The organism is Curtobacterium sp. PhB146, assembly GCF_004342995.1.
Classification (GTDB): domain Bacteria; phylum Actinomycetota; class Actinomycetes; order Actinomycetales; family Microbacteriaceae; genus Curtobacterium.
On sequence record NZ_SMBN01000002.1, the window covers coordinates 110,924 to 337,085 of the forward strand.

The 226,162-nt window shown below is 70.8% G+C and carries 226 protein-coding genes and 3 tRNA genes (2 of these 229 cut by a window edge); 127 read left to right on the plus strand and 102 right to left on the minus strand.

Annotation, left to right across the window (positions count from 1 at the left end; translation table 11 throughout):
* The 6 genes from EDF33_RS08895 to EDF33_RS08920 form a co-directional block, all read right to left on the minus strand.
* Positions 1–42, minus strand: the beginning of a protein-coding gene (locus EDF33_RS08895) for a response regulator transcription factor (RefSeq protein WP_131880413.1). 681 nt of this gene lie to the left of the window's left edge; only the first 42 of its 723 coding nucleotides appear in the window; its start codon is at positions 40–42; the stop codon falls past the left edge of the window.
* A gap of 35 nt (positions 43–77) precedes the next feature.
* Positions 78–2,258: a glycosyltransferase family 39 protein gene (locus tag EDF33_RS08900; protein ID WP_243692414.1), complete on the minus strand. Its 2,181-nt coding sequence runs from the start codon at positions 2,256–2,258 to the stop codon at positions 78–80.
* A 189-nt stretch (positions 2,259–2,447) separates the two neighbouring features.
* Complete coding sequence (locus EDF33_RS08905; RefSeq protein ID WP_131880415.1) at positions 2,448–3,260, minus strand: fructosamine kinase family protein; 813 nt, start codon at positions 3,258–3,260, stop codon at positions 2,448–2,450.
* 45 nt (positions 3,261–3,305) lie between these two features.
* Complete coding sequence (locus EDF33_RS08910; protein WP_132099842.1) at positions 3,306–3,872, minus strand: PIN domain-containing protein; 567 nt, start codon at positions 3,870–3,872, stop codon at positions 3,306–3,308.
* A gap of 28 nt (positions 3,873–3,900) precedes the next feature.
* A complete protein-coding gene (locus tag EDF33_RS08915) occupies positions 3,901–4,335 on the minus strand; it encodes an excisionase family DNA-binding protein (protein ID WP_131921444.1) in 435 nt (144 codons plus the stop codon).
* A 74-nt stretch (positions 4,336–4,409) separates the two neighbouring features.
* Entirely contained in the window at positions 4,410–5,258 is an 849-nt protein-coding gene (locus EDF33_RS08920; RefSeq protein WP_132099843.1) for a LysR family transcriptional regulator, read from the minus strand.
* A 71-nt stretch (positions 5,259–5,329) separates the two neighbouring features.
* Here EDF33_RS08920 and EDF33_RS08925 point away from each other — a divergent pair, with 71 nt between their 5' ends.
* Together EDF33_RS08925 and EDF33_RS08930 are read left to right on the plus strand one after the other, a co-directional pair.
* A complete protein-coding gene (locus EDF33_RS08925) occupies positions 5,330–6,253 on the plus strand; it encodes a DMT family transporter (RefSeq protein WP_111084731.1) in 924 nt (307 codons plus the stop codon).
* Positions 6,250–7,119 carry a UbiA family prenyltransferase gene (locus EDF33_RS08930; protein WP_243692415.1) on the plus strand — a complete coding sequence of 290 codons (870 nt, stop codon included), beginning with the start codon at positions 6,250–6,252 and terminating at the stop codon, positions 7,117–7,119. The genes EDF33_RS08925 and EDF33_RS08930 overlap by 4 nt, the downstream gene beginning before the upstream one ends.
* 30 nt (positions 7,120–7,149) lie before the next feature.
* Here EDF33_RS08930 and EDF33_RS08935 read toward each other — a convergent pair whose 3' ends face one another.
* Together EDF33_RS08935 and EDF33_RS08940 are read right to left on the minus strand one after the other, a co-directional pair.
* The gene (locus tag EDF33_RS08935; protein ID WP_131880421.1) at positions 7,150–8,331 is read right to left on the minus strand and encodes an NAD(P)/FAD-dependent oxidoreductase; all 1,182 of its coding nucleotides are present in this window, start codon (positions 8,329–8,331) and stop codon (positions 7,150–7,152) included.
* A gap of 35 nt (positions 8,332–8,366) precedes the next feature.
* Positions 8,367–8,939, minus strand: a complete 573-nt coding sequence (locus EDF33_RS08940; RefSeq protein WP_132099844.1) for a TetR/AcrR family transcriptional regulator — start codon at positions 8,937–8,939, stop codon at positions 8,367–8,369.
* A 109-nt stretch (positions 8,940–9,048) separates the two neighbouring features.
* On the opposite strand from EDF33_RS08940, the gene EDF33_RS08945 reads away from it, so the two are divergent.
* A complete protein-coding gene (locus EDF33_RS08945; RefSeq protein ID WP_131880425.1) occupies positions 9,049–9,954 on the plus strand; it encodes an SDR family oxidoreductase in 906 nt (301 codons plus the stop codon).
* Between the two features lie 265 nt (positions 9,955–10,219).
* Here EDF33_RS08945 and EDF33_RS08950 read toward each other — a convergent pair whose 3' ends face one another.
* The 3 genes from EDF33_RS08950 to EDF33_RS08960 all read right to left on the minus strand — a co-directional run bounded on the left by EDF33_RS08950 (position 10,220) and on the right by EDF33_RS08960 (position 12,684).
* Complete coding sequence (locus EDF33_RS08950; RefSeq protein ID WP_111084726.1) at positions 10,220–11,518, minus strand: NAD(P)/FAD-dependent oxidoreductase; 1,299 nt, start codon at positions 11,516–11,518, stop codon at positions 10,220–10,222.
* Between the two features lie 103 nt (positions 11,519–11,621).
* Complete coding sequence (locus tag EDF33_RS08955) at positions 11,622–12,170, minus strand: dihydrofolate reductase family protein (RefSeq protein ID WP_132099845.1); 549 nt, start codon at positions 12,168–12,170, stop codon at positions 11,622–11,624.
* Positions 12,171–12,189: 19 nt separating this feature from the next.
* Positions 12,190–12,684, minus strand: coding sequence for a hypothetical protein (locus EDF33_RS08960; protein WP_131921451.1), 495 nt, complete (start codon positions 12,682–12,684; stop codon positions 12,190–12,192).
* 83 nt (positions 12,685–12,767) lie between these two features.
* On the opposite strand from EDF33_RS08960, the gene EDF33_RS08965 reads away from it, so the two are divergent.
* Positions 12,768–13,514, plus strand: a complete 747-nt coding sequence (locus EDF33_RS08965) for an alpha/beta hydrolase (RefSeq protein ID WP_347812765.1) — start codon at positions 12,768–12,770, stop codon at positions 13,512–13,514.
* A gap of 169 nt (positions 13,515–13,683) precedes the next feature.
* Here EDF33_RS08965 and EDF33_RS08970 read toward each other — a convergent pair whose 3' ends face one another.
* A complete protein-coding gene (locus tag EDF33_RS08970) occupies positions 13,684–14,070 on the minus strand; it encodes a VOC family protein (RefSeq protein ID WP_165918765.1) in 387 nt (128 codons plus the stop codon).
* Between the two features lie 110 nt (positions 14,071–14,180).
* On the minus strand, positions 14,181–15,188 hold the full coding sequence (locus tag EDF33_RS08975; protein WP_132099846.1) for a LacI family DNA-binding transcriptional regulator: 1,008 nt from the start codon (positions 15,186–15,188) through the stop codon (positions 14,181–14,183).
* Positions 15,189–15,352: 164 nt separating this feature from the next.
* On the opposite strand from EDF33_RS08975, the gene EDF33_RS08980 reads away from it, so the two are divergent.
* The 3 genes from EDF33_RS08980 to EDF33_RS08990 are packed head-to-tail and all read left to right on the plus strand — an operon-like array spanning position 15,353 to position 18,893.
* A complete protein-coding gene (locus tag EDF33_RS08980; RefSeq protein ID WP_243692416.1) occupies positions 15,353–16,342 on the plus strand; it encodes an ABC transporter permease subunit in 990 nt (329 codons plus the stop codon).
* On the plus strand, positions 16,339–17,265 hold the full coding sequence (locus EDF33_RS08985; RefSeq protein ID WP_123291805.1) for a carbohydrate ABC transporter permease: 927 nt from the start codon (positions 16,339–16,341) through the stop codon (positions 17,263–17,265). The genes EDF33_RS08980 and EDF33_RS08985 overlap by 4 nt, the downstream gene beginning before the upstream one ends.
* A 5-nt stretch (positions 17,266–17,270) precedes the next feature.
* Positions 17,271–18,893, plus strand: coding sequence for a hypothetical protein (locus EDF33_RS08990; protein WP_132099847.1), 1,623 nt, complete (start codon positions 17,271–17,273; stop codon positions 18,891–18,893).
* Between the two features lie 158 nt (positions 18,894–19,051).
* Here the strand turns inward: EDF33_RS08990 and EDF33_RS08995 are convergent, their stop codons facing one another.
* Both EDF33_RS08995 and EDF33_RS09000 read right to left on the minus strand, forming a co-directional pair.
* Positions 19,052–19,705 (minus strand): CatA-like O-acetyltransferase, encoded by a 654-nt coding sequence (locus EDF33_RS08995; RefSeq protein ID WP_132099848.1) that lies wholly within the window; start codon positions 19,703–19,705, stop codon positions 19,052–19,054.
* Positions 19,702–20,394 (minus strand): maleylpyruvate isomerase family mycothiol-dependent enzyme, encoded by a 693-nt coding sequence (locus tag EDF33_RS09000; protein ID WP_132099849.1) that lies wholly within the window; start codon positions 20,392–20,394, stop codon positions 19,702–19,704. The genes EDF33_RS08995 and EDF33_RS09000 overlap by 4 nt, the downstream gene beginning before the upstream one ends.
* 40 nt (positions 20,395–20,434) lie before the next feature.
* Here EDF33_RS09000 and EDF33_RS09005 point away from each other — a divergent pair, with 40 nt between their 5' ends.
* Entirely contained in the window at positions 20,435–20,989 is a 555-nt protein-coding gene (locus tag EDF33_RS09005; protein ID WP_132099850.1) for a YbaK/EbsC family protein, read from the plus strand.
* Here the strand turns inward: EDF33_RS09005 and EDF33_RS09010 are convergent, their stop codons facing one another.
* The 7 genes from EDF33_RS09010 to EDF33_RS09040 all read right to left on the minus strand — a co-directional run bounded on the left by EDF33_RS09010 (position 20,990) and on the right by EDF33_RS09040 (position 31,569).
* Positions 20,990–21,358, minus strand: a complete 369-nt coding sequence (locus EDF33_RS09010; protein WP_132099851.1) for a VOC family protein — start codon at positions 21,356–21,358, stop codon at positions 20,990–20,992. It lies immediately after the preceding gene.
* A gap of 19 nt (positions 21,359–21,377) precedes the next feature.
* A complete protein-coding gene (hrpA, locus tag EDF33_RS09015) occupies positions 21,378–25,235 on the minus strand; it encodes an ATP-dependent RNA helicase HrpA (RefSeq protein ID WP_132099852.1) in 3,858 nt (1,285 codons plus the stop codon).
* A gap of 18 nt (positions 25,236–25,253) precedes the next feature.
* A complete protein-coding gene (locus tag EDF33_RS09020; protein ID WP_132099853.1) occupies positions 25,254–27,098 on the minus strand; it encodes a DUF255 domain-containing protein in 1,845 nt (614 codons plus the stop codon).
* A 90-nt stretch (positions 27,099–27,188) separates the two neighbouring features.
* Positions 27,189–27,728: an ATPase gene (locus EDF33_RS09025; protein WP_123938400.1), complete on the minus strand. Its 540-nt coding sequence runs from the start codon at positions 27,726–27,728 to the stop codon at positions 27,189–27,191.
* 2 nt (positions 27,729–27,730) lie between these two features.
* Positions 27,731–28,798 carry an NAD-dependent epimerase/dehydratase family protein gene (locus EDF33_RS09030; protein ID WP_123938399.1) on the minus strand — a complete coding sequence of 356 codons (1,068 nt, stop codon included), beginning with the start codon at positions 28,796–28,798 and terminating at the stop codon, positions 27,731–27,733.
* 31 nt (positions 28,799–28,829) lie between these two features.
* Entirely contained in the window at positions 28,830–29,702 is an 873-nt protein-coding gene (locus EDF33_RS09035; RefSeq protein WP_165918766.1) for a rhodanese-like domain-containing protein, read from the minus strand.
* Positions 29,703–30,027: 325 nt separating this feature from the next.
* Positions 30,028–31,569, minus strand: a complete 1,542-nt coding sequence (locus EDF33_RS09040; protein WP_123291813.1) for an MFS transporter — start codon at positions 31,567–31,569, stop codon at positions 30,028–30,030.
* Between the two features lie 169 nt (positions 31,570–31,738).
* Between EDF33_RS09040 and EDF33_RS09045 the strand changes: the two genes are divergently transcribed.
* Positions 31,739–32,401, plus strand: a complete 663-nt coding sequence (locus EDF33_RS09045; RefSeq protein ID WP_165901439.1) for a TetR/AcrR family transcriptional regulator — start codon at positions 31,739–31,741, stop codon at positions 32,399–32,401.
* A 155-nt stretch (positions 32,402–32,556) separates the two neighbouring features.
* Here the strand turns inward: EDF33_RS09045 and EDF33_RS09050 are convergent, their stop codons facing one another.
* The gene (locus EDF33_RS09050) at positions 32,557–34,188 is read right to left on the minus strand and encodes a phospholipid carrier-dependent glycosyltransferase (RefSeq protein WP_132099855.1); all 1,632 of its coding nucleotides are present in this window, start codon (positions 34,186–34,188) and stop codon (positions 32,557–32,559) included.
* 66 nt (positions 34,189–34,254) lie between these two features.
* Here EDF33_RS09050 and rsmI point away from each other — a divergent pair, with 66 nt between their 5' ends.
* From rsmI to EDF33_RS09090, 8 genes are all read left to right on the plus strand, one after another.
* A complete protein-coding gene (rsmI, locus tag EDF33_RS09055; protein ID WP_123292295.1) occupies positions 34,255–35,076 on the plus strand; it encodes a 16S rRNA (cytidine(1402)-2'-O)-methyltransferase in 822 nt (273 codons plus the stop codon).
* Positions 35,077–35,210: 134 nt separating this feature from the next.
* A complete protein-coding gene (gene metG, locus EDF33_RS09060) occupies positions 35,211–36,788 on the plus strand; it encodes a methionine--tRNA ligase (protein WP_123291816.1) in 1,578 nt (525 codons plus the stop codon).
* On the plus strand, positions 36,785–37,693 hold the full coding sequence (locus EDF33_RS09065; RefSeq protein WP_123338561.1) for a TatD family hydrolase: 909 nt from the start codon (positions 36,785–36,787) through the stop codon (positions 37,691–37,693). The genes metG and EDF33_RS09065 overlap by 4 nt, the downstream gene beginning before the upstream one ends.
* Complete coding sequence (gene rsmA, locus EDF33_RS09070) at positions 37,693–38,544, plus strand: 16S rRNA (adenine(1518)-N(6)/adenine(1519)-N(6))-dimethyltransferase RsmA (RefSeq protein WP_132099856.1); 852 nt, start codon at positions 37,693–37,695, stop codon at positions 38,542–38,544. The genes EDF33_RS09065 and rsmA overlap by 1 nt, the downstream gene beginning before the upstream one ends.
* 92 nt (positions 38,545–38,636) lie before the next feature.
* Positions 38,637–38,909: a hypothetical protein gene (locus EDF33_RS09075; RefSeq protein ID WP_132099857.1), complete on the plus strand. Its 273-nt coding sequence runs from the start codon at positions 38,637–38,639 to the stop codon at positions 38,907–38,909.
* A 2-nt stretch (positions 38,910–38,911) separates the two neighbouring features.
* Positions 38,912–39,445, plus strand: a complete 534-nt coding sequence (locus EDF33_RS09080) for a PIN domain-containing protein (RefSeq protein ID WP_165918767.1) — start codon at positions 38,912–38,914, stop codon at positions 39,443–39,445.
* Positions 39,446–39,482: 37 nt separating this feature from the next.
* The gene (locus tag EDF33_RS09085; RefSeq protein ID WP_132099859.1) at positions 39,483–40,022 is read left to right on the plus strand and encodes a hypothetical protein; all 540 of its coding nucleotides are present in this window, start codon (positions 39,483–39,485) and stop codon (positions 40,020–40,022) included.
* Positions 40,023–40,074: 52 nt separating this feature from the next.
* Positions 40,075–40,542 carry a hypothetical protein gene (locus tag EDF33_RS09090; protein WP_132099860.1) on the plus strand — a complete coding sequence of 156 codons (468 nt, stop codon included), beginning with the start codon at positions 40,075–40,077 and terminating at the stop codon, positions 40,540–40,542.
* Between the two features lie 11 nt (positions 40,543–40,553).
* On the opposite strand, the gene EDF33_RS09095 is transcribed toward EDF33_RS09090, so the two are convergent.
* Positions 40,554–41,294, minus strand: a complete 741-nt coding sequence (locus tag EDF33_RS09095; protein WP_132099861.1) for an SDR family NAD(P)-dependent oxidoreductase — start codon at positions 41,292–41,294, stop codon at positions 40,554–40,556.
* Between the two features lie 102 nt (positions 41,295–41,396).
* Between EDF33_RS09095 and EDF33_RS09100 the strand changes: the two genes are divergently transcribed.
* The 5 genes from EDF33_RS09100 (at position 41,397) to EDF33_RS09120 (ending at position 46,819) form a co-directional block, all read left to right on the plus strand.
* Complete coding sequence (locus EDF33_RS09100) at positions 41,397–42,239, plus strand: helix-turn-helix transcriptional regulator (RefSeq protein ID WP_111084701.1); 843 nt, start codon at positions 41,397–41,399, stop codon at positions 42,237–42,239.
* Positions 42,240–42,409: 170 nt separating this feature from the next.
* A complete protein-coding gene (locus tag EDF33_RS09105; RefSeq protein WP_123291824.1) occupies positions 42,410–43,408 on the plus strand; it encodes an alpha-L-glutamate ligase in 999 nt (332 codons plus the stop codon).
* Positions 43,409–43,517: 109 nt separating this feature from the next.
* A complete protein-coding gene (locus tag EDF33_RS09110; RefSeq protein ID WP_132099862.1) occupies positions 43,518–44,570 on the plus strand; it encodes an LLM class flavin-dependent oxidoreductase in 1,053 nt (350 codons plus the stop codon).
* The gene (locus tag EDF33_RS09115) at positions 44,570–45,877 is read left to right on the plus strand and encodes a PLP-dependent transferase (RefSeq protein WP_132099863.1); all 1,308 of its coding nucleotides are present in this window, start codon (positions 44,570–44,572) and stop codon (positions 45,875–45,877) included. Before EDF33_RS09110 ends, EDF33_RS09115 begins: the two co-directional genes overlap by 1 nt.
* Positions 45,878–45,886: 9 nt before the next feature.
* Complete coding sequence (locus tag EDF33_RS09120) at positions 45,887–46,819, plus strand: 4-(cytidine 5'-diphospho)-2-C-methyl-D-erythritol kinase (RefSeq protein ID WP_131921466.1); 933 nt, start codon at positions 45,887–45,889, stop codon at positions 46,817–46,819.
* A gap of 66 nt (positions 46,820–46,885) precedes the next feature.
* Here the strand turns inward: EDF33_RS09120 and EDF33_RS09125 are convergent, their stop codons facing one another.
* Positions 46,886–48,538 (minus strand): glycosyltransferase family 39 protein, encoded by a 1,653-nt coding sequence (locus EDF33_RS09125; RefSeq protein ID WP_131921467.1) that lies wholly within the window; start codon positions 48,536–48,538, stop codon positions 46,886–46,888.
* Positions 48,539–48,633: 95 nt separating this feature from the next.
* Here EDF33_RS09125 and EDF33_RS09130 point away from each other — a divergent pair, with 95 nt between their 5' ends.
* The 6 genes from EDF33_RS09130 to EDF33_RS09155 are packed head-to-tail and all read left to right on the plus strand — an operon-like array spanning position 48,634 to position 53,919.
* Positions 48,634–49,704 carry a HesA/MoeB/ThiF family protein gene (locus EDF33_RS09130; RefSeq protein WP_165918768.1) on the plus strand — a complete coding sequence of 357 codons (1,071 nt, stop codon included), beginning with the start codon at positions 48,634–48,636 and terminating at the stop codon, positions 49,702–49,704.
* Positions 49,705–49,757: 53 nt separating this feature from the next.
* Complete coding sequence (locus EDF33_RS09135) at positions 49,758–50,174, plus strand: TOBE domain-containing protein (RefSeq protein ID WP_111084694.1); 417 nt, start codon at positions 49,758–49,760, stop codon at positions 50,172–50,174.
* Positions 50,171–50,980 (plus strand): molybdate ABC transporter substrate-binding protein, encoded by an 810-nt coding sequence (gene modA / locus EDF33_RS09140; protein ID WP_132099865.1) that lies wholly within the window; start codon positions 50,171–50,173, stop codon positions 50,978–50,980. Before EDF33_RS09135 ends, modA begins: the two co-directional genes overlap by 4 nt.
* 3 nt (positions 50,981–50,983) lie before the next feature.
* A complete protein-coding gene (locus EDF33_RS09145) occupies positions 50,984–51,784 on the plus strand; it encodes an ABC transporter permease (RefSeq protein ID WP_131846675.1) in 801 nt (266 codons plus the stop codon).
* Entirely contained in the window at positions 51,781–52,806 is a 1,026-nt protein-coding gene (locus EDF33_RS09150; protein WP_132099866.1) for an ABC transporter ATP-binding protein, read from the plus strand. Before EDF33_RS09145 ends, EDF33_RS09150 begins: the two co-directional genes overlap by 4 nt.
* A 12-nt stretch (positions 52,807–52,818) precedes the next feature.
* Entirely contained in the window at positions 52,819–53,919 is a 1,101-nt protein-coding gene (locus EDF33_RS09155; RefSeq protein ID WP_123938380.1) for an ionic transporter y4hA, read from the plus strand.
* A gap of 273 nt (positions 53,920–54,192) precedes the next feature.
* On the opposite strand, the gene EDF33_RS09160 is transcribed toward EDF33_RS09155, so the two are convergent.
* Genes EDF33_RS09160 through EDF33_RS09170 form a run of 3 tightly spaced genes read right to left on the minus strand, consistent with a single transcriptional unit; the run spans position 54,193 to position 56,927 of the window.
* The gene (locus EDF33_RS09160; protein ID WP_123291834.1) at positions 54,193–54,432 is read right to left on the minus strand and encodes a MoaD/ThiS family protein; all 240 of its coding nucleotides are present in this window, start codon (positions 54,430–54,432) and stop codon (positions 54,193–54,195) included.
* A 3-nt stretch (positions 54,433–54,435) separates the two neighbouring features.
* Positions 54,436–55,482 (minus strand): GTP 3',8-cyclase MoaA, encoded by a 1,047-nt coding sequence (moaA, locus tag EDF33_RS09165; RefSeq protein WP_132099867.1) that lies wholly within the window; start codon positions 55,480–55,482, stop codon positions 54,436–54,438.
* A 5-nt stretch (positions 55,483–55,487) separates the two neighbouring features.
* Positions 55,488–56,927 carry a glycosyltransferase family 87 protein gene (locus EDF33_RS09170; RefSeq protein ID WP_123938377.1) on the minus strand — a complete coding sequence of 480 codons (1,440 nt, stop codon included), beginning with the start codon at positions 56,925–56,927 and terminating at the stop codon, positions 55,488–55,490.
* Positions 56,928–56,948: 21 nt separating this feature from the next.
* Between EDF33_RS09170 and EDF33_RS09175 the strand changes: the two genes are divergently transcribed.
* The 4 genes from EDF33_RS09175 to pheA all read left to right on the plus strand — a co-directional run bounded on the left by EDF33_RS09175 (position 56,949) and on the right by pheA (position 60,406).
* Positions 56,949–58,349, plus strand: a complete 1,401-nt coding sequence (locus tag EDF33_RS09175; protein WP_207906664.1) for a molybdopterin-dependent oxidoreductase — start codon at positions 56,949–56,951, stop codon at positions 58,347–58,349.
* Complete coding sequence (locus tag EDF33_RS09180) at positions 58,346–58,810, plus strand: hypothetical protein (protein WP_132099868.1); 465 nt, start codon at positions 58,346–58,348, stop codon at positions 58,808–58,810. The genes EDF33_RS09175 and EDF33_RS09180 overlap by 4 nt, the downstream gene beginning before the upstream one ends.
* Before the next feature lie 28 nt (positions 58,811–58,838).
* Entirely contained in the window at positions 58,839–59,384 is a 546-nt protein-coding gene (locus EDF33_RS09185) for a MarR family transcriptional regulator (protein WP_123291838.1), read from the plus strand.
* A 65-nt stretch (positions 59,385–59,449) separates the two neighbouring features.
* The gene (gene pheA, locus EDF33_RS09190) at positions 59,450–60,406 is read left to right on the plus strand and encodes a prephenate dehydratase (RefSeq protein ID WP_123338582.1); all 957 of its coding nucleotides are present in this window, start codon (positions 59,450–59,452) and stop codon (positions 60,404–60,406) included.
* A gap of 122 nt (positions 60,407–60,528) precedes the next feature.
* On the opposite strand, the gene EDF33_RS09195 is transcribed toward pheA, so the two are convergent.
* Positions 60,529–61,605: a diacylglycerol kinase family protein gene (locus EDF33_RS09195; RefSeq protein ID WP_123291840.1), complete on the minus strand. Its 1,077-nt coding sequence runs from the start codon at positions 61,603–61,605 to the stop codon at positions 60,529–60,531.
* Between the two features lie 72 nt (positions 61,606–61,677).
* Between EDF33_RS09195 and serS the strand changes: the two genes are divergently transcribed.
* The 5 genes from serS to EDF33_RS09220 all read left to right on the plus strand — a co-directional run bounded on the left by serS (position 61,678) and on the right by EDF33_RS09220 (position 65,078).
* Positions 61,678–62,940 (plus strand): serine--tRNA ligase, encoded by a 1,263-nt coding sequence (gene serS / locus EDF33_RS09200; protein ID WP_131880489.1) that lies wholly within the window; start codon positions 61,678–61,680, stop codon positions 62,938–62,940.
* On the plus strand, positions 62,937–63,800 hold the full coding sequence (locus tag EDF33_RS09205) for an HAD-IIB family hydrolase (RefSeq protein WP_123291842.1): 864 nt from the start codon (positions 62,937–62,939) through the stop codon (positions 63,798–63,800). The genes serS and EDF33_RS09205 overlap by 4 nt, the downstream gene beginning before the upstream one ends.
* A gap of 88 nt (positions 63,801–63,888) precedes the next feature.
* A tRNA-Ser gene (locus EDF33_RS09210) sits at positions 63,889–63,976 on the plus strand.
* Positions 63,976–64,518, plus strand: a complete 543-nt coding sequence (locus EDF33_RS09215) for a GNAT family protein (protein ID WP_131880492.1) — start codon at positions 63,976–63,978, stop codon at positions 64,516–64,518. Before EDF33_RS09210 ends, EDF33_RS09215 begins: the two co-directional genes overlap by 1 nt.
* Positions 64,515–65,078, plus strand: a complete 564-nt coding sequence (locus EDF33_RS09220) for a GrpB family protein (protein WP_131880494.1) — start codon at positions 64,515–64,517, stop codon at positions 65,076–65,078. The genes EDF33_RS09215 and EDF33_RS09220 overlap by 4 nt, the downstream gene beginning before the upstream one ends.
* A gap of 42 nt (positions 65,079–65,120) precedes the next feature.
* Here EDF33_RS09220 and EDF33_RS09225 read toward each other — a convergent pair whose 3' ends face one another.
* Together EDF33_RS09225 and EDF33_RS09230 are read right to left on the minus strand one after the other, a co-directional pair.
* Entirely contained in the window at positions 65,121–65,375 is a 255-nt protein-coding gene (locus EDF33_RS09225; protein WP_123938372.1) for a hypothetical protein, read from the minus strand.
* A 41-nt stretch (positions 65,376–65,416) separates the two neighbouring features.
* The gene (locus tag EDF33_RS09230; RefSeq protein WP_132099869.1) at positions 65,417–66,112 is read right to left on the minus strand and encodes an SDR family oxidoreductase; all 696 of its coding nucleotides are present in this window, start codon (positions 66,110–66,112) and stop codon (positions 65,417–65,419) included.
* Positions 66,113–66,197: 85 nt separating this feature from the next.
* Between EDF33_RS09230 and EDF33_RS09235 the strand changes: the two genes are divergently transcribed.
* Positions 66,198–66,653, plus strand: a complete 456-nt coding sequence (locus EDF33_RS09235; protein ID WP_132099870.1) for a helix-turn-helix domain-containing protein — start codon at positions 66,198–66,200, stop codon at positions 66,651–66,653.
* A gap of 57 nt (positions 66,654–66,710) precedes the next feature.
* Here the strand turns inward: EDF33_RS09235 and EDF33_RS09240 are convergent, their stop codons facing one another.
* Both EDF33_RS09240 and EDF33_RS09245 read right to left on the minus strand, forming a co-directional pair.
* Positions 66,711–67,724, minus strand: coding sequence for a LacI family DNA-binding transcriptional regulator (locus EDF33_RS09240; RefSeq protein WP_243692417.1), 1,014 nt, complete (start codon positions 67,722–67,724; stop codon positions 66,711–66,713).
* Positions 67,725–67,798: 74 nt separating this feature from the next.
* Positions 67,799–69,034, minus strand: a complete 1,236-nt coding sequence (locus EDF33_RS09245; RefSeq protein ID WP_132099871.1) for a Gfo/Idh/MocA family oxidoreductase — start codon at positions 69,032–69,034, stop codon at positions 67,799–67,801.
* A 197-nt stretch (positions 69,035–69,231) separates the two neighbouring features.
* Here EDF33_RS09245 and EDF33_RS09250 point away from each other — a divergent pair, with 197 nt between their 5' ends.
* From EDF33_RS09250 to EDF33_RS09265, 4 genes are all read left to right on the plus strand, one after another.
* Positions 69,232–70,209 carry a sugar ABC transporter permease gene (locus tag EDF33_RS09250; RefSeq protein ID WP_228506149.1) on the plus strand — a complete coding sequence of 326 codons (978 nt, stop codon included), beginning with the start codon at positions 69,232–69,234 and terminating at the stop codon, positions 70,207–70,209.
* Between the two features lie 15 nt (positions 70,210–70,224).
* Positions 70,225–71,166, plus strand: coding sequence for a carbohydrate ABC transporter permease (locus tag EDF33_RS09255; RefSeq protein WP_123291849.1), 942 nt, complete (start codon positions 70,225–70,227; stop codon positions 71,164–71,166).
* A gap of 24 nt (positions 71,167–71,190) precedes the next feature.
* Positions 71,191–72,564: a sugar ABC transporter substrate-binding protein gene (locus EDF33_RS09260; RefSeq protein WP_131921479.1), complete on the plus strand. Its 1,374-nt coding sequence runs from the start codon at positions 71,191–71,193 to the stop codon at positions 72,562–72,564.
* 96 nt (positions 72,565–72,660) lie between these two features.
* Positions 72,661–73,293, plus strand: coding sequence for a ScbR family autoregulator-binding transcription factor (locus EDF33_RS09265; protein WP_134194579.1), 633 nt, complete (start codon positions 72,661–72,663; stop codon positions 73,291–73,293).
* Here EDF33_RS09265 and EDF33_RS09270 read toward each other — a convergent pair.
* From EDF33_RS09270 to EDF33_RS09290, 5 genes are all read right to left on the minus strand, one after another.
* Positions 73,256–73,684: a BLUF domain-containing protein gene (locus tag EDF33_RS09270; RefSeq protein WP_123338593.1), complete on the minus strand. Its 429-nt coding sequence runs from the start codon at positions 73,682–73,684 to the stop codon at positions 73,256–73,258. The genes EDF33_RS09265 and EDF33_RS09270 overlap by 38 nt on opposite strands.
* Before the next feature lie 63 nt (positions 73,685–73,747).
* Positions 73,748–74,893, minus strand: a complete 1,146-nt coding sequence (locus EDF33_RS09275; RefSeq protein ID WP_132099873.1) for an AI-2E family transporter — start codon at positions 74,891–74,893, stop codon at positions 73,748–73,750.
* Positions 74,894–74,952: 59 nt separating this feature from the next.
* Entirely contained in the window at positions 74,953–76,167 is a 1,215-nt protein-coding gene (locus tag EDF33_RS09280; protein ID WP_132099874.1) for an MFS transporter, read from the minus strand.
* A gap of 46 nt (positions 76,168–76,213) precedes the next feature.
* Positions 76,214–76,834, minus strand: coding sequence for a response regulator transcription factor (locus tag EDF33_RS09285; RefSeq protein WP_123291854.1), 621 nt, complete (start codon positions 76,832–76,834; stop codon positions 76,214–76,216).
* Positions 76,831–78,000, minus strand: coding sequence for a sensor histidine kinase (locus EDF33_RS09290; RefSeq protein ID WP_132099875.1), 1,170 nt, complete (start codon positions 77,998–78,000; stop codon positions 76,831–76,833). Before EDF33_RS09290 ends, EDF33_RS09285 begins: the two co-directional genes overlap by 4 nt.
* A 150-nt stretch (positions 78,001–78,150) precedes the next feature.
* Between EDF33_RS09290 and EDF33_RS09295 the strand changes: the two genes are divergently transcribed.
* From EDF33_RS09295 to EDF33_RS09315, 5 genes are read left to right on the plus strand one after another with little or no spacing between them, the layout of a single operon-like run.
* On the plus strand, positions 78,151–79,284 hold the full coding sequence (locus EDF33_RS09295) for an ABC transporter permease (RefSeq protein WP_131880508.1): 1,134 nt from the start codon (positions 78,151–78,153) through the stop codon (positions 79,282–79,284).
* Complete coding sequence (locus EDF33_RS09300; RefSeq protein ID WP_132099876.1) at positions 79,281–79,982, plus strand: ABC transporter ATP-binding protein; 702 nt, start codon at positions 79,281–79,283, stop codon at positions 79,980–79,982. The genes EDF33_RS09295 and EDF33_RS09300 overlap by 4 nt, the downstream gene beginning before the upstream one ends.
* A gap of 10 nt (positions 79,983–79,992) precedes the next feature.
* Positions 79,993–80,715 (plus strand): MSMEG_4193 family putative phosphomutase, encoded by a 723-nt coding sequence (locus tag EDF33_RS09305; RefSeq protein ID WP_132099877.1) that lies wholly within the window; start codon positions 79,993–79,995, stop codon positions 80,713–80,715.
* 33 nt (positions 80,716–80,748) lie between these two features.
* Positions 80,749–81,276, plus strand: coding sequence for a DUF3090 domain-containing protein (locus EDF33_RS09310; RefSeq protein ID WP_123291859.1), 528 nt, complete (start codon positions 80,749–80,751; stop codon positions 81,274–81,276).
* On the plus strand, positions 81,273–82,031 hold the full coding sequence (locus tag EDF33_RS09315) for an SCO1664 family protein (protein ID WP_123291860.1): 759 nt from the start codon (positions 81,273–81,275) through the stop codon (positions 82,029–82,031). The genes EDF33_RS09310 and EDF33_RS09315 overlap by 4 nt, the downstream gene beginning before the upstream one ends.
* A 363-nt stretch (positions 82,032–82,394) precedes the next feature.
* Here EDF33_RS09315 and EDF33_RS09320 read toward each other — a convergent pair whose 3' ends face one another.
* Entirely contained in the window at positions 82,395–84,395 is a 2,001-nt protein-coding gene (locus EDF33_RS09320) for a VWA domain-containing protein (protein ID WP_132099878.1), read from the minus strand.
* Positions 84,388–85,773, minus strand: a complete 1,386-nt coding sequence (locus EDF33_RS09325; RefSeq protein WP_123291862.1) for an AAA family ATPase — start codon at positions 85,771–85,773, stop codon at positions 84,388–84,390. The genes EDF33_RS09320 and EDF33_RS09325 overlap by 8 nt, the downstream gene beginning before the upstream one ends.
* A 222-nt stretch (positions 85,774–85,995) precedes the next feature.
* Here EDF33_RS09325 and EDF33_RS09330 point away from each other — a divergent pair, with 222 nt between their 5' ends.
* The 4 genes from EDF33_RS09330 to EDF33_RS09345 all read left to right on the plus strand — a co-directional run bounded on the left by EDF33_RS09330 (position 85,996) and on the right by EDF33_RS09345 (position 90,338).
* Positions 85,996–87,450, plus strand: coding sequence for an MFS transporter (locus tag EDF33_RS09330; RefSeq protein WP_311316753.1), 1,455 nt, complete (start codon positions 85,996–85,998; stop codon positions 87,448–87,450).
* 170 nt (positions 87,451–87,620) lie between these two features.
* Positions 87,621–88,301 (plus strand): GntR family transcriptional regulator, encoded by a 681-nt coding sequence (locus EDF33_RS09335; RefSeq protein ID WP_123938362.1) that lies wholly within the window; start codon positions 87,621–87,623, stop codon positions 88,299–88,301.
* Between the two features lie 170 nt (positions 88,302–88,471).
* Positions 88,472–89,785 (plus strand): LCP family protein, encoded by a 1,314-nt coding sequence (locus tag EDF33_RS09340; RefSeq protein WP_132099879.1) that lies wholly within the window; start codon positions 88,472–88,474, stop codon positions 89,783–89,785.
* A 464-nt stretch (positions 89,786–90,249) separates the two neighbouring features.
* A tRNA-Ser gene (locus EDF33_RS09345) sits at positions 90,250–90,338 on the plus strand.
* 140 nt (positions 90,339–90,478) lie between these two features.
* Here the strand turns inward: EDF33_RS09345 and EDF33_RS09350 are convergent.
* Positions 90,479–91,675, minus strand: coding sequence for an MFS transporter (locus EDF33_RS09350; protein WP_132099880.1), 1,197 nt, complete (start codon positions 91,673–91,675; stop codon positions 90,479–90,481).
* Positions 91,676–91,846: 171 nt separating this feature from the next.
* Between EDF33_RS09350 and EDF33_RS09355 the strand changes: the two genes are divergently transcribed.
* On the plus strand, positions 91,847–92,296 hold the full coding sequence (locus tag EDF33_RS09355) for a MarR family transcriptional regulator (RefSeq protein ID WP_132099881.1): 450 nt from the start codon (positions 91,847–91,849) through the stop codon (positions 92,294–92,296).
* A gap of 64 nt (positions 92,297–92,360) precedes the next feature.
* On the opposite strand, the gene EDF33_RS09360 is transcribed toward EDF33_RS09355, so the two are convergent.
* Positions 92,361–93,356, minus strand: a complete 996-nt coding sequence (locus tag EDF33_RS09360) for a LacI family DNA-binding transcriptional regulator (protein ID WP_132099882.1) — start codon at positions 93,354–93,356, stop codon at positions 92,361–92,363.
* A gap of 98 nt (positions 93,357–93,454) precedes the next feature.
* Between EDF33_RS09360 and EDF33_RS09365 the strand changes: the two genes are divergently transcribed.
* From EDF33_RS09365 to EDF33_RS09385, 5 genes are all read left to right on the plus strand, one after another.
* Positions 93,455–94,675: a Gfo/Idh/MocA family oxidoreductase gene (locus tag EDF33_RS09365; protein WP_131921487.1), complete on the plus strand. Its 1,221-nt coding sequence runs from the start codon at positions 93,455–93,457 to the stop codon at positions 94,673–94,675.
* Positions 94,672–95,676, plus strand: coding sequence for a sugar phosphate isomerase/epimerase (locus tag EDF33_RS09370; RefSeq protein ID WP_132099883.1), 1,005 nt, complete (start codon positions 94,672–94,674; stop codon positions 95,674–95,676). The genes EDF33_RS09365 and EDF33_RS09370 overlap by 4 nt, the downstream gene beginning before the upstream one ends.
* 172 nt (positions 95,677–95,848) lie before the next feature.
* The gene (locus EDF33_RS09375; protein WP_243692418.1) at positions 95,849–96,841 is read left to right on the plus strand and encodes a MoxR family ATPase; all 993 of its coding nucleotides are present in this window, start codon (positions 95,849–95,851) and stop codon (positions 96,839–96,841) included.
* The gene (locus EDF33_RS09380) at positions 96,841–98,172 is read left to right on the plus strand and encodes a DUF58 domain-containing protein (protein ID WP_132099885.1); all 1,332 of its coding nucleotides are present in this window, start codon (positions 96,841–96,843) and stop codon (positions 98,170–98,172) included. Before EDF33_RS09375 ends, EDF33_RS09380 begins: the two co-directional genes overlap by 1 nt.
* Positions 98,169–100,514 (plus strand): DUF3488 and transglutaminase-like domain-containing protein, encoded by a 2,346-nt coding sequence (locus EDF33_RS09385; protein WP_132099886.1) that lies wholly within the window; start codon positions 98,169–98,171, stop codon positions 100,512–100,514. Before EDF33_RS09380 ends, EDF33_RS09385 begins: the two co-directional genes overlap by 4 nt.
* Before the next feature lie 135 nt (positions 100,515–100,649).
* Here the strand turns inward: EDF33_RS09385 and EDF33_RS09390 are convergent, their stop codons facing one another.
* The gene (locus EDF33_RS09390; protein WP_131846719.1) at positions 100,650–101,258 is read right to left on the minus strand and encodes a TetR/AcrR family transcriptional regulator; all 609 of its coding nucleotides are present in this window, start codon (positions 101,256–101,258) and stop codon (positions 100,650–100,652) included.
* Between the two features lie 258 nt (positions 101,259–101,516).
* Positions 101,517–102,302 (minus strand): trimeric intracellular cation channel family protein, encoded by a 786-nt coding sequence (locus EDF33_RS09395; RefSeq protein ID WP_123291876.1) that lies wholly within the window; start codon positions 102,300–102,302, stop codon positions 101,517–101,519.
* A 69-nt stretch (positions 102,303–102,371) separates the two neighbouring features.
* Here EDF33_RS09395 and efeU point away from each other — a divergent pair, with 69 nt between their 5' ends.
* From efeU to efeB, 3 genes are read left to right on the plus strand one after another with little or no spacing between them, the layout of a single operon-like run.
* Positions 102,372–103,967: an iron uptake transporter permease EfeU gene (efeU, locus tag EDF33_RS09400; RefSeq protein ID WP_132099888.1), complete on the plus strand. Its 1,596-nt coding sequence runs from the start codon at positions 102,372–102,374 to the stop codon at positions 103,965–103,967.
* On the plus strand, positions 103,954–105,174 hold the full coding sequence (gene efeO / locus EDF33_RS09405) for an iron uptake system protein EfeO (RefSeq protein ID WP_132099889.1): 1,221 nt from the start codon (positions 103,954–103,956) through the stop codon (positions 105,172–105,174). Before efeU ends, efeO begins: the two co-directional genes overlap by 14 nt.
* Entirely contained in the window at positions 105,171–106,472 is a 1,302-nt protein-coding gene (gene efeB, locus EDF33_RS09410) for an iron uptake transporter deferrochelatase/peroxidase subunit (RefSeq protein WP_132099890.1), read from the plus strand. Before efeO ends, efeB begins: the two co-directional genes overlap by 4 nt.
* A gap of 329 nt (positions 106,473–106,801) precedes the next feature.
* On the opposite strand, the gene EDF33_RS09415 is transcribed toward efeB, so the two are convergent.
* The 3 genes from EDF33_RS09415 to EDF33_RS09425 form a co-directional block, all read right to left on the minus strand.
* Entirely contained in the window at positions 106,802–109,150 is a 2,349-nt protein-coding gene (locus EDF33_RS09415; RefSeq protein WP_132099891.1) for a bifunctional UDP-sugar hydrolase/5'-nucleotidase, read from the minus strand.
* Positions 109,151–109,261: 111 nt separating this feature from the next.
* Positions 109,262–110,185, minus strand: a complete 924-nt coding sequence (locus EDF33_RS09420) for a sugar phosphate isomerase/epimerase (RefSeq protein WP_132099892.1) — start codon at positions 110,183–110,185, stop codon at positions 109,262–109,264.
* Complete coding sequence (locus tag EDF33_RS09425; protein WP_165918769.1) at positions 110,182–111,339, minus strand: Gfo/Idh/MocA family oxidoreductase; 1,158 nt, start codon at positions 111,337–111,339, stop codon at positions 110,182–110,184. Before EDF33_RS09425 ends, EDF33_RS09420 begins: the two co-directional genes overlap by 4 nt.
* A 76-nt stretch (positions 111,340–111,415) precedes the next feature.
* Between EDF33_RS09425 and EDF33_RS09430 the strand changes: the two genes are divergently transcribed.
* The 3 genes from EDF33_RS09430 to EDF33_RS09440 all read left to right on the plus strand — a co-directional run bounded on the left by EDF33_RS09430 (position 111,416) and on the right by EDF33_RS09440 (position 113,834).
* Positions 111,416–112,837, plus strand: coding sequence for a glucose-6-phosphate dehydrogenase (locus tag EDF33_RS09430; protein WP_132099893.1), 1,422 nt, complete (start codon positions 111,416–111,418; stop codon positions 112,835–112,837).
* A gap of 28 nt (positions 112,838–112,865) precedes the next feature.
* Positions 112,866–113,651 carry a dienelactone hydrolase family protein gene (locus tag EDF33_RS09435; protein ID WP_131880546.1) on the plus strand — a complete coding sequence of 262 codons (786 nt, stop codon included), beginning with the start codon at positions 112,866–112,868 and terminating at the stop codon, positions 113,649–113,651.
* Positions 113,652–113,761: 110 nt separating this feature from the next.
* Positions 113,762–113,834: transfer RNA gene (locus EDF33_RS09440), tRNA-Arg, on the plus strand.
* Here EDF33_RS09440 and EDF33_RS09445 read toward each other — a convergent pair.
* Positions 113,800–114,114 (minus strand): helix-turn-helix transcriptional regulator, encoded by a 315-nt coding sequence (locus EDF33_RS09445; RefSeq protein WP_132099894.1) that lies wholly within the window; start codon positions 114,112–114,114, stop codon positions 113,800–113,802. The genes EDF33_RS09440 and EDF33_RS09445 overlap by 35 nt on opposite strands.
* A 93-nt stretch (positions 114,115–114,207) precedes the next feature.
* Between EDF33_RS09445 and EDF33_RS09450 the strand changes: the two genes are divergently transcribed.
* The 21 genes from EDF33_RS09450 (at position 114,208) to EDF33_RS09540 (ending at position 130,057) form a co-directional block, all read left to right on the plus strand.
* A complete protein-coding gene (locus EDF33_RS09450) occupies positions 114,208–114,477 on the plus strand; it encodes a helix-turn-helix domain-containing protein (RefSeq protein WP_132099895.1) in 270 nt (89 codons plus the stop codon).
* Positions 114,474–115,241, plus strand: a complete 768-nt coding sequence (locus tag EDF33_RS09455) for a hypothetical protein (RefSeq protein WP_132099896.1) — start codon at positions 114,474–114,476, stop codon at positions 115,239–115,241. Before EDF33_RS09450 ends, EDF33_RS09455 begins: the two co-directional genes overlap by 4 nt.
* 76 nt (positions 115,242–115,317) lie before the next feature.
* The gene (locus tag EDF33_RS09460; RefSeq protein WP_132099897.1) at positions 115,318–115,725 is read left to right on the plus strand and encodes a hypothetical protein; all 408 of its coding nucleotides are present in this window, start codon (positions 115,318–115,320) and stop codon (positions 115,723–115,725) included.
* Entirely contained in the window at positions 115,722–115,943 is a 222-nt protein-coding gene (locus tag EDF33_RS09465) for a hypothetical protein (protein WP_132099898.1), read from the plus strand. Before EDF33_RS09460 ends, EDF33_RS09465 begins: the two co-directional genes overlap by 4 nt.
* On the plus strand, positions 115,940–116,137 hold the full coding sequence (locus tag EDF33_RS09470) for a hypothetical protein (protein ID WP_132099899.1): 198 nt from the start codon (positions 115,940–115,942) through the stop codon (positions 116,135–116,137). The genes EDF33_RS09465 and EDF33_RS09470 overlap by 4 nt, the downstream gene beginning before the upstream one ends.
* Complete coding sequence (locus EDF33_RS09475; RefSeq protein ID WP_132099900.1) at positions 116,130–116,387, plus strand: HNH endonuclease; 258 nt, start codon at positions 116,130–116,132, stop codon at positions 116,385–116,387. The genes EDF33_RS09470 and EDF33_RS09475 overlap by 8 nt, the downstream gene beginning before the upstream one ends.
* Positions 116,388–116,599: 212 nt before the next feature.
* Entirely contained in the window at positions 116,600–116,929 is a 330-nt protein-coding gene (locus EDF33_RS20135; RefSeq protein ID WP_165918770.1) for a hypothetical protein, read from the plus strand.
* Positions 116,926–118,383, plus strand: a complete 1,458-nt coding sequence (locus tag EDF33_RS09480; RefSeq protein ID WP_165918771.1) for a terminase large subunit — start codon at positions 116,926–116,928, stop codon at positions 118,381–118,383. The genes EDF33_RS20135 and EDF33_RS09480 overlap by 4 nt, the downstream gene beginning before the upstream one ends.
* 102 nt (positions 118,384–118,485) lie before the next feature.
* Positions 118,486–119,688 (plus strand): phage portal protein, encoded by a 1,203-nt coding sequence (locus EDF33_RS09485; RefSeq protein ID WP_165918772.1) that lies wholly within the window; start codon positions 118,486–118,488, stop codon positions 119,686–119,688.
* Positions 119,681–121,273 carry an HK97 family phage prohead protease gene (locus EDF33_RS09490; RefSeq protein WP_165918773.1) on the plus strand — a complete coding sequence of 531 codons (1,593 nt, stop codon included), beginning with the start codon at positions 119,681–119,683 and terminating at the stop codon, positions 121,271–121,273. Before EDF33_RS09485 ends, EDF33_RS09490 begins: the two co-directional genes overlap by 8 nt.
* A 5-nt stretch (positions 121,274–121,278) precedes the next feature.
* On the plus strand, positions 121,279–121,614 hold the full coding sequence (locus tag EDF33_RS09495) for a hypothetical protein (protein ID WP_132099904.1): 336 nt from the start codon (positions 121,279–121,281) through the stop codon (positions 121,612–121,614).
* On the plus strand, positions 121,611–121,991 hold the full coding sequence (locus EDF33_RS09500) for a hypothetical protein (protein ID WP_132099905.1): 381 nt from the start codon (positions 121,611–121,613) through the stop codon (positions 121,989–121,991). The genes EDF33_RS09495 and EDF33_RS09500 overlap by 4 nt, the downstream gene beginning before the upstream one ends.
* An 8-nt stretch (positions 121,992–121,999) precedes the next feature.
* Positions 122,000–122,449 carry a hypothetical protein gene (locus tag EDF33_RS09505; protein ID WP_132099906.1) on the plus strand — a complete coding sequence of 150 codons (450 nt, stop codon included), beginning with the start codon at positions 122,000–122,002 and terminating at the stop codon, positions 122,447–122,449.
* Positions 122,450–122,455: 6 nt separating this feature from the next.
* A complete protein-coding gene (locus EDF33_RS20395) occupies positions 122,456–122,860 on the plus strand; it encodes a hypothetical protein (protein ID WP_207906665.1) in 405 nt (134 codons plus the stop codon).
* A 13-nt stretch (positions 122,861–122,873) separates the two neighbouring features.
* Positions 122,874–123,182, plus strand: coding sequence for a hypothetical protein (locus EDF33_RS09515; protein WP_132099907.1), 309 nt, complete (start codon positions 122,874–122,876; stop codon positions 123,180–123,182).
* Positions 123,183–123,303: 121 nt separating this feature from the next.
* Positions 123,304–125,931, plus strand: coding sequence for a tape measure protein (locus EDF33_RS09520; protein ID WP_132099908.1), 2,628 nt, complete (start codon positions 123,304–123,306; stop codon positions 125,929–125,931).
* Entirely contained in the window at positions 125,931–128,108 is a 2,178-nt protein-coding gene (locus tag EDF33_RS09525; RefSeq protein WP_132099909.1) for a hypothetical protein, read from the plus strand. The genes EDF33_RS09520 and EDF33_RS09525 overlap by 1 nt, the downstream gene beginning before the upstream one ends.
* A 2-nt stretch (positions 128,109–128,110) precedes the next feature.
* The gene (locus EDF33_RS20140; protein WP_165918774.1) at positions 128,111–128,566 is read left to right on the plus strand and encodes a hypothetical protein; all 456 of its coding nucleotides are present in this window, start codon (positions 128,111–128,113) and stop codon (positions 128,564–128,566) included.
* Positions 128,567–128,589: 23 nt separating this feature from the next.
* Positions 128,590–129,432 carry an N-acetylmuramoyl-L-alanine amidase gene (locus tag EDF33_RS09530; RefSeq protein WP_165918775.1) on the plus strand — a complete coding sequence of 281 codons (843 nt, stop codon included), beginning with the start codon at positions 128,590–128,592 and terminating at the stop codon, positions 129,430–129,432.
* A complete protein-coding gene (locus tag EDF33_RS09535; protein WP_165918776.1) occupies positions 129,429–129,884 on the plus strand; it encodes a hypothetical protein in 456 nt (151 codons plus the stop codon). The genes EDF33_RS09530 and EDF33_RS09535 overlap by 4 nt, the downstream gene beginning before the upstream one ends.
* The gene (locus tag EDF33_RS09540; RefSeq protein WP_132099912.1) at positions 129,875–130,057 is read left to right on the plus strand and encodes a hypothetical protein; all 183 of its coding nucleotides are present in this window, start codon (positions 129,875–129,877) and stop codon (positions 130,055–130,057) included. The genes EDF33_RS09535 and EDF33_RS09540 overlap by 10 nt, the downstream gene beginning before the upstream one ends.
* A gap of 67 nt (positions 130,058–130,124) precedes the next feature.
* On the opposite strand, the gene EDF33_RS09545 is transcribed toward EDF33_RS09540, so the two are convergent.
* From EDF33_RS09545 to EDF33_RS20145, 4 genes are all read right to left on the minus strand, one after another.
* The gene (locus EDF33_RS09545; RefSeq protein ID WP_132099913.1) at positions 130,125–130,313 is read right to left on the minus strand and encodes a hypothetical protein; all 189 of its coding nucleotides are present in this window, start codon (positions 130,311–130,313) and stop codon (positions 130,125–130,127) included.
* A 119-nt stretch (positions 130,314–130,432) separates the two neighbouring features.
* On the minus strand, positions 130,433–130,990 hold the full coding sequence (locus EDF33_RS09550; RefSeq protein ID WP_132099914.1) for a hypothetical protein: 558 nt from the start codon (positions 130,988–130,990) through the stop codon (positions 130,433–130,435).
* 28 nt (positions 130,991–131,018) lie between these two features.
* On the minus strand, positions 131,019–131,846 hold the full coding sequence (locus EDF33_RS09555) for a tyrosine-type recombinase/integrase (protein WP_207906666.1): 828 nt from the start codon (positions 131,844–131,846) through the stop codon (positions 131,019–131,021).
* A 293-nt stretch (positions 131,847–132,139) separates the two neighbouring features.
* Positions 132,140–132,298, minus strand: a complete 159-nt coding sequence (locus EDF33_RS20145; protein WP_165918777.1) for a hypothetical protein — start codon at positions 132,296–132,298, stop codon at positions 132,140–132,142.
* 36 nt (positions 132,299–132,334) lie between these two features.
* Here EDF33_RS20145 and EDF33_RS09560 point away from each other — a divergent pair, with 36 nt between their 5' ends.
* Entirely contained in the window at positions 132,335–132,709 is a 375-nt protein-coding gene (locus tag EDF33_RS09560) for an HIT family protein (RefSeq protein WP_243692419.1), read from the plus strand.
* Positions 132,710–132,766: 57 nt separating this feature from the next.
* Here the strand turns inward: EDF33_RS09560 and EDF33_RS09565 are convergent, their stop codons facing one another.
* From EDF33_RS09565 to EDF33_RS09595, 7 genes are all read right to left on the minus strand, one after another.
* A complete protein-coding gene (locus EDF33_RS09565) occupies positions 132,767–133,090 on the minus strand; it encodes a DUF4190 domain-containing protein (RefSeq protein ID WP_165918778.1) in 324 nt (107 codons plus the stop codon).
* A 239-nt stretch (positions 133,091–133,329) separates the two neighbouring features.
* A complete protein-coding gene (locus tag EDF33_RS09570) occupies positions 133,330–135,456 on the minus strand; it encodes an acyltransferase family protein (RefSeq protein ID WP_132099917.1) in 2,127 nt (708 codons plus the stop codon).
* Positions 135,457–135,697: 241 nt separating this feature from the next.
* Complete coding sequence (locus tag EDF33_RS09575; protein ID WP_132099918.1) at positions 135,698–136,789, minus strand: alkene reductase; 1,092 nt, start codon at positions 136,787–136,789, stop codon at positions 135,698–135,700.
* A 41-nt stretch (positions 136,790–136,830) separates the two neighbouring features.
* On the minus strand, positions 136,831–137,043 hold the full coding sequence (locus EDF33_RS09580) for a hypothetical protein (protein WP_173169183.1): 213 nt from the start codon (positions 137,041–137,043) through the stop codon (positions 136,831–136,833).
* A 52-nt stretch (positions 137,044–137,095) separates the two neighbouring features.
* Complete coding sequence (locus tag EDF33_RS09585) at positions 137,096–137,536, minus strand: MarR family transcriptional regulator (protein ID WP_111086213.1); 441 nt, start codon at positions 137,534–137,536, stop codon at positions 137,096–137,098.
* 288 nt (positions 137,537–137,824) lie between these two features.
* The gene (locus EDF33_RS09590; RefSeq protein WP_132099919.1) at positions 137,825–140,527 is read right to left on the minus strand and encodes an MMPL family transporter; all 2,703 of its coding nucleotides are present in this window, start codon (positions 140,525–140,527) and stop codon (positions 137,825–137,827) included.
* 75 nt (positions 140,528–140,602) lie between these two features.
* On the minus strand, positions 140,603–141,241 hold the full coding sequence (locus EDF33_RS09595) for a TetR/AcrR family transcriptional regulator (RefSeq protein ID WP_165918779.1): 639 nt from the start codon (positions 141,239–141,241) through the stop codon (positions 140,603–140,605).
* Positions 141,242–141,425: 184 nt separating this feature from the next.
* On the opposite strand from EDF33_RS09595, the gene EDF33_RS09600 reads away from it, so the two are divergent.
* The 6 genes from EDF33_RS09600 (at position 141,426) to EDF33_RS20150 (ending at position 146,398) form a co-directional block, all read left to right on the plus strand.
* A complete protein-coding gene (locus EDF33_RS09600) occupies positions 141,426–142,907 on the plus strand; it encodes a mannitol dehydrogenase family protein (protein ID WP_132099921.1) in 1,482 nt (493 codons plus the stop codon).
* A 108-nt stretch (positions 142,908–143,015) separates the two neighbouring features.
* Positions 143,016–143,723: a YafY family protein gene (locus tag EDF33_RS09605; RefSeq protein WP_132099922.1), complete on the plus strand. Its 708-nt coding sequence runs from the start codon at positions 143,016–143,018 to the stop codon at positions 143,721–143,723.
* A 107-nt stretch (positions 143,724–143,830) separates the two neighbouring features.
* A complete protein-coding gene (locus EDF33_RS09610; RefSeq protein WP_132099923.1) occupies positions 143,831–144,202 on the plus strand; it encodes a VOC family protein in 372 nt (123 codons plus the stop codon).
* A 38-nt stretch (positions 144,203–144,240) separates the two neighbouring features.
* A complete protein-coding gene (locus EDF33_RS09615; RefSeq protein WP_132099924.1) occupies positions 144,241–144,969 on the plus strand; it encodes an alpha/beta hydrolase in 729 nt (242 codons plus the stop codon).
* On the plus strand, positions 144,966–145,817 hold the full coding sequence (locus tag EDF33_RS09620; RefSeq protein WP_132099925.1) for an MBL fold metallo-hydrolase: 852 nt from the start codon (positions 144,966–144,968) through the stop codon (positions 145,815–145,817). Before EDF33_RS09615 ends, EDF33_RS09620 begins: the two co-directional genes overlap by 4 nt.
* Positions 145,814–146,398, plus strand: a complete 585-nt coding sequence (locus EDF33_RS20150; RefSeq protein ID WP_165918780.1) for a TetR family transcriptional regulator — start codon at positions 145,814–145,816, stop codon at positions 146,396–146,398. The genes EDF33_RS09620 and EDF33_RS20150 overlap by 4 nt, the downstream gene beginning before the upstream one ends.
* Positions 146,399–146,570: 172 nt before the next feature.
* On the opposite strand, the gene EDF33_RS09630 is transcribed toward EDF33_RS20150, so the two are convergent.
* Positions 146,571–147,137, minus strand: coding sequence for a GNAT family N-acetyltransferase (locus tag EDF33_RS09630; protein ID WP_132099927.1), 567 nt, complete (start codon positions 147,135–147,137; stop codon positions 146,571–146,573).
* Between the two features lie 9 nt (positions 147,138–147,146).
* Positions 147,147–148,142: an alpha/beta hydrolase gene (locus EDF33_RS09635; RefSeq protein ID WP_132099928.1), complete on the minus strand. Its 996-nt coding sequence runs from the start codon at positions 148,140–148,142 to the stop codon at positions 147,147–147,149.
* Between the two features lie 113 nt (positions 148,143–148,255).
* Between EDF33_RS09635 and EDF33_RS09640 the strand changes: the two genes are divergently transcribed.
* Genes EDF33_RS09640 through EDF33_RS09655 form a run of 4 tightly spaced genes read left to right on the plus strand, consistent with a single transcriptional unit; the run spans position 148,256 to position 151,966 of the window.
* Complete coding sequence (locus EDF33_RS09640; RefSeq protein ID WP_132099929.1) at positions 148,256–149,167, plus strand: ABC transporter ATP-binding protein; 912 nt, start codon at positions 148,256–148,258, stop codon at positions 149,165–149,167.
* The gene (locus EDF33_RS09645; protein ID WP_165918781.1) at positions 149,164–150,030 is read left to right on the plus strand and encodes an ABC transporter permease subunit; all 867 of its coding nucleotides are present in this window, start codon (positions 149,164–149,166) and stop codon (positions 150,028–150,030) included. The genes EDF33_RS09640 and EDF33_RS09645 overlap by 4 nt, the downstream gene beginning before the upstream one ends.
* The gene (locus EDF33_RS09650) at positions 150,027–151,313 is read left to right on the plus strand and encodes a histidine kinase (protein WP_165918782.1); all 1,287 of its coding nucleotides are present in this window, start codon (positions 150,027–150,029) and stop codon (positions 151,311–151,313) included. The genes EDF33_RS09645 and EDF33_RS09650 overlap by 4 nt, the downstream gene beginning before the upstream one ends.
* Complete coding sequence (locus EDF33_RS09655; RefSeq protein WP_132099932.1) at positions 151,310–151,966, plus strand: response regulator transcription factor; 657 nt, start codon at positions 151,310–151,312, stop codon at positions 151,964–151,966. The genes EDF33_RS09650 and EDF33_RS09655 overlap by 4 nt, the downstream gene beginning before the upstream one ends.
* Here the strand turns inward: EDF33_RS09655 and EDF33_RS09660 are convergent.
* Complete coding sequence (locus EDF33_RS09660; RefSeq protein ID WP_132099933.1) at positions 151,963–152,151, minus strand: hypothetical protein; 189 nt, start codon at positions 152,149–152,151, stop codon at positions 151,963–151,965. The two genes, EDF33_RS09655 and EDF33_RS09660, sit on opposite strands and share 4 nt — an antisense overlap.
* Positions 152,152–152,233: 82 nt before the next feature.
* On the opposite strand from EDF33_RS09660, the gene EDF33_RS09665 reads away from it, so the two are divergent.
* On the plus strand, positions 152,234–153,079 hold the full coding sequence (locus EDF33_RS09665) for a pentapeptide repeat-containing protein (protein WP_132099934.1): 846 nt from the start codon (positions 152,234–152,236) through the stop codon (positions 153,077–153,079).
* A 6-nt stretch (positions 153,080–153,085) separates the two neighbouring features.
* Here the strand turns inward: EDF33_RS09665 and EDF33_RS09670 are convergent, their stop codons facing one another.
* Positions 153,086–154,015, minus strand: coding sequence for an NADP-dependent oxidoreductase (locus EDF33_RS09670; protein ID WP_207906667.1), 930 nt, complete (start codon positions 154,013–154,015; stop codon positions 153,086–153,088).
* Between the two features lie 92 nt (positions 154,016–154,107).
* Here EDF33_RS09670 and EDF33_RS09675 point away from each other — a divergent pair, with 92 nt between their 5' ends.
* Positions 154,108–154,614 carry a MarR family transcriptional regulator gene (locus tag EDF33_RS09675; RefSeq protein WP_132099935.1) on the plus strand — a complete coding sequence of 169 codons (507 nt, stop codon included), beginning with the start codon at positions 154,108–154,110 and terminating at the stop codon, positions 154,612–154,614.
* On the plus strand, positions 154,611–154,859 hold the full coding sequence (locus EDF33_RS09680; protein WP_131846747.1) for a hypothetical protein: 249 nt from the start codon (positions 154,611–154,613) through the stop codon (positions 154,857–154,859). Before EDF33_RS09675 ends, EDF33_RS09680 begins: the two co-directional genes overlap by 4 nt.
* A 4-nt stretch (positions 154,860–154,863) precedes the next feature.
* On the opposite strand, the gene EDF33_RS09685 is transcribed toward EDF33_RS09680, so the two are convergent.
* On the minus strand, positions 154,864–155,103 hold the full coding sequence (locus EDF33_RS09685) for a hypothetical protein (RefSeq protein ID WP_132099936.1): 240 nt from the start codon (positions 155,101–155,103) through the stop codon (positions 154,864–154,866).
* Positions 155,104–155,165: 62 nt separating this feature from the next.
* Between EDF33_RS09685 and EDF33_RS09690 the strand changes: the two genes are divergently transcribed.
* On the plus strand, positions 155,166–156,119 hold the full coding sequence (locus tag EDF33_RS09690) for a phosphotransferase (protein WP_132099937.1): 954 nt from the start codon (positions 155,166–155,168) through the stop codon (positions 156,117–156,119).
* Here EDF33_RS09690 and EDF33_RS09695 read toward each other — a convergent pair.
* Positions 156,116–156,346, minus strand: coding sequence for a hypothetical protein (locus EDF33_RS09695; RefSeq protein WP_131846749.1), 231 nt, complete (start codon positions 156,344–156,346; stop codon positions 156,116–156,118). The two genes, EDF33_RS09690 and EDF33_RS09695, sit on opposite strands and share 4 nt — an antisense overlap.
* Before the next feature lie 42 nt (positions 156,347–156,388).
* Here EDF33_RS09695 and EDF33_RS20690 point away from each other — a divergent pair, with 42 nt between their 5' ends.
* On the plus strand, positions 156,389–156,835 hold the full coding sequence (locus EDF33_RS20690; protein ID WP_132099938.1) for an NUDIX domain-containing protein: 447 nt from the start codon (positions 156,389–156,391) through the stop codon (positions 156,833–156,835).
* Between the two features lie 148 nt (positions 156,836–156,983).
* Positions 156,984–159,038, plus strand: a complete 2,055-nt coding sequence (locus EDF33_RS09705; RefSeq protein ID WP_243692420.1) for a transglycosylase domain-containing protein — start codon at positions 156,984–156,986, stop codon at positions 159,036–159,038.
* 98 nt (positions 159,039–159,136) lie between these two features.
* Here EDF33_RS09705 and EDF33_RS09710 read toward each other — a convergent pair whose 3' ends face one another.
* Genes EDF33_RS09710 through EDF33_RS09725 form a run of 4 tightly spaced genes read right to left on the minus strand, consistent with a single transcriptional unit; the run spans position 159,137 to position 163,177 of the window.
* On the minus strand, positions 159,137–160,147 hold the full coding sequence (locus tag EDF33_RS09710) for an ABC transporter substrate-binding protein (protein WP_132099939.1): 1,011 nt from the start codon (positions 160,145–160,147) through the stop codon (positions 159,137–159,139).
* Between the two features lie 11 nt (positions 160,148–160,158).
* Positions 160,159–161,028 carry an ABC transporter ATP-binding protein gene (locus EDF33_RS09715; protein WP_132099940.1) on the minus strand — a complete coding sequence of 290 codons (870 nt, stop codon included), beginning with the start codon at positions 161,026–161,028 and terminating at the stop codon, positions 160,159–160,161.
* Complete coding sequence (locus EDF33_RS09720; protein ID WP_243692421.1) at positions 161,025–162,101, minus strand: iron ABC transporter permease; 1,077 nt, start codon at positions 162,099–162,101, stop codon at positions 161,025–161,027. Before EDF33_RS09720 ends, EDF33_RS09715 begins: the two co-directional genes overlap by 4 nt.
* Complete coding sequence (locus tag EDF33_RS09725; RefSeq protein ID WP_243692422.1) at positions 162,098–163,177, minus strand: iron ABC transporter permease; 1,080 nt, start codon at positions 163,175–163,177, stop codon at positions 162,098–162,100. Before EDF33_RS09725 ends, EDF33_RS09720 begins: the two co-directional genes overlap by 4 nt.
* A gap of 28 nt (positions 163,178–163,205) precedes the next feature.
* Between EDF33_RS09725 and EDF33_RS09730 the strand changes: the two genes are divergently transcribed.
* Positions 163,206–164,045: a siderophore-interacting protein gene (locus EDF33_RS09730; protein ID WP_132099942.1), complete on the plus strand. Its 840-nt coding sequence runs from the start codon at positions 163,206–163,208 to the stop codon at positions 164,043–164,045.
* Between the two features lie 177 nt (positions 164,046–164,222).
* On the opposite strand, the gene EDF33_RS09735 is transcribed toward EDF33_RS09730, so the two are convergent.
* The 3 genes from EDF33_RS09735 to EDF33_RS09745 all read right to left on the minus strand — a co-directional run bounded on the left by EDF33_RS09735 (position 164,223) and on the right by EDF33_RS09745 (position 167,580).
* Positions 164,223–165,137 (minus strand): carbohydrate ABC transporter permease, encoded by a 915-nt coding sequence (locus EDF33_RS09735; RefSeq protein ID WP_123938319.1) that lies wholly within the window; start codon positions 165,135–165,137, stop codon positions 164,223–164,225.
* Position 165,138: 1 nt separating this feature from the next.
* On the minus strand, positions 165,139–166,110 hold the full coding sequence (locus EDF33_RS09740) for a sugar ABC transporter permease (protein ID WP_111086244.1): 972 nt from the start codon (positions 166,108–166,110) through the stop codon (positions 165,139–165,141).
* A gap of 114 nt (positions 166,111–166,224) precedes the next feature.
* Positions 166,225–167,580 (minus strand): extracellular solute-binding protein, encoded by a 1,356-nt coding sequence (locus EDF33_RS09745; protein ID WP_111086245.1) that lies wholly within the window; start codon positions 167,578–167,580, stop codon positions 166,225–166,227.
* Positions 167,581–167,888: 308 nt separating this feature from the next.
* On the opposite strand from EDF33_RS09745, the gene EDF33_RS09750 reads away from it, so the two are divergent.
* Positions 167,889–169,394 (plus strand): alpha-N-arabinofuranosidase, encoded by a 1,506-nt coding sequence (locus EDF33_RS09750; protein WP_132099943.1) that lies wholly within the window; start codon positions 167,889–167,891, stop codon positions 169,392–169,394.
* A 349-nt stretch (positions 169,395–169,743) separates the two neighbouring features.
* Here the strand turns inward: EDF33_RS09750 and EDF33_RS09755 are convergent, their stop codons facing one another.
* Positions 169,744–170,778, minus strand: a complete 1,035-nt coding sequence (locus tag EDF33_RS09755) for a LacI family DNA-binding transcriptional regulator (RefSeq protein WP_131880617.1) — start codon at positions 170,776–170,778, stop codon at positions 169,744–169,746.
* Between the two features lie 191 nt (positions 170,779–170,969).
* Here EDF33_RS09755 and EDF33_RS09760 point away from each other — a divergent pair, with 191 nt between their 5' ends.
* The 4 genes from EDF33_RS09760 to EDF33_RS09775 all read left to right on the plus strand — a co-directional run bounded on the left by EDF33_RS09760 (position 170,970) and on the right by EDF33_RS09775 (position 176,238).
* Entirely contained in the window at positions 170,970–171,917 is a 948-nt protein-coding gene (locus EDF33_RS09760) for a sugar ABC transporter permease (protein ID WP_131846757.1), read from the plus strand.
* Positions 171,914–172,903: a carbohydrate ABC transporter permease gene (locus EDF33_RS09765; protein ID WP_207906668.1), complete on the plus strand. Its 990-nt coding sequence runs from the start codon at positions 171,914–171,916 to the stop codon at positions 172,901–172,903. The genes EDF33_RS09760 and EDF33_RS09765 overlap by 4 nt, the downstream gene beginning before the upstream one ends.
* Before the next feature lie 100 nt (positions 172,904–173,003).
* Positions 173,004–174,338 (plus strand): sugar ABC transporter substrate-binding protein, encoded by a 1,335-nt coding sequence (locus EDF33_RS09770; protein ID WP_207906669.1) that lies wholly within the window; start codon positions 173,004–173,006, stop codon positions 174,336–174,338.
* Positions 174,339–174,408: 70 nt separating this feature from the next.
* On the plus strand, positions 174,409–176,238 hold the full coding sequence (locus EDF33_RS09775) for a beta-galactosidase family protein (protein ID WP_132099945.1): 1,830 nt from the start codon (positions 174,409–174,411) through the stop codon (positions 176,236–176,238).
* An 88-nt stretch (positions 176,239–176,326) separates the two neighbouring features.
* Here the strand turns inward: EDF33_RS09775 and EDF33_RS09780 are convergent, their stop codons facing one another.
* Together EDF33_RS09780 and EDF33_RS09785 are read right to left on the minus strand one after the other, a co-directional pair.
* Positions 176,327–176,791 (minus strand): hypothetical protein, encoded by a 465-nt coding sequence (locus EDF33_RS09780; RefSeq protein WP_123938473.1) that lies wholly within the window; start codon positions 176,789–176,791, stop codon positions 176,327–176,329.
* The gene (locus tag EDF33_RS09785) at positions 176,788–177,087 is read right to left on the minus strand and encodes a biopolymer transporter Tol (RefSeq protein WP_132099946.1); all 300 of its coding nucleotides are present in this window, start codon (positions 177,085–177,087) and stop codon (positions 176,788–176,790) included. Before EDF33_RS09785 ends, EDF33_RS09780 begins: the two co-directional genes overlap by 4 nt.
* A gap of 44 nt (positions 177,088–177,131) precedes the next feature.
* Between EDF33_RS09785 and EDF33_RS09790 the strand changes: the two genes are divergently transcribed.
* Complete coding sequence (locus tag EDF33_RS09790) at positions 177,132–178,205, plus strand: spore photoproduct lyase family protein (protein WP_132099947.1); 1,074 nt, start codon at positions 177,132–177,134, stop codon at positions 178,203–178,205.
* On the opposite strand, the gene EDF33_RS09795 is transcribed toward EDF33_RS09790, so the two are convergent.
* Positions 178,193–178,849 carry a TetR/AcrR family transcriptional regulator gene (locus EDF33_RS09795; RefSeq protein ID WP_132099948.1) on the minus strand — a complete coding sequence of 219 codons (657 nt, stop codon included), beginning with the start codon at positions 178,847–178,849 and terminating at the stop codon, positions 178,193–178,195. The genes EDF33_RS09790 and EDF33_RS09795 overlap by 13 nt on opposite strands.
* 92 nt (positions 178,850–178,941) lie before the next feature.
* On the opposite strand from EDF33_RS09795, the gene EDF33_RS09800 reads away from it, so the two are divergent.
* A complete protein-coding gene (locus EDF33_RS09800; RefSeq protein ID WP_123938477.1) occupies positions 178,942–179,289 on the plus strand; it encodes a DoxX family protein in 348 nt (115 codons plus the stop codon).
* Positions 179,290–179,311: 22 nt separating this feature from the next.
* On the opposite strand, the gene EDF33_RS09805 is transcribed toward EDF33_RS09800, so the two are convergent.
* Both EDF33_RS09805 and EDF33_RS20525 read right to left on the minus strand, forming a co-directional pair.
* A complete protein-coding gene (locus tag EDF33_RS09805) occupies positions 179,312–180,412 on the minus strand; it encodes an SDR family oxidoreductase (RefSeq protein WP_132099949.1) in 1,101 nt (366 codons plus the stop codon).
* A gap of 37 nt (positions 180,413–180,449) precedes the next feature.
* On the minus strand, positions 180,450–180,701 hold the full coding sequence (locus tag EDF33_RS20525; RefSeq protein WP_243692423.1) for a DUF3253 domain-containing protein: 252 nt from the start codon (positions 180,699–180,701) through the stop codon (positions 180,450–180,452).
* 227 nt (positions 180,702–180,928) lie between these two features.
* Here EDF33_RS20525 and EDF33_RS09815 point away from each other — a divergent pair, with 227 nt between their 5' ends.
* Entirely contained in the window at positions 180,929–182,266 is a 1,338-nt protein-coding gene (locus tag EDF33_RS09815) for an alpha-amylase family glycosyl hydrolase (RefSeq protein ID WP_243692424.1), read from the plus strand.
* Positions 182,267–182,344: 78 nt separating this feature from the next.
* Here EDF33_RS09815 and mmsB read toward each other — a convergent pair whose 3' ends face one another.
* The 3 genes from mmsB to chvE all read right to left on the minus strand — a co-directional run bounded on the left by mmsB (position 182,345) and on the right by chvE (position 186,296).
* The gene (mmsB, locus tag EDF33_RS09820; protein ID WP_111086259.1) at positions 182,345–183,526 is read right to left on the minus strand and encodes a multiple monosaccharide ABC transporter permease; all 1,182 of its coding nucleotides are present in this window, start codon (positions 183,524–183,526) and stop codon (positions 182,345–182,347) included.
* The gene (gene mmsA / locus EDF33_RS09825; protein ID WP_132099951.1) at positions 183,513–185,063 is read right to left on the minus strand and encodes a multiple monosaccharide ABC transporter ATP-binding protein; all 1,551 of its coding nucleotides are present in this window, start codon (positions 185,061–185,063) and stop codon (positions 183,513–183,515) included. Before mmsA ends, mmsB begins: the two co-directional genes overlap by 14 nt.
* A 102-nt stretch (positions 185,064–185,165) precedes the next feature.
* On the minus strand, positions 185,166–186,296 hold the full coding sequence (chvE, locus tag EDF33_RS09830) for a multiple monosaccharide ABC transporter substrate-binding protein (protein WP_123672475.1): 1,131 nt from the start codon (positions 186,294–186,296) through the stop codon (positions 185,166–185,168).
* Positions 186,297–186,477: 181 nt separating this feature from the next.
* On the opposite strand from chvE, the gene EDF33_RS09835 reads away from it, so the two are divergent.
* Positions 186,478–187,527 (plus strand): substrate-binding domain-containing protein, encoded by a 1,050-nt coding sequence (locus EDF33_RS09835; protein WP_131879540.1) that lies wholly within the window; start codon positions 186,478–186,480, stop codon positions 187,525–187,527.
* A 113-nt stretch (positions 187,528–187,640) separates the two neighbouring features.
* Here the strand turns inward: EDF33_RS09835 and EDF33_RS09840 are convergent, their stop codons facing one another.
* The 4 genes from EDF33_RS09840 to EDF33_RS09855 are packed head-to-tail and all read right to left on the minus strand — an operon-like array spanning position 187,641 to position 192,901.
* Entirely contained in the window at positions 187,641–188,594 is a 954-nt protein-coding gene (locus tag EDF33_RS09840) for a carbohydrate ABC transporter permease (RefSeq protein ID WP_132099952.1), read from the minus strand.
* Positions 188,595–188,597: 3 nt separating this feature from the next.
* Complete coding sequence (locus EDF33_RS09845) at positions 188,598–189,557, minus strand: sugar ABC transporter permease (RefSeq protein WP_132099953.1); 960 nt, start codon at positions 189,555–189,557, stop codon at positions 188,598–188,600.
* Between the two features lie 34 nt (positions 189,558–189,591).
* Positions 189,592–190,899 carry a sugar ABC transporter substrate-binding protein gene (locus EDF33_RS09850; RefSeq protein WP_132099954.1) on the minus strand — a complete coding sequence of 436 codons (1,308 nt, stop codon included), beginning with the start codon at positions 190,897–190,899 and terminating at the stop codon, positions 189,592–189,594.
* A gap of 4 nt (positions 190,900–190,903) precedes the next feature.
* Entirely contained in the window at positions 190,904–192,901 is a 1,998-nt protein-coding gene (locus tag EDF33_RS09855; protein ID WP_132099955.1) for a beta-L-arabinofuranosidase domain-containing protein, read from the minus strand.
* 172 nt (positions 192,902–193,073) lie between these two features.
* Here EDF33_RS09855 and EDF33_RS09860 point away from each other — a divergent pair, with 172 nt between their 5' ends.
* From EDF33_RS09860 to EDF33_RS09910, 11 genes are all read left to right on the plus strand, one after another.
* Positions 193,074–194,087 carry a LacI family DNA-binding transcriptional regulator gene (locus EDF33_RS09860; protein WP_132099956.1) on the plus strand — a complete coding sequence of 338 codons (1,014 nt, stop codon included), beginning with the start codon at positions 193,074–193,076 and terminating at the stop codon, positions 194,085–194,087.
* A 710-nt stretch (positions 194,088–194,797) separates the two neighbouring features.
* Positions 194,798–196,528 (plus strand): FGGY-family carbohydrate kinase, encoded by a 1,731-nt coding sequence (locus tag EDF33_RS09865; protein ID WP_132099957.1) that lies wholly within the window; start codon positions 194,798–194,800, stop codon positions 196,526–196,528.
* Positions 196,525–197,235: an L-ribulose-5-phosphate 4-epimerase gene (locus EDF33_RS09870; RefSeq protein ID WP_132099958.1), complete on the plus strand. Its 711-nt coding sequence runs from the start codon at positions 196,525–196,527 to the stop codon at positions 197,233–197,235. Before EDF33_RS09865 ends, EDF33_RS09870 begins: the two co-directional genes overlap by 4 nt.
* Positions 197,232–198,761, plus strand: coding sequence for an L-arabinose isomerase (gene araA, locus EDF33_RS09875; RefSeq protein WP_132099959.1), 1,530 nt, complete (start codon positions 197,232–197,234; stop codon positions 198,759–198,761). Before EDF33_RS09870 ends, araA begins: the two co-directional genes overlap by 4 nt.
* Positions 198,762–198,787: 26 nt before the next feature.
* Positions 198,788–200,053, plus strand: a complete 1,266-nt coding sequence (locus tag EDF33_RS09880) for a D-arabinono-1,4-lactone oxidase (protein ID WP_279388052.1) — start codon at positions 198,788–198,790, stop codon at positions 200,051–200,053.
* 88 nt (positions 200,054–200,141) lie between these two features.
* On the plus strand, positions 200,142–200,606 hold the full coding sequence (locus tag EDF33_RS09885) for a DUF2510 domain-containing protein (RefSeq protein WP_123938488.1): 465 nt from the start codon (positions 200,142–200,144) through the stop codon (positions 200,604–200,606).
* A gap of 505 nt (positions 200,607–201,111) precedes the next feature.
* Complete coding sequence (locus tag EDF33_RS09890; RefSeq protein ID WP_132099961.1) at positions 201,112–202,038, plus strand: cation-transporting ATPase; 927 nt, start codon at positions 201,112–201,114, stop codon at positions 202,036–202,038.
* A gap of 217 nt (positions 202,039–202,255) precedes the next feature.
* On the plus strand, positions 202,256–203,920 hold the full coding sequence (locus EDF33_RS09895) for an ABC transporter substrate-binding protein (RefSeq protein WP_165918783.1): 1,665 nt from the start codon (positions 202,256–202,258) through the stop codon (positions 203,918–203,920).
* Positions 203,917–205,659 carry an ABC transporter ATP-binding protein gene (locus EDF33_RS09900; protein ID WP_132099963.1) on the plus strand — a complete coding sequence of 581 codons (1,743 nt, stop codon included), beginning with the start codon at positions 203,917–203,919 and terminating at the stop codon, positions 205,657–205,659. The genes EDF33_RS09895 and EDF33_RS09900 overlap by 4 nt, the downstream gene beginning before the upstream one ends.
* Positions 205,656–206,591, plus strand: coding sequence for an ABC transporter permease (locus EDF33_RS09905; RefSeq protein ID WP_132099964.1), 936 nt, complete (start codon positions 205,656–205,658; stop codon positions 206,589–206,591). The genes EDF33_RS09900 and EDF33_RS09905 overlap by 4 nt, the downstream gene beginning before the upstream one ends.
* On the plus strand, positions 206,588–207,586 hold the full coding sequence (locus EDF33_RS09910; protein WP_132099965.1) for an ABC transporter permease: 999 nt from the start codon (positions 206,588–206,590) through the stop codon (positions 207,584–207,586). The genes EDF33_RS09905 and EDF33_RS09910 overlap by 4 nt, the downstream gene beginning before the upstream one ends.
* Position 207,587: 1 nt before the next feature.
* On the opposite strand, the gene EDF33_RS09915 is transcribed toward EDF33_RS09910, so the two are convergent.
* From EDF33_RS09915 to EDF33_RS09935, 5 genes are all read right to left on the minus strand, one after another.
* On the minus strand, positions 207,588–208,565 hold the full coding sequence (locus EDF33_RS09915) for a squalene cyclase (protein ID WP_132099966.1): 978 nt from the start codon (positions 208,563–208,565) through the stop codon (positions 207,588–207,590).
* Between the two features lie 72 nt (positions 208,566–208,637).
* Positions 208,638–209,957 carry a GNAT family N-acetyltransferase gene (locus tag EDF33_RS09920; protein WP_132099967.1) on the minus strand — a complete coding sequence of 440 codons (1,320 nt, stop codon included), beginning with the start codon at positions 209,955–209,957 and terminating at the stop codon, positions 208,638–208,640.
* 29 nt (positions 209,958–209,986) lie between these two features.
* Positions 209,987–211,462 carry a cryptochrome/photolyase family protein gene (locus tag EDF33_RS09925; RefSeq protein WP_132099968.1) on the minus strand — a complete coding sequence of 492 codons (1,476 nt, stop codon included), beginning with the start codon at positions 211,460–211,462 and terminating at the stop codon, positions 209,987–209,989.
* 38 nt (positions 211,463–211,500) lie between these two features.
* The gene (locus EDF33_RS09930; RefSeq protein WP_131879510.1) at positions 211,501–211,863 is read right to left on the minus strand and encodes a hypothetical protein; all 363 of its coding nucleotides are present in this window, start codon (positions 211,861–211,863) and stop codon (positions 211,501–211,503) included.
* A 64-nt stretch (positions 211,864–211,927) separates the two neighbouring features.
* Complete coding sequence (locus tag EDF33_RS09935; protein WP_131879508.1) at positions 211,928–212,467, minus strand: hypothetical protein; 540 nt, start codon at positions 212,465–212,467, stop codon at positions 211,928–211,930.
* Between the two features lie 99 nt (positions 212,468–212,566).
* Between EDF33_RS09935 and EDF33_RS09940 the strand changes: the two genes are divergently transcribed.
* Positions 212,567–213,244 carry a DUF402 domain-containing protein gene (locus tag EDF33_RS09940; RefSeq protein WP_132099969.1) on the plus strand — a complete coding sequence of 226 codons (678 nt, stop codon included), beginning with the start codon at positions 212,567–212,569 and terminating at the stop codon, positions 213,242–213,244.
* A 6-nt stretch (positions 213,245–213,250) separates the two neighbouring features.
* Here the strand turns inward: EDF33_RS09940 and EDF33_RS09945 are convergent, their stop codons facing one another.
* Positions 213,251–213,757, minus strand: coding sequence for a hypothetical protein (locus tag EDF33_RS09945; RefSeq protein ID WP_132099970.1), 507 nt, complete (start codon positions 213,755–213,757; stop codon positions 213,251–213,253).
* Positions 213,758–213,828: 71 nt separating this feature from the next.
* On the opposite strand from EDF33_RS09945, the gene EDF33_RS09950 reads away from it, so the two are divergent.
* Together EDF33_RS09950 and EDF33_RS09955 are read left to right on the plus strand one after the other, a co-directional pair.
* Positions 213,829–214,440: a hypothetical protein gene (locus EDF33_RS09950; RefSeq protein ID WP_132099971.1), complete on the plus strand. Its 612-nt coding sequence runs from the start codon at positions 213,829–213,831 to the stop codon at positions 214,438–214,440.
* Between the two features lie 50 nt (positions 214,441–214,490).
* Positions 214,491–215,024, plus strand: coding sequence for a hypothetical protein (locus tag EDF33_RS09955; protein ID WP_132099972.1), 534 nt, complete (start codon positions 214,491–214,493; stop codon positions 215,022–215,024).
* A 49-nt stretch (positions 215,025–215,073) separates the two neighbouring features.
* Here EDF33_RS09955 and EDF33_RS20155 read toward each other — a convergent pair whose 3' ends face one another.
* From EDF33_RS20155 to EDF33_RS09980, 6 genes are all read right to left on the minus strand, one after another.
* On the minus strand, positions 215,074–215,214 hold the full coding sequence (locus EDF33_RS20155; protein ID WP_165901085.1) for a hypothetical protein: 141 nt from the start codon (positions 215,212–215,214) through the stop codon (positions 215,074–215,076).
* Positions 215,215–215,231: 17 nt separating this feature from the next.
* Positions 215,232–215,759 (minus strand): hypothetical protein, encoded by a 528-nt coding sequence (locus tag EDF33_RS09960; protein WP_131879500.1) that lies wholly within the window; start codon positions 215,757–215,759, stop codon positions 215,232–215,234.
* A gap of 11 nt (positions 215,760–215,770) precedes the next feature.
* The gene (locus EDF33_RS09965; RefSeq protein WP_243692425.1) at positions 215,771–216,424 is read right to left on the minus strand and encodes a signal peptidase I; all 654 of its coding nucleotides are present in this window, start codon (positions 216,422–216,424) and stop codon (positions 215,771–215,773) included.
* Positions 216,421–217,305: a hypothetical protein gene (locus EDF33_RS09970; RefSeq protein WP_132099974.1), complete on the minus strand. Its 885-nt coding sequence runs from the start codon at positions 217,303–217,305 to the stop codon at positions 216,421–216,423. The genes EDF33_RS09965 and EDF33_RS09970 overlap by 4 nt, the downstream gene beginning before the upstream one ends.
* Positions 217,302–217,898: a TasA family protein gene (locus tag EDF33_RS09975; RefSeq protein ID WP_132099975.1), complete on the minus strand. Its 597-nt coding sequence runs from the start codon at positions 217,896–217,898 to the stop codon at positions 217,302–217,304. The genes EDF33_RS09970 and EDF33_RS09975 overlap by 4 nt, the downstream gene beginning before the upstream one ends.
* Before the next feature lie 151 nt (positions 217,899–218,049).
* A complete protein-coding gene (locus EDF33_RS09980) occupies positions 218,050–218,604 on the minus strand; it encodes an alternate-type signal peptide domain-containing protein (protein WP_132099976.1) in 555 nt (184 codons plus the stop codon).
* Positions 218,605–218,960: 356 nt separating this feature from the next.
* Here EDF33_RS09980 and pnuC point away from each other — a divergent pair, with 356 nt between their 5' ends.
* On the plus strand, positions 218,961–219,626 hold the full coding sequence (gene pnuC, locus EDF33_RS09985; RefSeq protein ID WP_132099977.1) for a nicotinamide riboside transporter PnuC: 666 nt from the start codon (positions 218,961–218,963) through the stop codon (positions 219,624–219,626).
* A gap of 127 nt (positions 219,627–219,753) precedes the next feature.
* Positions 219,754–220,464 carry a hypothetical protein gene (locus EDF33_RS09990; protein ID WP_132099978.1) on the plus strand — a complete coding sequence of 237 codons (711 nt, stop codon included), beginning with the start codon at positions 219,754–219,756 and terminating at the stop codon, positions 220,462–220,464.
* Here EDF33_RS09990 and EDF33_RS09995 read toward each other — a convergent pair.
* The 5 genes from EDF33_RS09995 to EDF33_RS10015 form a co-directional block, all read right to left on the minus strand.
* Positions 220,461–221,684 carry an ABC transporter permease gene (locus EDF33_RS09995; RefSeq protein WP_132099979.1) on the minus strand — a complete coding sequence of 408 codons (1,224 nt, stop codon included), beginning with the start codon at positions 221,682–221,684 and terminating at the stop codon, positions 220,461–220,463. The two genes, EDF33_RS09990 and EDF33_RS09995, sit on opposite strands and share 4 nt — an antisense overlap.
* Complete coding sequence (locus EDF33_RS10000) at positions 221,681–222,607, minus strand: ATP-binding cassette domain-containing protein (RefSeq protein WP_123338726.1); 927 nt, start codon at positions 222,605–222,607, stop codon at positions 221,681–221,683. The genes EDF33_RS09995 and EDF33_RS10000 overlap by 4 nt, the downstream gene beginning before the upstream one ends.
* A gap of 145 nt (positions 222,608–222,752) precedes the next feature.
* The gene (locus EDF33_RS10005) at positions 222,753–224,414 is read right to left on the minus strand and encodes a glycoside hydrolase family 13 protein (RefSeq protein ID WP_123938758.1); all 1,662 of its coding nucleotides are present in this window, start codon (positions 224,412–224,414) and stop codon (positions 222,753–222,755) included.
* A 68-nt stretch (positions 224,415–224,482) separates the two neighbouring features.
* Positions 224,483–225,388: a carbohydrate ABC transporter permease gene (locus EDF33_RS10010; RefSeq protein WP_123291961.1), complete on the minus strand. Its 906-nt coding sequence runs from the start codon at positions 225,386–225,388 to the stop codon at positions 224,483–224,485.
* A protein-coding gene (locus EDF33_RS10015) for a sugar ABC transporter permease (protein ID WP_111084432.1) crosses the window boundary here: on the minus strand, positions 225,388–226,162 show its 3' portion. The gene runs 173 nt beyond the window's last position; 775 of the gene's 948 nt are visible here — the last part of the coding sequence; its start codon lies off the right edge, out of view; the stop codon is at positions 225,388–225,390. Before EDF33_RS10015 ends, EDF33_RS10010 begins: the two co-directional genes overlap by 1 nt.

Genomic DNA, 226,162 nt, shown 5'->3' on the forward strand with positions numbered 1-226,162 from the left:
GACGGGTGAGCCGTCGGTGCGCTGCAGCGGTTGGCCGGTCACGTCCGCGAGCCTATCCACCGCGCCCTCGTCGTCGATCACTTCGTGCTGCTCAGGTCGTAGACGGTCTGCCCGCCGACCGTCGTCGACTCGTAGTTCGCCGCGACCCACTCCTGGATCGCCGATGCGGTGGACGACCCGCCGCCCATGCCGCCGCCACCGGAGCCGGAGCCGGAGGAGACGTAGTACCCGATGTCCCCGTCGGCGACGTACGCCTTGAACTGCGCGAGCGTGGGTGCCGGGTCGCTCGACCAGCCACCGATCGCCATGACGGCGGTGTCGGTGTCGAGTTCGAGCTGCGCGGCCGACTGCGATCCGTTGACGGCGGCCGCCCACTTCGCGTCGGACGCCTCGAGCAGCTTCTGCAGTGCCGACGAGGTCGACGCACCTTCGCCACCGCCCCCGGTCTGGAGGCCCGTCCCCGACCCACCCTCGGAGGTCGCGTCGTCCGTGCCGTCCTGGCCACTGCCCGGTGCCGTGCCGGACGTGCCGTCCGGCATCTCCGGCGCCTCGCCGGACGCGCCCTCCGGCGGGGTCCCGCCGGGACCCTGCTGGGAGTCGGACGTGCTGTCGGAGCCGCCGTCGTCGGAGCCGGAGGTCGACCCACCCGGTCCGCCCGTGCCTCCCGGGAAGCCGCCGGTGCCGCCGCCCATCCCACCGGAGCTGCTGCCCGCCGGACCGACGCTCGGGATCGAACCGGAGTGCGCGACGGTCGTCGTGGCGAGGGCGTAGGCCGTGGTGCCGATGAGCCCGAACAGGGTGCCCGCGAGGACGCCGACCGTGACCAGCTTGCGGAGCGACGGGACACTGCCCATCACCACGAGCGCTGCGGACAGCAGCCCGCCGGCCAGCATCACCCAGCGGAGCCACGGCAGCCACGTCGGGTTCTCATTGAGGAGGCACCAGCCCCAGAAGGCGGTGATGCCGATCATCGCGGCCAGGCCGAGCCGGCCGACGAACCGCGCTCGTGCGTGCCAGAGCAGCGCGCCACCGGTGCCGACGAGCCCGGCGATCGCCGGTGCCAACGCGACCGTGTAGTACGGGTGGATCGTGCCGGACATGTACGAGAACACCAGGCCGGTGACCAGGAGCCAGCCGCCCCACAGGACGAGTCCGGCGCGGGCCGGGTCGGCCAGGTGACGGCGTCCGACGACGACCAGACCGACCACCAGTGCGATGAGCGCTGCGGGCAGGAGCCACGAGATCTCGAGCCCCATCTCGGACGAGAACAGCCGGTTCAGGCCCGTCGAGCCACCGAAGGAGCCACCCGCTGTGCCGCCGGTCATGCCACCGCCTCCGCCACCGTTGCCCGAGCCGCCGAAGATCCGACCGAGGCCGTTGTAGCCGAACACCAGGTCGAGGACGGTGTTGTTCGTCGAACCGCCGATGTACGGGCGGGACTCGGCCGGCCACAGCCACACGGCGACGATCCACCAACCGGCCGACACCACGAGGGACCCAGCGGCGATGAGCAGCCCGATGACGCGCTTGCCCCAGGTGGTGCGGGCGGCGAACAGGTAGACGAGGCCGAAGGCCGGCAGGACGAGCAGCCCCTGCAGCATCTTCGTCAGGAACGCGAAGCCGAGGGCGACCCCGGCGAGGGCGATCCACTTCCAGCTGCCCCGCGGCAGTGCCCGGACCGTGCAGTACGCGCCGACGGTCATCAGGAACACGAGCATCGCGTCCGGGTTGTCGAAGCGGAACATCAGGGCCGCCGCCGGCGTGGCCGCGACGACGAAGCCGGCGAGCAGGGCGCCCACGTTCGCGGTGGTGGTGCCGACGCGGGCGAGGGTGCGACGGACCGTGCCCCACACCAGCGCGACCGAGCCCACGGCCATGAGTGCCTGGGGGAGCAGCAGACTGAAGCTCGAGAAGCCGAACAGCCGGGCCGACAACACCATCACCCAGAGCGACGCCGGGGGTTTGTCGACCGTGATGAAGTTCGACGAGTCGAGGGAGCCGAAGAAGAACGCCTCCCACGACTTCGTGCCGGCCTGCACGGCGGCGGCGTAGAAGCTGTTGGCGTACCCCGAGACGCTCAGGTCCCAGAGGTACACCACGGCGGTCACGGCGAGGAGCGCCCAGAACGCCGGCCGGAGCCAGCGGGCGTCCTCGCGCTCGCCGAGGAACAGGCGGGCGAGCGGCTTGCGACGCCGATCCTGCGCGTCGGTCAGCGCGGGGCCCCTTCGATCGGTCACGGGTATCGGGTACGTGGTCATGTCGATGAGCATCCGGGGCGTTCCCCGAGCGCGGCACTGCGCCGGCTGTGCGCGGCCTAAGGATGCACGGTGCGAGGTTGGCTGACTCGGCGCCGGCCGGGCTGGCGGGGCTGGGGCGGCGCACGGTGCGGCGCCGGTCCCCGGTCGAGCAACCTCGCACGGGCCGAGCGAGCCCGCACCGTGCGCGGGTCAGGCGTACCGCTGCGCCGCGTGCAGGGCCGCCCCCGTGTACGACCCACCGAACAGGAACACGTGCAGCAGCAGCGGCGCGAGCTGGTGGAGCTCGACGCGCTCCTGCCAGCCGTCGGCGAGCCGCGACTCCCGGTCGTAGGCGGCGAGCACCGTCTCCAACCGAGGCAGCCCGAACAGTCCGAGCAGCGCCAGGTCGGTCTCGGCGTGCCCGCCGTGCGCGATCGGGTCGATGAGCACCGCGCCGGTCGGTTCGGACGCGTCCGTCGGCCAGAGCACGTTGCCGGCCCACAGGTCGCCGTGCAGCCGCGCGGGCCGGTCCCCGACGAGTGCGGGCTGCGGCGACCCGAGCGTGCCGTCCTGCACCCGGTCGGCGACCCGCTCGAACACGGCCGCCTGGGCGTGGTCGAACCCGCCGGCGTCGACGATTCGGCGGACGAAGTCGCGGATCCGGTACTCGGCGAAGAACGCGCCCCAGGTACTCGGTGCATGCGCTGCGTCGACGAACGGGGTGCGGGAGCGTCCCATCCGGAGCGCGGAACCCGTCGTCCAGCCGGCGGGCGGTGCGCCCCAGTGGTCGGCGCCGGCGGCGTGGGTGTGCGCGAGGGAGCGTCCGAAGCGCTCGGCCTGTGCGGCGGTGGGGGAGCCGTCAGTGATCAGCTCGAGGTCGAGCACGGTCGTGGCCGGCCGGTCCAGCACCCGCGCGATCCTGGTGCCGCCAGCGTCTTCGGCCTCGGCGAGCCAGCCGAGGCCGGCGGCTTCGGCTGCCGCTTCGTCCGGGGTGGTGAAGGTCTTCACGTGCGTCTCGGCCATCGGTCCATCCTGCCGAGGGGTCCCCGTCGTCCGTTCAGCGCACGGTCATCCGGCGAGGAACCGCAGATGTCGTTCCACCCGCCCGGCGAACGTCGGACAATCGGCGTCACGGAGCGCCCCGGGCAGGCTCTTCCGTGCGCCGCGGGGACGGCTGGACCAGTACCGCGCCTGCTCGCGCACGACGTCGCGCACGATCCACGGCGCCGAGTCGTCGACCAGGCTGAAGAACTCGTCACAGCGGTACACCTCGTACATCGCTGCATCCGTCGCGCGGAGACCACGGTCCTGCGTGAGGAGGACGTGCGCCCCGCAGGCGATCGCGGCGGCGTGCACGTGCCGGTCGTCGGGATCGGTTCCGTGGTACTCGACCGTGGCGTCGAAGTCGTCGACGAGCTCGTCGATCGAGTCGAGGATCGCTGCTCGCAGCCGGGAGACGGCCGACCCCGGCCTGTCGGGGTGCAGTCGGCGGAGGGTGTGCGTGGTCTCGGCCAGTACGTCCTCGGTCGTGTGGAGCTGGAACATGCCGTCCGTGTGGAGTCGGAGCAGGCACGTCCAGTCTCGCAACGTCCGGCTGCAGAAGACGTTCGCGTCGACGAAGACCCGCTGAAGCATCACATATCAAGCCTACCTTGACCGGGTGTCAGTCGAAGGCCTCACCGGACTCGAGCAGTTCGCGAGCTGCCGCAGCGCGGGTGACCCGTCGTGCGTCTCGGGCTGCGAGGACGTCCGCGCGCCGGAGCCGGTGGTGGGTCCCGACAGTGTGTGCAGCGATCTCACCTCGGCCGATGGCCTTCATCAAGGTGGGTCGGGAGATCCCGATGACGTCGGCGGCGACGGTCGTCGTCATCTCGTCGGGGAGGATGCTCGTCGACACGCCAGCCCCGTCGGCCATGCTGCGGACGAGGTTCGCGACGAAGCCTCCGAGTCGCTCCGGGAGCACGAGTTCCGTGCCGTCGTCGAGGTGGAGCTCGACGGTCGCGACCTGTCGATCGCCAGCGCGCTCGACGAGGTCGACGGCCTCGGCGCGAGCGACCTCGTCGACGCGGAGGGGCCGTGGCGTCGTGGTCTGGCGCATCGGGTCTCCGTCTCGCGTCCGTTGGTGGGCAACTGGCTCAACGGTACCGGGGTTGCACTTGCAAGTGCAACCCGTCAGACCGCGTCGACCAGCGCCCTCGCCAGCGGGTGCCACTCGCGCGACGACGGGCCGCTCAGCACCAGGGTCCGCTCGAGTCGCCGGGCCATCGGCACCATCACGAGGTCCGGCGGCAGCATCACCCGGCCGAGCGTCGGCACGATCGAGACGCCCTCGCCCCGTTCGATCATCCCGAACATGGTGCTCATCTCCCGCACGCGGTGGGCGTACCGGAAGGGGCGTCCGTCGAGCTCGTGCAGCTTCTGGATCTGGTACTCGCACCCGCCGCCGCCCGCGACCAGGCCGTCCTCGTGCAGGTCGTCGAGCGTGAGCGCGGGCAGCTCGGCGAGCGGGTGGTCGCGCCGGACGACGGCGGCCATCTCGTCCCGGGCGACGACGACGCCCCCGGCCGGCACCGGCGCGGGGTCGACGAGCACGGCAGCGTCCACGGTGCCGCTCTCGAGCCACTCGGGCATCTCGTCGTCGACGCCCTCGTAGACCTGCACGTCGACGTCGGGCAACGTCACCGCCCACAGCTCGCGGAGCCGCGGCAGCAGGCCCTGGCAGACGGTGGGGACGGCCGCGAGTCGCACGGTGCCGCGCGCTGTGGCGGGCCGGACCACTGCCTCCAGGGCGTCGACCGAGGCGAGCACGCTGCGGGCGTGGGCGAGCAGGCGGTCGCCCAGGGGTGTCGGGACGGCGACCGCACCGCGCCGGACGACCGGCCCGCCGACCTCGCGCTCGAGCCCGGCGACGGCGTGCGAGACGGCCGACTGGCCGACGCCGAGCACGGAGGCCGCGGACGTGAACGACCCGGCGTCGAGCGTGGCGACGAACGCACGGAGCTGGGGGACCGAGACGGTCATGCGTGCTCCTCATGTCGGCATGAACCCCATGCGTTTGCCGCATGGGCGTTGGTGGTTCGACACTAGGCCACATGAACGCCCTCCTCTACGGTCTCGTCGCCCTCACCTGGGGCTCGAGCTTCCTCTTCGCGAAGATCGGCCTCGACGGACTCGCACCGCAGCAGGTCGCCACCGTGCGGACCGTCCTGGGCGGCGTGACGCTCGTCGTGCTGCTGCTCGCGACCCGTCGACGCTGGCCGCGGGAGCCCCGCGTGTGGGCGCACCTGGCAGTCGTCGCGTTCTTCCTGAACGCCCTGCCGTCGTCGCTGATGGCGTGGGCCGAGCAGACCGTGCCGTCCGGGCTCGCGAGCATCTACAACGCGACGACCCCGATCATGACGCTGGCGGCGCTCGCGGTGCTCGTGCCCTCCGAGCGGCTGCGGGGCCGGCAGGTGGCCGGGATCGTGGTCGGCATCGTCGGCGTGCTGGTGCTCGTCGGTCCGTGGGACCTGCTCGGCGACCCGGCCGTCCTGGCGAGCGTCCCGGGGCAGGTGGCGTTGCTCGGCATGACCGCGTCCTACGGCATCGGCCTCGCTTACCTGCGCCGCGTGGCGGTGGGCAGCGCGTACGACCCGGTCACGATCGCGACGGTGCAGCTCACGCTGGCGTCGGGCATGCTCCTGCTGGTCGCGCCCGCCATCGCCACCGGCCCGGTACAGCTGGACGGGAGGATCGTGGCCGCGATGGTCGCGCTCGGTTGCGTCGGCACGGGGCTGGCCTACGCGTGGAACACGCGCCTGGTCCAGGCGTGGGGCGCCGGTCGGGCGTCGACGGTCACCTACCTGACGCCGGTGGTCGGCGTGGCGCTCGGCGTGCTCGTGCTCGGTGAGCGCGTGCGGTGGAACGAGCCGGTGGGCGGACTGGTCGTGCTGCTCGGCATCGCGCTGGCCTCGGGGGTGCTCGGCCGTCGGAGTCTGCGTCGCCCGGCACGCCCCGCCCGTACGCTGGCCGGGTGACTTCCGGCCAGGACCCCCACGTGGTGCGACTGCTGTTCGCCTCGTCCCACCCCGGCCCGACCGTCACGGTCACGGTGCTCGCCGCCGTCATCGCCGCGGCGGTCGGACACCCGGTGTGGCTCGTGGTCCTGGTCGCGCTGACGGTGGTCGCCGGCCAGCTGTCGATCGGCCTGGCGAACGACTGGATCGACGCCGACCGCGACCGTGCCGTCGGCCGGAGCGACAAGCCCGTCGCCCGCGGGCTCATCGCGGTCGAGACGGTCCGCACGGCGGCGTTCGTGACCGCCGGGGTCGCCGTGGTCCTCTCGCTGTTCCTCGGGCCCGTCGCCGCCGTCGCGCACCTGGTGCTCGTCGCCGCGGGGTGGGCCTACGACGCCGGGCTCAAGCGCACCGTATGGTCGGTCGTGCCGTTCGTCGTCGCGTTCGGGCTGCTGCCCGTGGTCGCGGTGTCCGCCGGTCCCGAGCAGCTGTGGCCGGCGTGGTGGGCGATCGCCACCGGCGCGGTGTTCGGCGTCGCGATCCACTGCACGAACGTCCTGCCCGACCTGGTCGACGACGCCGCCACCGGGGTCCGCGGGTTCCCGCACCGCCTCGGGCTCCGGGGAGCCGGGATCGTCGCGTTCGGGTCGCTCGTCGTCGCGGCCGGCCTGGTGCTCGGCGGACAGGTGCTCGGTGACGACCCGGTCCGCGGCGGCGGGGTCGTACTGGCCGTGGTCGGAGCGGTCGTCGTGCTGGCGCTCGCCGTGGTGGGGGTCCGGCTGGTGCTGGCGGGACGGGCGTCGCGGACCCTGTTCCGGCTCGTCATCGCGTCGTCCCTGGTGCTCGTCGTCGAGCTCGGTGTCGCCGGGGCGCGACTCGTCGCCTGACGCGAGCCGGCCGCGCGCCGACGCGAGCCGTCAGGCCCAGCGCATGGCGTAGAGCCGAGCCAGGCCGTGCGCGGTCGGCAGCGACAGGACCGTCCGGAGCAGCGCCTCCCGTCCGATGGTGGAGGCGGCACCGAGCGGACGACCGAGCCCCATGTTCGCCTCGGCCTGCCGGGCCGCACGGCGGGCGGCTGCCTGGCGGCGGGCGGCGTAGCCGGGCCACGGTCCGGCCACGCCGGTCCGGACCGCACCGGCGAGCAACGGCGCGAGCTCGGCCGCGTCGAGCCAGCCGAGGTTCATGCCCTGCCCGCCGATCGGGCTGATCTCGTGGGCGGCATCGCCGACGAGCACGACCCGGCCGACCCCGACGCGGTCGGCGACGCGGCGCCGCGCCCGGAAGCCGCTGAGCATCGTGCAGGAGGACGGATCCGGGACGACGCCGGTGCGTGCGGCGACGATCGCGGCCAGTCGTGCGGCCGTCTCCGGGTCGGGGGTCGCGCCGCTCGGGGCGAACGCCAGCGAGTCCGGCACCAGGGCGACGTACCGGCGCCGACTGTGCGGCAGGGGGAAGGACTCGACGACGCCTCCGGGGCCGACGTCCACCAGGGCCGCGGTCCGGGCGTCGGCGCCTTCGGGGTCGGCGAAGTCGCCCATCACGTAGCGGTCGGGGTAGTCGCGTCCGGTGGTGCCGATGCCGAGCAGGTCACGGACGATGCTCCGTGCGCCGTCGGCCCCGACGACGAACGCCGCTCGGACGGTGACCGGTGCGCCGTCTGGGCCGGAGCCGACCGCGTCGACGTGGTCACAGTGCCGGGACAGGGCGGTCACCGTCGTCCCGGTGCGCAGCGCTGCCCCATCGGCAGTGGCCAGCCGATCCCGCAGCAGGGACTCGGTGCGGTGCTGGTCGAGCGTCGCGACGTACGGGTGGGTGTCCGAGGCGCGGTCGAAGGTCAGCGTGCCGAGCGTCCGCCCGCGGCTCCGCGCGACGCCGGTGCGCACGAGAGTGGCCTCGGCGAGCACCGGGACGTCGAGCCCGATCGCGGCGAAGGCGTCGAGGGACGGCGGGTGGATGCCGATGGCGCGCGACCCCTCGGGTGGACCGGGGCGACGCTCCCACACCTGCACGGCGATGCCCTGCGCAGCCAGCAGCGCGGCGAGGAAGAGGCCGACGGGACCACCGCCGACGACGAGGACGTCGGTGCGCTCCGTGGTCACGGGCCGAGCCTACGGTCGGGCGTGCTCCGGGGCACTCAGCGAGCGGGGTGCACCAGCGTCGCCAGCGCGTCCAGCCGTTCGTGCACGATCGCAGCGAACGGACGCTCCTCACCCGGAGCGATCCACTGGGCGAAGGACAGGTGGAACACCGTCACGGCGGTCTCGGCGGCCATCGTCGCCGCTGGTTCGGGGACGCCGCGCTCGCGCATGACCTCGCCCAGGCGCGCCTTCAGGGTGGCGAGCTTGCCGAGCTCCCGTTCGCCGAGCGCTGCGTTCGCGTCGATGATCGTCTGCCGGGCCCGCGACCACGACCGGCGGTCCTCGGGGAAGAACCCGGCGGTGGCGTCGAGGGCGCGTCCGACCAGGTCGAAGGGCGCCGCGTCGGCCGGGGCGGCCGTGATCGGGTCGACGAACATCGCGAGGAAGTCGTCCTGGCCGGCGAACAGGACCTCGCGCTTGTCCGCGAAGTGCCGGAAGAAGGTGCGCTCGGTGACCTGGGCCTCGGCGGCGATCCGCGCGACCGTGGTGCCGTCGTAGCCCTCGGACGCGAAGAGCTGCAGCGCGACCGCCTGCAGTCGTTCACGCGTTCCGGGTTGCCAGCGAGCCATGTGGAGAGTCTACTGATCAGAACAACTTGATGACAGCGGCTGACATCGAGTGCTACGGTGATGTCAGTTCATGACATCACCGCCGTGGACGCCTGCGAAAGGACCACTCATGCACGTGTTCGTCACCGGGGCCTCCGGCTGGATCGGCTCCCACACCGTCGACGACCTGCTCGCCGCCGGACACACCGTCACCGGACTCGCCCGGTCCGACGCCTCGGCCGCAGCGCTCGACGCGAAGGGCGTCGACGTCGTCCGGGGCGACCTCGACGACCTGGACGCCATCCGCCGCGGCGCTTCCGAGGCCGAGGGCGTGCTGCACCTCGCCAACAAGCACGACTGGGCGAACGCCGCCGCCACCAATGCCAGCGAGCGGGCCGCCGTCGAGACCATCGGTGCAGCGCTCGTCGGCACCGACCGCCCGTTCGTCCTCGCATCGGGCGTCGCCGGGCTCGCCCAGGGCCGCCCCTCGACCGAAGGGGACGCCAACCCGTTCGTCGGCCCGGACAGCATGCGCGGCGGCAGCGAGAACCGCGGCTTCGACTTCGTCGGCCAGGGGGTACGCACGATCGCTGCCCGGTTCAGCCCCACCACGCACGGCACCGGTGACCACGGCTTCATCGCCGCGATCGTCGGCGCCGCCCGGCAGCGCGGCGTCTCCGGCTACGTCGGCGACGGCACCAACAGCTGGTCCGCCGTGCACGTCACCGACGCCGCCCGGCTCGTCCGCCTCGGTCTGGAGCAGGCGCCGGCCGGCACTCGGATGCACGCCGTCGCCGAGACCGCGATCCCGACCCGGGCGATCGCCGAGGCCATCGGCGAGGTCCTCGGGCTGCCGGTGACCTCGATCGACCCGGCGGACGCGGACGCGCACTTCGGGTTCATCGGCCGGTTCTTCGGCATGGAGATGTCCGCCACGTCCGACGCCACCCGCGAGCTCCTCGGGTGGGAGCCCACCGGCCCCGGACTGCTCGAGGACATCGCCGCCGGCGCCTACTCCGGCGTGCGGGTCGCGTAGGCGACCGGTCCCTGCGAGACTCCGAACGACGAGTTCGATGTCGCACGACGTCGACATGGTCGTTCCGAGTCGGCGCCAGCCCCACGCGCCCCGGCAACGGACGGGAGGCCCGTGGCGGCCCCGCCCCGCGCCTCCCGGCCGTCGCCGGTCCGAACCACGGCGCATGGTGAGCAGAAATGGTCGGGTTCAGTCACCGGACCCGACCATTTCTACTCACGAAGCGAACCGCGAAGCGACGCGCGACGCGCGAGCGCGTCGGCGCCGACTACTCGGACTTCTGCATCTGCCACGGCTCCGGCTCGCGGTCGCCGTTCGGGCGCACGGGCCGGACGTCGCCGACGATCGGGATCGCACGCTTCCGCATGAACCACAGGTAGCGGACGAAGAAGTGCGACAGCGTCGACAGCCGGTTGCCGTTGCCGAGCAGCGACGCGATGTGCACGGCCACCCACGCCAGCCACGCGACGGGCCCGACGAGCGTGATGCCACCCCGCAGCTGCGCGACCGCGGCGTTCGTGCCGATGGTCGCCATCGTGCCCTTGTCGAAGTACTTGAAGTGCTCGGTGGGCTTGCCCTCGAGCAGACGCTTGATCTGCTTCGCGACGTGCCGTCCACCCTGCAGCGCCGGCTGGGCCAGCTGCGCGAGGGCCTCGGACTGCGCCGCGATGTCGCCGGCCGAGAAGATCCGCTCGGCGCCGTTGACGCGCAGGTCGTCGCCGACCTGGATGCGTCCGCCGCTGGTCTGCGGCAGGCCCCAGCCCGAGACCTCCTTGTGGGCGGCGACGCCGGTGGCCCAGATGACCTGCGAGGCGGGGATGAACTCGCCGTCGGCCGTCATCACGCCGTCGGTCTTGACCTCGGAGACGCCGGTGTTCAGCCGGAGGACGACGCCGCGCTTCCGCAGGACCTTGGCCGCGTACCGGCGCAGGCGCGGAGCGAACGGCTTGAGCAGTTCGCCACTGCGGTGCACGAGGGTGATCGTGATGGCACCCTTGTCCAGCTCGGGGTACGCCCCCTCGAGTGCCTGGTCGCGGAGCTCCGCGAGTGCGCCGGCCATCTCGACGCCGGTCGCGCCGCCGCCCACGATGACGATCTTGATCTCGTCGGGGCCCTGGTTCGCGGCAGCCTCTTCCAACCGGGTGAACAGCTCGTCGCGGATCCGCAGGGCCTGCGAGCGGGAGTACATCGAGTACGCGTACTCGTAGGCGCCCGGGGTGCCGAAGTAGCTCGTGTTCACGCCGTTCGCGAGCACCAGGTAGTCGTAGTGCAGGTGCTCCCCGTCGGACATCTCGGCGATGCGTTCGTCGGTCCGGATGCCGGTGAGCAAGCCGTGCCGGAACTCGGCGTTGTCCTGCTTGGCGCGCAGGCTGCGCAGGAAGTACGTCACGTCGCCGGCGTTCAGCCCGCCCGTCGCCACCTGGTACATGAGGGGCTGGAACATGTTGTAGACGTGCCGGTCGACGAGCGTCACCCGGACGGGAGCGTCCGCCAGCTCGCGCATGGCAGCGACACCGGCGAATCCACCGCCGACGATGACGACGTGCGGGCGGGTGTCCTGGGGCATGCTGATCCGGCTTTCTTCGGTTCGTGAGGTGGTCACCCACGAGGGTACGCGCGCTGTGGACCGCTCCCGTCCACTGCCGACCGGGAGGCCCGGGTCGGCTCCGTCAGGCGTCGAGCCGTGCGTAGGTGCTCACGACGTTCCCCTTGCTCGTCACGGTGCTGCCGACCAGCCGCAGGCGCGTGGCCGGGTCGGTCGGCTCGAAGAGCTTCCGGCCGGCGCCGGCGATCGCCGGGTGCACCATCAGCTGGAGCTCGTCCAGGAGCCCCGCGAACAGCAGGTGCCGGACGACGCTCACGCTGCCGCACACCGCGATGTCGGCGCCGTCGCGTTCCTTGAGCTCGCGGACGAAGGTGTCGAGGTCGCCCGGGATCCTGGTGGTGTTCTGCCACGTCAGGTCGTCGCCGAGCGTCGTGGAGGCCACGTACTTCTCGATCGGGTTGATCCACTGCCCGAAGCCGTCGTCGGGGTGCGCCGGCCACCACTCGGACCACTCGAGGTAGCTGTTCCTGCCGAGCAGGACGGTGTCGGTGCGGGCCATGAACGCGCCCATCCCGGCCCCGAGCTCGTCGTCGAAGCTGTCGTACTGGAACTCGTACGGGTCCTGCACCACGCCGTCGACCGACGTGAACAGCCCTGCGGTGACCTTGCGCATGGCCGGAGCGTACTGCGGATCAGCTGCCGGTGCCGCTGTCGCTGCTGCTGCCGTCCGTGCCGCTGCCGGATCCGTACCCGGGGAGCTGCCCGGTGCCGTTGCCCGGGAACTGGTTCGTGCCGCCGTTCGTGCCGGGCACCTGCGTCGTCGACTGGGACTGGTCCCCACCGATCGCATGCCCGATGGCGAAGCCGATGCCACCGCCGACGAGCAGCGCCGCCAGCCCGACGATCGCAGCCAGGACGGGCCAGAACCACGGCGGCTTCGGTGCGCTCTTCCGGCTCGTCGGGGCCGAGGCGCCGTACCACGGGGTGGCGCCGTTCGGGTCGCCCGCGTTCCAGGATCCGGCGTCGGGGCGGTAGGGCTGCTGGGCGTACTGGTTCGGTGCGGGTGCGTCGAGGGTCGCCGTGGAGGTCGGGGTCGGGGCCGAACCCCAGCCGGCCGGTGCCGCTGCCGAGGGAGTGCGGGCGGCGTTGCCCGGCTCGTGGCCGTTCGTGGGAGTGGTGTCGCTCATGGAAGGCAGTGCACACCGCGCCCCTATGTGCAGCCGATGACGAGCCTGACGCAGTGCTGCGAACCGCCGCGTACCCTCGGGGCGTGCGCGATGAGCTGGAGACGGACCCGACCACGTTCCGCACGGAGCCGGCGCGCACGGGCCGACCCGTGCCTCCCGGCATCCCGCTGGTGCGACGCGCGAGGTGGGCCGCACTCGACTGGTGGTACGCGATCTCGTGGCAGGTGCGGAGCCTCGGGCCCACCACCGCTGACGACTACCGGACCGGCGACGGCCAGCCCGTCGTGGTGATCCCCGGCGTCTACGAGACCTGGCACTTCATGCGGCCGCTCATGGACGCCCTGCACGACCGCGGGCACCCGGTGCACGTGCTGCCGGTGCTGCGGCACAACCTGCGTCCGGTGCCGGACTCGGCGCGCGACGTGTTCGCGTACCTCGAGGAGCACGACCTGCGGAACGTGCTCGTGCTCGCGCACAGCAAGGGCGGGCTCATCGGGAAGTACGCGATGACCCAGCTCGACGACCACGGCCGCATCGACCGCATGGTCGCCGTGTCGACGCCGTTCGCCGGGTCGGGCTACGCGCGACTGGCTCCGGTGCGGCACCTGCGGGTGTTCCGGGCGGCCGACCCCGTGCTGGCCGGACTGGCGCGGGAGCTCGACGCGAACGCCCGCATCACCTCGGTCTACGGGGTGTTCGACACGCTCATCCCCGAGGGCAGTGAACTGTCCGGGGCGACGAACGTGCGGCTGCCGGTGGGCGGGCACTTCCGGATCCTCGGTGACGCCCGCACGCGCGCCGCGGTGCTGGCAGCCGCCGCCCCGGCCTGAGCCGCGCCCGTCCCGTCTCGTCCCGTCCGTCCCGTCTCGTCTCGTCCCGTCTCGTCTCGTCCCCGAGGTTCCGAAATCTCGGCATGTCGGCGCTCGGATCGCCGCAGTTCGGAACCTCGGCGGAGATCATCCGGCATGTTGTGGAACCTCGGGGCGCGGCCAACCTGCCTCACGCCCCGGGCAGGAACAGGCAGAACGGGTGCCCGTCGGGGTCGAGCAGCACCCGGACGTCGTCCTGCGGTTGGAACGCGGCCTGTGTGGCACCGAGCTCCTCGGCGCGGGCGACGGCTGCCGGCAGGTCCTCCACCTGGAAGTCGAGGTGCAGCTGCATGCCGGGGGCATCGGCGGTGCCGGGCCAGGTCGGCGCGACGTACTCGGGCTCGTACTGCACGGACAGACCCGCGCCCTCGGCGGGGCGGATGCGGGCCCAGGTCGGGTCGTCCTCGTACACGGTCCACCCGGTCAGGGCGCCGTAGAACCGGGCGAGGGCGACCGGCTCCGGGGACTGCAGGACGGTCGCGGCGAGCGTCGGCATCGAGGCGTCTTCGCTGGTCATGCCGCGGAGCGTACGCCGATCAGCGATCGGCGATCGGCGATCGGCGATCGGCGATCAGCGATCAGCGATCAGCGATCAGCGATCAGCGACCACCGATCAGCGACCACCGATCAGCGGTCGGCGACGCTCGCGCGCTCGACGATGCGGTGCGGCACCACCACGGTCTCGGGTGGCAGGCTCCGGTCCTCGATCCGTCGGGTCAGCAGGTCGAGTGCTGCCGTCGCGAACGCCCGCCGGTCGAACGACACCGTGCTGAGCGCGGGGATCGCGTACGCCGCACCGTCGATGTCGTCGAACCCGATGACGCTGACGTCCTCGGGGACGCGGACGCCTCGGGCGGCCAGGACGTGCAGCACGCCGAAGGCGATCGAGTCCGTGAACGCGAACACGGCGTCGGGCAGGGGGTGCTCGTCGAGCCAAGCCGCGAACGCCGTCGCCGCCGAACTCGTCGTCCAGGACGGCAGCGGCACCCGCAGCGCCGCGTCCGGTTCGATCCCGGCGGTGGCGAGCGCGGCGAGGTACCCGCGCTCCCGTAGCTCGCTGGTGGCGGTGGGCTCGGACGCCCGGGCGGCACCGGCGACCGCGATCCGACGGTGCCCCCGGGACACCAGGTAGGCGGTGACCTGCTCGGCGGCGGCCCGGCTGTCGACGTGCACCTGGTCGACGTGCTCGGGTTCGACCTCGCCGATCACGACGGTCGGCGGCAGCCCCTCGGTCGAGGCCAGGACGCTCGCGCTGAGCGACACCGGGTTGAGCACGAGGCCGTCGACGAGGTGGGCGCGGGCTCGTGAGACGAGTTCGCGCTCGCGGGCCGGGTCGTTGCCGGTCTGGTCGAGCTGGACGACCCATCCGCGCTCGCGGGCGAGTTCGACGAACCACTGCGCGAGTTCGGCGGAGTAGGCGCTGCCCATCTCGGGCAGGGTCAGGGCGATCGCACCGGAGCGGCCGTTCCGCAGCCCGCGGGCGGACAGGTTCGGCACGTAGTCGAGTTCGGCGACGGCCCGCTCGACGCGCTCGCGGGTCTCCGGGCGCACCACCACGCCGCCGTTGATGACGTTGGAGACGGTCTTCGGCGACACCCCGGCGAGGGTGGCCACGTCCCGCACGGTTGCGCGCATCGGGACGAGCGTAGCGCGGCCGGTCTCCGGTGGAGTCGTCGTGCGGGGCTGCGGGTGTGCGCTCACTGGAGCGTTACAACGATGGAAACGTTTGGCAACGGATTGCCACGTTGTAACTCAGCACGCCAGGGTCGCTGCAGGAATCCAACGGAGGAGGCCACCGAGTGACGAAGCTCGACGTCCGCGCGATGACCACCGCGCACACCGCACCACCACCCGACCCCGGGCTCCGCCGACGGAGCACGTGGCAGCGGATCCGCCGCGACCGGGTGCTGCTGCTGATGGGCCTGCCGGGAGTCGCCCTGCTGCTCGGGTTCCACTACCTGCCGCTGCTCGGCAACCTCATCGCATTCCAGGAGTACCTGCCGTTCGTCCCGCTCGGCCGCAGCCCCTGGGTCGGGTTCGAGAACTTCTCGGTGGTGTTCGACGGCAACGGCGAGTTCCTCGGCGCGCTCCGGAACACCCTCGTGATCACCCTCGTGCAGGTCGTGTTCGTGTTCCCCGCGCCGATCATCCTGGCGCTCATGCTCAACTCGCTGCTGTCCGAGCGGATCAAGGGCGTCGTGCAGTCGATCCTGTACCTGCCGCACTTCCTGTCGTGGGTGATCGTCGTCGCGGTGTTCCAGCAGATCCTCGGCGGCTCCGGGCTCGTGGACAACGCGATCCGTGCCGCCGGCGGTGACGCGATCGACTTCCTCGGCAACCCCGACGGGTTCATCGCCCTGCTCACCAGCCAGGTGATCTGGAAGGACACCGGCTGGGCGACGATCCTGTTCCTCGCCGTCCTCAGCTCGATCGACGCCAGCCTGTACGAGGCGGCGAAGATGGACGGCGCCTCGCGCTGGCGCCAGCTGTGGCACGTCACCCTGCCCGGCATGCGCGGCATCATCATCCTGCTGCTCATCCTGCGGCTCGGCGACTCGCTCACCGTCGGCTTCGAGCAGATCATCCTGCAGCAGCAGGCCGTCGGTCGTGCCGCCAGCGAGGTCCTCGACACCTACGTCTACAACAACGGCGTGCTCGGTGGGCAGTGGGGAGTCGCCGCGGCCGTCGGACTCGTCAAGGGCGTCGTGGGCGTGCTGCTCGTGCTCGGCGCCAACAAGCTCGCGCACGTCTTCGGTGAAGCGGGCGTCTACCAGAAGGAGTCGCGATGACCGCCACGCACACCGTGACCGTCCCACGGGCGAAGAAGCGCAAGCGCGGTGGCCCGGACGCGGCTCCGCTGCCCGGACGGCTGCTCACCGGAGCGGTCCTGCTCGTGATCTGCCTCGTGGTGATCCTGCCGTTCGTCGGCATCGTGTCGACGAGCCTCGCACCCACCAGCCAGGTGAACGACGCCGGCGGGTTCGTGATGTGGCCGAAGGGCTTCGACCTCAGCGCCTACGAGAGCATCTTCGCCGGCGGTGTCGTCACCCGGGCCCTGGTCGTGAGCATCGGCATCACCACCGTCGGCACGCTCATCAGCCTGTTCGTGAGCGCGATGCTCGCCTACGCCCTCAGCCGTCCGGGCTCCTACGGGTCGGGCGCCGTGCTCGGCCTCGTGCTCGTCAGCCTGCTGTTCGCGCCCGGCCTCATCCCGAACTACCTCGTCGTCAAGCAGTTCGGGCTGCTCGACTCGTACTGGGCGCTCATCCTGCCCACCGCCCTGAGCGCCTTCAACGTCATCGTGATGCGGTCGTTCTTCATGGCGATCCCGCAGGAGCTCCTCGAGTCGGCACGCATCGACGGTGCCGGGGACTTCGCGGTGTTCTGGCGGATCGTGCTGCCGCTGTCGAAGGCCGTCCTCGCCGTCATCGGCCTGTTCTACGCCGTCGGGTACTGGAACGCGTTCTTCAACGCGCTGCTCTACATCAACGACACCGCGAAGTGGCCCCTGCAGCTGGTGCTCCGCACCTACGTGATCAACAACGCGCAGCTCGGTGGCGCCGACCTCGGGGCGTCCGCCGATGCCCTCCCACCCCAGGCCTCGATCCAGATGGCGATCCTCGTCGTCTCGATCGTGCCGATCCTCATCGTCTACCCGTTCCTGCAGCGGCACTTCGCCAAGGGTGTCCTGACCGGTGCGGTGAAGGGCTGACCAGCGTGACGAACAACGGAATCACCCGCCGCGCGCTCATCGCGGGCGGTCTCGGGGTCGCAGCCACGGGCCTCCTGGCCAGCTGCTCCACCGTGACCCGCTCGACCGACGTCAAGGCGATCAACCAGGCGGTCACGCTGCCGGACTACGTGCCGTGGGCCGGCGGGCCGGAGCCGGCGTTCCCGAAGACGAGCGCCCTCATGCCGAGCGCCTTCCGGAAGATCCCGGCGTCGCTCGTGCCCACCGACGGCAAGCCCGGCGACGGCTCGACCGTGCACGGCAGCGTGCCGACGAACTCGCCCGTGCCGCCCTCGAAGGGCAGCAACCCGTACTGGCAGGGGCTCGACCAGCGGATGGGGATCGACCTCGACCTCACCATCACGCCGAACGCCGACTTCGGCAACAAGTTCGCCACGCAGGTCGCGGGCGACACCCTCGGCGACGTGTTCACGGTGTTCGGGTCGTTCCCGTACCTGCCGCAGTTCCTCGAGGCCAAGGCCGCCGACCTCAGTCCGCACCTGTCCGGCAGTGGCGTCCGCGACTACCCCTACCTCGCCAACCTGCCGACCGCGTCGTGGCGCGGCACCGTCTTCTCCGGCGGCATCTACGGCGTCCCCGTCCCGCGCGGACCGTTGACGTCGCAGGCCCTGTACCGTCGGCAGGACCGGTTCGAAGCCCTCGGCGTCGACCCCGCGTTCTCGAGCGTCGACGAGTTCGTGCAGGTCTGCCGCGACGTCTCGGACCCGCACAGCAACCGGTGGGCGCTCGCCTCGGTGCCGACGAACATCCTCGGTCCGATGCTCGGGCTGCCGAACCAGTGGCAGGTCGAGGGTGGCCGGTTCACCCACATGTACGAGCTGGACGAGTACCAGGACCTGCTCGAGGTGTCGCGGAAGCTCATCGCCGAGGACCTCGTCCACCCGGACAGCATCACCGCCTACAACGGCAAGGTCTGGTTCGTGCAGGGCTCCGCCCTCATGCTCTCCGACACGTACAGCGCCATCCCCGGACTGCTGCAGCAGGCCACCCCGGGCAGCGGTTTCGAGCTGACGATCGCCCCCTTCGTCGGACCGTCCGGAGCGGAGTCGAAGCCGTGGCTCGGCGACCCGAACAACGCGATCGCGGCCGTCGCCGCCGGCGGTGAGGACCGCGTGAAGATGCTCCTCGAGGTCCTGAACTGGTGCGCGTCGCCCTTCGGCACCGAGGCCTGGATGTACCGCAAGTTCGGCATCGAGGGCCGCGACTTCGAGTACCGCGACGGAGCGCCGGTCCTCACGAAGACGGGCAACAGCGAGACCGCGCTCGGCGAGTTCCCGTTGCAGTACTTCACCGAGTGCCCGCTGCCGCTGTACTACTCGGGCAACCCGACGATGACGGACACCGTCTACGAGTCGCTGTCGTCGTGGGTCGACCGCGGGCTGCCGAACCCCGCCTACGGCCTGTACTCGCCGACGAACTCGACGACCGGGCCGGCCCTCGGCACCTTCGCGACGAACGCGATCAACGACGTGCTGCTCGGGCGGGCGAAGGTGTCGTCGTGGAAGGGGACCGTGCGGGAGTGGCGTCGCCGGGGCGGTGACGCGATCCGCCGCGAGAACCAGCAGGCGTTGGCAGCGCGGTCGTCCTGACGCGATCGTCGTCGCGTGGTGTGGCGCCCAGGCGCCGCGCCGTTTCGCGGCGTCTCGCGCGCACGACGGCGTCGTGCGCGGCCCTGGACTCGGGGCGAGCGAAGGGGAGGCCCGTGGCGGGGTCCGCCACGGGCCTCCCGTCCGTCAGCGTGGCGCGCTCACACCAGCCACGACGGATCGGCGAACAGGTCCTCGAGTTCCTGGACCAACCGCGAGGTGTGGAAACCGTCGGCCGCCGCGTGGTTGATCTGCAGGGCCAGCGGCATCACCGTGCGGTCACCCTCCGTCCGGTACCGGCCGAGCGTGATGATCGGCAACAGGTGGTCGTACCCGTCGCGGACGTGCAGCGCGAACCCCGTGAACGACGTGCGGGGGAAGGTGGAGACGTCGAACACGTTCCGGGGCCGGTCGTCCTGCGGGAACATCCGGACGTCGTCCCGGTACCGCTCCATCGTGTCGACCGCGGCCGCGTGGAACCGGCCGGGGTCCTCGTCGTAGGGCACGACCAACGCCGAGAAGGTCTCCGTGTCCGGGTGGAACACCGTGAACATCGGGTGCACGACGTCCCAGACGCCGGGGGAGCCGTCGTCGAGCAGCTGCATCCGGAACTCGGCGTGGCGGTTGACCACGGTCGCGATCGCCCAGATCTGGGACGCGTAGGTCTTCGCCGCGCTCGTGCGGACCGCCGCGACGAACGCCGTGACGTCGACGTCGACGGTCACCTCGTAGGAGCACTGCACACGCTGCCGGTAGTGCTCGAAGTGCTCGCGGCGGGGCCAGGTGTCCAGGTCGATCGGTCGGAGCTCCGTCATGGCACCAGTCTGGTCGCGAGTGCGGCGTCGAGTGCTGCCCGCTCGCCGTCGATCGTCAACGCGACCTCGACGAGCGCCCGTCGCTTCCACAGGAGGAGCAGCACGTCCTCCGCCCGACCAGTGACGATGACGGCGGCGTCGCCACCGTCCGTGCCGTCGAGCGAGGCCTCGCCGGGTGCGTCGGAGAACGCGAACGCGACGGTCCGCGCCAGCGCCGCGATGCGGCCGAGCCGCACCTGACGCGGGTACAGGTCACCGACGACCTCACGAACGCCGTCGGTCGCCAGCTCGACCGGGAGGCCCGGCTCGACTCCCAGCGCCCGCTGCGCGTCCCACAGGTGGATCGCGGTCTCGTGCGCCTGGCGACGTGCCCAGGTCGCGGCCGTGTCCGGCGGGTAGATCGCCGAGCACGGAGTGTCCGAGGAGCGTGCCCGGAGCGCCGCGACGAGTTCGTCGGCTCCCGTGCGGAAGCGGTCCGCGAGGTCGTCGTGCGCGAGCGGTGCGGGCTCCGAACCGGTCAGCTGCCCGAGCGCCCACCGGTGCACGTCGGTCAGATGGACCCCGAGGTCCTCGACGGACCAACCAGGGCACGACGGCACCGGTGCCGCGCGGTCGCCGGACCGCAGGACGTCGTCGAACCGTTGCGCTGCTCCGGCGAGGGCGGTGAGGTGGGTGTCGTACGTCGACATGGAGCCAGCATGGTCACGAGGTGCTCCCTAGGGTGGAGCCATGCCGACGCTCGAACGGGTTCCTGCCCTGACCGCCCCGGAACTGCTGGCCGCACCGGTCGCCGCGGCGCTCGCCGTGTTGCCCGCCGATGTCGCCGCACGGATCGAGGCAGCTCCGATCGACCCTGACCTGGCCGACACCGCCGCGTTCTCGGATGCGTACGGCTTCCCGCTCGACGGCGGGGCGAACTGCATCGTCGTCGCGGGCAAGCGCGGCGAGGACGTCCGGTTCGCCGCGTGCGTCGTGCTCGCCCACACCCGCCTCGACGTGAACCGTGTCGTCCGGAAGCTGCTCGACGTGCGGAAGGCGAGCTTCGCGCCGATGGACCAGGCCGTGGAGCTGACGGGCATGGAGTACGGCGGGATCACCCCGATCGGGCTGCCCTCCTCGTGGCCGGTGTACGTCGATTCCCGCGTGCTCGATGCACCGGACGCGGTGATCGGAGCCGGACGACGCGGCGCGAAGGTGTTCCTGCCCGGATCCGTCCTCGGAGGGCTGCCGGGTGTGCAGGTGGTCGAGGGCCTGGCGACCGAAGGGCTCGCGACCGAAGCCTGATCAATCGTTCGGGCGGATGAGGCAGAACGGGTGGCCCGCCGGGTCGAGGTACACGCGGAACGTGTTCGTCGCCGAGCCCGTCGCGGTCGCACCGATCGCCAGGACCGCTGCCTCGCCGTCGTCGAGGTCCTCGACCTTCACGTCGAGGTGGCTCTGCTGCGGGACGAGCTGGCCGGGCCACTCCGGTGCGCGGTAGTCCTCGACCTGCTGGAACGCCAGGAGCGGCCGCTGGTCGGTGAAGGGGAGCGCGACCTCGGCCCAGTCCTCGTCGAAGCCGACGATCTCGCCGCCGAGCAGCTCCGCGTAGAAGCGCGCCAGGCCGCGAGGGTCTGCGCAGTCCAGGACGACCATGTCGAGTGTGCCGATCATGGCCGTCACGGTAGACCGATCAGCGCGCCGCGGTCAGGGCCTTCGTGATCCGCTGCAACGACACCGTCTCGGCGGTGCCGAGTTCCTGCGCGAACAGGCTGAGGCGGAACTCCTCGAGCATCCACCGCGCGTGCACGAGCTCGGGGTGCGAACCGACTGCCGGAGGGAAGGCCCCGCCGGCGTCGACGTAGCGGTCGGTGGCGACGGAGACCTCGCGCATCCAGGTGGCATCGCGCCCGGGGTTCTGCAGCAGCTTCTGCACGCGCGCCTCGATGCCCTGCAGGTAGACCCGGATGCGCCGGAGCCGGTCGGTCCCGGCGACGGAGACGAACCCCGGGGAGACGAGACGCTCCATCTGCTGGCGCATGTCCGTCAGCGCACCGAGCAGGGACATCGAGTTCGCCTGCTTGAGTGCTCGTTCGGCGGACCGTTGGGCGAGGAGCACGGCAGCGAGCTCGGACACCGCCGTGAACATCGTGTCGACGACCGTCGCCGACACGGCGTCACGAACCGCTTCGAACGCGGCCTTCGTGAACACGAGCCCGTCCGGGTGAGCGCGACGGATCACCGCGTCGACGACGGCCGCGAGCACGTCGTCGAAGAGTGCGTTCGTGGAGGCGTACGGGCTCGCGGCGAGTGCGAGCTTCTCCTGCGCGGTCAGGTGCGACTGGATGTACGACACCGGCGACGGCACCGCGAGCATCACCAGGCGACGGACCCCGGCGGGCATGCGGACCTGCCGGTCGGACGGCGTCGCGAGCAACTGCACGCCGACGGTCGCCTTCGGGCCGGAGCCCTCTTCCACCAGGGACGGGTATGCGCGGATGACGCCACCGGCCTGCTTGGTGTCGAGGGTCTGCGGCAGGTCCTGGGCCGGCCACGTGGTGAGGCCGGACTGTTCCACCCCGGCACCGCCACCGGCGGCGGCGACGCGAGCCGCGCCTCCCGGTCGTCCCGCAGCCCGCACCGTGGCGGAGGCGACACTCTGCTGCGTGCGGTCCTTGAGCTTCGTCTGCAGGACCGACAGGTCCTTGCCGGCCTCGACCCGCCGACCACGTTCGTCGACGACCGCCCAGGTCGGCAGCAGGTGCGACGGCACGCGGGCCAGGTCGAAGTCGGACTCCGACACCGGGACGTAGGTCATACGCTGGATCGCCTTGGCCAGGGTCGCGCGGAACGACTCGGTCGGCTCGGTCGGGGCGTCGTCCGGCAGCTCGGCGACGATCTTCTCGGCCCAGTCGGCGGCGGGTACGACGTTCTTGCGGATCTGCTTCGGCAGCGACTTGATGAGAGCGGTCACGAGCTCCTTGCGGAGGCCGCGGACCTGCCAGTCGAAGCCCTCTTCGCGCATGCGGGGGAGCAGCGCGAGCGGCACCTGCACGCTGACGCCGTCGTCCTGCGCGCCCGGCTCGAAGCGGTACTGGATCGCGAGTCGCTGGTCGCCGCTCCGCCACTGGGTCGGGTACTCGACGTCGTCCTCCGCCGCCTCGGCAGCGGATTCGTCCAGGAGGTCCGCCCGGCGCATCGTGAGCAGGTCCGGCTGGTCGCGGCGCGTCGTCCGCCACCACCCCTCGAAGTCGCGGGTCGTCGCGATGTCGGCGGGGATGCGGGCGTCGTAGAACTCGTAGACGTTCTCGTCGTCGAGCAGGATGTCGCGCCGGCGCGTGCGCTCCTCGAGCTGCTCGAGTTCCTTGCGGAGCTTCCGGTTGGCACGGTCGAACGCCTGCTGCGACTCCCACTCGCCTTCGACCAGGGCGTGGCGGATGAAGAGCTCGCGCGAGTGCTCCGGGTCGATCCGGGCGTACTGCACGCGGCGCCGCTGCACGATCGGGACGCCGAACAGGGTCACCCGCTCGTAGGCGACGACCGCGCCCTGCTTCTTCTCCCAGTGCGGTTCGCCGTAGGTGCGCTTCAGCAGGTCACCGGCGAGGGGCTCGACCCAGGCGGGGTCGATCCGGCCGACGGTCCGTGCGAACAGTCGACTGGTCTCGACGAGTTCGGCCGCCATCACCGCGTCGGGCTGCTTCTTCGCGAGCACACTGCCCGGGAACACCACGAACCGGGTGTTCCGCGAGCCGAGGTAGTCGCGCTTCTCGCGGTCGCGCAGCCCGATCTGGCTGAGCAGACCGGCGAGCAGGGACCGGTGCACCGCGTCGCCGTCCTCGGAGCGGGACTGCCCCACGCGGACGTCGACCTGCTTCGCGGCGCGGGAGAGCTGGCGGTAGAGGTCCTGCCACTCGCGGATGCGCAGGTAGTTGAGGAACTCGGCCTTGCAGAGCCGGCGGAACGCGCTCGACGACAGCTCGTCCTGCTTGTCCTCGATGTAGTTCCACAGCGCGAGCAGGGTGAGGAAGTCGCTCGTCGGGTCGGCGAAGCGGGCGTGCATCTGGTCGGCGTGGGCGCGCTTCTCGAGCGGGCGTTCGCGGGGGTCCTGGATGCTCAGGGCACTGACGACGGCGACGACCTCGCGACCGACGCCCTGGCGCCCGGCCTCGAGCACCATCCGGCCGAGCCGCGGGTCGATCGGCAGCCGGGTGAGCTGTCGTCCGGACTTGGTGATCCGGCCGTCCTTGTCGACGGCACGGAGTTCGCGCAGCAGGTCCAGGCCGTCCTTCACGCCGCGGGAGTCCGGTGGCTGCAGGAACGGGAACGACTCGATGTCGCCGAACCCGAGCGAGATCATCTGCAGGATCACCGCGGCGAGGTTCGTCCGCAGGATCTCGGGGTCGGTGAACTCGTCGCGACGCTCGAAGTCGTCTTCGGAGTAGAGCCGGATCGCGATGCCGGCGCTCGTGCGGCCCGCTCGACCCGAACGCTGGTTGGCGCTGGCCTGCGAGATCGCCTCGATCGGCAGCCGCTGCACCTTGGCGCGCGGGGAGTACCGCGAGATGCGCGCGGTGCCGGTGTCGATGACGTACTTGATGCCGGGCACCGTCAGCGAGGTCTCGGCGACGTTGGTGGCGAGCACCACGCGTCGGCGGATCCCCGGCGTGGTGCGTCGGTCGAAGACGCGGTGCTGGTCGGCGGCGGAGAGCCGGCCGTACAGGGGCAGGACCTCGGTGCCCTGGTAGCGCTTGCCCTCGATCGCGTCCTGCGCGTCGCGGATCTCGTTCTCGCCGGACAGGAACACGAGCACGTCGCCGGGTTCTTCCCGCGCGAGTTCGTCCAACGCGTCGGTGATCCCCTGCAGGGTGTCGCGGTCGTCGGCGCCGTTCGCCCCGCCGCGGTCGGCCGTGCGCGAATCGGTCTCGTCGTCCTCATCGGTGTCGTCGGCGTCCTCGGACACGAGCGGGCGGTACCGGATCTCGACGGGGTAGGTCCGCCCGGAGACCTCGATGATCGGGGCGTCGCCGAAGTGCTTCGAGAAGGACTCGGGGTCGATCGTCGCGCTCGTGATGATCAGCTTGAGGTCGGGTCGCCGGACCAGGAGCCGCTTGAGGTAGCCGAGCAGGAAGTCGATCGTGAGCGACCGCTCGTGCGCCTCGTCGATGATGATCGTGTCGTACCGCTTCAGGTCGCGGTCGAAGTGGATCTCGTTCAGCAGGATGCCGTCGGTCATCAGCTTGATGCGGGTGTTCGACGACACCTTGTCGGTGAACCGGACCTGGTAGCCGACGAGGTCGCCGAGCTCGCTGCCGAGCTCTTCTGACACGCGCTCGGCGATGGTGCGAGCGGCGATCCGGCGGGGCTGGGTGTGTCCGATGTGCTCACGCCCGAGCTCGAGGCAGATCTTCGGCAGCTGGGTGGTCTTGCCCGATCCGGTGGCCCCCGCCACGATGACGACCTGGTTGTCACGGATGGCGGCCGCGATGTCGTCCCGCCGCTGCGAGACCGGCAGTTCGGGCGGGTACGTGATGACTGGCGGCGTGGGAGACATGAGCATTCCAGGATACCGTCACGCCGCCGGTGCTGCGAGCCCGGCGGCCAGGTCTCCTGCGGACCGAGCGGGCAGGGCGCACACGCGGTCGTGGCAGACGTACGCAGCCGGGTCGAGGGCGTCCCGTGCCTCGAACAGTTCGAACCCCGCAGCCGACCACTCCGCAGCCTGCGTCGGGGTCACACGAGCGATGACCGTGCCGGGTCGGCGCGCGGCGCGGGCGGCATCACGGAGTGGGTCGCGCGGGTCCGACGTCACGACCACGACCTCGCGCGAGGGCCGTTGCAGGCCGAGTGCGACACCGAGGGCGTCGGCGTGCCCGAGCGGTCGCTCGGTACCCGTCATCGCGCGGTCGGCCACCAACCGCGCCGCCGCTGTCCGGTACGCGGAGTCCCCGGTCAACGCCGCGAGGTCGGCTGCCGCTGCGGCCAAGGCCACCGTGCCGGAGCGCATCGCGGTCTGCGGCTGTTCCCCGGTCGCCGTGCCCGCTCCGGCGAGCACGGCGTCGACGTCGAACCGGTTCGCCAGGCCGTCGTCGACCAGGGAACGAGCCGTCACGGCGTAGGTGACCTCGCCGGTCACCAGGGCGAGCTCGAGCAGACCCTCGGCCAGCAGCCCGACGTCCTCGATGGTCGCCGGCGCTGCTGACGCGCCGCGAGGCGTGCTCGAGCGGACCACGACGTGCCCGTCACGCACGTGCGACCGCAGCAGCGCATCGGCCGCATCCCGGGCGATGCCGATCATCTCGGGGTCGTCGTGGCGGTCACCGGCGATCGCGAGTCCGCGGATCGCCAGGCCGTTCCAGCCGGTCAGGACCTGGTCGTCGAGTGGTGGCGGCTCGAGGAGCGCGCGCTCCGACAGCGGCCGCCGGTACCACTCGCCCTCCACCCGCTGGCCGTCGATCGTGGACTCGCTGTCCTGCGCGGCGACGAACGCCCCGTCGTCCTGCCGCAGGGTGTCGCGCAGGAAGTCCGCGATGCCGCGCGCCTGTTCGGCACCGGCGACCGCGAGGAGTCCGGCGTTGTCGTAGAGCATCCGCTCGTAGTGCGGCACGCTCCAGTCGCGCTTGGTGGCGTACCGGAAGACACCGCCGTCGGCATCGGTCAGCTCGGAGGCCCGGATCGCGTGGAGCGACCGGTCCAGCAGGCCGTCGGCCTCGGCGTCGCCGTCGCGTGCCGCGTCGGCGAGGAACTCCAGCAGCGGCGTGCTCGGGAACTTCGGAGCACCGCCGAAACCACCGTAGGTGGTGTCCTCTGCCTGCGACAACTGATCGGTGACGGCCCGGATGCTGTCGGCGGACGGGAGGCCCGTGGCTGCTCCGCCAGCACCCTCGCCAGCGCGGGCGGTCGCGTCCGCCTCGGCCCCCTGCCGGATCGCCGTCGCGATGGCCGCGGCGTTCGCGTCGACCTCGTGCCGCCGCTCGGTCCACGCATCGAGCACCGCCGCCAGGATCTGCCGGAACGCGGGCACCTGACCGACGGGGGTCGGCGGGAAGTAGGTGCCGGCGAAGAACACGTGGCCCTCGGGCGTCAGGAACGTCGTCAGGGGCCACCCGAGCTGCTGCGTGAACGCGCTCGCAGCGGCCATCAGGCTTGCGTCGACGTCGGGACGTTCTTCGCGGTCGACCTTGACGGCGACGAAGTCCTGACGGAGGAGTGCGCCGATCTCCGGATCGGCGAAGCTCTCACGCGCCATGACGTGGCACCAGTGGCACGTGGCGTAGCCGACCGACACCAGGACCGGGACGCCGCGCTCACGTGCCTCGGCGAAGGCTTCGGGGCCCCACTCGCGCCAGTCCACGGGGTTGTCGGCGTGCAGCCGGAGGTACGGGCTGACCGAGGTGCCGAGTCGGTTGTCGTTCATGGCTCCAGCGTGCCCCGTGGCGACTGAGCGGGCCAGCGACGGACGCGATCTGTGGACGGATCGCGGAGTCCACAGGCCGCAGCGGGACGGTCAGCGGGGGAGCCACCCCGTCAACGCGGCGAGACGCTGTGCGACCTGGTTGGGGGTGAGACCGTCCGTGTCCACCCGGGTGACCGTGTCCCCGGAAGCCGAGTCGAGCCTCCCGGCCGTCCGCGTGCTGTGCGCGAGCTGCGCCTGCGGGACCTCGCCACCCGACCGTCGGGCCAGCCGCTCGGCGGTGGGACCGTCCGCCGCGCGCAGCAGGACCGTCGTGACCACGGGGTCGTCGCCCATGGCGGCCGCCAGACGCTCGTGTTCCAGCACGGAAACGGTGTTCGTGTAGACCAGCCGGTGGTGGCCGAGCTCGCGGTAGGACGTCCACAGGGCTGCGAGGTTCCGCTCCGCGAGCCGCGCTTCGGGGTGCTCGACGTGCGGTGCCGGGTGCGCCAGGTCGAGCAGGTCGCCCTCGATCACCGCGTGGCGCACGTCCGCGGCGACGAGCAGGTCGTGCAGCGCCTCGGCAGCGGTGGACTTGCCGACACCGGACCGCCCGCCGATGAACAGGACCTCGGAGCGGGGCGTGCTCGGCACCGTCACCCGAGGCCCAGCGACAGGAGCGCGAGGGCAGCGTCCTCGGGGCCGTAGTCGAACATGCGCTCCCAGAACGGGTCGTCGGCCCACGGCACGTCGCCGTCCGCCGGTGTGGACTGCGCCGTCTCCACCAACCAGTCGAGTTCGGGCAGGACCGCGGTCGCGAAGGTCGGCGGCTGCCACCCGAGCGTCCGTGCCGCCGTCGTGTCGAGGACGAACGGTGACGGCGACGACCACGGGGTCGTGCCGACGAAGGCAGGGGCGTCCGCGTCGAGCAGGACCTCGTCGAACCGGTGGTCGAGGTGCCCAGCGATCGTCCGCACGATCTCGAGCGCCGTCGGAGCGGAGTCGTCGGCGACGTTGAGGATGCGCCGGTCCGGAGCGTCCGCGACCAGTCGGACGAGCGAGCCGATGCCGCTCGCCGCCGTCGTGTGGTCCACACCGCGGCCGTGGTCGGCGAGCAGGATGCGTTCCCGGCCGTCGAGGACCCGGCGGACCACGAACCACTCTCGCGGACGGCCGATGCCGATGCCGTACACCTTCGACGGGCGCAGCACCGTGACCGGGGCGCCGTGGTCGAGCAGCACTTGCTCGGACGCCACCTTCGCCGCGCCGTAGCCGTCACGGCTGGTCGGGTCGCCGTCGCCCGCCGTGACGGTCGGCTGGATCTCGGTGACCGCGGCGCCGAAGACCGGCTTGTCCGTCGAGTTCGCGTGCCGGCCCTGGTCGTCGACGTAGACCGCACGCGAGGAGACGAACACGGTGGACCCGACGTCGTCGAGGAACGGCAGGAGCTGCGTCGCGTCGTCGCGGGTCAGCCCCACGGTGTCGACGAGCAGGTCCGCGCCGGGGCGGAGGACGTCGCGCAGGGTGCTCGTGTCGCGGCGGTCACCCGCGGTGAAGGTCGCGCCGCGGGCGGTGAGGGAATCGGCTGCCGGGCCACCGCGGCGCGCGATGACGTCGACCTGCCAGTCGTCGCCGCCCCGCCCGGAGGCGTCGAGGAGTTCACGCGCGACGGCCGAACCGATCCCGCCGGTACCGCCGAGGATGACCGCGCGTCTGGAGCTCATGCGCCAACGCTAGCCGGGGCGCGCGTCGTCGTCAGGACGCCAGGGCCTCGGGCTCGTGCCGCCACCAGTCCAGCAGCGAGCCGTCGTACACGGTGACCTTGTCGTGGCCGAGCACGGTCAGCGCCAGGGCATCGACGCACGCGGCGCTACCGACTCCGCAGTACGTCACGATCTCGTCCTCGCCGACGACCGCGGCGAACGCCTCGGCGAGCTTCGGCCCGCGCAGGTACGCGTTGGTGTCCGGGTCGACCAGGGTGTCCACGGTGATCGGGGTGCTCCCCGGGATGATCGGCGGGTGGTCGTCGCCGAGGGCCGCTGCGGGCGCCGCGAACACCAGTGCCGCGGGCTGTTCACCCGTCACTGCTCGGCGGACACGGGCGTGGTCGGCCCAGAGCGGGCGTTCTTCACCGGCGAGGAAGGCGCTGTCGTCGTCGGGCGCCTTCGCCGGCGATGGTGAATGGCGCAGTGCACCGACGCGGACCGGCCGGCCCTCGTCGCGCCACTTCGTGAACCCGCCGTCGAGGACCGCGACGGAGTCGAAGCCGAACGACCGGAAGATCCACCAGAGCCGCGCCGACCACTCACCGACGCTGTCGTCGTAGACCACGACCGTCGAGGTGTTCGTGACGCCGAGGTCGCCCGCAGCTGCCTCGAACCGTTCGGCACTCGGGCGGGTGAAGGGCACCTCGGCGCCCGGTGTGGAGAACGCGTCGACGAGGTCGGCGAAGCGGGCGCCGGGGACGTGCCCGCGCTGCTCGTAGGAGTCGACCGCGGAGTGCCACATCGTCTCGAGGCCGGTCCCCACCGTGTGCACGGAGGCGTCGAGGACGACGAGCTCGTCACCACCGAGGTGGTCGGCGAGCCACTGCGTCGACACGAGCGGCGAGGTCAGGACGGGGGCCATGCCGCACACGATAATGCGGACCACTGACGGGTGACAGGGAAACCGACACACTGCGCAACCGGGGCGCGTGTGGTGGCTGGTGCGTGCGCATGTTCCGACGATCCACGAGTTGTTCGACCGGTGGTTCGTCGCAACATGCACACGCAATGACTGCGGGTGCATGTTCCGACGATCCACGCGTTGAACGACTCGTGGAACGTCGCAAAACCCGCGCGATCCGGCACACGCCCCGCACCCGCCCCGCACCGCTCGCCCACCACGCCCCACACGCACGAACGGCCCGCCCCGGCAGAACCAGGACGGGCCGTTCCGACGAGCTGACGCGTCAGTGTGCGGCGGCGGGGATGCTCCCGGTCGTCGTGGACGCGGCGTGGGCGAGCCGGTCGAGCCGCACCGACTGCCGGTTGATGAGCAGGCCACCCGCCAGGGCGACGAGCACGAGCACACCGGCCGAGATGCCGAACGCCACGTGGTAGCCGTCGAGCGTGGCCTGCGCCTGCTGCAGCTTCGTGGGTGCCGCCGACAGCCCGGTCAGGCTGTTCTTCACGACGTCGGCGAAGATCGTCGACAGCAGCGCCGTGCCGATCGAGCCACCGATCTGCTGCATGGTGTTCACCGTCGCCGAGGCCACACCGGCGTCGGCTCGGGCCACCCCGGTGGTCGCGGTGTTCATCGCGGACGAGAAGATCGTGCCCATGCCGAGCCCGATGACGATCAGCGCCGGCAGGACGGTGCCCGCGTAGGAGCTGTCCAGGTCGGTGCGCAGCAGCAGGAGCAGGCCGATCGCGGCGACGAGGCCACCGGCGAAGATCAGGATCTTCGGGCCGATGCGCGGCAGCAGTCGCCCACCGATCTGCGTCGCCGAGATCATGATCGACAGCGGCATCGGCAGGAAGGCCAGACCGGTCTGCAGCGAGCTGAACCCGAGGGTCTGCTCGAGGTAGTAGGTCAGGAACAGGAAGATGCCGAACATGCCGATCGCCACCAGGCCGATCGCGATGAACGACCCACCGCGGTCACGGTCGAGCACGACCCGCAGCGGCAGCAGCGGGTGCGCCACACGGGTCTCGATGAACACGAACGCGGCGATCAGGACGACGCCACCGGCGAGCATCGCGATGGTGACGGGGGAGTCCCAGCCGTTGGTCTCGGCGTTCGAGAACCCGTAGACGACGCCGACCAGACCGGCGGTGATGGTGATGACGCCGGCGACGTCGATGCGCGGGCGATCGACCTTCGGCGGCTTCTCCATGAACACGAGCGCGCCGATCACGCCGAGCACGGCGAAGACGACGTTGACGTAGAGGCACCAGCGCCACGACGCGTACTCGGTGAGCACGCCGCCCAGGAGCAGGCCGATGGCCGCACCGGAACCGGCGATCGAGCCGAAGATGCCGAACGCACGACCGCGCTCCTTCGGGTCGCGGAACGTGGTGGTCAGCATGCCGAGCGCGGACGGTGCGAGCAGGGCGCCGAAGACACCCTGGAGGGCGCGGGCCGCGACGAGCAGGCCGAACGAGTCGGCGAGGCCGCCGAGCACGGACGCGACCGCGAAGCCGACCAGTCCGATGATGAACGTGTTCTTGCGGCCGAACAGGTCGCCGAGGCGCCCGCCGAGCAACAGGAGCGAGCCGAACGCCAGCGAGTACGCGGTGACGATCCACTGGCGCTGGTCGGTGCCGAACCCCAGGTCGGCCTGGGCCGAGGGGAGCGCGATGTTCACGATGGTGGCGTCGAGCACGACCATCAGCTGGGCGAGGGCGATGACCGCCAGGGCGATCCAGCGGTGGTTGCTCTTGGCGGGGGTGGTGCCAGAAGTCGTGGGTGCTGCCCCGGTGGGGGTCGGCACGGTGTGTTCTGCCGTCACGGCAGCCTCCTTCGAGAAGGTTGGAGGGGGAGCACGAAGCGCGCACCGTCGGGCGTTTCGAAGAGGAGAGGTGTCAAACGGATGCACGGCATCCGTTTGTCGACAGTGTAGACCGAAACGGAAGGTCCGCATCCACTTATTCCCAGAAAGTTCAACTAGGTTCGGCATCGTGAGCACCACCGAGTCCGCGCCCGACCTCGAGCGCCCGCTGCGCGCCGATGCGGCACGCAACCGCGAGCTGATCCTGCAGACCGCTCGCAAGTGCTTCGCGGAGCGCGGGCTGTCGGTCACCCTGAACGACATCGCGCACGAAGCGGGGGTCGGTGTCGGCACCGTGTACCGGCGCTTCGCCGACAAGGACTCCCTGATCGAGGCGCTGCTCGCCACCAAGTTCGAGGCGATGAACGACGCAGCGGCCCGCGCCGCCGACGTCGTCGACCCGCGCGAGGCCCTGCGGGTCTACCTGACCGGGGTGTTCGAGTTCCGCGCCCGCGACCGTGCGCTCGCCGACGCCATCGTGCGTGCGGGCAAGGCGCGTCCGTCGATCGTGCAGGAGCGTGACCGGTTGGAACGCCAGGTCTCCGCGATCATCGGGCGGGCCGAGACCGCCGGGGTGGTCCGCCCCGGCTTCGACTACCGCGACCTCCCGATGCTCACCGCCATGGTGGGTGCCGTCGCGGACGCCACCCGCGAGCACGACCCGAACGCCTGGCGCCGGTACGCCGAACTCCTCATCGAGGGCGTCCTGCCGCAGACCCGGACCGCGCCGAGCATGGTCGGCGACCCGCTCGACCGCGAGTCGATCGAGCGCGCGCTGCACGCGCAGTCCTGACGCGTCCCCGCGGACCGCGCGCGGCTCCGGTGCCAACCGACTCCGGACGGGAGGCCCGTGGCGGAGTCGACCCGTGCCTCCCGTCCGGCGGTCTGGTCGCGACCAGTGCGCCGGGCCGGTCACGACCAGCGCGCCGGGCCGACACCCGACGCGCGCTACAGCCAGCTCGGCAGCCAGTAGTGCGACCGGATGAAGTCCCACGGCACCTGGATCGCGGTCCACATCGGGTACCAGTACGCCGACGCGAGCACGACCACGACCAGGTACACGCCGACCCAGACGATCGCCCGGGTCCGTCGGGGCCGCGGATCGGTCCGTGAGCCGAGCACCAACCCGATCGCCGCCGCCAGTGCCATCACCATGAAGGGCTCGAAGGCGATCGTGTAGAACTGGAAGACCGTCCGGTTGACGTACATCAGCCACGGCAGGTAGCCCGCGGCGACGCCGAGCAGGACGAAGCCGTACTGCCACTGTCGGCGCAGGATCCAGAGCACGAGCAGCGCCACGGTCGCGATGACCGCCGCGTACCAGATGAACGGGTTCGCGACGCCGGTGATCGCCTCGCCGCAGCGGCTCGCCGAGCAGCCGTCCTGGCCGGCATCGGTCCCGACGTAGAACATCGACGTGGGCCGCTGCATCACGAGCCAGAGCAGCGGGTTCGCCTGGTACGAGTGCGGCGTGTGCAGCCCGATGTTGAAGTTGTAGATCTCCGACTGGTAGTGCCACCAGTTCTGCAGACTGTCCGGCACCCACCGGAGCAATCCGGTCCAGCGTTCGCCGCCGGAGGCCAGCCAGTTCCGGTCCCAGCCGTCCTTCGACACGAACCAGCCGGTCCACGACGCGACGTAGGTGACGGCGGCGATCGGCACGGTGAGCAGGAACGACACGGGGGCCTGCTGCAGCAGCGCGCTGGACGACCAGAACTCGACCCCCGCACGGCGGCGCATCATCATGTCGCTCAGCACGGAGTACACGGCGAAGAACGCCAGGAAGTACATCCCCGACCACTTCGTCGCGGTGGCCAACCCCATCGTCAGCCCCATCGCGAACAGCCACGGACGCCACCAGAGCACGGGCCCCCACAGGGTGTCCCGGCCGGCGGCGACGCGCTCGGCGACCCAGTCGTCGAGCCGCCGCTGACTCCGGCGCCGGTCGAGCAGGAGCGCCCCGAACCCGAGCACGACGAAGAACGTCAGGATCCCGTCGAGCAGCGTGACGCGGGACATCACGATGGCCTGGCCGTCGATCGCGAGCAGGCCGCCGGCGAGCGTGCCGACCAGGGTGGAGCGGAACAGCGACCGGGCGATCACCGCGGTGAGGAACACCGTCGCGATGCCGAGCACGGCGATGGCGAACCGCCAGCCGAACGAGTTGTCCGCCCCGAACAGGAGCATGCCGAGCCCGATCAGGTACTTGCCGAGCGGCGGGTGCGCGATGAACTCCGCGGCGCTGGTGAAGACGTCCGTCTCACCACTCGAGAACCGGTCGTCGGTCGTCGGGGCGGAGTCGCTGCTCGGGTTCGCCGGCCAGGTGCCCTCGTAGCCGAGGTGGACGATCGACCAGCCGTCCTTGACGTAGTAGGTCTCGTCGAAGACCAGGGAGTGCGGGTTCCCCAGGTTCGCCAGGCGCAGCACGGCGGCGAGCAGCGTCACCGCGATCGGTCCGGCCCAGCGCCACACCGCGACGCGCTGGGCGGTGGAGAGCACCCGCCCCCACCAGTCGTCGAGGCGCGAGCCGACCGGCCCGTCGGACACGGCCGTGCGGTCGTCGGTCAGCTCGCTGGTCATCGTTGAGCATCCTACGGATCGACCGCATGTCCGCGCTGCGACCCCGCTGCGACGACAATGGGTGGCGTGATCGTCCTCGCAGCAACCCCCATCGGCAACCTCGGGGACGCCTCGCGCCGTCTCGTCGAGACCCTCTCCAACGCCACCGTGGTCGCGGCGGAGGACACCAGGACCGCCATCCACCTCATGCGTGCCCTCGGCATCGAGAACCGTCCGCGGCTCATCGCCCTGCACGAGCACAACGAACGGGCGAAGGCGTCCGAGGTCGTCGAGCTCGCTCGTGACGAGGACGTCGTGGTCCTCACCGACGCCGGCATGCCCGCGATCAGCGACCCCGGCTTCCCGCTCGTCGAGGCAGCGGCAGCCGCTGGCGTCACGGTCACGGCACTGCCCGGCCCGTCGGCGGTGCTCATGGCGCTCGCCGTCTCCGGACTGCCGACGGACCGCTTCACGTTCGAGGGGTTCCCGACGCGCAAGGGCGGGGAGCGTCGCCGCGCGTTCCAGGCGCTCGCGGGGGAGCAGCGCACGATGGTCTTCTTCGAGTCGCCGCACCGGTTGGCCGAGACGCTCGCCGACATGGCCGTCGGGTTCGGGGGCGACCGTCGTGCCGCGGTCTGCCGTGAGCTCACGAAGCTGTACGAAGAGGTCAGGCGCGGTCCGCTCGACGAGCTCGTCACGTGGGCATCAGAGGGGGTCCGGGGCGAGATCTGCATCGTCGTCGCCGGTGCCGCCGAGGCCACCGAGGAGGCGACGCTCGACGACGGGGTCCGCCTCGTGCTCGAGCGGGTGGCCGCCGGCATGCGCATGAAGGAGGCCGCAGCGGCGGTCGCGGACGCGACCGGGCTGTCGAAGCGGGACCTGTACGAAGGGGCGCTCGCGGCGCGCTGAGCGGGGCTCGTCACGTTCGCGTCGGCCGGTCTGGAGGCGCGGGGCGGGCCCGCCACGGGCCTCCCGGATCCGGTTTTCCACAGTCCACCGCCGCGCGCGTCATCCGGGTTCCGCGCGCCCGTAGGATGGTCCGCATGTCCGCCGGGTCCTCGTTCAGCATCACCACGCCGATCTTCTACGTGAACGACGTGCCCCACATCGGGCACGCCTACACCGAGGTCGCCGCGGACGTCCTCGCGCGCTGGCACCGGCAGCGGGGTGACGACACCTGGCTGCTCACCGGCACCGACGAGCACGGACAGAAGATCCTGCGCACCGCCTCGGCGAACGAGGTCACGCCCCAGGAGTGGGCCGACCGACTCGTGACCGAGGCGTGGAAGCCGCTGCTCGACACCGTCGACGTGGCCAACGACGACTTCATCCGCACCACCGACGAGCGCCACGAGCGCGGTGTGACGGCGTTCCTGCAGAAGCTCTACGACGACGGCTTCATCTACGCCGGCGAGTTCGAGGGCTTCTACTGCGTGGGCTGCGAGGAGTACAAGCAGCCGAGCGACCTGGTCCCCGGCACCGGTGCGTACGAGGGGCAGCAGGTCTGTGCCATCCACTCGATCCCGGTCGAGGTGCTGTCCGAGCGCAACTACTTCTTCCGCATGTCGGACTTCGAGCAGCGCCTGCTCGACCTGTACGAGTCGAACCCGCTGTTCATCCAGCCGGAGAGCGTCCGCAACGAGATCATCTCGTTCGTGAAGCAGGGCCTCCGCGACCTGTCGATCTCGCGGTCCAGCTTCGACTGGGGCATCAAGATCCCGTGGGACAGCGACCACGTCCTGTACGTGTGGTTCGACGCCCTGCTCAACTACGTCACGGCGCTGGGCTACGGCACCGAGGACGACGAGGCCTTCAAGCGCCTGTGGCCGAGCGTGCACATCGTCGGCAAGGACATCGCCCGCTTCCACGCGGTCATCTGGCCGGCGATGCTCATGGCTGCCGGCCTGCCCGTCCCCGAGCGCGTCTTCGGTCACGGCTGGTTGCTCGTCGGCGGCGAGAAGATGTCCAAGTCGAAGCTGACCGGCATCGCGCCGTCGGAGATCACCGACACCTTCGGCTCCGACGCCTTCCGCTACTACTTCCTCCGCGCCATCACCTTCGGGCAGGACGGCAACTTCAGCTGGGAGGACATCTCGGCGCGGTACCAGGCCGAGCTCGCGAACGGCTTCGGCAACCTGGCCTCGCGCCTGGTCGCGATGCTGCAGAAGTACTTCGACGGCGCAGTGCCGGCGCGCGGCTCGCTGACCGAGTCGGACCAGGCGATCGATGCCCTGGCGGTCTCGGTCACCGAGCGTGCCGACGCCGCCATCGCCGCGTTCGCCCCGCACGAGGCGATCGCTGCCGTCTGGGAGCTCGTCGATGCCCTGAACGGGTACATCACCGAGCAGCAGCCGTGGGCCCTGGCGAAGGACGACGCGAACCGCGAGCGGCTCGGCACCGTCCTGACCACCGCGCTCCGTGGGCTCGGCACCGTCGCGGTCCTGCTCTCCCCGGTGATGCCGAAGGCCACCGAGAAGCTGTGGGCGTCGATCGGTGCCGGCGGCTCGATCGCCGAGCAGCGAGTCGATCGTGCCTTCGAGTGGCAGGGTGCTTCGCACGTCGTGGCGCTCGAGAGCGGGCTGTTCCCGCGCATCGAGCAGGCGGAGCAGGGCGCCGCGTGACCGACGCCCACCTCCGCTCCCGTGGCGACGGGGACGGCTCCAAGCGCGACCTGACCTACCCGCCCCTGCCCGAGGCGCTCGTGGTCCCGGTCTACGACAACCACACGCACATGGAGATCGCCGACGGTGGCGACGGGGCGCTCGACTACCGCGAGCACCTCGGCCGTGCCTCGAGCGTCGGCGTCCGCGGTGTCGTGCAGGTCGGCACCGACCTCGCCACTTCGCAGTGGTCCGCGTCGATCGCCGCCCGTGAACCCCGCGTGCTCGCAGCGGTCGCACTGCACCCGAACGAGGCGCCGTCGCTGCAGGAGCAGGGGCTGCTCGACGAGCACCTCGCCGGGATCGAGGCGCTGGCAGCGTTGCCCCGCGTCCGGGCGATCGGTGAGACCGGGCTCGACTTCTTCCGCACCGGTGAGGACGGGCGCGACGCCCAGATCCGTTCGTTCGAAGAGCACATCCGCATCGCGAAGGAGCACGGCCTCGCGCTGACCATCCACGACCGCGACGCGCACGACGCCGTGGTCGAGGTGCTCGACCGCGTCGGGGCTCCGGAGCGCACCGTGTTCCACTGCTTCTCCGGCGGACCCGACCTGGCTCGGCTCTGTGCCGAGCGCGGTTGGTACATGTCGTTCGCCGGAACCGTGACGTTCAAGAACGCGGCACTCCTCCGCGAAGCCCTCGTCGTCGCGCCGCGGCACCTGATCATGGTCGAGACGGACGCGCCGTTCCTGACCCCGACGCCGTACCGCGGCCGGCCGAACGCCCCGTACCTGATCCCGATCACCCTGCGGTCGATGGCGGAGACCCTCGGCACCGATGCCTCGATGCTCGCCGCGCAGATCGCGTCGAACACCGAGCTCGTCTACGGTGCGTGGGACGCCGAGCCCGTGACGGTGGACGAGTAGTGGGCGCGCTGCTCGGCCCGGCCGAGATCCGGGAGCTCGCCGCCGAACTCGACGTGACCCCGACGAAGAAGCTCGGGCAGAACTTCGTGCACGACGCCAACACCGTCCGGCGCATCGTGTCGGTCGCCGGCGTGACGCCGTCGTCCCGAGTGCTCGAGATCGGGCCGGGCCTCGGCTCCCTGACGCTCGGGCTCACCGAGACCGGCGCCCACGTCACCGCCGTCGAGATCGACAAGCGGCTCGCGGCGCGGTTGCCGTCGACGGTGAGCGCGATGCAGCCGGAGGCCTCGTTGACGGTCGTGCAGCAGGACGCGATGACCGTCGCCGCATCGGACCTCGACACCGAACCGACCCACCTCGTCGCGAACCTGCCCTACAACATCTCGGTGCCCGTGCTGCTGCACCTGCTCGCGACCTTCCCGTCGATCGAGCGGTCGCTCGTGATGGTGCAGGCCGAGGTCGGGTACCGCCTCGCGGCGGGCCCGGGCAGCAAGGTCTACGGGTCGCCGAGTGTCAAGGCCGCCTGGTACGGCTCGTGGAGCACGGCCGGGCTCGTCAGCCGACAGGTCTTCTGGCCCGTCCCGAACGTCGACAGCGTGCTCGTGGCGTTCGACCGGCACGACCCCCCGGGGGACGAGCGGCTGCGGTCGCGGGTCTTCACCCTGGTCGATGCGGCGTTCCAGCAGCGTCGGAAGATGCTGCGGCAGAGCCTGTCCGGTGTGCTCGGCGGCAGTGCCCACGCCTCCGAGGTCCTGACGGCGGCGGGCATCGACCCGACAGCGCGGGGCGAGGCGATCGGCGTCGACGACTTCGTGCGGCTCGGTCGGACGGTCCTCGCGGCTGCGGAGTAGCTCGTCTCCCGCCTCGGATCGTCGAAATACGGAATGTTTGGTACCGTCCGTTCGGTGCTCCTACGGTTGATCACATCGACCAAGGAGACACCATGCAGCCGACCGAACCACGCCGACCGAACCGCGGCGGCCTGACCGAGGAACAGCTCACAGCGGGACGTCGTCGCGCATTGCTCAGCGCGGATCCCGGTCGGCAGCGGGGGCCGAAGATCTTCACCGAAGCCGAACGGCAAGCGCTGTTCGCTCGGACGCCGCGACCTGAAGGCACGTTCGAAGAACGCCGCGAGCGCCGACGGCGCGCGATTGAGTCGATCGATCCGGACTTCTGGGTCGAGCCGACCGTCTCGTTCCACACGCATCCCTGACCGTGTTCGAGCGACTCACGCCCGAGCATTTCGACCAGCACCGGGTCCTCGAGTTCAATGACTGCGCCGCCCGCCCGGACGCCGTCCTCGTCGAGTCGAGCTTCATCCGGAGCGCGCTGCGCCGGACCGATCGTCACAAGGTCGAGGCGGTCGCGTTCCTCGACCACCTCGACCTCGCAGGTACAGAGATGATGTACAGCGCCTACACGGAGTTCGAGGTTCTGCGAGCTGCTCACGGCATGGCCACGGAAGCCGCTCGTCGCCATGTCGCCGCATGGCGAGAACTGTTGCGGTCGACGCAACTGCACTGGTTCGGGATCGATGCCGTCAGCGATGAGGTCCCAGATCTCATGGAAGAATTCGGCCTGACCGTCTCGGGTGCATTGCACGTCGCAACAGCTCGGCATTGGGAAGTCGACGGCTTCGTGACGGTCGATCCCGCGTTCGGGGTCGTCGACAAGGAGCGCCTCCCGCTGATCATCGACGCCGAGGGTGCTCAGCTCGCGCGTCGCCTGCGGGCAGGTTCCCAGCGTTGATCCGCGATGGCGGTGTCCTCCGGCCTACGATGACGGCATGACCGACGGAACGGTTCGCTCGCACGCGCAGGGGATGGCGCCGGACCGTGTCCTCGCGGCGACGGGCAAGTCACCGGACGAGTGGCACGCGCTGATCGACACGGCGGGCGGAGCCACCATCGGGCACGCTGCGATCGCGTCGTGGATCGTTGGTCAGGGTGTCGAGCCATGGTGGGCGCAGGGCATCACCATCGGGTACGAACAGGCTCGTGGGCTCCGCGTCCCCGGGCAGCGCTCGGACGGCACCTTCGCGGTGTCGGCCTCACGGCAGGTCCCCGGTGAGCGCGAGGCGGTGCTCGATCGGATCGTGCCGGTGTTCGCGGCCGCACTCGGGTCCACGCCGATGTCCGGGCGCCGCGGCGGCAAGCGTCCGTCGGCCCGGTGGACCTTCCCCGACCGCGAATCCGTGCTGCTGAACACCGAGGACGGTCCCAAGCCCGACACCGTTCGCATCTCGGTGCAGCGGGAGCGGCTCACCGGCCCCGAGCGGATGCCCGACGCCAAGGCTGAACTGCAGCAACTGCTCGCCAGCCTCTGACGCCGCGAACGGGGGAGCGCGCGCAGGACCCGCGGACCCCTACGATCGGCGGGTGCGTCGCATCACCCTTTCCCAGTGGCTCGCGATCGTCGCCGTGCTCGGCGGGCTCGCCATCGACTGCTTCGCAGTGTCGGTCATCGTCCGCGATCCCTCCAGCGACGGGGCGTGGGCCGCGGTGGTGCTCGGTCTGAGCATCGTCGTGTGGGGGGTCGCGTTCGCGTACCTGGACGACGGACCGGACACCGACGAACCGAACACCGACGAACCGAACACCGACGAGCCCGGCACGACAGCGGTCGGGTCCGTGCCGCGCATGCACCGTGACCGAGCGCATCGTCTGCTCAGCACAGCACTGACGGTGATGGTGTTCACCGCGATCTACGCGGGCACCCGCTGGCAACAGGTGCCGGTCGGCTGGGCGCTCGGCGGAGCGGTGATCGCGACGGGACTCCCCATGCTGAACCGCGCCCTCGACCGGCGGATCGCTCGCAACGAGCAGGCCGAGGGCGCAGCCGACTGACGTGCCGCGCGTCAGTGCGCGCGCGACGCCATCGCCTCGAAGATCTGCTGGTGCGTGCCGTCGCGCTCGGCGAACCGGAGCGGCAGCACGTTCTGCACCAGGATCTCGGGCGAATCGCCGGCGGACAGCAGCCCGATGACCTCGTCGGCGAAGGCGTCGAGCGGCATGCCGCCGAAGTCCGCTCCGCCCATCAGGTCGGTCGACACCGCCGGGGGAGCGAGCTCGAGCACCGACACCGGGGTGCCGAGGAGCTGCTGACGGAGCGACTGCGTGTACGAGTGGATGCCGGCCTTGGTGGCGTTGTACGTCGGCGTCGCGGTGAGCGGGACGAACGCGAGGCCGGACGAGACCGTGACGATGGTCGAGGCGGGCTGCGCCAGCAGGTGCGGCAGGAACGCGTCGATGAGGCGGATCGTGCCGACCAGGTTGGTCTGGATGATCTCGAGCGCGTCGTGGATGTGGTCGGGGGAGCGCAGGTCCTCGTTGCGCATGATCCCCGACATGGTGACGAGGGCGTCGAGCGACGGGTACGCCTCGAGGACGGAGGCGGCGGCCTTCTCGATGGATGCGGCGTCGCTCACGTCGATCTGCACGGTGCCGAAGCCGTGCTCGGCGGCGAGCGAGTCGAGGAGCGACTGGCGACGCCCGCCGATGACGACGGTGCTGCCCGCGGCCTGCAGGCGCTGGGCGAGGGCGAGGCCGATGCCCGAGGTCGCGCCGGGGATGAAGACGGTGGAGTTCGTGATGTCCATGTCCACCACCATGCGCTGTCGTCGGCAACCCATCCAGACCTCGGTCATCGGGGGATCGGCGATCCCTGGCACGGCGGCGCGAACCGGACGACAATCGGGACCATGGACCGCGCTGCACTCGCCGACTTCCTCCGCCGTCGCCGCGAACTGCTGCGCCCCGAGGACGTCGGCCTCGGTCAGGGACCACGACGCCGGACGCCTGGGCTCCGGCGCGAAGAAGTCGCTGCGCTCGCGGGCATGTCGGTCGACTACTACACACGCCTCGAGCAGCAGCGCGGACCGCAGCCGTCGGAGCAGATGATCGCCGCGATCGCCCGGGCGCTCCGCTGCAGCCTCGACGAACGCGACCACCTGTTCCACCTGGCCGGACAGAACGCGCCGACCCGGTTGCACCGCGCCGACCACGTCGACCCCGCGATCCTGCGGGTGCTCGACCGGCTCGAGGACACCCCCGCGATCGTGGTCAGCCACCTGGGGGAGACGCTGGTCGAGAACCGGCTCGCGGCGGCGCTGCTCGGGTCGTCCGTCAGCCTGCCCGGCAACGAGCGCTACCAGGCATGGCGGTGGTTCGTGACCGGCGACGAGCTCGCGAAGTACGCGCCGGAGCAACACGAGCGACTGGCCCGGGTCGTGGTGGCGTCGCTGCGGGCGGCGGTGGGGCTGGCCGGACCGGGGGACCGTCGGGCCACCGAGCTGATCGCCGAGCTCGAGACCCGCAGCCCCGAGTTCCGCGAGCTCTGGGCACTGCACGAGGTGACGAGTCGCTGGTCCGACAACAAGACGATCGTGCAGCCGCAGCTCGGCCGGATCACCGTCGACTGCCAGGTCCTGCACACCGACGACCAAGCCCAGGCGCTGCTGCTGTTCACCGCACCCCCAGGATCCGAGGACGCGCAGAAGCTCGAGCTCCTCGGTGTCGTCGGCCAGCAGGCCTTCGCGGGCTGACGCGGCGCGGGCCCGCGCGGCTCGTGCGAGGTTGACCACTCGGTGCCGCCCTACAGGCCGGCACCGAGTGACCAACCTCGCACCACGAAGACGCACCCGGGCGCACCACACGAAGCAACCGCGCGTCACACACTTGGCCGCGTGCGGTATACCGTGCCTAGGGTGGGCGGGTGAGCACTCCCCGCGTGTACGTCATCCACGAGAACCCCGAGTGGTTCCCGCCGCTCGCCGCAGCCTTCGAGGCCGAGGGCGTCCCGGTGCAGGAGATCCTGCTGACCGAGGGACAGATCGACCTCGGTGCCGAGCCGGAGCCCGGTGTGTACTGGTCCCGCATGTCGGCGTCGAGCCACACCCGCGGCCACGAGCACAGCAAGGAGTACACCCGCGCGGTCCTCGGCTGGCTCGAACGAGCGGGTCGCCAGGTTGTCGGCGGCAGCCACGTGCTCGAGCTCGAGGTCTCCAAGGTGGCCCAGCACGGGCTGCTGCAGCACGCCGGGTTCGACGTGCCCCGCACCACCGCCGTGTTCGGCACGACGACGCTCAAGCAGGCGGCACGGGACTTCACGAACGGCCAGGACGTCCCGTTCATCACGAAGCACAACCAGGGCGGCAAGGGCCTGGGCGTCCGCCGGTTCGACTCGCTCGCCGAGTTCGACGCCTACGTCGACTCGCCGGAGTTCGAGGCGCCGGTCGACGGCATCACGCTGCTGCAGGAGTTCCTGACGGCCCGTGAGCCCTTCATCACCCGCGTCGAGTTCGTCGGCGGCGAGTTCGTGTACGCCGTCCGCGTCGACACGAGCGCCGGCAGCTTCGAGCTGTGCCCGGCCGACGCGTGCGAGGTCCCCCAGGTCATCGCCGGAGCGGTCTGCGACGTGCCCGGAACCGAGACCGCCGGAGCACCGCCGGCGTTCAGCGTCCGGACCGAGGTCACGGCCGAGCACCCGCTCGTCCAGCAGCTCCGCACGTTCCTCGCCGACCAGCGCGTCACGATCGCGGGCGTCGAGTTCATGGAGACCACGGACGGCCGCACGGTCGTCTACGACATCAACACGAACACGAACTACAACCCAGCCGTCGAGGAGTCCGCGCCGGCCTCCGGCCCGCGCTCCATCGCGCGCTACCTCGGTGGCCTGCTGGAGACGCAGTACGCGGCGCAACTCACGGCCTGAGCACGCAAGAACCACCGGACTGGAGGCCCGTGGCGGGCCCCGCCACGGGCCTCCCGTCCGTTCCGCGCCCCTTCCCGGGCACTCCCCACCTCCCCAAGGAACTCACCCCGTGCGATTCGGATACTGGACCCCGCTCTTCGGCGGCTGGCTGCGCAACGTCGACAACGAGAACATGCCGGTCACCTTCGACTACGTGAAGCGGCTGGCGCAGCGCGCCGAGCGGATCGGCTTCGACCTGACGCTCGTGCCGGAGCTCAACCTCAACGACATCAAGGGCACGGCCGCGCCGTCGCTCGAGGCCTGGTCGCTCGCTGCGGCCATCGCGGCGACGACCGAGCGCCTCGAGATCATGGCGGCCATGCGCCCCGGGTACCACCTGCCCGCGGTGACGGCGAAGCAGGCGGCGACGATCGACGACATCTCGTGCGGCCGCTTCACGTTCAACGTGGTGAGCGCGTGGTGGGCGGAGGAGGCCAAGCAGTACGGCGGCATCTTCTCGGAGCACGACGACCGGTACAAGCGGACGGCGGAGTTCGTCGAGGTCATGAAGGGGATGTGGCGGGAGACGCCGTACTCGTTCTCGGGCGAGTACTACGACGTCCAGAACGCCCACCTCGAGCCGAAGCCCCGCGTGACCCCGCGCATCTACGCCGGCGGCGAGAGCGAGGCGGGCAAGGCCGCGATCACCGGGTACGCCGACGCCTACGTGACCCACGGCGGCACGGTCGAGGAACTCCGCACGAAGATCGCCGAGATGAAGCAGCGCCGGGTCGACGCCGGACTGCCGCCGTTCGAGGCGTTCGGCATGGCCGCGTACGTCATCGTCCGCGAGACCGAGGAAGAGGCGCAGGCCGAGCTCGCGCGGATCACCGACGTGCAGCACGGCAACGCGTACGAGTCGTACCAGGACTTCATCTCGAAGTCGCAGCTCGAGCACGTCCCCTCGCTCGAGGACTACTCGGTGTCGAACCGCGGCCTGCGCCCCGGGTTCGTCGGCACGCCCGCGCAGGTCGCGGCCCGGATCAAGGAGTTCGAGGAGGCCGGGGTGGACACACTGCTGCTCCAGTTCTCGCCGCAGCTCGAGGAGATGGACCGCTTCGGCGAACAGGTCATCCCGCTCGTCCGCCCGTCGGTGGCCGCGGCGTCCGAGGCGGTCGTCTGATGGGCTCGACCGAGGAGGAGTGGGCGTTCGAGACCCGGCAGATCCGCGCGGGCTTCAAGGCCGACCCGGGGTTCGGTGGCAACGTCCCGCCGATCGCCCAGACCGCGGCCTTCGTCTACCCGTCCGGTGAGGACGCGGCGGACCGCTTCATGCTCAACGCCCCGGGGCACACGTACTCGCGCGTGAACAACCCGTCGGCGGCCGCGCTCGAGCGGCGCATCGCGGACCTCGAGGGCGGCGTCGGCGCGCTCGCGCTGGCGTCCGGCCAGGCGGCCACCTCGTTGGCCGTCCTCGGCGTCGCGCGGGCCGGTGACCATGTCGTGTCGAGTGCCTCGCTGTACGGCGCGACGTACACGCTGTTCGCGTCGACGCTGCACGACCTCGGCATCGCGTTCACCTTCGTGCAGGACCCCACGGACCTGGACGAGTGGGCTGCCGCGGTGCGTCCGGGGACGAAGGCGTTCTTCGGGGAGTCGATCCCGAACCCGCGCGGTGACGTCCTGGACTTCGCCGGGGTGGCCGGGGTCGCGCACGACGCCGGCGTCCCGCTCATCGTCGACAACACGATCGCGACGCCGTACCTGGTCCGGCCGATCGAGCACGGCGCGGACATCGTCGTGCACTCGGCGACGAAGTACCTGGCCGGTCACGGCAGCGCCATCGCCGGGCTCATCGTGGACAGCGGCAACTTCGACTGGGCGGCCCACGCCGAAAAGTTCCCGCAGCTCGCGACCACCGAACAGTCCGGGTTCGCGAACACGAACTTCGCCGAGAAGTTCGGGCGGCGCGCGTTCATCCAGCGCACCCGGTCGAAGCTCTCCGCCGACCTCGGTCCGGCGATCGCCCCCTTCAACGCCTTCCTGGTGCTGCAGGGCATCCAGACGCTCTCCCTGCGGATGGAGCGGCACGTGTCGAACGCCGCCGCCGTCGCGTCGTGGCTGGACGCGCACGACCAGGTGCTCGGCGTGCACTACGCGGGGCTGCCGTCGTCGCCGTGGCACCACCTGCAGCAGCGGTACGTGCCGAAGGGGCCGTCGGCGGTCCTGGCGTTCGACCTGGACGGCGGGGTCGAGGCCGGACGGCGGTTCGTGGCCGCCCTCGAGCTGTTCGACCACGTGTCGAACATCGGTGACGTCCGGTCGCTCGTCGTGCACCCGGCGTCGACGACCCACGTGCAGATGACGTCGTCGGAGCGGGCTGCGGCCGGTGTCGGCGACGGGCTCATCCGGCTGTCGATCGGCCTCGAGCACATCGACGACGTCCTCGCCGACCTGGCGCGGGGCTTCGCGGCAGCCGCAGCGGGATAGGTTGGGGGCATGACCACGTTGGCCGCCCCGACCCGCGTGCGGACGCGCGCCCCCGGCAAGATCAACGTGTTCCTGTCCGTCGGTGCGCTGCAGGACGACGGCTACCACGACGTGGCGACCGCGTACCAGGCCGTGTCGCTGTACGAGGACGTCACGGCCGAGCACGCCGACGACTTCTCGGTGACCTTCACGGGTCCGATCGACACCTCGAACGTGCCGGTCGACGAGTCGAACCTGGCGATCCGTGCGGCCCGGCTCGTGGCCGACGCCGCTGGGCACCGGGGCGGGGTCCGACTGACGATCGACAAGCAGGTGCCGGTGGCCGGCGGCATGGGTGGTGGCTCGGCGGACGCCGCGGCCACGCTGCTCGCCGTGGACACGCTCTGGGGCACCGCCCTCGGGCGTGAGGAACTGCTCCGTCTCGCCGCGCAGCTCGGCGCGGACGTGCCGTTCGCCTTCGCCGGTGGCACGGCCGTGGGCACCGGCCGTGGCGACGAACTCAGCCCCGCGCTGGCGAAGGGCGAGTTCCACTGGGTCCTCGCACTGAGCGACGACGGCCTGTCGACCCCGGCGGTCTACCGTGCGCTCGACGAGCACCGGGAGCGCTACCGCGCCGACATCGCACCGGCGCCGTCCCACCCCGTTGTGGAGTCGAACGTGCTGCAGGCGCTGCGTGCCGGCGACCCCGACCTGCTCGCCGACTGCGTCCACAACGACCTGCAGGCCCCGGCCATGCGGCTGCAGCCCGGACTCGCGTCGACCCTCGAACTCGGCGAGAAGGCCGGAGCGCTCGCGGGTCTGGTGTCGGGCAGCGGTCCGACGGTGGCGTTCCTGGTCGGTGACCGTGACACCGCGCTCGAACTGCAGGTCGAGCTCAGCGCTGCCGGCCTGGTCGCGCTCCGAGCCACCGGTCCGGTGCACGGCGCCCGCCTCGTGCACTGACCGTACGACAGACGCTGACCGTACGACAGACGCTGACCGTACGACGAACGCTGACCGGCCGTCAGCTCAGCGGCTGTACTTCCACAGGATGACCGTGTCGGTGTGCCAGTACCGCACCACGTGGAAGCCCTGGTCCTTGAGCGTCTCGGAGACCTCGGGGCGGATGTTCCGCGACTTGGCGCCGACGAACCAGACGGTGTCGATGTCGGCCAGGCGTGCCGGCACGGTCGTGGCGATGTCGCCGTTCACGTTCCAGAGCTCACCACGCTGCGCACCCGTGCTCGCCACCGCCAGGTCCCGCATGCCGCTGAAGGCCTCGGGGTAGGCGTCGGCGATGACCTGCGCCGTCGCGGTCGGGTGCTCCCACACGCTGCCGTAGATCACCCCTTCGTCGGCGTCGGTGGTCACGTTCCGCTCGCGTTCGATGATCGCCGCCGCGTTCGCCCAGTGCGAGGACTGCTTGGCGTGCGGCAGTCGGACGATCGTCGACGTCGGCACGGACACCAGGACCATGGCCACGACGGCCATCGCGATCCAGCGTCGCGGCCGGATGGCCGTGATCGCCAGTCCGATCAGGAGCGCCACGAACGGCAGGCTTATGCTCGCGTACTTGGGGGAGTACAGGTGCTCGCCGGCGGCGGTCGCGGCGACCAGCAGCGCGGTGGGCACGATCGTCAGGGGCACGGCGACCCGGACGGCCTGCATGCGGAGCACGTCGCGGGCGGCCGGCGACGGGCGTCGGGCCGCGCGCACCGCCAGCACGACGGCGACGATCATGAGCAGCCACCCGAGGGCGGCGTACGGGTAGACGACCCCGAACCACGCGGTCGCGAACACCTGGCGCAGGGTGGCCCACCCGATGCCGGTGATCCAGCCGACCTGCTTGGCCTGACCGGCGGCGAGTCCGATGAACGGCAGGACCACGACGGCCGCGGCGGAGGCGGCGACGGCCCAGCGGACGACGACGGCGCGGTCCACCATCGCCGAGGGCACCGTGCCACTGCGATCCGTCACCGTGGCCTGCCGTCGGGCCGCCCGGTCGGCGACCCCGGTCCACGCGAGCACGACGCCGTGCGCCACGACGGCGAGGGACAGGTACACGTTGAACAGGACGGCCACGGCCGCCAGCACGCCGTAGACGACCCACCACCGCGTCGCGTGGTGCCGCACCCGGGTGCGACGGACCGCGGTCAGGCCGACGAGTGTGAGGAGCGCCGCGAAGGTGGTGACGGTCGCGTACGGGCGGCCCTCGGTACCGGCCCAGGCGACGCGGGGCAGCAGCAGGAAGACCAGACCGGAGACGACCCCGAGCCGGACACCGCCGAGCCGCCGGCCGAGCGCCACCACGAGGGCGGCGGCGATCCCGATCGCCAGGGCACTCGGGAAGCGGAGCGTGAACGGGGAGTAGCCGACCAGCGCGAGCCAGACGTGCATGAGCGCGTAGTACAGGCCGTGCACGGCGTCGACGTTCTGTAGCTCCGCCCAGAGCGCCGGCCAGCTGCGCTGCGCACTCGTCAGGGTGGCGGCTTCGTCGTACCAGACCGACGGCACCCACGTGAAGGCGGCGGCGACGACCACACCGACCACACCGACGGTGATCTCCGGCGCACGCACCAGGGTCCGCACGGTCGACAGGGCGAGTGCCCGGAGCCGTGCGCGCGTCGACGCGTCCGACGTCGTGCGTCGGACCGTGACGGTGCCGGTGCGGGGAGAACTCACGCCCGCGACCGTACCGAGCGGCACTGAGCATCCGCCGCGTCCACCCGCTGAGCATTCACATGCAGGGATTCGGCGCGACCGGCCAGAATGACGGGATGGACCCCCTCGTCGCCCCCGTCGCAGCGCTCTCCCCGTGGCGGACACGGCTCGGCTCGCGGACCGCTGCCCTGTCCGACGTCGGCGGCATCGGGCTCCGCCGGCTGGCCGCTTCACGCGTCCTGGTGGTCGGCGCCGGCGGGCTCGGCGCGCCCGTCGTCGCGTATCTCGCGGGGGTCGGACGGCTCACGGTCGTCGACCCCGACGTGGTCGACGCGTCGAACCTCGCGCGCCAGACGCTCTTCACCGCGGCCGACGTCGGATCGTCGAAGGCCGAGGTCGCCGTCGCCCGCGCCCGCGCCGTCGACCCGGAACTCGACGCCGTCGCCGTGGTCGGGTCCTTCACCCCGGAGCTCGTCGCCGGGCACGACGTGGTCGTCGACGCGGCGGACTCCGTCCTGGTCACCCGAGCGGTCTCGGACGCCTGCGCCGACGCGGGCGTGCCGTTCGTCTGGGGCACGGTGCTCGGTCACGACGGCCAGGTCAGCGTGTTCCGCGACGCCGGACCGGACGGCGTCGACTTCCACGACCTGCACCCCGAGGCCCTGCCCGACGAGGGCTCCTGCGCCCTGGACGGCGTCGTGCCGGCACTGTGCGGCGCCGTCGGAGCGGTGATGGCCGGACAGGTGCTGGCCCTGGTCACCGGCACCGGCGAACCGCTGCTCGGGCGCGTCCTGACCGTCGACGCACGCCGCTGGCGGTGGAGCGAGAGCCCCGTCCGGCGCGGACCGGCATCACACCGACCCGTCGTGGTCGCTCCCGCGCGGACCGACCGCATCGCCCCGTCGGCGCTCGCCGCGCGCCTGGCCGACCCCGCGGACCCGGTGGTCGTCGTCGACGTGCGCACCGACGCCGAACGGGCGGACGGGGTGGTCGCCGGAGCCGTCACGGACGACGCGGTCACCGGCGACGCCGAGGCGGCGGACGTGGTCGTCTACTGCGCCCGTGGTCCGCGTGCGGACGCGTGGGCTGCCGCACAACCGGCCTGGAGGCACGTGGCGGTCCTCGACGGCGGGTTCGAGGCCTGGCGCCGCGAAGGGCTGCCCGTGGTGAACGGGCTGATGTCCTGATCCGACACTGATCGGGTCCAGAGCGCCGCTTCCGCGGCTAGGATGGTCGCATCATGACGCAACTGCGGATCCGCGATGCTGCTGCCTTCCTCGGGGTGAGCGACGACACCGTGCGCCGACTCGTCGACGGGGGCACCTTCGACCGGGCCACCGACGACGCCGGTCGCGCCGTCGTCGACGGTCGACAGGTGGCCGAGTACGCCCGGGCGCGGAGCACCGAGCTGGCCGCCCCGGACACCGGCGTGAAGAGCTCGGCACGGAACCGCTTCGTCGGCATCGTCACCGACCTGGTCGTCGACACCGTGATGGCGCAGGTCGAACTGCAGTGCGGCCCGCACCGCGTGGTCTCGCTCATGAGCGCCGAGGCGGTGCGCGACCTCGGGCTCGAGGTCGGGTCCGTCGCCGTGGCGTCCGTCAAGGCCACGATGGTCACCGTCGAGGCGCCCACCCACCAGGAGGACCCCCGATGACCCGTCGTCCCCGCTCGCTGCTCGTGCCCCTCGCCGTCGTCGCGGCGCTCGGTCTGGCGTCGTGTTCCACCGCCGACGCTCCGGCCGGGTCGTCGTCGCCGTCATCGTCGTCGAGCGCGGACGCAGGCGTGTCGGGCTCGATCACGGTGTTCGCAGCGGCGTCGCTCCAGAAGACCTTCACCACGCTCGGCAAGGACTTCGAGCTCGCGAACCCCGGCGCCTCGATCGAGTTCTCGTTCGCGGGATCGAGCGACCTGGTCACCCAGATCCAGAACGGCGCCCCCGCCGACGTGTTCGCCTCCGCCGACGAGGCGAACATGGCGAAGCTGTCCGCGACCGACCTGGCGAGCGGGTCACCGGAGGACTTCGCGACGAACGTCCTCGAGATCGCCGTCGCGCCGGGCAACCCGAAGGGCATCACGAGCCTCGACGACCTGACCGGCTCCGACGTCCAGCTCGTCACGTGCGCCGCCCCGGTGCCGTGCGGCGCCGCGACGGCGAAGGTCGAGTCCGCCTCGGGCGTCGACCTGCAGCCCGTCAGCGAGGAGCAGTCCGTCACCGACGTGCTCGGCAAGGTCGAGTCCGGTCAGGCCGACGCCGGGTTGGTCTACGTGACCGACGTGCAGGGTGCCGACGGCAAGGTCGACGGTGTCCCGTTCGACGAGTCGAGCAAGGCCGTCAACACGTACCCGATCGGCGTGCTCAAGGCGTCCGAGGACCCGGAGCTCGCGCAGGCCTTCTCCGACTACGTCCGGTCCGCCACCGGCCAGAAGGTGCTCACCGCCGCCGGGTTCGGGAAGCCGTGACCCGTGGCCTCGCGGGCTGACGGACGGCCGCCGGTCGCCTGGTGGCTCCCGCTGCCCGCGGTGCTGGGCGGCCTGTTCGTCGTCGTCCCCGTGCTCGCGATGCTCGGTCGGGTCGACTGGTCGTCGTTCGTCGCCCTCGTCACCTCGACGGCGTCGCTCACGGCCCTCGGGCTCAGCCTCGGCACCGCGCTGACCGCCACTGCCGTCGCGTTCGTGCTCGGGTACCCGCTCGCCGTGCTGTTCGCCCGGTCCCGGTCACGGTGGGTGGGTGTCGCCCGCGCCGTCGTGCTGCTGCCGCTCGTGCTGCCGCCCGTCGTCGGCGGGCTGGCGCTGCTGGCGGCGTTCGGTCGCCTCGGGGTGGTCGGGGCGTTCCTCGACGACCACGGACTGCACATCGCGTTCACCACCACCGCGGTCGTCATCGCGCAGACGTTCGTCGCCATGCCGTTCCTGGTCTCCTCGATCGAGGGTGCGCTCCGCGTCGAGGGGGACCGGTACGAGCGGGTCGCCGCGACCCTCGGCGCCGGTCCCACCCGCACGTTCCTCACCGTCACGACCCCGAGGGTCCTGCCCGGCATCGTCTCCGGACTGGTGCTCTGCTTCGCGCGCGCACTCGGCGAGTTCGGTGCGACCCTGACGTTCGCGGGCAGCCTGCAGGGGGTCACCCGGACCCTGCCGCTGGAGATCTACCTGCAGCGCGAGGTCGACCCGGACACCGCCGTGGCACTGGCGGTCGTGCTCGTCGTGGTCGCCGTCGTGGTCATCGGTGCCTCGTCGCTCCGGACCCGGGGCGTGGCAGCGTGAGCGGGGTCACCGCACGCATCGTCGTCGAGCGACGCGGGGTCGACGTCGCCCTCGAGGTCGCGACGGGGGAGTGCGTGGCGGTCATCGGGCCGAACGGCGCGGGCAAGTCCACCGTGGTCGAGGCCCTCGCCGGCCTGCTGCCGATCGACGCCGGACAGGTGGTCCTCGGCGGCACCGTCGTGTCGGACCAGCGGCGGACCGTCCCCGCCCACCGCCGCCGCATCGGACTCGTCGCCCAACGGCCGGACCTGTTCCCGTTCCTCGACGTGGTCGGCAACGTGGCGTTCGGCCCGCGCGCCGCCGGTGTCCGACGGGCCGCTGCCCGTGCCCGCGCGCTCCGTGCCCTGGCGGCCCTCGGCATCGACGACCTGGCGGGACGGAGCCCCGATGCGCTGTCCGGCGGGCAGGCCCAGCGCGTCGCCATCGCCCGGGCGCTCGCCACCGACCCGGCGGTCCTGCTGCTCGACGAACCGACGTCGGCGCTCGACGTCTCCGCGCGCGACGAGGTCCGTGCGGCCCTCCGGACCGCGATCGGCGGGCGTCCGAGCGTCCTGGTCACGCACGACCCGGTCGAGGTCGTCGCCCTGGCCGACCGGGTGGTCGTCGTCGAGCACGGCCGGGTCGTCGAGGACGGCACCCCAGCGGCCGTGCTCGGACGGCCCACGAGTGCCTTCGCGGCGGCGTTCTCCGGACTCGCGCTGGTGCGCGGGACCGCCACCGCGGGTGGGATCGCGACCGACGGCGGGGGCGAGTTGGCGTCCGGGACGCACGCCGTGCCTCCCGGACGGCCCGCCCTGGGCGCCTTCCACCCGACGGCCGCCGTGCTCACGCGGGACGGCGCCGGACCGGAGCGCACCGTCACGTCGCTCGAGCCGCGGGACGGTCTGGTGCGGGTGCGCGCTGGCGACCTGGTCGCGGACCTGACCCTGGCGCGGGTCACGGCGCTCGGGATCGGACCCGGCGATGCGGTCCACGTGGACGTTCCCGCGTCCGAACTGGCGGTGTACGCGCCGCGCGGTTGAGACAATGGACGGATGACCTCCTGGTTCCCCAAGGCGTGGCCCGTGGCCATCCCGATCCTGGCGGCCGTCGTGCTCGCGTTCTCGTACGGCCGCTACGGACTCGGCACCGTGGTCGTGGCGATCGTCGCGGTCGTGCTCGCCGCCACCGTGCTCGCGGCGGTGCACCACGCCGAGGTCGTCGCGCACCGGGTCGGGGAACCGTTCGGGTCACTCGTGCTCGCCGTGGCGGTCACGATCATCGAGGTCGCGCTGATCATCTCGCTGTCGAGCTCCGGCGGTGCCCAGGCCGAGACGCTGGCGCGAGACACGGTGTTCTCGGCCGTGATGATCACGATGAACGGGTTGGTCGGCCTCGCGATCCTGATCGGGACGCTCCGGCACAACACCGTGCGCTTCAACCAGGAGGGCGCGAGCGCCGCGACGATGACGGTGGCCGCGCTCGCCGTCCTGACCCTGGTGCTGCCGACGTTCACCACTGGCACCGACGACGCGTCCTTCACCGGCACGCAGCTCGTCTTCGTGGCTGTGGCGTCGATCGTGCTCTACGGGCTGTTCGTCGTGACGCAGACCGTGGCCCACCGCGACTTCTTCCTGCCGGTCAACCGCTCCGGCGGCGTGCTCACGGAGTCCGAGGACGCCCACGCCGCCCGGCCGACCGGACGCGCGACGATGATCTCGCTCGCACTGCTCGTCGTCGCGCTCGTCGCCGTCGTCGGGCTCGCCAAGGTCGAGTCGCCCGCGATCGAGGCCGGCGTGGCCGCGGTCGGGTTCCCGCCGTCGTTCGTCGGTGTCGTGATCGCCCTGCTCATCCTGCTGCCCGAGGGCATCGCGGCGTCGAAGGCTGCCGCCCGCAACCGGATCCAGACGAGCCTGAACCTGGCGATGGGGTCGGCGATGGCGTCGATCGGTCTGACGATCCCCTCCATCGCGGTGGCGTCGCTGTTCATGCCGGGCACGCTGCTGCTCGGCCTCGGGTCGTCGCAGATCGTGCTGCTCGCGCTGACGATCGTCGCCGCGGTGCTCACCGTGCTGCCGGGTCGGGCGACGCGACTGCAGGGCGGGGTGCACCTGGTGATCTTCGCCGCGTTCATCGTGCTGTCCGTCTCGCCGTAGGGGGGCGCGGCGGCCGCGGCGCGGAGGCGTACCTGGTCGGATCGGGCGTACCTGGTCGGAAGTTCTGACCCGGTATGCCCGGAAACACCAGGCATCGCGGGCGTTCTGGGAAAGAACGGGCACAGGGCGCGCAGGCACGGGGACGAGTCGGGAGTACCAGGTCGTTCCGGGCGTACCTGGTCGGATCGGGCGTACCTGGTCGGAAGTTCTGACCCGGTATGCCCGGAAACACCAGGCATCGCGGGCGTTCTGGGAAGGAACGGGCGGGGGCGCTCAGCCGCCGGCGAAAGGGGGCATGACGTCGACGACCGCGACCCCGGACAGCGCGGTGGCTCGGTCGCGGGTGGTCACGCCGTCGACCAGGTACGAGCACCGCTCCTGCAGCGCACTCCATCGCGATGGGTCGGTGGCGGTGACCTCGCGCAGCGCCTCGTCGAGCGTGCCGGCCGCGGTGGTCAGCGTGTCCGCGCCGACCGCCGCCCGGGCAGCGGCGAAGAACCGGATCGTGGTCATGTCTCAGCCGCCGATCGCGCTCATGCCGCGCGTCGGGTGCACGAGCTCGTCGCTGTCGTCGCCGTGGTCGCGCGGCTTCGCCCACATCGCCCGGCGCCACAGCTCGGCCAGGCCGTCGTCGGAGACCCCTGCGCGCATCGGGCCGAGCACGTCGGTCTCCGCGTCGGAGAACAGGCAGCTCCGGACGTTGCCGTCGGCGGTCAACCGGGTGCGGGTGCAGTCGGCGCAGAAGGACTCGGTGATGCTCGCGATGATGCCCACGGTGCCGAGTGACGCACCGGAGCGCGCGTCCTGCACCCGGTACCGCTCGGCCGGGGCGCCGTCACGCGGTGCCTCGTCCGGCGTCAGCACGAACGACGACGCCAGCAACGCCCGGGTCTCGGCAGCGGTCACCATCTCGGTGCGGTCCCAGGCGTGGTCGGGGTCGAGCGGCATCTGCTCGATGAACCGCAGCTCGTAGCCGCGGTCGAGGCACCAGCGCAGCAGCTCCGGCGCGGCGTCGTCGTTGATCCCGCGCAGCAGCACCGCGTTGACCTTGATGTCGAGGCCGGCGTCGTGGGCGGCGGACAGCCCGGCGATGACCTTGTCGAGGAACGGGCGGCGGGTCACGGTGGTGAACACGTCCGGGTCGACGGTGTCGAGCGACACGTTCACGCGCCGCAGCCCGGCGTCGTACAGGGCCTGGGCGCGGTGGGCGAGGCCGATGGCGTTCGTGGTGAGCGACAGTTCCGGGGGGTCGGGCAGCGCGGCGCACCGGGCGATCACGTCGACCAGGTCGTGCCGGAGCATCGGCTCGCCGCCGGTGAACCGCACCTTGCGCACGCCGAACCGCGACGCCCCGATCCGCACCAGCCGCTCGATCTCGGCGGCGGTCATCAGGGCGTCGTCGGGGGCGAAGGGCAGCCCGGCGGCCGGCATGCAGTAGGTGCAGCGCAGGTTGCACCGTTCGGTCAGCGACACCCGCAGGTCGATCGCACGGCGCCCGAAGCGGTCGACGAGCCCGGCGGACGCCGGGTCCACGGTCGTGCCGAGCAGGGTCGCGGGTGCCATGCGGCTCAGCGTACGTGTTCGACGCTCCGGAACGACAGCCGTTCCCACCAGCGCCGCCAGTCCGACCGGCTCGTGCGCAGGAGCGTCACCACCACGATGACGGCCACGGCGGCGAGCAGCCACCACCGGTAAGCGTCCGTCGACGGCCACACCCCGCGCAGCGCGATGGCGAGCCCGATCGACAGCCACTCCCACCGGCCCGACAGCACCACGAACGGGATGAGCAGCAGCGCGTACCAGGGGTAGCGCGGGGTCACGGCGAGGAACGTGACGCCGATCATCAGGACCTCGCCGGACCACGGCCGCGACGGGTCGGACAGTCGCCAGGCCACGAAGGCGGCGAGCAGCACGGCGAGCCCGACCACGACGGTCGCGGCGTCGCCCCGGAACACCAGCGACACCAGGGCGAACCGGGAGCCGTCCTCGTAGCCCTCCTCGCTCAGGTAGCCGGGCAGGTACCCGAGCACGTCGAGCCCCGTCGTCAGCACGTAGGGCACGTAGAGCAGTCCGAACACGGCGATCCCGACCGGGATCGCCCACCAGGACCGCCACCGCCCGAGCAACGGCGGGTACACGATCGCGGGGATGAGCTTCGTCGCCGTCGCCGCACCGAGCGCGATCCCGCCCCAGATCGGTCGACCGAACGCGACGAGGACGGCACCCGCGGTCGCGAGCGCCGCGCCGAGGGCGTCGACGTGCGAGTTCGTCACGGCCTCGGACGCCACGAGCGGCGACCAGGCCCAGAGCGCTGCCCACCACGTCGGACGACCGGTCTTCCGCAGCACCACGACGAGGGCGATGGTCACCACGAGCGAGAGGAGCAGGCCCGCCACCTGGAACGGCATGTACTGCGCGGTCGCCGGCACGAACGCACGGACCGCGGCGAACCAGAGCTGCGCCATCGGCGGGTAGATCGTCGTCACGTCCGGCCGGTTGATCGCGGTGCAGTGGCCGTCCGCGCCGTCACCCAGGCCGCGGAACCGGGGCTTGAGGTCGTCGCACGTGCCGTTCACCTTGTCCGGGAACAGCCAGTCGGGCCGCAGACCGGACAGTGCTGTGGACTGGGGGGTGTGCGCGTACGGTGAGACTCCGGCATGCTGGACGATGCCGTCCCACGCGTACCGCGCCGAGTCGGTGCTCGTGCTCGGTGGGCCGGCCAGCGCCGCGAGACCGACCACCACCGCCCCGACCATGACCACGGCGGTCATCCACCGGGCGGGCACGAACCGCAGCGCGAGCACGGCGATCACGAACACCGTCCAAGCGATCAGCGTCCACGCAACGAATGACGAACGAGTGTCGGATCGGAGGAACCCCAGATGCGTGACGCCGAAGGCGATGACGCCCGCGAGGGCCAGTACCCCGACGACCGCGCCCACGACGGCGAGGCGGGCACCGGGTCCGACGGCGGAGGACGGTCGGACGGCACGCAGTCGGTCGCTCATGGTCCGTCGAGGCTAGCGGGCATGCGGCACCTGCTGTTCGAGGCGCGGGCCGCACTGGCCTCGCCGAACCGGAACGCGCGCTCCGCGGTGGTGCTCGGACGACTGCTCGGCATCGCCTTCGTGGTGTGCTTCGGCACCGGCATCTACAGTCACCTGCTGCAGGAGCCCCTCGGCTGGATGCGGTTCCCGACCCGGCCGACGCAGCTCTACCAGTTCACCCAGGGCCTGCACATCACCACCGGCATCGCGATCATCCCGCTGTTGCTGGCCAAGCTCAACACCGTCATGCCCGCGCTGGTGCAGGTCCCGCCGGTGCGCGGCGTGCTGCACCTGTTCGAGCGGCTGTCGATCGCCGTGCTCGTGTCGGCCTCGATCATCCAGGTCACGACCGGCCTGCTCAACACGTACCAGTGGTACCCGTGGCCGTTCCCGTTCCGCCAGGTCCACAACGCGATGGCGTACGTGATCATCGGGTCGCTCATCATCCACATCGCGTCGAAGCTGCCGGTGATCGCCCGCTACTGGCGGAAGCGCGACTCCTACGACGAGCAGGGCCGGTTCATCGTGGACCCCGCGTCCGGCAGTGAGCTGCTCCCACCCGTCCTGGAGGCCCGCCCGGCGTCCGCACCGCAGGCTGCGGGTGCCGAAACGACCCAGTCCACGGCCCCCGGCCTGCTCGGCCGCGTGTTCCGCTGGATCGACGGCGTCGACGCGGTCAAGGCTGTCGAGGCGGTCGACGCAGCCCCGGACGAACCGACGGCCGATGCGCCGGAGCCGACCCGGGCCTCCCGGTCGGTCGAGGAGCGCGCGCAGGGCCGACGCCAGCGGATCGCACGACGCGGGTTCTTCGGCGGTGTGACGGCCGCGGTCGTCGGCGTCGTCGCCCTGACGGCGGGGCAGTCCTCGAAGCTCGCCGAACCGTTCAACGTGTTCGGCGCGCGCCAGCGCGGTCTCGGCGCGAACGGCCTGCCGGTCAACCGCACCGCCCGCGCGGCGGGGGTGCTCGCCAGTGCGACTGCCGCGGACTGGACGCTGACCGTCGTCGGACCCGACGTGACCCGGACCTTCGTGCGCGCGGAACTCGTCGCGCTCGGTACCACCGAGGTCGACCTGCCGATCTCGTGCGTCGAGGGGTGGAGCCAGATAGGCAGCTGGAAGGGCGTGCGGATGCGCGACCTGCTCGGCGCCGTGCAGGCCGAACCCGGATCGCACGTGCGCGTCACGAGCCTGGAACGGCACGGCGGCTACCGGATCATGGACATGGGGCCGGAGTACGCCGAGGACCCGACCACCCTGGTCGCGCTCGAGCTGAACGGTTCGACGCTCGACCTGGACCACGGGTTCCCGGCGCGGATCATCGCTCCGGGGCGACCGGGCGTGCTGCAGACCAAGTGGATCGAGAAGATCGAGGTGCTGCGGTGAAGGCCGCGCGGATCGTGCTCGTCGTGCTCGGCGTGCTGGTGATCGCGTTCGGCGCCTACGTCCTGGTGACGTCGGTCAAGCCGAACCGGATCGGCGGGCTGGCGACCTGGCTGCTCGGCGCGGTGATCCTGCACGACGCGATCCTGTCGCCGTTCGTCGTCGGCGCCGGACTGCTCCTGCGTCGGGCGGGGCGGTCGCTCCGGGCGTGGGTGCTCGTCGTGGTGCAGACGGTGATCGTGCTCGGCAGTGTGCTCGCCCTCGTGGTGCTGCCCGAGATCGCGGCGAAGCGGCACGGGCAGAAGAACCCCACGATCCTGCCGTTCGACTACGGCACGCGGTTGCTGATCGTCGAGGGGGTGCTGCTGCTCGTGGTGGTGGCGGTGCTCGTCGTCGGGGTGGTCCGTGCGCGGCGGACGCGTGCCGGTGGCCCGCGCGCCGACGGTGCGCGCGCCACTGGTTAAAGCGACAACCATTCGGTAGGATGGAGACATGACCGACGAGACCCCGTGGCTCACCCGCGAGCAGCTGCGCGCGTGGATGAAGCTCGTCGCCGTCATGGAACTCCTGCCGGCGGCGCTCGACCAGCAGCTGCAGCGTGACGCGGACCTGACGCACTTCGACTACATGGTCATCGCGATGCTCTCCGAGACCGACGGCCGCACGCTGCGCATGTCGGCGCTGGCCTCGGCGACGAACGCCTCGCTGCCCCGGCTGTCGCACGTGGTGTCCCGGCTCGAGAAGCGCGGGCTCGTGACGCGCTGCCCCTCGACCTCGGACCGCCGCGCGACCGACGTCCGGCTCACCGACGCCGGGTACGCCACGATCGTCGAGGCCGCTCCGGACCACGTCCGCACCGCACGCCACGTCGTGATCGACGCCCTGAGTGACGAGCAGGTCGTCCAGCTCGACGGCATCGCGGCCGCACTGCTCACACGGCTCGACCCCGAAGGGCGGTTCGCTGCCCTGACGTACCCGCGGGACGACGACGACACCGCGATCTGCGAGGCCCGGCTGACCGGTGCCAGCACCGACTGAACGGCGCTGTGGGCCCGCGTCTGCGCCCGCGTCTGCGGGCTCGGTCGTTGCAATAGGCTCGGCCCATGACCGACCCCGCCGCGCCGTCCGACACCTACTCCTACCTCGGACCCGCCGGCACCTTCACCGAGGCGGCCCTCAAGCTCGTCGAGGCCGCGGCCGGCAAGCCCTGGCGGAGCGTCAACAACGTCGGTGAAGCGCTCGACGACGTCATGTCCGGCCGCTCGGTCGGAGCGGTCATCGCGATCGAGAACAGCGTCGACGGCGGCGTCAGCGCAACGCAGGACGCCCTCGCCCGGATCCCCGGCGTACGGATCGTGGGGGAGTACCTCGTGCCGGTCGACTTCGTGCTAGTCGCGCGCCCCGGCACCGTGCTCGCCGACGTCCGCACGGTGAACGCGCACCCGGTGGCGTACGCGCAGACCCACAACTGGCTCGAGGCGAACCTGCCCGGTCACGGCCACATCCCGGCGTCGTCGAACGTCGCCGCCGCGCTCGCCCTGCTCGAGGCGAACCCCACCGCCGACGCCGCCGTCGCACCGCCCGGCATCACCGACCACCACGACGTCGTCGTGCTCGCGTCGTCGATCGGCGACAACGCCTCGGCCGTGACCCGCTTCGTGCTCGTGTCCAAGACCTTGGCGCTGCCCGAGCCGACCGGTGCCGACAAGACGAGCGTCATCGTCGAGCTGCCCGCCGACCACCCCGGCGCCCTGGTCGACATGCTCGAGCAGTTCGCGACCCGCGGCATCAACATGGGGCTGCTGTCGTCGCGGCCGATCGGCGACGAGCTCGGCCGCTACCGGTTCGTCATCGACCTGGACGGGCACGTGCAGGACGAGCGCGTGGCCGACGCCCTGCTCGGTCTCCGTCGGTTCAGCCCCCGCGTGACGTTCCTCGGGTCGTACCCGCGTGCCGACGGCGCGCAGCCCGAGGTGCCGGCGCGCTACTCGGACGCCGCGTTCGTCGAGGCCCGGGACTGGCTGCGCGCGATCGTGTCCGGCGAGCCCGACGCGGGCTGACGCGCGGCGGTGTGCTCGTCGGTCGGTGCTGCCCGGTGCGAGGTTGATCACTCCGTGCGCCCGAACAACCTCGCACCGAGTGAGTAACGCCGCACGGGCCGCACCGCCGCCCCGCGCGCCGCTCAGCGCTTGCGGCCGCGCACCCAGCTCGGCCGCGGCTCCACCGTCGGCACCTTGACCGTCAGCGAACCGGGGTCGATCCGCGCACGGAACGCCGTGATCTCGCCCACCGGGTCGCCGTCGATCTCGAACTCGTCGGGCTTCTCGAGCCGCAGCGTGAACTCCTCGCCGCGCATGTAGCGCAGCGGACGCTCCTGCTTCGCCGCCGTGGTGATGCGTCGACCGATCAGCGTCTCGGACAGCGCCGAACGCCGGAACCAGCGCAGGATCCCGTTCTCCCAGAACACGCGGGCACCGATCCGCACCCAGCCGAAGAAGCCGCGGGGGCGCATCACGACGATGTCGAACACGCCGTCGTCGATCTCGGCGTCGGGCAGCAGCATCGCGTTCGCCTGCAGCATGCCGCAGTTGCCGACGATGACCGAGTGCGCGCGCACCGAACCGTTGCGAGCCGACTCGTCGAGCCGGTACTTGAACTCGAAGCCGTCGGTGTCCCGCACGGAGCGGAGCAGCGAGTCGAGGTACGCGAGCCACCCGACGCGCTTCTTCAGCTCGGGCCGGGTGTTCGCGATCATCCGGGCGTCGAGCCCGAGGCCCGCCATCACGACGAAGCCGAACTGCTCGCGGGCGCCGTCCGGCCGCTCGATGCCGATGAGGCCGAAGTCGATCGCCCGCTCGTGGCCGGAGAAGATGGTGTGCGCGCTGCTCGCCAGGTCGTCGAGGGGGAGCTTCATGTTGCGGGCGAGCAGGTTGCCCGTCCCGCTCGGCAGCAGCGCGAGCGAGGCACCGGAGCCGTGCACGACCTCGGCGACCGCGCGCACGGTGCCGTCGCCACCCGCGGCGGCGACGACGTCGGCCCCCGCCTCGAGCGCTGCGCGGGCCATGCCCCCGCCCGGGTCTTCCTCGGTGGTCTCGAACCAGAGCGTCTCGGCCCAGCCGGCTTCCTGCTGGTGCTGTTCCACGGTGGCCTTGAGGGTCGGCAGGTGGACCTTGACCGGGTTGTAGACCACGGCAGCCGTCCGGTGCTCGGTGGGGAGGGCGTCCTGGTCCGCGGGCGCGGTCTCCGAAGGGGTCGACATGGGATCAACGGTACCGATCGGACGCTGCGAGCGGCGGGTTCCTCCCCATGTCGCCGCCTCTAGGATGGAGCGGTGATCGATCCCCAGCTGCTTCGTGACAACCCGGACGTCATCAAGGCCTCGCAGGAGTCCCGCCGCGCATCCGTCGCCGTGGTCGACGAGGCCGTCGCCGCCGACGCCGCCCGACGCAGCGCGATCACCGCGTTCGAGTCGCTCCGCGCCGAGCAGAACGCCTTCGGCAAGACCGTCGCCAAGGCCCCGAAGGACGAGAAGGCCGCGCTCGTGCAGCAGGCCCAGGCGCTCTCGGCCCGGGTGAAGGAAGCCCAGGCGACCGTCACGGCGGCCGAGGAGACCTTCAACTCCGTCGTACGCGCCATCCCGAACGTCGTGCTGCCCGGCGTCCCTGCCGGTGGCGAAGAGGACTTCGTCACCCTCCGCACCGTCGGCACGAAGCCCGAGTTCGACTTCGAGCCGAAGGACCACGCCGACCTCGGCGAGCACCTCGGCATCATCGACATCCCGAGGGGCGTGAAGGTCTCCGGCTCGCGCTTCTACTTCCTGCGCGGCCTCGGCGCCCGGCTCGAGATCGCGCTCATGTCGCTCGGCCTCGACCGCGCCATCGCCGCCGGGTTCGAACCGCTCATCACCCCGACGCTCGTCCGCCCCGAGACGATGGCGGGCACCGGCTTCCTCGGCGAGCACGCGGCCGAGGTCTACCGGCTCGAGGCCGACGACCTGTACCTGACGGGCACGAGCGAGGTCGCACTCGCCGGCTTCCACGCCGACGAGATCCTCGACATCGAGAAGACCGCGCACCGCTACGCCGGCTGGTCGACCTGCTACCGGCGCGAGGCCGGCTCGGCGGGCAAGGACAACCGCGGCATCCTGCGCGTGCACCAGTTCAACAAGCTCGAGATGTTCGCGTACGTCCACCCGGACCAGGCCGAGGCCGAGCACGAGAAGCTGGTGTCGTACCAGGAGCAGATGCTGCAGGACCTCGGACTGCACTACCGCGTGATCGACGTCGCCGCGGGTGACCTCGGCACGAGCGCGGCGAAGAAGTACGACATCGAGGCCTGGGTCCCGACGCAGGGCACGTTCCGCGAGCTCACCTCGACGTCGAACTGCACGACGTTCCAGGCCCGTCGCCTCGACATCCGGTACCGCACCGAGAGCGGCAAGACGGCCCCGGTCGCCACCCTGAACGGCACCCTCGCGACCACCCGTTGGATCGTCGCGATCCTCGAGACGCACCAGCAGGCCGACGGCTCCGTCGTCGTGCCCGAGGTGCTGCGCCCCTACCTCGGTGGCGTCGAGGTGATCGAGCCCCGATGAGCACGCAGGGGCGGTTCGTAGACGGTGCGGCGCAGGGCGCGGGCGCCGGTGCTCCCGCCCGCACGAAGCGGTGGCTCGTCGCCCTCGACATCGACGGCACCACCATGCGCGAGGACGGCGTCATCACGGAGGCCGTGGTCGCCGCCGTGCGCGATGCCGAGGCCGCCGGGCACGAGGTCATGCTCTCCACGGGCCGCAGCGAGGGCATGACGGTTCCGCTGCTGGAGACCCTCGGCATCGAGCCGAAGTACCTCGTCTGCGCCAACGGTGCGCTGACCCTGGCCCGTCGTCCGGACGGGTCCTACGAGCGTGTCCACGTCGAGCACTTCGACCCGAGCGACGTCCTGCAGACCATCCGAGGCGCCCTCGAGAACGCGGCCTTCGGCGTCGAGGACGAGACCGGCCACTTCCGGTTGTCCGAGAACTTCCCCGCCGACACCATGACCAACGCCGGCGAGCTGGTGCCGTTCGAGCAGCTGCTCACGGTCGAGGCCACCCGCGTCGTCGTGATCTCGCCGGAGCACGGGCTCGAGGAGTTCTTGCAGATCGTCGAGGACATGGGCCTGCACAAGGTCTCGTACACGGTCGGGTGGACCGCGTGGCTCGACATCGCACCAGAGGGCGTGACGAAGGCCACCGCGATGGAACGCGTGCGCGAGTGGCTCGACATCCCGCGGTCGCGCGTCTTCGCTGCGGGGGACGGCCGCAACGACATCGACATGCTCCGGTGGGCATCGACCTCCGGTCGTGGCGTCGTGATGGGCCAGGCGCCCGATGACGTCGTGGACGCCGGCAACGAACTCACCGGCGGCGTGTCCGACGACGGCCTGGCAGCGGCGCTCGACTCCTTGCCGCGCTGACCCCGGCATGCGCTGACGCGCACGGCGGACGGGAGGCCCGTTAGACTTCCCGGGACGCGGTCACGTCTCGCCACGTGGTCGCGTCACTGGAGGGTTGTCCGAGCGGCCGATGGAGCCTGTCTTGAAAACAGGTGGGCAGAGATGTCTCGTGGGTTCGAATCCCACACCCTCCGCCATGGACACCCGGTTGCGCCTGCTCCGCGTCGACGACGCGGCGACGCTCGCCGCCGTCATCACCGCGAGCGCCGAGCACCTGCGCCCGTGGGAGCCGTCCCGGGCGCCGGCGTACTTCACCGAGCAGGGCCAGCACGACGTCATCGTGCAGTCGCTCGCTGCAGAGCGCGCGGGCAACGCGGTCCCGTTCGTGATCGAGTCGACGGACGGTGAGCTCCTCGGGCGCATCACGCTGAGCGGCATCACCCGCGGCGCCCTACAGTCGTGCGCGATGGGGTACTGGATCCGCGCCGACCGACTCCGCCAGGGCCACGCCTCCCGCGCCGTCGCCGCTGCCGCCGGCCACGCGTTCGACGTCCTCCGACTCCACCGGGTGCAGGCCGAGACGCTGCCGGAGAACGTGGGGTCGCAGCGTGCCCTCGAGTCCGCGGGGTTCAAGCGCTACGGATTCGCTCCGGAGTACATCACGATCAACGGCGCCTGGCGCGACCACGTCATGTTCCAGCTCCTCGCACCCCCTCCTGCCACACGGCGCACTCGATGATCGAGGTCGTCGAGTACCAGCCGTCGTGGCCCGTGCGGTTCGCGGTGTTGCGGGACGCGTACGCCGCAGCCCTCGGCGCCGCCGGTGCGCCCTACCGCAGCATCGAGCACGTCGGCAGCACGTCGGTGCCCGGCCTCGCGGCGAAGCCCGTGATCGACGTCGACATCGTCGTCGATGCCGGCGCCGTCGCGGCGGCGGTCGCAGCGCTGGCCGTGATCGGCTTCGAGCCACGGGGAGACCTCGGCGTCCCCGACCGGCAGGCCTTCCGGACACCCGAGCGCTTCGCCCCGAGCAACACCTACGTCGCCACCGCCGGCTCGCTCTCGCTCCGGAACCACCTCGCCGTCCGCGACGTGCTGCGCGCCGACCCGGCCCTGCGCGACGAGTACGCCGCCGTGAAGCGCTCAGCGGCTGCGGAGGCCGAGGACATCGACGACTACATCGAGCGCAAGAGCGACGTGCTCGGTCGTGTCCTGGCCGCGGCGGGCATCTCCGCCGAGGAGCGCGCCGCGATCACCGCCGTCAATCGCGACATCACCGATCGCGGTGCCCGCGGTTGACGGTCCTGGTTCGGGAACCGCGAGGTTCCCGAACCAGGACCGTCAACCGGCCCGGTCTTCGACGTCGCCGTGTTCGCGCTCCCACTCGTCCTTCCGCGCCACCGCCTGGTCGAGCTGCTGGTTCCTGACGGCACGCTCCGCCGCGGTCTGACCGACGTAGCCAGCGACGGCGAGCAGCGCCGAGCCGACCCCGAGCAGGATCTTCAGCAGCTCGCCGTCCGACGTCGCCAGCAGCCAGAGCGCGAGCGCGCCGAAGCCGGTGATCGGGACTCGGAGGGCGGACGCCAGGAACTGCACGTCCTCCACCGTACGGCGGACGCCGCGCCCGCGACCGGGCCTCAAGCGGTCGCGAGCGCCGGGTACAGCGCCGTCAGCGGCGCACTGAGCCCGGCGCGGACGTCACGGCTGACCTGGTCGGCCAGCACCTCGTGCTCACCGGCCTCCACGGCGTCCCAGATGAGCCGGACGATGTCGGCCGGGTCGGACTTCTCGACGTCGAGCCCCGCGGTCATGCCGGTGTCGGTGTAGCCGAGGTGTGCGCCGACGACCTGGGTGCCCTGGGGTGCGAGCTCGAGGCGGAGCGAGTTCGTGATCGACCAGAACGCTGCCTTCGACGCCGAGTACGCGCCGGCGAGAGCGACCCAGCTCAGGGCCGAGTGCACGTCGATCAGTGCGCCGCCACCGATCGAGGGGGCGAAGGCCTTGGCGACACGGAGCGCGCCGAAGACGTTCGTCGCGAAGATGCGCTCGACCTCCGCGACCGAGGTGTCGACGAGCGGGTCGGCCCCGGCGATGCCGGCGTTGTTCACGACGATCGTCGTGTCGGCTGCGGCGCGGGCCGCGCCGTCGACGCTCTCCTGGCTGGTGACGTCGAGGGCGAGCGGCACGATGCGCTCGTCGTCCCAGGTGCGCGGGGTGCGGGCGGTCGCGTAGACCTTGGCGGCACCGCGGTCCAGGGCCTGCTGGACGAACTCGGCGCCGAGGCCGCCGTTCGCTCCGGTGACGAGGACGATGGCGTTGGTGAGGTCGGTCATGAGGGGCTCCAGACGAGAGAAGTTGAGTACGGAAACCGAACCTAGCACGTTGTGTCCGGAAATCGAACCCAGCTAGGATGAACACATGCTCGGCATCCTCGGCGGCGACGAGCGCTGCCCCATCGCACGGTCCCTCGACGTCCTCGGCGAGAAGTGGACGCTCATGATCGTGCGCGACGCCCTCGCCGGTTCCACGCGCTTCAGCCAGTTCCAGCAGAGCCTCGGCGTCCCGCGCGAAGTCCTGACCGCACGACTGGCCTCCCTCGTCGACGGGGGAGTGCTCGAGCGCACGACCTACAAGGCGGAGGGTGCCCGGGTGCGCGAGGAGTACATCCTCACCGACGCCGGCCGCGATCTCTCGCTGGTGCTCCTGGCGCTCGGCGGCTGGGCCGACCGGTACCGGCCGTCCGAGCTGACGTCGGACCTGCGCTTCGTCGACACCGCTTCCGGCGAGCCGGTCGAAGCGGTCGCGGTGACGCAGGAGTCCCAGCAGCGTGTGCCGCTCCAGCGGCTCACCGCCGTCATGGACCCGGCCACCTGACGGACGGGAGGCCCGTGGCGGCCCCGCCCCGCGCCTCCAGGACGGTTTGGTGGTGCGTCAGCGACGCACGTCGCACCCGCAACTCGCGCCCAGGACCAACTCGGCGGGCACAAGGTCGCGGTGCCACTGGTTGTCCGCGTCGAGCCCGAGCACACGGTCGACGGCGGCGGTCGCCATCGTCTCGATCGGCTGCCGGACCGTCGTGAGCTGCGGGTTCGTGTAGTCGGCCTCGGCACCGCCGTCGAACGACACGATCGCGACGTCCTCCGGTGCGCGCAGCCCGAGTTCCCACAGTGCCCGCAGCACACCGACGGCCTGCATGTCCGAGCTGACGAAGACGGCGCGGGGTCCCGTCCCGTCCGCGAACATGCGGAGGCCGGCCTCGTACCCGCCCCGCCGGGTGAAGTCGCAGCGCACGATCGGGCCGTCCGGCAGCCCGGCGTCGCGCAGGGCCCGCATCCAGCCCTGTTCGCGGAGCTCCATGGAGCCGGCGTGCCCCATGACCAGGCCGATCGACCCGTAGCCGTGCTCGACCAGGTGGCGGGTGCCGTCGTACGCGCCACGCAGGGCGTCGACGCCGATGCTGGCGTACTCGGGCACCTCGAAGAAGGTGTTGAGCAGGACCATCGGGATGCCCGGGTCCGACACGGTGGACAGGTCCGGGTGGGTCATGATGCTCGTGACGATGATCCCGTCGACCTGACGGGCGGACAGGCTGCGGAGCCGCTCGCGCTCCTGGCTGGCATCGCCGTCGCTGTTGGCGAGCAGGACGTCGTAGCCGCGGGCTGCTGCGGCGTGGGTGACCTCGACGGCGAGCTCCGACCAGAAGGGGTTGTCGAGCTCGGGGACGATGAGCCCGAGCATCTTCGACGACCCGGTGCGCAGGGCCTGGGCGCTGGCGTTCGGCCGGTACCCGAGGACCCGGATCGCGTCACGGACCCGGGCGGCGGTGGCCGCCGCGACGGGGCGGGGGCCGTCGTGCACGACGTAGCTGACGACGGAGGTGCTCACGCCGGCGTACCGGGCGACGTCGGCGCGGGTGACCGCCCTCGGGGTCGTCGGGACGCTCACGGGTGCCACCTTCGTCGGCTCGGAAGTCGCGTTCGGGTGCCGGCCCGTGCGGACCGACACCCGAACACCACTTGCTATTCGCTGGCGATACTAGACGAGGGCACCGCCGAGGTCGTCTCCGGGGCGTCCCCGAAGTCCGGCACCTCGAGGCGTGCGCCGCCCTGCAGGGCCGACTGGTGGGCGATGATGCCGGGCAGCGTGAAGCGAGCGGCGGTCCAGGCGTTCACCGGCGGCAGCGTCCGGTCGACGACGGCGCGGACGAAGTCGTCGGCGAGGAACTGGTGCGAGCCCTCGTGCCCGGTCGGCACGCCGGCGTACTCGGCGGGCAGGCGGTCGGTGTCGTGCACCTCGGCGTACCCGGACACGAACGCGTCGCGCAGCGAGGGGTCGACGCCGGCGAGACGCGGGTCGTCGAGGTCCATCGTCGCCTGCGTGTTGATCTTGTCGCTGATGTCGTGCGAGTCCTCCTTGTCCTGCCAGACGCTGGTCTTCGCGAGCTGTTCGAAGCTCGCTTCGGTGCCGAAGTAGCGGAAGCGGGACTCGCGGATGTGCGACGGGTAGCCGACACGGCGCATCTCGTTGATGCGCATGACGCCGCCGTTGTCGAGCTCGAACAGGGCGGTGGCGTTCGAGAAGTCGTTGTCGAACTGGCTGACGTCCTTGTCGAAGACGCCGTCGCCCCGGTCGTCCTTGACGCCGATGCAGCTGACGCTGACCGCGTGTCCGGGGATGGCGCCGAGGACGCCGCCGACCGAGTGGGTCGGGTACAGCATGGGCGGGTAGCTGGCGGTGCGCTTCCAGTCCTCGCCACCGCTGAACTGGTACGCGGCGTAGAACCCGAGGTCCATGTCGTGCACGTAGTCGCCCTCGGAGTAGAAGACCCGGCCGAAGGCGCCGTCGGCGACCTGCTTGCGGGCGAACACCGTCGCGGGGTTGTAGTAGCTCGTCTCGCCCATCATGTAGGTGAGCCCGGTCTCGCGGACGGCCTCGATGATGTCGCGGATCTCGTCGACCGAGATCGCCATCGGCACCGCCGAGTAGACGTGCTTGCCGGCGCGGAGCGCCTTGACGACGAGCGGACCGTGCGTCCAGCGCTGCGTGAAGATCGCGACGGCGTCGACGTCCGAGGCGAGCACGGCGTCGAAGTCGGCGAACGTTCCGTCGAGGTGCTGCGACTCGACGAGCTCCGACGCGCGGTCGTCGACGAGGTCGGTCACGAAGACGCGGTCGACGGCCGGGTGGAGCTTGAACAGCTTGGCGAACTGGGGGGCGAACTGGCCCGCGCCGACCATTCCGACAGAGATCATCAGTGACCTTTCCAGGGTGAGGGATGCGTCGCCGGGCAGGTCGCGCCGATGCGATCGACCGCCATCCTGACACGATTGTCTACACGTGACAACCCCGGATTCGGAGCGTGAAAGAGACTCTTGCTACCCGGTGTCACCACGTGTAGATTCCCGGCTCACGGACTGCTGCACGTCAGTCCACCGCAGACGAAGGAGTCGCGATGGCCACCGAGAGCCCTGTGTCGTCACCCTTGACGACCGCCAGCACGAGACGGAGGAGTCGGGCAGCCGACCTCCCGCTCGCCCGTACCACCGTCCCACGCCGCCGCCGTCCCCGGAACGACCTGTGGCTCGCGCTGCTGTTCATCGCGCCGGCCGCGATCGGCTTCGTGGTGTTCCTCGCCTGGCCGACCGTGCGGGGCATCTACCTGAGCTTCACGTCCTACAACCTGCTCACCGAGCCGGAGTTCACCGGGCTGCAGAACTACGCGCGGCTCGTGCAGGACTCGATCTTCTGGCACTCGATGGTCGTCACGATCGAGTACGTGCTCATCAACATCGTCATCCAGACGGTCGTCGCACTGTTCATCGCCGTGATGATGCACCGCCTGACGAAGTCGACCTTCGTGCGCGGCATCGTCCTGGCGCCCTACCTGGTGTCGAACGTCGTCGCGGCGCTCGTCTGGCTGTGGATCCTCGACACCCAGCTCGGCATCGGCAACGAGATGCTCGCGGCCCTCGGCCTGGACCGCATCCCGTTCCTGCAGAGCGACGTCTGGGGCATCCCGTCGATCGCGCTCATCAACGTGTGGCGGCACGTCGGCTACACGGCGCTCCTGATCTTCGCCGGACTGCAGTCGCTGCCCGAGACGGTCTACGAAGCCGGCCGCATCGACGGTGCGAGCGAGTGGAAGATGTTCTGGCGCATCACGGTGCCGCTGCTCCGCCCGATCCTGTCGCTGGTGCTCATCATCACGGTGATCGGGTCGTTCCAGGTGTTCGACACCGTCGCCGTCACCACGCAGGGCGGCCCCGCGAACGCCACGAACGTCGTGCAGAACTACATCTACAACCTGGCGTTCGGCCGGTTCCAGTTCGGCTACGCGTCCGCGGTCTCGGTCGCGCTCCTCATCGTCCTCAGCATCATCACGATCATCCAGTACCGCCTCACCCGCTCGGGTGAGTCGGACCTGGACTGAACGGAGCGCCGCACCATGACCACGACCCTCACCCGTTCCGTCACCACGAAGCGTCCGCCCCGACCCGGAGCCGGCCACCGTCGCCGTCCGTCGGTCGGCCGCGTCCTCGCCTGGGTCGCGATGATCATCGTCATCGTCGTCACCCTGTTCCCGTTCTACTGGATCCTGCGCACCGCCCTGTCGTCGAACGGTGCGATCAACTCCGACCCAACGTCGCTGCTGCCCGTCGGGTTCAGCCTGGGTGGGTTCGAGCGGGTCCTCGGCCTGCAGTCCACCGAGGAGGCCCTCGCCCAGGGTGGCTCCGGCGCTGCCCTGAACTTCTGGCGGTACCTGCTCAACTCGGTGATCGTGTCGACGCTCGTCACGGTCGGCCAGGTGTTCTTCTCGGCCGCTGCCGCGTACGCCTTCGCCCGACTGCGCTGGCCCGGACGCGACAAGGTCTTCGGGGTGTTCCTCGCCGGCCTGATGGTGCCCGCGATCTTCACGCTGCTGCCGAACTTCACGCTCATCAAGCAGCTCGGGCTCGTCGACAACCTGCTCGGCATCGCGTTGCCGACGATGTTCATGACCCCGTTCGCGGTGTTCTTCCTGCGGCAGTTCTTCCTCGGCATCTCGAAGGAGGTCGAGGAGGCCGCGCTGATCGACGGCGCGGGCAAGGTCCGGGTGTTCTTCCGGCTCGTCATCCCGATGGCCGCCGCACCGATCGCGACGCTCGCCGTGCTGACGTACATCACGAGCTGGAACGACTACTTCTGGCCGCTCATGGTGTCGTACACGGACAGCTCGCGGGTGCTCACCGTCGCCCTCGGTGTCTTCAAGTCGCAGTCCCCGCAGTCCGGCACCGACTGGGCCGGGCTGATGTCCGCGACCCTCGTGGCGGCGCTCCCGATGATCGTGCTGTTCGGCGTCTTCGCCAAGCGGATCGTCAACTCCATCGGCTTCTCCGGGATCAAGTAGCCCCGGCTCGGACAGGACCACATCATGACGAACACCCTCTCCCGCCGCGCACTGTTCGCGGGCGGCGCTTCAGCCCTCGCCCTCGGTGCGCTCGCCGCCTGCTCGTCCCCGAGCCGGGGGACCGCGTCCAAGAGCGGCGCCCGCACCGTGAGCTACTGGCTCTGGGACTCCAACCAGCTGCCCGCCTACCAGCAGGTCGCGAAGGCCTTCCACCGCGAGAACCCCGACATCACGGTGCAGATCACCCAGCTCGGGTGGGCGGACTACTGGACCAAGCTGACGGCCGGGTTCATCGCCGGCACCGCGCCGGACGTCTTCACCGACCACCTGACGAAGTTCCCGCAGTTCTCCGACCTCGACGTGCTCTACAAGCTCGACGAGCTCGACGCGACGAAGTCCATCAGCGACGACGACTACCAGTCCGGCCTCGCCGAGCTGTGGAAGGGCCAGGACGGCCACCGCTACGGCTCGCCGAAGGACTGGGACACCATCGGGATGTTCTACGACCGGAAGGCGATGCAGAAGGCCGGCGTCTCGGACGACGAGCTCGCCACGCTCGAGTGGAACCCCGACGACGGCGGCTCGTTCGAACGGATGCTCGCGCACCTGACCATCGACTCCAAGGGTCGGCGGGGTGACGAGCCCGGCTTCGACAAGGAGAACGTCGAGGTCTACGGCATCTCGTCGAACGGGTCCGGCGGCGACGGCTTCGGCCAGACGCAGTGGTCGCCCTTCACCGGGTCGACCGACTGGTTCTACACGAACGAGAACCCGTGGGGCGACAAGTTCCGCTACGACGAGAAGACCGTGCAGGACACCCTCGCCTGGTACTACCGCCTGGCCGACAAGGGCTACATGGCGAAGTACGGCGTCTTCTCGACGACGACCGGTCCGGACGTGCAGCTCGGCGCGGGCAAGTGCGCGCTGTCGTTCAACGGTTCGTGGATGATCGGCACGTACCTGAACATGAAGGACCTCGACATCGCCGTCGCCCCGACGCCGATCGGGCCGACGGGCAAGCGGGCGTCGATGTTCAACGGGCTCGGCGACTCGATCACGAAGCAGGCGAAGGACCCGGAGGCGGCGGCGAAGTGGGTCGCGTTCCTCGGCAGCGACACCGCGCAGGAGATCGTCGGCCGCGCGGGCGTGGTGTTCCCGGCCCGTCCCGCCGGTACCGAGGCGGCGGTCGCGTCGTTCCGGAAGCGCGGGCTGGACGTGTCGGCCTTCACCCGGCAGGTCGAGGAGAAGACCACCTTCCTGTTCCCCGTCACCCGCAACCCGGCGGACGTGCAGGCGCTGCTGCAGCCGGCCTTCGACAACGTCTACGCGAACGGCAAGCCGATCTCGACGTTGACCGGCATCAACGAGCAGGTCAACAACCTGCTGGCGCTCACCTGAGCGCGCGGGTCGCCTGACGCGGTCTGACGCGACCAGGATCGGACGGGAGGCGCGGTGCGGGCCCGCACCGCGCCTCCCGTCCGTGAGACTGGTCACGTGGAACGACGTGAGCAGATCCTGGTGGCCGCTGCGGAGGAGTTCGACCGCGTCGGCTTCGCCGCCGCGACGATCGCGGCCATCGCCCGCGGGGCGGGCGTCTCGCAGGGGGCGCTGCACTTCCACTTCCCGACCAAGCTGGCCCTCGCGCTCGGTGTGATCGACGAGCAGAACGTCCGGACCTTCGACGTCGTGAGCCACACCGAGCAGTCACCAGCAGCTGCCCTGGTCGGCGCCTCGCGAGCCATCGCGGACCTGCTGCGGACCGACCCGATCGTGCGCGCGGGCATCCGGTTGTCACTGGAGCGCGGCGAGTTCCACGCGGCCACGGTCAGCTTCTACGAGCAGTGGATCGGCGGGATCGTCGACGTGTTCCGGCTGGCGATCGCGAGCGGCGAGCTCCGCACCGACCTGACCGCGGAACAGCTCGGCGCCACCGTCGTGCCGTACTTCACGGGCGTGCAACTGGTGTCCGACGTCCGCACCGGGCGGGCCGACCTGTTTCCCGCGGTCGCGACGATGTGGCGGGTGGTCCTGACGGCCACGGCGGACCCGGCGCACCGCGACCGGCTGCTCGGGGTCGTCGACGAGGCGTTCAGCGGTCGTGGAGTTCGCGGTCGCGGAACCACTTGAGCAGCCACGCCGCGCTCGTGCGGTCGAACGACCGCGGGAAGTCCGTCTCGCCGGACAGGAACGGACTGAATCCCGGCTCCGCCTGGACGTCCGCGTCGTCGAGCGAGCGGTAGGCCATCGACCAGCCGTCGAAGCGTCGTCGCTCGATGTCCTCGCGGATGAGCGACTTCACCTCGCCGTGCCGCGGATCACGGCTGATGGCGGCGAACCGGTCGTCGACGCTCCACGCGGGGCCCTCGAGCAACTGCATGAAGCGGCCACCCTTCACGACGAGCAGCCCGGAGACACCGAGCGCCTCGTTGCGGAGCCGTGAGCCGTCCAGCAGCGTCGCGAGGTCGCCGTCGTCGAAGGGGACGACGGCGCGACTCATGTAGACGATGGAGACGAGCACGGGTCCATCTTCGTGCGACGGGCCCGGTTGCGCGAAACGGATGTCCGCAGAACGCCCCGGGGCTCAGTCGGCGGGGAGTTCGTGGGCCGTGACGTCCTCGTTGCGCTTCTTGCGCCACGGACGCGCGGGGGTGTTCGGGCCGTCCCAGACCAGGATCGCGCCCCACGCGGCGGCCAGCAGCGGCACCGAGATGATGGCACCGGTGATGCCCGCCAGGACGGTGCCCGCGGTCAGGCCGATCAGGATGACCAGGCCGTGCAGCTTGAGGGTGCGTCCCATCAGCACCGGCTGGAGCAGGTTGCCCTCGAGCTGGTTCACCAGGATCACGATCCCGACGACGATGAGCGCCTGGACGGGACCGAGTGCGACGAGCGCGACCAGGGCGGCGAGGATGCCGGCTGCTGTTGCACCGACGATCGGGATGAAGGCCGTGATGAACACGACGACGGCCAGGGGGAGTGCCAGCGGGACGCCGACGATCGCGATGCCGACACCGATGCCGATGGCGTCGACAGCGGCGACCGTGGCGGTGCCGCGCACGTACCCGCCGAGGGTCGAGACCACGCGGTCGCCCACCCGACGTGCACGCTCGTAGCGCTCACCGGTGAACGGACGGAGCAGGAACTCCCAGATGCTCGGGCCGTCCTTCAGGAAGAAGAACAGCACGACGATCATCAGCACGAGACCGGTCAGGAAGTTCGCGGTGGCCGAGGCACCGGCCAGGGCACCGGAGCCGAACTGCGCACTCGTGATGAAGTCGGTGACGGTCGCCACGGCGTCGTCGACCTGCTTGTCCGAGATCGAGATCGGCAGGTTCTTCGCGAAGTCCTGCAACTGCTGGAACCCGTCGACGGCCGACTTCTGCAGCTGCGACCACTGGTTCTCGACCGCGACGACGATGAGCCACCCGACGAGCCCGAGCACCGCGAGGACGCCGATGAGCACCGCGAGGGTCGCGAGGACCGACGGCACCTTGTGCTTGCGCAACCAGGACACGATCGGGTGCATGGCCGAAGCGATGATGAGCGCGAGGAGCACCGGGATGGTGACGACGCTCAGCACGCTGCCGGCGTAGACGACGCCGGCGATGACCACGACGACGATGATCACCTGCAGGCACCGCGTCGCCAGGCGGCCCGTCGAGTCGGACCACGCCGCCTGGATCTTCGAGGGGGTGGTCGGCTGGGGGCTGTCGCGGAAGAACGGCATGGGATCGACCGTACTGATCCGCGGGGCGGCGCGCCCGGACCCGCGCCCGGCGTCGCGGATCAGGTGGAGACGGTCCGCCGGACGTCGACGTCGTGGGAGTCCCGTGCGGCGGGCGCGACGACGAAGGCGGCGACGAGCAGCACGAGGGGCACCAGCATCGCCGCCTGCAGCCCGAGGTGCTCGCCGACGAAGCCGAGCAGGGGCGGTCCGACCAGGAACGCGATGTAGCCGGCGGTCGCGACGACCGACACCCGGCGGTCCCCGTCGGTCGGGTGGTCACCCGCTGCCGAGATCGCGAGCGGGAACCCGAGCGCGATGCCGAGCCCCCAGACGGCGGCGGCGATCGCCGTGACGACCGGACTCGGCGAGACGACCACGAGCAGGACCCCGATCCCGCCGACCGCGGCACAGAGCCGGACGACCGGGCCCCGCCCGAGCCGCGTGACGAGCGGGGTGCCGGCCGACCGGCCGATGAGCATGGCGAGCGCGAACCCGGTGAAGACCAGCGAGCCGACCGCTTCCGGGGCGTCGTGGTCGGTCGTCATCAGGAGCGGGAGCCAGTCGCTGGCGGCACCCTCGGCGAAGGCCATCGCGAGCGTGATCACCGCGATGAGCGCGAGCTGCACGGTGATGACGGAGCGGCGGGTGGCCGTGGTGACGCGGGACGTGCCGGCGGCGTCTGCGGTGTCGGCTCCCTCCGTCTGCACTCCGGCACGCGGCAGCGGCTGCAGGTTGAGGGCAGCGAACGCCGCGAGTGCCGCCATCACCGCAGCCCCCACGAGCAGGTGCACGAGCACCGGTGTCCGGGCAGCCGTCATCGCGATGCCGACGACACCGCCGACGACGGTCCCCAGGCTGAAGCAGGCGTGCAGCACCGGCACCACCGGGTGGCCGATGCGCCGCTCGACCGCGGCGGCCTCGACGTTCAGCCCGATCTCGGCGACCCCCGACCCGAACCCGATCAGGAACAGCCCCGCCCAGACACCCGCCGGCACCTGTGCCGGGGCGAGCAGGGCGACGAGGACCATCCCCACCACGGGCAGCGCGCCACCGAGCAGGATCAAGGGTCGTGTCCCGAGCCGTCGGACGAGCGCACCGGCGCCGAGGATCCCGATCATCGACCCGATCGACAGCCCGAGGAGCACGAGCCCCATCGCCTCGATCGACGCCCCGAGTTCGTCGCGGATGGCGGGCGTCCTGGTCACCCACGTGGCGATGCCGAAGCCGGTCATCGTCGACGTGGCGAACAGGGCCCCTCGAGGGTGCCGGGTCATGTGACCATCTGATCGGTCCGCCGACGGCCCGTCAAGGGTGCGGTCGTCAGCGGAGCATGCCGAGGGCGCGGGCCTCGGAGACCGCGGCCGTGCGCGAGGACACCCCGAGCTTCGAGAACACGTGCACCAGGTGCGACTTCACGGTGGCGTCGCTGATGTGCAGGCGCGCGGCGACGGCGCCGTTCGACGCCCCCTCGGCGACGAGGCGCAGCACCTCGAGCTCCCGCGCCGACAGGCTCACCGACGGGGCGCGCATCCGCGCCATGAGCCGACCCGCGATCGTCGGCGCGAGGGCGCTCTGTCCGGACGCGGCGGCGCGGACGGCCGCGACGAGTTCGTGCGGGGGCGCGTCCTTGAGCAGGTACCCGCTCGCGCCGGCCTCGACCGCACCGAGGATGTCCCCGTCGGAGTCGTAGTTCGTCAGCACGAGCACGTACGGCGCGGCGTCGAGCGCGCGGATCCGTCGCGTCGCGTCCGCCCCGGTGAGGTCCTGCCCGAACTGCAGGTCCATGAGCACGAGTTCCGGCGAGAGCCGGGCGGCGAGGTCCACGGCTTCGTCCGGGGTGGACGCCTCACCCGCGACGACGATGCCGTCCGTGCCGTCGAGGAGTGCTCGGAGCCCGGCGCGGACCACCGGGTGGTCGTCGGCGATGAGGATGCGGATCACCGGACCTCCAGGATCGCGACGAGCGTCGTCCCGCGGCCAGGGGCCGAGTCGACCTCGAGCCGGCCGCCGAACTGCTCGACGCGCTCTTCGGTGGCACGCAACCCGAACGAGTCCGTCGTGCCCGACCGGTCGTGGACGGCGACCGGGTCGAAACCGACGCCGTCGTCCGCGATGGTGAGCCGGGCCTCCTGACCGTCCACGGTGAGTGACAGTCGGACGTGGGTGGCCGCGGCGTGCTGCACCACGTTGGCGACGGCGCCCTGGGCGATGCGGAGCAGCGCGGTCTGGACGTCCATCGGCAACGAGGCCTCCGCGACGTCGACCGTGACGTCGAGGCCGTCGCGCGACCACTGGGAGCCGGCCAACCGTTCCAGCGCTGCCCCGAGTCCGCGTTCGAGCGCCGGTGGTGCGAGTTCGCGGATGAACCGCCGGGTGTCGGCGAGGCCCTCGGCAGCGGTCTCACGGGCGAGCCGGATGTGCTCCGTCCCCGGACGCTCCCCGTCCGCGCGTTCGGCCGCGTGCAGCAGCATCTGGATGCTCGACAACCCCTGCGCGACGGTGTCGTGGATCTCACGGGCCAACCGGGCCCGCTCGGCGAGGACGCCCTGCTCGCGTTCGGTGACGGCCAACCGGTCGCGCGTGGCGAGGAGCTCGGCGACCAGGGCCTCGCGTTCGACCGCCTCGCGCGCGAGCGCCCGGTACCCCAGTCCGATGAGCAGTGCGACGCCCGCTCCGACGAGCGGACCGACCACACCACCGACGGTGAAGCCGCCGTGCAGTCCGAGGGCGACGACGGCGACCAGGGTCGCGGCGATGACGGCCACCGGTCCGACGATGCGCGGCAGGACGTGCAGGTACAGGAAGAAGAGCGGGAAGACGAGGTAGGCGGCCTCGGGGACGCCGACGAGCAGGGCGATCCAGACGAGGGTCAGGGCGACGAGCCAGACCGCACCGGCGACCGTCCGACGGCGGCCGTCGCCGCGCGCGACGACCGCCCCGAGCAGGTACACGCCCGCGAACACCGCAGCCAGGGCCAACCGCACCCACGTGCCGGCGCCACCGTCCACGAGCACCCGCACGACGACCAGGGCGAGCAGCGCGGCCGACAGCACGTGCAGGCCGGTCCGCAGACCGACGAAGACCGGGGTGAGGGTGCTGTGCGCCATGTGCTCCCCAGCGTACGGAGGCACCGGCCGGTGGGGATCAACCGAAAGTTCGATCGGAGGACCGAACCCTCCGGCGATGCCGGGTGGGAGCACCGCGGCGAGGCTGGGAGTCGTGGTCGCGGAAGGTCTGCGACCCGGGAAGGGAACCCCGTGTTCGTCGCTTGGCGCGATCTCCGGTTCGCCCGTGGCCGGTTCGTCCTCATCGGCTCCGTCGTGGCACTCATCACCCTGCTCGTCGGGTTCCTCGCCGGGCTCACCGGCGGCCTCGCGTCGCAGAACGTCTCCGCGGTGCTCGACCTGCCCGGCGACCGCCTGGTCCTGCAGCAGCCGTCCACCGGGCAGCCGTCGTTCGGCGACTCCACCATCGGGCAGCGGGCCGTGGACGGCTGGCAGGCGGCCCCCGGGGTCGACGACGTGGTGCCGGTGGGCATCGTCCAGGGCCGGGCGACGGCACCGGGCGCGGGGTCCGGCGCTGCGGGGTCGGGCGCTGCGGGGTCGGGTGCTGCGGCGTCGGGCGCGGCCGTCGGCGTCGCGCTGGTCGGGCTGCCGACGGGAGCACGGTCGACCCCCGTCACCGATCTCGCACCCGGTCGCGACGACCAGGTCGGGCTGTCGTCCGGTGCTGCGGCCGACCTCGGCGTGCAGGTCGGCGACCGCATCACCGTCACCGGGACGGACTACCGCGTCGCCGTCGTCGGCGGCGACGCCTGGTACAGCCACACACCGGTGCTCGCCATGACCCCGGAAGCGTGGGCCGCGGCCGACCGGCGACTCGGCGGCGACGGCGCGCCGACCGTCCTGGCCGTCAGCGGCAGCCCGGACTGGGACACTGTCGCAGCGTCCACCGGCACGTCCGCCGCGTCGCCGCTCGGGTCGCTGACCGCCCTCGAGACCTTCCGGTCCGAGATCGGGTCGCTCGGCCTGATGATCGTCATGCTCTTCGGGGTGTCCGCGCTCGTCGTCGGGGCGTTCTTCACGGTCTGGACCATGCAGCGGGCCGGCGACGTCGCCGTGCTCAAGGCCCTCGGCGCGAGCACCGGATCACTCGTCCGCGATGCGCTCGGACAGGCGCTCGTCGTGCTCGTCCTGGGGATCGGCGTCGGGATGCTGGCCGTCGTCGGACTCGGCGCGCTCGCCGGCGGTGCACTGCCGTTCCTGCTCAGCCCGGTCACCACCGTCGTGCCGGCCGCCGCGATGGCCGTCCTCGGACTCGCCGGCGCCGCCGTCGCGCTCCGCACCGTCACCTCCGCCGACCCCCTCACCGCCCTCGGGAGCAACCGATGATCACCCTCGACGACGTCACCCTGACCTTCCCCGACGGCGACCGGCGGATCACCGCGGTCGACCACGTGTCCCTCGTCGCCCGGCCCGGCGTCGTGACCGGCATCACCGGCCCCTCCGGATCGGGCAAGTCGTCGCTGCTCGCCGTCGCCGCGACGCTCATCCGGCCGGACTCCGGTCGGGTGCTCATCGGCGACGTCGACGCGGCCGCGCTGTCCCGGGACGAAGCCACCGCCCTGCGGCGTGCGCACATCGGGATCGTGTTCCAGCAGTCGAACCTGCTGCCGTCGCTGACCGCACGGGAGCAGGTGCTCGTGATGGCGCACCTCGGCGGCCGGCACCCCGCCGGAGGTCGTCGCGCGGGAGGGCTCCGGGACCGGGCCGACGACCTGCTGGACGCGGTGGGGCTGTCCGAGCACCTGGACAAGCGGCCGGCGCAGCTGTCCGGCGGGCAGCGGCAGCGCGTCGCGATCGCCCGGGCACTCGTACACGAACCGGACGTCCTGCTCGTGGACGAACCGACGAGTGCGCTGGACCAGGAGCGCGGCGCGGCGATCATGGAGCTCATCGCCCGACTGACGCGCGAGCGGGACACCGCGACGATGCTGGTCACCCACGACCTGGTGCACCGCGGGACCCTCGACGAACTCGTCACGGTGGTGGACGGTCGGCTGGCCGGGGCGTCGGTGATCGCCGCCTAGGATCGGGCACATGGCGACCGTCCTCCTCGTCCGACACGGACGCACCACCGCGAACGCCACGGGCGTGCTCGCCGGACGCACCGCCGGCGTGCGACTCGACGCCGTCGGCCGGAAGCAGGCCGACCGCACCGCGGAGCGCATCGCTGCCGTGCCGGTCGTCGCCGTCGTGTCGAGTCCGCTCGAGCGGTGCCGGCAGACGGCCCGGGCGATCCTGGAGCGACAGTCGGGCGACCCCGCGTCGGCCATCGAGCGGGCGATCACCGAGGCGGACTACGGCGAGTGGCAGGGGCGGAAGCTCGCCGACCTGGCGAAGGAGCCGCTGTGGCGGACGGTGCAGGCGAACCCGAGCGCCGTGGTGTTCCCCGGCGGCGAGTCCATGCAGACCATGCAGTCCCGGGCGGTGTCGGCCGTCCGTCGCATCGACGCCGAGGTCGAGGCGGAGCACGGGCCCGGAGCGGTCTGGGTCGCGGTGAGCCACGGAGACATCATCAAGTCCGTCCTGGCCGACGCGTTCGGCATGCACCTCGACCTGTTCCAGCGCATCGGCGTCGGGCCGGCGTCGGTGTCGGTCGTGCGGTACGGCGAGCACCGGCCCGAGGTGGTCGCGACGAACACCGAGTCCGGCGATCTCTCGTGGCTCGCGACCGCTCCGGCGCCCAGCGGGGACGCAGCGGTCGGCGGCGGAGCCGGACATCCGGAGGCCCCGTTCGAGGCAGGCCCTGCCAGACCCTGAACGGGCGCAGGCCCGCGCTCCTACAATGCGGGTATGCCCTCCATCGTCCACGGCTTCGACTGGCCGGACCGCCTCGTCGTCGGCACCATCGGCCGTCCGGGCGAGCGCGCCTTCTACCTGCAGGCCCGCTCCGGCAAGCGCGTCACGAGCGTCGCCCTCGAGAAGGAGCAGACCGCCGTGCTCGCCGAGAAGATCGACGAGCTGCTGGACGAGGTCGCCACGGTCGAGGCGAACCGCTTCAGCGTGCCGGACACCGCCCCCGTGGAGCTCCGCGACCCGGAACCGCTCGACCAGCCGGTGGAGCCCGAGTTCCGCGCCGGTGCCCTGAGCCTGGGCTTCGACCCGTCGACGGCGCAGGTGGTCATCGAGGCGTACCCGATCGACGATGACGTCGAGATCGTGTCCGAGGAGAGCGAGGACGGCCTCGAGATCGAGGCGGTCGTCGAGATCCCCGAACCCGACGAGCTCTTCCAGGTCAAGATCCCGGTCGGCACCGCACGCGCGTTCGTCGAACGCACCCGCGAGATCGTCGCCGCCGGCCGTCCGCCCGGCGACGCATGAGCGACGGCTCACTGAGCATCACGGCGCGGATCCGCGAGGCCTCGAACGCGACGTTCCTGGCCGAACTGGACGGTGAGGCGGTCGTGTACAAGCCGATCGAGGGGGAGCGCCCGCTCTGGGACTTCCCGGACGGCACGCTCGCCGGCCGCGAGGTCGCCGCGCACCTGGTGTCCGAGGCGTTCGGCTGGGGCATCGTGCCACCGACGTGGCTCGGTGACGGCCCGTTCGGCCCCGGCATGGTGCAGCGCTGGCAGACGATCGACCCGGACCAGGACGCCGTCGACCTCGTCACCCCCGAGGCCGCCGAGGCGGACGGTTCGCCGTGGCTGCCCGTCCTCGAGGCGATCGACGAGCACGACCAGCCGGTGACGCTCGTGCACGAGGACTCCGAGGCGTTGCGCCGCATGGCCGTCTTCGACGTCGTGGTGAACAACGCCGACCGCAAGGGCGGGCACGTGCTGGCGATGCCCGACGGACACCGGTTCGGTGTCGACCACGGGCTGGCCTTCCACGTCGAGCACAAGCTCCGCACGGTGCTGTGGGGGTGGATCGGCGAGCCGCTCGGACCGGACGAACTCGAGGGGCTCGACCGGGTGTCGGAGGCGCTCCGCGGTGCCCTGGGCGACGAACTCGCCGAGCACCTGACGCCGGAGGAAGTCGACACGGTGCGCGCGCGGTGTGCGGCGCTGCGGGCCGTCGGCATCTTCCCGCCACCGCCGGGGCACGGCCCCGCGGTGCCGTGGCCCTTGTTCTGACGCACCCGTCGTGAGCCAGCGCCCCGGCTCGGCCTGCCGTGGCGACCCCGGCCGGCCGTGGACACCCCGGTCCGGGACGGTGGGGCCCGTCGGGTCCGGACCCCACCGACCGGTCCGCGTCCGTGATCCGTGGACGCGGAGACCCGTGGCGTCCGGTGGCGTGCGCCGTTGCACTCCGGGACCCCGCGGGAGTCGACCGGTCGAGAACGGATCAGGTGCACTCGGCCGACCGCTTCCGGCACGCCGACGACGTCGGCGCAGGAAGAACGATCACGGCGGCCGGGGTCTGGGGCAACTGTGGTGGCGCTCAGCATACGACTGCGGAACCCCGCGCAACAGTCCCTGCCGGGACCGATCCGGCGGCTAGTCGAACAACGACGGCCCGCCGCGGCGCGACCCCAGGTACGACCCCACGACGGCGACACCGAGGTCGTCGTTCTCCGGAGCGACGACCGAGCCGTCCACCCGCTTCGCCATCGCGTCGATGAACCGTGCGAGCCCCGGGTCGTCGCCGAGGCGGAAGAACGTCGTCTGGGCGCCGAGACGACCGGCGTTCTCGAGCTCCCGAACGGTCAGTGCGATCGTCACGGGGTCCGGCGGGTAGTCGAACCACACCTGTCCGTTCGGCTCGAGGTGCGACGTCGGTTCCCCGTCGGTGACGATGAGCAGCACGGGTTGGGCGGTCGGGTGCGTCCGGAAGTGCCGGTTGGCGAGGAGCAGCGCGTGGTGCAGGTTCGTGCCCTTGTCCCACATCGCGTCGAGACCCACGAGCTGCTCGATGTCCACGACCTCGGCCTCGCGTCCGAACGCGATGAGCTGCAGGTCGTCGCCGCGGAACCGCGTCGAGACGAGCGTGTGCAGCGCCAGGGCCGTGCGCTTCATCGGCACCCAGCGGTCCTCCATCGCCATCGAGAACGACGTGTCGACGAGCAGCGCCACGCAGGCCTGTGTGCGGGACTCGGTCTCCTGCACCTCGACGTCGTCGATGGTCAGGCGGACGCCAGGGCCCACCCGCCCGTCGGCCGCGGTCCGGGTCAGCGCGTTCGTGATCGACCGGGTGACGTCCCACGGCTCGGTGTCGCCGTACGCCCACTGCCGGGTCGCGCCCGAGGGTTCGCCGGCCGCGCCGGACTGCCGGATGTCGCGGGCACCCTGTCGGCCGGACATCCGCTCGGCGACGTCACGGAGCAGGCTCTTGCCGAGCTGCCGCATGGCCTTAGGGGTGAGCCGCAGCTGCCCGTCGGCACCGCGGCGCATCGCCCCGGAGTTCCGCAGCGCCTTCTCGAGCTGCTGCAGGGTCTTGGCGTCCACGGCAGCCTCGGCGCCGAGCTGCCGGGTCAGGGCGTCGATGTCCAGGTCGTCGAGCTCGGAGCCGGGGCCGGACTGGGCGAGTTGGTCCGCGAGGGCGTCGAGGTCGGCGATGTCCTGGAACACCCCGGTCCCGTCGCCGAGTCCGAGCCCCTGGTCGCCCTCCATGCGCTCGGACCCGCCCCAGTCCTCGCCGGGCCGCAGGGACCGCAGGTTGCCGTCGAGCTGGGACAGCTGCCCCATCAGGTCGGGGGAGCCGAAGGCCTGCTGGGCGAGGGCGTCGAGTTCGTCGCGCTGCTCCTCGGTCATCGAGTTCCGCATCCGCTGGGCGGCGGCGGCCCGTGCCGCGAGGTCGTCGAGCAGCTCGTCGACGTTCGCGGGGTTCGACGGGAAGTACTCGCCATGCTCCGCCATGAACGCGTCGAACTGCTCCTGCGAGTCGGTGCCGGCGCGGTGGTCCTCGAGCAGCTGGTTGAGGTCCTGCATCATCGCGCTGACCGCGGCGCGGTCTTCGTCCGTGGCGCCCTCGAGCGCCTGCTTCATGCCCGCGAAGCGCTGGTCGAGCACCTCGCGACCGAGCAGGTCCTTGATCTCGTCGTACTTCTGCCGGGCCTCGCGGCTCGTCCAGTCGTACCCGCCGAGCTCCTGCACCGCGGCGGCCGGCGACGGGGACAGGCTGTCGAGCTGCATCTCGGCCAGGGCGCGGTCGCCGTCGTCGAGCTCGACGTTGCGGGCGAGTTCGCCGCGTTCGGCACGGAGCGCCTGGTCGAGCAGTTCGCGGACCTGCTGCAGGGTGCCGTCGAGGTTGTTCTTCGCGGTGAGTTCGCGGCGCCGTTCCGCGACCTTGCGCGCGAGGTCGTCGAGTCCGCGCTGCGTCCGGCCGCCTCGGCGCAGGAACTCCCGCATGGCACGCTCCGGTGAGGTGCCGGCCATCACGTCCTGCCCGATGGCGTCGAGCGCTTCGGCGAGGTCGGCGGGCGGCGCGAGCGGATCCGGTCCGTCGGTGTATGCCCCGTACCGGGTGTCCCGCGTCAGTCGTCGGTTCTGCCTAGCCATAGACGGCTTCGCCCCCGCCGGACTCCTTGCTGATGCGGCGGGCGAGGAAGAGCCCCTCGAGCGCGAGTTCGATCGCACCCGCGCGCTCGCCGTCGTTCGTGGCACCGAGACGCTCGCACACCTGGTCGTACAGGTCGGACTCGCCGATCGACGGCAGTCCTTCGAGGAACGCCCGTGCGCCGACCTGTTCGCCCGTCGTCACCATCGTCCCGCCGTCGAGCGCCTCGACGAGCACCCCGAAGTCGAGTCCGCGGAACCGGGCACGCACCGTCTCGGCCGTGGCGGTCCGCAGCAGGTGCTCGAGGACCTCGTCCGCGCGGTCCTCTTCGCCGTTCTCGAACTCGATCTTGCCGCCGAGCACGTCGACCGCCGTCTCGAGGTCGATCGGTCGCGCGACGGCCTCCGGCTCACCCTGGCGTGCTGCACGGTGCACGGCCGCCGCGGCGACCGTCTCGGCGCCGGCGATCGCGAACCGGGCGCTGACACCGCTGCGCTGGTCGACCGCGCTCGACCCGCGCAGGGCACGGGTGAAGCGGGCGAGGATCTCGACGATCGCGTCCGGCACCTCGGCGGTGAGCTGCGCCTCCTGCCGGATGACCGCGATCTCGTCCTCGAGCTCGATCGGGTAGTGGGTCCGGATCTCCGCGCCGAAGCGGTCCTTGAGCGGCGTGATGATCCGGCCGCGGTTCGTGTAGTCCTCCGGGTTCGCGCTGGCCACCACGAGCACGTCGAGGGGAAGCCGGAGCACGTAGCCACGGATCTGGACGTCGCGTTCCTCCATCACGTTGAGCATCGCCACCTGGATGCGTTCGGCGAGGTCGGGCAGCTCGTTGATCGCGACGATGCCGCGGTGGCCCCGGGGGACGAGTCCGAAGTGGATGGTCTCCGGGTCGCCCAGGCTGCGCCCTTCGGCGACCTTCATCGGGTCGACGTCGCCGATCAGGTCGGCGACGCTCGTGTCCGGCGTCGCGAGCTTCTCGACGTAGCGGTCGTCGCGGTGCCGCCACGAGATCGGCAGGGCGTCGCCGAGGTCGTCGGCTCGGCGGGCGCTCGCGGTGGTGATGGGCTCGTAGGGGTGCTCGCCGAGCTCGGAGCCGGTGATCACCGGGGTCCACTCGTCGAGCAGGCCCTGCAGGGTGCGGAGCAGGCGGGTCTTGCCCTGGCCGCGCTCACCGAGCAGGACGACGTCGTGTCCGGCGATCAGGGCACGTTCGAGTTGCGGGATCACGGTCGTCTCGAACCCGTGCAGGCCGGGCCAGGGGTCGTCTCCCGCGCGCAGCGCGGTGAGCAGGTTGTCGCGGATCTCGGCGCGGACCGTCTTCTGGACGTGGCCAGAAGTGCGGAGCTCGCCGACCGTGCGGATGTCGGGTCGGGTCACCGCTTCGACGCTACGCCGCGATCGCGAAAGCGACCGGAAGGCGGACGGGAGGCCCGTGGCGGGCCCGCCCCGCGCCTCCGTCCGCTTGTGGGTTTCCATAGCAACCGCAATGATTGAGACTCCGGCATCGGAGCCGGATTCGATAGGGGGATCCGGCTCCGAGCCGGCCCCGTCGTACCGAAGGTGAACCATCTGGCCGATCTCGGCGTAGGTTCCCCTCTCGTGAGCAGCACGAACGGGGCGATCAAGAGCCTGGTCCCCGCCAGGATGGACAGACTGCCGTGGACGAGGTTCCACTGGAGTGTCGTCGTCGGACTCGGGGTCTCCTGGATCCTGGACGGTCTGGAGATCCAGATCGTCTCCAACGCGGGCTTCCAGGCCGACCTGAACCTGTCGACGCAACAGGTGACCTCCCTCGGCACGATCTACCTGGTCGGCCAGGTGGTCGGAGCGCTGGTGTTCGGGCGCATGTCCGACCGGCTCGGGCGGCGCAAGCTCTTCATCCTGACGCTCGCGATCTACCTGATCGGCTCGGGCGTCGCCGGTCTCGCCCAGGACTTCTGGTTCCTGGCCGCGTTCCGGTTCGTCGCCGGCCTCGGCATCGGCGGCGAGTACGCGGCGATCAACTCGGCGATCGACGAACTGATCCCGGCGAAGTACCGCGGCCACGTCGACATCGCCATCAACGGCACCTACTGGGGCGGCGCCGCGCTCGGCGCCTTCGCGAACATCTACCTGCTCGACACGGCCAACTTCTCGGAGAGCATCGGCTGGCGCATCGGCTTCTTCCTCGGCCCGGTGCTCGGCATCGCGATCATCTTCCTGCGGCGGCACATCCCCGAGAGTCCGCGCTGGCTCATGACCCACGGGCGCGAGGAAGAGGCCGAAGCGACCGTCACCCAGATCGAGGAGGCGGTCGAGAAGTCCACGGGCAAGCGGCTGCCGGACGTCGACGAGTCGAAGGCCATGACCGTCACGCCGACCGACCGCGTCGGGTTCCTGACCATCGCGCGCGTGCTGCTCAAGCAGTACCCGACGCGCACCCTGGTCGGGGCGTCGATGATGATCACGCAGGCGTTCCTCTACAACGCGATCTTCTTCACCTACGCGCTCGTCCTGACGAACTTCTTCGGCCTGAAGACCGCGCAGACGTCGATCTACTTCTTCCCGTTCGCGATCGGGAACCTGCTCGGACCGATCATCCTCGGTCGGTTCTTCGACACGTGGGGCCGTCGGCAGATGATCTTCCTGACGTACCTGGTGTCGGGGCTCGTCCTGGCGACCTCGGCGTTCCTCTTCCGCGCCGACGCGATCTCGGCGACGGTGCAGGTGGCCTTCTGGTGCGTGTCGTTCTTCTTCGCTTCCGCCGGTGCCTCGAGCGCGTACCTGACGGTCAGCGAGATCTTCCCCCTCGAGCTGCGGTCGCAGGCCATCTCGTACTTCTTCGCCCTCGCGCAGGTCTTCGGTGCGGTCGCACCGCTGATCTACGGTGCCTTCATCGGGGACGGGTCCTCGCGGGAACCGCTCTTCTGGGGGTACCTGCTCGGGTCCGCGGTGATGATCGGAGGTGGGGTGATAGCCCTGGTCTTCGGGGTCGATGCCGCACGGAAGGGGCTCGAGGACGTCACCCAGCCCCTGTCCGTCCTCACCGGGGACGCGGAGCAGCAGCGGCGCTGAACAGCGACGGCGGCCATGCAACATTCTGTATTCAGAGTGTTTAGCACGGCCGTCGTCGTGGTGTCACGGTGCTGGCATGGCACTCCTCCACAGCGCGACACCCACCACGACGATCCACGACGGTGCCGGTGCGGTCGGCCCGGGTGACCGCCGTGCGTGAGGCTGGCGCGATGGAGCAGTCACCGATGCGTGTCGGCCGGGGCGACCGCGACCCCCACGGCCTCCGGCGCAGTCTGTTGCGCGACGCGGTCTTCCTCCGCCTGCTCGACAGCGTGCTGCGCGGCGAGTACCGCCGCGGGCAGCGCCTGCGCCTCGACACCATCGCCGAGGACATGCGGGTCTCCCGCACGCCGGTGCGCGAAGCCCTCGTCTCCCTCGAGTCCCATCAGCTCGTCACCGTGCAGCGGTACGTCGGCGTGGTGATCACGCAGTGGTCCGTCGGGCAGATGACCGAGCGCCTGCGCATCGCCCGGGCGCTGGTCGTCGACCCGCCGGTGAGCGGCACGGGCCACGACGACCGCTTCGACCCGGCCTGGCTCCGCGAGTGCTGGACCGAAGCCGGGGCCTTCGTCGAACTCGCCGCGTGGTTCCTCCGGCGGCGCGGCGCCTCGGTCAGCGCCGACTGGATGCTGTCGCAGCGCACCGTGCTCGACACGTTCTTCACCGACGACATCGCACTGGCCAACGGGATCGACGCCGTGGTCGACCGGGCGCGGCGACTCGACCTCGTCGACCAGGCCGTGCGGGCAGCGGAGCGTGACGCGCTCGACGACTGCGCCGTGGTGCTGCTCGAGCTCGCGGCGGCGCTCATCGCCCTGCCGGACCGGTTCCGGGTGGCCGTGGCCTCCTGAGCCGTCCCGGCTGCGGGTTCGTACAGGTCGGCGCCACGGCGCACGGATCCGGGGGTCGACGGTGGCCCGGTGGCCTCGCTCCGACGTCGTTCGCACTGGATCGCCAGGGACCTCCGTGGCAGCCTTGACCGGTTGCCACCCCGGCGCGTCCACCGACGACAGGAGAGCCCGTGAACGACGTCCGCGATCGCTCCCACCGTCTCAACCGAGCCGACGGGATCGCACGGCACGGACGTCTCCGTCGGTCCGGACCCTTCCGGACCGTCGCTGCGCTGGTCGCGAGCGTCGCCGCAGTCGCGCTCGTCAGCACCGCCTCGGTCGCCGCGATCGCCGCGAAGCAGGTGACCGACGACCTCGGTGACGGCGTGCAGATCGAGGGGCAGCCCGCGCCGCGGTCGAACGGCACCAAGGCCCCGTCGCTCAGCGCGTACAAGGGCGGCTTCAACATGCTCGTCGTCGGGACGGACAACGACCCGGACCAGTCCGCGGAGTTCGGGGAGCGCGACGCGACGCTCAACGACGTCAACATCCTGCTCCACGTGTCGGCCGACCACACCAACGCGACCGCGGTGAGCATCCCCCGTGACCTCGTCACCCCGATCCCCGCGTGCAAGAAGACCGACGGCTCCGGGACCGCGTCGGCCATGGCCGCGCAGCCGATCAACACCTCGTTCAGCGACGGCGGGCTGAACTGCGTGACCCAGACCGTGCAGGGGCTCACTGGCCTGGACATCCAGTACTCGGCCGCGGTCTCGTTCAACGGCGTCATCGAGATGTCGAACGCGATCGGTGGTGTGCCGGTCTGCGTGGCGCAGCCGATCGAGGACCCCTACACCGGGCTCGACCTGCCCGCCGGCACCTCGACCCTGCAGGGCGACGAAGCCCTCGCGTTCCTCCGGACCCGGCACGGCGTCGGTGACGGTTCCGACCTCGGCCGGATCTCGAGCCAGCAGGTGTTCCTGTCGTCGCTGCTCCGGACCGTGAAGTCGAACGACACCCTCACGTCGCCGCCCACCCTGTACAAGCTGGCCCGCGCCGCGGCGTCGAACATGCAGCTGTCCCAGAGCCTGAACGACATCGGGACGATGGTGCAGATGGGTCGGGCGCTGCAGGACCTCCCGCTGTCGCAGGTGAACTTCGTGCAGTACCCGGGCACGACCGGCGGCACCGGGGTCTACGAGGGCAAGGTCCAGCCGACGACGTACCTGGCGGACCAGTTGTTCGCGAAGATCAAGGCGGACCAGTCGTTCTCCCTGGGGGAGGACAGCACGGGCATCGGGTCCGAGGCGAACGCGGCGCCGTCGGCAGCGACCTCGGCGCCGGCGGCTGCTGCGCCGTCGGCTCCGGCGTCCTCACCCGCGGCTGCTGCGCCGTCGTCGCCTGCCGCCGCTGCTCCGACGGCATCCGCGACGCCGGAGACCATCGACGGGCTCGAGGGGCAGTCCGCCGACCAGGAAACGTGCTCCAAGGCCTTCGGCTACTGACCCGGCTGGGGCTCTGGGCCCGCCGGGCTCCCGCCCACGCGAAAGCGACAGTCTGCCGCCGAACATCGGCGGCACACTGTCGCGCTGACGGCACAGACCACGGGCCGTGCTGGGGCACTGTCGCTTTCGCGTACTGGTCGGCCGCCATGCCCGGACGCAGAAACGGGGGCGCGGTGGTGGACCGCGCCCCCGGAAGCCGCTCCCCGAGCGGGCGCCAGACAACCGGGCGCGCCGGGCCCGGCTCGGAGAGCGACGTCGGTGCTGTGTCGCGACTACGGGGACGAGCCCCGGAATGTGATCGCCGCGTCTCGATGATGCTATTCACCGGGGTACGTCGGGACAACCCCGAGGTGTCCCCACTTCGGGGGACCCGCGTTCTGCGACCGTGCCACGCGCGGGGTGCGGTCGGGTCGAGAGTGGCCCGGTCCTCCTGTATGGTGGTCGGAGCGCTCGCGAGAGTGCTTGGAGACGTCGCATAGTCCGGCCGAGTGCACCACCCTGCTAAGGTGGAGTCCCCTTTAGGGGACCGAGGGTTCAAATCCCTCCGTCTCCGCACTCCATGAAACCCGGTCCGATCGGACCGGGGTTTCGTCGTCTCCGTGCTGGTCTGCACGCCGCGTGAACCAGGTTCCGGACACGGCACCGCGGAACGGCGTGGTGCTGTGTCCGGAACCTGGTTCCGCCGGGCTGCCGTCAGGCCGTCGCGACGCTCCCTGTCGAGGTCAGCTCGCCGGCCCCGCGCGAACGCCCACGCCGCACGGCACCCATGGCGACGAGCGTCAGGGCCACGGCGGCCAGGGTGATCCCCGCGCCCGCCCAGATCGGCGAGGTGTAGCCGAGCCCGGCGGCGAGGGTGAGCCCACCGATCCAGGCACCGAGCGCGTTCCCGAGGTTGAACGCCGCGATGTTCGCCCCGCTCGCCAGGGTCGGCGCGTGGTCCGCGTACTGCATCACGCGCGTCTGCAGGGCCGGCACGGTCGCGAACCCGAAGGCGCCCATGAGCACGAGTGCGATGACGGTCAGCACGGGCGAGGTCGCGACGAGGGCGAACAGTCCGAGCACCACGGTGAGGGCGACGAGCACGACGAGCAGGGTCCGGTCGATCGAGCGTGCGGCGAGCTTGCCGCCGACGAAGTTCCCGACGAACAGCCCGACGCCGAACACCACGAGCAGCCACGGCACCGCTGACGACGGGAACCCGGACACCGAGGTCAGCGTGTACGCGATGTAGGTGAACGCCCCGAACATCCCGCCGTAGCCGAGCACGGTCATGCCGAGTGACAGCCACACCTGGCCGGAGCGAAAGACGCCGAGCTCGCGGGCCAGTGACGGCGTCTCGGCCTGGCGGACGGCGGGGACGAGCACGAGGACGCCGACCAGGGCGACGACACCGATCGCGACGATGGCCCAGAAGGTCGAACGCCAGCCGAGCGCCTGGCCGAGGAGCGTGCCGAACGGCACCCCGAGCACGTTCGACGCTGTCAGCCCCGTGAACATCAGGGCGACGGCCGACGCGCGCTTCGAGCGCTCGACCATGTTCGCGGCGACGACGGAGCCGATGCCGAAGAACGCTCCGTGGCAGAGCGCCGCGATGACGCGTCCGGACATCATGACCTCGTAGGTCGGTGCGATCGCGGACAGCGTGTTGCCGACGATGAACAGCACGAGCAGCCCGAGCAGGACGGGCTTGCGGGGGAGTCGGGTCGTCGCTGCGGTCAGGCCGAGGGCGCCGACGATGACGGCGAGTGCGTAGCCGGTGACGAGCCAGCCGGCCGTGGTCTCGGTGACGCCGTAGTCGGCGGCGACCTCGGGCAGCAGGCCGGTGATGACGAACTCGGTCAGTCCGATGCCGAATCCGCCGAGTGCGAGGGCGATGAGTCCCGCGGGCATGGGGGTTCCTTCCGTTGTGCGGTGGCGCTGTGCCGCGTACGCTGGTTGTTGCAGACGCGCGGTATCGATAGTTGCACACGCGGGGTATCCGCGCAAGCAACTGCACGCGCCCGCAACGACCGCGGCGACCGACCGCGGCAACCGACCGCGCAACCGACCAGAAGGAGCCCGATGTCCGTCGACGACACCTCCACCGCCGTCCGCGCCCACGGCTGGCGCACCCTGGCGGCACTGCACGGCCTGATCGAGACGCGACTCGAGCGCGCGCTGCGCGACGTCGACCTGTCCGTGGTCGAGTACACCGTGCTCGATGCGCTGCGCCGGCAGGACGGCTTCCACATGCGCATGCAGCAGCTCGCCCGCGCAGCTGCCCTCAGCCCGAGCGCCACGACCCGGCTGGTCAACCGACTCGAGGAACGTGCGCTGCTCACCCGCGTGCTCTGCGCCGACGACCGCCGCGGGCTCTACACCGAGCTCACCCACGCCGGTCAGCGGCTGCTCGACGCGGCCACGCCGATCCACGCCGCTGCGCTCGAGGGGGCGCTCGGCGAAGCGCGCGAGGTCCCGGAACTCGAGGAACTCGCGGTCGCGGTCGACCGGCTCGAGGGTGCCACGGTCTGATCCGTCGGCCGGGAGGCCCGGATCACCGCCGCCCCGCGCGCTGCGGTCGCGGGGTGGTGGCGTCTCAGGCCCGCGGCGGCGCCGTCGTGGACCGCACGACGAGCGACGGCGGCACCAGGACCCGTCTCGCAGCGGGTCGTTCGGCCGCGCCGACGAGCTCCACGAGCCGGTTCGCCGCGAGCCGCCCGACCTCGTCGTTGTGCGGGTCGACCGTGGTCAGCCGCAGCAGGGGTGAGGCGGCGAGCGGGGTCTCGTCGTTGCCGACCACCGAGACGTCCTCGGGGACCCGGAGTCCGGCTTCGCGCACGGCGGCGATCGCGCCCATCGCCATGACGTCGTTCGCGGCGAACACCGCCGTCAGGTCCGGGTGGTCCCGCAGTGCGCGGCGGGTGCCCTCGTACCCGGTCGTCTCGGACGTCGGGCCGTCGCCGTAGACCAGCGGCGCGATGCCGGACGCGACCATCCGCGCGACGGTGCCCTCGCGGCGGACCGCAGCCGGGCCTCCCGAGCCGGTGACGTGGACGATGCGGCGGTGACCGAGTCCGATCAGGTGATCCGCTGCCAACCGGCCGCCGGCGGCCTCGTCCGAGGCGACGACGTCGAGCCCTCCGGGCACGTCGGCGCGGGCGCCGGCGACGACGACGGGGGTGTCGGCCGGCACGACGAGGTCGGGGAAGCCCTCGGCGGCGAGGACGACGCCGTCGACCCGTAGCGAGACGAGGTCGTCGAACGGCGAGGAGTCGAGGTGGGCGTTCGCACGGGTGTCCGCGAGGGTGAGCCGCAGGCCGTGCGGTGCGAGCGCGTCGCGGATGCCGTCGAGCAGGGGGACGAACCACGGGTTGCGGAAGTCGTCGACGATGACCCCGACGGTGCGGGTCCGGGTGCCGGCGAGGATCGCGGCGGCGCGGTTGGGGCGGTAGCCGAGCTCGGCGGCGGCCGCGAGCACCGCCGAGCGGCGTGCGTCGGAGACGCCCGGGTCGTCGCGGAGCACCATCGAGACGAGTGACTTCGAGACGCCGGCACGGGTCGCGACGTCGATGATCGTCGGGGGTCGTGACACGCGGCTCCTTGACAGGACATGGGGTGGTCAGGCTACAGTCTACCGACACGTTCTGGAACGTTCCAGAATCGGCACCGGACTTCTCGAAGGAGAGAACCATGAGCGACAGCATCGGCGTCGCCGTCATCGGGGCGGGCATGGCGGGCAAGGCCCACATGGCCGCGTGGCGGAACGCACCCTCACTCTTCGCCCCGACGCTGCCGCCCGTGCGGCTCGTGTCGATCGGCGACGTGTACGAGCCGTTGGCGGCCGAGGCTGCACAGCGGTTCGGCTACGCCCGCCACGACACGGACTGGCGAGCCATCGCCGAGGCCGACGACATCGACGTCGTGAGCGTCGTCGTCGCGAACAAGCTCCACCGCGAGATCGTCGAGGGGCTGCTGGCCGCCGGCAAGCACGTCCTGTGCGAGAAGCCGCTGTCGGACTCGCTCGAGGACGCACGGGCGATGGCCACCGCGGCCACCGAGGCATCGCAGCGCGGGCTCGTCGCCCGCGTCGGCTTCACCTACCGCCGCGCCCCGGGCCTCGCCGCGATCAAGCAGCTCGTCGAGGACGGCACGCTCGGCCGCGTCCTGCACGTCTCCGCCCGCTACTGGACCGACTACGGCTCGTCGCCCGACGTGCCCTTCTCGTGGCGCTTCGCGGGTGCCCCCGGCACCGGAGCCCTCGCCGACGTCGGCTCGCACCTGGCGTACGTGGCCGAGTTCCTGGCCGGCGAGGTGCAGAGCGTCAACGGCGGCATGTTCACGACCGCCATCACGAAGCGCCCGATCGCCGCCGGGTTCGCCCTGCGCGGGCAAGCCGTCCCGCTGACGGGTGAGTTCGCCGACGTCGAGAACGACGACTACGCCACCTTCAACGCACGCTTCGGTGACGGCTCCGTGGTGGGCTCGCTCGAGGTGTCCCGGGTCGCCACGGCGCACCCGAACGGCCTGGTCATCGAGGTCTTCTGCGAGAACGGTGCAGCGCGCTGGGACCAGGAGCGCGCCTCGGAGATCGGCCTCGCGCTGCAGTCCGACGGCTCCCGCCTCGGTGGCTACCGCCAGGTCGTCCTCGGCCCGGACCACCCCTACGTCGCCGGAGGCATGGCGATGGACGCGCCCGGTGTCGGCTGGGGACAGAACCAGATGTTCGAGTACCAGGCACGCGCGTTCCTCGACGAGGTCGCCGGCGTCGCCGACCCGCTGCCCGCCAACGCCACGTTCGACGACGGCGTGCACAACATGGAGATCCTCGACGCGGTGGCACGGTCCGCCGGGGCCGGTGGGGCCTCCCTCGACGTGCCGCCCGTCCGCACCACCGAAGGAGCGCACGCATGAAGCTCGGCCTGTACAACGCGATCTTCCACGACCGGCCGCTCGCCGACGCCCTGACGGCCATCGCGGGCAACGGCCTGACCGGCATCGAGCTGAACACCGGCGGGTTCCTGCCGCCGGTGCACGTGCCGGACATCGACGCGATCCTCGAGGACGACGCAGCACGTGACGCCTTCCTCGCCCGGTTCGAGGGCACCGGGGTGTCCATCGCCGGCCTGAACTGCAACGGCAACCCGCTGCACCCGGACCGAGCGATCGGCCAGGCCCACGCCGAGGACATCCGGCGCAGCATCCGTCTCGCCGCCCGCCTCGGGCAGGACCGCGTCGTCACGATGTCCGGGCTGCCGGCGGGCGAGCGCGGCGGCACCCGACCGAACTGGATCGTGAACGCCTGGAACTCCGCCGCGCTCGACGTCATCGAGTACCAGTGGAGCGTCGCCGTGCCGTTCTGGCAGGAGATCGACGCCCTGGCGCGGGAGCACGGGGTCAAGGTCGCGCTCGAGCTGCACCCGCAGAACGTGGTGTTCAACCCGGCGACGATCCGCGAGCTCGTGCAGCGCGGTGGCCTGACGAACACCGGCGTCGAACTCGACGCGAGTCACCTGTTCTGGCAGCAGATGGACCCGGTGGCGGTCGTCCGCGACCTCGGCGACCTGGTCTTCCACGCCGCCGCGAAGGACGTCCGGATCAACCCACACGCGGCCATCAACGGCGTGCTCGACAACTCGTTCCGTCGGCTGTCGCCGGACGAGCCGCGCACGAACCTCGGTGGCGACGAGTGGGCCAACGAGTGGCCGAAGCCGTCCGCGTGGGACTTCGTCGCGCTCGGCAAGGGCCACGACGAGGCGTACTGGTCGGCGTTCCTCGAGGCCCTGCGCGAGGTGGACCCGGACATGTGGGTCAACATCGAGCACGAGGACACCGAGCTCGGTCGCGAAGAAGGGGTCGCGGTCGCCGCGAAGGTCCTGCTCGCAGCCGACACGGCGCTCACGACGCGCGCGTGAGTCGCGTCTGAGACGCACCACGTGATCTGGACGGGAGGCCCGTGGGACGTGCGCCGATCGGCGCACGCTCCACGGGCCTCCCGTCCAGTGCGCATCGGTGACACGCCCACCGGGCGCTGTCACCGGACCGATGTAGCATGCACGACACCTGTCCCGAGACGAGGAGCCCTGCGTGCCGGAGCCGACCGACCCCGCCTTCCCCCTCGAGCGCATCCGAGAGGTCGGCGACGCCATCGTCGCGTCCGTCTCGACGGTGATCGACGGCAAGACCGAGGCGATCCGCACCGCCCTCACCGTGATGCTGGCCGAGGGACACCTGCTCGTCGAGGACGTCCCCGGTGTCGGCAAGACGGTCCTGGCGAAGGCACTCGGCGCCTCGGTGGGCGGCTCGGTGAACCGCATCCAGTTCACGTCCGACATGCTGCCGTCGGACGTCACCGGGGTGAACGTCTTCGACCAGTCCTCGGGCACGTTCCGGTTCTCACCGGGGCCGGTGTTCGCGAACGTCGTCATCGGTGACGAGATCAACCGCACCAGCCCGAAGACCCAGTCCGCCCTGCTCGAGGCGATGGCCGAGTCGCAGGTCACGGTCGACGGCGTGACCCGGCTGCTCGACCGCCCCTTCATGATCGTGGCGACGCAGAACCCGATCGACATGGAGGGCACCTACCCGTTGCCCGAGGCCCAGCGTGACCGCTTCATGGCGCGCATCACGATGGGGTACCCGAGCGTCGACGCCGAACGGCAGATGCTCGCGAACCGCGGCGGCGGCGACCCGCTGTCGCACCTGCGACCGATCGTCGACGTGACCACGCTGCGCGGGATCATCGAGGCCGTGGCGAACGTCCACATCGCCCCCGACGTCGAGGCGTACGTCATCGCGATCGTCCGCTCCACCCGCACCCACCCCGACCTGGTGCTCGGCGCCAGCCCCCGCGCCACGCTGCACCTGGCCCAGGCTGCCCGTGCCCACGCGGCGTTGCTCGGCCGGCCGTTCGTCACGCCGGACGACGTCGCCGCGCTGGCACCGATCGTGCTCGCCCACCGGCTCGTGCCGGTGGCGCGCGGACTCGGTGGCACGGGCGAGGACACCGTGCGCGAGATCGTCGTCCGCATCGTCTCCGACACCGCTGTGCCGTTCACGGCGACCCCCGTCCGCTCCTGATGCCCGGCCGATCGGCACCGTCGTCGCTGCTGCGGCGCACCGGTGCCGCGCGCTCGACGCTCGGGCGCTTCGGCCGCCGCGGGCTGTCCCTGCTCCGGCGCACGCCGTTCCCCCGTCCGACCGTGCGCGGCTGGACCGTCATCGCGATCGGCATCGGGCTGATCGGGGGCGGACTCGTGGGCACCACCAGCGTCGCCGTCTCGGCCGGGCTGCTGCTGCTCGTGCTCGTCGTGCTCGGCATCGTGATGGCGTTCGTGGTCGCCGCACCGCTCCGGGGAAGCCGGAGCACGGCCCGCGCGATCGTGCAGGTCGGCGAGGTGTACCGCGAGCGGATCACCCTCGGCAGCACCAGTCTGCCGATCGGCCCGCGGTCGACCCTGCTCGTCCGCGAACAGCTCGAGGACGCCTTCGCGAGTGCGTCCGAGGCGGAGACCTACGCGCTCGTCGGCCCGGGTGTCCCGCCAGCGGTGCTCGACGTCGAGGCGCTCGCGATGCACCGGGGCCGAACGCTCGTCGGACCCGTCACCATCCGGGTCGAGGACCCCTTCGGCCTGCTCCGCATCGACCGCCCGGTGGTGCCGGCAGAAGAGGTCGTCGTCGTCCCCGCGAGCGCACCCCTCGCCGCGATCGACACCGGCGCCCTCGCCGGGGCCGTCTCCGCCGACGAAGGACGGGTCGGGCAGGGCGGGTCCGCCGACGACAGCGAACTCCGGCCGTACCGTCCCGGCGACCCCATCCGTCGGGTGCACTGGGCGCAGAGTGCTCGCCGCGGCGAACTGCACGTCCGGCAGACCACGCAGGCGCAACCACCCGAGGCCGTCATCGCGCTCGACGTCCGGCGCGAGTCCTACCAGGGCCTCGGGCGTGAGGACCTGGCGGAGCTGTCCGACCTGGGCGGTGACCAGGCCTTCGAACACGCGGTCGTCGTCGCCGCCAGTGTCGCCCGCGCCCTCGCAGCCCGGACCTCGCGCGTCGTGCTCGTGAGCGACGGGCCGTCGGGCAGCACCCGGCACGCCGGTGACGTCGGCGGCCTCACCGACGTGCTCGTCGGACTCGCGGACGTCCGGCTCCGCAGCGACGCCCGTCCGGTCACCGAGGTCCTGCCCGAGGTGCGTGGGCGGGACGTGCACGGCATGACCGCGGTGGTCACCGGCAACTGCACCGCCGAGCAAGCGGCCGAACTCGTGACGGCGACGAGCGGATCGAGCCGCGGGATCATGGCGACGATCGTGCCGCCGGACCCGGTGGTCCGGGGGATCCTCGACCGCGGTGGTTGGCGCACCCTCGTGGTGCCGGTCGCCGGGGCGACCGCGTCCGGAGCCGCACGGTGAGCGACACCGCTGCGTCGTCGCGTCGCTCCGTCGACGTGCGAGAGGTCCTGGACCGCGACGACGACACCCGTGACACCCCGAGCACCTGGGTCGTCGCGCTCGCGCCGGTGCCCGTGCTCATCGCTGCGCTCGCGATCCGCCCGCTCGTGCAGGGCACCGCCTGGTGGGTGTCCGGCGTCGTGGTCGTCGCGGTGCTCGTGGCCGTCATGCTCGCGGTGCGTCGCCGGGCCCCCGGGGTCCGGTTCGTGGCACTCGTCGCCACCCTCGTGCTGTGCTCGTGCGCCGCCGCCCTGGTCAACGACGTGCAACCCCTCGGCTGGCTCGACGCCGACGGGGCGCTGGGGGAGACGCTCGCCGCCATCCGCCTGAACCCCGCGCCCCTGCCACAGACCGACGCGATCCGACTGGTCGTGACCGTGTCGATCGCCTGGGTGGCGGGCGTCTCGTTGTTCCTCGCCGCGATCGCCCGGATCCCGTCGCTCGCCGCCGCGCCGGCACTCGTCATCCTCATCGTCCCGGGGATCATCACCGGACAGCCGGCGGGCACCGCGCTCGTGATCACCACGGCCGTCGCCTTCCTCGCGCTGCTGTGGCTGTCGGTCCGACCCGTGCAACGAGCGGTCCCGGCCGCGGTCGTCGGTGCGATCGGGCTCGTCGTCGCGATCGGCCTGCCCGCGATCGTGCCGCTCAACGCGAGCTGGCTGTCCGGCGTCACCGGGGCCATCCAGTCGCCGATCCAGCCCGGGCGACCCGGCACCCTGCTCGAGCTCGGCAACGACCTGCGGCAGCCGAGCGAACTCGAGGTGCTCCGCTACCGGTCGTCCGACGGCCAGCCCGAGTACCTCAAGCTCGCCGACCTGGACGAGTTCGGCACCGGGGACTGGGTGCCGACGGTGACGAACGCCGCCGAGGCCGACACCGCCGACCAGCAGCAGTGGGCCGAGGGCGTGAACCCGCGCCTGGCGACCCGCGGCGACGTCACGGTCCGGATCACCGGGCTGTCGAGCACGTACCTACCGGTGCCGTCCGGGGCGGTGTCGATCGAGTCGCGTTCCACCAACCTCGACCTGTCGCAGTGGCGCTGGATGGGGTCCTCGAGCACCGTGCGGTCCACCGGTCCGGCCACGCCGCGCGGTGCGACGTACGAGGTCTACGGTGCCTCGACCTTCGCGAACGCGTACCTCGACGCCGTCGCGGCCTCGGGTGTCCTGTCCCGTGCCGACGGCCGGGGGTTCCGCGAGCCGAGCGGCGACCAGCTGCAGACCGACCTGACGCTGCCGAAGGACCTCCCCGCGAACATCTCGTCGACCGCGGAGCGGGTGGCCGGGGCCGCGTCCGACGACTACGCCCAGGCCCGCGCCCTCGAGCAGTGGTTCCGCAGCGACCTGTTCACCTACTCCGAGACGGCCCCCGTCGAGCAGGGCTACGACGGCGACAGCATGGACGTCGTCTCGACCTTCCTGCAGGTGCGCGAGGGCTACTGCGTCCACTTCTCGTCGGCGATGGCCGTGATGGCCCGGACGCTCGGCATCCCGTCCCGGATCGCGGTGGGGTACCGGGCCGGGTCGGCGCAGCCCGACGGTGAGTACGCGGTGTCGAACCGGCAGCTGCACTCCTGGCCCGAGCTGTACATCAAGGGGGCCGGGTGGGTCGCGTTCGAGCCGACGCCGGACTCCGACGCGGCAGCGCAGCCCTCGACCGAACCCACGGAGACCCCGACCGCGGCGACGCCCGAGTCCCCGCTGCCCGCGCCCGAGCAGTCCGCACCTGCCGAGTCCTCGGCGACGCCGACCCCCTCGGCGTCGGCGCAGCCCGGTGCGGCCGGTGCCTCGGGCGGCAGCGGTCCGGCCGGCCTGCTGTTCGGCGCGGCGCTCGTGCTCGCGTTGCTCATCGCCCCCGGACTCGTCCGAGCGCTCCGTCGGCGGTCGCGGTTGTCCGCCGTCGCCGCTGGTCGCTCACCCGCGGTGAACGCCTGGCGTGAGGCCCTCGACGACGTCGCCGACCACGGCTACGCCCCGGGGCTGGCGCCCCCCGGTGACGCAGGGGCTGCGGCCCGGACCGCCCGGGCCGTCCTCGGGCGACTCCGTCCGGTGCTGCCGGCCTCGGCGCTCCCGCACCTCGACGCCGTGGTCGACGCCGTCGACCACGAACGGTTCGCGGCTGACGGGGTCGCAGTGGTCGACGGCGAGGCGCTCGTGCAGCACGTGCAGCAGGCGCGGGAGGCGCTCGACGCCTCGGTCTCCGGTGGACGGGTGCTGCGGTCGCGCCTGCTGCCGCCGAGCCTGCTGCCGTCGTCCGCGTGGTCGCACGAGGGCCGTCGGCGCTCCCGTCGCCCTGCTTGACCGCGGAGTCTCGGCTGGTGCGAGGTTGGCCACTCGGTGCGGCGCAACAAGCTCGCACCGAGTGGTCAACGCCGCACCACGCCGCAGCACCATGCCAGAGCGCCATGCCGCCGCGCCGTGCGCCGCCGCGCTCGGTCAGCGGCGGCGGATGACCGCCTCGACCAGGGCGGCGATGACCTCGCCGGGGTCGACCCCCGGCAGCGCGGGCCCGTCGAACACGACCCCGACGTTGGCGGCGACGAGCGCCGTGGCGAAGGCGTCGAGCGGCATGCCGGCGTCGACCTCCGGGTGCGCCCCGAACCACAGTCGCACCAGCTCGTGCACGCCGTCCTGCAGCACCCGTCGCTGCCGCACGAACTCGGGCAGCAGGTCGGTGTGCCGGATCGCGTAGGCGCGGAACTCCGACAGCAGGGCGAACTGCGCGCGCTGGTCGTGCCGTCCGAAGGCCGCCCGCACGACGTCCGCGATGTCCGCCGCGGCGATGTCGGCGCGGATGAGCTCCTGCAGCGACCCGAGCACCAGGTTCGTCCCGCGCTGCATGACCTGCGCGAGCAGGTCCTCCTTCGACGAGAAGTTCGAGTAGACCGCGCCCTTGCTGAACCCGGCACGGGCGGCGACCTCGTCGAGACGTGCTCCGTGCACGCCTTGTTCGGCGAAGACGGCAGCGCCGGCGATGAGGAGACGTTCTCGGACCTCGGCCCGTGGTGTCCGCGGCGTGGGGGAGTCGGAGACGTCGTCGTTCATCGTTCCTGCCGGGGCGGGGCACCGGGGCTGGAACCCGGGCGGGCGAGCTGGGGGCGGGCGAGCTGGGGGCGGGCGAGCTTGGGGTGGGAGACCTGCCGCGCCGCGCGTCTGATCACGCGCGGCATCAGCGAAGCCCCCATCACCACGTCTGCGCGGAACCGCCGCGTTCGGGTCGCGTCGGTTCGGTGCGGACGACATGAGCCGGGTCGATACCCGACGGTAGGGATGCTACGCCGGAGCACCGACAGATGACACCCCTCAGTCGTCGAACGAGGAATCCGTTGCCGTGTCGTGTTCTTCGCGGACACTGCCCGCTCCCGTGCGCCGTCCGGGGCGTCGGAGCAGCCGGAGTGCGTCGGGTCGCAGGCTCCGCCCGCGCCGCAGCAGCGAGCCGAGCGTCGACTTCGGCTGCCAGTCACGACCGTTGGGCAGTCCCCAGCCGCGGCGGACCGCACCCCAGCGCAGACCGAGCGACAGCGCGATCGCGGCCACGATCCCGATCGACGGCGACCCGAGGGCGGACGCGACGACCATGACCACCGACGCCGCGACGGCCACGGTGGCGTACAGCGCGTTCCCGCCGAACACCGCGGGCACCCGGCGGAGCAGCAGGTCCCGCATCGCGCCGCCGCCGACCGCCGTGATCGTCCCCATGATGATCGCGGCGGGCCACTCCAGGCCGGCGTCGTAGGTGCGCTGCACCCCGACCACCGCCCAGAACCCGATCACCGCGGCGTCGAGCACGGTGAACAGCCGGTCCCAGGTGATCTCGGAGAACGACACGAAGAAGGCGATGAGTGCCCCGGCCAGGGCGACCGGCACGTAGAGCGGGTCGACGAGTGCGACCGGGGGGCCGTTCTGCAGCAGGGTGTCGCGCAGCATGCCGCCGCCGAGCCCCGAGACGAAGCCGACGACCAGGAACCCGAACAGGTCGAAGTCCATCGCGCGGGCGATCGATCCACCGAGCAGGGCGGACGCGAACACCCCGGCGAGGTCGAGCACGTTCGTGACCGACGCCAGGCCATCGACGGACAGCAGGTTCATGAGAACCATCAAACCCCACGCCGAACGACTGGCGGGCCGAACGGCGGTTAGGTTAGCCTCACCTACGTCATGCTCGCCACTCTCGTCATCGGCCTCCGTGAAGGCCTCGAAGCGACGCTCATCGTCGGCATCATCGCCGCGTTCCTGCGTCGCAACCGTGTCCCCCTCGCCCCCATGTGGTTCGGCGTCGGGGTCGCCGTCGTGCTCAGCATCGGCGTCGGGTTCGGCCTGCAGGTCGTCGAGCAGGCCCTGCCGCAGGCGCAGCAGGAGGGCATGGAGGCGATCATCGGCATCGTCGCCGTGGTCTTCGTCACCGGCATGATCGTCTGGATGCGCACCCACGCGCGCACCCTGACCAAGGAACTCGAGGCGAGCGCGACCGAGGCGCTCGGCCGCGGTACCGCGTGGGCACTGGCCGGCATGGCCTTCCTCGCCGTGCTCAAGGAGGGCTTCGAGACCGCGGTCTTCCTCCTCGCCACCTTCCAGGCGTCGTCGGACACCGGTCTCGCCGCCCTCGGCGCGGTCATCGGCATCGCGGGCGCCGTCGTCGTCGGCTACGGCATCTACACCGGCGGCGTCCGGCTGAACCTGTCGAAGTTCTTCACCGGCACCGGCGTCTTCCTGGTGTTCGTCGCCGGCGGGCTCGTGCTGACCGTGCTCCGGCGCGCGCACGAGGCCGGGTGGATCGTCATCGGGCAGCAGCGGACCGTCGACCTGTCCTGGCTCGCCCCGAACGGGTCGGTGCAGGGTGCGCTCGTCACGGGCGTGCTCGGCATCCCACCGGACCCCCGCGTCATCGAGGTGCTCGGCTGGGTCCTCTACGTCGTGCCGGTCCTCGCCCTGACGCTCTGGCGCCGCGCCTGGCGTCCGTCGTCGGCACGCGTCCCCGCGATCCGCGCGACGGTCGCCGGTGCGCTCGCGGTCGCCGCCGCAGCACTGGCGATCGCCGTGCCGACAGGCGGGGTCGACCTGCCGCACACCGCTGCGGTCAGCGGGGACGCCACCTCCGTCTCGGCGGACGTCCACGGTGCGTCCGGCGTCCTCCGCGTCGCCGGCACCACCACCGGCCAGGAGGCACGGCTCACGTTGCCGACGTCGGCCCACCGCCGCGTGACCCGCGCGGGCGTGGCCGCCGACCGGTGGCGGATCCGCACGTCGGCCACCGCCGCGGACCGCCCGGCGACGCTGACGCTCGACGACCTCGTCGACCTGTTCGGCCGGATCCCCGTCGGCGTCTCGCCGTCGACGAACCCCGGCCCGTTCACCGCCCGCTGGGCGGTGCGCGACACCGTGACCCTCTGGACGGTCCGTGGTGGGGTCCTGGACGCCACCCGCGATGAACGCACCGTGCTGACGCTGAGCGGTGGGGGCCTCCCGTCCGCCCGCACCACGACCCTGGACCGCTCCGTGTGGTCCGTCCCCGACTCCCGCGTCGAGCAGGCAGCCACCTCGGTGGCGGCCGCGGACACGCGGGCTGCCGAGCTGCTGCTCTGGAAGGCCTGGTTGCCGATCGCCTTCGGCGTCGCAGCTGCCGCCCAGGCGCTGCTCGCGCTCCGTGACCGCCGTCGTCGGACGGCACCCGTGAACCCCACCCCCGAAACCGTCCCGACACGCGGCCCACCCGCCGGGGACCCTGCAAGGAGCAACGACTATGCCGTTCGGTAAGCCCGTTCGACCCCTGATCACCCTCGGCGCCCTCGGCGTCGTCACCGCCCTCGCACTGACCGGCTGCGCGAGCTCCGACGGTGCCTCCGACAGCTCCACCGACGCCGCGAAGGTCTCGCGCGTCACCATCACCCTGACGAACGACGGCTCGGACCAGTGCAAGGTCTCCGAGACGAAGGTCCCCGCCGGGCCGGTCACGTTCTCGGTGAAGAACGAGTCCTCGACCGCCATCACCGAGGTCGAACTGCTGCAGGACCAGCGGATCCTGGGCGAGAAGGAGAACCTCGCACCCGGCCTCGACGCCGTGCAGTTCACCGCGACCCTGACCGGTGGGGAGTACCAGGTGTACTGCCCCGGAGCCGACACCGAGCTCACCGACTTCACGGTCACGGGCAAGGTCACCTCGACCGCGAACAGCAGCGCCGCCACCCTGCTCGACGAGGGCACGAAGGGCTACGCCGACTACGTCGACGGCCAGGTCACCGACATGGTCACCGCGGTCGAACTCCTGCAGAAGGACATCGACGCCGGCGACCTCGACGCCGCGAAGACCGACTACGCGAACGCCCGCCCGTTCTACGAGCACGTCGAGAGCGACGTCGACGGCTTCGTCAAGAAGGGCCACAAGGCGACCGACAACGCCGGCAACCTCGACTACCTGATCGACATGCGCGCCTCGAACCTCGACCCGGCCGTCGGCTGGAGCGGGTTCCACGCCGTCGAGAAGGACCTGTTCCAGGCGGGGGAGATCACCGCGTCGACCAAGAAGACCGCGGCCGACCTGACCGAGAACGTGCAGCTGCTCGCGAAGCTCGTCCCGACGCTCGACTACAAGCCCGAGGACCTGGCGAACGGTGCCGCCGGCCTGCTCGAGGAGGTCCAGTCGAACAAGGTCACCGGTGAGGAAGAGGCGTACAGCCACATCGACCTCGTCGACCTCGCCGCCAACGTCGAGGGTGCCCGTCAGGCCTTCGCGTACCTCAAGCCGGGCCTGACGAAGCTCGACCCGACCCTGACGAAGCAGATCGCGAAGCAGTTCGACGCGACGAACACGCTGATGGACGGCTACCGGAACGCCGACGACCTCGGCGGCTTCGACGCGTGGGACGCAGCCACCAAGAAGTCCGACGCGAACCGCATCTCGCAGCAGATCCAGGCCTTGCAGGACCCGCTGTCCCGCCTCGCCGAGAAGGTCGCCACCGCGTGAAGCAGCCCGACGACGACCGCGCAGCCCGCACCGGGGTCTCCCGGCGCGGGCTGTTCGGCGCAGGACTCGCCGCGGCCGGAGCCGGGGCGGGCGCCGCGGTCGGCATCGGCGGCGCGACGGCCGCGACGGGGGTCAACCCGTTCACGGCGGCCGCCAACGGTGACGAGTCCATCGACCTGTCCCAGAGCCACCCGTTCTACGCGACCGCCGCACGGCAGCCGCAGGGTGGGGTGCAGACCGCCCCCCAGCGGTACTGCGTCTTCATGACCTTCGACCTGTCCACCAGCGTCGCGACCGAGCTGCAGGTGCTCCTCGCCCGCTGGTCCGCGGCGATCGCGCAGCTGCAGGCGGGCAAGACCGTCGGCAGCGTCGAGCCCGCGCACGGTGACGGCGTCGGCGCGGACACCGGTGAGGCGCTCGACCTCGGCCCGGCGTCCCTGACGGTCACGGTGGGGTTCGGCCCCGGCGTGTTCGACGAGCGCTTCGGTCTGGCCGACAAGCGTCCGGCGGACCTCGCCGACGTGCCTCGGCTGCCGAGCGACAACCTGCAGGCCGGACTGACCGGCGGCGACCTGTCGTTGCAGGCCTGCGCCGACGACCCGCAGGTGGCGTACCACGCCGTCCGCGACCTGGCCCGGATGGCGAGGGGGACGGCGACCGTGCGGTGGACCGTGCTCGGCTTCGGTCGCGCGTCGGCCGGCCCGCACCAGACGACGCCGCGCAACCTGATGGGCTTCAAGGACGGCACCAGGAACATCACGACGGACGAGGACCACGACCGCTTCGTGTGGGTCGACGACCCGGGCGACGGTGCGGCGTGGATGACCGGCGGCACCTACCAGGTGGTGCGGAAGATCCGGATGAACATCGAGATCTGGGACGCCGACGTCGTCAGCGACCAGCAGCGCGTGTTCGGTCGGACCAAGATCGAGGGCGCACCGCTGTCCGGTGGGACCGAGCACACGACGCCGGACTTCGTGGCGACCGACGGCGACGGTGCCACGAAGATCGACGCGACGTCCCACATCGCCCTGGCCGCCCACGAGGCGAACGGCGGCGTGAAGATCCTGCGTCGTCCGTACAACTACACCGACGGTCTCAACGAGTACGGCCAGCTCGACGCCGGACTGCTGTTCCTGGCGTACATGAACGACCCGGAGCACTTCACGCAGCTGCAGCGGAAGCTCGGCGCCTCGGACCGCTTGAACGAGTACGTCTCGCACATCGGGTCCGCGGTGTTCGCGATCCCGCCGGCACCGCGCAAGGGGTCGTACATCGGCGAGCAGCTGTTCCGCTGACGGTGTCCGGAGCGCGCTGACGCCGCTGGGGGAGAGGGTGCCCTCCGCCGTTTCCCTGGAGGCGGAGGGCACCCGCGCCGCGGGGTCTCGTCGAACGGAACCACCGCCGACCTGAGAGGCGACCCGGCGCGACGCGTCGCGATGCGACAGCCCCGAGAGTACCCCGCCGATCCCCGGATCCGCAGTGCGAGCGCTGCTATGGGACAGGGAGCGCGGCAGCGGATCCGCGCGCGGTGCGCGCCGGACGCGATCCGTGCCTCCCGGCGCGACGGAACGGGCCGCCTCACGGTGGTGAGACGGCCCGTTCGTGTCGGACTGGAGGCCCGGTGTCAGTCGGTCTGGACGCTCGCGTCGGTCCGTGCGCGCTTCCGGCGCACGGCGACGAGTGCGGTGATGCCCGCCAGCAGGAGCAGGCCCGCTGCGATCCCCGGCGCCGTCAGGTCCGCGCCCGTGTAGGCGAGGTCACCGCCGGCGTTCGTCGAGTCGGACGGGTCGCCCGCCAGGTCCGTGCCGGTGCCCGTGTCCGTTCCCGGAGCGTTGCCGTTGCCGGCACCCGGGGCGTCCCCGTTGCCCGCGCCCGGGTCAGCCGGGTCCGTGGGGTCGGTCGGGTCCGTGGGCTCGGTCGGGTCCGTCGGGTCGACGGCCGCGGCGAGCGGGATGGTCACGGCGAGCGTGATCGTCTGGCCGCCCGGCAGGGTGACGACGAGCGGCTCGTCCGTCGTCGCGGCGGCACGGGCAGCCGTCCGGACCGTCGCTGCGTCGGCCGACGACTCGACGGTCGGCACGGCGAAGGTCAGCGTCGCACGACCCTGCTCGTCGTTCGTGTCGACGATCGTCGGGTCGATCTCGGCGGTGGCGAGCTCGACGTCACCGGCGCTCACCGACACGGTGCCGGCTGCAGCGGGGTCGTCGCTGCTGAACACGAGCGACGACAGGTCGATGCTGATCTCGTCACCGGGCTGGAACCCGCCCTCGGGGGTCGGCGTGACCGTGGTGCCGACGGCACGCTGGTCGGACGGCGGGGTGACCGTCGGGTTGGCCAGGAAGTAGTCCACCTGCGCCTGCAGGTCGACCTGGCCCGAGTCGGCGATGTTCGCGCCGGTCGCGAAGGCGGCGAAGTTGTCGCCACCGGTCGACAGGAACGAGTTGACCGTCACCTTGAGGGTGTCGTCGAGGGCGATCGACTCGCCGTTCAAGGTCATGCCGGTGATGCGCTCGCCACGGCCCTTCGCGGGGTCGTAGGTGTACGCGAAGCCGTCCGAGACGCCGAGCTTGAGGAACGGACGCGGCAGGCCGTCCGGCTGCCACTGCTGCTCGAGGGCGTCCTTGATCTGCTGGCCGGTCATGTCCTCGGTGACGAGGGTGTTCGCGAACGGCTGGACGAGCGCGGCCTCCTTGTAGGTCACCGTGCCGTCCGGGTCGCCGGCACCGCTCGACGCGTAGACCATGTCCGTGCGCAGCCCGCCGGGGTTCATGAAGGCGATCTGCGAGCCGTTGCGCTCGGTCGCGGAGCGCTGCACTTCAGCGATGTAGTTGCCCAGGACGGACTCGCCGCCGCGGTTCTCGGTCGTGCGGTCCGACTGCACCGCACGACGCAGGTCGCCGGTGATCTCGCCGAGCTTCTTGCTGCCCTCGACGTCGGCGACGGCCTTCGCAGCCGTCACGATGTCGGCCACCGCGTCCACCGAGGTGGAGTCGGCCGGCACGCGGTTCTCACCGTTGACCGACTTGACCTCGGACGTGATGCCGGTGAGCTGCTTGTCGGCGTCGACGGTGAGCTGCAGGTGTCCGTAGTTCACGCCGTAGGAACCGGTCTGGATCACCGGGCGGGTCGTACCGTCGGGACCCGCGATCTGGTGGTTGTAGGTCGCGTGGGTGTGTGCGGAGACGATCGCGGACACCTTCGACGAGACGCCCGAGGTGATCGTGCCGAACACGCCGGACCCGGTCGCGTCGGCGAGGGCGTTCGTGGGAGCACCCTCGTGCACCAGCAGGACGAGCACGTCGGCCTCGCCGTTGCCGTCGACACCGTCGGTGAGCTGGTCGGCGTACTTGTTGACCTGGCTGACGATCGGGGCCATCGCGAGGCCCTCGACACCGCCGGGGCTGACGAGCCCCGGGATGAGGTCCTCGGTGGTCGCGCCGATGAAGCCCACCTTCACGCCGCCCTTCTCCACGATGGAGTACGGCTCGAACGCGGGGTCGGTCGTGCCCTGCTTGACGATGTTCGCCGAGACGTAGGGCCAGTCGGCCCGGTCCTCGATGCGCCCGGTCAGGTCGTCCTGGCCCTTGTCGAGCTCGTGGTTGCCGATCGCGCTGACGTCGAGGTCCATGGCATTGAGCGCATCGATCGTCGGGGCGTCCTGCTGGATCAGCGAGGTGAACGTCGAGGCACCGACGTTGTCGCCGACGCTGGCGAAGATCGTGTTCGGGTTGGCCTCGCGGTACGACTGCACGACACCGGCGAGCTCGGCGGCACCGGCGGCCTTGTCGACGGCGGTGCCCTCGGACTCGATGCGGCCGTGGAAGTCGTTGACGTCGATGATGTCGATCGTCGTGTCGCCCTCGGCGGCGACGGCGGTGGAGGGGACGGACAGTGCGACGAGCACACCCGCGGTGGCGAAGGCCGCGCCGCTGATGATGCGCCGTCGGCGGCGCGGAGAGGAGTGGAGGTTCATCGTCGGAGAACCTATGAGGACGCACAGCCGACCCGCCAGTGTCGGGTCGAAGTCGTCACACGACGTTCACATGAGCAACACCCGTCGTGCTGCGTGCTGCTCGACGTGCCGTCACTCCGCGGCGATGAGGGGGCGGAGCGTGCGGTGGGCGATGCGCAGCCCCTCGAGGACCTTCTCGTCGGTGCCGCCCCAGAGCGGGTCCTCGTGCTCGACCGACAGGGTGCCGTCGAACCCCGCTTCGTACAGGCGGTCGACGACGTGCGGCCAGTCCACGACGCCACGGCCCGGCACCCGGAAGCGCCACCAGCCCATGTCCCACGGGTCGCCGCCCTTGTCGACCTTGCCGAAGAAGCCGTACTCGTTGCGCTCCCGGGGGAACAGCTCGAGGTCCTTCGCCTGCGCGTGCACGATGTGCTCGGCGAACGGCAGGATCGTCTCGACCGGGTCGATGCCGATCCAGGTCAGGTGCGACGGGTCCCAGTTCAGACCGAAGCCGAGGCCGGTGACCCAACCCCAGAGCTCGGGGGAGTACGCCAGGTTGCCGGGGTAGCCGTCCGGGTGCCAGCCCTCCATCACGCAGTTCTCGATGATCAACCGCACGCCGCGCTCGCCGGCGTAGTCGACGAGCTCGGGGAGCACTCGGTCGCCGATCCGCATGTTGTCGACGACGCTGCGGCTCATGTCACGGCCGATGAACGTGCCGACGTACGGCACGCCGAGCACCTGTGCGGCATCGATCGCGTGCTTGAGGTGGGTGCGGATCTCCTCGCGGCGGTCGAGGTCCTGGTGCAGGTTGTTCTCGTAGTACGCGAGCGCCGAGATCTCGAGACCGGTGCGGTCGAGCAGGTCACGGGTCGCCGCAGCGTCCTCGTCGGTGAACGTCGCCACCGGCAGGTGCGCCGCCTCGAAGTCGCGGCCACCGGTGCCGGGCCACACGCCGACCTCGAGCCGCTCGTACCCCTGCTCGGCGGCGAAGTCCGCGATGCGGTCGAGGGGCCAGCCGGGCAGGCAGGCCGTCAGCATGCCGAGCTTCACCGGATCTCCCGCCACGTGGTCTCGGCCGCGCTGGTGATCACGGCGTCGATGATGTCGGCGGAACGTGCGCCGTCCGCGAAGGTCGGCAGGCCGTCGGGGGCCACACCGGTGCGGACCGCGGTGTAGGTGTCGGCGACGAACGCGGCGAAGGCGTCGAGGTAGCCCTGCGGGTGCCCGGACGGCACGACCGCCAGACGCCGCTGGTCCGGGTACCCCTGCGACGGGTCGCGCACGACGATCTGCGCACCACGCTCGTTGCCGAACCACGCGGACTCGGGCTGTTCCTGGTCGAAGGCGGCGCTGCCCCGGGTGCCGTCGACCTCGAACCACAGGCGGTTCTTCCGACCGGACGCCACCTGCGAGATCACCACGTTGCCGATGCGCCCGGTGCCGGTGCGGAACGTCGCGACCGCGGTGTCCTCGGTGGTGACCTCGGCCCGTTCCGCGGCGTCGGCGACCGGGTCGGGGTCCGGCGAGCCGGAGAACGACGGCCCCGAGGCCGCGGGGCGGGTCGGGTAGACGATGTCGGTCGCCGCGGACACCGAGGTGAAACGCTCACCGGTGACGAACTCGACCAGGTCGCACCAGTGCGAGCCGATGTCGGCGAACGCGCGGGACAACCCGCTCGAGGTCGGGTCGACCCGCCAGCTCGAGGCGTCCTCGTCGAGCATCCAGTCCTGCAGGTAGTGGCCGTGCACGGCGAGCAGTCGACCGAGGTCGCCGTCGGCGATGCGCGCGCGGATCTCACGGATCATCGGGTGGTAGCGGTACACGAACGGCACCGTGGCGACGACACCGGCGTCCGCCGCCGCGGCGACGAGTTCGGCGGCCTGCGCCGGGTCGATCGCGAGGGGCTTCTCGCACACCACGTGGATGCCCGCGGCGATGACCGCCATCGCCTGCGGGTGGTGCTGGTCGTTCGGCGTGCAGATGTGCACGACGTCGGGGGCGTCCGCGATGACGTCGTCGAGCGCGGCGTACCCCCGAGGCAGGTCGAGTTGCGCCGCGACCTGCTCGGAGCGCGATGCGTTCCGGCCGAGCACCCCGAGCACCTCGGCACCAGCGGCCCGGGCCGCGCGGGCGTGGACCCCCGCGATCATGCCGGTGCCGATCACGACGACGCGGAGGCGTCGTCCTTCGTACCCACTGCTCATGGTGCTCCCTCGCGCCGAACTGTCACCACCGTAGCGGCCCGGCCGTCCACCGGGGCCGATGAGTACGGTCGGAGGCATGTCGAGCCTCCAGACCAGCCTGCTCATCCTCGGAGCCAGCGGCGACCTGTCCAAGCGCCTGCTCCTGCCGGGTCTCGCGACCCTGCTCGAGGTCAAGGACGACTGGGACGTCCAGCTCATCGGGGCGGGTGTCGAGGAGCTCTCCGACGCCGACTGGAAGGCGCAGGTGCGCGAGTCCTTCGAGAACGCGCAGGCGTCGAAGAACGAGGGCGACGAAGGGGCGGAGGGCGAGTCGTCGCTGTCGGAGCGGCTGCAGGCCGTGATCGACGCGTCCTCGTACCGCAAGGCCGACGTCACGAGCGCCGACGACCTGCGCGCGCTGCTCGGGGCCTGCGACCACGACCCCGCGATCTACTTCGCGCTGCCCCCGGCCGTGACCGAGAAGAGCTGCGAACAGCTCGCCCACCTCGACCTGCCGAAGCGCACCCGCCTGGCGCTCGAGAAGCCGTTCGGTACCGACGCCGCCAGCGCCGAGCACCTGAACGACCTGCTGCACTCGTTCATCCCCGAGGAGCGGATCCACCGGGTCGACCACTTCCTCGGCCGTTCGACGGTGCTCAACCTGATCGGACTCCGCTTCGCGAACCGCATCATCGAGCCCCTGCTGTCCTCGCAGCACGTCGAACGCGTCGACATCGTGTACGACGAGACCCTCGGGCTCGAGGGTCGCGCCCGCTACTACGACAGGGCCGGCGCCCTCACCGACATGATCCAGAGCCACCTGCTCCAGGTCATGGCCGTCGTGGCCATGGAGGCGCCGGCGTCGATCGACGCCGACGACCTGCGGACCCAGAAGGAACTCGTGCTGCGCGCCGTGCGGCCGTGGGGCGGGGACGTCGTCGCCGCCGGCAAGCGCGCCCGGTACACCGCGGGCACGGTCGGCGACCGCAAGCTGCCGTCGTACGCCGACGAGGACGGGGTCGACCCGTCGCTCGGCACCGAGACCCTGGCCCAGCTGACCCTCGAGATCGCGAACTGGCGATGGGCCGGCGTCCCCTTCACGCTGCGTTCCGGCAAGGCGCTCGCGAAGCAGCGCCGCGAGATCGTCATCACGTTCAAGGACTCCCCGCAGGTGCCCGTCGGCCTGTCCGGTGCCGCCCACCCGGACCGGCTCCGGATCTGGATCGCCCCGGACGAGATGCAGCTCGAGCTGAACGTCAACGGGCCCGGCGACCCGTACGCGATCGACCGCACGAGTCTCGAGACGACGTTCAACCCCGGACGACTCAGCGCCTACGGCGAGGTCCTGGCCGGTGTGCTCGAGGGCGATGCGACGCTGTCGGTCCGCGGTGACAGTGCCGTGCAGGGCTGGAAGGTCGTCGGACCGTTCCTCGAGGCGTGGAAGGCCGGCACGACGCCACTCGACGAGTACCCGGCCGGGTCGAGCGGTCCTGAGGACTGGGACAACATCGACGCCTGAGCCGGACGGCGGCGTAGCGTCGGACGACGTGACCACCATCGACGACGTCCTGCAGACCGTTCCCGAACCCGCCGGCGCCGACATCCGTGTCGAGCCCGTCCACTACGACCACGAGGGCACCGACCTGCTCGGCGTGCTCGCGAAGGACGCTGCCGTGGCCGGACCCCGCCCGGCCGTCCTGGTCGTGCACGACTGGCACGGCGTGAACGAGCACGTCGAAGCGCGCGTGACGATGCTCGCCCGCCTCGGCTACGTGGCGTTCGGTGCGGACATCTACGGCGCCGGCATTCGGCCCGGTGACGACACCGCCGGCCAGGTCGCCGGGTCGTACTACCAGGACCTGCCGTTGCTCCGGGCACGTGCGACCGCCGGACTCGAGCGGCTGCGACAGGACCCCGACGTCGATCCGGCCCGCATCGTCGTCATCGGCTACTGCTTCGGCGGCTCCACCGCGATCGAGCTCGCACGCACCGGCGCGGACCTGGTCGGAGCGGTGTCGTTCCACGGTGGCCTCATCACGCACGACCCCGCCGACGCCTCGGCGATCCGGGCGAAGCTGCTCGTGCTGACCGGGGGAGCGGACCCGGTCGTGCCCGACGACGCCGTGCACGCCTGGCAGGACGAGATGCGCACCGAGCCCGGCGTCGACTGGCAGGTCGTCACCTACGCCGGGGCCATGCACGCGTTCGCCGTGCCCGGGACCGACGCGCCCGACCACGGCGCCCAGTACCAGGAGCGCGCCGACCGCCGATCGTGGCAGGCGCTGCGGGTGTTCCTGGCCGAGGTCTTCGACGAGGAGGCCGCGGCGCTGTGACGTCGGTGGCTCGGCTGTCGCCTCGCGACACGCCGGGTGGAGCGGTCGGGCGGCCTCGATTGGCGCCCGGGCCGGAGCTGTTGTAGAGTCTTCCACGGCCGCAAGGCCACGCGCTCGTAGCTCAATGGATAGAGCATCTGACTACGGATCAGAAGGTTGGGGGTTCGAGTCCCTTCGAGCGCACATCCCCCGAAAGCCCCCCGTCAGGCCCTCCGCCTGACTGGGGGCTTTCGCCGTTTTCCAGCCACGCGATCGGGACGCCGGTGGCCATGGCCCACGCCAGCAGGTTCGCGCGGCGGGGCGTCACTGCACCGCGCTCGTAGTTGCTGATCGTGTTTCGACCGAGGCCCGCTCTCCGAGCGAGCTCAAACTGGTCAATGCCAGCGAACTCGCGTGCTTTGCGCAGTCTGTCGCTGATTGTCCATTCCGGGATTCCCCACCGCGGGGCCATGTCCATGCTCATGCGGGCAGCCTAGCGCGCGATAACACGCATGTCCCTGAAAACTGGCAGCGACACAACTTGATTGTGCATGTGTCCAACTGACAAGGTGGACACATGCACAACTCTGCTACCTCAATCCGTTTCGAGTCAGACAGCCCGTTTGGGCTCGACACTCTCATGCCCGAGCTCATCACGACCGGCGAGGTCGCCCGCGTGCTTGGCATCAGCCGGCAGGCCGTCCTCCAGCGCGTCAACACGGGCTCGCTCGTCCCTGTGAGCTCCGACGGCCTCCGCGGCGCGTACCTGTTCAGCGCTCCAGAGCTCGCGTGTGCCCTCCTCGCGCTCGACCCGGTCGCAACCTTCGAGCTGGAGCTCGCACGATGAGTGTCCCCAACACCGCCGGCCGCATCGTCCGCAACGGCCTCAGCTTCGAGCAGCGCGGGTTCACCCGCATTCCGAACGACTGGCTCCGCGACCGCCGGCTCTCGTACCGCGCGCTCGGCATCCTGGTCCACCTCATGAGCCACGCGGAGGGCTGGTCGCAGACGATCCGCGAGCTCGCCGCCAACGTCCGCGACAAGGACGAATCGGCGCGCGAGGGCATGGCCGGCGTCAGGACGGCGCTGCACGAGCTGGAGGCCTACGGCTACGTCGCCCGCGAGCAGACCGGCGGGCGTGGCGGACAGCGCTTCGGCGGCAACGTGTGGACCCTCTCCGACCCCTTCGAGGACGGTGCGCGGCCTGTGGATAAGTCCCCTCGTGCCCCCATGGCGCTGGTGCCCTCGGTTGCACCGGATGCTACGGATGACGACGAAAAGCCCCGATCAGCTCTGTCGTGCGATTTCCGTGACACGGAATCCCGTACGACGGAATCCCGTGCAACGGAATCCCGTGTCACGGAAACCCCGTCCACGGGGAATCGCACGACTACAGAAGAGCACTCATCAGAAGATCAAGTAGAAGAAACAACCCACAATCCTGGTACTGTGTCCAAGATGAGTTACGAAGTGCGTTCGGCTAGTTCCCAGATTCAGGGTGGGCTCTGCATGCAGTCCCCGAGCGGAGCGCACAGCATCGACAGCCTGAGCGGGTACTGCGCGCACTGCGGGCAGCGGATCACCTCTGGCCCGATCGGACAGACGGCATGACCGCCGAGCTCGTCGTCGTCGGCATCCTTGGAGCGCTCGCCTGGCTCGGCCTCGTCGTGCAGGCGGTCGTGAAGCGATGACCGATCACGAGACTGCCGGCAAGGAACTCATCGGAGAGCTCCGACGCGTCGCCGAGAGCCGACGCACCACCGGAGAGAACCACCTGAGTGGCCTGCTCCGCAGCGCCTCTGACGCGTTGGCCTGGCACATGGCTCGCCTTGCTCGTGCGGCTCGCCTCAGCGAGAGCTCGGCAGGAGGGCCGCTCCGCGGCCAGGCAGGGGGAGTGACGAGCTCCACCGCTGGCGGGATCGGTGCCACTCTTCGAGCGCTCGGCATCGCCGTCCGAGCTGGCGAGTTCGCCCACGCATCCGGCCCCACCATCCGCCTCGACGTAGGAGACATGTCCCTTGACCTCAACGCACGCCAGACCGCCGCCCTTCGCCTCGCACTCACCCACGCACAGCAAGGAAGCACGATCCAGTGACCAGCACCGCCGCCCGCCACCGCACCGCGCACAACCCGATCAAGACCCGCCACGCCCGCCAGCTCCGCGCCGGCATCCGCGACGCCCGCCTCCTGCACGGCCTGTTCGGCCGGCGCGGACGCCTCCTGACGTACACAGACGGCCCCGAGGCGTACCGGTCGGCGTTCAACCGCACCGCGCACGTCCTGTCCGTCGTCGCGGCGTGGAACGGCCGGTGAGCGCCCCGCAGCAGCGCCTCGCCACCGAGCGCGAGGTCGCCGACTGGATGGCCCTGACCCCTCGCCAGCTCGCGGACCTCCGCCGCGCCGGCCAGGGTCCCCGGCACATCGCGCTCACTGCCAAGGCGATCCGCTACGCGTGGGCCGACGTCTACGCCTACGCCCAGCGCCGCCGAGAGCTCGTGAGTGGGTAGCCGGCCCGACCTGGAGAGCCGGCGCTGGCGCGAGCAGTGCAAGCGCATCAAGGCCCGTGACGGAGCCTGCACCTCGTGCGGCAACCCCGAGGACCTGACCGTCGACCACATCAGCCCACCCTCGGTCACCGGCATCCCAGGCGACCAGTACCCGGACCACATGCTCACCACCCTCTGCCGCCCGTGCAACAGCAGCAAGGGTGACCGCCCCGACGCCCGCCTCCACTACCGCAACCCCCGCTGGAGCTGACTCCCCGTGCCACCGAGAGCCCCCCTCGCCCCGACCCGATCAGCCCGCCTCCAGCTCGCCGCCCTGTCCGCCGACCTCAGCCGCAGACCAGCCGGCCGGCCCGCCGCCTCCAGCCGGCCGGGGCCGGCCGTTTCTTCTGAGCGGCCCCCGTCCTACCCCGCCCCCTTCTGTCTTTTTCCCAGATCAGCCCAAATATTCGGGAGTCCCCAGCCATGACCGATCAGCCCGCCGCGATCGACGCCGACGAGCTCGCGAACGCCACCGCGACCGACGACGACGACGAGACCTACCTGGAGAGCGTCAAGCGGTTCATCGCGTCGGCGAGCTGGCTCGGCGAGGAGCACCGGCCGGCCATGAAGGTCCTCCGCTCGCTCGCGAAGGTCCTGGACGACGAGCTCGCTCGTGGCAAGGCTCCGCAGGCCGCGCTCGTGTCGCAGTTCGGACTCACCTACCGCGACCTCGCCAAGCTCGGCCAGAAGCCCGCCGGCGACGACGCCGGCGACCCGAGCATGCCGCCGCCCATGGGCGGGATCGACTGGTGACACTCACCGCACCGACGCCAACGCCGGCTCCCGACGAGGGGCCGGCGTTCGACGTGTCGGACATCGCCCCGTGGCCACCGACCCGCTACACCGCCCCGCTCTCCGAACGGCACCCGTCCCTCTGGGAGCGCTACCGCGAGACCCTGCAACGCGCCTGGTGGGTGAGCAACGCCTACTGCCTGGAGGAGTGGCAGGAACGGCTCCTGCACGCGATCACCGAGCTCGACGCGTTCGGCAACCTCCGCTACCGCGAAGTGCTCATCAGCCTCGGCCGGCAGAACGGCAAGACCGAGATTGCCGCCGCCCTCGGCCTGCTGTTCATGGTCGCCAAGCGCGCCCCGCAAGTCATCGGCATCGCCTCCAGCGCCGAGCAGGCCCGCCTCGTCTACAAGCGCGCCTACGACGTCGTCGCCCGCTACGGCCCGCTCACCCGCCGGTTCGCCCGGCTCACCGACACTCGAGGACTCTCGACAGCGTCCGGCGGCTCGTGGGAGCTCAAGGCCAGCAAGTCCGCGGCCCTCCAGGGACTCCCGATCGACCTCGGCGCGATCGACGAGGTCCACCTGCTCAAGTCCGAGCTCTGGACCGACCTCGTCAACGGCACCGGCGACCGCGAGAACTGCATGGTGGCCGGCATCACGACCGCCGGCGACGACGACTCGACGCTCCTCCTCCGGCTCTACGAGCGCGACGACGCCCCCGGCACCGGATTCGGCCGCTTCATCTGGGAGGCACCCGAGCCGCGCGTGCCCGACGACGACGCGACCCTCGCCCGGTGGCTCGCCATGGCAAACCCCGGCATCGCCTCCGGCCGGCGCAAGGTCGCCATCGCCGTGTCCGCCGTCCGCGGCATGCCACCAGGCGAGGCCGTGCGCTACCGCCTCAACCGATTCGTCTCCGGCTCCGACAACGGCTACATGACCGTGCCCCTGTGGGCGAAGTGCGTCGGCGCGGTGCACATCAGCCGACCCGTCATCACGATCGACCGCACCCCAGACTGGAGCTACGCCACCATCGTCGCCAGCGCGAAGGCGGCAGACGGCGTGATCGAGACCGAGGTGATCGAGAGCATGCCGCACCCGACCGTCGAGAAGCTGGCCGACGCGTGCCAGCGTCTCTACAAGCACTCGCCGGCGACCTACGTCGTGGACGGCTACAGCCTCCGCGCCCTCGGCGACCAGCTCAAGCGCAACGGGCTCCCCGTGCGCTACATGACGCTCGGCGACGAGGTCTCGGCCGCGAGCATGACCTACGCCAAGGTCGCCGGCCGAATGGTCCGTCACGCCGGCGACGAGCTCCTGACCAGGCAGCTCCCCAACGTCGTCAGGAAGGCGCACGGCGACCAGTACAAGCTCGCCCGCGCCGGCGCAACGCCCATTGACGCCGTCCTCGCCACCGTCCGCGGGATCTACGTCGCCGAGACCACCGAGGAAGCCGGCATTCAGCTGTTCTAGCCGCCACCGGACCCGTACCGAAACGTACGCATCGGACGGGTCCGGTCGGCTTCCGCAGCACCCGCTAGCGGTTCTCCGCGGCAGGCCGTCAGGGTCTTCCTCGTGCCACTGATTCGCTCCCTCGCCGCCGCTCTCGGCCTCCGCTCCGCGGACGTCGCGAACGACCACACGAGCGACGTGGAAGAGTTCGCCGCTGACGTCCAGCCGGCCGCGCGAACCACCACCGGCGTCACCATCGACAGCGCCCTCAGCCTCTCCGCCGTGTTCCGCGCGGTCCAGATTTGGGCGACCGGCACCTCGCAGCTCACTGTCGACGTGTTCCGCGGCCTGGAGGCGGTCGACCCGCAGCCGGCTATCGTCCGCCAGCCCGACCTCGGCACCTCCCGATCGGCGTTCATCGAGGAGACCACCACCAGCCTCGCCACCACCGGCAACGCCTACTGGCGGCTCCACCGCGCCGGCTCCGGGTTCGGCTCTCGCGCCGCCGGCGAGGTCCGCACCGCCGAAGTCCTCAACCCGCTCCTCGTCACCCCGCTCACCAAGGACGCCACCCAGCGCGTCGTCGGCTACAGCTACCAGGGCCGCACCCTCAAGCTGGACGAGGTCCAGCACCTCAAGCTCCTCCGCGTCCCCGGACACATCACCGGGCTCGGCCCGATCCAGGCAGCCCGCGCCGAGCTCGCCGGCGCGATCGACCTCCGCAACTACGCCACCGACTGGTTCAAGCGAGGCGACGTCCCGCCCGGCGTGCTCACCACTGAGCAGCAGCTCAACGGCGAAATGGCCAAGGCCTACAAGGCGCAGTGGTACGCCGACACCGAGGGCATCAAGGTCCTCGGCGCCGGCCTCAAGTTCAACCCGATCATGCTCGCGCCGAAGGACGCGCAGTGGATCGAGTCGCAGAACCTCAGCGTGCTCCAGGTCGCGCGCATGTTCGGCATCCCGCCGCGCATCATGCTCGCCAGCCTGGAGGGCTCCGGCGACACCTACGCGAACCTCCAGCAGGAAGACCTCTCGTTCGTCCGTTGGACGCTCAACAAGGTCCTCCGCGAAATCGAGGAGGCCTGGACCGCGATCACGCCCCGTGGCCAGACCGTCCGGTTCAACCTCGACGGCGTCCTCCGCGCCGACACCGAGACCCGCTACAAGGCGCACGAAATCGCCATCCGCGCCGGCTTCCTCTCCGTCGATGAGGTCCGTGCGATCGAGGGCCGGCCCCCGCTCCCCAAGAGCGCCGCGACGCCCGACACCGATCCCGCCGGCGACGACGAGCCCACCGACGAGGAGACCCCGAGCAATGACTGACCAGCTCCACCACCGCAGCGCCCACGTTCGCGCAGTCGACCAGGAGGCCCGCACCGTCACCGGCATCGCCGTGCCATGGGACGAGCCAACCACGATCCGAGATTGGGACGGCGAGTACACCGAGCAGTTCGCCCGCGGCTCGGTCCGAGACTCCGACGACTCGCTCCTCTACTGGCGACACACGGAGCCGATCGGGCGCATCATCTCGCACCGCGACACCGACGCCGGCTGGGAAATCACCGCCGCGATCAGCTCTACCCCACGCGGTGACGAGGCCTACACGCTCCTCCGCGACGGCGTCATCCGATCGTTCTCGGTCGGCTTCCGCCCTGTCCGCAGCTCCGTGGACGAGGAGACCGGTGCGGTCACCCGCGAGGAGGTCACCGTCGCCGAGGTCTCCGTGGTCCCCATGCCGGCGTACCGCGGCGCAGACGTCACCGACGTCCGCCACCAGTCCACCACCACCACACCCCGCCCCCAGGAGGCAGCCCCCATGACCGACGTTCTGACCCGTGCCGACCTCAACGAGCTCCGCACCGAGTTCGAGGACCTGACTCGCGGCATCGGCACCCGCCTGGACGGCCTCCAGCGCGACGAGGAGCCCGCCGTCGACACCCGCTCCGCTGGCGAAGTCCTCCAGGCTCTCAACCGCGGCGACGAGGCCACCGTCGCCGCCTACGACCAGCTCATGCAGCACCGCGCCGACGAGCCGGCCGTGCTCAAGGACGGCGCACCCCGCCCGGCGTGGGTCGGAGACCTCACCCGCATCATCGGTGACAGCTCGATCCTGCCCGGCCTGTTCTCCACCGGCACCCTGCCCGCCGAGGGCAACACGCTGGAGTACGGCCAGCTCAAGACCAACACGGTCCAGGTCACCGAGCAGGCGAACGAGGGCGACGCCCTCGCGTTCGGCAAGGTGTCGATCGAGACCAAGAGCGCACAGGTCAAGACCTACGGCGGCTACACGACCCTGTCCCGCCAGGCCGTCGAGCGGTCCTCCATCGCGCTCCTGAACCACCACCTCAACGCCCTCGCCCTGGAGGCCGCGAAGCGCCGCAACGTCTCACTCCGGGCCTACCTCGCCAAGCTCCGCGCCGACCAGGTCACCGCCGACACCCTCGCCGCTCGCAAGACCGTCACGGTCGCCGCCGCGGACACCTACCTCGACTGGGTCGGCGCGATCGTGGACGCCGCCGGCATCTACGAGGACCTGGCGCTCCCGCTCGACGGTCTGCTGGCCGACAAGGGCACGTTCAAGTCGCTCGCGCAGCTCCACGACAGCGCCGGCCGGCCGCTCATGACCGTCTACGGCACCGGTTCGAACGCCGTGGGTGAGGTCAACGTCAAGAACATCGACGGCAACCTCGCCGGCGTCACCGTCAAGGTCGACCCGAAGCAGGCCACCGAGGGCGCATCGTTCTTCAACAAGAACGCCGTGCGCCAGTACAACAGCCCGCTCGTGTCCCTCACCGACGGCAACGTGGTCAACCTGACCAACGCGTACTCCGTCTACTTCTACGCCGCCCTCGCGGCCGAGGTGCCCGACGCCCTCGTGCCCGTCGTCACCGCCGACCCCACCGAGTGATCGTCGTGACCGTCACCGCCGCCCAGCTCGCCGACTACGTCAACCCCGACCAGTACGGGCTCGACGGCGACGAGCGACCCGAGCCCGACGAGTTCACCACCGGATGCGCCAAGCGTGCCGCGGAGCTCGTCAAGGCCTACATCGGCGCGGTGACGGTCCCCGGCGACATCATCGACGGCGCAGTCCTGGAAGTCGGCTCCGAGCTCTACCACCGCCGCAAGTCACCCAACGGCGTCGCCCAGTTCGGCACCGAAGGCACCCCGTCCGTCTTCACCGCCCGCGACCCGCTCGTGCGCGTCTACCCGGTGCTCGACCAGTGGGTGCCGCGGGGGCTCGCATGAGCACGGACAACGACCTCACCAACCTCCGCGACCGGATCACCGAAGCACTCACCACGGCCGGCATCAAGGCCTACCCGAACATGCCGGACCGGCTGCACCCGCCCCTCGCCCTCGCCCAGCCCGGGGACCCCTACCTCGAACCGGGCCCGGCGGCGGGCTTCGGGGCCGGCTCGTGGGCGATCCACCACGAGGTGGTCTTACTGGTCGCCCCGGGCGACAACCGCGCTCAGACGCGCGCCCTGGACCGGCTCATCGAGGACGCCGTCAACGCGCTCGGCACCAACCGAGTCCAGCAGGTCGGCCAGCCCTACGTCCTCGCCATCAAGGACGGCGGCGAATACCTCGCCGCCCGCATCACCCTCACCGACACCCTCTAGGAGCTCCAGTGCCACTCAACAAGACCGGGTCCACCCGGCTCAAGGGCAACGCCCTCTCGCTGACCATCGACGGCGTCGACTACTGGGTCGACATCACCTCCGCCAAGATCACCCCCGGCGACGCCGACAAGGACGTCGTCACGTTCTACGACGCCGCGAACGGCGGCGGCAGCGAGTACGTGCTGAACATGACCGCCATCCAGTCGCTCGACCCCGCGTCGCTCTGGCGCTACGCGTGGGACAACAGCGGCAAGGAGGTCGACTACACCTACGCACCGAAGGGCAACACCGACGCCCCGCGCGACGACGCCCCCTGGTTCGTCGGCAAGACGACCATCGGCACCCCGCCCGAGGTCGGCGGCGAGGCCGGCGCTGACAAGGAGTACACCTCCGACCTGGCGTGGAAGTGCGACGGCAAGCCGAAGCTCGTCACCACCGCCCCCGCCACCGGGGAGTAGCACCCCGTGGACGGTGACCTCTCGATCGGCACGGGCGACGTCCGAGTCAGGATCACCGGCCTCACGAAGACCGTCACCGCGCTCCGCAAGTCGGGCACGGACATGCAGGACATGTCCGAGCTCATGCACGCGATCGGCACGACGGTCGTCCACATCGCTCGACCCAAAGCGCCGTACCTCTCCGGCGCGCTCGCCCGCACCGTCCGCGCGGGTCGCGGCAAGACCAAAGCCGTGATCCGCGCGGGCACCGCAGCGGTGCCCTACGCCGGCGTCCAGCACTACGGCTGGCCCGCACGAGGCATCCGCCCGCACCCGTTCCTCGTGGACGCCCTCACCCTCGCCAGGCCCCGCGTGCTCGACCAGCTCGACCAGGGCCTCGCCCAGATTCTCCGCAAGAACCACCTCACCTGAAAGGACCACACCCGTGGCCGGATTCGACGCAAGCAAGCTCACCCTCGGCGAGATCGAGAAGGTGGAAGACATCTCCCGCCTGTCCATCGACCAGATCGGCGAGGACGGCGTCCCGAAGGCGCGCATGCTCTCCGCCCTCGTCTACGTCATCAAGCGGCGCGAGGACCCCACCTTCCAGTTCGACCAGGCACGCGAGTTCACCCAGGACCAGGCGCTCGAACTCCTCGGTGTCGGCGACGACGAGAACGAGGACGAGGAGCTGGCGGACGACGTGGACCCTACTCAGCCCGCGGCCTCCGACGAGCCCGCGCCCGCGATCTAGCCGAGTTCGTGGTCGGGCTCGGCATGAGCCCGACCGACTACCGCAACCTCACGCTGCTCGAACGCAGCGAAATCCTCGCCGCCGTCCAGCGGCACAACGCCAAGAAGTAAGGAGGTGACCCGTGGCCGGGCAGACCATCACCATCAGCGTCCTCGCGGACACCAAGAAGTTCTCCTCGGCCATGGGGAACCTGTCCAAGAAGACCGGCCTGTCCAAGCTCGCCGACGGTGCCAAGAACGCCACCGCCAAGCTCGGCGGGCTCCTCAAGACCGGCACCAAGGTCGTCACCGGCCTCGCCGCCGGCCTCGCCGCGCTCGCGCTCAAGAAGGGCTTCGACCGCGCCCTCGCGATCGACGACGCCGAAGCCAAGCTCAAGGCCATCGGACTCAGCACCAAGCAAGTCTCCGGGATCATGGACCAGGCGCTCACGAGCGTCCAGGGAACCGCGTTCGGGCTCGGCGACGCCGCCGGCCTCGCCGGGCAGCTCATCGCATCCGGCGTCAAGCCCGGCAAGGACCTCGCCCGCGCGCTCGACACCGCCGCGGACTCCGCCGCCGTCGCCAACGTCAACCTCGGCGAGCTCACGCCCGTCTTCGGCAAGATGGCCGCCGGCGGTCGCATCGCCACCGAAGACCTCAACTCCCTCCAGGACCGCGGCCTGCCCGTGTTCCAGTGGCTCGCCGACTCCCTCGGCGTCACCACCGACGAGACCCGCAAGATGGTCTCCGCCGGCAAGGTCCAGTTCGCTGACTTCGAGGACGCCGTCGCCTCCCACGTCGGCGGCGCAGCGAAGAAGACCGACAGCCTCCGCGCCGTGTGGAACAACACCATGGCAGCCCTCGGCCGCGTCGGCGAGAAGGCCATCAAGAGCGTCTTCCCACTGTTCAAGCCCGCCCTCAAGAACATCACCACATGGCTCGACGGCGTCGGCGAGAAGGTCGGCCCCGTCGCCGAGCAGTTCGGCATCTGGTTCCAGGGGTCCGCCCTGCCCGCCATCACCGCATTCGCCAAGCGCGCCCTGCCGCCCCTCAAGGCCTTCGGTGACTGGCTCGTCCGGGACCTCTGGCCCGCCATCCGGGACGCCGCACTCAAGATCGGCGACGCCTTCGCGAAGGCCACCGGCAAGCTCTCCTCCGGCGGCGGCGACCTGTCCAAGCTCGCCTCATTCCTCGGCGACACCCTGCCCGGCGCGGTCCGCGTCGCCGGCGACGTCATCGCCTGGATCACGACCGTCCTGTCCGAGCACACGGGCATCATCAAGCTCGCCGCCGGCGCGTGGGTCGCCTTCAAGATCGGCTCCTACGTCAAGGGCGTCGCATCCGCCGTGACCGGCGTCGTGGACGGCACCAAGGCCATCATCTCGTCCACCACCGGGGCCGTCGGCGCAATCAAGCGCTTCGGCGACGGGTTCAGCAACGCCGCAGCAGCCGGCTCCCGGTTCTCCGGCGTCGCCGGCACCCTCGGCGGTGCCGCTCGCAAGAGCGTCGACGGCGTCAAGACCGCCGCCACCTGGTCCGGCACCCTCGCCAAGAACGTCGCGCTCGGCACCGCGAACCTCGCGAAGCAGTCCGCCGCATGGACGGTCAACACCGCCAAGACCGGCGCGGCGAAGCTCGCCTCCGTCGCCTCGTCAGCCGCGACCCTCGCTAAGAACATCGCCCTCGGCACCGCGAACCTCGCGAAGCAGTCCGCCGCATGGGTCGTCAACGCCGCCAAGATCATCGCCGCGAAGACCGCCCAGCTCGCCGTCGCGGCCGCAACGAAGGTCGCCGCCGCCGTGCAGTGGCTGTTCAACGCCGCGCTCAACGCCAACCCCATCGGGCTCATCATCACCGCGATCGGCCTCCTCGTCGCCGGCCTGGTCTGGTTCTTCACGCAGACCGAGCTCGGCCGCGACATCGTCGCCAACGTCTGGGGCGTCATCCAGAAGGCCATAGCCGCCGTTGTCGACTGGTTCCAGAACACCGCCCTCCCGTTCCTCACCCGCACGTGGGACGGCGTCGTGAAGGCGTTCCAGACCGCCAAGGACAAGGTCGTGGCCTTCCTGCAGGGTCTCCTCAAGGTGATCCAGACCGTGTGGAACTACTCGCCGCTCGGCCTCATCGTCAACAACTGGGGCAAGATCATGGCGTTCTTCGCCGCGATCCCCGGCCGCGTCGGCGCGGTCTTCCGCAACGCCGTCGCCTGGCTCGCATCCGCCGGACGCAGCATCCTCGACGGACTACTCGGCGGCGTCAACCGAGGCTGGACCGCCGTCGCCAACTGGTTCGCCGGCATCCCCGGCGCGATCGGCAGCGTGTTCTCCAACGCCGGCTCCTGGCTCTCCGGCGCAGCCAGCAAGATCATGCAGGGATTCCTCGACGGCCTCGCCGCCGCGTGGAACACCGTCAAGGACTGGTTCGGCTCGCTCACCAACGCGATCCCGTCGTGGAAGGGACCCGAGGGCAAGGATAAGACCCTGCTCACGAAGGCCGGCGGGCTCATCATGGGCGGTCTCGTCAAGGGGCTCTCCTCCGGCCGCGACAAGGTCCGCTCCACCCTCGGCGGCATCACCGAGCTCATCCAGGACGGCCTCGACGCGAGCTCCGGCACCTTCGGCGTCGGCGGCGTGGACCTCTCCGGCGCATCCCCCCGCGTCGTCGTCGTGCACGCCACCGTGCAGGCACCCGTCGGCTCCTCCGGGATCGACATCGGCCGCGAGCTCCAGGCGTACATCGACCAGTGGCTCCGCGCGAACGGAGGACGGTAATGGCCATCACCGAACGCCCGGTCCTCGACCAGCTCACCCTCCGTATCGACCGCCCCGCAGACGGCATGTTCGTCCTCGGACGATCGACCCTCGGCGGCGAGAAGGACACCTACGCGTGGACGGGTGCCCGCGGCCGTTCCGCTTCGACGCAGACCTCGCCGAGCGGCCTGGTCCTCCGCACCAACGAGGTGCCCGACCCCATGGGTCAGGGCAACGCAGTCTCGTGGGTCGGCGGCTCGGACTCGACCTATATCGACTCTGAGGGCCGCGTGCGCGTCCTGCCGTTCGAGGACGTCACCGCCGGCACCATGCTGGTCCGGACGCCGCTCATCGCGGCCCCTGCCGGACAGGTTCGGTCAGGCCGGCTCCTGGCGTACCACACGTCATTCCGGGTCCCGCTGCACAGCTTCCAGCTCCGGCTCACCGCCTACAACAGCGACGGTGCCCCGCTCGCCCACGTCGCCAGCGCGACGGCGACGTTGCAGCCCTACGAGCCCGGCGAGCTCACCGCCAACGCGCTCACGCTCCCGCCCACCGCCGTCGCGTACGCGCTCGAGCTCTACGCCATCGACCAGCAGTACGCCAACGACGCCGTCTACGTGTCGGCGCTCGGCGAGCCCGGGGCCACCGCCGGCCCCTACTTCGACGGCGACACCGCCGATACGCCCAGCGCCAGCTCGGCGGTCCTCGGCTCGCAGGTCACCCGCGTCAACGTCCTCCCCGACGCCGTGCAGACCATCACCACCAACCGCGGCCTCGCCGGCGACGACGTCGCCACCCGCAAGGTGCAGGTCGGCACACTCTCGGTCACCTTCCGCAACGCGCTCGATCCCGAGGACGACGCCAACTGGTGGGTCCGCTCCGGTCGACCGATCCAGGTCGCCACCGCCGGCGGTGTCCCGATCTTCACCGGCACCATCGGTACGGTCCGTGCAGAGTCCCGCTGGACTGCCGGCGTCGAGGACACCTACGTCACGCTCAACTGCACCGACGCCGTCGCGCCCCTGGCCAACACAACCCGCTACGGCGCGTCCTCCGGCGCGGCATGGGAGAGCTTCCAGGCGCGAGCTCGCCGACTGTTCTCCGGTACCGGCATGACGCCGGCGGTGGCGATCAGCTCCAGCGGCAAGACCGCCGTCGGCAACATGACCGACAGCAACGTCCTGTTCGAGCAGTACACGGACGCGCAGGTCGCCGAGGGCAACGCCTGGCGGGTCACCGAGGGCACCGGCATGGTGTCCGGCGCGGTCAACGCCGTCGGCGCGGTCACGTTCGTCGGCGGCGGCGACTCGGAGAGCAACCAGTTCACCCGCACCATCACCGGCATCACCCCGGGCAAGGCCTACCAGCTCACGTGCAAGCTCTGGTTCGACACCGAGCTCGCTGTCGACGCCACGCTTGACGGCCAGCCCTGGACCGTCATTGCCGGCCCGAGCCCGCAATTCGAGCAGTTCCAGTTCATCGCCACCGGTACCACTGCCGCATTCGTCGTCAACCTGCCGAGCGGCTACAACCCGATGCAGCTCCGCCACCTCTCGCTCCAGTCGTGGGCGTACGACCCGTACGCGATCGGCTCCGTTGTCTACGAGGGGCCGGTGGCCTCACACCTGGACATGCTCGTCGCGTCCGTTCCTGACGCCATCTGGTGGGTCGACGCGGCCGGCATCCCTCGTGTGCAGGACTACGCCCCTGTCGAGTCCCGCGCGCTCCTCAGCGACACCGCCCTCGGTCAGCTGCACTACACCGACCTGTCCCGCGAGCTCGACTCCGGCGCGATCGTCAACGACCTCACCGCCAACAACCACGGCCGTCGTCGAGCCGCAGACGACGCGGGCTCGACATGGGAGGACTACACGCCCAGCTACGGCTACCAGGACGTCACCTCGCGTGCGTCCTGGGGTGCCGCCGCGGTCGCGATCGACACGTGCCTCGCATCCGTGGGCGCCCTCGACCGACTCGCCGCCGCCACGTTCGAGCTCAACGCGGAACCGCGCGCCCGCATCTCATCCGTGACCGTCAACGCCCAGGAGAACCCTGAGCTCGCGTGCCAGGCCCTCGACGTCGCCTCGCGCATCTCGCTCGCCTACAAGCGCACCAGCGACACGCACCGGGTGCTCTCCGTCCAACACACCATCACCGCCACCCGCTGGCTCATCACCGCAACCCTCGGAGCCTAACCATGCCCAAGATTCGTACCTTCGCCGACGGCCAGCCCCTCAGCGCCGCCGACCTCAACGCCGGCGTGCCCGACGTCCCCAACGATGGCGACGTGCTCGACACGGGATGGGTCACCTCCGGCCTCGTCGCCGCCGCCGGCATCACTCTCGGCACCTACCGCATCCGCCGCATCGGCATGCAAGTGCTCATCAACCTCGACCCGTTCACCGTGGACTCCCTCGTCGTCCCGGTCTCCGGGGACATCGGCAACCGCGCGGTCTGCACGGTCGCCGACGCATTCAAGCCCAAGAACGTGCAGGCGCTCAGCTCAGCGAGCACCGGACGCGTCTCCTCCGGCTACATCAACGGGGCCGGCACCGTCGCCCTCGCCGCGACGACCCCGACCGCGACACAGACCGCGAACCTCACCCTCACCAACAACCAGTTCTCCCTCGGCGGCAGCTACTTCCTCGGCTGACGCTCAACCCGAAAGGACACCCCGTGACCTACAGCACCCTCACCACCGAGACCGTCGAGACCTCCCAGAAGTCCGGCCGCGAGAACGCGACCATCGACATGGTGATCCTCCACCACTCCGCGACGACCAACACCGATCAGGTCCTCCAGATGATGACCAGCGGCAGCCGCCGTGTGTCGGCCAACTACGTCGTCAAGGACCGCCGCATCGTCGGCGTCGTGCCCGAGGAGTGGCGTGCGTGGACCTCCGGCGGCACGACCGACGGCGGCAAGGGGGCGGCGTTCGACCGCCGCGCCATCACGTTCGAGATTCAGAACGCCAGCAACGGCGGCTCGTGGCCGGTCTCCGCCGAGTCGCACGAGAGCGTCGCGCAGCTTGTCGCAGACTTCCACCGCCGCTACGGCGTCAAGCTCGACCGCGACCACATCGTGGGACACCGCGAGCTCTACACCCGATGGGGCGCGAGCTACGCGACCGCCTGCCCTGGCGGACTCGAAATGGACGCCATCGTCAAGCGCGCCGCCGAGCTCGTCGCCGGCGGCACCCCGGCCCCGGCCGCGAAGCCGGCCACGCCGGCCAAGAGCTCCGCGCCGGCGTTCCCCCTGCCGGCCGGCTCCTACTTCGGCCCCAAGAGCGGGCCGGCCCGCTCGGTCTCCGGCTACTACTCCCACCGCGAGGACCTGCGGACGTTCCAGCGGCAGATGATTGCGCGCGGCTGGACCTTCCCTCGCTACGGCGCTGACGGCCTCTACGGCGACGAGCTCCGCGACAACGTCCTCGCCTTCCAGCGCGAGAAGGGCCTGGAGGTCGACGGCCTCGTGGGGCCGGCGACGTGGCGCGCAGCGTGGACCGAGCCGGTCACGTGAGCGACGCCGTCCTAGTCGCGATCGTCACGGCCATCAGCGCCGTGACGGTCGCCATCGTCACCCGTTCCAACACCCACTCCAAGCGCGCCGCCGCAGCAGCCACCAGCTCGGCACGTGACGCCGCCGCAGCGCGCTACCAGGTGGAGAACCACCACAGCACCAATCTCCGCGTAGAGGGCGACCAGCGCCACGGCGAGACCGTCGTCAACTTCGGCCGTGTCCTCGACGGACTCCAGGAGGTCCGCCGAGACATCGGCGGAGTCCGCTCCGAGGTTCGCTCGATCCGATCCGACGTCGGCACCCTCTACCGCCGCACCGACACCAACCGTGAGCGCCTCGACGCGATCACCCCACTCCAGGAGAAGCCATGTCCAAGCACGCAGCCACCGACACCGCAGACGCCCGCCAGCGGTCCCTCCGCACCCTCGCCCAAGGCCTCGCCGTGGACGTAGCTATCGCCGGCGCAGCAGCCGGCTACGCCGTCGTCCAGCACTGGTCCGGCGACGACGTCCTCAGCACCGCCGCGTGGATCGCCGCCGGCACTGCCGTCGTCAAGAGCGTCCTCACCGCTGGCCTGTCCTACGTCGCACGGCTCCGGATGCCGCCGACAAGCCCGACCGAATGAGAAAGTGCCGTGCAGGATCCTGCACGGCACTTTCTGTTGCTCGGAGTGTTCGGGTCACCCTGAGCGCCTACACGGTAATAGGTGACGCGTCCTCGTGTCGAATCGAGACCGCGCCGGCGACGAGCCACCCGACGAACGCGACGAAGCCGGCCGACAGCGCCAGCAGCGCCAGCCCGCAGATGACGCCCAGAGTGGGGACCAGCGACAGCCACGCGAGCCCATACATCTGGTCCGCGAGGCTGACGTACTGCACCACCGCCAGAATCGAGCAGCCCACCGCAGCGACTCCCGCGGTGATCCAGACGACGAGGAGGGACGCTTGCCACTTATTTCGCATTAGGACACCCTAACTTGGGGTCGGGAATTCTGGCAAGGTCATTCGGCTGTACTCACATCGATGCGCTGAGAGGCGATCTCTTCTTTGATCCAAGAGGCTAATTGCAGAACGCGGTTAGCTCGCGATCGGCTTGCGTGAAATACGGCTGTGTCGCTTCCCTTGTCGCGCGCGAGCTGAGTCGTCTTCCATCCGTCGTAGTCCCCGTGCATGAACCTGCCGTAGAGCTGCGACATCATCAGCTCTTCGTCAGAGAACACGCGATCATCCCCGCCGAACGACGTGCCAAAGCCTCCCTCGATCTTTTGGACGTTCTTCAACATGGCGTCCCATTCGTCGGCGGTCACCTCGTCGCCCACGTAGCAGTCCTGCGCGGCCCTCATGACGTTCGTCAGGCTCACTCTGTCGCCGGTGAAGTATTTTCGCAGAAGGAAGGCGTGGAGGAAGACCTGCCACCGTCGTTCGTCGTTATCGCGATGGCCAAGCATATTGATGCTATGGCCAAGCGGATAAGCCGCATCCAACCTTTCATAGTCCTCGACGGTCGAAAGGAAGTGAGCGATGCGAGTTGCTGCATTCGGATGGTCACGTTTACCCACAGGCCGATCATCGCACGATCGATTCGCGTCAGGAAACTATCGCTTCAATCGTGCGCCGCCGCTCGGCGTCGTCCGTCGCGACGTAGATGCGAGTGGTAGCCGGCGAGGCGTGGCCGAGAAGGTCCTGCACGACGGCGAGGTCACGGTTGACGCGGTGAGCTCGCGAGGCGAACCGGTGCCGCAGTGAGTGGACGGTCCAATCCCCGTCGAGAAGCCGGTTGACCAGCTTGCCGACCCAGCGGGGCGACAGGTGCCCGTCCTCATCGCCGGGGAACAGGTAGCCGTCGGGCTGTGACCGGAGGACGGCGGCGAGGCCGCGAGTGAGCGGGACGGTGCGCTGCTTGCCGCCCTTGCCGTGCACGACGATGGACCACCCCAGCATGTCCTCGAACACGTCGTCCGAGTGTGCGACCGCAATCTCGGCGCGGCGCATGCCGCAGTCGGAGGCCAGCCGCATCATGAGCTGTTCGCGGTCGTCGGCGCGCCGCATTGCGCGCTGGAGGACGGTGTCGGGCGTCGGGTGCGGTGTCGGCGGGACCGGCTTGACGCGGGGGAGCTTCGCCGCGGGGTTGATCGACGTGTGTCCGTTCTCAATCGCCCAGAGCCAGAAGGCGCGGAACGTGGTCCGCCGGCCCCGACGTGTCTCGCGCGACCAGGTCTGCGACCCGGCCCAGGTCACGAGCTGGCCCGGATCAACCTCCCACGGGCTCGCAGCGCCGATGCGGCGGGCCAGGTGTTCGAGGTGCTGGCGACGTGTGTAGCAGGTCGTGTGCGGGAGCCCCGCGGCCCTCTGGGCGGCAAGGAAGGCGACGATTGCGATGGACCAGAGTTGAGGGATGGAGCGAGACACGCTCATAGACGTTTCCAGGGAACCGGCAAGGTAAGCCTTGCCTAACCCTCCAACGTGTGACCGATTCGTTGCACGACGTGGCATGGTCAGGCCACTCGTCGGCCCGGTATGACGACAGACCGGTCTGCCCCTCGCATTGGGGTCACCTTGCCCTCGGAGGCTCCAGAACAGAAGGTTGGGGGTTCGAGTCCCTTCGAGCGCACAGTGCCGGTTGAACGGCATGACACCGAACAGATGAAGGGCCCCGGCGGATTCCGCCGGGGCCCTTCGTCGTTGGTGGTTCGTGCGCGAGTCGTGTTTCACCGACGCTGACGCCCGAGCAGCGCGATCCCCAGTACGACCAGCGCCACGACGACGAGCCCGACGACGGCGAGCAGGGGAAGCAGGTCGATCGACGCGGTGTCGTGGCACTCGACGGTTCCCACGGCACAGGATGCGAGGACGGTCGTCGTGGTCATGGTCCGAGTGAAGCACGGCGAGGTTGGATGGGGAACATGACGACGACGTCCGTGTTCGAACTGGTACCACGCACGCAGTGGGTCGCGGACGACGAGTTCGTCTTCGCGATCCTCGATGCACACCCGGTGTCACCTGGCCACACGCTCGTCATCCCGAAGCGGCGGATCACCAGCTGGTTCGATGCGAGCGAGGGAGAGCTCGCCGCGACGACCCGGATGGTGGCGCTGCTGAAGGCCCGGCTCGACGAGCAGCACCATCCCGACGGCTACAACGTCGGGTTCAACGACGGATCGGCCGCTGGCCAGACCGTCTTCCACGCCCACCTGCACGTCATCCCGCGCTTCGACGGCGATGTCCCGGCGCCGGCGGGCGGGGTGCGGAACGCCGTCATCGGGCGCGGCCACTCCTGAGCGCGGTGGTCAGTGGTCGGTGGTCAGTGGCCAGCGGCCGGAGGACGGGGCGACGAGTCAGCCCCAGAGGTGGAACGTCGAGTCGATGACGCCGGACAGCGCGAGGGCTCCAGGGACGAGCACGCCGAACAGGGTGAGCGTCGCGCCGATCAGGATGGCCGCGAACGCCAGCCCGTCTCCACGCTCGCCGGTCCGTCGGACTTCGTGCCGCGCGATGAAACCGACGACGACGCCGCCGATCGGGGCGACGAAGGCGAGCGCGATCGCCACGACGGCGAGCAGGCTCAGCGGCGCGAGTCCGGGCGTCCCGTCCGTGCTCGGGGCGGAGGCGGCCGGGGCGGAGGCGGCCGGCGCGGAACGCTCGGGGGCGAGGTCGGTCACGGGTGTCTTCCGTTCAGTCGGCGCACGTGGCGAGCTGCGGGCGTGCGAGGTCCGCTCAAGAGTAGAGGGACGGCGCCCGGAGCGGAGGCCCGCATTCGGGGTCCAGCTGCCCGGTCGGGTGACTTCGTGAGCAGAAATGGTCGGGTTCATCGACGGGACTCGACCATTTGTGCTCACGAAGCGCACGGCTCACGAAGCGCACGGCTCACGAAGCGCACGCGCTCACGAAGCGCACGCGCTCAGCGCCCGAGCGCCGTGAGCTGCTTCTGCAACCCGCGCTCGAGGTACGGCTCCAACGACGTCGCCCACGTCGCCGTGATGTGCGTGGTGTCCCGGTAGACCAGCACGCCGCCGATCACCGCGGGGCAGGTCCTCTCGGTGCAGTAGTAGTCGGTCAGGTCGATCACCCCGGCTCGTCCTCCGGCGGCCTTGAACGCCCGCACGGCCTCGATCGACGAGTCGGTCTGGGCGAGCGCCTCGGAGCGGGGCCGGTCGCACGACGCGTTCGTCGGCCCGGACATCTTGCTCACACAGGCGATGACGTCGGGCCTGGGGACCGGGTTGTCACGGATCGCGATGACGGGGAGTTCGTCGCCGGCGGCCTGCTCCCAGGCGTCGACGAGGCCGTTGCGGGTCGCGATGTCGCGTGAGGCTCCGGCCGGCAGGCTGACGGGCATCTGCGTGGCGGAGTGGGTGACGACCAGGGCGTCGGCGTCGCGGTGGGCGCGGACGTAGTCGATGGCCGCGTGCTTCCACGCGTTGCAGCCGCGCAGCGCGCCGGCGTTCACCGAGTTCTGCTGCGCCGTGGTGAGGTAGCAGCCGCCGATGCCGGCCATGTCGACGCGCCACCCGTTGTCGTCGGCGATCTTCTCGTAGGCGCCGAGCAGGGCGTTGCTGTGCGAGTCGCCGATGACGATCAGGTGCTTCGACCAGCCGGTCGCCTTGCCGAGCACGCAGGTGCGGAAGGTGCCGCTCCAGCACTCGGGGCGGTTCGCGTCGTCGTCCTCCGCCGCCGCGGGGGCCGGGATCCGTGTGTCGGCGAGGGCCGGGTCGACGCAGGGGTCGGCGGAGCTGATCCGTGCGGCTGCTCCGATGCAGGACTCGTCGTCCTGTGCCCGTTCGGTCGCGAGCCGCTTCGTGAGCTGCTCGGTGGCGCCTTCGGCGTGGACCTCCTGCACGTAGACGGCGGTCAGGGTCGAGGCGCCGAGCGTGACGACCGTGAAGGTGCAGATGACGCCGAGCGCGACGACCCCGCGGGGCCGCAGGTCGCGCAGCCAGGTCGAGAAGCGGACGGGTTCCTCGAACCAGATGGTCGTGACGGCGGCGAGTCCGACCGACACCAGGAGCACCGAGGTGCTGGTCGCCCAGTCGAGCGGGCGTCCGAGCATGATCGGCAGGATCACGACGAGCGGCCAGTGCCAGAGGTACAGCGCGTAGGAGATCCGTCCGGTGAACGCGACCGGTCCGAGCGCGCCGATCGACTCGAACACGGTGCGTCCGCCGAACAGCACCACGAGGGTCGCACCGGCGACGGGGAGCAGCGCGGCGATCCCGGGGAACGGCGTCTCCGCCCCGATGACGAACAGGGACAGGACGAGGGCCACGGCGCCGATGCTCGTCAGGATCATGCGCACCCGCCGGGCGACCTCGGTGCGGACCTCGGGCAGGTGCACGGTCGCGGCGAGGCCGCCCAGTGCGAATTCCCACGCGCGGATGCCGGTGGAGAAGTACGCGACGCCGGGGTTCGTGCTGGTCTGCACGATGCTCCACACCAGGGACAGCACGACGACCGCGCCGAGCAGCAGGCGTGCGGCGGTCAGCGTCGAGAGGCGCCCGCGCACGGCGACGGCCAACCCGATCAGCAGCAGCGGCAGGACGATGTAGAACTGCTCCTCGACCGACAGTGACCAGAAGTGCTGGAACGGTGAGGGGTCGTCGGCCGAGGCGAGGTAGTCGACCGAGTTCGCCGCCAGCTCCCAGTTCTGCAGGTAGACGGTCGACGCGATGAGCTCGCGGCCGTACTGCCCCCACAGGGCGCTCGGCACGGCGATGAGCACCGCTGCGCCGGTGGTGAGGATGGTGAGGAACGCGGCCGGCAGCAGGCGTTTGGCCCGGCGGGACCAGAACCGGCCGAGGTGGATCGTGCCGGTGGCGAGCTGTTCGCGCAGCAGGAGTCCGGTGATGAGGAACCCGGAGATCACGAAGAAGACGTCGACCCCGACGAACCCGCCCCGCAGGGCGTGCGGCCACAGGTGGTACACGACGACGGCCAGCACCGCGAACGCGCGGAGACCCTGGATGTCCCACCGCGTCGTGTCGCGCGCGCGGTGCGCGGGGCCCCGCTCGCCCGGCGTTGCAGTGTTCACTGCGACGATCCTACGAGAAGCGCGTCACGCCCTGGGACGGCACGCGAGAAGACGGGAGGCCCGTGGCGGTCTCGCCACGGGCCTCCCGTCCGTCGTTCGCTCGCCCCCACCCCGTGGGGTTCCGAGATCTCGGAACCTCGCGGGCACGCGCCGTCCTGATCGGAACCTCGACGGAACGCACGCGGGGTGTCGTGGAACCTCGACGCACAGCGCGCCGCGTGTCGTGGATCCGCGCGCAGCCCTAGACGGTCGCGCGCACCTCGGCCAGCGACGGGTAGTCGGTGTAGCCCTCGGCGGTCGCGCCGTAGAAGAGCTCGGGACGGGGCTCGTTGAGCTCCGCATCCTGCTCCCAGCGGTGCGCGAGGTCCGGGTTCGCGATCGCCGGACGGCCGACGGCGATCGCGTCGGCGATGTCCTGGTCGTGGACGACGGTGATCGCTTCCTCACGCGTCGTCATCGCGCTGAAGCCCGAGTTGACGATGAACGGTGCGCCCGCGGTGCGGCGGACGTGCTGCACCAGGTCGCCGGTCGGCTCGGCGTGCAGGACGTCGATGAAGGCGAGTCCGAGCGGCGCGAGGCCCTCGGCGATCGCGGTGTAGGTCGCACGGACGTCGGCCGCGTCGTCCTCGATGACGCCCTGGATGCCGTGCTCGGGCGACAGGCGGATGCCGGTGCGGTCTGCGCCGACGGCCTCGGCGACGGCGGTCGTGACCTCGATCGCGAAGCGGGCGCGGTTCTCGGGGGAGCCGCCGTACTGGTCGGTGCGGGTGTTCGACACCGGGGACATGAACTCGTGCACCAGGTAGCCGTTGGCGCCGTGGACCTCGACGCCGTCGAGTCCGGCGGCGATGGCGTTGCGGGCAGCCTGCGCGAAGCCCTGCACGGCGTCCTGCACCTCGGCGGTGGTCAGCTCGTGGGGGACGGGCATGTCGGCCTTGCCGGTCGCGGTGTGGGTCTGACCGGGAGCGGCGATGGCGCTCGGGGCGACGATGCGCGGTGTCTGCGAGATGTCGGGGTGCGAGACACGGCCACCGTGCATGAGCTGCATCACGATGGTGCCGCCCTCGGCGTGCACGGCGTCGGCGACGCGGCGCCAGCCGGCGATCTGCTCGTCGGTCTCGATGCCGGGCTGCCCGGGGTAGGAGCGGCCTTCCTGCACGGGCCAGGTGCCCTCGGTGATGATCATGCCGAGGCCCGCACGCTGACGGTAGTGCTCGACGAGCAGGTCGTTCGGGATGCCGTGCTCACCGGCGCGGGTGCGCGTGAGCGGGGCCATGACGACGCGGTTCGACAGGCGCAGGGCGCCGAAGGAGGTGGGTTCGAAGAGCTTCACGAGGGAGTGGAACGTCGTGTTGCTCGGTGCAATTCCCGCCGTCAGTCGCGCGGGCAGACCAGGGTCGACGAACGGACCTGTCCCTCGGGGCGGATCACCTGGTGCAGGGAGAGGGGCTTGCCGCAGATCGGGCAGCCGCGGTCCACCGATCGGTCGTCGACCCCCTCGGGGTGTCCGGCGCCGATCTGCGACGGTCCCATCTTGTTGATGAGCGTCGTGTTCCACCGTTCGTACCACTTGCCGAAGCGCCCCACGGTGCATCCTTTCGTTCGTGCACGAACCATTATGGCACCATCGGCCCCGGGATCACACCTGGTCGACCCGCTCCAGCAGTTCCGTCAGGTCGTCCTTGAGCGCTTCGAGGCGTTCCAGTGGCCACCCGAGCCGGTCCGCGACCGCCAGGGGGACCGCTCGCGCGCGGTCGCGCAGTGCCCGACCGGCCGTGGTGAGCGAGACCTCGAGCTGCCGTTCGTCGGCGGCGCTGCGGGTCCGGCGGACGTAGCCGGAGGCCTCGAGACGCTTGAGCAATGGGCTGAGGGTGGCCGAGTCGAGCCGCAGTTCGCCGGCGATCTCGCGCACCGACCGGGGATCCTGCTCCCAGAGTGCGAGCATCACGAGGTACTGCGGATGCGTCAGGCCCATCGGCTCGAGCAGGTCGCGGTACAGCCCGATGACGCTCCGGCTCGTGGCCGCGAGGGCGAAGCAGAGCTGCCGGTCGAGCGCGAGTGGGTCGGGTGCGGAGGTCATGCGCCCACGATACCGTTCGCCCACGAAGTGTTCCCGGCTGGCGCGACGGCCGCGTTCATGCGTGCACAGGTATCGACAGAACACCAGTCGATCAACGCGTGTTCTGTCGCACCATGCGGACACATCAGGTGCGTGCGCATGTTCCGACGTTCCACGCGTCGATCAACGGGTGGTTCGTCGGAAGGTGCGGACGCATGCGTCCGGCCGCCGCGCGGGGTGGGCGCACGCACGGGAGGCCCGGGGCCGGTCTCGTGGACCGGCCCCGGGCCTCCAGGCTGGGTGCGTCGACTACGCGCGGTGCGCGGGCGGGTGCCCCGACTCGTGCGCGTTGGCGTCCGGCGCCACGGAGAGGGCGTGCGACCCCGTGTGGGTGTCCTCGTGACCGGGCTGACCGGGCTGACCGGGCTGACCGGGCTGGCCGGGCTGGCCGGGCTGACCGGCGACCGGGTGCGACCGCTCGAGCTTCGCGCCCTCGACGTCGACGTCCGGCACGATCCGGTCGAGCCACTTCGGGAACCACCACGCGCTCTGGCCGAGCAGGTGCATCGCGGCCGGGATCAGCAGCATGCGGACGACGAACGCGTCGATGAGCACACCGAACGCCAGCCCGAAGCCGATCGGCTTGATGGTGGAGGAGTCCGAGAAGATGAAGCCCGCGAACACCGAGATCATGATGATCGCCGCTGCCGTGACCACCGCGCGACCGGCGTGCAGCCCGCGCTGGACCGCGACCTTCGCCGAGGCGCCGTGGGCGTAGGCCTCACGCATGCCGGACACCAGGAACAGCTGGTAGTCCATCGCCAGACCGAACAGGATGCCGATCTCGATGATGGGCAGGAAGCTCAGGATCGGCGCCGGGTCGTGCACGCCGAACACGGAGCCGAGCCAGCCCCACTGGTAGATCGCGGTCAGGCCACCGAAGGACGCCATCACGGACAGGATGAAGCCCGCCGTCGCCGTGATCGGGACCAGGAAGGACCGGAACACGATGATCAGGATGATGAGCGACAGGCCGACGACCACCACGAGGTAGAGCGGCAGGACGTTCGACAGCTTCTCGGAAACGTCGATGTTGGCGGACGCGTTGCCCGCGACACCGAGCGTGACCGTCCCGTCGTCGGTCGTGACGGTCTGCTCGCGCAGGTCCTTGACCAGGTTCTCGGTGGAGATGCTGTCGGGACCGCCGCCGGGCTTCACCTGGAACGCGATGATGTCGCGGTCCGACGAGGTACCGATCGGCAGGACGGCCTTGACGTCGTCGTTCTTCGCCAGGGCCTCGCCGATGGTGACCTCGGTCTCGGTGACGTCGGACTTGCTGATCGACTCCGGCAGGGTCGCGACGACGAGCAGCGGGCCGTTCTGGCCGGCACCGAACTCCTCGTCGAGGGCCTCGTACGCCTTGTACTGGCTCGAGTCGACGGACTCGGACGCACCGGTCGGCAGGCCGAGGCGCATCTGCGTCGCCGGGAGCGCGATGACACCGAGCACGGCGACACCGGCGACGAGCGTGACGATCGCGCGCCAGGTCTTCATCGGCTTGTTCGGCACCCGGGTCGAGCCGGTGTTGCCGATCTTCGCGCGCTCCTTCTTCCGCAGGATCCGCATCCCGATCAGGGACAGCAGCGCCGGCGTGAAGGACGTGGCGATGAGGATCGCGAAGAACACCGCGACCGCACCGACCGTGCCCATCAGCCCGAGGAACGGGATGCCGGTGATGTTCAGCGCGAGCAGCGCGACGATGACGGTCGCACCGGCGAACACCACGGCGTTGCCCGAGGTACCGTTCGCGAGGCCGATGGACTCGTGCACCTGCATGCCCTGCTTCAGCTGGGTGCGGTGTCGGTTCAGGATGAAGAGCGAGTAGTCGATGCCGACCGCCAGGCCCAACATCACCCCCAGCACCGGCGTGACCGAGATGAACTCGACCAGGCCGGAGAACGACAGCGAGGCAAGTGACGCCACGCCCACTCCGAGCACGGCGCTGACGAGCGGGATCGCCGCACCGATGATTGTGCGGAGCATCAGGAAGAGCACGAGCGCGGCGATGATGACGCCGACGATCTCGCCCGGGCCGAGGATCGACGGCACGCCCTGCGCGATGTCGTTCGACACGTAGACGTTCACGCCGCTGATGTCGGCCGAGTCGGCGTCGTCCGCGATGGCGGTCTTCGTGTCGGCGGGGACCTCGTACGTCGACTTCGTGAACTGGACCGTGCCGATGACGGCGCTGCCGTTCGACGACACGAAGCGGACGTCCTTCGACAGGTCGAGGAGCTTCGAGCCCTGCTCCAGCTCGTCGGCGCTGTCGTCGAGCTTCTTCGTGTTGGCGTCGATCGTCTTCTGCGCGTCGGCGATCTGCTGCTCACCGGCGTCGATCTGCGCCTGCTGGGCGTCGATCTGGGCCTGCGCCTGCTGGAGCTGCGCCGCCGCAGCCTGCGCCTGCGCTGCGGGGAGTGCTGCGCCAGCGGCCTCGGCCTGGGCCTTCTGGGCGTCGAGCTGCGCCTGGGCGTCCTCGATCTGCTGCTTGCCGGAGGTCAGCTGCGCCTTCTGGGCGTCGAGCTGGTCCTGGCCGGTCTCGAGCTTCGCGCGGCCGTCGGTGATCTCCTTGCGGCCGTCGACGATCTTCTGGCGCTGCTCGTCGAGCTGGTCCTGGGTGTCGAAGCCGCTCGTCGCGCCCTTGACGCCGTCGAGCTTCTCGACCTTGGTCAGGAAGTCCGCGACCTCCGACTTCTGCGCGTCGGTGAACGCCTTGCCGTTCGTCGTCTCGAAGACGATCGTGCCGTTGCCGCCGTTCGCCGACGGGAACTTGTCGGCGAGCTCGTCCTGCACCTGACTGGTCTTGGTGTTCGGGATCGAGATCGCCGATGAGATCGTGCCCGAGAACAGGCTGTAGGTGACGCCGGCGACGGCCATGATCACCACCCAGGTGATGATCACGAGCCAGTGGCGTCGTGCGGAGAACCGTCCGAGACGGTAGAGGAGACCGGCCATGCGGTTGCCCCGTTCCTTTCGTTGCAGGTGCTGTGTGGAGCGGGGTGCGCCGGTGGACCCCTGGGGAGGGAAGTGTCAGTCGGTGGGCATGTAGCCGCTGCGGACGCTGTGCACGAGTCGTGCCAGCAGGGCGTCCCAGTCGGCGACGGACTGCTCGTCGATCGCGGGGCCGGAGGTGGCCAGCCAGTGTTCCGCGATCACGACGATGCCGCTCATGAGCGACTCGACGAGCAGAGCGGCGTCGAGGGGATCCGCCGCCGGGTAGCGGCGTGCGACCTCGTCGCGGAGTCGTTCGGTGACCCGTGAGAACGCCGTCTGGGTGAGGACCGCGGCCTTCGGGTCGTCCTTGCCCGGGTCGCCGAGGATCCGGTACATGCTCGAGATCGCGGCCGCCAGGTCGGCGCCGCGTGCGGCGGACTCGAGCTCGTCGAACATCGAGGCCCGGCTGCCGTCGCCGACCGGGGTGCGTGCCATGTCGGCGAGGAACCGGTCGATGATCACGGACAGCTCCTGCTCGCACACGGCCAGCAGGACCTCGTCGAGCGAGGCGAAGTGGTTGAACACCGTCCGCCGCGCGATGTCGGCCCGTGCTGCCAGGTCGTCGACGCTGAACTCACGGCCGCCGCGTTCGACGACCAGGTCGCGTGCGGCCTGCAGGATCGCCGCACGGTGCTTCGCCTTGAGGGCGGCGCGGCGGTCGGTCGTGAGGGTCACGAATGAGAACACTAGGTGCATCGATGCACTCGGTGCAACGACTACGAGTGCATCCTCAGGTTCGTACCCCGCGATGGAAACTCGGTTCTGAACAGATGTGCGCATGGTTGACTGCACCCAGCACGACCGCCGGTGCGACCGGCGGCGCGACCGCCAGAACGACCGTTGTACGAAGGAGTACCCGATGCCCGTCCGCCTGTCCCCGGAGACCCTCGACGAGATCGCCGCGAGCGGTGTCGCCGTCCCGACCTACGACCGCAGCGGGATCACCGCCGGCATCGTGCACTTCGGCGTCGGCGGCTTCCACCGCGCGCACCAGGCGATGGTGATCGACCGGCTGCTCCAGCAGGGCGAGGCGCGCGAGTACGGCATCTGCGGCGTCGGTGTCCTCGAGCAGGACCGCCGGATGGCCACGGCGATGGCGGAGCAGGGCGGCCTCTACACGCTCGTCCTCAAGCACCCTGACGGCACGCGCGAGTCCCGCGTCGTGGGCAGCATCGTCGACTACCTGCTCGCCGTCGACGACCCGGACGCCGTCGTCGAGAAGATGGCGCACCCGGACACCAGGATCGTCAGCCTGACCATCACCGAGGGTGGCTACAACTTCGACCACGTCACCGGCGAGTTCGTCGCGGACGAGCCCGGCGTCGCGGCCGACCTGCGCGGCGACGGACCGCCCCGCACGGTGTTCGGCCTGGTCGTCGAAGCCCTGCGCCGGCGGCGTGACCGCGGCGAGCAGCCGTTCACCGTGATGTCCTGCGACAACATCCAGGGCAACGGCCACGTCGCCCGCGACATGTTCACCGCCTACGCACGCCTGCAGGACCCGACGTTCGCCGACTGGATGGACGAGCACGTGTCGTTCCCGAACTCGATGGTCGACCGCATCACTCCGGTCACCGCCGACGAGGACCGCGCCTGGGTCCGCGACGAGCTCGGCATCGAGGACGCCTGGCCCGTCGTCGCCGAACCGTTCTTCCAGTGGGTGCTCGAGGACGACCACCCCGCCGGACGTCCGCCGTACCAGGACGCCGACGTGCAGATCGTCGAGGACGTCGAGCCGTACGAGCTGATGAAGCTCCGGTTGCTCAACGCCTCGCACCAGGGCCTGTGCTACTTCGGGTACCTCTCGGGGTATCGCTACGCGCACGAGGCCACGCAGGACCCCGCGATCGCCACGTTCCTGCGCCGCTACATGGACGAAGAGGGCTCGCCGACCCTGCACCCCGTGCCCGGCATCGACCTCGAGGACTACAAGTCCACCCTCATCGAGCGCTTCCAGAACCCCGAGGTCCGCGACACCCTGGCCCGGCTCTGTGCCGAGTCGAGCGACCGGATCCCGAAGTGGCTGCTGCCGGTGGTCCGCGACAACCTCGCCGCCGGCCGGCCCGTCACGCTGTCCGCCGGCATCGTCGCGTCGTGGGCGCGCTACGACGAGGGCACGGACGAGTCCGGCGAGCCGATCCAGATCGTCGACCGCCTGGCCGAACCGCTGCACCGCATCGCCCTCACCCAGCGCGACGACCGGCTCGCCTTCATCGCGAACCGGCAGGTCTTCGGCGACCTGATCGACGACGAACGGTTCGTCGCGGCGTACCGCGACGCCCTCGACGGGCTCATCGCCGACGGCGCCCACGCCACGGTCGAACGCTTGTCGCGTTCTTGACGCGAGTCGCGCCCTGCGCGTGACCGGGCACCGGACGGGAGGCCCGGTGCCAGCTGGCGCCGCGCCTCCCGTCCGGTGCCCGGTAGCGTCACGGGCTATGGTCGCGTCGTGAACCGGACCGACCGCCTGTACGCGCTCGTCGAGGAGCTCCGCGCCGCTGCGCCCGCGCTGCGGAGCGCGCGCCGACTCGCCGAGCGGTTCGGGGTCAGTGTGCGCACGGTGGAGCGGGACCTGCTCTCCCTGCAGCAGGCCGGCGTGCCGATCTGGGCCGAGCCAGGGCGGACCGGCGGGTACACGATCGACGCCCGTGCGACGCTCCCGCCGCTCGGGCTGACCGTCGACGAGGCGCTCGCGGTGGCGATCGGCCTCGGCACGCTCGGTACCAGCCCGTTCCGCGACGCGGCTCGCAGCGCTGCCCGGAAAGTCACGGCCGTGCTCGCCGAGGACGACGCCCGACGGGCAGCGCGACTCGCGAGCCGCGTGCACCTGCTCGAGTCGGGGGAGCGCACACCTGCTCCCACGGCGCTCGCCGGTGCGCTGACGGGCGGGCGCGTCGTCCGGATGCGGTACCGCGACGCAGCGGGCGCGGAGACCGATCGCGTCGTCGAACCGCTCGGCTACATCGGGAAAGGCGAGGACTGGTACCTCGTCGCGTGGTGCCGGTTGCGCGACGGCGTCCGTGCCTTCCGCGGAGACCGGGTGCTGGCGGTCGAGGAGACCGACGAACCGGCCACGCCCCGGGTCGTCCACCTCGACGAACTCGACATCCCGCACGGCGTCCTGCGCCCCGTGCTCGGAGACCTGCTCGGGGACTGAACCGCCAGATCCGCCTTGTGGTTCGCCGAAACACCGACAGGACGGTGTCGCGGTGGTCGCGCATGCTCGACGAGTCCGGTCACGGTGGCCGGCCAGGAGGGCTTCCCATGCAGTTCGCATCCATCCGGATCATCACCGACGACCTCGACGGGATGGTGCGGTTCTACGAACGCGTCACCGGGACCGAGGCGCGGCGGCCCGCACCCGTCTTCGCCGAGATCGTGACCGGCGGCGCCGTGCTCGCCCTCGCGACCCCGGTGACCGTGGCGATGCTCGGACCGGCCGCGCCGGAGCCCCGCACGAACGGCGGCATGTTCCTCGAGTTCGTGGTGGACGACGTCGACGCCGCGTTCGCGGGGTTGCGTGGTGCCATCGACGACGTGGTGCTGCCGCCGACGACGATGCCCTGGGGAAACCGGTCGGCGCTGTTCCGTGACCCGGACGGCAACCTCGTGAACCTCTTCAGCCGCCCCGCTTGACCGTGTATTCTGTCAGTCACTGACAGAATCGAGTGCACATGCAGCTCCACGTCGAGACCCACGGTCACGGCCCGGTCCGGGTCGGACTCGTGCACGGCGTCCTCGGTTCGGCGCTGGTGTGGCGCGACCTCGTGTCCCACGCCGACCCGGACCGGTACACGTTCCTCGTGCCGGACCTGCGGGGTCACGGCGAGAGCGACCGCGCGGCGTCGTACACGCTCGCCGCGTTCGCCGACGACCTCGCCGAGACGCTGCCGCAAGGGCTCGACGCCGTCGTCGGACACTCGCTCGGCGGGCGGGTGCTGTTCGACGCCGTCGACCGGTTGCGCCCTGCGCGGGCGGTGTACCTCGACCCCGGCTTCCACCTGCGGGCACCGGGGCGGGGCGTGCTCGGTCGGGCGTTCTGGGCGCTGCCCGGGCTGCAGCCGCTGCTCGTGAAGGCGTACGACCGCACCGATCCGCGGTGGGGTCCGGCGAACGTCGCCCGGGCCGAGGAGAGCCATCGGCACTGGGACCGCACGACGCTGCGCGACGTCCTGCGAGCGGTCGCGACGACACCGGTCGCTCCGGCGGCCCCGTTCGTGCCGTCGACGCTCGTGCTCACCGACGACGGTCGACACGTCGTGCCCGCGGCCGAGGTACCGGTCTACGAGCACCTCGGGTGGGACGTCGAACGGGTGCGCGGCGTGCACCACGACCTCGCGATGGAGGACGCCGCGCGCACGATGCGGCTCCTCGACGACGTGCTCGGCGGGGCGCACGCATGAGCGTCACCACGGTGTTCGGCGGGGTGTCCAACGTCCTCGTCTCCGACGGCACGACCTCGCTGCTCGTGGACGGCTTCTTCAGTCGTCCCTCGTTCCCGCGGCTGATGCTCGGCCGGCTCCGACCGGACGTCACCCGGATCGAGGACGCACTCGCACGGTTCGACGTCGACCACCTCGATGCCGTGCTCGTCTCGCACTCGCACGCCGACCACGCCCTCGACGCCCCCGTGGTCGCGGACCGGACCGGGGCCGAACTCGGCGGCTCGACGTCCACCCGGATGATCGCCACCGGGTACGGGCTCGACCGCGTGCCCTTCCGGGAGCTCCACGACCGCGAGTCGTTCGCGGTGGGGGCCTTCACGGTCACGCCGCTGCACGCCCTGCACAGTGACGGCGACGTGGTCCCGGGCGAGATCACCGAGCCGGTCACCCTGCCGGCCCGGATGCGCGACTTCCGTACCGGCGGGTGCTCCTCGTTCCTGTTCGAGCACCCGGACGGATCGGTGCTGGTCCACCCGACGGCGAACTTCATCCCCGGAACGTTCGCGGGGCTCCACGCCGACACCGTCTACCTGGGTGCGGGTGCCGCCGGTGCGAAGCCGACGGCCTGGATCGAGCAGTACTGGCAGGAGACCGTCGGCGCCCTGCACCCGAGCGTCGTCCGACCGGTGCACTGGGACGCGTTCTGGCGTCCGCTGGACCGTCCGCTCAGGCCGCTGCCGAAGAAGCTCGACCGCCTCGACGTCACGATGCGCGCGTTCGCACGCCTGGCGGACGCCGACGGTGTCGACCTCCGGCTGCCGGAGCTCTGGCAGCGCGAGACCGTCTCCGCGCGGTCGGCGTCGTGACCGGGGTCCGGGCGCAGAACCGCCGGGCGCAGAACCGCCGGGCGACGGAGTGTGCCGTCGAGGATGCCGCGGTCGCGCTGGTCGGCGCGCGCGGGTTCGACGTCGTCACCGGGGCCGAGATCGCGACCGCGGCCGGCATCACCGAGCGCACGTTCTTCCGGTACTGCGCCGCGAAGGTGGACGCGTTCCTGTTCGTCTCGCGCGACGTCCACGACGCCGTCACCGCCGCCGTCACCGCCGCCGTGACCGCCCCGGTGACGTTCGATGCGTTGACCGAGGTGATCGCGGAGGTGCTCGCGACGTTCGAACGCGACCGCCCCGACGACCTCGACCGCCTGGTCCGGGTGCGCGCGCTGCTCGTCGCCGATCCGGCACTGCTGTCCGCCGTGCTCGAGCGGGACGCCGCGCAGACGCTGGAGCTGCAGTCGGCGTGGCAGGGCGCCGACCGGTTCGCGGTGCCGTTGGCGCTGCTCGCGCTGCGCGCCGCGTTCGACGAGTGGGCGGAGCGCCCCGCGGGGGAGTCGCTCAGCGTGGCGTTCCGTCGGACCTGCGCCGCGCTGCAGAGGGCCACCGGCGGCTGATCGCGCGTCACGCCCTGGACGCGTCCACCTGGCTGGAGGGAGGCCCGTGGCGGGCGTGACCCGCGCCTCCCGTCCGCTCTGGACCGTGACGCGAGACGCGCCGGGCGAAGACGTTCGTCTCGTGCGGTGACGGTTCTGGTTCACGTTCCCCGTGGATCACGAACCAGAACCGTCAGTCGTCAGAAAGCACGTCGTCGTCCCACGGCACCGGCGTCGTCTCGCCCGTCTCCCAGTCGTGGCGCAGGATCCCGTACCCGACCGACGCGACCGCGCGGCCGCCTTCGATCGGCCACCCCTCGCGGTAGTGCGCCTCCTTGACCCACCCGGCACGCACGAAGACCCGGCGCATCGCCGTGTTGTCCTCGCGGGTCTGGCCCTCGAAGCGGGTCACCGACGGCAGGGTGCCGAAGACGTGGTCGGTGACCGCGCGCAGTGTGGGGACGCCGAGTCCGCGGCCGCGGAACGCGCCGGCGATGCGCAGGTCGAACAGCGGGACCGGGTCTTCCAGATCCTCCAGCCGGACGAACCCGATGCGGCCGTGCTCCGTGTGGTCGACCCAGTACGAGTCGTGCTCGTCGTCGCGGTAGGAGCCGGATGCCACGGCCTCGACGGCCTCCGCACGGGTCCACGACCGCCGCACGTGGAAGGGGAAGTCCTCGGTCGACAGGAAGTCGACGAGGGCATCGTGGTCGATCCCGATCGGGTCGAGCCGGGTCAGCCGGACGGAGCGGTCGGTCATCCCGCCACGCTAGCGGGGGTGCAGCGTGGTGGCCCAGCGTCCGATCGCGTCGTACGCCTGCTCGCGCACGTCGGGCGCGGACAGCACCACGTCGTGCACGGCTCCCGGCAGCCGGCGGACCGTCACCTCGTTGCCGAGTGACAGGGCTCGGTGGGCCACCGTGTCGACGTTCAGCGCGACGTCGGCGTGTGCCATGCCGGGGTCCCACCGGGGTTGCAACATGCTCTTGTCGCTGAGCATGACCAGGACGGGGACCTGGATGTCGAGCCCGTGCTCGACCGTCTCCTGCCCCGCGAAGACCGCCGCGAGCCAACCGGGGTGCAGGGGGAACCCGCGTTCCGGCCGCCACTGCTGGTCGTACGTCCAGGAGCCCTCGCCCGCGGCCGACACGGTGCGCGTGTAGAAGCCCGGGTCGACGGCAGGCATCGGGGCGAGGGGGTTCCGCTTCGCGCCGAGCTTGATGACGGGCGCGACGATCGCCCGGCCCACGGCGGTCGCCTGGAACTCGAGCCAGGGACTGTTCAGGATGATCCCGTCGACGAGTTCCGGGTGCCGCGCAGCCCACAGCGACAGCGTCAGACCGCCGGTGGAGTGCCCCATCAGCACGAGTCGCCGCTCACCGGGGCCGGGGTGCTCGGCGGACACCGCGTCGAGCGCTGCGGCGATGTCCTCGTCGTACACCGCCAGGTCGTCGACGTTCCCCGGGGTCTGCTGGGGGCGGAGGCTCCGGCCGTACTTCCGCAGGTCCAGTGCGTGGAAGCGGGCACCGAGCCGTTCGACGCGCTCGGCGAGCTCCGTCTGGAAGAAGTAGTCCGACCACCCGTGCACGTACAGCACGTCAGCGCCGTGCAGCGGCCCGCGCCCGTGCAGCAGCAGGTCCGTCGGGGTGTGCCGACGACGGACGAGGGTGGCGACGACCGGCCCCTCGGAGTCGGAGCCGAGCGGCAGTTCGAGTCGCTCGTAGGGCGCCCCGAGGACGTCCTCGTGCCACCGCTGGACGACCATGACCCCACCGTATCCGGCACCGATGCGGGTGGTACCGGGGTACCACGGTCGCTCCGCGGAGATCGTCTGCGACGGCGATGTGGTGGACCCGGTGGTCTCCGTACCGTTGCCGCATGATCGAGATCCAGAACCTCTCCAAGCGCTACGGCGAGAAGGTCGCCGTCGACGACGTGTCCTTCACGGTGCGCCCCGGCGTCGTCACCGGCTTCCTCGGTCCGAACGGCGCGGGCAAGTCCACCACGATGCGCGCCGTCGTCGGACTCGACCGGCCGACCTCGGGCACCGCCCACGTCGACGGACGCCCCTACCGCGAGCTGCGCGACCCGCTGCGTCGCGTCGGCGCACTGCTCGAGGCCAAGGCGGTCCACAGGGGACGCAGCGCCTTCGACCACCTGTCGGCGCTCGCCGCGACGCACCGGATCCCGACGGCCCGGGTGCACGAGGTCATCGGGATGACCGGTCTCGAGAACGTCGCGAAGAAGCGCGTCGGCGGGTTCTCGCTCGGCATGGGGCAGCGGCTCGGGATCGCGGCGGCACTGCTCGGTGATCCGCAGACGCTGATCCTCGACGAGCCCGTCAACGGCCTCGACCCCGAGGGCGTCGTGTGGGTGCGTCGACTCGCCCGCAGCCTGGCCGCCGAGGGGCGTGCGGTGTTCATCTCGAGCCACCTGATGAGCGAGATGGCCCTGACCGCCGACCGCATCGTCGTGATGGGTCGCGGGCGGGTGCTCGCGGACATGGACATCGCGGACCTGGTCGCCGCCGCCACGGAGCGGTCGGTCACCGTGCGGACGCCGGAGCCCGAGCGGCTCCTCGACGCGATCGCCGGACCGGACGTCACCATCGGCTACGAGGGCGACGGGTCGCTGCAGGTCCGTGGCCTCGGCGCCGAGCAGATCGGCGAGGCGGCGGGTGCTGCGGGGATCGTCCTGCACCAGCTGGCCACCACCGAGGCGAGCCTGGAGCAGGCCTACCTCGAACTCACGCACGACCAGGTCGAGTACCGATCGGAGGTGGCCCGGTGAGCGCGGTCACGAGCGACACCCTGCCCCGGCACGACGGAGCCGGCAGCCACACGTCCGGCGTCCACTTCTCCGGCGTCCTGCGCTCGGAGTGGATCAAGCTCCGCTCGCTGCGGTCGACGGTGTGGAGCTTCCTGCTGGTGCTCGTCCTGCCGATCGGCATCGGTGTGCTCCTGGCGGCCTTCGCGGACAACGGCGGTCAGGGGCTCACGGGTGACGCGGCCCGGAACGCCCTCGTCCTCTACAGCACGAGCGGCACGATGCTCTCGTCGCTGATCGTCGCGGTGATCGGCGCCCTCGTCGTCACCGGCGAGTACGGCACCGGCATGATCCGCTCGTCGTTCGCGGCGGTCCCACGGCGGTCGGTCGCACTGGCGGCGAAGGCGATCGTCCTCGCCGTGGCCGTCTTCGTCACGAGTGCCGTGAGCGTCTGGGCCACCGCGTTCACCACCCTGCCGATCGCCGCGGGACGGAACGTCGAGGCGTCGCTGGACGCGAGCGTCGCGATGCCGCTGCTCGGCGCCTCGGTCTACCTGACGCTCATCGCGCTGCTCGCCTTCGCGGTCGGTGTGGTCCTGCGTTCCACAGCCGGCGCGATCGCCGGGGTCCTCGGCCTGATGCTGGTCGCCCCGGTCGTCGTGCAGCTGGTGCAGTCGTTCACGGGAGCGGACTGGCTCGGCACGCTGACCAACCTGCTGCCGCAGAACGCCGGGCAGCCGCTCATGCAGTTCGGCACCGAGGTGACGTCGGGGTGGCACGACGGCGTCCTAGCCTTGGGGGGATGGAGCGGATTCGCGGTACTGCTGGCCTGGGTGGTCGTCGCCTCGGTGACGGCGCTCGCCCTGGTCGAGAAGCGGGACGCGTGACCCCTGCCGACCTCGCCCCCGGTGCCGTCCAGGACGGTGCCGGGGGCATCGCCCTGCCCGACGCACCCGGCCGGCTCCGGCGGCTCTGGGCGCGCCACCCGGTCATGACCGACGCGCTGCTCATGGTCTTCTGGGGTGCGATCGAGGTCGTCGTCGCGTTCCGGAGTGCGTGGCAGGTCGACGGGAGCCCCGCCGCGCGGGTCACGGTCGTCGTCCTCGTGGTCATCGCCGTCTCCGGCATCCCGCTCCGGCGCACGCACCCCGCGGTGACGGCGGTGCTCGGGCTCGCGTCCGTCGTCGCGATGACGTGGACCCAGGCCGGGTACTCGCCGGTGCTCTTCACCGTCTATGCCGCGACCGTGTGGTGGTCGCGTGCCGCCGGGTGGTGGACGGCCGCGGTCGCCGTCGTGCTGGCCGCGGGGGCGACGGCGCTGCGCGTCTTCGTGGTCGCGCCGGGGTCCGGAGGACTCGCGGACGTCCTGTACCCGCAGCCCACGACGTTCCTGCTGGCAGCGGTCCTGATCGGGGTCAACGTGTCGAACCGCCGTCGCTACACGCAGGCGCTGATCGACCGCGCGCACCAGCTGGCCCGGGAGCGCGACCAGCAGGCGCAGCTCGCCACCGCCGCGGAGCGGGCCCGGATCGCGCGGGAGATGCACGACATCGTGTCGCACTCGCTCACGGTGATGGTGCGGCTGGCCGAGGGCGCGGCGGCCGGGTCGGCAGCCGGTGCACCCACCGGTTCGGCGGGGTCCGCTGCCGCTGCCATGCGCGGTGTCGCCGACGTCGGCCGTGGCGCGATGGGCGACATGCGCCGCATGCTCGGGGTGCTCGGAGGCGACGGCGAACCCGCGCTCGCGCCGCAACCGGGCATCCACGACGTCCCGCAGCTCGTCGACCGGTTCCGCGCGCTGGGCACCCCCGTCGCCCTCGAACGCATCGGCGTCGTCCCCGACGACGATGCCCTGCAGCTCGCCGTGTACCGGGTCGTGCAGGAGGGCCTCACCAACACCGCCCGGCACGCGCAGCGCGTCCGATCCGTCGACGTCCGCGTGGCAGCGTCCGCCACCGAGGTCACCGTGGTCGTCACCGACGACGGACGGACAGGAGGCCCGACTCGGCCGGGCGGATCGGCCCACGCCCCAGCGGGGTCGGGTCGAGGGCTCATCGGGATCGACGAGCGCATCCGCGCGCTGGGTGGGCAGGTGCGCGCGGGCTCCCGCGACGGCACCGACGGTTGGCAGATCCGGGCGACGATCCCGGTCAGGACGGAGGACCGGTGATCCGCGTGGCGATCGTCGACGACCAGCAGCTCATCCGGACGGGGTTCCGACTGCTGCTCGAGGCACAGTCCGACATCGAGGTCGTCGGCGAAGCCGGCGACGGCGGTGCGGGAGTTCGGCTCGTGCGTGCTCTGCGTCCGGATGTCGTGCTCATGGACGTCCGGATGCCCCACGTCGACGGCGTCACGGCGACGGCCGCGATCGTCGAACAGGTCCCCGAGACCCGGGTGCTCGTGCTGACCACCTTCGACCTGGACGAGTACGCGTTCGGTGGCCTGCGTGCCGGGGCGAGCGGGTTCCTGCTCAAGGACGTCAGCGCCGCGCAGCTCCTCGACGCCGTCCGGTCCGTGGCAGCGGGGGAGGCCGCGGTCTCACCGCGGGTGACGCAGCGGATGCTCGAGCTGTTCGGTTCCGTGCTCCCCTACGAGCGGCCGGCGGGTCCGGACCCGCTGGAGCCCCTGACCCCGCGGGAGCGCGAGGTGCTGCTCGCGATGGCCCGCGGGTTGTCGAACCCCGAGATCGCCGCACACCTGGTGACGAGCGAGTCCACGGTCAAGACCCACGTCGGGCGGGTGCTCGGCAAGCTCGGGCTGCGTGACCGGGTGCACGCGGTGATCTTCGCCTACGAGCACGGTCTCGTGCCGCGGTCCTAGCTGCGCGGGGCCCTCGCGAAGAACAGGGTGATCGCGCCGAGGGCGATGGACGCGACGATCAGCACCCAGGCGAGCACGGGGATCAAGCCGTCCCACGGTGTGAACAGGAGCACGATGCCGATCACCAGCACGACGGCGGCGGCGATCAGCACGAGGCGGTGCGGTCTTGCCGGGGTTCTGGTCACAGGTGCACCGTACGCGTCGGGACTGCGGACGGGCGCAGTCGCGCGCCGCTAGCCTGGCCGCAGTGACACGTTCTCCCGCTCTGTGACCCAGACCCCACCCAGTTCCGCCGACCGCTCGGGGCTCCGCGCTTCGTGCGGTGACTGCTTCGCCCTCTGCTGCACCGCCTTCGGGTTCCAGCGGTCCAGCGACTTCCCGATTGACAAGCCCGCAGGGAGCCCGTGCCGGAACCTGGCCGACGACTTCTCCTGCACGATCCACCAGGCGCTTCGTCCGCGGGGCTTCACCGGGTGCACCACCTTCGACTGCTTCGGGGCTGGCCAGTACGTCTCGCAGGTCCTGTTCGACGGCACGAGCTGGGTCGACGAGCCGGACTCGAAGCCCGAGATGTTCCGGGCCTTCGCCGTCGCCCGGCAGCTCCACGAGATGCTCTGGTACCTGGTCGAGGCGGTGTCTCGCTCGACCGCTCTGGGGTCAGCGGAAGCACCGACCGTGCTCCGGCTCCGCATCCAGCAGGTCCTCGACGGCGAGCTGTCCGGCGTCCTCGCGGTGGACGTCGAGTCGCTCCGGTCCGAGGTCCGTTCCGTCCTGATCGACGTCAGCGCGGAGGCCCGAGGTGGGTACCCCGCCGCCGGCGACTCGGCCGGTGACCTGCACCCGTCGGCTGACCTGGCCGGCCGCGACCTGCGATCTCGCGTCCTGGTCGGCGCCGATCTGCGCGGTGCGGTCCTGATCGCCGCGGACCTGCGGGGATGCGACCTGTCGGGCGTGGACCTGCTCGGGGCGGACCTGCGCGATGCCCGGCTCGGGGGAGCGGACCTGTCGAACGCGCTGTTCTTGACTCAACCCCAGGTGAACGCCGCGCAGGGCGATGCGTCAACGGTGCTGCCCGACGACCTCGATCGTCCAGGGCACTGGCCGCTCCGGTGATCCGGGTCAGGGCAGGACGATGACCTTGCCGACGATCCTCCCGGCTGCGCCCTCGGCGTGCAGTGCGGGCAGATCGGCGAGCGGGATGCGCCGCGTGACCTCGACCGTCAGGGCCCCGGCGTCCACGAGCGCGACGAGCTCCGTCAGGCGTTCGCGGTTCGGCAGGACGAACACAGTCGCTGCACGAACGCCTCGCGACTCGTCACCCGGCGTGGCCATGAACGCCGTCGTGCTCACGACGACCCCGCCGTCACGGACCGCTGCGACGTCCGCCGCGAACTGCTCGGGCTCGATCGGCGCCAGGTTGAGCAGCACGTCGACCTGACCGTCGAGGGCGTCGAGCAGGTCGACGTCGGTGTGGTCGATGACCTGGTCGGCACCGGCCGCGCGCACGGCATCGGCACTGCGGGGGCTGGCGGTCGCGATGACGTGTGCTCCGGCGCGCTTGGCGAGCTGGACGGCGTACTTGCCGACGACCCCGCCGGCACCCACGACGAGCAGACGCTGCCCGGCGGTGAGCCGGCCGTCGTCGAACAGGGCCTGCCATGCCGTCAGCGCGACGGACGGCAGGGCGGCGGCATCGGCCAGTGGGATGCTCGTGGGTGCTGCCACGACGGCCTCAGCGGGTGCGACGACGGACTCGGCTGCCCCGCCGTCCCGGTCCATCGGCAGGAACGCGATGACCGCGTCGCCCACGGTCAACTCGGTCACCCCCTCGCCGATCGCGTCGACCGTGCCGGAGACGTCGTAGCCGGGGATGTGCGGCAGCTGGATCGGGATCGGCAGGAAGCCGGCCCGCATGCCGTTGTCCGCAGCGTTGTACGCGGAGGCCGCGACGCGGAGCCGCACCTGACCGGCTGCCGGGGTCGGCTGCTCGACCTCGCCGTACTGGAGGACCTCGGGTCCGCCGACTTCGTGGAACTGCACTGCCTTCATGGTGATGTCCTCTCGGAGTTGCTTCGAATTCGAAGCGCTTATCGGAGACGCTAGCACTGCTTCGAACTCGAAGCAACAGGTAGGATGGCTCCATGAGCGACACCCCCACCGCACTGACCCCGACACAGCTCGGGGCCTACTTCGCGCTGACCGAGGTGAGTGCGCTCCTGCGCCCTGCGGTCGAGAAGCAGCTCCGCGACGTCGGCGGGCTGAGCACCGTGCAGTTCCAGCTCCTGGCGCGGTTGGGGGACGCTCCGGAGGGGCACCTGCGCATGACGGACCTGGCCGACGGCGTCGTCTACAGCCGCAGCGGGCTGACCTACCAGGCGCAACTGCTCGAACAGCGCGGCCTCGTCACGAGGTCACCGTCGCCGGACGACGAACGCAGCACCGTCGTCGCGATCACCGACGCGGGGCGCGAAGTCCTTGCCGACGTGTTCCCCGGCCACATCGGCACCGTGCACGGACTCCTGTTCGCACCGATCACGGACGACGACTCGAGTGACCTCGCCCGGATCCTCGGACGCATCAGCGAACACCTGCGAGCGAACCCACCGCGGTCAGCGTCGCGACGATCCGTGAAGGGGGCGTCCGCGTGACCGTCGGAGCGCGCGCCGCTCGGTGGATCATCGTCGGCTCGGTCGTCGTCGGACTGGCGCTGACCGTCTACGCGACGTCCTACTGGCTGTTCCCGACGTCGTTCCAACTCCAGGAGCGGTTGCCCGACGGATCGATCAACCCGCGCGCATGGGCCGACCTGCTCGTCTCGTACATCCTCGCGCTCGGCTGCTTCGCGGTCGCCGGATGGGTGGGCGTGCAGCGGCTCCGCACCCGCCGCCGCTGAGGCGTCAGCTGCGCGTGCGTGACCGTCGCCGCGACACGGTGGCGACGACGAGCGTGGCGACGCCGAGCGCGATCCCGATCAGACCGAGCAGGTAGCCGAACAGCATCAGGATTCCGCCGCCGATGTTCGCACCGCCCCCGGTGTCGTTCGCGAGCGACCACCCACCGATCCCGACCGACAGGAAAGCACCCAACAGGAACACCGTGCACATCACGTGCAGGACCCTCGTGCTCTGGGAGGTCATGGCGACTCGCTTCCGTGCGTGGACCGGTACCGGATTGTAGCGCGACCTGCGAGGGTGGAGCGATGACGCTCGAGATGCTCTGGGAACGAGCCGATCCAGACCAGGTGCTGCGGAGCCGCTTCGGGTTCACCGACGTCGCCGCTGCCGAGGACTGGCTCATCCGGACGCTCGAGCGGTGGTGGAACGTGCGCGTCATCGCCTGCGAGCGCATTGTGATGAGCGACCACAACGCACTCGCCTGGGTCTCGACCGCTGGCGGCCGGATGCTCCTGAAGTGGTCGATCGCACCGGAGGGGTTCGAGCGCTTGGCGTTCGCGGCGGACCTCACGACGTGGCTCGCGGAGCGCGGCCTGCCCGTTTCCGCCCCGGTGCCGACGCCCGACGGACGGGTACAGGTCGAGGAAGACGGGGTCTCGATGGGGCTCCAGCACGTCATCGGCGGAACCCTGCTGGACGTCCGCGATCCGGCACAGGTCCACGCGGCCGGTGCGACGCTGGCCCGCTTCCACGACGCCCTGCGCGACAGCCCCGATCGGGCGCGCGCCGCCGGTGTGCGCCCGCCGCCGACCCCGCTCCTGCAGCAGATCGCAGGCTGGCTCGACGGTGCGACGCACGTGCCGGACCGTGCCCGGGTGGCGCTGCGACGGCTGCTGGCGGCAGCGCCGTCCGACGACCTGCCGGTCCAGATCGTGCACGGGGACTACCGGGCGGCGAACGTCCTGTGCGCTGACGCGGACGTCGTCGCCGTCATCGACTTCGAGGACCTGCGGCTCGACCACCGCATCGTCGAACTGGCGCGGTCGGCCGTCCTGCTCGGGACGCTCTTCCACGACTGGGGGCCGGTGCCCGAAGCCGTCCATCGGCAGCTGCTCGACGGCTACCGCTCGGTGAGCGCGCTCACTGCCGACGAGCTCGCGTGGTGGGACGTCCTGGTGCTCTGGAACACGATGCTGTTCGTCCCGCCGGGGGACGACCCCACCGGGTGGGGCGCTGCCGCCGGGGCGCTCGCCGGTTAGCGGACGACGCGCTTCGCCGCCCGGGCGACGGCCACGAGCGCCGCGACCCCGAGTGCGATCCCGGCGATGCCGACGACCATGCCGCCCATGTACATGAACCCCGCGGCGAAGTTCACGCCGGTGCCGTCCGGAGTGAGGATCGTCCAGACGGAACCACCGGCGGTGAGCAGGAAGCCCAGACCGAGGAAGACGATCGCGAGGGTGACGATCGAGCGGATGTGGTGCACGGTCTGAACCTACCGAACCCGCGCCGGTGGCAGAGTGGCGTGATGGGGAGCATCCGGAACATCTCGGTCGGGCTGCCGACCAAGGACGGCCACGTGCTGCTGTCCGAGTCGTTCGACCAGATGCGCTGCCTGCGCTTTCACCGTGCAGTCGGCGGCGGCATCGAGTTCGGCGAGACCGCGGTCCAGGCGCTCCGTCGCGAGTTCCGCGAGGAGCTCGACGTCGCCCTCGACGAGGTCCGGCTGCTCGGTGTCCTCGAGAACCTGTTCGAGTACGAGGGGCAGCCCGGGCACGAGTACGTCCACGTGTTCGCCGTCCGGTCGGCGGAGCTGGACGCGGTGCCGCTGGACGCTGAACTCGTGGTGCTGGACGAGGGCGGCCCGGTGCGCTGGGTACCCGTCGACACGGACGTCCCGGTGTTCCCGGACGGCGTGCTCGACCTGCTCGCAGGCACCATCCCGGCGACGCAAGGTGACCACTCGACCCACTGACGTCACGATCCCGTCACGACGGGCGCATTCCCAGCGGACACGGCGGTGTTCCGCGGCGAAGTCCCGGCGACCGCCCGAGAACGGCTGGGACGCTCCCGAACTACCGCGCCAGATCGGTGCGGTGATGCACCACGGGGGATCCAGAGCGATGACGATGAGACGTGCAGGGGGAGCCGCGCTCGGCTTCGTGGGCGGCAGTGTGCTCGCCGGGTTGATGATCGGGGTCGGCGTGACGCCGATGATCGCGGTCGCCGGGGTGAGCACGACGTCGGCGATCGGGGTGTTCGAATCGCTGCCGGAGCACATCGAGATCGGGGATCTGCCGCAGCGCAACCAGGTCTGGGCCTACCGCGGTGGCGAACCGGTGCACCTGGCGAACGTGTGGGCGCAGGACCGGCAGGAGCTGTCGTTCGACCAGATCAGCGACCAGCTGAAGCACGCTGCGGTCGACGGTGAGGACAAGCGGTTCTACGAGACCGGTGGTGTGGACGCGACGTCGATGGTCCGCTCCCTGGTGAGCGTCGCCGCGTCGCAGGGCGAGGGCGGTTCGGGTGGCTCGACGCTCACGATGCAGCTCGTCCGGAACATCAAGATCCAGCGGGCGAGCGAGCTGCCGACGCTCGAGGAGCAGAAGGCCGGCTACAAGGAGGCGACGAAGCGGTCGCCGCAGCGGAAGCTCGCCGAGATGAAGCTCGCGATCGGCCTGGCGAAGAAGTACACCAAGGAGCAGATCCTGACGGCGTACCTGAACATCGCCTACTTCGGCGACCAGACCTACGGCGTGCAGTCAGCCGCGCAGCACTACTACGGCAAGTCCGCCACCGACCTGACCCCGGCCGAGGCGGCATCGCTCATCGCGATCGTGCAGTGGCCGGAGCGCCGCGACCTGTCCACGCCGGACCACTACCGCGACAACGCTGCGCGGCGGAACGTGATCCTCCGCTCGATGCACGAGCAGGGGCACCTGACGACCGACGAGTACCGCACGGCACGGCTGTCGCGGCTGGCCGACTCCGTCCGGATCACCGCACCGCAGCAGGGGTGCGAGGCCGTCGAGACCGGGGCGGAGTTCTTCTGCGACTACGCCAAGCGCGTCGCCGAACGTCTGCCGCAGCTCGGCGCGACGAAGCAGCAGCGCGCCGATGCTTGGCGGACGGGTGGGTACCGCATCCAGACGACGCTCGATCTCGACCTGAACGCGAAGCAGAAGGAACTGCTCGACCGGTACGACCCGAAGACCGAGACCCGGTTGGCGCTGGGCGCGACGCTGAACACCGTCGAGGCGGGCACCGGCCGGGTGCTCACGATGGCGCAGAACACCGACTACGACCGGTCGGAGCAGGCGCCACCGACGGCGACGTCGCTGAACTACGCCGTCGACCAGGCCGACGGAGATTCGACGGGCTTCCAGACCGGCTCGACCTACAAGATGTTCACCCTGCTGGCATGGCTCGAGGCCGGCCGCAGCCCGGACACGGTCCTGAACGGCACCCCGCACCCGCAGAACACGTGGACGGCGTGCGGCGAGCAGACGACGGCCTTCTGGCAGCCGAAGAACGACTCGCCCGGCCAGAAGGGGCCGTACTCGGTCCGCTCGGCCACGGCCCAGTCCGTGAACGCCGCCTACCAGTCGATGGCGGCGCAGCTCGACCTGTGCGACATCCGCGACGTCGCGAAGCGCCTCGGTGTGCACCTGGCCGCCGGCGGCGAGCTGCCGTGGAACCCCGCGTCGCTGCTCGGTACCGAGAGCATCGCACCGCTGACGATGGCGGCGGCGTACGCGGGCGTCGCGAACGGTGGTCGGTACTGCGCGCCGGTCGTCATCGACCAGGTGACCGCACCGGACGGCACGGAGCTCGGCGGGCAGCCGCGCACCTGCTCGCAGGTCGTCTCGCCGCAGACTGCGGCGACGGCGTTCGAGGTCATGCAGGGCGCGTTCCGAGGCGGCACGGCGAGCGGCGGCCAGACCCCGGACGGCACAACGCTGTTCGGCAAGACCGGGACGGCCGACGCAGCCGACCAGGTCTGGCTGATCGGCGGGAGCTCGCGCGCGGTCACCGCCTACTGGCAGGGCAACACCGACGGCGGGAAGCACAACCTGCGGTACTACTCGAACGGTCAGGGCGGCACCTACGCGGGGTCCCGCGCAGCGGTCTGGCGCGACGCGCAGACCGCTGTGAACGCCGCCTTGCCGGCGGGCTGACGACAGCAGCGGGTCACGTGCCCGAGACGCACCATAGGACAGACGGGAGGCCCGTTGCCAGCTGGCAACGGGCCTCCCGTCTGATCGTCGGTTGCGTTCTAGGACAGCTTCTTGCTGTCCTCGAGCCAGCCCGCGAGCTCCGTCATGTAGCCGGCCTGCGAGGCGTAGTCGAGCGCCGGGAAGGTGAAGCTGTGCACCTGGCCGGCCTCGAGCGCCGCGTTGTCGGCGAAGGTCGGCTGCTTCTCGAGGTCCGCGACCTGGTAGCCCTGCTGCGACAGCAGCAGGACGTCGGCCTTGATCTGGCCCGCGTTCTCCCACGAGTAGATGCCCCAGTAGAAGCCCTTCGGCTTCGGGTTCACGAAGTCGACGCCGAACGACGAGTACATCTGCAGCAGCGGCTCGTCGGTCGGGCGGGTGACGTAGGCGCCGTCACCGTCGGCGTACATGGAGACGACCGACAGGTCCTGCTCCTTCGCGACCTTCTCGAGCTCGTCACCGGCGGTGTCGAAGCGCTTCTCGGCGGCCTCGATCGTCGACTCCTTCGCACCGAGCGACTCGCTCAGGTCGGCGATCTTCTCGATGACGTCCTCGCCCTTGCCGCCCCACTTGACCTGGACGACCGGCGCGATGGCCTCGATCTGCTTCTCCTGCTCGTTGTCCTTGAAGCCGTAGCCGGGCTGCGTGTCGTCGAGCGTGCCCTTCTCGTCGGTCGGGTAGACCGAGGTCACGACGAGGTCGGGCTTCAGCGCGGCGAGCTTCTCGAGGTCGACGTCGCCGTACCCGGTGCCGAGCTGCGTGATGCCGTCGGTGTCCAGGTCGTCGAAGCGGGCGTCCTTCGCCATGGTGAGCTGGCCGAAGGTGCCGACCGGCTTCAGGCCGTACTCGATGAACGAGATCGCGATGTCGTTCAGCACGACGACGCGCTTCGGCGTGTGGTCGACCTTGACGGTCGTGCCGGTGGCGTCCTCGTAGGACCAGGCCTTCGGCGCCGCGGTGTCACCGTCGGAGTCGTTCGAGTCGGTGCTCGAGCAGCCGGCGAGGAGGAGGGCCGAGACGGCCACGGAGGTCAGGAGAGTGGCTCGGAAGGAGCCGCGTCGGGAGAGCTTCACGTTAGGAGAGGCTAACCTAAGTCTGCCGCCGTCGCCAGCGCGATGTCGCGTTCGCGGTGCAGCGACGTGTCGTGCTCGTCGGCCTCGGGCACGATCATCGGGGCGCCGGTCACGGGGTCCGGGAACACGCGCGCGTGCAGCCCGAAGGCGTGCTCGAGCAACGCGGGGGTCAGTACCTCGTGCGGTGCGCCGTCGGCAGCGACCCCGCCGTCGTGCAGCACGACGAGCCGGTCGGAGAACCGGGCCGCGAGCGACAGGTCGTGCAGGACCATCACGATGGTGGAACCCTGCTCGCGGTTGAGTCGGCGCACCAGGCGCAGGACCTCGAGCTGGTGTGCGAGGTCCAGGTAGGTCGTCGGTTCGTCGAGCAGCAACGTGTCGGCCTCCTGCGCCACCACCAGGGCGATCCACGCACGCTGTCGCTGGCCACCCGACAGGCTCGCGACGTCGCGGTGGGCGACGTCGGTCAGCCCGGTCGCCGCGATGGCCTGCTCCGCCACGTCGGCGTCGTCCGCGGTCCAGGGCTTCGCCCACGACTGGTGCGGGTTGCGGCCGCGCATCACCAGGTCGAGCACGCTCGTGCCCGCGGGTGCGACGGGGGACTGCGGCAGGATCGCGAGCTTCCGGGCGACCTGGCGGTTCGGTTCCTTGCGGATCGGGGCACCGTCGAGCAGGACCTCGCCGGACTGCGGCTTCAGCACGCGCCCGAAGGCCTTGAGCAGGGTCGACTTGCCGCAGCCGTTCGCGCCGAGGAACGTCGTCACGGTCCCGCGCTCGATGCGCAGGTCGAGATCGGTCAGCACGGGGTGCCGGTCGTAGCCGACGGACAGGCCGCGGGCTTCGAGGACCGGGGTGGACGGGGGTGTCGACGGGGGAGTCATCGGGACATCTCCTTGCGGTGACGGATGAGGAGCCAGATCAGGTACGGGGCACCGATCACGGTCGTGATGATGCCGACGGGCACCTGCCACGGGAACGCCGATCGGGACAGCAGGTCCGCCGCGAGGACCAGCGCGGCGCCGAGCAGACCGGCGAGCAGCAGTGGCGGCCGGTTCGTCCCGGCCAGCCGGAGTCCGACCTGCGGCACCACGAACGCGACGAAACCGACCGGTCCGGCGGCGGCGACGGCGGCGGCGGTGAGCACGACGGCCAGGGCGATCACGAGCAGGCGGTGCCGCTGGACGGCGAGCCCCACCCCGGTCGCGACCTCGTCACCGAGCTGTCCGATGCCGAGCGCCGCACTCGTGGCCAGGGCGATCGGCACCGCGACCGCGGCGACGATGAGCAGCGGCCAGACGCTCGACCACGAGGTGCTCGACAGGCTGCCGACGAGCCACTGCGACGCCGCGGTCGCGATGGTGATCTTGGCGCGGACGAGCAGGTAGCTCGTCACGGCGTCGAGGGTCGCGCTCACGCCGATGCCGACCAGGATGAGCCGGTAGCTCTGCACCCCACCGCGCCAACCGAGCCCGTACACGACGGCGGCGGCGACGAGCGCACCGATCGTCGCGGCCACCGGGATCCCGCCGCTGAGCACGATCGAGGACACCGAGTACGTGCCCCCGCCGAGCACGATGGCCGCCACGGCGCCGACGCTCGCGCCCGACGTCACGCCGATGATGTCCGGGGTGCCCAGGGGGTTCCGCGTGAAGGTCTGGGTCAGCGCACCGGCGACGCCGAGGGTCAGTCCGACGAGCGCGCCGGTGAGGACACGGGGCAGCCGGAGTGTGGTGATGATGAAGCCGTCCGGGCCGGTCTCGAGCCCGACCAGGGAGCGGAGCACGATGCCCGGGGCAATCCAGGTCGAGCCGATCGCGACACCGAGGACGACGAGCACCAGGACCAGACCGAGCGAGGCGGCCGTGTACCAGAACACCCGCGGGCGCCAGGCGAGGCCGATCGGACCGATGCGGACCCCGGTCCGGCCGGGCGCACGGACCGCTGCGCCCGTCACAGGGACACCAGCGATCGGCGACGGGCGACGGCGACGAAGACGGGGCCGCCGATGACGGCCAGGACGATGCCGACCTCGACCTCCGAGAACCCGCCGATCAGGCGTCCGACGACGTCGGCGAGCAGCACGAGCGCCGCTCCGACGAGCCCGGAGACCGGCAGCGTCCACCGGTGCCCGGTGCCGACGAGGGCCCGGGCGACGTGCGGCACCGTCAGGCCGACGAACCCGATCGGCCCGGCGGCGGCGGTCGCTCCGGCTGCGAGCAACGTGATGGCCCCGAGCCCGACGAGCCGCGCGACGAGCACGTTCTCGCCCAGGCCCTTGGCCAGGTCCGAGCCGAGCCCGAGCGCGTCGAGGGCCCGGACGTTCAGGATCGCGAGCACCAGCCCGGCGACCAGGAACGGCCACACCGCGCCGAGGATGTCGAGCTGCCGTGCGGCGAGGGAGCCGACGACCCACAGCCGGTACGCGTCGAGCGAGTCCTGGTCGGTCAGGACGACGAACGAGGTGAGCGCGCCCAGCAGGGCCGAGACGGCGGCACCCGCGAGGGCGAGGGGGACCGGGCTGGCCGTCCCGCTGCCCGCGATGGTCACCGAGAACACCACGACGCTCGCGACTAGCGCGCCGCCGAGTGCGAACCAGACCGTCGCGCCGGTGCTCGTGACCCCGAACACGTAGACGCCGAGGACGACGGCGAGCCCGGCGCCCGACGAGACCCCGAACAGTCCGGGGTCGGCGAGCGGGTTGCGCGTGTGCCCCTGCATCAGGAGCCCCGCGATCCCCAGGGCCGCACCGACCGCGGCACCGATGAGCGTGCGCGGGACCCGGGAGCCCCAGACGATCGCCTCGTCGGTGGTCGATCCGGTCCGGAAGAGGCCGTCGAGCACCCGGTCGACGCCGATCCGGTTGCTGCCGAGGAGCATGCTCGCGACCGCCACCAGGACCAGCACGACGATCAGTGCGGCGATCACCAGGACGCGGCGACGGACGGCGGTGCGGTGGACACCGAGGGCTGCTGACGCATCGGCGGTGCGGGCCTCCGAGACGGAAGCCAGGGCAGGGGAGGGGGCTGGCACGGAGAACATCTTAGGTTAGCCTTGCCTCATGGCGAAGACTCCGCGGCTCCTGCCCGAGAATCCCCGGCTCTTCCGTGCCCGGGTCCTGCGGACCGAGCGCACGACGCCGTCGATGCAGCGTGTCACCGTCACCGGCGACGACCTGCACGAGTTCCCGTTCCTCGGCTTCGACCACTGGTTCCGCCTGTTCACCGGGCGTCCGGACCAGGACGCGTTCCGGATGCCGGACCTCGACGGCAAGAAGTGGTGGCCGACGTTCCTGGCCATCCCCGAGGACGTCCGCCCGCACTGCGCGAACTACACCGTCGCCGCCTTCCGCCCGATGCCCGACGGCACCGCCGAGATGGACATCGACTTCGTCGTGCACACCGACGCCGACGGCGAGCCCGAGGGCCGTGCCGCGATCTGGGCCTGCGGTGCCCGCCCCGGCGACCAACTGGCGATGCTCGACCAGGGCTGCATCTTCGACTGCCCGAACGACACCAGCGAGATCGTCATCGCGGCCGAGGAGACCGGCCTGCCCGGCGTGCTCGGCATCGCCGCGTCGCTGCCCCGGAACGCCGTCGGCCGCATCATCCAAGAGGTCCCCACCGCCGGCGACGTCCGCGAGATCGACGCACCGGCCGGGGTCACGGTCACGTGGATCGTCCGTGACGAGGTCGACCACCACGCCGTCCCGGGCCGCGCGGCGCTCGCCGAACTGCAGCGGCACGTGCCCGTCGACGATCGCGGGTACGCCTTCGTGGTCGGCGAGTCGACCCTGGCCACCGAGGGCCGCCGGCACCTGCACCGTGCGGGTCTGCCGAAGGCGCGCATCACGTTCTCCGGCTTCTGGAAGCACGAGGCCAAGGAGTCCGTCTCCGCCTGAGCGGTGCCCGTTCCTTCCCATGGCGTGTGCGATGCCTGGTGCTTTCGGGCGTACCGTCACGAAACTTCTCGCCAGGTACGCCCGATCTCGCCAGGTACGCCCGGAACGCGACCAGCACGACGGACGGGAGGCCCGGTGCCAGCTGGCACCGGGCCTCCCGTCCGTCGTGGGGTTGCGTCAGCCCTTGAGGCCGGAACCCGTCACGCCCTCCACGATCTGCCGCTGGAAGATCAGGTAGAGGATGATCAGCGGCAACGCCGCCAGGATCGCTCCGGCCTGGATGTCCGCGTAGCGCTGACCGAAGCTGCCCTGGACCGTGGCGAGCCCGACCGGGATCGTCATGAGGTCCGGGTTCGACAGCACGAACAGCGGCAGCAGCAGGTTGTTCCAGACACCGACGAAGGTCAGGATCGTCACCGCGGCGATCACCGGACGCGACAGCGGCAGGATGACCGACCAGTAGATCTTCCAGATGTTGGCACCGTCGATGCGTGCCGCTTCCTCCAGCTCCTTCGGGATCCCGTCGAAGAACTGCTTGAAGATGAACACCGCGATCACGGCGGGCACCTGCGGGAAGATGACCGACCAGTAGGTGTTCAGCAGGCCGACGGCGTTGAGCTCCTGGAAGATCGGGATGATCAGGACCTGCGTCGGGATCATGATGCCGAGGATGATGAGCAGGAACGCGATGTTCCGACCGCGGAACACCAGGCGGGACAGCGCGAACGCCGCCATCGAGGCGAACATGACCGTCAGGACGGCCGTGATCACGCTCGTGATGGCGCTGGCGAGGTACCAGTTCCAGATGTCACCGGCCTGGAACAGTGCCGCGTAGGAGTGCAGCGTCGGGTTCCAGTTCGACAGGATCGAGTTCGCGCCGAGGGCGGCGACGCCGTTGTCGGACAGCGACGTCTTCAGGGCGAACAGGCTGGGGATGAGCCAGATGATCGCGAAGACGATCAGGATGATCCCGGCGACCAGGTTGAAGCCCTTGCCGGAGACGCCGATCTTGGCGGCGTTCGCGGGGGCGGCGGCCGAGACGCCGGTGCGGAGCTTGGCGCGGCCGGTGGTGATGCTCTCGGTGGCGGTCATGTCAGGCCCCGATCTCTCGCTTGGCGGCAGCGCGCTCGACGAGCTGCCGGATGACCGCGATCGCGACGATCACGATGAACAGGAGCACCGACGCTGCCGAGGCGGCACCGAGTCGGTTGTCGGTGAAGCCGACGCCCGTGATGAGCTGCAGCGAGACCTGGGTGGAGATGCCCGGTCCGCCGTTCGTCATCAGGTACACCTGGTCGAAGATCTTCAGGCTCGCGATGATCTGCAACAGGATGACCAGCGTCGTGGTGCGGCCGAGCAGCGGCAGCGTGATCGACTTGATCTGCTGCCAGTTCGACGCACCGTCGACGGCGGCCGCTTCGTACAGTTCGCGCGGGATCTCCTGCAGGCCGGCCAGGTAGAGCACGAAGTTGAAGCCGAGGGTCCACCAGACGGTGGCGATCGCGACACCGATCATCGCGGTGTTCGGGCTGGACAGCATGCCGGAGCCCGGGGTGAGGCCGATCGCCGACTGCATGCTCGCCCACAGGCCGGTCGCCGGCGTGAAGATGAACACCCAGATGAGCGAGATCGTCGCCGACGGCAGGATGAACGGCAGGAAGAACGCCAGTCGGAAGAACCACTGGCCGCGGTTCATCCGGTTCGTCAGCACGGCGAAGACGAACGCCAGGATGACGAGCGGCGGCGTCGTGTACAGCGTGAACTGCAGCGTGTGCCAGAGCGACGACCAGAAGTCGGAGCGTCCGAGCATCTCGGCGTAGTTCGCGAACCCGGCGAAGCTGCCGAGGCCCGTGCGGACGGTCGAGGTGTTGAAGAAGCTCGAGACGATCATCCAGACCGTCGGGCCGAGCAGGAAGGCCGCGTAGAACAGGCCGAACGGGGCGAGGAAGAGCCAGCCGCTGCGGCCCTGGCCGCGAGTGAGGCTGGTGCCGTAGGTGCGGTTCCGGCGCGGACGCGACGCGGTGGCCGCGTCCGTGGGCCGGTCGAGGACAGGTGCTGTGGTCACGTCATCGTGCCTTTCGCGCGGTGTTCACGGCGATCGCGTGGGTCGTGTGCCCGGAGCGTACGAGCCGGGCGGTCGTGTGCCCGGAGCGTACGAGCCGGGCGGTCGTGTGCCCGGTCACAGCGGGCTCGGGGTGTTCAGGTAGGTTGCGAGCTGCGACTTGATGGCACTGAGCGCCTGTGCAGGCGACGAGCTGCCCTGCTGCACGAGTGCCAGCTGGGCGCCGACGGTGCCCTCGAAGGTCGAGCCGGAGCCGCCGTACCAGGCGGGGTCGTCGAACACGGCGGTCTCGGCTGCGGCCGCGTAGTTCGACTGTGGCTTGAGCTCCTTGTAGGCGCTGCTGTCGAAGGTCGGGATGTAGGCGGGGACGTGCCCACCCTCGGCCCAGGTCAGGCTCTGCTCGAGCATCTGCTTGATGAAGAGCATGTGCTGCTTGCGCTGCTCCGGCGTGCGATCCTTCTTCGGCAGCACGAAGGTGTGCGAGTCCGCCTGCGTCGCGGGCTTGTCGTAGAGCTGCGGGATCGGGGCCATGCCGAACTTCAGTCCCTTGATGGACTGCGCCGTGCTGATCTCCCACTCGCCCTGCATGAAGAAGCCGGCCTTGCCATCGAACATCAGGGACTGTGCCGTGGCGTAGTCGAGCGCCTTGTTCATCCAGCCCTGCTTGACCCACTTCTGGGTGCGGCTGGTGACCTCGTTGTAGGCGTCCTCGTTGACGGTGAGCTTCGCGCCGCCGTCGCTGATGAACGGGGTCGCGTCGTTGATCTGGTTGTACATCGTCCAGAAGAAGCGCCACGGGGTGGCGGTCTCCGGCACGACGTTGGCGACGTTGAGCGCGGTGCCGCCGGTGACCTTCGCGACCGCGGCGAGGGCACTCTCGAACGTGTCCATGCCGGACAGGTCCTTGAGGTTGCCGTCGCTGTCGAGCAGGCCCGCCTTCTTGCACACATCAACGTTGTAGAAGAGCACGAAGGGGTGGGTGTCGAGCGGGATGGCGATGTTGTTGCCGTCGGTCTTCTGCGCCGTCCAGGCCTTCTGGTTGAAGTCGGCGGCGCTGAGGCCGACGCTCGCCAGGTCCTCGGACGTGATCGGGTCGAGCAGGTCGCCGTCCCACAGTGGCTTCGCGCGGGTCAGGTGGGCGACCGCGACGTCCGGCGGCTTGTTCCCGACGGTGGCCAGTGTCAGCTTCGAGTAGTACGGGTTGCCCCACGCGAACGTGGTGGCCTGCAGTGAGCTCGATCCGCCGTGCTGCTTCGCGTAGCCGTCCTCCATCGCCTGCATGCGGAGGCCGTCACCGCCGCCGAAGAGGTTCCAGAAGACGAGCGTCTCGGGGTTGAGTGCACTGCCGGCCAGGCCGGCTGCGATCGGGCTCGAGCACGCGGCGAGCGGCAGGACCGTCGCGGCGGCCGCTCCTGCGGCGAGGAAGCCGCGGCGCGAGAGGCGCGACGCGGGTGTTGCTGGGCGGTTCGGCATGGCATCACTCCATCGGGATGGGCCGGGCTCGGGAACAGGGTCGGTGCTCCCGCCGGAGCATCGCTGCTCCGTTCGCGGAACACTGCTGCTCCGTGCACGAGAGCCGTGGGTCGGTGCTCCGTGAGCGCTCACATTAGCGCTCGCGAAGATCATCCGCCACCCCTTTCGCGTCGCCGTGGAACCCGGTAGCGTTTCAGGCAGGTGAGCGCTCACTTTCGTGACGGTCCGCTTCGCTACCCCTGGCGCCGGACCGAGCACGCGCACCGCACGACCCGCAGTACCCGCTCTCGCACGATCGAAGGAGATCCATGCCCCGCACACACCTCGTCCTCGACGCCGCGTTCACCGTGGGGCCGGTGCGACGTCGCCTGTTCGGCGGGTTCGTCGAGCACCTCGGCCGCCACGTCTACGACGGCATCCACGAGCCCGCGCACGAGACCGCCGACGAGCACGGCTTCCGGAAGGACGTCGTCGAGCTCGTCAAGGAACTCGGCGTCTCCGCCATCCGCTACCCCGGCGGCAACTTCGTCTCCGGCTACAAGTGGGAGGACGGCGTCGGCCCCGTCGAGCAGCGCCCGAAGCGCCTCGACCTGGCCTGGCACTCGACCGAGACCAACGAGGTCGGCCTGCACGAGTTCCAGCACTGGCTCGACCAGGTCGGTTCGGAGCTCATGCTCGCCGTGAACCTCGGCACGCGCGGCACCGCCGAGGCGATCGAGCTGCTCGAGTACGCGAACATCAACGCCGGCACCGCACTGTCCGAGTACCGCAAGTCCAACGGTCGCCAGGAGCCCTTCGCCATCAAGATGTGGTGCCTCGGCAACGAGATGGACGGCCCGTGGCAGCTCGGCCACAAGAACGCCGACGACTACGGCAAGCTCGCCGCCATGACCGCGAAGGCCATGCGCCAGATCCAGCCCGACCTCGAGCTGGTCGCCTGCGGTTCGTCCGGAGCGTCGATGCCGACGTTCGGCGAGTGGGAGCGCACCGTCCTCGAGCACACCTACGACGACGTGGACTACATCTCCGCGCACGCCTACTACGAAGAGGGAGACGACCTGCCGTCGTTCCTCGCCGCCGGCGTCAACATGGACCACTTCATCAAGACGGTCACCACCGCCGCCGACCACGTGCAGGCGCAGAAGAAGTCCGACAAGCGCATCGACATCTCGTTCGACGAGTGGAACGTCTGGTCGATCACGAAGTGGAACGAGCAGCAGAAGACCTTCGGGCCGCAGGACTGGCCGGTTGCCCCACGCCTGCTCGAGGACGTCTACACCGTCGCCGACGCCGTCGTCGTGGGTGGGCTGCTCATCTCGCTGCTCCGCCACGCGGACCGCGTCGCCTCGGCCTCGCTCGCGCAGCTCGTCAACGTCATCGGCCCGATCATGACCGAGCCCGGCGGCCCGGCCTGGCGCCAGACGACGTTCTTCCCGTTCTCGGTGACGTCGCGCCTGGCGAACGGCACGTCGCTGCAGGTCAAGGCCTCGGGTGACACCGTCGACGGCGGCAAGTACGGCGAGGTGCCGGTCGTGGACTCGGCCGCCACCGTGACCGGGGACGGCAAGGCAGCGGTCTTCCTCATCAACCGCCACCCGTCCGAGTCGACCACCGTCACGATCGACCTCGCGGGCCTGGCGACCTCGGGCGACGTCCGTGCCGAGGGCGTCTGGGACGACGACATCCACGCCGTGAACGACCTCTCGTCCACCGAGCGCGTCGGGCTCCGCACGAACGAGACGGTCAGCCGCGACGGCGACACCATCACGATCGAGCTGCCGCCCGTGTCCTGGACCGCCGTGTCGATCGGCTGAGACGCCTCGGCGTTCGCTGCGGCGGGCGTCGAGTGAGCACAGAGGACGTCGGGCGCTCGCGCCCGACGTCCTCTGCTCGTTCGTGCGGGGCGCGGGGCGCCGGCCGCGACTTCACGGGCCGGGCGACAGTTCACGGGGCGCGGCGCGCGTGAGGTGTCGCTGGGCACGAAACGTGCGCGGCTGGCGGACGGGAGGACCGTGGCGGGCTGGCGCCGGGCCTCCCGTCCGGCGCGTGCGCGAGATCACGGGCTGGGCGACAGTTCACGGGGTGCGGCGCGCGTGAGGTGTCGCTGGGCACGAAACGTGCGCAGCGCGCAGCGCAGCGCAGCGCGGCGCGCAGCGCAGCGCGTCAGCGCGCGGCGGGCGGCGGCGCGGTGCTCGCCCGCTCCACCAGGCGCACGGGCACCAGATCGGGGGCGGAGGACACGGACTCGCCGTCGATCTGGGCGAGCAGGTTCGCGACGGCTCGGCGCCCGACCTCGTCGAAGGACTGGTGCACGGTGGTGAGCGGCGGCCAGAAGGAGTCGGACTCGGGGGAGTCGTCGAAGCCCACCACGCTGAGCGACGACGGCACGGACCGCCCGAGCTCGTGCGCGGCGCGGAGCACTCCGAGCGCGGTCTGGTCGTTGGCGGCGAAGACGGCGGTGATGTCCGGGCGTGCGGCGATGGTCAGGCCGGCGCGGTAGCCGGAGTCGGTGCTCCAGCCGCCGTGGAACACCGGCGGGACGAGCCGACCGGCGCGCTCGAGGGTGTCCTGCCATGCGGCCAACCGGCGTGCGGCGGAGTACGACGAGGTCGGTCCGGCGACGTGCCAGACGGTCTCGTGGCCGAGGTCGAGCAGGTGCTGGGTGGCCTGGCGCGCGCCGTCGGTCTGGTCGGTGTCGATCGCCGGGTGGTCGGTGCTGCCGGTGGAGTCGATGATGACCATGGGCACACCGTCGGGCAGCACGACCTCGGCCGTGTCGATGATGTGCGACTCGATGATGATCACGACGCCGTCGACGGCCTGTTCGTGCAGGCGGGAGAACGCGGAGCGCACGCCTTCTTCGGTGCGCGAGGCCATCGGCAGCAGCGTGATCGTGAAGTCCGCTGCCCCGGCGGCGTCGGCGATCGCCTCGAGCGTGCGCATGTTGCCGAAGGACGCGAGCGTGAACATGATCACGCCGATGGTGCGGAAGCGCCCCGATCGGAGAGCCCGTGCGGCACGGTTGGGCCGGTAGCCCAGGGTGTCCATGGCGCGCTGCACGCGGTCGCGGGTGTCCGGGCTGACGTTGTCGAACCCGCGGGCGACGCGCGAGACGGTCTGCATCGAGACCCCGGCGGCGTCGGCGACGGCGGCCATCGAGGGGGAGCGGCGGGTGCCGGCGGGGGACTCGGTCGTCATCGGCTCGAGCTCCTTCCGTTGCGGGATCACGCAGTCTGCGTTCCCGGACGCTAGCGCATGTTGACGTTGCCATGCTATCGTCCTGACGTTCGATGTTGACGTCAACATCTGCGACCGCCAGAGCGCCCGTCACCGGGCCCGGGTCGCGGCCGAGACACCGGACACCCGAACGCAGCAGACGAAGGAGTCACATGAGCACGCTCGCAGCGCGGCCCGGCGAGGCAGCCGCAGCGCAGCCGGCAGCCCCCCGCCCGGCAGGTCGCCGGACCAAGGCGCGGGGGCGCTACACCGGTTGGCTGTTCGTCGGCCCCTTCGTGGTCGTCCTGATCGCCATGCTCATCGTCCCGATCGGCTACGCCCTCTGGCTCAGCCTGTTCCGCGACCAGCTCATCGGCGGCAACCAGTTCGTCTGGTTCGCCAACTACGTTCAGCTCTTCCAGGACGCCAAGTTCTGGTCCGGGTTCGGCCGGGTCGCGATCTTCCTGGTCGTCCAGGTGCCGATCATGCTCGGGCTCGCACTCGTCGCCGCCCTCGCACTCGACAGCGCACGGCTCTGGGGCACGTCGTTCTTCCGCATCGCGGTGTTCCTGCCCTACGCCGTCCCCGGTGTCGTCGCGGCCCTGATCTGGGGCTTCATCTACGGCAACCAGTTCGGCCTGACCGGTGCGGCGAACGACGCGCTCGGCATCGACCTGCTGCAGCCGTTCAGCCCCACCTGGGTGCTGACCTCCATCGGCAACGTGGTCACGTGGGAGTTCCTCGGCTACAACATGCTGATCTTCTACGCCGCACTCCGCACGGTCCCCGGTGAGCTGTACGAGGCCGCCGAGCTCGACGGCGCCGGCCCCCTGCGCACGGTCTTCTCGATCAAGCTCCCGGCCCTGCGCGGCCCGATGGTCATCGCCACGATCTTCTCGATCATCGGCAGCTTCCAGCTCTTCAACGAGCCGAACCTGCTGAAGACCCTGGCCCCGAACGTCATCGGCAGCGCCTTCACCCCGAACATGTACGCCTACTCGCTGTCCTTCAGCGGCCAGCAGTTCAACTACTCCGCCACCGTCGCGATCGTGATGGGCGTGATCACCGCGGTGATCGCCTACGTCGTCCAGGTCCGCGGAACCCGCCAGGAGAACCGATGAGCACCATCCAGCACCCCGCGACCGGCGCCGCCGGACCGGCCACGGTCACCGAGGCGACCACGACGCAGCGCGACCCGCGCACCCGCTCGACCCGGGCCTCCCGGAAGGCCGAGCGGAAGGCCGAGCAGCACGTCGACGGACGCAAGCCGAAGCGTTCCGGCCTGCTGACCGCGGTCATGGTCGTCTTCGTCGTCTACTCGTTCGCGCCGCTGTTCTACCTGCTCGTGAACAGCACGAAGACGCAGGCGTCGCTGCTCTCCACGTTCGGGCTCTGGTTCGGCGGGGACTTCAACCTCTGGCAGAACATCGTCGACACCGTCACGTACAACGACGGCATCTTCCTGCAGTGGTTCGGTAACACGTTGCTCTACGTGGTCGTCGGTGCCGGTGGCGCCACCCTGCTCGCGACCGTCGCCGGCTACGGCATGGCGAAGTTCCAGTTCCCCGGACGCCGCGCAGTGTTCGCCATCGTGCTCGGTGCCATCGCGGTCCCCGGCACGGCCCTGGCGGTCCCGACCTTCCTGCTCTTCTCGCAGGTCGGCCTGACCAACACCCCGTGGTCGATCATCCTGCCGTCGCTCATCAGCCCGTTCGGCATGTACCTGATCTGGACCTACGCGGTCGACGCGATCCCCGCCGAGCTCCTCGAGGCCGCCCGCATGGACGGCGCCGGCGAGTTCCGGATCTTCTTCACCATCGCGCTCCGCCTGCTCGCTCCCGGTGTCGTGACCGTCTTGCTCTTCGCGGTCGTCGCCACCTGGAACAACTACTTCCTGCCGCTCATCATGCTGAGCGACCCGAAGTGGTACCCCCTGACGGTCGGCCTGAACCAGTGGAACGCCCAGGCCACCGGGTCCGGTGCGCAGCCGATCTACAACCTCGTCGTCACGGGATCGCTCCTCACGATCATCCCGATCGTGGTCGCGTTCCTCTTCCTCCAGCGCTTCTGGCAGTCCGGCCTCGCGGCCGGGTCCGTCAAGGCCTGATCCGTCGGACGGGAGGCCCGTGGCGACCTCGCCACGCGCCCTCCGGTCCGGAACACAGCAGCCCTACCCCCCTCTCCACGAAGAAGTGAAAGGCACCCCCATGAACAAGCGTCTCCGGCGCGGGCTCAGCGCCCTCGCCATCGGCGTCACCGCCACGATCGCCCTCGCCGCCTGCGCGACCGGCGGCTCGTCGTCCGGTGGCTCGTCCGACGACATCACCAAGGCACTGAAGGACGGTGGCACCCTGACCTACTGGTCGTGGACCCCCTCCGCCAAGGCCCAGGTCGCCGCGTTCGAGAAGCAGTACCCCAAGGTGAAGGTCAAGCTCGTCAACGCCGGCACCGGCGCCGACCAGTACACCAAGCTCCAGAACACCGTGAAGGCCGGCTCGGGCGCCCCCGACGTCGCCCAGGTCGAGTACTTCGCGCTGCCGCAGTTCGCCCTGTCCGACTCGCTGCTCGACCTGTCCGGCTACGGCTTCGACTCGCTCGAGGACAAGTTCGCGAAGAGCACCTGGAGCTCGGTGTCGATCGACGACAAGGTCTACGGCCTGCCGCAGGACTCCGGCCCCATGGCGCTGTTCTACAACAAGACGGTCTTCGACAAGCACGACATCGCCGTGCCGAAGACCTGGGACGAGTACGTCGCCGCCGCGAAGAAGCTGCACAAGGCCGACCCGAACGCCTACATCGCGGCCGACTCCGGCGACGCCGGCTTCACCACGAGCATGATCGCCCAGGCCGGCGGTACCCCGTTCACCACCGACGGTGACAAGGTGACCATCAACCTGCAGGACGAGGGCTCGAAGAAGTGGACGAGCACCTGGAACGAGCTCGTCGAGCAGGGCCTGCTGTCGAAGACCGTCGGCTGGACCGACGACTGGTACAAGCAGCTCGGCAACGGTGAGATCGCCACGATGATCACCGGCGCCTGGATGCCCGGCAACCTGGAGTCCGGCGTCGCCCAGGCCTCGGGTGACTGGCGCGTCGCCCCGATGCCGACCTACGACGGCGGCACCGCCCAGACCGCGAACAACGGCGGCAGCGCCGAGGTCGTCATGAAGCAGTCGAAGAACCCGGCCCTCGCCGCGGGCTTCCTGAAGTGGCTGAACTCGTCCAAGGAGTCGACCGGCGTCTTCATGAAGTCCGGTGGGTTCCCCTCGACGACCGCTGACCTCGACTCGTCGGCCTTCCTCGACGAGAAGCCGTCCTACTTCGGTGGGCAGCAGATCAACAAGGTGCTCGTCGACGCGTCGAAGTCCTCGGACAACGACTTCACCTACCTGCCGTACCAGGTGTACGCGAACAGCGTCTACGCCGACACCGTCGGTCAGGCGTACGAGAACGGCACCTCGCTCGACGCCGGCCTCGAGGCCTGGCAGAAGGCCCTCGCCAAGTACGGCAAGGACCAGGGCTTCACGGTCTCGACCAAGTAGCACCGGCACCAACTCCCCGGGGTCGTGCGGACATCGTCCGCACGACCCCGCTGTCTGAAAGAGTCATCTCATGCGATTCGCCATCGGCGACACCGACTTCCTGCTCGACGGCGAGCCGCACCGCGTGCTGTCCGGTGCGATCCACTACTTCCGCGTACACCCCGACCTGTGGGCCGACCGGATCCGCAAGGCGAAGCTGATGGGCCTCAACACCATCGAGACCTACGTCGCCTGGAACGCGCACGCGCCGTCGCCCGGGGTCTTCGACCTGACCGGCGGGCTCGACCTCGGCCGGTTCCTCGACCTGGTCGCTGCCGAGGGGATGCACGCCATCGTCCGCCCCGGCCCCTACATCTGCGCGGAGTGGGCCAACGGCGGCCTGCCGTACTGGTTGTTCGCGGACGGCTCCGTGGGCGTCCGGCGCAACGAGCCCGGGTTCCTCGCGGCGGTCCAGACGTACCTGCAGCACCTGGCCCCCGTGCTGGTCCCTCAGCAGATCGACCAGGGCGGGCCCATCGTCCTGGTGCAGGTCGAGAACGAGTACGGCGCCTACGGCTCCGACCCCGAGTACCTGCGTGCACTCGAGCAGATGCACCGCGACATCGGGCTGACCGTCCCGTTCACGAGCGTCGACCAGCCGATGGGCACGATGCTCGAGGACGGTTCGCTGCCGTCGCTGCACAAGACCGGCTCGTTCGGCTCGCGGTCCGCCGCGCGCCTCGAGCGCCTGCGGCAGGCCCAGCCCACCGGCCCCCTGATGTGCTCGGAGTTCTGGGACGGCTGGTTCGACAGCTGGGGCGAGCACCACCACACCACCTCGGCCGCGGACAGCGCTGCGGACCTCGACGTCCTGCTCGCCGCCGGTGGCTCGGTCAACATCTACATGTTCCACGGTGGCACGAACTTCGGCTTCACCAACGGCGCGAACGACAAGGGCGTCTACCGTCCGATAGCGACGTCGTACGACTACGACGCCCCGCTCGACGAGGCTGGTCGGCCCACCTCGAAGTTCCACGCCTTCCGCGCGGTCATCGAGCGCTACGCGCCCGTCCCGCCGCTGCCGGCGTCCATGGAGCCGGGTGGGTCGGGTCGACTCGCGTCCGATGCGGCGGACGGAGTCGGCCTGGAGGCCCGGGTCGCCCCCGCCACGGACGTCGCCGTCCGCCTCGACCGCGTCGCGTCGCTCCGCTCCCTGCTGCCCACGCTCACGACGTGGTCGGCGCACGACGAGCCGCCGACGTTCGACGCCCTCGGTGCGGCCAGCGGCTTCGTCCTGTACCGCGCCGAGGTCGACCTGCCGACCGGCGGAGTGCTGACCATCGGGGAAGAGGTCCGCGACCGCGCGATCGTGTCCGTCGACGGCGTCGTCGTCGGCGTCCTGGAGCGCGAGCACCACGACCGCGCCGTCGTCCTGCCGGCGGTGACCGGCACGCTCGAACTGCTCGTCGAGGACCAGGGCCGGGTCGACTACGGCATTCGCATCGGCGAACCGAAGGGCCTGATCGGCGGGGTCGCCGTCGACGGTGTCCCGCTGTCGCGCTGGACCGCGGCACCGTTGGCGCTCGACCCGATCGCACCGTCCGCCCTCGATGCGCTGTCCGCGGTGGAGCCGACGGACGGCGAGGTGCTCGCCGGGCCGACGTTCGCCGCAGGGTCGTTCGACCTCGACGCGGTGGACGACCGCTACCTGGCGCTCGACGGCTTCCGCAAGGGTGTCGCCTGGGTGAACGGGTTCTGCCTCGGCCGGTACTGGTCGCGCGGCCCGCAGCAGACCCTGGCGATCCCCGGCCCGGTCCTGCGCTCAGGCCGGAACGACCTCCTCGTCCTCGAGCTGCACGCGTCGGCATCCCGCACGGCCCACCTGCTCCTCGAGCCGTCCTTAGGCCACACCGAGGGCTGACGAGGCTCGCCGCGTACCTGGTCGAATCGGGCGTACCTGGTCGGAACTTCCGACCAGGTACGCCCGATTCCGCTTTCCACCGCGGGCGTCATGGGACGTTTCGGACTTCGTGAGTCGCTGCCCACGCCCGCACCTCGAGGAGCGCCTCGTGTCGCCAGCGCCAGAGCGGGGCGAACTTCGTGCCGTCGTCCGCCCAAGCCCGGGTCAGCAGCCAGATCTGCCGTCGGTGGCCGACCCCGCGATCATCGCGCCACTCGACGTACGCGTCGTCGAGCACCGCGGTGATGCCCGCACGCGGTGCGGTCCACGACGACAGGAAGCCGGAGTACCGGAGGGTTTCGTCGGACAGGTGCACGGCGACGCGACGGAGCCTGGCCGTGGCCCAGGTCCCACCGGCGATGAAGGCGACACCGAGGACGAAGACGAACACCCGCGCCGATGCTCCGGGAACGAAGGCCACGCTCGCGAGTGCGACTCCTGTCCCGATCATCACCGGGCCGAACACGATGAGGTTCAGGATGCGATCCAGGCGCGGCGGACGAATCGTCGTCACGGCAGGGCGTCCAGATCGGCGAGTGCCCGCTCGGCGTCGGCGATCCGATCGGCCTCGGGGCGCGTCCACCACTCCGGGCCGCGTTCGCCCAGACCGTGCTTCGCGAGCCCGTTCCGGTGCCGAGCCGCGGTCAGCGCAGCGTCGTCGCCGGCGCGCTTCGCGGTCTTCACCGCGTTGCGCCCGCGCCCCAGGTGGGAGCGGAGCGCGGCCGCGAGTTCCTCGGGCAGGGCCGGGTCGGTGCGGCGCCAGCGTCGGCCGTTCACCACGAAGTAATGGTCGTCGGCTTCGGCGGTCATGCCCCGAGTCTGCACCGTCAGTGGTCCCCGGTAGACAGGAGTCGATGAGCAACGACCGCGCCCGCCCGATGCTCGACGTCCGTCGGATCTACGCCGAGCCCGCTGCCCTCGAACTGCAGCGCGGGCAAGAGGTGATCGGGCGCTGGCCGGACGCCGAGATCGTGCCGGTGGAGTCCCACTGGAACATCCCCGAGGTGCACGGCGATGAGCGCAACGTGCAGCGGTGGGTCCGGATCAAGACCGAGGCGCTGGTGCTCGGCGTGAAGAAGTCGTTGATCACGCGACCGAACGGCCGCTCCGCCGACTTCATCGCGCCCTCGACGGCGAACGGCTGTGCGATGGCGTGTGCGTACTGCTACGTCCCGCGGCGCAAGGGCTACAGCAACCCCGTCACGGTGTTCGCCAACATCGACCAGATCACGAAGCACGTCGCTCGCAACATCGCGAAGCAGGGGCCGAAGACCGAGCCGAACCAGTGCGATCCCGAGTCGTGGGTGTACGACATCGGCGAGAACAGCGACTGCTCGGTCGACGCGATGATCAGCGACAACGTCCGTGACCTGTGCGACCTGTTCCGGATGACCCCGACCGCGAAGGCGTCCTTCGCGACGAAGTACGTCAACCGCGAGTTGCTCGACTGGGACCCGATGGGCCGCACGCGCATCCGGTTCTCGCTCATGCCGCACGACACCGCGAAGGTCACCGACATCCGGACGAGTCCCGTCGCCGAGCGGATCGCTGCGGTGAACGAGTTCGTCGACGCCGGCTACGAGGTCCACCTGAACTTCTCGCCCGTCATCGTCACCCCGACGTGGGAGTCCGACTGGACCGAGCTGCTGCGGCAGGTCGACGACGTACTGTCACCGGCCGCCAAGGCGCAGATCGCGGCCGAGGTGATCTTCCTCACGCACAACCAACCCCTGCACGAGGTCAACCTCGGCTGGCACCCGAAGGCCGAGGACCTGCTCTGGCGCCCCGACCTGCAGGAGCAGAAGGTGTCGCAGAACGGCGCGGTGAACGTCCGCTACCGGTCCGGGATGAAGGGGCAGCTCGTCGAGCGCTTCCGCGAGCTCGTCGCCGAGCACCTGCCGTCCTGTCGGATCCGCTACGCCTTCTGACGGTCGGCGGGCTGGTGGCGTTCCGCCAGGGCCCGACGGACCTGGTCGCCGCGCAGGGGGCGTCCGGCCAGCGTGCCGCGCGGGACGTCTGCCGCCCGGAACCCGTCGAGCACCAGGTCCACCCAGCGTCGGTACGCCTCGGGTGCGACCCGGCCGAACGTGCGGATCGTCTCCGCGATCGACAGCTGCAGGAGTGCGACGTCGGCCAGGGTGGCGTCGGCGCGGATGACCGCGGCCGCCTGTCCGGCTGTGAAGAGGGCGTCGATCCCGTCCTGCACGGCGATGCGGAGCCGGAGCAGTTCCGGAGCGTCGCGGTAGTCGGTGGTCATGAGCTCGCTGAAGCCGGTGCGGCGCGCCTCGATCGCCGCCGTCTCGCGGACGAAGGTCGCGAAGCCCTCCCACGGGTCCGAGGCGGACAGCTCGCGGCAGTGCTCGACGAGGTCGAGCACCTCGTGCATCGGCTCGACCAGGACGGCTTCCCACAGCGCCGCTCGGGTCGGGAAGTGCCGGTACAGGGTCGCGTTGCCGAGTCCCGCTGCGACCGCGATCGGTTCCAGTGCAGCCTGGAGGCCGTGGTCGGTGAACGCGGACCGGGCCGCGTCGACGAGCGCCTGACGGTTCCGGGCGACGTCTCGGCGGGTCATGCACCGAGCCTAGATCGCGTGGCCGGGAATACGGGGAGCAGTCCCCGGTTTGAAACGGGGACAACCATCCGTTTCATCACCTGGAGTTCCCCGTGCACATCGCTGCCGTCGTCCTGTCCCTCGTCCTCGCCGTGGCCCTGCTCGGGTCGGGCGTCATGAAACTCGTCCGCAACCCGAAGATCGTCGCCTCGATGCAGGCCGTCCACGTCACTCCCGCGCAGATGACGGTCCTCGGGGTGCTCGAGGTCGCCGCTGCCGCCGGGCTCGTCATCGGCATCTGGTGGGTGCCGCTCGCCATCGCCGCGGCCATCGGCGCGGTGGTCTACTTCGTCGGCGCCGTGGTGGCGCACCTCCGAGCGCACGACAAGGACCTGCAGGGCGCCGTCGTCCTGCTGGTGCTGTCGGTCGCGACGCTCGTGGTGCTCCTGCTCGCGCTGTAGCCCGCTGTTCCGGGCCGACGGCTCAGGGGATGAGTCGGTCGGCCCGGTAGCGCGCGAACAGGTCGGCGAACGCGCGTTCGGTCCGGCGGAAGGCCGTGAACCCGGCCTCGCGGCTCTTCCCCATGTCGGTGACGACCTCCATCGCGCGACCGAGGTCGGCGTCGGTGTGCCACCACGAGGCGAGTCGCGTGATGTCCGCCTCTGCCAGACCGTGTCGCTCGGCGATGCCGGCCCACTCCGACTCGTACGGCGCCATCTGCTGCTCGAGCGGTCGCGGCTCGTCCTGGTACCCGACCACGCGCGCCGGGTCGACGCCGAGGTGCGCCGCGAGGCGCGGCCACATCCAGCGCCACCGGAAGACGTCACCGTTCACGATGTTGAACGCCTCGTCGGCACCCTCGGGTGCGGTCGCCGCCCAGACCATCTGCTCGGCGAGGATCCCCGCCTCGGTCATGTCGGTCAGGCCGTTCCACTGCGCCTCGCTGCCCGGGAACACGAAGTCCAGGTCGAGCTCCTTCGCGAGCGTCGCCTGCACCGCGATCGTCAGGCCCATGTTCATGGCGTTGCCGACGGCGTGCCCGATCACGGTGTGCGAGCGGTGCACCGACCACGTGAAGCCCTGGCGCTCGGCGGCGGCGAACAGCTCGTCCTCTTGTGCGTAGTAGAAGTTCGGGGTGTCCAGGCGGGGTTCTTCCTCGTGGAAGGGCGTGTCCGGCATCTCGCCCGCGGCGTAGGCCTCGAACGGGCCGAGGTAGTGCTTCAGCCCGGTCACCAGTGCGACGTGCGCCAGCGGGGCGTGCGCGAGTGCGGCGAGCAGGTCGCGGACCATGCCGCCGTTCACGCGGATGTTCTCCGCCTCCGTCTCCTGGCGCTGCCACGCGGTGAAGAACACGTGCGTGGGACGCTCGTCGGCCAGCGCGGCGCCGAGGCTGTCGGGATCGCGGAGGTCCGCGGCGACGGTCCGGACGTCCTGCTGGGGGAGCGGTCGGCGGGACAGCGCGGTCACGTCCCAGCCGAGGTCGAGCAGGTGGCCCACCAGGGCGGAGCCGGTGATGCCGCTCGCTCCCACGACGAGGGCTCGGGGCTGGGCGGAGGTCGGTTCGGTCGATCCGGTTGCAGTCATCCCCGTCCCCAACCGACGGTGCGCGACAGGTGTTCCCTCACCGCGGGCGGCGGATGCGGATCGGGCCCTTCGCGGTCGACGGGTCCACGACGGAGCCGCCCTGGGTGATCTCGACCTCGCCGCGCGCCATCATGCGCTGGGCCGCTCGACGGGCGGGCTCCACGAGCGGGCGCCAGTCGTCCGGTTCGAGCGACCGAGCGACCTCGGACGGGCAGATGCTCGAGGTGCGTGCCCGTGCGGCGAGCAGCTCGTCGATGCGCTGTTCGAGTGCCAGGTCCGTCCGGTCCACTCCGTGGCGGCGGCAGGCGCGGGAACACCACTTGGTTTCGGGTGCCGCCGTCGACGGCATCCGACGGCCGCACGACGCACAGGTCCGATCGGCCTGTGCCGACTCCGACGCCGCAGCGTCCGCTTCCGTCCTGATCGCACGTCCCATGCCCACATCCTCGTCCTGTCGTCCCTGTCCGTTCCCAGCACAGGAGCGCCCAGCACAGGCGCGGCTGGCAGTGTCGAGGGGTGAGCACCGACACCGCACCGTCCCGTCCGCCCGAGCCCGCCTGGGTCCCGCACGTCATGTGGTGGCACGTGTACCCGCTCGGGTTCGTCGGGGCGGACGTCCGCCCGGGGGTGCCGGTCGAGGAGCGCGCCGTCGAGCACCGTCTCGGCCGCATCGAACCCTGGCTCGACCACGTGGTGGACCTCGGCCTGAACGGCCTGGTGCTCGGGCCGGTGTTCGCGAGCTCCACCCATGGCTACGACACGGTGGACCACTCCCGGATCGACCCCCGACTCGGCGACGACGCCGACTTCGACCGCCTGGTGTCCGCGGCGCACGAGCGGGGGATCCGGGTCCTGCTCGACGGTGTCTTCAACCACGTCGGTCGTGAACACCCGGCGTTCCGGGCGCTCGGAGAAGAGGGACCGGACGCGGCGACCGCTGGCCTGTTCGCGATCGACTGGTCGGGGTGGACGCCGGGGCAGCCGGTTCCCGTCGGGTTGTTCGAGGGACACGACATCCTCGTGGCGCTGGACCACGACAGCCGAGCGACCGAGGACCTCGTCGTGCAGATCATGACGCACTGGCTGGAGCGCGGGATCGACGGCTGGCGCCTCGATGCTGCGTACGCGGTCCCACCGGCGTTCTGGGCGAGGGTGCTGCCGCGGGTGCGCGAGCGGTTCCCGGACGCGTGGTTGAGCGGTGAGGTGATCCACGGCGACGCGGCGGCGATCGCGAGGGAGTCGACCATGGACTCGTTGACGCAGTACGAACTGTGGCAGGGCATCTGGCACGGCATCGCGGACGGCAACGGCCACGAGCTGGCGCACGCGATCGAGCGGCACGACGCCCTGCTCGAGACGTTCGCCCCGACGACCTTCATCGGCAACCACGACGTCACCCGCATCGCGAGCGCCGTGGGGGAGCAGTTCGCCGGGCACGCGGCCGCGGTGTTGTTCACCGTCGCCGGCACCCCGATCGTCTACGCGGGCGACGAGTACGGCTGGACCGGGGTGAAGGAGGAACGCGAGGGTGGCGACGACGCGGTCCGACCGGAGTTTCCGGACACACCACCCGCAGCGGGGGACCTGACGCACGCGTACGAGGCCCTGATCGCCCTGCGCCGCCGCAACCCGTGGTTGCACCGGGCGCACACCGACGTGGTGCACCTGACGAACACGGCGGTCGTCCTGCGGACCGCGACGTCGGACGCGGCCGTGGTGACCGCCCTGAACCTGTCGGCCGATCCCGTCGAGGTGCCCGCGGCGGATGCGACGCAGGTGGAGGCGGGCGGCGCGGATCTCGGGGACGGGACCCTGCGCCTCCCGGCCAGGGGTTGGGCCGTCCTGTCCCGCTGACGCACGAAAGCGACAGAAGTGCGCGGATGTTCCGCAGCACTCTGTCGCTTTCGCGGAGGTGACCCCGGAAGGACGCCCCTACTTGCGCGCGGCGGCCGCCCGACGCTTGTTGAACACGTCGAACGCGACGGCGGCGAGCAGGACCAAGCCCTTGATGAGCGACTGGTACTCGGTGCCGACCCCGAGGATCGACATGCCGTTGTTCAGCAGCCCGATGATGAGACCACCGACGATGGCGCCGGGCACCGTGCCGATGCCGCCGGTGACCGCTGCGCCACCGATGAACACCGCGGCGATGGCGTCGAGTTCGAAGCCGTTGCCCGCACCGGGTGCCGCCAGGTTGAGCTGACCGGTGAAGACCACGCCGGCCAGGGCCGAGATGACTCCCATGTTGACGAACAGCATGAACGTGACGCGCTTCGTCTTCACGCCGGACAGCTGCGCGGCCAGGGCGTTGCCGCCGATGGCGTAGACGTGGCGGCCGAACACCGCGCTCCGCATGATGACCGAGTAGATCACCACGAGTGCGCCGAGGATGACGAGCACGATCGGGGTGCCGTTGTAGCTCGCGAGCAGCAGGGCCACGTAGACGACCAGCACGACGCCGAAGACGAGCTTCACGATGAACCAGGCGAACGGTTCGCTCTCGAGCTGGTACTTGCGGCGGGTGGCCCGGCCGCGGAACGCCGTGACGGCCATGACCGCCGCGGCGGCGAAGCCGAGGATCATCGTGAGCGGCTCGTACCCGGTGGTGCCGAACGACGGCAGGAAGCCGGAGCCGAGGGCACGGAACCCGTCCGGGAACGGCGAGATCTGCTGGTTGTGCAGCACGATCTGCGCCGCACCGCGGAAGGCGAGCATGCCGGCCAGGGTGACGATGAACGCCGGGATCCCGAAGTAGGCGATCCAGAACCCCTGCCAGGCGCCGACGAGCGCACCGACGACCAGGCAGAGCACGACGGCGATCGGCCACGGGATGTGCCACTGCGTGATCATCACGCCGGCCATGGCGCCGGTGAAGGCGACGACCGACCCGACGGACAGGTCGATGTGCCCGGCGATGATGACCATCACCATGCCGATGGCGAGGATGAGGATGTAGCTGTTCTGGACGATCAGGTTCGAGACGTTGATCGGGGCCAGGGTGATGCCGTTGGTCGTCACCTGGAAGAAGACGACGATGACGATCAGCGCGATGAACAGGCCGATCTGTCGGAGCTGCCCGGTGAGGTAGCCGGCGGCGGACTTAAGCGCGTTCATTGACAGGGGTCTCCCGTTCCTGGGTCATGTACTGCATGAGGACCTCTGGGGTGGCCTCGGAGCGGGGCACATCGGCGGTGATCGTGCCCTCGGAGAGTGTGTAGATGCGGTCGCAGATGCCGAGGAGCTCCGGGAGCTCCGAGGAGATCACGATGACCCCCTTGCCCTGGTCCGCGAGGCTGTTGATGATCGTGTAGATCTCGTACTTCGCACCGACGTCGATGCCGCGGGTCGGCTCGTCGAGGATGAGCACGTCCGGGTCGGTGTACATCCACTTCGACAGGACGACCTTCTGCTGGTTGCCGCCGGAGAGCTTGCCCGTGATGACGTCGACGTTCGGTGCCTTGATGTTGAGGTTCTTCAGGAACTGCCCGGCGACCGTGGTCTCCTCGGACGCGTTCACGAAGCCCCAGCTGGCGAGCTTGCCGAGCGCCGACCCGGAGATGTTCCGTTTGATGTCGTCGATCAGGTTCAGGCCGTAGCGCTTGCGGTCCTCGGTGACGTACGCGATGCCGTGGTCGATCGCCTGCGACACCGTGTGGGTCTTGATCGGTTCGCCGCGCTTGTAGACGGTGCCGCTGATGCCGGATCCGTACGACCGGCCGAACACGCTCATCGCGAGTTCGGTCCGCCCGGCGCCCATGAGTCCGGCGATGCCGACGATCTCGCCGGCGCGCACGTTCAGGTCGACCTGGTGGATGATCTCGCGCGACCCGTCGAGCGGGTGGTGGACCGTCCAGTCCTCGATCCGCAGGAGTTCCTCGCCGATCTTCGGCTCGTGCTCGGGGTACCGGTTCGACAGGTCGCGGCCGACCATCCCGCGGATGATGCGGTCCTCGGAGACGTCGTCGGCGTGCATGTCGAGCGTCTCGATGGTCTTGCCGTCGCGGATGATCGTGACCTTGTCGGCGATCGCCTTGATCTCGTTGAGCTTGTGGCTGATGATGATCGCCGTCATTTCCTCGGCCTGCAGCGAGCGGATGAGCTCGAGCAGGTGCGCGGAGTCGTCGTCGTTCAGGGCAGCGGTGGGCTCGTCGAGGATGAGGAGCTTGACCTTCTTCGACAGCGCCTTCGCGATCTCGACGAGCTGCTGCTTGCCGACACCGATGTCCACGATCTTCGTGACCGGGTTGTCCTTGAGACCGACGCGCTGCAGGAGTTCGGCGGCTGCCAGGTTCGTCTTGTTCCAGTCGATGAAGCCGCCCTTGGACCGCTCGTTGCCGAGGAAGATGTTCTCGGCGATCGACAGGAACGGGCTCAGCGCGAGCTCCTGGTGGATGATGACGACGCCAGCGGCTTCGGAGTCGTTGATGTTCGCGAACGAGACAGGTGCGCCGTCGAGCAGGATCTCGCCCTCGAAGGAGCCGTGCGGGTAGACGCCCGACAACACCTTCATGAGGGTCGACTTGCCGGCGCCGTTCTCGCCGCAGATGGCGTGGACCTGTCCACGCTCGACCTCGATCGAGACGCCCTGCAGGGCCTTCACGCCGGGGAACGTCTTGGTGATGTCACGCATCTCGAGGATCGTGTCCGTCACGTCGACCGCCTTCCGTGGTGCGCGCCGTGGCGCGCGGATGGGGCGGACGGGAGGCACGGGGCGGGGTCGACCCGTGCCTCCTGTCCGACAGGTGGGTTGCGACTACTTCAGGTCGGCTTCGGTGTAGTAACCCGAGTCGACGAGGACTTCCTTGTAGTTGTCCTTGGTGACGACCGTCGGCTGGAACAGGAAGGTCGGGACGACCTTGACCTTGTTGTCGTAGCTCTTCGTGTCGTTGACCTCGGGCTTGTCACCGGTGAGCAGGTCCTCGGCCATGGTGACCGACTGCTTGGCGAGCTTGCGGGTGTCCTTGTAGATGGTCGAGTACTGCTGACCGGCGATGATCGACTTGACCGAGGCCGCCTCGGCGTCCTGGCCCGTCACGATCGGCAGCGGACGGTCGCTGGTGCCGTAGCCGGCACCCTGCAGCGCCGAGATGATGCCGATCGAGATGCCGTCGTACGGCGAGAGCACGCCGTCGAGCGTGGTGCCGCCCGAGTACGACTTCGCCACCAGGTTCTGCATGCGGGCCTTGGCGGTCGCCGGGTCCCACTGCTGCGTGGCGGCCTGCGAGAGCTGGTCCTGACCCGACTGGATCTTCAGCGTGCCGTCCTCGAGGTACGGCTTGAGGGTCTTCATGGCGCCGTTGAAGAAGAAGCTGGCGTTGTTGTCGTCGAGCGAGCCGGCGAAGACCTCGATGTTGAACGGGCCCTTCTCGCCGGTCTTCTCGCCCTTGTCGTCGAGGACGCCGAGGCCGGTGAGCAGGCTCGTCGCCTGGTCGACGCCGACCTTCTCGTTGTCGAACGACACGTAGTAGTCGACGTTCTTGTTGCCCGTCAGCAGGCGGTCGTAGGAGATCACCTTGATGCCGGCCTTGGCGGCGGCGTCGAGCTGGTCGGAGAGGGCTCCGCCGTCGATCGACGCGATGATGAGGACCTTCGCGCCCTTCGTGATCATGTTGCTGACCTGCTGGGCCTGCTGCTGGACCTTGTTGTCGCCGTACTCGAGGTCGACCTTGTAACCGGCCTTCTCGAGGTCGCTCTTGACGGCGTCGCCGTCCTTGATCCAGCGTTCCGAGACCTTGGTCGGCATGGCGACGCCGACGAGGGCGCCCTTGTTGTCGCTGCTGCTGCCGCCGCCGTCGGTGGACGCGCGGCCACCGGCCGAGCAGCCGGCGAGTGCGATCGCGATGCCGAGGGCTGCAACGCCCGCGATGATCCTGCGCTTCGTCATCGAAGTACCTCTGTTCCTCTCGCGTCGTCCTCGACGCGCTCAGGTGCCGGGGCTGCTGTGCCCCGAGGGATGTGCTCGTGTGAGCGCTCACATACTGGGGCTTTCGTAACGGGGTGTCAACTCGACCTGACCGTTTCGCGATCTTGCCGCGCGGGCCGGACTGCGCGGTACGGTTGGCCTCGTGACGACCACGACCGCCCCAGGGGGCACGGGCGGCAAACGCCGGAAGGCTCCGACGATCTTCGACGTCGCCGAGCGTGCGGGCGTCTCCCACCAGACCGTCTCGCGCGTGATCAACGGCGACCCGACGGTCCGCGACGCCTTCCGCACGCAGGTCACCGACGCCGTCCACGACCTCGGCTACCGACCCCGCGCCGCCGCCCGCGCACTCGCCGGGGGGCGGAGCCGCGCGCTCGGCATCATCACCGCCGGCGACGCGCTGTACGGTCCGTCGAGCACCGCGATCGGCTTCGAACGCGCGGCCCGGTCGGCCGGGTACCACGTGCTGCTCTCCACCCTGCCCGAGGAACCGACGCCGTCCGACCTGTCCGGTGCACTCACGACGCTGCTCGCGCAGGACGTCGCCGCGATCGTGCTCGTCGCCGCGGACAACCGGGTGCTCGATGCCCTCGGGTCGCTCACCGTGCCGGTCACCGTGCCGGTCGTCGTGTCCAACGCCGTGCAGCGCGACGCCGTGCGGACCCCGGCGGCGTCGACCGTCGCCGCGGTCGCGATCGACCAGGCCGCCGGGACGTCGCTCGTGATGGAACACCTGTTCGGGCGCGGGTACCGGCGGATCGTGCACATCGCCGGCCCGCCCGTCTCGCAGGAGTCTGAAGTGCGGCGTGCCACGTACGTCCGGATCATGCAGGACGCCGGCCTCGAGCCCGTCGTGCTCGACGGCGACTGGACCCCGGGGAGCGGCTTCGCGGCCGCGCGGCACATCGACGTGACGGCCGTCGACGCGGTGTTCGCCGGCAACGACCAGATGGCGCTCGGGGTGCTCCACGCCTTCGCCGACGAGGGCCTGCGCGTGCCCGACGACATCGCGGTGGTCGGGTTCGACGACGTGCCCGAGGCCGCGCACTTCACGCCGCCGCTGACCACCGTGCGGCAGGACTTCCGGGCGATGGGGGAGCGGGTGCTCGACACCGTGCGGGCCCTGGTCGAGGGCGAGCCCCGCGACGAGACCCTGCTGGCGCCCGAGCTCGTGGTGCGCCGGTCGGCGTAGCTCGCACGGAGCGCGGCCGAGCTTGCGAGGATGGTGCGAGGTTGATCACTCGGTGTGAGCAAAGAGCGCCGCACCGAGTGATCAACCTCGCACCGGCCGGGCCGACCCGACCGTCAGCCCTTCAGGGCACCGGACGACAGGCCTGCGACGTAGAACCGCTGCAGTCCGACGTAGAGCGCGATGCACGGGATCATCGCCACCACCGACCCGGCGACGAGGTTGCCGTACGACACCTGCCCGTACGCCCCGGTCTGCAGGTTGAGCAGCGCCACCGGCAGCGTGTAGAGCGAGTCCTTCGTCAGGAACGTCAGCGCCCCGAGGAACTCGGTCCACGACGCCAGGAACGCGTACAGCGCAGCGGTCGCGGCCCCGGGCAGCAGGAGCGGGCGCAGCACCGACACGACGACCCGGAAGCGTGAGGCCCCGTCGACGAACGCCGAGTCCTCGAGCTCGGTCGGGATCGACTCGAACGCGTTCCGCATCACGAACACCCCGAACGGCAGGTTCACCGTCGTGTAGAACAGCACGAGCCCGAGCAACGAGTTCGTGAGCTTCATGGCGTTCATCTCGAGGTACAGCGGGGTGAGGATCGCCTGGAACGGCACCATCATCGTCAGCAGCACCAGACCGAACACGATGGCCGACCCGCGGAACCGGAAGCGGGCGAACCCGTACCCGGCCATCGTCGCGATCACCGCGGTCAGCACCGCCGTGGCGATCGACACGATCAACGAGTTGAACACGCCGGTCAGCAGGTGCGACGACGAGCTGAAGACGGCCGCGAAGTTCTGCCAGCCGAGCTGGAAGAAGGTCGCGGGGTCGGCGGCCTGCGTGATGACGGCCTCGGACTGGAACGCCCGCAGGATCGACCACAGCAGCGGGACACCGAAGACGAGCACCGACCCGACGCCGGCGATCACGTACAGGGTGCGCTTGACGGCGGTGTCGCGGGGGTGCCGGACGCTGCCCTGGTGGTGGCGCCGGCGGTGCCCGTCGCCGGTGGTGGTCAGCGTGCGGGTGGACAGGTCCGGTGCCGCGAGTCCGGCACGGGAGGTCGTGGTGCTCATGGCTCAGTCCTTCTCTCGCAGTGCCCAGAACTGGAACACCGTGACGGCGGCGATGACGACGACCAGGGCGATCGACTCGGCGGTCGCGGCGCCGAGCTGCAGGTTGACGAAGCCACGGTTGTAGATCGCGTTGACGATCGTCGTGGTCTCGGTCCCCGGCCCGCCCTGGGTCAGGATGTAGAACTGGTTGAACGCGAGCAGCGAGCCGATCACCGAGATGATGGCGCTGAGGGCGATGGTCGACCGGATCATCGGCAGGGTGATGAGCCGTTCGGTCTGCCACCACGACGCGCCCTCGAGCTGCGCCGACTCGTACACCTCGTCGGGGATGCCCTGCATGGCCGACATCAGGAGCACCATCGTCAGCCCGGACACCGCCCAGACCACGAGCACGCAGATGAGCAGCGTGGCGAGGGGGCCGTTGACGAGCCAGGCGGTGCTGCCGTCGGTGATGCCGAGCCAGCGGAGCACCATGTTGACGGCTCCGGAGTTCGGCTGCGCCTCGAGCACGAGCATGAACGACAGCGTCGTCAGGCCGACGACGTACGGCAGGAAGAACACCGTCCGCAGCAGGGTGCTGCCCCGACGCCGTGCCCGGATGAGCACCGCCAGGAAGTAGCCGAGCACCAGGATCGGCACCGTCACGATCGCGGTGTACAGCAGCGTGTACCCGATGGCGTGCACGAACGTCGGGTCCTGGAACAGCGTCAGGTAGTTCTGCAGCCCGATGAACCGGTACGGGCCGATCAGGGGCCAGTTCGTGAACGAGATGTAGAGCGCGAACACGAGCGGGGCGAGGACGAACACCGCGACGAAGACGATCGCCGGGGTGACGAGCACGGCGCCGGCGCGCGGCGGGTGCGTGAGCGATCCGCGGGACGGACCCGAGCGGCCCGGGCGGCCGGCGCCGCGGCCGACGGTCGGGCGGCCGGCGCCGGTCCGTCGGTTGGAGATGGTGGTCATGTCTGCACCTCTCTGTGCAACGAGCGAACGGCGGTCAGGCCTGGACCTGGTCGAGGATGCGGGTGTAGTCCGCCTGCGCCGTCTTCATCGCGGCAGCGGTGCCCGAGCCGAACACGGCCTCGCGGAACATCGCGAAGTACGGTGACGACGGCTGGTTGTTGAGCAGGTTGTACGCCAGGGTCTGCGGCGCGTAGCCCTTGTCGATGGCGTCGAGCGGGCCGAACGCCAAGGGGAACCGCTTCCGGTACTCGGGCGTCGCGGCGTCGGAACGGGTGGGGAAGTACCCGCCGTCGGGCAGTGCCTGCTGTTGCTGCAGGCCGTTCGCGTACTGCATGAACGCCCAGCCGCCGGACGGGTTCGCCGCCCCGTTCGGGATGCACATGTTGTCGCCGCCGTCGAAGAACGACCGCTGGCCGTCCCACGACGGGATGAGCACCGTCTGCATCTTCGCCCGCATCGCCTTCGTGGCCGCGGGCACGGTCGCGCCGTACGAGGTCGGGAAGATCCCCACCTTGCCGGCCCGGAAGTCCGCGCCCCAGGTGGTGCCGGCGTCCGAGTAGGTCGCCTTCGACAGCGCGCCGTCCTTCCAGAGCTGCCGGTAGAACTCGAGCATCCGCTCCAGTGCCTCGTTGCCGGTGATGTTCGCCGTCTGGGAGCCGACCTCGCCGGACATCATGTCGACACCCGTTGCCCAGACGTGCGGCTGGGTGACGAAGCCGATGATGCCGGCGGCGTTGCCGGAGATCGACCACCCGTAGACGTCATCGTCGAGCTTCCGGATGGCCTTCGCCGCGTCGAGCAGCGTGGAGAGGTCCTTCGTCGACTCCTCGACGTCGAGCCCGGCCCGGTCGAACAGTTCGGTGTTGACGAACAGCTGCGAGTTGTCCGCCAGGTAGGGCAGCCCGTAGTACCGGTCGCGGTACTCGAGCAGTCGCAGGTGGCCCGGTGAGATCGCGTCGAAGTAGTCGAGGCCCTTCACCACGTCGGTCAGGTCGGCGAACGCCTGGCGGAAGATGAACAGCTGCGAGTTGATGTCGTCGATGTCCACGACGTCCGGCGGCTCACCGCCGCGGATGGCCGTCGCGAGCTTCGTCACGTACTGACCGTCCGGCACCGGGGTCAGCTCGACCTGCAGCTTCGGGTTCGCCTTGTTGAACCCGGCCACGGCCGACGTCAGCCCGGCCTGGGTCGCGGACCGGCACCAGACGTGCACGGTGCCGGTCGCGTCCTTCCCGAAGCTCGCCACCTTCGCGTCGACCTTCGGCAGGGTGCCGGAGCACCCTGCCAGGGCGAGTGCTGCGCCGCCGGCGACACCGCCGACCAGGAACGCTCTGCGGTCCATCACGTCACCGCGCCAGCGGGAGCCACACGCGCATCGGCGCCGCGCCCCGGTTCGCCCAGGCGTAGTAGGGAACCGCGGTCGCGGTGACGGCCGGGAGGCCCGTGGTGGCGCCCTGCGAGCCGGCCGCGTCGTCGACGCTGGTCGCGTCCACGGCGTGATCCGCGCCTCCAGACCGGGTCGCGTCCAGCCGCTGGTACGGCCACGATGCCTGCTCGTGTCCGGCCGGGGCGTGTCCGGGCACGCGCAGCGTGACGATGCCGTCGAGCAGGTCGTCGCGACGTTCCTCGGTGATCGGTGCGACCGCGTCGACCGTCAGGTCGTCGACCGTGAAACCCTGCTGGTCCGCCTGCTCCACCGCGTACACGAGGGGGCCGCGCTCGATGGCGACCTGACCGCGGGCGGCGTCGATGCGGGTGTCGGCCACGTACCGGTGCGGCGTCGTGTCGAAGACGAGCTCGACCGTGTCCCCGGCGGTCCAGTGCCGGTCGACGACGTGCAGCGTGCCCGGCTCCGGGTGCGCCGTACGGTCCGGTCCCTGCACCGTCGTCGTGTCCGACCAGACCGGGATCCGCAGGCCGAGGGCGAGCGGGCCGTCCTCGGTGACCGTGACGACCACGCGGCCGTCGTGCGGGTACCCGGTCTCGACCGACACCGGCCCGAGGTCCGCCGTCGCGTACTGGTGGATCTGCAGGCCGCCGTCGGTCGCGGTCGCCAGGTAGCCGTCCAGGCTCGCGAACGTGCGCATGATGTTGGGTGGGCAGCAGGCGCAGTCGAACCAGCCTCGGCGCCCGTGAGCGGGGGAGCGGTTCTCGTCCTGGTGCGCGTGGTCCCGCTGCTGCAGGGGGTTCACGTAGAAGTACTCGGTGCCCGCCAGGCTCACGCCGGCCAGGAACGCGTTGTACAGCAGGCGCTCGATCGCGTCGGCGTAGACCGGCTTGCCCGTGGCGAGCAGCAGGCGCCACGCCCACTGCACACCGCCGATGGCCGCGCAGGTCTCGGCGTAGCCACGGTCGGTCGGCAGCTCGTAGGGGTCGCCGAACGCCTCCCAGTCCCAGCGCGCCCCGAGCCCGCCGGTGATGAACGCCTTCGTCGCCATCATGTCCGCGAACTGTCCCTCGCTCGCGGCCAGCAGCTCGGTGTCGCCGGTCTCGATCGCGACGTCGACGGCGCCGGCTGCCAGGTACACGGCGCGGACGGCGTGGCCCTCGACGGTCGTGGCCTGCCGGCTCGGCACCCGGTCGGAGAAGTACGTCGGCTCGCCGCCGGCGCGCTCGATGATGCCCGTGCCGCGGGCGTCGACGAACCAGTGCGCCAGGTCGAGGTACTCACGGTTGCCGGTCTCGCGGTACAGCTCGACGAGGCCCATCTCGACGACGGGGTGGCCGTCGACGTCGCGGGTCTTCGGCGTGCCGTCCGGTGCGGTCCCGTCGCCGAACGTGCGGACCAGGTGGTCGGCGTTCTTGATCGCGACCTCGAGCAGGCCGGTGTCGCCCGTCGCTCGGTGCTGTGCCACGGCGGCCTGGTACAGGTGCCCGGCGCAGTACATCTCGTGGCTCCACTTGAGGTCCGTGTACCGCTCGCCCTTCCCACGGATCTGCTGCACGGAGTCGAGGTAGCCGTCGTCGGCCTGCGCCTGGGCGTACAGGGCGGTGACCTCGCGCTGCAGTTCGAGCAGGTCCTCGGACGGGGCGCGGCCGTACTCCCACGCCACCGCCTCGAGCCACTTCGTCACGTCCGAGTCCATGAAGATCGGGCCGGTGGCCTCGCCCTCCTCGAGCCCCGCGGCGATGCGCAGGTTCCGGAAGTTGCCGGCGGTCTCGAGGAGGGCGTACCCGCCGCGGACCGCGTCACGGCCGTTGCGCTCCTGCCGGAGTGCCCAGAAGCCGCCGGTGATCCGGGCGTCGCCCGTCGGCAGGGGCCGGAGCGTGAGGTGCGCGTCGGCGGTCGGGAGGACCGGGGTCGCGGTGTGCGCACGGCTGTCGGTCGCGAGCGTGGTGGTCATGTCGCCTCCTTGCGATGTGACTGGGACCGTCCCGGTGCCGCCGTTCGTGCAGCGTTTCGGAAAACGGTTTCTGCGGTGGACGTTACGACACTGGTCTTCGCCGCGCAAGAGGAGTGCTGGGTTTTCTGCGTATGCTCATCGTCACGTCCCGCGATCCGGAAAGGAACTTGCCGTGACCCTCGAGCGCACCGGTGCCGACCGCAGCACGCAGCCCGTCCGGATCACCGACGTCGCCGCGCTCGCCGGGGTGTCGATCGGCACGGCGTCGAAGGCGCTCAACGGCACCGGACAGCTCCGCGACTCCACGCGGGCACGGGTCAAGGACGCCGCCGAGAAGCTCGGGTTCGTCGGCGACGCCCGGGCCCGTGCGCTGTCCTCCGGTCGGACCTACACGGTCGGCATGATCACCACCGACTCCTTCGGTCGGTTCTCGATCCCCGTGCTCCTCGGTGCCGAGGACGCCCTGTCCGCCGGGCAGATGGCGGTCCTGCTCTGCGACACCCGCGACGACCACGTCCGCGAGGCCCACTACCTCCGCTCGCTCGCAGCCCGCGGGGTCGACGGCATCATCGTGACCGGACGGTCCGCCGACCCGCGACCGCCGATCGACGTGGCGATCCCGGTCGTGTACGCGTTCACGCCGTCGACCTCGGCCGACGACGTGTCGATCACCCTCGACGACTCCGCCGGATCCGCGCTCGTCGCCTCGCACGTGCTGACGCTCGGGCGGCAGCGGGTCGCCGTCGTCACCGGGCCCGCGCGGCACCGTTCCGCCGAACGTCGCGTGGCGGGAGCGGCCTCCGTGCTCGGGTCACGATTGGTCACGCCACCGCTGTTCGGCGAGTGGTCGGAGCGGTGGGGGCGTCAGGCCGTCGACGTGCTCGCGCGGCAGTCGCCCGAGGTCGACGCGATCGTGTGCGGCAGCGACCAGATCGCCCGCGGCGTGTGCGATCGGCTCCGGGAGCTCGGGCGATCGGTCCCCGAGGACGTCGCCGTCACCGGGTACGACGACTGGGACGTGATGGCCCTGGCCTCCCGGCCGCCGCTGACGACCGTGGACCTGCAGCTCGAGGAGCTCGGGCGTGTGGCGGGGCAGGCGTTGCTCGGTCTGATCGACGGCGGTGCGGCGGCCTCGGCGACGGTCACCCCGGCCCTCGTGATCCGCGAGAGCACCGCCGGCGCGTAGGGCGGTCGTGGTCCGGCGCGCCGATGCCGGTGCCGGTTCCGGTTCCGGTTCGCGTTGCGGTTCGCGTTGCGGTCTGCACTGAGCGGTCACGACACCCCGTCCTCCATGCCCGAGTGGTCACGAACCGGCGCTCGGCGCGCCTCCAGCTGACAGTTCGTGACCGCGCGATGGGGAAGCAACGAGGTGTCGTGACCGTACCGGGCGCCGCCGTTCGGGGTGACACGGTCCGGCGAGCCGGCATGCGCGGGTGAAGGGCAGCGGGTGGTCAGGACACGCGCGAGTGCGGGGCGGTGGGTGGTCGGGACGTGCGCGGGTGAAGGGCAGCGGGTGGTCAGGACACGCGCGAGTGCGGGGCGGTGGGTGGTCGGGACGTGCGCGGCCGCGGGGCGGTGAGTGGTCGGGACGTGCGCGGGTGCAGGGCGGTGGGTGGTCGGGACGTGCGCGGGTGTGGGGCGCCAGCGGGTCGCACGTCGTCGTCGCCCTCGTTCGTCGCGCGGTCACGACCTGTCGCGCGTAGGACGTCGACCGGTCAGGAACGGTCGGCTGTAGTTGATCCGGACGACCGTTTGTGACCGGCCGGGAGAACTGAGCGGGGTGTCTCGACTGGTGGGGGAGGCGAGACCGGCGGCGCGCCCGGACGTTGCGAGAGTGAGCGCTCACGTGCCAGGATGTGAGCGCTCACGGAGGACGACGGAGTTCTGGAGGAACGCATGGGCGACGACCCCACCCAGCAGGTCGCGAACGGCCGCACGACACTCGGGATCGAGCTCGGCTCCACCCGCATCAAGGCATGCCTGGTGGACGAGGACCTCGTCCCCATCGCCGCCGGCTCCCACGAGTGGGAGAACGAGTTCGTCGACGGCCGCTGGACCTACTCGCTCGACGCCGTCGAGACCGGTCTCCGAGCCGCGTACGCCGCGCTCGTCGCCGACGTCGAAGCGCAGTTCGGCGTGCGTCCGACCACCTTCCGCGCGGTCGGCGTGAGCGCGATGATGCACGGCTACCTGGCGTTCGACGCCGCGGGCGACCTGCTCGTGCCGTTCCGGACTTGGCGGAACACCTCGACCGGGCCCGCAGCCGAACAGCTCAGCGAGGCACTGTCGTTCAACATCCCGCTCCGCTGGTCGATCGCACACCTGTACCAGGCGGTCCTCGACGAGGAACCGCACGTGGCCGAGGTCGCGGGCATCACGACGCTCGCGGGCTACGTGCACCGACGACTCACCGGACGGAACGTGCTCGGCGTCGGGGATGCCTCCGGTGTGTTCCCGATCGAGGGCGGCCCCGTCGACAGCGGCCCAGGAGACCCGGGCGCGAAGGACTTCGACCATGCGATGCTCGCCACCGCGCAGGACCTGATCGGTGTGCCGGACCTGCGGTCCCTGCTGCCCGAGGTCCTCGTCGCCGGTGCCGAAGCCGGTGAGCTGACCCCCGAGGGCGCCGCGTGGCTCGACCCCACCGGCACGCTCGAACCCGGCGCGCCGCTCTGCCCGCCCGAGGGCGACGCCGGCACCGGCATGGTCGCGACGAACGCCGTCGCACCCCGCACCGGCAACGTCAGCGTCGGCACGAGCATCTTCGCGATGGTGGTCCTCGAGCACCCGCTCAGCACCTCGCACGAGGAACTCGACGTCGTGACCACCCCGGCGGGCGACGCCGTGGCGATGGTGCACTGCAACAACGGCGCCAGCGAGATCGCGAGCTGGGCGAAGGTCTTCGGACGGTTCGCCGAAGCGGCCGGGCAGCCCCTCGACGTCGACACCGTCTACGCGACACTGCTCACCGAATCGATCGCGGACAGCACCGACCCCGACGCCGGCGGCCTGCTCTCGTTCAACTACCTGGCCGGCGAACCCGTCACCCACGTCGAGGACGGCCGGCCCCTGCTGCTCCGCACCCCCGACGCCCGCTTCACCCTGGGCAACCTGGTCCGCTCCGAGGTGCACGGCGCGTTCGCCACCCTGGCGATCGGCATGGACGTGCTGCACGGCGAGCGGGTGCAGGTCGACCGGATGACCGCGCACGGCGGGCTCTTCCGCACGCCCGGTGCCCCGCAGCGTCTGCTCGCCGCGGCACTGCGGGTGCCGATCGCCCTCGAGGAGACCGCGGGCGAGGGCGGGGCCTGGGGCATCGCCGTCCTGGCCGCCTACCTCGAGCACACCGACCAGCAGCTCGCCGACTTCCTGTCGGACACCGTGTTCGGCGGGGACGCCGTGCACGTGGCCGAGCCCGAGCCGGCCGACGTCGACGGCTTCCAGACCTACCTGGGCCGCTACCGGGCCGCACTGCCCGTCCAGGCCGTGGCGGCAGCGGCGACCCGACCAGACGCGACCGGAACCGGTGCGGCAGCCGCCCCCGGCGCCGACGCGACCACGACCCGAGGCGAGGGGACGGCGGGAGTCGAGCCGCGCCTCCCGGCAGAGCAGGAAGTGACCAGATGACCAGCGCAACCGACCCCGCCACCCAGCGGGCCGTCGCGACCACCCGGGAACGCGTCGCCCGCCTGCACGGCGAACTCGTCCGCTACGGCCTGGTGATCTGGACCGGCGGCAACGTCTCCGAGCGCGTGCCCGGCACCGACCTGTTCGTCATCAAGCCGAGCGGCGTCTCGAGCGACGACCTGACCCCCGAGAACCAGGTCGTCTGCACCCTCGACGGCGAGCCGGCCGACGGCTGGGGCAACGCGCACGGCCCGTCCTCCGACACCGCCGCGCACGCCCACGTGTACCGGAACATGCCCGAGGTCGGCGGTGTCGTGCACACCCACTCGACGTACGCGACGGCGTGGGCCGCACGAGCGGAACCCATCCCGTGCGTGATCACCGCGATGGCCGACGAGTTCGGCGGGCCGATCCCGGTCGGGCCGTTCGCGATCATCGGCGACGACTCCATCGGCCACGGCATCGTCGAGACGCTGACCGGCCACCGATCCCGCGCGGTCCTCATGCAGAACCACGGCGTCTTCACCATCGGCAAGGACGCGAAGGACGCCGTCAAGGCCGCCGTGATGTGCGAGGACGTCGCCCGCACCGTGCACATCGCGAAGCAGGGCGGGGACGTGGTCCCGATCGCGCAAGCAGACATCGATCGACTCTTCGATCGCTACCAGAACGTCTACGGACAGAACCCCGAAGGAGCCATGCAATGACGCAGGAGACCACCGTCGACCCCCAGGCCACGCTCGACGGCTACGAGGTCTGGTTCCTCACCGGCTCCCAGGGGCTGTACGGCGAGGAGACGCTGCGCCAGGTGGAGGAGCAGAGCAAGGCCGTGCACGCCGAGCTGGCCGGCGCCCTGCCCGTCAAGCTCGTCTGGAAGCCGGTCCTGAAGGACGCCGACGGCATCCGCCGCGCCCTGATCGAGGCGAGCGCCGACGACAAGGTCATCGGCGTCACCACCTGGATGCACACCTTCAGCCCCGCGAAGATGTGGATCGGTGGCCTGCAGGCGCTGACGAAGCCGCTGCTGCACCTGCACACGCAGGCGAACGTCACGCTGCCGTGGGCGGACATCGACTTCGACTTCATGAACCTCAACCAGGCCGCGCACGGCGACCGTGAGTTCGGCTACGCGCTCGCACGCCTCGGTGTCCGACACGCCACCGCCGTCGGGCACGTCTCGGATCCTCGCGTCCAGCAGCGGGTGTCGAACTGGACCCGTGCCGCAGCCGGTGCCGCAGCCGTGCGTGAGCTGAAGCTCACCCGCTTCGGCGACAACATGCGCTACGTCGCCGTCACCGAGGGCGACAAGACCGAGGCCGAGATCGAGCTCGGCGTGCAGGTCAACACCTGGGCGGTGAACGAGCTGGCGGCAGCGGTGTCCGCCGCGTCGGACCAAGAGATCGACGCGCTCGTGGCGACGTACGAGCGCGACTACGACGTGGACCCGTCACTCCGCAGCGCCGGCGGCGAACGACACGCGGCGCTCCGCGACGGCGCCGCCATCGAGATCGGCCTCCGCACCCTGCTGGCGCAGAACGGCTCCGCCGCCTTCACGACCAACTTCGAGGACCTCGGCACGCTCAAGCAGCTGCCCGGCCTCGCGGTCCAGCGCCTGATGGCGGACGGCTACGGCTTCGGCGCCGAGGGCGACTGGAAGACGGCCGTCCTGGTCCGTGCGATGAACGTCGCCGGCGCCGGACTGCCCGGTGGTGCGAGCCTGATGGAGGACTACACCTACGACCTCACGCCCGGGGCCGAGAAGATCCTCGGTGCCCACATGCTCGAGGTCTCGCCCACGCTCACCACCACGAAGCCGACGCTCGAGATCCACCCGCTCGGCATCGGCGGCAAGGACGACCCGGTCCGCCTGGTCTTCACCGCCGACTCCGGCGAGGCCGTGGTGGTCGCGCTCTCCGACACCCGCGACGGCTTCCGCTTGACCGCGAACGTCGTCGACGTCGTGCCGCCGACTTCCGCGTTGCCCAAGTTGCCGGTCGGCCGTGCCGTCTGGGAGCCGCGTCCGTCGTTCCCCGTCGCCGCCGAGGCCTGGCTCACCGCCGGCGCCGCCCACCACACCGTGATGACGACGGCCGTCGGTCTGCAGGTGGTCGAGGACCTCGCGACCATGGTCGGCACCGAGTTCCTGGTCATCGACGAGCACACCACCGCCCGCGGCTTCCGCGACGAGCTGCGTCTCCAGCAGACGTGGCACCGTCTCGACCGCGGCTTCTGAGGGACGCGGACCGTACGATGAGCGACGTGATCGCAGAGCAGCGCACGCGGACGAACTGGGCGGGCAACGTCACCTACCGGGCGTCCGGTCTGGCGCGTCCGACGTCGGTGACCGCGTTGCAGGAACTGGTCGCGTCGACCCCGCGCCTGACGGCGCTCGGCTCACGGCACTCCTTCAACACGATCGCCGACACCGACGCCGTGCAGGTGTCGCTGCAGGACCTGCCGCCGGTCCTCGACATCGACACGTCGCGTCGTGTGGTCCGTGTGGCCGCCGGCATGACGCACAGTCAGGTCGCGGCCGGTCTGGAGGCCCGTGGCTGGGCACTCGGGAACCTCGCGTCCCTGCCGCACATCTCCACGGCCGGGGCCGTCGCCACGGGCACGCACGGCTCCGGCGTCCGCAACCCGTCGCTCGCGCAGGCGGTGGTCGGGCTCGACGTCGTCCGCGCTTCCGGCGCGATCGAGCACGTCGATGCGTCCTCGCCGGATGGGGCCCTCGACGCCCACCGGGTGGCCATCGGTGCGCTCGGTGTCGTCACCACGGTGGAGCTCGCGATCGAGCCGACGTTCGAGGTCGCCACGACGGTGCACCTCGACCTGCCGTGGGACGCGGTGTCCGCCCACTTCGACCAGGTCATGTCCGACGCCTACTCGGTGTCGATGTTCACCTCGTTCGACGACCGCGGTGCCCGGCAGGTCTGGGTGAAGCACCGCGTGGACGAGCCCTCGCCCACCGTCGACCTCGTCGGCCTCGGAGCGCGGCCAGCCACCGGCCCCGTGCACCCGGGGGAGAACGACCCCGCCGGCGTCACCGAGCAGGGCGGCGTCCCCGGGCCGTGGGCCGAGCGGCTGCCGCACTTCCGGTCCTCGTTCACGCCGTCGACCGGTGCCGAGATCCAGGCCGAGTACTTGATCCCGGCAGCGTCGGCAGTGTCCGCGCTCGAGGCCCTCCGTCCGCTCGAGTCGGTGTTCGCGCCGATCCTCATCGCCGCCGAGATCCGTACGATCGCGCCCGACACCGCCTGGCTCGCGCCGTCGTCCGGTCGGCAGTCGGTCGGCATCCACTTCACGTTCCGCCGGGACGCCGCAGCCGTGGCGGCCGCGGTGACGCGGATCGAGGAAGCGCTCGCGCCCTTCGACCCGCGGCCGCACTGGGGCAAGGTGTCCGGCGTGAGCGTCGAGCGCCTGCACGAGGCGTACCCGCGGCTGTCGGACTTCGCTGCGGTCGCCCGCGACGTCGACCCCACGGGCCGGTTCCGCAACGCGTACCTGGCGCGCGTCCTGTCCTGACGGGGCGTGCCGCGTGGCACCACGACTGGGGCGTGCGCGTGACGACACCGGTTCCGTAGCCTCCTCGGAGGCAACGGAGGGGAGCACAGTGACGCTGCCGATCGCCGGGTGGTACCCGGACCCGCAAGACTCGAACCGCACACGGTGGTGGGACGGAGCACGTTGGGGAGCACTCGCACCCCAACCTGCTGTAGCTGTCCCCGCGCCACAGTGGGAGCCGGCACCGCGTCCGCCCGCGCCGTCGGAGTACCGCGCGGCCGTCACCGAGCAACCGCTCCGAGGGCGGAAGGCCCGGATCGCCAAGGACCGGGCGACCCGTGCAGCGAATCCGTTCGGGTACGCCGGGCTGGTCCTCGCGCTGCTCGGGTTCATCGTCAACGTGTTCGCGATCCCCGGGATCCTGGGGATCGTCTTCGGCGCGATCGGTCTGGCACGCGCCGGGCAGCTCACCGGGCAACGGATCACCGGGTTCGGAGTATCACTCGCAGCGGTCATCCTCGGGTTGGCGGCGTCGGCTGCCTTCGTCGTGCGAGCGGCACAGCTGCTCGCGTGACGACAGGTGTCCCGCACCGTTGAGCGCGATGCGGGACACCCGGGTCCTCAGTCCCTGCGGGACAGGTCGATCAGGAGCCTGACCACGGTCACGAGCAAGCTCGCGATCCCCAGCCAGGGCACCCGACGCCTGGACCGATCATCGGTGTCGTTCGACATCGGTGACCTCCTGGTGTCGTCGCCGGCTGACACGAGGAGCTTCGACCAAGGGATGCGTCGCCGAGCGTGCTCGGCTACCATCGGTTCCGAGCGTTGGACTCGGGATGGTTGGTTCATCCCTTGGCTTTCCACTCGGAAGGCAAATCGAAGCCCGGAACTGTTGTCGCAGTCCCGGGCTTCGTGCTTTCGCCCGGATCGCGCTCCGGCGGTGGCGCGACCGGGTCAAGCCTACGACGAACTGTCCGGTGACATTCCGGTCGTTGCTCACAGCGGTTTCCCGCCGGATGTGCGGGCGACCCGCCGGTTCGTCGCTGGGAGCGCACATGTGCATCCACAAAGGTCGGGGGATGGCGAACTTCAACCGCATCCTCGGCATGGCCTCGAAGGTCATCGACAAGCAGCTCCAGAAGCGTGGGCAGGGGGACGGTGCGCCCGGCAACGGAGCGCAGCGCGCTGGCGGGACCGACTGGCGTGACGTCGTCCGCGGTGCAGCGGACCGGCTGACGGGCGACGACCGGGGCCAGCAGCAGCAGCGGCCGCAGCAGCAGTACGGCCAGCCGGAGCAGCGGCAGTCCGGCCAGCAGCAGTACGGGCAGGCGCCCCAGCAGCAGTACGGCCAGCAGCAGTACGGGCAGCCGGAGCAGCACGGCCCGGCCGACTCGGACAAGGTCGCCCTGGCGAAGTACGACTACCTGCTCCGCACCTCGTCACCGGACCAGCTCGAGCAGGTCCACCACGACGCCTTCGCCCGCCTCACCCCCGCGCAGCGGCAGCAGGTGCGCAACCGCCTGAACTCCGAACTCCCGCCGCACGAGCACCTGCGCGACGACTCGGCGGGCGGCATGGCGCGCGCGATGACCCGCGGCGAGGTCCGCCGTCCGGGCCTGATCCGCCGCGTCCTCGGCGGCTCGAGCAACGGCAACGGCAACGGCCGCGGGCGTGGTGGCGCCTTCGCCGGCGGTGCCGCGGTCGGCGCCGGCGCGATGGCGCTCGGCGGCATCGGTGTCGCGGTCGCCGGGGGAGCGGTGCTGAGCGCCGCCGCCGGGCCCGTGCTGGCCGAGGCCGCGAACCTCGGCGTCGACTTCGACGGCATCGCCTCCGGCATCGGCGACCTCGGACTGGCCGACCTCGGGGCCGACCTCGGCGGCGGCTTCGAGGGGATCGCGGGCGAGGGTGAGCAGCTCCTCGGCGGCCTCGGTGAGCAGGCGTCGGGCCTCGGCGAGCAGGCCTCGAACCTGGGCAACGACTTCCTCGGGGGCCTGTTCGACCGCTGACCCACGCCCCTCGGGTGGACTCGGTGCAGATCCATCGGGAATAGACGGACGTCGCGCGGCACTTGGATTGTTTCGTCGTGCGACGTCTGTCGCACGTGTGATTCGGACGGGCGACCGCCGCGGTGTCAGGATGGACGCCGCCCGGCGACCCGGTCCGTGCAACCACAGCGGCTGCAGCACGGTCGCCACCACCCTTCCCACGAGGAGCACCACCGTCATGAGACGCCCGAACCGCCTGACGATCACCGCGGCCGTCGCCGCAGCAGCAGCCCTGGTCCTGACCGGCTGCTCGGGTGGGAGCTCGTCCGACGACGGTGACGGCACGGCCAAGGGCGGCACGCTCAACATCCTGACGACGGCCACCGCGGTGCACCTCGACCCGGCGACGAGCCAGAACCTGAACATCACCACCTTGGGTCTGGTGCTCCGCCGGCTGACGGCGTGGGACGTCGAGCCCGGCAAGGCCGCCAAGGTGGTGCCGGACCTGGCGACGAACACCGGCGACTCGAGCGACGGCGGCAAGACCTGGACGTACCACCTGAAGGACGGGCTGAAGTTCCAGGACGGCACGCCGATCACCACGAAGGACATCAAGTGGGGCATCGAGCGCTCGTTCGCGCCGACCCTGACCGGTGGCCTGAGCTACCACAAGTCGCTCCTGGTCGGTGGCGAGGACTACAAGGGCCCGTTCGACGGCAAGACCCTCGACAGCATCGAGACGCCTGACGACTCGACCATCGTCTTCAAGCTCAACGCCGCGTACGGCGACTGGCCGTGGCTCGTGTCGATGCCGGCGTTCGCTCCGGTCCCCGACGGCGACGGCACGGACACCGGTGCGTACGACAGCAAGCCGGTCGCGTCCGGGCCGTACCAGGTGCAGTCGAACACCCAGGGCTCGCAGATCACCCTCGTTCGCAACAAGGAGTGGAGCGCGAAGACCGACGACGTCCGCACCGCCGGCCCGTCGAAGGTCGTCTTCAAGGAGAGCCAGGACCCGTCGACCGTCACGCAGACGCTGATCGCCGACAACGGTGACGCGAAGGACTCCTTCGGCGCGAGCTACCTCGGCGCAGCCGAGCTGAACCAGGTGCGGAGCAACCCCGCCGCCCAGGACCGCCTCGCCACGTCGAAGGCCGGCCCGATCAACTACATGGCGATCAACACCCAGAAGGGATCGCTCAAGGACCTCAAGGTCCGTCAGGCCCTGCAGTACGCCGTCGACAAGAAGTCGTACCGGATCGCTGCGGGCGGCGCGCTCGCCGGTTCGTACGCCACGACCCTCATCACCCCGGGCATCGCGGGCCGCGAGGACTACGACCTGTACAAGCCCGGCGCGAACGGTGACGTCGCGAAGGCGAAGCAGCTCCTCAAGGACGCGGGCGTGTCCGACCTCAAGCTGACCCTGGCGACCCAGAACGACCCGACCTACCTCGCCCAGGCGCAGGCGCTGCAGTCCGGCCTCAAGCGCGCCGGCATCACCGTCACGCTGAAGCCGCTCGACGCGGACTCGTTCTACACCGCGACGACCGACGGCACCGACTTCGACCTGGCGCTGTTCAGCTGGCAGCCGGACTTCCCGAGCGCGAACGCCAACATCCAGCCGCTCTACGACTCGTCGCAGATCGGTGGCGGCGGCTACAACGTCTCGAAGTACAGCAACCCCGAGGTCGACGCGCTGATCAAGAAGGCCAGCGCCACCGTCGACCAGCAGGACGCGCAGAAGCTGTGGGTCGAAGCGGACAAGAAGATCATGGCCGACGCGCCGATCGTCCCGCTGACCTACGCGAAGCAGTCGTTCCTGGCCGGTTCGAACGTGCAGAACTTCCAGATCGCGGACTTCCCGGCGTACCCGAACTACCTCAAGGTCTCGCTCGCGAAGTGAGTTCGCCGCTGCTCGAGGTCGAGGGGCTCCACGTCGCGTTCGGCGACGCGGAGCCCGTCGTCCGTGACGTCTCCTTCACCCTGACCCCCGGTCGTGTGCTCGCCCTCGTGGGGGAGTCCGGCTCCGGCAAGTCCGTCAGCGCCATGAGCGTGCTCGGCCTGCTGCCGCCCGAGGCGCGGGTCTCCGGCAGCGTCCGGTTCCGTGGCGAGGAGCTCGTCGGCGCCTCCGACGACACGCTCCGTGCCGTTCGCGGCGCCGGCATCGGCGTCGTGTTCCAGGAACCGATGAACTCGTTCACGCCGGTGCTGTCCATCGGCACGCAGGTCGCCGAGGCGATCCGGGCGCACCCGACGGACCTCGACCGTGCAGCGGTCTCCGCGCGCGTCGACGAGCTGCTGCGTGCCGCCGGCCTCACCGACCCCGAGCGGATCCGCAAGGCCTACCCGCACGAACTGTCCGGCGGGCAGTTGCAGCGCGCCATGATCGCGATGGCCCTGGCCGGGGACGCGGTCGCGCTGATCGCCGACGAGCCGACGACCGCGCTGGACGTCACGGTGCAGGCCGGGATCCTCGACCTGCTCCGCCGACTCGGTCGCGAGCGCTCCTTGGCCGTCCTGCTCATCACGCACGACATGGGTGTGGTGGCGGACGTCGCGGACGAGCTCCTGGTGATGCGCCGCGGCGACCCCGTCGAGCACGGGACGGTTGCGGAGGTCTTCGCACACCCGTCCGCCGACTACACGCGCGAGCTCCTCGCCGCCGTCCCCAGCCTGGAGGCCCGTCCCGCGTCCGCCACGCCGGCTGCGGACCCCGAGACTCGGCCTGGACGACAGGACGCGGCCCCCGGGACGCGCGCCGTGTCGTCAGACGCGAGTCTCGGTCCGGCGGAAGCGAGTCTCGGTGAGGCGAGTCGCGCCTCCCGGATGACGGTCGCGCAGCTGCGCGACGTCGCCGTGCGGTACTCGCGCCGCGGCGGACCGACCGTGTCGGGCATCGACCTGGACCTGCGGGCCGGCGAGACCGTCGGGCTGGTCGGGGAGTCCGGGTCCGGCAAGTCGACCATCGGCCGCGCGCTGGCGGGGCTGGTGCCCGTCGTCGAGGGCTCGGTCGAGGTCGACGGCAGCGACCTGCGGACCGCCAGGGGCCGACGGCTCCGCGAGCTCCGCAGCCGCGTCGGCATCGTCTTCCAGGATCCGGCGTCGTCGCTCAACCCGCGGCAGACCATCGGCTGGAGCATCGCCGAGCCGTTGCTCGTGCACGCGACGGCCTCGGCGGCCGATCGTGCGGAACGCGTCCGTGAACTGCTGACCGCCGTGCAGCTCGACCCGTCGTGGGCCGAGCGGTTCCCGCACCAGCTCTCCGGCGGGCAGCGCCAGCGCGTCGCCGTCGCGCGGGCCTTGGCGCTCCGTCCGGCGCTCGTCATCGCCGACGAGCCCACCTCGGCACTCGACGTCACCGTGCAGGCGGCCGTGCTCGACCTGCTCGCGCAGCTGCAGGACGAGTTCGGGTTCGGCATGCTCCTCATCAGCCACGACCTCGCGGTCGTCCGGCAGCTCGCTGACGAGGTCGTCGTCCTGCACGACGGTCGCGTGGTCGAGCGGGGGACCACGGACGCCGTGCTCGACGACCCGCAGCAGGACTACACGCGCATGCTGCTCGCAGCGGCGCCCGTCGCCGATCCCGTGCGACAGGCGGCCCGCCGCGAAGCCTGGCGCGCCTGGGAAGGAGTGTCCTCGTGACCGCCAACGTCGTCGAGCGCCCCGTGGCCTCGTCCGGACGCACCACCGGCTTCCGCGCCGTGGTGCGCCGCATCCGGCAGGACCGCTGGGCCGTGACCTCGGCGGTCGTCATCGTCGTGTTCCTCGCGGTCGCCGTCGCGGCGCCGCTCATCAGTGCCGTCACCGGGCAGGACCCCTACGGGTACGACATCGACGCGCTCAACTCGTTCGGGGCGCCGAAGGGCTTCGGCGGGGGGATCAGCGCCGAGCACTGGTTCGGCGTCGAGCCGCTGACCGGTCGCGACCTGTTCGCGATCGTGACGTACGGTGCCCGGACGTCGCTCGGCATCGGGCTCGCCGCGACCTTCCTGTCGATCGTCATCGGGGTGCTCGTCGGCGTCACCACCGGCTTCTTCGGCGGCTGGTACGACCGCGTGCTCTCCCGCGTGGTCGACGTGATCTTCGGCTTCCCGTCGCTCGTCTTCATGATCGCCCTGACCGCGATCGTGCCGACGTCGTTCCCGAAGCCCGTCCTGGTCGTGCTCGTCATCGGGTTCTTCGGCTGGCCGTCCGTCGCCCGCGTGGTCCGCGGCCAGACACTGTCGCTCGTCAGTCGGAACTACGTCGTCGCCTCCACGGCGATGGGCGCCGGCCGGTGGCACGTCATCCGCACCCAGCTGCTGCCGAACCTCGCGGCGACGATCACCGTCTACGCGACGATCTCGATCCCGTCGATGATCGGCGCCGAGGCCGCGCTGTCGTTCCTGGCGGTCGGCGTGACCCCGCCGACGCCGTCGTGGGGCCGCAGCATCGGCGACGCCGTCGGCTGGGTGCAGACCGACCCGATGTACCTCGTGTTCCCCGGAGTGGCACTGTTCCTCATCACCCTCGCGTTCAACGTGCTCGGCGACGCGCTGCGTGACGCCCTCGACCCGAGAGGAGCACGCCGGTGAGCACGTTCCGCTTCATCGCGATCCGCGTCCTCGGTGCAGCCGTCGTGCTGCTCGTCGTCGCCGCGATCACCTACGCACTGTTCATGCTGCTGCCGACGAACCCCGCGAGGGCGATCTGCGACAAACCGTGCACGCCGGACCGGCTGCGCGAGGTGCAGGCGTTCCTGGGGACCGACAAGCCGTGGCTGGCGCAGTTCGGCGCCTACCTGGCGGGGATCTTCACCGGCCGCACGTTCGGGAGCGGCACGTCCGTGATCACCTGCGCCGCACCGTGCTTCGGGTACTCGTTCCAGCTGCACGAGAGCGTCACCGACCTGATCCTGTCCCGCCTGCCCGTCACCGCGTCGATCGCCGTCGGCGCCGCCGTGCTGTGGCTCGTCGCCGGGGTGTTCGGCGGAGCGGTCTCGGCGCTCCGTCGCGGCACGTTCGTCGACCGGGCCGTGATGACCGTCGCGGTCGCCGGGGTCTCGTCGCCGGCGTACCTGATCGGGTTGCTCGGCATCCTGCTGTTCGGGTTCGTGCTCGGCATCCTGCCGACGAGCGGGTACGTCGCGTTCACCGACGACCCGGTCGGCTGGTTCACCCACCTGATCCTGCCGTGGTGCGTGCTCGCGTTCATCAGCGCCGCGATCTACGCGCGCCTGACCCGTGGCGAGATGCTCGAGTCGATGTCGCAGGACTTCGTGCGGACCGCTCGGGCCAAGGGCCTGCGCGAGCGCCAGGTCGTCGTGCGGCACGGACTGCGCACCGCGATCCTGCCGGTGGTGACGCTGTTCGGGCTCGACCTCGGGTCGCTGCTCGGCGGTGCGGTCATCACCGAGAAGGTGTTCTCGATGCAGGGCCTCGGCGCGCTGCTCATCGACGCCGTGCACACCCTCGACCTGCAGGTCGTCGTGGGCTTCACGTTGTTCTCGGCGCTGTTGATCGTCACGGCGAACGTGATCGTCGACGTGGTCTACGCGTTCGTCGACCCGCGGGTGCGGCGCCGGGCGTAGCTCAGGTGGCGTCCCACCAGCGCAGCACGCGGGTGCCGTGGAGCGTGAGCCACTTCGACGGCTCGCCCTCGGGGACGTCGACCTCGAACCACTGCCGACCCGGCGGCCGCGTTCCCTGGGTCCACGTCCCGTCGTCGTTCCTGGCGGCACGGACGACCTCGATCGCCTCGGCCGCCCGGGCGTCCGGCGCGGTACCGTCCTGCAGCGCAGCAACCCGCAGGTGGTCGGTGACCCGGAGCGCCGAGTAGATCCAGCGCAGCGGGTACGCGAACCGGGTCGCCCACGGCCCGACGAGCTCGCCGTCGTGCTTCCGGAACAGCAGCCGTCGTTCGAGCAGGTACTCGGTGCCGCGGAGTCGAGCCGCTCGGAGTTCCGCCGCGCGGGGGTGGGTGCCGCCGGTCAGCTGCTCGTGCTGCAGGAGCCCCTCGATCACGTTGAGGGTCGAGTGGAACGACGACACCGTCGACCCCTCGATCCACTCGCAGTTCCAGCCGCCGTCGTCGAGCTGGTGGTCGAGGAACCAGTCCGCCAGCTGCCCGACGTCGGCACCGAGCCAGGCGCCGTTCGCCAGGGTGAAGGCGTTGATGCAGCAGTCGACCTCGCCGCTCCAGTAGGGCAGGTCCTCGTACTCCCAGCGGCTGTTCGTCGCGAGCCGGGCGGCCGTGTCCCCGAGGACCGCGGAGTCGAGCCCCCAGTCGCGCAGGGCGTTCAGCGACCAGGTCGTCGCCGTGTAGGGCTGCCCGGGCTCGTCCGCCTCGGGACCGTCGAAGTCGAAGTCCGCCGGGAAGTACGCGCCGCCGGCCCACTGCCCGTCGGGGTCCTGGTGCGCGAGCATCGCCGCCCCGAGGCCCTCGGTCGCGACCCGCGCCCGGGTCTGCTGCCACACCGCCGACGGCGCACCGGTCAGGTCACGCTCGACCTGCCACCGGACCGCCGGGTCCGAGTCGAGCAGCCACTCGACCACCGCGTCGTCGCTCATGGCGCGGAGGCTACGCCGAACGCGCCCGGCCCGACCGCAGAGCGTTCGGACCGGGCGCCCGAGTGACGCTGATCAGAAGTAGGTGATGCCGTGCGGGGTCCGCGGGGGCAGGAGCATCGCGCGCAGCAGCTCGACCGACGCGGGATCCGCAGCGCGGACCAGGCCGGCGGCCGCCAGGGTGACCGGCGAGACCGAACCGATGAGCAGCGCACCGAGCTCTGCCACGTCGAGCTGGACGTCGGAACCGGCCACGTCGGCGTCGTCGGCGATGCGCGTGACGCTGCCACGGGCCTCCTGGACGTCCAGCCGGTACGTGCCGGTCGTGTGGCCGAGCGCATCGGTGACCGCGAGGGTCAGCGAGCCGTCGACGGCGAACGGCCGCGACTCGAGCACGGCGGCCACGTCGAGGACGCGCAGCCAGACGTGGTCCTCTTCGTGGTCGACGTCGTACGCACGGTTGTCGCCGAGGGCCGCGACGATCGGGTCGTCGAGGCGCGAGCGGTTGTACTTCACGACGTCGTTCAGGTCGATCGACAGCACGAACTCCCACAGCGCCGTGTACGCCTGGTCGTTCGCGTAGACCAGGTCGACGATCTCGAGTGCGGTGTCGGAGGACCCGTCTTCCTTGACGCGCCAGGTGACGTACCCGTCGATCTCGTCCGTGCCCTCGGCGCGGTGCACCGCCGCACGGACGTCCTTCGCCTTCTGGCCGTCGTTGCCGAGCAGTCCGAAGACGACCGGCCAGGTGCCCGCGTTGCGGACCATCGAGCCGGGCGTGCGGGTGTGGAAGCGCTCGAAGACCGCCTTGCCGGGGCCGTCGGCGAGCCACTGCGGCGTGACGACGGACACCGAGCCCGACGTCGGGGCGAGGAGGGGGAGTGCGCGTTCGCGTCGCACGCGCACCGCGCGCTCGCGGATCGCGCTGCCGAAGCCGAAGCGGCGGTAGATCGTGCCCTCGGACGCGGTCAGGGACGCCACGGCGTAGCCCTCGGCGACACCGCGCTCGAGCGCGTGCGTCATCATGCGGCGCAGGATGCCGCGGCGACGCTCGGTGGGCCGGACCGTGACCGCGGAGATGGCCTGCGTGTCGACGGACGACCCGTCGCCCCAGCTCAGCGCCTTGCGGAACCACGTGAAGGTGCCGGCGGGCCAGGTCTCGTCGACGGAACCGGGGAAGGGCTTCCGGACGTAGACGCCCAGGAAGGTCTCCTCGTCGGCGATGAAGTGGGACGCCATACGGGCTGCACCTTCGGCGTCCGGATCGGCTTCGTGGAACCCGAGGCCGACGGCCTGCATCCACGATCCGGTCTCGGCGTTCGGTGCCCCCTCGTCATCCGTCCCGGGCGCGAACTCGCGCAGCTCGTAGCGGTCGTCGAATGCCTCGTTGCTCACGCTCACGACCCTATCGGGACCGGGTGACGTCACGGCAAGGTGCGACGGGCCTCCTGCACGACGACCTCGTCGAGGTCCGCCAGCGACCGCATCTGCTGCAGCGGGCGGGCCATCCGGTGGTTGTCACGGAGTGCCGGCTCGGTGCGCGCGAGGAACGCCCAGTACCCGGCGGTGAACGGGCACGCGTCGTCGCCGACCCGCTTCGTCGGGTCGAAGCGGCAGCCTCCGCAGTGGTCCGACATCCGGTCGATGTAGCGACCGCCCGACGTGTACGGCTTCGTGGCGACCATCCCGCCGTCGGCGTGCTGGGACATGCCGATGATGTTCGCCGGCATCACCCAGTCGGTGCCGTCGACGAACACGTCGGTGAACCACTCGGTCAGGTGCACCGGGTCGTAGCCGCGCTGCAGTGCCCAGTTGCCGAGCACCATGAGGCGCTGGATGTGGTGCAGCCAGCCGTGGTCGTGCAGGCCCTCGATCGCGGTCCGCACGCAGACGGCGTCGATCTCCGACGCGTCGAGTTCCCGCCACCAGTCGGGGAGTCGTCCGTGCGCGCCGAGGGCGTTCTCCGATGCGCCGTAGTCGTCCCCGAACCACCAGTAGAGGTGCCAGACGTAGTCGCGCCATCCGGCGACCTGGCGGACGAAGCCCTCGACGCTGGCGAGCGGGGCGGCCTCGGTGCGGTGCGCTTCGAGGGCGGCGTCGATCGCCTGCCGCGGATCGAGCACCCCGAGGTTCATCGGCACGCTGAGGAGCGAGTGCGCCATCGTCCAGTCGTTCGTCAACGTGGCGTCCTCGAACGGCCCGAAGTCGCCGAGGCGCACCGCGACGAAGTCGTCCAGGGCACGCTGCGCCTCGTCCGCCGTCACCGCGAAGCGACGGGTGTCGTCGCGGCCGACGAACCGGGCGGTGCCGTCCCGCTCCCACCGGTCCAGGTCGTGCCGCACCTGGTCGTCGATGTCGTCCTCGTCCGGCCACCAGGGCTCGGGCAGCCCGAGGGTCGTCGCGCCCTTCGGCGGCGGCTGGCGGTTCTGGTCGTCGAGGCTGAACTTCCCACCGATCGGCTTGCCGTCGCGCAGCAGCCAGCCCTCACGGCGCCGGACACGCTCGTAGTGGTCTTCCATGCGGAACCGACCCGTGCCCTGCGCCGCCCACTCCGCGAACTCGTCCTCGTCGGTCACGAACCCGCGGCTCGGAAGGATCACGGTGCCCCGGCCCCAGTGCCGGATCTGCGCGCGGAGGGTGCGGGACGGCGGATCGATCGCCTCGAGGTCGTCGCGGCCGGTCAACGCTTCGCGGAGGGTGTCGACCTGGACGTGCTCGGCACGGTCACCGAGTTCGTGGACGCGGTGGCGCAGGGCACTCAACCAGAGGTGGGCCTTCGCCCGGTGGACGGGGCGAGCGGTGAAGAACTCGCGTGCCTCGACGACGAGGGCCGGGCCACCGTCGTCGAACAGGGGCCCGTACTGGCCGGGGAGGACCAGGCGACGACGTTCGGAGGGCATGGGTGGACCGTACCCAGCGAGTGGGGTGGAGCTGTCAGTCAGGGGCGTTCGTCGACGAGGGCGATGAACCGGCTGCCGATGCCCTCGACCTCACGCCGGGTGAGCCCCGCAGTCGGTTCCGGCGCCTGGTACGGCTCGTGGTAGTCGCACATCAGGTAGTCCCACTCGGGCCACCACTTCTTCGGCCGCGCTTCTTCGGCGAACGCGCAGACGACGCACTCGAGGCGGACCCAGACCTTCTTGGCACCCGTGCGGTTCGCCCGGGACTGCGCGAGCCAGGCGGGCGGATCCTGTTCGATCGCGTCGAGTTCGGCTTCGCTGAGACGCGAGGGGATTCCGTGGTGGGTCGCCATCTCGAGGGTGATGTCGAGTCGAACGGCGGCGTCGCGTCGGGAGAGCATCCGACCAGATTAGGTTCTGTCGGGGCGCAGCGCTCGTCGGAGCGCTCGGTGCCGGTCGGACCGTTCAGTGCCCGTCGAGGGCGTGGCATCCGCCGTCGAGGACCCAGCCCGCGGCCGTGACGTCGGCCCTGCCGTCGCGCTGGACCTCGCCGATCAGGCACCCGGACATCTCGACCTGTGCTTCGAACAGCACCTTCTCGCCGGTCTGCGTCGTCACGATCCAGCGGTTCGGTGCTCCGACGCCGTCGAGGATCTCCTCGACCGCGGGCTGCAGGACCGGGGTCGACTGCGCGGCGAGCTCCCGCTCCACCTGAGCACGTGCGACGTCGAGCGCTGCCGCCGACTCCGCGCTCAGGTCGGTGCGGTCGTGGTGCCGCTTGTTGAGCCCGTACTGCGGTGGGCTGTCGGCGCCGGGGCCGGCGCCGTCCCCGGAAGCGGCGTACGTGCCCGCGGCGCCCGTCGGCTCTCCGGCCGTGGCGCCGGCCTGCGTGCTGCTCGTCGACGGGCCGCTCGAGGCCGTGCTGCTCTCGACCGCGCAGCCCGTCAGCACGATCAGCGCGAGCAGCGCCCCGGTCACCGATGCGGTCGTTCTGTGGTCCCCCATGAGCGGCATCCTGACAGAGCGCGGGGGAGAGCACGGAGCTCGACACCGGATCGTGATGCAGGGTGCGGTGACCGAGAACTCCTGTGAGAGCATCACCGGATGCACGACGATGTTGCGAACGACGTGCGGAGCGAACCGTTCCGCTCCGGTGAATCCGTGGTCCTCCGCAGTCTGCACGCGCTCGGTTCGCACGGTCGAGCCGTCGCCTTCGCCGTCGCGGGTCGAGTCCTCGTCGATGACGACGACGTCGCGGTGGTCGCGAGTCCGCTCGGTTCCGCGGTCCGTCGCCGGGCCGGTACCGGCAGCGGACCGAACGCGCGGCTCGTCCTCCCCTCGGACTGGGACGGCTCCTACGTCGAGGACAGCTGGTTCGGAGCGACCGTGGTCCGCGTGCACCTGAAGGGCGCAGCGTGGTCGGTGTGGCGCTGGCACGATGGGACGCAGTGGCTGCCGGACTGGTACATCAACCTCGAGCTGCCGTGGGTGCGTACCTCCGTCGGCTTCGACAGCCAGGACTGGACCCTCGACGTCATCGCGACCCGAGACGATGCGGGCCGCTGGTCGATTCGGTATAAGGACGAAGACGAACTCGCGTTCTACAGGGACGAGGGCCTGGTCACGGAAGCGGACCGCGCGATGATCGAACGCACCGGCGAGGATGCCACCGCGGCCGTGCACGCGGGCTCGTTCCCGTTCGAGACCGACTGGTCGCGGTGGGTGCCGGACCCGAACTGGTCCGCTCCGCAGATGCCGGCAGGGTGGGATGCCGTCCGCTAGCTCCGCTCAGTGCGTCTGCGCTGCGAGGTCGGCGTAGGCGGCGGCGTACCAGCTGACGGTCGAGTCGCCCGACGTGGGCCCGATGGTGATCGAGTCGGCCGAGGTCACGACGTAGAGGTCTTCGTCGTGGCCGCACTGGACCGAGCGCGCCGCGAGCTCCCTGCCGGTGTCAGCGCCGTCGGCGATGCGACCACCCCAGACGGCGATGCGGACGGTTCCGTGTCCCTGGCAGGCGACGGACACGCGGACGTGTGCGCGCTCGCCGCCGTCTGCGACGCCCAGGGACAGCCGACTCGACGCGTCGTTGGTCCCGGCACCAGCGCCGAGTTCGCCGGGCTGGTCCGCCCACCGATCCTGGACGTTCTCCATCCAGGCGGAAGCGACCTCGACGTCGTCGACCGGCGTCGCACGGCCGGACCAGGCGGTGAGCGACACCACGATCACGAGCGTCAGCCCGATGATGCTGCTCCATCGGCCGCGGCGAAGGTGGTCGTGCACAGACGAAGCAATCATGTCGATCACAGTGTCGTGCACGCCGGCCGCTCCCGTACCCTCCCGTTCTGGCGTCGTACGCTGGGCGAGTGGTGAGCGCGATCGTCCTCGTGATGGCCGAGTACATGGTCGACGACTCCCCGCTCTGGTTCCGAGGGTCTCGCGAGCGCATCGGTGAGGCAGATGCGGGAGCACTCGGGCTCAGCGCGCCGCTGCGGGACGACCTCAGGGCGTGGAACGACGTCTTCGATTCCCTCGGGGAGCCCGACTTCGACTGGCCTTCCGGAGCGGTCCGTGACGCTCATCGCGTCGAAGCGTTCGTGCTCGCGAGCCGTGTGCAGCTCGAGCTCGGCGACGAAGCCCATGTCTGGTGCGGAGCCGGCGCCGGCATCGACACGGTGGCCGAGGCGGGTACTGCCGTCGTGCTGCCGAGTGCACGGCCCGGAACCGATGTCGAGTTCGTGCGTGACGGGGAGCGGGACGTCCGGTCGGCACGCGCCGCGGGTACTGGTGATGGCACCGCCAAGGCGATCGTGCACTGGCGTGCCCTCACCGAACGAGTCGGGACGCCGTTCGGTGATGCCGAGACCCGCGCCGTCGGGCTCAGGACGGCAGCGCGCATCCAAGCCGATGTCGGCCTTCGCGCCCAGGTCGTCTTCTTCGCCGGCGCATCGGGGCCGTACCGGCACGACGAGTCCGACTGAACGCACGCGGTGCGGTCTGATCTCGCCTCCTGCCCGGTAGCGTCTTCCGCGTGAGCATCCCCGACTTCGACGTCGAGCCCGCCGTCGGGCCGCGGTTCTGGATGGTGCTGCTCGGCGTGGGGAGCGCGATCACGGGTCTCCTCGCCGTCATCGGTTGGCCGTTGCCCCTGGCCTCGGGGCGTGGCGGGCCGGATCGGCACACGTGGGCACAGACAGTCCGCGCGGTCCAGGACTGGTTCGCGTACGACGGTTGGCGCATGTCCGGCGCTTCTTGGTTCTACGGCGCCCTGGCGGTCGCGGCGCTGGCCGGCATCATGGTGCTCCGCAACCCGGCCTGGAGCGGCACCCGAGCGTTGCTCGTCGTCGTCGTTCCAGCCGCCGTGCTGCTCGTGGTCGGCCCCGCGGCGCAGTGGGCGCTCGGACTGCCGTGGTCGAACTACGGGGCCGGGTCGACCGGCGTGATCGCAGTCGGCATGATCGTCACGGTCATCGTCGGTGCCGCGATCACGTGGTTGCGCCGAGCCTTCCGCCGCAGCGCCCGCTCCGACGACGACGTGAACCCGCCGCCCAGGGGCGTGCGCTGAAGCCCGAGCGGCTGACGCACCGCATCGATGCTCGGGCCGCCGCCTTGCCTCAGTAGTCGGGGTCCTGGCGGTCCTGGTCCTGCCAGGGGAGCATCCGACCGGCGACCAGCGACAGCACGCCCCCGAACATGAAGACGAGCAGCACCGCCCACCAGGGGTTGCGTCGTTCGCGCGGCTGCTGTCCGTCCATGCCGTCACGATAGCGGGTCAGTCGGTCGCACCCCGGGGCGGTTCGACGAGCAACCCGACGCGGTCGGCCAGGTAGTCGGCGAGCGGGACGGCGGAGCCGGCAGCCGGTGACCAGCGGACGAGCGGCACGTCGTCCTCGACGAAGAGCACCCCGGTCGAGCCGACGAGCGTTCCGTCCAACGCGATCGCCGTTGCGCCGTGGTTGACGGTGTCGCCGGCCGCGAAGTGCCCCTTCGCCGCAGCAGCACGGTAGGCCCGACGGACCTCGGCCGAGACCGACTGGAACTGCGCCCGGCCCGGATCGGTGACCCGGGTGATCGCCCCGGTGGCCCAGACCCGGCCGCCCGATTCGAGCGACGACCCGATCAGCAGTGCACCGACCCGCCACACGCGACCGAGGGGCCGCATGGTCGCTTCGCGGCGGATGCCGAGCACCGCCTTCGGCTGCGCGTACTCGCCGAGCGCCTCGTCCGGCACCCCGGCGGCACGGAGCCGTCGTGCGGCGTCGTCGAGCAGTTCCCTCGCTCGCTGCACTCCGTCGGTCACGTCCACCGAGCCTAGACCGGGGCCTGCCCCGAGCCCCGGTGCGATGCCCTGCGGCGCCCGTGACCGGCCGTCGCACGTCGCCCGCGCCCGGACGCCCCACGTCGACGGCGCGCGGCCGTGACCGTGCCGATGGTGATCATCGCGCCGCCGTACGCCAGCAGGACGCCGGCGACGGTCGGGATGAGCCAGCTCCGCGAGCCGTTGACGAGCTGGTTGACGACACCGACCTCGGGGATGCTGTACCAGACCACGCCCCGGATCTGTGCGGCGGTGACGGGGTGCGGGTCGGCCTTCGCGTTGTTGTCGCCCTTGAGGACGAACGTGCGCGCCCCGTTCGACGACGAGGACACCGAGGTCACGCGGTGGCTGATGACGGCCGGCTGGCCGGAGACGATCTGGTAGGTGACGACGTCGCCCACCTCGATGTCGTCGACGGCGGTGGGACGGACGACGAGCAGGGTGCCCGGGGGCAGCGTCGGCTCCATCGACTGGGTCAGGACCGTCAGCGGCATCGACCCGGTGGCCTTGGGGACGACGATGAGCACGACGGCGAGGGCCGCGACGAGCAGGAGCAGCCCGGTGCTGAGACCGAGGACGACGGCGTGCACGACCGCACGCCCACCGGAGCGCTCCGCACGTTCGGGACGAGCCGCCGCGCGGGTCACGCGCCGCACCGGATCGCCGCGCCGTTGTTCTGCGTGAAGAGCGTGACCGGGCCGCTCCCGGCGACGGTCGAGGTCGGGTTGCCGGCGCTGTCGAGGACCTTGACGGTGACGGTGAGCGTGCCGGAGGTACCCGCGCTCGCCGGGATGTCGCTCGGGGCGATGGTGATGAACGCCGAGTAGTCCTGGGCCTTCTGTCCGACCGGCGTGGTCCCGACGTAGGCGGCGTACCAGGTCTCCTTGGGGCGGCCTGCGGCGTCCCAGGTGACGTCGACGTAGTTGCCGCTGTGGTCGTTGCAGGTCAGCGCTGCTTCCGCTGCGGAGGTGTTCAAGTAGAAGCCTCCCTGCACGACGCCCGACGTCCAACTGCCGCTCGCCACGGTGAGGTTCACGTTCACGTTGGCCGTGGCGGATGCCGGCGCCGAGGACTTGGGCGTGCTGCGGGTGCACCAGATGGCCGAGGCGCCGGCGGCGAGCTTGGACGTCATGCTCGGCAGTGACGCCCAAGTGCCGGTGACCGAGCCGCTGCCGACCGCGGTGTTCGTCGTGCACGCCGCGGTCGTGGCGGCGGGCCACGCGACGACGGTGACCGCCTGCGCGAGCGCCGTCGAGCTGCCGGAGACGACGGACACGGTGGTCGTCGCGGTGCCGGCGATGGAGCCCGAGTTGGTGAGCGTGATCGGCTTCGTGACCGACGTCACCGTGGACGAGAAGGTGGTGGTCAGCGCGCTCGTGCCGGCGATCGACGCGGAGACCTTGCCGATCGTGACGCTCGAGGCCGTGGTGCCGGACGCACTCCACAGTGCCCAGGCGGCGCTCGACCCACCGCCGACGAACACGGCGGTGAGCAGCACGGCGACGACGAGCCGGAGACGGCGGTTCATGCGGAGACCTGCGTTCCGGTGACGGTGAGGGTGAAGTCGGTGACGGCGCCGGACACGCTCTGCGGCGCGTCGGCGTCGAGGACCAGCTCGACACAGCCGACGGTGCTCGCACCGGGCTGGAGCGTGAACGAACCGCTACCGGTGTCGAAGGCGGCGAGACGGCCGCTCGCGCCGGACAGCCCGGCGGTGCAGGCCGCAGCCGATGACACGTTGGTCAGACGGAGCGTCAGCTCGCCGAGGACGGCCGCCGACGACGCGTTCGTCGCGTAGGCGACGTTCGTGGACGTCGTGGCGACGCGCATCGACAGTGGGATCGAACCGGTGTTCTTCACGGCGAAGGTGCCGGTGACTCCGGTACCCGGTCCGAGGACGGTGGTGTTCATCGTCGACAGGGTGCCGACGGTGATCGTCGCGGTCGCGGACTTCACGGTGGTGGCCGCGGTGCTGGCGGTGCCGTTCCAGAGGGCGTAGGTCCCGCCGACGCCGAGGAGCGCCGTGGCGACGGCGACGACCAGGGCGAGCGCGACGGGCGGGATCCACCGGTGGCGTCGTGCCGCGCGGTGGCGGCCCGTCGTCCTCGGTGTCCCGGTCATGTGCGTCCCCTGGTGCTCGTGAGCCTCTGCTGGTGCGGGCCACAAGGGCCCAGACGGGCCACAAGGGCCCAGACGGGCCACAAGGGCCCAGCACGGGCCACGACCGGCGGATCAGGGGCCGGTCGTGGCCCGCGTCAGTGCGATCGGTGGATCAGGAACCGATCGCGGTCTGGGTGAGCGTGAAGGCCAGGGCGCCGACGTTGATCGACCCGTTCTGCCCGGTCGTCGCCGAGGACGGCAGCGTGATCGTGAAGACGACCTTGACGGTCGAGGTCGACGCCGACGGCGAGACGACGAAGGTGTTCGCGTTCGACGTGGACTGCACGACGGTGGCGCTCGAGGACGTCACGGCCAGGTTCTTCTGCGTCGCGGCGAGGAGTGCGGAGTCACCGGTGATCGACTGGCTGGCGTAGGTCAGGTTCGCCTTGAGGTCCTGGCCGGTCGCACCGATGTTCAGCGTCTGCGTGAACTGGAACGTGTTGCCCGGCACCATCAGGGCGGTGGTGGGGTTGATCGCGGCCGAGCGGCCGTTCGTGATGTCCGTCCAGGCGCCGTCGTTGTTCGCGCTGAGGGTCAGCGTGCCGGAACTCACCGAGGACGCGGCGCTGGACGCACTGGCGTTCCAGAGGGCGAAGGTGCCTGCTCCACCGAGGAGGAGGGCGATGCCGGCTGCGCCGGCGATGGCACCGGTGACGATCTTGTGCATGGTGGCGGGTCCGTTCTGTGCGTTCGGGGCGCACTGGATTCCACCGGCTCGTGATTCGGGTCGTCGTGCCGGTGGGACGGTGTCATCGACCTCGCGGGTGAGGGGTCGCGGCTGACCTTTGCCGAGAGCGGTCGCCGGGCTCCGGAGCGCAGATCTGCTGCTCGGGCGGGCTGGACTCGCTCTGGTGACGACGGTACTCGTCCCCCAAAGTGCGGACAAGTGGGAACATGCTTTCGCATGGACCCAAAACGGGGGTGATTTTTGTCCACCCTGTGGAGGACATGTTTGTACCCCGATCACCGCCGGAATGCCGGACGTCCCCCGACCGTTGCACCGACCGGAAACGAGGAGGGCCCATGGGCATCGTGCGCTGGCTGTTCGACGCGCAGATCGTCATCGGCGACCAGACGGTGCTCTGGCGCGAGGTGATCGGCAACGTCTTCGGGCTGCTCAGTGCGCTCGGCGGGATGCGCCGCAAGGTCTGGGCCTGGCCCGTCGGGCTGGTCGGCAACGCGCTCCTGTTCACCGTCTTCATGGGCGCACTGTTCGACACCCCGAACCCCGTCAACCTGCTCGGCCAGGCCGGCCGCCAGGTGATGTTCATCATCGTGAGCATCTACGGCTGGTACCGCTGGACCCACCGCCCCGACGACACGTCCACCGTGATCGAACCGCACTGGGCATCGTGGCGGACTCGGATCATGCTGGTCGTCGGCATGGTCGGTGGGACCGCCCTGCTCACCCCGGTGTTCCGTGCCCTCGGGTCGTACGAGCCGGTGTGGAGTGACGCGTGGATCTTCGTCGGCTCGCTGCTCGCCACCTACGGCATGGCGAAGGGCTGGGTCGAGTTCTGGCTCATCTGGGTCGCGGTCGACCTGGTCGGTGTCCCGCTCCTGTTCTCGGCCGGGTACTACGCGTCGGGTCTCATGTACGTCTTCTACGGCGTCTTCACGCTGACCGGGTTCTTCGTCTGGGCGAAGCAGCGGGTGAAGCCCCCGGCGAACCCCGTCACGGTCGGCTGACGAGTCGGCTGACGACCCGGCTGAACGGCCCGCCCACGCCGAGCCGGTCCACGCCGACCCGGCGTGGATGTGACGGCCCCCGGTCTGGGACGAGACAATGGGGTACCGCACACGATGGGATGGTCGGATGGAACCCCTGCACGGCGAACGCGTCGAGGACGATGAGTCCCTCGCCGAGCGCACCGTCCGCGGAGCGATCCGCGCCTACCGGCTGCACTCCTTCGACGCGGTCGACGCCTCGGTGGTGGCCGAGGTCGCGGGCATCCCGCTCGAGACCGTGGAGCGGTTGTTCCCCGCGTGGGAAGCCCTGTTGCTGGTGACGTACGACCGGTGGACGCAGCTGCGTGGCACCCGTCGGAAGACCCCGCCGGCGTGCACGATCGACCACGTCCGGCTGACCCTGGCCGAGGACGTCGCCGACCCGGGGCTCGTCCGCGTCCTCGCGGGCGTGATCACCGTCGCGAGCTCGGAGTCCGGCTTCGCCGAGCTGTTCCGCAAGCGCTTCGACGAGTACGTCGAGCAGCTCAGCAACGGTCTGCAGCGCGACTTCGACAACGGTGCCGAGGAATCGGCGATCCCGTCGTACCAGGCGGCCACGCAGCTGCTCGCGGTGTACGAGGGACTGCAGATCCAGATGCTCGTCCGGCCCCACATCGACGTCATGGTGGAGTTCGACCGGTCGGTCCGGACGCTCCGACAGGGCTGGAAGCAGCACGAGTTGCCGTCGTGGGACCTCGACGCCGACGTCCCCGAGCGCGAGACGCCACAGCGCCAGCGACCGGCGGAACACCAGCAGACCGCTCGCGAGCCCGAGCGGGAACCCCAGAGCCGTCCCTAGCGGGAGACCGACCGCCGCCGCCACGACACGATCTGCCGCAGCGTCACCTTCGACCCGTACTGCGCGACCGAGTGCCGGAACAGGTACTCGGCGAACCACAGCAGCAGCCCGGCGGCGACGAACACCTCGACGATGCAGACCACCGACTCGACGACGCTCAGCGAGCCGACGGCGTTCCGCACCATGGCGGTGACGGGCGTGAACGTCGGGAAGTAGGTGAAGAACGCGGCGACGGGCGACGTCGGGGTGGTCATCACGAAGAACGCCGCGTAGAGCGGGATGATCAGGGCGAAGATCGCCGCCGACTGCAGTGCCGAGGCGTCCTTGATCGACGGCACCGCGGCACCGACAGCGACGAACAGCCCGGACGCCAACAGCACGCCGCCGACGAGCAGCAGGGCACCGACGAGCATCCGCCGCGGGTCGATCGTCAGCCCGCCGAGCTGCGAGGCGACGAGTGGCAGGACGGCGAGCATCCCGACCAGCCCTGGGATGACGAACACCCCGACCTGCACGAACCCGACGAGCAGCATCGCGATCACCTTGCCGCGGATCAGGTCGCCGGCGGTGACGGCGGTCAGGATCATCTCGGAGATGCGGTTCTCCTTCTCCTCGACCACGACGGTCACCATGCGTGCCGCGAGCAGGATGACGAGTCCGAAGAAGGCGGCGACGTACAGGAACGGCGGAACGATCGACAGCCAACCCGGCGCGACCTGCCCGTCGGCGTAGGTCGTGACGTCGGTGGCCGGTGGGGAGCGCAGGAGCTCGACGGTCTCGGGGTCGTCGACGGTCGCGGCGACGCTCTGCTCGAGCACCCGTTCGGCGAGCGACGAGTAGCCACCGTTCGCGAACAGGCCGCGGTCGGCGGCGTCGACGGTGATCGGCGAGGTCGAGGGGGAGGACGGGAACGAGATGAAGGCGTCGAGGTCCCCGGAGCGCACGGCGGCGCGGTCGGCGTCGGCGTCGGTGGACGGCGATCCGCCCCACTTCGCCGCGACGGACTCGGACACCAGCCCGGAGTGGTCGACGTAGCGGAACGGGGTCTTCGTGGCCGACGAGCCCGAGACGACCGAGTCGGTGCCGGCGGCCTGTCCGATGCCGACGAGCAGGGACACGATGACGATGACGACCGGCAGCGCGAGCGTGCCGATCCAGAACGCGGGCTTCTTGACCGCGCGGACGAACTCGAACCGGACGACGGTCCCGAGGCGGCTCACGCTGCTGCCCCCGCGGCGGCGAGCGCGTCGTGGCCGTAGACCTGCACGAAGATCTCGTCGAGGGGGATCCGACGCATCTCGAACGCGGTGACACGGACACCGTCCGCCACCAGCGCCGCGAGGATGTCGGCACCGTCCGGTGCTGCGGCCGACGTCGGCACGAGGTAGGCGACGTGGCCCTCGTGCCGCGCGAGCTTGTACAGCGGCGAGCGGGGGACCGGTCCGTCGAGGCCGACCCGGGCGACGGCGCCGCCGAAGGCGTCCTGCACGTCGGGGATCGACCCGTAGGCGGCGGCGGTGCCGTCCTTGAGCAGCAGGATCCGGTCGCAGAGCCGCTCGACCTCGTCCATGTGGTGGGTCACGAGGATGACGGTCGCGCCGTCGGCCTTGCGTTCGTCGACCAGGTCGAGCAGCAGCCGTCGGTTCACGGGGTCGAGGCCCTTCGTCGGTTCGTCGAGGATGAGCAGCCGCGGCCGGTCCATGATCGTGATGCCGAGCTGCACCTTCTGCTGCTGCCCGCCGGAGAGCTTGTCGACGCGGAGCTTGGCGCGGTCGGCCAGGCCCACGCGTGCCAGGTAGTCCATGCTCCAGGCCGTCGCCTCGGGACCTCGGAGCCCGCGGAGCCGTCCGAAGTAGGACATCACGTCGATGACGGATTCCTTGCGGTAGAGCCCGCGCTCTTCGGGCAGGTACCCGATGCCACCGGTGGCGGGCCGGTAGGGCTGGCCGTCGATGGTCAGGGTGCCCGCGGTCGGGGTGGTGATGCCGAGCAGGGCGCGGATCGTCGTGGTCTTGCCGGAGCCGTTGCTGCCGAGCAGGCCGAACGTCTCGCCGGCGGCGACGTCGAACGACAGTCCGTCGACCACGTTCCGGTCCCCGAACCGCATGACGAAGTCCTGCACGCTGATCGTCGCCCCGCTCATGCGGCGACCCTACCGTCAGCGGCTGACGTCTCGGATGCCGGTCGCGGCCCGAGATGGTGACCCCACGGCGGACGGGAGGCCCGGTGCCTGCCTGCACCGCGCCTCCCGTCCGTCACCTGGTCGCGTCCACGACGCGCACCCTGCGTCAGGAACGCAACCAGGCCGTCCCCACGCCCGTGAGGGCACCGTCTGCCACCGGTGCCGAGGCGAGCAGCAGCTCGCCGGCGGGGAGTTCGTAGGGCTCGTCACCGAACACCGTCACGCTCGTCCAGCCGTTCGGGCGTCGGAACGCGAGCACGTCGTCGCGGCCGGTCTCGAGCCACTCCAGGTGCTCCTCGGACTGCAGCTGGCCGCGCAGCCCGAGGGCCTTCCGGTACAGGCTCAGGGTCGAGTCGGGGTCGGTGTCCTCGGCCTCGACGCTGGCGTCCGCGAACCACGCCGGCTGCGGCAGGTGCGCGGAGCCGGAGCCGAAGCCGAACGACGGGCCGGACCGGGTCCACGGGATCGGGACACGGCAGCCGTCGCGGCCGACGTCGACGCCCGGGTTGCGGAAGAACGCGGGGTCCTGGCGGTCGGCGTCGGGGATGTCGCCGACCTCGTGCAGACCGAGCTCCTCGCCCTGGTACAGGTAGGCGGAGCCGGGCAGTGCGAGCTCGAGCAGGGTCGCCGCCTGCGCGCGGCGCAGCCCGAGCGAGCGGTCCAGCGCGTCCTGCGACCCACCGGCGAGCAGCCACTTGCCGCCCTGCTTGTCGGGGGAGCCGTTCCGCGCCGGCAGCGCGTAGCGGGTGGCGTGCCGGACGACGTCGTGGTTCGAGAACACCCACGTGGTCGACGAGCCGGACTGCTCGGCCAGGCCGAGGTTGAACTCGATGATCTCCTTGAACGAACCGGCGTCGAAGTCGGCCTCGAGCAGGTCGAAGTTGAACGCCTGCCCCAGACCGTCGGCGCTGGCGTACCGGGCGCGGCGGTCGGCGGCGACCCAGGCCTCGGCGACCGCAGTGCGCGCCGGGGTGTACTCGTTGAACACGGTCCGCCACTCGGCGTAGATCTCGTGCACGTCGTCGCGGTCCCACAGCGGGTGCGAGCCGTCCTTCGGGATCTCGGCGAGCTCCGCCCAGGTCGGCAGGGCTCCGGACGGCAGGTCCTTCGCGAGCCCGTGGGCGACGTCGATGCGGAAGCCGTCGACGCCGCGGTCCGACCAGAAGCGCAGGGTGTGCAGGAAGTCGTCGCGGACCTCGCGGTTCGCCCAGTTCAGGTCGGGCTGCTCCTTGGCGAAGGAGTGCAGGTACCACTGGCCGTCGCCGACCGCGGTCCAGGCCGGGCCGCCGAAGATCGAGATCCAGTCGGCCGGAGCCTGTTCGCCGGACGGCCCGGTGCCGTCGCGGAAGACGTAGCGGTCGCGGGCGGGGGAGCCCTTCGGCGCGGCGAGCGCCTCGCGGAACCACTCGTGCCGGTCGCTCGTGTGGTTCGGCACCACGTCCACGATCACCCGGATGCCGGCGGCGTGCAGCGCCTCGACCATCCGGTCGAAGTCGTCGAGCGTGCCGAGCTTCGGGTCGACGTCGCGGTAGTCGTCGACGTCGTAGCCGCCGTCGGCGAGGGCGGACGGGTAGAACGGGCTGAGCCAGACGGCCTCGACGCCGAGCGACGCCAGGTACGGCACGCGCTCGGTGATGCCGGGCAGGTCGCCGATGCCGTCGCCGTTCGCGTCCGCGAAGGAGCGCGGGTAGATCTGGTAGACGCTCGCCTGGCGCCACCAGGTCTCGTCGGTGGCAGTGGTGGCGGGCTGGGCGAGGGTGTCGGTCACGACGGGCCTTTCGTGGTTCGTGGCGGTGTCGGTCGGTTCGGTCGTACCGGCCGGGTCGGTCGTCTTGCTCACTTGATGGCGCCCTGGGTCACACCGGCCATCACCCATCGCTGCGTGACGAGGTAGACGATGATCGCCGGGGCCATCGCCATCAGGTACGAGGCGAACGACACGTTGTAGTTGTTGCTGAACTGGGTCTGGAACATCTGCTGCAGCACCGGCAGGGTCTGCAACGCCGGGTCCGAGGTGATCAGCGACGGCATCACGAAGTCGTTCCACGACGCCAGGAACGCGAAGATGCCGACGGTGGCGCTCATCGGTGCCAGCAGCGGGAACACGAGCCGCCAGAACACCTGGCCCGTGCTCGCGCCGTCGATGCGGGCGCTCTCCTCGAGCTCGGCCGGGATCGACCGCAGGAACGCGGTGAAGAGCAGCACGCTGAACGACAGCTGGAACATGACGTGCAGCAGCGCGACGCCGAACGGGTTGTCCAGGTGGGCGAGCCCGGTGAGCTTCACCTGCGACAGCGCGAGCACCGGGAACGGCAGGAACATCGCGGCGAGCAGGTAGAAGAACGACCAGCGGAACAGCCGACGGTCCCAGTTCCGGGCGATCGCGAACGCGGTGAACGACGCGAGCAGGATCGTGCCGACGACGGTGATCGCGGCGACGAGCACCGAGACACCGAACGCCCGCGGGAAGTCGGTGAGCTCCCACGCCTGCACGAAGCCGTCGACGCTGAACGGAGCCGGCAGCGAGAACGCGTTGCCGTCGACGGCCTGGCCGGTCGTCTTGAACGCCATCGTCAGGGTGACGTAGAGCGGCACCAGGATCGAGAGCGCGCAGAGCACGAGGACGACGGTGACGGGCCAGTTGGCGTTGCCGCCGCGGCGGCCGGCGGTCCGGTCGGCGTCGACCGATCTGATGCTGCCCGTCTTCGTCGTCCCCGGACGGAGGGGTGTCTGGATGGTCATCAGAGCGCTGCCTTCCCGCGGGTCGCCCGCAGCTGGATCACGGCGATGACGACCGCGATGATGAAGAAGATCGTGGCGTTGGCCATCTGGTAGGCGTAGTCGCCGCCGTTGAAGCCCTTGAAGATCGACATCGCGACGCTCGTGGTCGAGGTGCCGGGGCCACCGTCGGTCAGGCCGACGATGATGTCGTACGAGTTCAGGAAGTTCTTGAACCCGATCACGAGGTTGATCAGGATGTAGCCGGCCGTCAGCGGTGCGGTGATCGAGATCAGCTGCCGCCACGCGCTCGCGCCGTCGAGGGCAGCTGCCTCGTAGACCTCGCCGGGGATGGACAGCACCCCGGCGATGTAGATGAGGAGCGTCGACGGGATCGCCTGCCACGCGGTGACGATCACGATGGCGACCCACGCCAGGTCGGGGTTCGCCAGGATGCTCTGCTCGAGCGGACCGAAGCCGATCGCACTGGCCAGGGCCGGCAGGCTGTTCGCGAACAGGAACGAGAACACGTACGCGATGACGATGCCCGAGATCACCATCGGCAGCACGAACACCGCGCGGAGGGCGATCTTGCCGCGGATCTTCGACGTCAGCGCGATGGCGAGCAGGAACGCGACCGCGTTGACGACGATCACGGTGACGAGCGAGAACCCGAGGGTGAACAGGTACGCCTGCAGGATCGCGGGGTCGGAGAACACCGCGACGTAGTTCGTGAGCCCGATGAAGCGGAACTCACCGAAGCCGACGGAGTTCGTGAAGCTGAGCACGATGCCCATC

What these genes read in the sequence shown, in the direction of transcription:
- EDF33_RS08900 (WP_243692414.1), bottom strand. Translation starts at nt 2,258, where the DNA reads ATGACCACGTACCCGATACCCGTGACCGATCGAAGGGGCCCCGCGCTG.
- EDF33_RS08905 (WP_131880415.1), bottom strand. Translation starts at nt 3,260, where the DNA reads ATGGCCGAGACGCACGTGAAGACCTTCACCACCCCGGACGAAGCGGCA.
- EDF33_RS08910 (WP_132099842.1), bottom strand. Translation starts at nt 3,872, where the DNA reads ATGCTTCAGCGGGTCTTCGTCGACGCGAACGTCTTCTGCAGCCGGACG.
- EDF33_RS08915 (WP_131921444.1), bottom strand. Translation starts at nt 4,335, where the DNA reads ATGCGCCAGACCACGACGCCACGGCCCCTCCGCGTCGACGAGGTCGCT.
- EDF33_RS08920 (WP_132099843.1), bottom strand. Translation starts at nt 5,258, where the DNA reads ATGACCGTCTCGGTCCCCCAGCTCCGTGCGTTCGTCGCCACGCTCGAC.
- EDF33_RS08925 (WP_111084731.1), top strand. Translation starts at nt 5,330, where the DNA reads ATGAACGCCCTCCTCTACGGTCTCGTCGCCCTCACCTGGGGCTCGAGC.
- EDF33_RS08940 (WP_132099844.1), bottom strand. Translation starts at nt 8,939, where the DNA reads ATGGCTCGCTGGCAACCCGGAACGCGTGAACGACTGCAGGCGGTCGCG.
- EDF33_RS08945 (WP_131880425.1), top strand. Translation starts at nt 9,049, where the DNA reads ATGCACGTGTTCGTCACCGGGGCCTCCGGCTGGATCGGCTCCCACACC.
- EDF33_RS08950 (WP_111084726.1), bottom strand. Translation starts at nt 11,518, where the DNA reads ATGCCCCAGGACACCCGCCCGCACGTCGTCATCGTCGGCGGTGGATTC.
- EDF33_RS08955 (WP_132099845.1), bottom strand. Translation starts at nt 12,170, where the DNA reads ATGCGCAAGGTCACCGCAGGGCTGTTCACGTCGGTCGACGGCGTGGTG.
- EDF33_RS08960 (WP_131921451.1), bottom strand. Translation starts at nt 12,684, where the DNA reads ATGAGCGACACCACTCCCACGAACGGCCACGAGCCGGGCAACGCCGCC.
- EDF33_RS08970 (WP_165918765.1), bottom strand. Translation starts at nt 14,070, where the DNA reads ATGACCAGCGAAGACGCCTCGATGCCGACGCTCGCCGCGACCGTCCTG.
- EDF33_RS08975 (WP_132099846.1), bottom strand. Translation starts at nt 15,188, where the DNA reads ATGCGCGCAACCGTGCGGGACGTGGCCACCCTCGCCGGGGTGTCGCCG.
- EDF33_RS08985 (WP_123291805.1), top strand. Translation starts at nt 16,339, where the DNA reads ATGACCGCCACGCACACCGTGACCGTCCCACGGGCGAAGAAGCGCAAG.
- EDF33_RS08995 (WP_132099848.1), bottom strand. Translation starts at nt 19,705, where the DNA reads ATGACGGAGCTCCGACCGATCGACCTGGACACCTGGCCCCGCCGCGAG.
- EDF33_RS09000 (WP_132099849.1), bottom strand. Translation starts at nt 20,394, where the DNA reads ATGTCGACGTACGACACCCACCTCACCGCCCTCGCCGGAGCAGCGCAA.
- EDF33_RS09005 (WP_132099850.1), top strand. Translation starts at nt 20,435, where the DNA reads ATGCCGACGCTCGAACGGGTTCCTGCCCTGACCGCCCCGGAACTGCTG.
- EDF33_RS09010 (WP_132099851.1), bottom strand. Translation starts at nt 21,358, where the DNA reads ATGATCGGCACACTCGACATGGTCGTCCTGGACTGCGCAGACCCTCGC.
- hrpA (WP_132099852.1), bottom strand. Translation starts at nt 25,235, where the DNA reads ATGTCTCCCACGCCGCCAGTCATCACGTACCCGCCCGAACTGCCGGTC.
- EDF33_RS09020 (WP_132099853.1), bottom strand. Translation starts at nt 27,098, where the DNA reads ATGAACGACAACCGACTCGGCACCTCGGTCAGCCCGTACCTCCGGCTG.
- EDF33_RS09030 (WP_123938399.1), bottom strand. Translation starts at nt 28,798, where the DNA reads ATGAGCTCCAGACGCGCGGTCATCCTCGGCGGTACCGGCGGGATCGGT.
- EDF33_RS09035 (WP_165918766.1), bottom strand. Translation starts at nt 29,702, where the DNA reads ATGGCCCCCGTCCTGACCTCGCCGCTCGTGTCGACGCAGTGGCTCGCC.
- EDF33_RS09050 (WP_132099855.1), bottom strand. Translation starts at nt 34,188, where the DNA reads ATGACCAGCGAGCTGACCGACGACCGCACGGCCGTGTCCGACGGGCCG.
- metG (WP_123291816.1), top strand. Translation starts at nt 35,211, where the DNA reads ATGTCCGCCGGGTCCTCGTTCAGCATCACCACGCCGATCTTCTACGTG.
- EDF33_RS09075 (WP_132099857.1), top strand. Translation starts at nt 38,637, where the DNA reads ATGCAGCCGACCGAACCACGCCGACCGAACCGCGGCGGCCTGACCGAG.
- EDF33_RS09085 (WP_132099859.1), top strand. Translation starts at nt 39,483, where the DNA reads ATGACCGACGGAACGGTTCGCTCGCACGCGCAGGGGATGGCGCCGGAC.
- EDF33_RS09095 (WP_132099861.1), bottom strand. Translation starts at nt 41,294, where the DNA reads ATGGACATCACGAACTCCACCGTCTTCATCCCCGGCGCGACCTCGGGC.
- EDF33_RS09100 (WP_111084701.1), top strand. Translation starts at nt 41,397, where the DNA reads ATGGACCGCGCTGCACTCGCCGACTTCCTCCGCCGTCGCCGCGAACTG.
- EDF33_RS09115 (WP_132099863.1), top strand. Translation starts at nt 44,570, where the DNA reads ATGGGCTCGACCGAGGAGGAGTGGGCGTTCGAGACCCGGCAGATCCGC.
- EDF33_RS09120 (WP_131921466.1), top strand. Translation starts at nt 45,887, where the DNA reads ATGACCACGTTGGCCGCCCCGACCCGCGTGCGGACGCGCGCCCCCGGC.
- EDF33_RS09130 (WP_165918768.1), top strand. Translation starts at nt 48,634, where the DNA reads ATGGACCCCCTCGTCGCCCCCGTCGCAGCGCTCTCCCCGTGGCGGACA.
- EDF33_RS09135 (WP_111084694.1), top strand. Translation starts at nt 49,758, where the DNA reads ATGACGCAACTGCGGATCCGCGATGCTGCTGCCTTCCTCGGGGTGAGC.
- modA (WP_132099865.1), top strand. Translation starts at nt 50,171, where the DNA reads ATGACCCGTCGTCCCCGCTCGCTGCTCGTGCCCCTCGCCGTCGTCGCG.
- EDF33_RS09155 (WP_123938380.1), top strand. Translation starts at nt 52,819, where the DNA reads ATGACCTCCTGGTTCCCCAAGGCGTGGCCCGTGGCCATCCCGATCCTG.
- EDF33_RS09160 (WP_123291834.1), bottom strand. Translation starts at nt 54,432, where the DNA reads ATGACCACGATCCGGTTCTTCGCCGCTGCCCGGGCGGCGGTCGGCGCG.
- moaA (WP_132099867.1), bottom strand. Translation starts at nt 55,482, where the DNA reads ATGGCACCCGCGACCCTGCTCGGCACGACCGTGGACCCGGCGTCCGCC.
- EDF33_RS09170 (WP_123938377.1), bottom strand. Translation starts at nt 56,927, where the DNA reads ATGAGCGACCGACTGCGTGCCGTCCGACCGTCCTCCGCCGTCGGACCC.
- EDF33_RS09175 (WP_207906664.1), top strand. Translation starts at nt 56,949, where the DNA reads ATGCGGCACCTGCTGTTCGAGGCGCGGGCCGCACTGGCCTCGCCGAAC.
- EDF33_RS09185 (WP_123291838.1), top strand. Translation starts at nt 58,839, where the DNA reads ATGACCGACGAGACCCCGTGGCTCACCCGCGAGCAGCTGCGCGCGTGG.
- pheA (WP_123338582.1), top strand. Translation starts at nt 59,450, where the DNA reads ATGACCGACCCCGCCGCGCCGTCCGACACCTACTCCTACCTCGGACCC.
- EDF33_RS09195 (WP_123291840.1), bottom strand. Translation starts at nt 61,605, where the DNA reads ATGTCGACCCCTTCGGAGACCGCGCCCGCGGACCAGGACGCCCTCCCC.
- EDF33_RS09205 (WP_123291842.1), top strand. Translation starts at nt 62,937, where the DNA reads ATGAGCACGCAGGGGCGGTTCGTAGACGGTGCGGCGCAGGGCGCGGGC.
- EDF33_RS09215 (WP_131880492.1), top strand. Translation starts at nt 63,976, where the DNA reads ATGGACACCCGGTTGCGCCTGCTCCGCGTCGACGACGCGGCGACGCTC.
- EDF33_RS09220 (WP_131880494.1), top strand. Translation starts at nt 64,515, where the DNA reads ATGATCGAGGTCGTCGAGTACCAGCCGTCGTGGCCCGTGCGGTTCGCG.
- EDF33_RS09230 (WP_132099869.1), bottom strand. Translation starts at nt 66,112, where the DNA reads ATGACCGACCTCACCAACGCCATCGTCCTCGTCACCGGAGCGAACGGC.
- EDF33_RS09235 (WP_132099870.1), top strand. Translation starts at nt 66,198, where the DNA reads ATGCTCGGCATCCTCGGCGGCGACGAGCGCTGCCCCATCGCACGGTCC.
- EDF33_RS09250 (WP_228506149.1), top strand. Translation starts at nt 69,232, where the DNA reads ATGGCCACCGAGAGCCCTGTGTCGTCACCCTTGACGACCGCCAGCACG.
- EDF33_RS09255 (WP_123291849.1), top strand. Translation starts at nt 70,225, where the DNA reads ATGACCACGACCCTCACCCGTTCCGTCACCACGAAGCGTCCGCCCCGA.
- EDF33_RS09260 (WP_131921479.1), top strand. Translation starts at nt 71,191, where the DNA reads ATGACGAACACCCTCTCCCGCCGCGCACTGTTCGCGGGCGGCGCTTCA.
- EDF33_RS09275 (WP_132099873.1), bottom strand. Translation starts at nt 74,893, where the DNA reads ATGCCGTTCTTCCGCGACAGCCCCCAGCCGACCACCCCCTCGAAGATC.
- EDF33_RS09280 (WP_132099874.1), bottom strand. Translation starts at nt 76,167, where the DNA reads ATGACCCGGCACCCTCGAGGGGCCCTGTTCGCCACGTCGACGATGACC.
- EDF33_RS09290 (WP_132099875.1), bottom strand. Translation starts at nt 78,000, where the DNA reads ATGGCGCACAGCACCCTCACCCCGGTCTTCGTCGGTCTGCGGACCGGC.
- EDF33_RS09300 (WP_132099876.1), top strand. Translation starts at nt 79,281, where the DNA reads ATGATCACCCTCGACGACGTCACCCTGACCTTCCCCGACGGCGACCGG.
- EDF33_RS09305 (WP_132099877.1), top strand. Translation starts at nt 79,993, where the DNA reads ATGGCGACCGTCCTCCTCGTCCGACACGGACGCACCACCGCGAACGCC.
- EDF33_RS09310 (WP_123291859.1), top strand. Translation starts at nt 80,749, where the DNA reads ATGCCCTCCATCGTCCACGGCTTCGACTGGCCGGACCGCCTCGTCGTC.
- EDF33_RS09315 (WP_123291860.1), top strand. Translation starts at nt 81,273, where the DNA reads ATGAGCGACGGCTCACTGAGCATCACGGCGCGGATCCGCGAGGCCTCG.
- EDF33_RS09320 (WP_132099878.1), bottom strand. Translation starts at nt 84,395, where the DNA reads ATGGCTAGGCAGAACCGACGACTGACGCGGGACACCCGGTACGGGGCA.
- EDF33_RS09335 (WP_123938362.1), top strand. Translation starts at nt 87,621, where the DNA reads ATGGAGCAGTCACCGATGCGTGTCGGCCGGGGCGACCGCGACCCCCAC.
- EDF33_RS09350 (WP_132099880.1), bottom strand. Translation starts at nt 91,675, where the DNA reads ATGCCCGCGGGACTCATCGCCCTCGCACTCGGCGGATTCGGCATCGGA.
- EDF33_RS09355 (WP_132099881.1), top strand. Translation starts at nt 91,847, where the DNA reads ATGTCCGTCGACGACACCTCCACCGCCGTCCGCGCCCACGGCTGGCGC.
- EDF33_RS09365 (WP_131921487.1), top strand. Translation starts at nt 93,455, where the DNA reads ATGAGCGACAGCATCGGCGTCGCCGTCATCGGGGCGGGCATGGCGGGC.
- EDF33_RS09370 (WP_132099883.1), top strand. Translation starts at nt 94,672, where the DNA reads ATGAAGCTCGGCCTGTACAACGCGATCTTCCACGACCGGCCGCTCGCC.
- EDF33_RS09380 (WP_132099885.1), top strand. Translation starts at nt 96,841, where the DNA reads ATGCCCGGCCGATCGGCACCGTCGTCGCTGCTGCGGCGCACCGGTGCC.
- EDF33_RS09390 (WP_131846719.1), bottom strand. Translation starts at nt 101,258, where the DNA reads ATGAACGACGACGTCTCCGACTCCCCCACGCCGCGGACACCACGGGCC.
- EDF33_RS09395 (WP_123291876.1), bottom strand. Translation starts at nt 102,302, where the DNA reads ATGAACCTGCTGTCCGTCGATGGCCTGGCGTCGGTCACGAACGTGCTC.
- efeU (WP_132099888.1), top strand. Translation starts at nt 102,372, where the DNA reads ATGCTCGCCACTCTCGTCATCGGCCTCCGTGAAGGCCTCGAAGCGACG.
- efeO (WP_132099889.1), top strand. Translation starts at nt 103,954, where the DNA reads ATGCCGTTCGGTAAGCCCGTTCGACCCCTGATCACCCTCGGCGCCCTC.
- EDF33_RS09415 (WP_132099891.1), bottom strand. Translation starts at nt 109,150, where the DNA reads ATGAACCTCCACTCCTCTCCGCGCCGCCGACGGCGCATCATCAGCGGC.
- EDF33_RS09425 (WP_165918769.1), bottom strand. Translation starts at nt 111,339, where the DNA reads ATGAGCAGTGGGTACGAAGGACGACGCCTCCGCGTCGTCGTGATCGGC.
- EDF33_RS09430 (WP_132099893.1), top strand. Translation starts at nt 111,416, where the DNA reads ATGTCGAGCCTCCAGACCAGCCTGCTCATCCTCGGAGCCAGCGGCGAC.
- EDF33_RS09445 (WP_132099894.1), bottom strand. Translation starts at nt 114,114, where the DNA reads ATGAGCATGGACATGGCCCCGCGGTGGGGAATCCCGGAATGGACAATC.
- EDF33_RS09450 (WP_132099895.1), top strand. Translation starts at nt 114,208, where the DNA reads ATGCACAACTCTGCTACCTCAATCCGTTTCGAGTCAGACAGCCCGTTT.
- EDF33_RS09455 (WP_132099896.1), top strand. Translation starts at nt 114,474, where the DNA reads ATGAGTGTCCCCAACACCGCCGGCCGCATCGTCCGCAACGGCCTCAGC.
- EDF33_RS09460 (WP_132099897.1), top strand. Translation starts at nt 115,318, where the DNA reads ATGACCGATCACGAGACTGCCGGCAAGGAACTCATCGGAGAGCTCCGA.
- EDF33_RS20135 (WP_165918770.1), top strand. Translation starts at nt 116,600, where the DNA reads ATGACCGATCAGCCCGCCGCGATCGACGCCGACGAGCTCGCGAACGCC.
- EDF33_RS09490 (WP_165918773.1), top strand. Translation starts at nt 119,681, where the DNA reads ATGACTGACCAGCTCCACCACCGCAGCGCCCACGTTCGCGCAGTCGAC.
- EDF33_RS09500 (WP_132099905.1), top strand. Translation starts at nt 121,611, where the DNA reads ATGAGCACGGACAACGACCTCACCAACCTCCGCGACCGGATCACCGAA.
- EDF33_RS09525 (WP_132099909.1), top strand. Translation starts at nt 125,931, where the DNA reads ATGGCCATCACCGAACGCCCGGTCCTCGACCAGCTCACCCTCCGTATC.
- EDF33_RS20140 (WP_165918774.1), top strand. Translation starts at nt 128,111, where the DNA reads ATGCCCAAGATTCGTACCTTCGCCGACGGCCAGCCCCTCAGCGCCGCC.
- EDF33_RS09555 (WP_207906666.1), bottom strand. Translation starts at nt 131,846, where the DNA reads ATGAGCGTGTCTCGCTCCATCCCTCAACTCTGGTCCATCGCAATCGTC.
- EDF33_RS20145 (WP_165918777.1), bottom strand. Translation starts at nt 132,298, where the DNA reads ATGACCACGACGACCGTCCTCGCATCCTGTGCCGTGGGAACCGTCGAG.
- EDF33_RS09560 (WP_243692419.1), top strand. Translation starts at nt 132,335, where the DNA reads ATGACGACGACGTCCGTGTTCGAACTGGTACCACGCACGCAGTGGGTC.
- EDF33_RS09585 (WP_111086213.1), bottom strand. Translation starts at nt 137,536, where the DNA reads ATGACCTCCGCACCCGACCCACTCGCGCTCGACCGGCAGCTCTGCTTC.
- EDF33_RS09590 (WP_132099919.1), bottom strand. Translation starts at nt 140,527, where the DNA reads ATGGCCGGTCTCCTCTACCGTCTCGGACGGTTCTCCGCACGACGCCAC.
- EDF33_RS09600 (WP_132099921.1), top strand. Translation starts at nt 141,426, where the DNA reads ATGCCCGTCCGCCTGTCCCCGGAGACCCTCGACGAGATCGCCGCGAGC.
- EDF33_RS09610 (WP_132099923.1), top strand. Translation starts at nt 143,831, where the DNA reads ATGCAGTTCGCATCCATCCGGATCATCACCGACGACCTCGACGGGATG.
- EDF33_RS09615 (WP_132099924.1), top strand. Translation starts at nt 144,241, where the DNA reads ATGCAGCTCCACGTCGAGACCCACGGTCACGGCCCGGTCCGGGTCGGA.
- EDF33_RS09620 (WP_132099925.1), top strand. Translation starts at nt 144,966, where the DNA reads ATGAGCGTCACCACGGTGTTCGGCGGGGTGTCCAACGTCCTCGTCTCC.
- EDF33_RS09630 (WP_132099927.1), bottom strand. Translation starts at nt 147,137, where the DNA reads ATGACCGACCGCTCCGTCCGGCTGACCCGGCTCGACCCGATCGGGATC.
- EDF33_RS09635 (WP_132099928.1), bottom strand. Translation starts at nt 148,142, where the DNA reads ATGGTCGTCCAGCGGTGGCACGAGGACGTCCTCGGGGCGCCCTACGAG.
- EDF33_RS09640 (WP_132099929.1), top strand. Translation starts at nt 148,256, where the DNA reads ATGATCGAGATCCAGAACCTCTCCAAGCGCTACGGCGAGAAGGTCGCC.
- EDF33_RS09670 (WP_207906667.1), bottom strand. Translation starts at nt 154,015, where the DNA reads ATGAAGGCAGTGCAGTTCCACGAAGTCGGCGGACCCGAGGTCCTCCAG.
- EDF33_RS09675 (WP_132099935.1), top strand. Translation starts at nt 154,108, where the DNA reads ATGAGCGACACCCCCACCGCACTGACCCCGACACAGCTCGGGGCCTAC.
- EDF33_RS09685 (WP_132099936.1), bottom strand. Translation starts at nt 155,103, where the DNA reads ATGACCTCCCAGAGCACGAGGGTCCTGCACGTGATGTGCACGGTGTTC.
- EDF33_RS09690 (WP_132099937.1), top strand. Translation starts at nt 155,166, where the DNA reads ATGACGCTCGAGATGCTCTGGGAACGAGCCGATCCAGACCAGGTGCTG.
- EDF33_RS20690 (WP_132099938.1), top strand. Translation starts at nt 156,389, where the DNA reads ATGGGGAGCATCCGGAACATCTCGGTCGGGCTGCCGACCAAGGACGGC.
- EDF33_RS09705 (WP_243692420.1), top strand. Translation starts at nt 156,984, where the DNA reads ATGACGATGAGACGTGCAGGGGGAGCCGCGCTCGGCTTCGTGGGCGGC.
- EDF33_RS09715 (WP_132099940.1), bottom strand. Translation starts at nt 161,028, where the DNA reads ATGACTCCCCCGTCGACACCCCCGTCCACCCCGGTCCTCGAAGCCCGC.
- EDF33_RS09730 (WP_132099942.1), top strand. Translation starts at nt 163,206, where the DNA reads ATGGCGAAGACTCCGCGGCTCCTGCCCGAGAATCCCCGGCTCTTCCGT.
- EDF33_RS09735 (WP_123938319.1), bottom strand. Translation starts at nt 165,137, where the DNA reads ATGACCGCCACCGAGAGCATCACCACCGGCCGCGCCAAGCTCCGCACC.
- EDF33_RS09745 (WP_111086245.1), bottom strand. Translation starts at nt 167,580, where the DNA reads ATGCCGAACCGCCCAGCAACACCCGCGTCGCGCCTCTCGCGCCGCGGC.
- EDF33_RS09750 (WP_132099943.1), top strand. Translation starts at nt 167,889, where the DNA reads ATGCCCCGCACACACCTCGTCCTCGACGCCGCGTTCACCGTGGGGCCG.
- EDF33_RS09755 (WP_131880617.1), bottom strand. Translation starts at nt 170,778, where the DNA reads ATGACGACCGAGTCCCCCGCCGGCACCCGCCGCTCCCCCTCGATGGCC.
- EDF33_RS09760 (WP_131846757.1), top strand. Translation starts at nt 170,970, where the DNA reads ATGAGCACGCTCGCAGCGCGGCCCGGCGAGGCAGCCGCAGCGCAGCCG.
- EDF33_RS09765 (WP_207906668.1), top strand. Translation starts at nt 171,914, where the DNA reads ATGAGCACCATCCAGCACCCCGCGACCGGCGCCGCCGGACCGGCCACG.
- EDF33_RS09770 (WP_207906669.1), top strand. Translation starts at nt 173,004, where the DNA reads ATGAACAAGCGTCTCCGGCGCGGGCTCAGCGCCCTCGCCATCGGCGTC.
- EDF33_RS09775 (WP_132099945.1), top strand. Translation starts at nt 174,409, where the DNA reads ATGCGATTCGCCATCGGCGACACCGACTTCCTGCTCGACGGCGAGCCG.
- EDF33_RS09785 (WP_132099946.1), bottom strand. Translation starts at nt 177,087, where the DNA reads ATGACCGCCGAAGCCGACGACCATTACTTCGTGGTGAACGGCCGACGC.
- EDF33_RS09790 (WP_132099947.1), top strand. Translation starts at nt 177,132, where the DNA reads ATGAGCAACGACCGCGCCCGCCCGATGCTCGACGTCCGTCGGATCTAC.
- EDF33_RS09795 (WP_132099948.1), bottom strand. Translation starts at nt 178,849, where the DNA reads ATGACCCGCCGAGACGTCGCCCGGAACCGTCAGGCGCTCGTCGACGCG.
- EDF33_RS09805 (WP_132099949.1), bottom strand. Translation starts at nt 180,412, where the DNA reads ATGACTGCAACCGGATCGACCGAACCGACCTCCGCCCAGCCCCGAGCC.
- mmsB (WP_111086259.1), bottom strand. Translation starts at nt 183,526, where the DNA reads ATGAACGCGCTTAAGTCCGCCGCCGGCTACCTCACCGGGCAGCTCCGA.
- chvE (WP_123672475.1), bottom strand. Translation starts at nt 186,296, where the DNA reads ATGACGAAGCGCAGGATCATCGCGGGCGTTGCAGCCCTCGGCATCGCG.
- EDF33_RS09840 (WP_132099952.1), bottom strand. Translation starts at nt 188,594, where the DNA reads ATGAGCACCACGACCTCCCGTGCCGGACTCGCGGCACCGGACCTGTCC.
- EDF33_RS09845 (WP_132099953.1), bottom strand. Translation starts at nt 189,557, where the DNA reads ATGACCACCATCTCCAACCGACGGACCGGCGCCGGCCGCCCGACCGTC.
- EDF33_RS09850 (WP_132099954.1), bottom strand. Translation starts at nt 190,899, where the DNA reads ATGGACCGCAGAGCGTTCCTGGTCGGCGGTGTCGCCGGCGGCGCAGCA.
- EDF33_RS09855 (WP_132099955.1), bottom strand. Translation starts at nt 192,901, where the DNA reads ATGACCACCACGCTCGCGACCGACAGCCGTGCGCACACCGCGACCCCG.
- EDF33_RS09865 (WP_132099957.1), top strand. Translation starts at nt 194,798, where the DNA reads ATGGGCGACGACCCCACCCAGCAGGTCGCGAACGGCCGCACGACACTC.
- EDF33_RS09870 (WP_132099958.1), top strand. Translation starts at nt 196,525, where the DNA reads ATGACCAGCGCAACCGACCCCGCCACCCAGCGGGCCGTCGCGACCACC.
- araA (WP_132099959.1), top strand. Translation starts at nt 197,232, where the DNA reads ATGACGCAGGAGACCACCGTCGACCCCCAGGCCACGCTCGACGGCTAC.
- EDF33_RS09890 (WP_132099961.1), top strand. Translation starts at nt 201,112, where the DNA reads ATGGCGAACTTCAACCGCATCCTCGGCATGGCCTCGAAGGTCATCGAC.
- EDF33_RS09895 (WP_165918783.1), top strand. Translation starts at nt 202,256, where the DNA reads ATGAGACGCCCGAACCGCCTGACGATCACCGCGGCCGTCGCCGCAGCA.
- EDF33_RS09915 (WP_132099966.1), bottom strand. Translation starts at nt 208,565, where the DNA reads ATGAGCGACGACGCGGTGGTCGAGTGGCTGCTCGACTCGGACCCGGCG.
- EDF33_RS09925 (WP_132099968.1), bottom strand. Translation starts at nt 211,462, where the DNA reads ATGCCCTCCGAACGTCGTCGCCTGGTCCTCCCCGGCCAGTACGGGCCC.
- EDF33_RS09930 (WP_131879510.1), bottom strand. Translation starts at nt 211,863, where the DNA reads ATGCTCTCCCGACGCGACGCCGCCGTTCGACTCGACATCACCCTCGAG.
- EDF33_RS09935 (WP_131879508.1), bottom strand. Translation starts at nt 212,467, where the DNA reads ATGGGGGACCACAGAACGACCGCATCGGTGACCGGGGCGCTGCTCGCG.
- EDF33_RS09940 (WP_132099969.1), top strand. Translation starts at nt 212,567, where the DNA reads ATGCACGACGATGTTGCGAACGACGTGCGGAGCGAACCGTTCCGCTCC.
- EDF33_RS09945 (WP_132099970.1), bottom strand. Translation starts at nt 213,757, where the DNA reads ATGATTGCTTCGTCTGTGCACGACCACCTTCGCCGCGGCCGATGGAGC.
- EDF33_RS20155 (WP_165901085.1), bottom strand. Translation starts at nt 215,214, where the DNA reads ATGGACGGACAGCAGCCGCGCGAACGACGCAACCCCTGGTGGGCGGTG.
- EDF33_RS09970 (WP_132099974.1), bottom strand. Translation starts at nt 217,305, where the DNA reads ATGAACCGCCGTCTCCGGCTCGTCGTCGCCGTGCTGCTCACCGCCGTG.
- EDF33_RS09975 (WP_132099975.1), bottom strand. Translation starts at nt 217,898, where the DNA reads ATGACCGGGACACCGAGGACGACGGGCCGCCACCGCGCGGCACGACGC.
- EDF33_RS09980 (WP_132099976.1), bottom strand. Translation starts at nt 218,604, where the DNA reads ATGCACAAGATCGTCACCGGTGCCATCGCCGGCGCAGCCGGCATCGCC.
- pnuC (WP_132099977.1), top strand. Translation starts at nt 218,961, where the DNA reads ATGGGCATCGTGCGCTGGCTGTTCGACGCGCAGATCGTCATCGGCGAC.
- EDF33_RS09990 (WP_132099978.1), top strand. Translation starts at nt 219,754, where the DNA reads ATGGAACCCCTGCACGGCGAACGCGTCGAGGACGATGAGTCCCTCGCC.
- EDF33_RS10000 (WP_123338726.1), bottom strand. Translation starts at nt 222,607, where the DNA reads ATGAGCGGGGCGACGATCAGCGTGCAGGACTTCGTCATGCGGTTCGGG.
- EDF33_RS10010 (WP_123291961.1), bottom strand. Translation starts at nt 225,388, where the DNA reads ATGACCATCCAGACACCCCTCCGTCCGGGGACGACGAAGACGGGCAGC.